Here is a 166,058-nt window from a genome sequence, read left to right on the forward strand (position 1 = left end):
ATTAAAAAACTGCACGGTTTTTGCGCGCTTGGCGCATTTTCCGTGCAGTTTCAGAGCGTTTCCACACCAATATTATCGCATTTCCCCGACGAGGAATTCAATAATATCAGAGTTTTTCAGTGGACCCCCGGTAACCCGCCGAGACTGATTCAAACCAGCAACCGCCTCCGCGAAAGCGGAGGCGGTTGCTGTTTGTATGATTATTGCTGAAGCAAGTTTATTTCAACGACGGTATGGCGGCGCGCAGGGCTTCCCCCAGCTCCGTAACCGGGACCAGTTTCAGCTTGCCGCGCACCTTTTCCGGGACGTCGGATACGTCTTTTGCGTTAGCTTTGGGGAACACGATGGTGTCCATCCCCTCGCGGAAGGCGGCCATGAATTTCTCTTTTATTCCGCCTACGGGCAGCACCCTGCCGGTTATCGTAAGTTCGCCCGTCATGGCGAGTTTGCCGCGCACCGGCCTGCCGCTTGCAAGGCTGGCCAGCGCGACAGCCATGGCCACGCCCGCCGACGGGCCGTCCTTTGGAACCGCGCCCTCCGGCACGTGGACATGGAAGTTGGATTTGCCGAAATCCGCCTTTTTTATTTTCAGCGATTTGACGCAGGTGAACGCCGCCGAGGCGGATTCCTTCATCACATCGCCCAGCTTGCCGGTAAGCACAAGGTCGCCCTTGCCGGGATAGCTGACGGCTTCTATGGAAAGCACCTCTCCGCCGTTCTGCGTCCACGCCAGCCCGGTTGAGACGCCGACGGCGTTTTCCTCCGGCCTTACATTCTGGAATTTCGGTATTCCGAGATATTTTTCTATGTTGCCGCCGGTGATGGAGACCTTTTTGCCGGTTTCCACATACTCCTTGGCGGCCTTGCGGCACAGCGAGCCGATTTCACGCTCCAGGTTGCGCACGCCGGCCTCGCGCGTATACTCGCGCTCGGCACGGGTTACGGCCTGCGCGTCTATGGCGGCCGTCTCGGCGGACAGGCCGTGCAGCTTGAGCTGCTTAGGAATCAGGTGCCCCTCGGCGATGGAGAGCTTCTCGTCATGCGTGTAGCCGGAAAATTCCAGCACTTCCAGCCGGTCGCGCAGCGTCTGCGGGATGCCCTCAAGCGAATTCGCGGTGGTAACAAACATCACTTTTGAAATGTCAAAGCCTACGTCAAGGTAATGGTCGGTGAAATCGGAGTTCTGCTCCGGGTCCAGCACTTCCAGCAGGGCGGCTGCGGGGTCGCCGCGCCAGTCCATGCCCATTTTGTCTATCTCGTCCAGCAGGAATACGGGGTTGTTGCTTTTGGCCTTGGAAATGCTCTGCATGATTCTGCCGGGGAGCGAGCCTACGTATGTGCGCCGGTGGCCGCGTATTTCGGCCTCGTCGCGCACCCCGCCCAGCGACATGCGGACAAATTTTCTGTCCACCGCCCGCGCGATGGATTTGGCAAGCGAGGTTTTCCCCACGCCGGGCGGCCCCACAAAGCACAGCACCGGCCCGCGCAGCGCGCCGGTAAGTTTCGTAACCGCCAGAAATTCCAGCACGCGCTCTTTGGGCTTGTCCAGGCCGTAGTGGTCCTCGTCCAGGATTTTGCGGGCGCGGGCGATGTCCAGCAGGTCTTTCGTGCTGACCTGCCAGGGCAAATTAACCAGCCAGTCCAGATAGGTGCGCGAGACTGTCGCCTCCGGCGAGGAGGGGGCCATTCTATCCAGCCGGTTCAGCTCCTTTTCCGCGGCGGCACGGGCCTCGTCGCTGAGGCGGTTTTTCTTTAGCAGCTTGCGGACTTCGTCCAGTTCCTTGTGAAAATCGTCTTTCTGATGAAGCTCTTTCTGAATGGCCTTCATCTGCTCTGTCAGATAGTATTCCTTTTGCGATTTCTCTATCTGGGAGCGGACCTTGGTGTGGATTTTCTCCTCAAGAGAGAGAATTTCTATCTCCTCGGTGAGCAGCTTCAGCAGCTTTTCCAGCCGGCGGGCGGGGTTGACGGTCTCCAGCAAATCCTGCCTGTCCTGCGTCTTTATGATGATATTGGAGGCGATGGTGTCTGCCAGCTTGGAGGGGTTTTCTATCTGCCGCAGGAAGGATACTCCCTCCACGGCTATCCGGCGCGAGACTTTGGCGTAGGATTCAAACGCGTCCATCACCTGGCGGGAGAGGGCCAGCGTCTCCGCCTCCGGCGATGTTTCCTCCTGCGCGTATTCCACGTCCGCAAACCAGCAGCCCTCTTCCTTGTCGATTGCCAGATTGGCCGTCCGCGCCCGCGCTATGCCCTGCAGGAACACCTTTACGGTGTTATCCGGCATTTTAAGCGACTGGGCCACCTCGCAGACCACGCCGAAGGCGTAGAGGTTCTCGGGCTTGGGGTCGTCATGGCGCGGGTTTTTCTGCGACACGGCCAGCACGTATTTGCTGGTTTTGAGCGCGTGGTCTATGGCGCGCACGGACTTTTCCCTGTCAACCGAAAGCGGCAACGCCATGCCGGGGAACATCACCACATCCCGTATGGCTATGACGGAAAGATTGGACGGCAACTGCCGTGCGGACTGCTCCGCCTTTGTCTCTGCTTGCGGCATTTTTATTTCCTTAAGGTTACAACCTCGTCTATGATGCCATAGGCTTTGGCATCCTCGGCGGAGAGGTAGAAATTGCGCTCGCTGTCGGAGCGGATTTTTTCCTTGGGCTGGCCGGTGTGCTTTGCCATGATGTCCAGCAGCCGTTCCTTGTTCTCGCGCAGCTCTTTGCTTTCAATCTCAATATCCGTTACCTGGCCGGAGAGGCCGCCCCCGCCGCCGCCCCAGATAAGCGGCTGGTGTATCATTATGCGGGAATGCGGCAGCGCGTAGCGCTTGCCTTTTGTTCCGGCGGCCAGCAGCACCGCGCCGAAAGACATCGCCATTCCCATGCAGATTGTGGTTACCGGGGCCTTGATGAACTGCATCGTGTCGTACACCGCCAGCCCCGCCGTTATCATGCCGCCGGGCGAGTTGATGTAGAGGTTGATTTCCTTGTCGGGATCTTCCGCGTCCAGATAAAGCAGCTCGGCTATGATGACGTTGGCGATGCTGGTGTCTATGGCGCCTTCCTGCCCGCCGATGAACACGATTCTGTCCTTTAGCAGGCGCGAAAACAGGTCATAGCCCACCATCGAGCCCTGGTTTTTTTCGATGATTGTCGGGATAATCATGATCAGCCCTCCGTGATGACGGCGTTTTTGTGCATGAAATCTTCCACCTTGCGCTCCAGCAGCGAAGAGAGAACCTCGTCCCTGCGCTTTTCAAAGAACAACTGCATTTTGCGCCTTTCCTCGTCGCTGCGCGCGCGGGCGAGGGTGGCGCCCACCTCGGCCTCGTATTCCTCGTCGCAGTTTTCCAGCTTCTCAGCGCTGGCTATGGCGCTGATGATATACCCCAGCTTCATGTCGCGCTCTACGGCGGGGCGCAGCTTGTCGCCAAGCTGCTTGCGCTTCTCGTCGTCCAGTTTTTTAAGCTCTTCGGGGTGCATCCGGTCGCCCAGCCGCTCCACCGCCTCGCCCAGATGATGCTCCACCAGCGACTGAGGCAGGTCAAACGAATGCTCTTTAAGCAGAAAATCGTGAATCTGGCGCACCGCGTCGCGGCGGTTGTCCTCCTGTGCCTGGCGCAGCAGCGCGGATTTGACATGCTCGCGGAACTGCTGCTCGCTTTCAAACCCCAGCTCTTTGGCGAAGGCGTCGGTAAGCTCCGGCACGGTTTTGGTCTTGATGTCGGTTACCGCCGCCTTTATATGGTATTTCCCGCCGCCGACTTCGGCGTCAAATTCGCGCGTGTCGCCTTTTTTCGCGCCCAGCAGCGCGGCCTGAAGCCCGCCCAGCGTCTGCGGCTCCGCCATGTCCACCAGCTCGTTTTTGGAGGAATGGTCCGCCGTTGCGCTGCCCGGCTTGAACGCCTCGTAATCAATCACCGCGAAGCTGGCCGCGTCCACGGCGGCGCCTTCGGGGGCGGGATGCAGCCTTGCGTGCTGTCCCAGAATTTCTTTTATCGCCCCGGCGATTTTATCCTCGCCGATTTCTATTTTGCGCGACACCACGGGGATTTTCTTGTAGTTTTTCGCCTCAAACTGGGGGGGGATTTCAAATTCAAACTCGGCGGAGAACGGCTTGCCCTCCGTGAATTCGCATTTTTCCAGCGCGGGCGAGTCCACTGGTTTGAGGTTTTCCCTGGTTATTATCTCCCCCAGCGCGGCGCGGAGGACGTTGTCAAAAGCGCGCTCTTTTACCAGCGCCGCGAAATTTTCGCGCACCATGTTCAGCGGCGCCTTGCCTTTGCGGAAGCCGGGGATTTGCGCCTGCGCCTGCACCTGCACGAGGGCGTTCTGCAGCGCGGCGGCGACATATTTATCCGAAGCCGATACGCCGACGCGCACCGCGCAGCCTTTCTGCGAAAGCCGTTTGATTTCCATGGTTTCCGTCTGAATTTGAGTGGGCATTGTTCCTCCAAAAATGAGCCGCCCGTTAAGGCGAAGGCGGCTTCGCCGTGCCGGCGCCAATAAAATGGACGGGGCGGGACTTGAACCCGCACGCCGTAAGGCATACGGTCCTAAGCCGTACGCGTCTGCCAGTTCCGCCACCCGTCCGCTGCGTGTCTGACGGTCCGCCCGGGCGATGGCGTTTCCGGGGTATCCCGCCGGCGAAAAACCGATGGGCTATACAGGATTCGAACCTGTAACCTTGCGCTTAAGAGGCGCCTGCTCTACCGTTGAGCTAATAGCCCGAAATCTTTCCAGAATCCGTTGTGCCGCGCCGGCGCCGCAAAAAGCCGCGCGGAGGGAAACAGCGCCCCGCCGCGCGCGGTCAAATCCGGCCAACAGATAAACTATACCAAAAACCCCGCCCCCCGCTCAACTTTCGCACGGAATATGAAAGAGGCAAATGCTATAATCCATAGTGTATTGGGAGTGAGCAATGTCATCGAAATGCAGAACAAAATTTCTGTCTGACAACCCTGCCGATTCGGATAATTTGGGCGGCCATAGAAAAATTGCCGAGGCAATTGCCGATATTGTAAGGGACAGTGAAGACGAAATGACTATAGGATTATGCGGCGAATGGGGAAGCGGCAAGTCAACCATTATACGTTTGCTGGGAAAAGAGCTATCTGAAGATACCTATGCAGTTTTTACGTTTGATGCCTGGGCGCATCAAGGGGATCCGCTAAGGAGATGCTTTTTAGAAGCCATTTGTGTTTTTCTATTCCGGGAAGGCTGTATTGATGAAGATAAATACCATAAAACAAAGGAGCTTTTGGCTATCCGACAAATGCCTGTAATTACCCAAGATGGTATTGCTTTTGCATTTAGCTTATTGTTGGTGCCGATTGGAATAAAATTGCTGTGTTTTTCTATGCCTCTCCCTATAATTGGTGCCATTCTTTGCGCTTTTCCATTTATATCTGGGATTCATTTATGGACGAATTCCCCGAATACATTATCACTGTTGTTGAAATCTCCGGCACTTTCTCCAGAACAGAGTACGATTGAATTTGAGAGGATTTTTTCGGAATTGTTGCGTTATGTGCAGGAAAAGAACGATAAAAGGAAAATTGTTTGCTGTATTGACAATCTGGACAGAATTCCAGAAAGGAATGCTCTTGAAATATGGGCATCGTTGCGAGTATTTCATGATGCATTGTCCAGAAAAGGGAATAACCATAAGAATTTCTGGCTCATAGTCCCCTTTGACATGAGCGCGCTGAATAAATTATGGTCTTCAGAAAAACAACAGGCAGAGCAAATTAGTCTTGGAAATAATACCATGGAAGATAACGCCCTAGCCGAAGCTTTTTCAGAGAAAACTTTTCAAATTAAGTTTTATGTGCCGTCGCCTGTAGTTTCCTCATGGGTTGGTTTCCTGAAGAAATCACTAGAGGAGGCTTTGCCGGAGCATAAACAGGATGATTTTGATGCCATTAGCAGAATTTTCCGAAAGCGGTACAGTGGTGACATTAAAAAGTTGACTCCTAGAAAAATAAAATTTTTTGTGAATAGAATCGCAGCATTGCATAAAATATGGAATGACACAATTCCCATTCATATCCAAGCGCTTTATGTGTGTTTTGAGCAAAAGTTCTGTGCCAATCCTGGCGGAATATTTGATGACAAGGAAATACCTCATTTTGATGTTGCCTGTAATATTTCGCAATGGAAGGAATATATGGCCATGATGTGTTTGAATTTGCCGTTGAGGGATGCTATGCAAATACTTATTGAACCCGAAATTGAGAATGGCATTAGGGAAGTCAACCTGGAACTTATCAGCAAATTTGAGGGAGTTACAGGTTTTTCTGAAACTTGTGAGAAAGTGTTGGAAGGCCGTACGCAGGAATGGCATACTTCAGGTGGAGTACGTCCAGAATTCATTTTTCGTGTGATAGCAACGATACGTCAGATTAAAACTTTCCATGAATCTCCCCAACACCGTATATGGGAAATACTGCAAGCCTATGTTTTAAGACTGGAGTCATTTGGGGATTTGAGAGAATCGTCTAAAGATGCTTTGCAATTTATGGCGATTCATTACAGTAATGCGGATTTGCTATCCCACATTTTGAAAGTGCTGAACAATGATTTAAGAACGCTTGTCGGGACTGATGCATATGATGACTTCATTGAAGTTATACACTCATTTCACCAAGGAGGACACGGTGAGATAATTCGTAAACATGTTCATGTTGATTTGCCGATTACTAACTATACGCGATTGGTATCTTCGTTGGACAAATTATACGGCAATACCTTGGACTGTTACTTCCGAAACTCAAGCGATAAGTCTGACGATGTACTAAAGAATTTCCAGAAGTCAGACATTGGGGATATCGTTCCCAAAATAATTGATATGAATCCGGATTGGAAGTGGGACACTTTGTGTCGGGCTCTGATATATGAGTTCCAGAGGAAACAGGATAGATATCCTCAACAATTAGTTACAAACAATCTTCGTATTTTGTTGCATTTGCGTGAGAATCCTGTCGTTTCTGAAAAACTTCCCACTCTTTCACAGGATGATTTTTTTAAGATTTTCATAGGCAGCGAATGCCCGCCAGAAGCGATATTGTTTGTTCTCGCTGTTATGCCATCTCTGGCAAAAGAATCACACAGTGCTTTATGCCAAACAATCTCTGTGTACAGCGACATAAGATTTTCAGTCAATAATCCTAAGAATCCCAAATTTGACATGAGGAACTTTTGTGAATTGGCCATAAAGCATAATTGCTTGAAGGAAGTGTTGAGTTCATATAAGAAGTACGAACCTTTGAAAAACTTGGTAATAGAAATTGCCAGAGAAGTATCGGTATCCCATCCAGATTATAAGGACTTGATTCCAGAGGAAATATCACTTTAGATGTCCTAGTCAGCGATTACTTCTGAATGCTTGAGAACAGCGCATTTAGTCAGATTTATTCGGTTTTGGCGAAGGCTTCGGGATAGGTTTCTTTGAAAAACTTTTCCGCTTCGGCGGGGGGGAGGCGGTAGAAACGTTTGAAATCAGGCACAAGGTACAGCGCGGGGGCAAGCAGCGCGAACGCTATCCCGCAGCAGAACAGCGCGGCGGAGTAACCGAATCGCTCTATAAACACGCCCGACAACGCCATGCCTAGCGGCATCATCCCCTCCGCCACCGATGCGATGACCGAGTTTACCCGCGCGCGCATCTCGTCGGGCGTGGCTATGGCGATATGCGCTTCCGTCGGAATGTTTGCCAGCGCGCTGCCAAAACCCTGAAAGGCCATCAGCGCAAGCGGCAGCGCAAGGCCGGGCGCATACGGCAGCAGGGCTATGCCCGCGCCCATAAAGACAATGCCGGCGACTATGGCCCGGTCCTGTTGGAGTTTTGCGCAAATCCGCCCCACCGCCAGCGAGCCGATTATTATCCCCGCGCTCATCGCCGAGTTAAGCCCGCCGTAAAACCATGCCGGCAGCCCCCGCGCCTGCTTGACCATCACCGGCAGCGCCACCATCACCGGCGCGAATGTGAAATTCAGGAAAGCCGCCAGCGCCAGCATCCAGAAAAGGATTTTTATCTTCCATATCGCGCGGATGCCCTCGCGGAAATCCGCCAGCCAGCCGGAGGGGGCGCCTTTGGGCGTTGTGTCGGCGCGTATCATAAAGGTGGCCGCAGCAGCGGCCAGAAAAGACAGCGCATCCACCGCAAACGCGCCTCCGGCGCCGGTTGCGGAAACAAGAATTCCGCCTATCAAGCCGCCCGCTATGCTCCCGCCCGAGGAGACCGCCATTGCGTACTGCACCGCGTCGCGCAGTTTGTGAGAGGGGACAAGCTGCGGCACTATCGCCCCGGCCCCCGCGCCGAATAATGCGCTCCCCAGCCCCAGCAGCGTGAATACCGCTATCACCGCCGCCATATTGAAATAGCCGGACCATACCATCGCGGCAAGGCCGGCGGTAAGGACGGCGCGGGAGATATCGCCGATTATAATAAGGTTTTTTCTGGGGAACTTGTCGCCCAGCGGGCCAAGCAGCGGCCTTGCCGCCACCCGCGCCAATACCGAGACGGCCAGTATCCCGCCCATCTTGGCGGGGGAGCCGGTCTTGTCCAGCGTCCACCAGGCCAGGGCGATGGCGCTGCAGCCGTCCCCGATTACGGAGACAGCCTGCCCGAACTGGTACAGCCAGTAATCCCTTCCCAAAAGGCGCATTCAGTGATTTTACCTTTTTCGCGCGGCGGAGGCAGACACAGTTCCGCAGCCGGCAGCGGGGCAAATGGGTGGGCCTTATGGGGCAGCGGCGGCTAGGTCCTTTGACCCTTACGGTTTTCCCGCTTCTGCCGCATAATATCCCATGAGAGACTTGATTATGCAACCGACACCCCACTCACTCACCGGAATGGTAGCCGGAATGCGGCCCGGACAGCCATTCGCCTCAAGGCCGGTGCGCGGATATGTTTCCAAGGTGCTTATGGCCCGGCCCGGAGGCGGCGATGTCGACGCCGTCATACGCTACTACCGCATGAAGTTTGAAAGCAAGAATGCGGAAGTGCTTTCCATCACGCCGGAGACCATAGAGACCGTCTGCGACCCGGACACCGCCGTGCGCGCGATATTCTACAACGTGCATGTCAATTACCGCGGAACGACCGCCTTCAAGCCCGGCAGCATGGACTGACCCCCCGTTTCTTGTATAATTTACAAATGCGACGCTTTGCCGCGTCCCGCCGCAGGCGGGGGTGTTGCGCGCGCCGCAAAGAGGACCGATGAATATAAAAGAAATCGCTGCCGCGCTGACCGCCAATCCCAAAGGCAATGTAAGCCCGCTGTGCCGCAAACGCGCGGGGGAGCCTATCCCGTCGCGCGCCGCCGTGGTGGCGGCGGTGGAGCTGCTGCGCTCCGCGCTTTTCCCCGGGTATTTCGGGGGGGAGGAAATCTCGCAGGACACGGTTTCCTTCCACACCGGCCTTGCGGTGGAAAAGGCCGCGCATATTCTGCAGGAGCAGATCCGCCGCGCATTCTGCTTTTTCTGCGAGCAGAAAGGCGATTGCGACGCATGCCGCGCCCGCGCCGCCGATATAGCGGCGCGGCTTGCGCGCTCGCTTCCGGGCATTCAAAGCCTGCTTTCAACCGACGTGCAGGCCGCCTACGAGGGCGACCCCGCCGCCGTCTGCCCTGCCGAAACGGTGCTTTGCTACCCCTGCCTTACCGCCATTTCCTGCCAGCGCATCGCGCACGAGCTTTACAGAAGCGATGTACCGCTTATCCCGCGTATCATAACCGAGTATGCCCATTCGCTTACCGGCATAGACATTCACCCGGGCGCGCAAATCGGGGCGCGGTTTTTCATAGACCACGGCACCGGCGTAGTCATCGGCGAGACCTGCGTCATCGGCGAGGGCGTCAAGCTCTACCAGGGCGTAACCCTGGGCGCCAAGAGCTTCCCGCTGGACGAACACGGCAACCCCGTCAAAGGCGTAAAACGCCATCCCAATGTGGAGGACGGCGTTACCATATACGCCGGCGCCACCATACTGGGCGCTATAACTGTAGGCAAAGGCGCGGTGGTGGGCGGCAACATGTGGGTTACGCAATCCGTGCCGGCGGGCGCAAAAATCACCCAGCAGGAATATGCCCGCTGAGACTTTTTCCGTCCTCATAACCGGCCCGCTGCCGGAACGGGCGAAGCTGTGCGCGCTGCTGTGCAAAATCCATAACATATTGCCGGACGAAGGCGCCAAAATGGCGCGCGAGTGCTGGGGCATTCTGGGCGATAACATGGACCAGCCAAAAGCGCAGGCCTGCGTTCAGGCGGCCCGTTCCGCCGCCATTGAGACGGTTCTGATACCCTCCTCCCGCGCAAAATCGGTTCCCGCGCCGCAGAAAATCACAAAGGCGGCCCCGTCGGCACGGGGTTTGGAATGCGTTTCGCAGGTGGTGAAAATAACCGCGCCGTGGGAATCCATATATCTGCTTGCCGCCGCGCCGGTGAAAACCGAAATCCGGCAAATGGTCAAAACAGAAGGCAAAGCCGCGCCCGACGCCGCCCAGCTTGCCGGAATGACCGCCGCCGCGCTGCTGACCGGCATCCCGATAAAATTCGGCTCGCAAAAGCAGGAGCAATTGCGCGAGGACGTAAAGCGCGACGCCGTTTTCATGCTGGATATTTTCTGCGACGCGGAGCTGCCGCACATGCGCATTTTTGCCGACGATTTTGACTATGCCCCGCTGGGCGCGAAAAAAACCTATTCCAGCCAGACCAATTTCCGCGAATTCACGCTGCTGATTGCGGCCCGCGCCCCGAAAGCCGCAAAAAACGCCGGCCTTGCCGCCATGTCGGCGGGCAAGCCGCTGGTAACGCTGAGCTACGATTCCCAGGAATGCTATGACAGGGAACTCCGCCGCCTTTTCCTGCTGCGCAATGCCGGACGGTGAAAAAAGACTGCAATATGCCCGAGATAAAATTTACGGAAGACGAGAAGGCGGCGATTGTCCGCAAAATTCAGGACTATTTCAAGCGGGAATCGCAGCAGGATATTTCGCGCTTTGACGCGGAGTTTCTGCTGGAATTTTTCGCAAAGGAAATAGGCCCGTATTTTTACAACCGCGGCCTTTATGATTCGCAGGCCATTCTATCCAAGCGGCTGGACGATTTGAACGAAGCCATCAGCCAGCTTGAACGCCCCGTCGAATCCCGCAAATCCTGAAAACCATATGCAACTTTACTTGCGCGGCCTTACTAAACGCAAACACAATGCCTTTCAGTTTCTTCTTTTCATCTGTGGAAATCTGCGGTTAAATTCCCTTGGCGAAATCGGTTTTTCCCTTCATAAATAAAAGGAAAAGTCCGGATAATCTGTGAAAATCTGTGGTCAATCTGTGGATTATACCGCCGTTAAATCATAAGGGAACAACCGCTTTACAGCGGGGGAGTTTTATCCACAGATGGATCACAGATTGACCACAGATTTCCCGGACTTTTTCCCTTATAAAAAATTATCCAAACCATTTTAAGCTGCGAAAATGGGGAACAATCGCCGGCGCGACGGCTTTGATATAATATAGCCATGCCTGTTCCAGTGTTGCTATATCATCATGTTTCCGGCGACAGGGAAATAACTCCCGCGGGGTTCGAGCGGCAGTTGCGGTACCTTTCGGAAAACGGCTACTCCACCCCGTCCATGCCGGACTTCATTACCTGGATGAGGGGGGACAAGGAACTGCCCGGCAAAAGCGTCCTGCTGACTTTTGACGACGGCTACGCGGACAACTGGATTTGCGCCTGGCCGCTGCTGAAAAAATACGGGCTGCGCGCGGCGGTTTTTGTAACCACATCAAAAATAGGCGGTTTTGCGCCGCGGCCCACCATCGCCGACGGCGCGGCTGCGCCGGACACCATCAGAGACGAGCGCGGGGAGCAAGGCTTCCTCTCCTGGCAGGAGTTGCGGCTGATGGTTGATTCCAACGTATTTGACGTCGGTTCGCACACGCACACGCATAATAATTTTGACAAGCGCGCCGCATGGGTGGATATGCGGGAGGAACTGCGGAAATCCTCGGAAATCATAAAAGAGCGGCTGGGCGTAAAGCCCGTTTCGCTGGCGTGGCCGTGGGGTTATTTTGTTCCGCATTTTCCCGGATACGCGGCGGAGGAAGGGTATACTGCCATGTTCACCGTCCGCCCCGGCGCGAATGTTGCCGGCGGGGATTTGCGGGCCATCCGCCGGTTCAAGGTTCAGAATGAAAACATTGGCTGGCTGGCGCGGCGGCTGTGGCTTTACCGGCAGCCTGCGCTGGCGGAATTGTACGGACGCGCATACGGGCTGGACAGGAAAATAAAGAGGCTGTTCTTATGAAGAAAGCATTGCTGATTGCAGTCTTCTGTGTCGTTGTCCTGGCGGGGTGGAAATATCCGTTGCTGGGCTATGTCGCATCCGCGGTGATGCTGGCGGGGCTGGCCGGCGGTTTTATCGGCGGGCGGTATGTCTGCGGCAATATCTGCCCGCGCGGGGCTTTTCTGGACAAGGCGGGGGCGCTGGTGTCGCCGCGCAAACCGCTGCCGGATATCGCGGCGGACATGCGGCTGCGCTGGGGCATTTTCGCGCTGCTGATGGGGTTTATGGCGTTCCGGCTCTGGCAGGGGCCGCTTACAGTGCGGCATACGGGGCTGATTTTCTGGCAGATGTGCGTTATCACCAGCGCAATCGCGCTTGTGCTGGCGGCGGCGTGGAGGCCGCGCACCTGGTGCGCGCTGTGCCCGATGGGAACCGTGCAGCGCGCCGCCGGCGGCGGCAGCCGCGTCCCGCAGATAGACAAGGCCGCCTGCGTCAGCTGCGGCCTGTGCGAAAAAGCCTGCCCGCTGGAATTGCCGCTGGTTTCGGTCCCCGGCAAACGCAGCATGAAGGACTGCATTCAGTGCGGCGCCTGCGCCAAATCCTGCCCGCGCGGCAGCGTGCGCGATTTTTGCTAGAATTTAGCGAAGTCATTTTCATCAAGGGGAATCAAGATAATGATAATACTTTGCCTCAACTGCGGAAGCTCTTCGGTCAAGTACCGAATTTACGACTGGGAAAAGCGCGAAACCCTCGCCACCGGGCTTGTGGAGCGCGTAACCGTCGGCGGTTCTTTCATCTGCCACGAAGTGCCGGGAAAGGAAAAATTCATCCTCAACCGCGAATGCCCGGACCACCGCATGGCCATCCAGCTGGTGCTGGACACGCTGACAAACGAGAATCACGGCGTGATAGGCTCGGTCTCCGAAATCGGGGCGGTGGGGCATCGCGTGGTGCACGGGGGGGAGAAATTCGCCAAATCCGTCATCATCACACCCGAAGTGCTGGAAACCTTCCGCAAGCTTTGCGACCTGGCCCCGCTGCATAATCCGCCCAACATAATGGGCATAGAGGCGGCGCAGGGCGTCATGCCCAATATCCCGCACATGGCGATAATGGACACGGCCTGGCATCAGACAATGCCTTCCAAATCCTATATCTACGCGCTGCCGTACCAGTGGTATTCCAAATACGGCGTGCGGCGTTACGGGTTCCACGGGACGTCGTTCCTTTATAACGCCAAGCGCGCCTCCGTGCTGCTGAAAAAGGACCCGTTCAAGTGCAATCTGGTCATCGCGCATATCGGCAACGGCGCGTCAATAAACGCGGTCAAAAACGGCGTCTCATACGATACCAGCATGGGCATGACCCCGCTTGAAGGCCTGGTGATGGGAACCCGTGCCGGCGACCATGACGCCGCCATAGACTTTTTTATGATGGCGCGCGAGAATCTCTCGCCGAAAGATGTGGACGGCATCCTTAACAAGAAGTCCGGCGTCTACGGCATCACCGAAAAATACACCGACCGGCGCGACATAGAGCTTGCCGCCGAAAAAGGCGACCCGCGCGCGCATCTGGCCATAGAGATAGAGGCCTACCGCGTGAAGAAATACGTCGGCGCATACGCCGCCGCGATAGGCGGCGCGGACGCGGTTATTTTCACTGCCGGCGTGGGCGAGATGGCCCCCATCATCCGCGAACAGGCGCTGGAAGGGCTGGAATTCATGGGCATCAAGCTGGACAGGGACAGAAACAACGCCGCCATGACGCGCAATTCCGAAAGCGAAATCTCCGCGCCGGATTCAAAGACCAAGGTCTATGTAATCCCCACCGACGAGGAGATTGTGTTCATAGAAGACGTGGTGGCGCTGAAAGAAAAGCGCTATGAGGAACACACGAAATTCACCTACAGCTTCCAGAAGGCCGGCTACCGCAACAAAATGCGCGACGAAGCGCTTGCCAAGCAGCTTGAAAAACGCCCGGAACTTCTGAAAATCGCGGCCTGCCCCCCGCCGGAGCTGGCCGCCGCGAAGCGGTAATCCGCAGCTATAAAAAAACCCGCGCCCGAAAGGGCGCGGGTTTTTTGTTCCGGGCGAAACTGTCAGGCTTTCCAGTTGTTCTTGAACACCTGGGCCAGCCGTCTGATGCCCTCGTCTATCTGCTCCTCCGTGGGGTATGAGAAATTAAGCCGCATGGTGTTTCTGCCGCTGCCGTCGCAATGGAAGGCGGAGCCTATCACATAGGCCACGTTCTCTTTGAGCGCTTCGGAGAAAAGCGCGTCCGCGTCCATTTTCTCCGGCAGGCGCAGCCACAGGAACAGGCCGCCTTCCGGCTTGGTCCAGGTGACGCCTTCGGGCATGTATTTGGCAAGCGCGGCCAGCATGGTGTCTTTCTTGCGCTTGTATATGGCGTTGACCTTCTTGATATGCTCCCGGTAATAACCGCCGCGCAGGAATTCCGCCGCCACAAGCTGCGAAAACGGCGAGGTGCACAAATCCATCGCCTGTTTGAGGATGGTCATTTTTCTGATAAGCATCTCGTTTGCAACGATGTAGCCAAGCCGGAACCCCGGCGCGAATGTCTTTGAGAATGTAAACAGCGACACCACATTGCCCGAAGTGTCCAGCTTGTAGAGCATTTCGGGGGATTTGCCCTCGAACCGTATCTGGCGGTAGGGGGAATCCTCTATAATTACAAATTCCCACTCGCGCGAGAGACGCACCAGCTCCTCCCTGCGGGGCTGGGAAAGGGTTACGCCGTTGGGGTTCTGGAAATCCGGCACTACGTAGACGAATTTGTAATGTTCCTCCTCGCGGCGCAGCTTGGCCAGCTTGCGGGTGAGGGAATCCATCTTCATGCCATCGTCGTCGCCTTTGACGCCTATCATGGTCGCGCCGTAGGACCGGAACGCCTGCATCGCGCCCAGATAGCTGGGCAGCTCCACCAGAATGGGATCGGAGGGGTCTATGAAAAGCTTTGCCGTCAGATCCAGCGCCTGCTGCGAGGCGGTGGTGATAAGAATGTTTTCCGGCTTGACAATCAAGCCCTCTTCCTCGCGCAACGTGCGTACCAACTCGTCTTTGAGGATGGGCGCGCCCTCGGTTTCGCCGTACTGAAGCGCGACGCGGGAATTTTCCTTTAGCACTTTCCGGCAGATTTCCAGCACCGCATCCACCGGGAATGCGTCCGGGTCCGGCAGGCCGCCGGCAAGGGAGATTATTTCGGGCCTGTGCGTCGTCTTTAGCAATTCGCGTATGACCGAGGCTTTAGTGCGGCGGTTCACCGCAGCCAGATTTTTGGCGAGGTCTATCATGGGGCGTGTTCTCCCTGTTGCGGCGGTTTTTTCCAGCGCGGCGTTTGTCATATACCTACCTTGCAAAATCTGCCCGGTTTTTGCAAGTCCTGCCGTCAATCCCTGTTTATGAATTCCGCGGAGGCGGAGGCGAATTTGGCGCCGTCAATTTCGGGATGGCCTTCGCTTTGAATTCGCAGCACTTCAAGCGCGCCGCCTTCGCCCGTGGCCGCCACCAGCGGCGAGCGGGAGAGTATCCTGCCCGGCTCTCCGCTGCCGGCATCAGCGCCGGGGATTGCGGTTTTCCAGACGAAAATACGTTCGGTTCCGCATTCAAAAAACGCGCCGGGGTAGGGATGCGTTACCCCGCGCACAAGGTCGTGTATCCGCCGCGCCGGCCAGTCCCAGGAGAATTTGCCGTCGCCGGGCTTTCTGCCGCCGAATTTGGTGGCGGCGCCCTCGTCCTGGGCAATGCGCGGATAATTGCCGGATTCAATGGAGGGAAGGGCATTCGCCAGCAGCGGCCCCGCCTCGCGCGCCATTTTGCGGTAAAGCTCGGCTATATCGTCGTTTTGGGCTATCGGTATTTTCACTTGCGCCACTATCGCGCCGGCGTCGGCGCGCTTTGTCATCTCGTGCAGGGTGAGTCCGGTTTCGGCTTCGCCGTTTATTATGGCCCAGTTGGCCGGGCAGCGGCCCCGGTATTTCGGCAAATGCGACGGATGCAGGTTGAAAGCGCCCCTGGGCGCGGTTTTAAGCACGGCCTCCGGTATCATCTTGCGGAACATGAAAGAGAATATGATGTCGGGCTTGGCGCGCGCGGTTATATCGGCCCAGCGCGGGTCGGAGACATCGGCGGTCTCGTAAACGCTTATTCCCCGCGCGCGCGCTATCGCCGCGGTGGAGCGGAACCAGACATTTTCCGACGGGTCGTCCTCATGCGTTACAAGGGCGCGGATTTCCACCCCGCGCCGGATAAGCGTTTCCAGGCAGACGCAGCCTATTTCCTGATAGCCGAAAACAACCACCTTCACGGTTTTTCTCCGTGTATCTGGCGCACCACATAGCGGGGGCGGCGGCGCACCTCCTGGTAAATGCGGCCTATGTACTCGCCCAGCACGCCCAGCGCGAATATCTGGAACCCCACAAAGGTGAACAGTATCGCAAACAGCGTGAACACGCCTTCGGCTTCCGCGCCCAGCACAATCCGGCGCACGAACAGGAATGCCGCAAACCCCAGCCCGAACAGCGCCACCGTAATTCCGGCTATGCCCACAAGCTGTATCGGCAGCAGCGAAAACCCTGTCATAAGATCAAAGTTAAGCCGCAGCAGCTTCAGGAAATTGTATTTGGACTGGCCGCGCGTCCGGGCGGCATGCTCCACCGGGATTTCGGTTACCCGCCGCGCAAAGCTGTTTGCCAGAGCAGGGATGTAGGTGGTCAGTTCCGGGCATTTGACCACTTCGTCCACCACCTCGCGGCGGTAGGCGCGCAGCATGCAGCCGTAATCCTTCAGCGCGACGCCGAAAAGCTGCGCGCTCATCTTGTTGAGAATCCGCGATGGGATTTTGCGCAGCCAGCTGTCGTCCCGGTTCTGCCGCCAGCCGCCGACGGAATCGTAACCCTCGTCTATCTTGGCGACTAGCTTGGGAATTTCCTCCGGCGGGTTCTGCAGATCCGCGTCCAGCGTAACCACTATCCGCCCGCGCGCGGCGGCAAAGCCAGCCATCACCGCCGCATGCTGGCCGAAATTGCGGGTAAGCTCCACCACGCGGGTCTCTTCGCCGGACAATGGCTTGAGCAGCGAAAGCGAAGCGTCGCGGCTGCCGTCGTCTATATACACGATTTCGTAGCGCCAGCCGGCGGCGCCCAGCGTTTTTTTCAGGCGGGAATGCAATTCCTCTATATTCTGCGCCTCGTTGTAAACCGGAACTACGGCGGAGACTTTTATCTCGCTCATTTTCCCGCTCCCCATGGCCGGTTGGAAAGAACCACAAGTTTCCCCGGCAGTATTTTGCCGCCGTAAAGCGGCTTTCCCAGAAAATCCAGTTCCGGCAGCCTGTCGCGTTTGGTGATTATGAAAACCCTGTCCTTTGAACGCACCCATTTCCGCAATGTGCCGTAGTCCGGGAAAAACTGGTCCCGATGCGGATCCAGGCCGGCGCCGAACTGCAATTCACCCTGGTCGCCGATTACGCGCACCCGCTGCCCGGAGTAATACCCGAAACTTTGCAGATTGCGCTCGTAATCCGCGTTAAAAGCGGCTATTTTGTCGCCGGGCCGAAACTCGCTCATTACCATTTGCGCCATCGCTTTGCGGGAGAGCGTTTTATCAAATCCGGAGGCCTGAAAATACATAATGCCCAGGAAAGCGAACTGCGCCGCCGCAACCGCCGCATAAACCCCGGCTGCCGAGTTGCGCGACGCAAACCACAGCGCAAGGCTTGCGCCCCAGGCAAGCGCCGCCGCCGGCGCAATCCAGTTTATGCCGGAGCCCGGGTCCAGATAGGATATGTAATGCGGCACGATAATCAAACCCGCGACAAGCAATACATTAAGCGCGGCATACGGCGCGGCGAAAGCCCCCAGCAATCCGCCCTCCTCCCATTTAAGCGAGAAATGGCGCGCGGCCAGTATCGCCAGCGGAATCAGGACCGGCAGCATGTAGGGCGGCCTTTTGGAGCCGGAAAGCGAGAAAAACGCGAATATCATCGCAAACCACAGCAGCAGAAACAAGCCGTGCCTGTCCGCCCCGCGCCGCGCAGCTTTGAAGGCCGACGCCAGCACCGCCGGCAGCGCGCAGCACCAGGGATACATCATCGCTATCACGACCGGGATGAAATACCACATCTGGCCCCTGCGCCCGTGCATGGTGGAGGAGTACCGCTGAAAATTTTCCCGTATAAAGAAAAATTTGAAAAACTCCGGCTCTTTTGCGGAAATGGCGATGAACCACGGCGCGCATACCGCGACAGCCAGCAGTATCCCGGTAACAGGGTACAGTTCGCGCAACCTGCGCCAGCCGTCCGTAAGCAGCAGATACGGGACGAACACTATCAGCGGCAGCGCGAAGGCTGCGGGCCCTTTCACAAGGCAGGCCAGCCCCAGCAGCGCATAACCGGCATGCGCCCACAAGGCCCTGTTCGCGCACATGTTTTCAAACGCGGCATAGATAAGGCACATGCCGGAGCATAGGAACAGCGTAAACAGCATGTCCAGTTCCGGTATCTGCGACCAGGCGAAAAACCCCGCCGAGCAGGCCAGTATCGCGCAGGCCAGCGCGGCGGTTCTGCCGCCGTAGAGCCGTTTGGCGAAAAAATAAGCCAGCAGCACCGACAGGAATCCGGCCAGCGCGGTAAAGAAGCGGGCCGCAATCTCGCTGAAACCCAGTACCCGCATGGCTGCGGCGTTAAGCCAGTAGGCCAGCGGCGGCTTCTCGAAATAAAGCGCGCCGTTGAGGCGGGGAATCAGCCAGTCTCCGGACTGGACCATTTCGCGCGAAATAAGCGCGTAGCGGCCCTCCCCCGGGTCCCACAACGCGCGCGCACCCAGAAAAGCGAAATAAAAAACCCCGCACAAAACCACCGCCGCCAAGGCAGCGCGCTTTTGGAAAGAATCGGCGGACATTTTCTCCATTCGCAGCTATTCTACAAAATTGCGCGCGCCTGCCGGGGATATCGGTTTTCCAGCCGCAATACGGGGCTCAATAGCGCCATTTGGTATAATTTGACAAGCGGGGGTAAAATAGACGGCAAAAAAGATAAACTGGTAAGCGAGTTGGAAAGCCAACTTAAGCAAAGCATAAAAGCGGAAGCCCTGTTTGTTCTGAAATGGCGAATCACTTAAATGGAGGCGTCTGATGTCCGAACTATTCAAATTGCTGAACACGGGATTGGAAGCGACGCTCCGGGATAACAATCCGTGGTGGCGCGGCGAAAAAATTTACAACCTGCCGAAAATGAGACGCTGGGCTTTTGAGCCGGTTCTGAAAAATTTGAAAACCGGGCTTGCGCCCGCCGTTGTGCTTAAAGGGCCAAGGCGCGTGGGCAAATCAGTCCTCCTTGAGCAAATCATCAGCCATTTGATTGAAACCGGCGTAAAGCCGCACCGCATATTCCGCGTTCAATTTGACGACCTGCCCGATTTGCGCAGATTGGACACGCCGATTTTGGATTTATGCCGCTGGTACGCGGAGAGCATACTCGGCAAAACTTTCAACAAAGCCGCTGCCGACGGGGAGCAGGCGTTCATATTTCTTGATGAAGTGCAGAATCTGTCCGATTGGGGGCCGCAACTCAAACAGCTTGTTGATATAAATCCGGTCAAAGTTCTGGTTACGGGCAGTTCCGCGTTGAGAATTGAAACCGGAAGCGACAGCCTGGCCGGACGCATATCGTCCGTTGAAATGGGGCCGCTGCTGCTGCGCGAAATAGCCAGTTTGCGCGGCTTCGGTGAAATACCGCCGCTTCTGCCTTTCAACGGACCGGGGGCGCTCAAAGAAAAGAAGACATGGCAGGACTTGCGGCAGTTGGGGATTGTCCATAGCGAAATCCGCAAAAAAGCGTTTGCCGCTTTTTCAGAAAGAGGCGCATATCCGATAGCGCAAGCCGACATCAGCAAAGAATGGCCGGCTGTGGCGGACTATCTCAATGAATCCATAGTAAAGCGCGTGATTAAGCATGATTTGCGAATCGGCGAGAAAGGCCGCAAGCGCGACGAGCATTTGCTGGAAGAGGTTTTCCGGTTAGCCTGCCGCTATGCGGGGCAGTCGCCGGAACAGGGCCTTTACCTCACGGAAATAAAACGCGCCATGAACGCGAATGTGGGCTGGAACAAGATATTCAGTTATCTGAAGTTTTTGGACGGCACATTGCTCGTGCGCCTGATTGAGCCTTTGGAATTGCGGTTAAAAAAACGCCGGAGCGCGTCAAAAGTCTGCATTTGCGACCACGCGTTAAGAGCGGCATGGCTTCAGGAAGTGATTTACATTGACCCCGATAATCTGGAAAAATTCCCGCATCTCGCGGATTTGGCCGGACATATAGCCGAAAGCGCGGCGGGATATTTTCTGCGGACAATCAACGGCCTTGACGTGGCGCATTTCCCCGCAAGAACAACCGAACCCGAAGTGGATTTTATTTTGACTGTGGGCGAACAACGCATACCCGTCGAGGTGAAATACCGCAAACGGATAGATTACCAGGACACCATCGGACTGCGGGCGTTTATGGAGAAAGCGCATTACAACGCGCCCTTTGGAATTTTGATAACGCTTAACGAGGAAACAGCCAGCGACGACCCGCGGATAATCTCCATCCCGCTGTCGTCGTTGCTGTTGCTCCGTTAAAGGGAGGGCGTGTGCCTGCGAGTAAAGGAAAAATATACCGGTTGAAAATTGTTCTTGACGGCTCCGAGCCGCTGATTTGGCGCACGATTCTGGTCAAAAGCGACATAAAACTTTCGCAGTTGCACTTTATAATCCAGATTGTGATGGGGTGGACCAACAGCCACCTGCACCATTTCCGCATAAAAAACTTATGGTATGTTATGCCGGACGATATGCAGAACTATGACGGCGACGCCGTAGACGAACGGAAAGCGAAACTTTGCGATGTCGCAAAACGCGGGCAAAGGTTTCTGTATGAATACGATTTCGGCGACAGTTGGATGCACATAATCAAGGTGGAAGCCGTTCTGGAACCCGAAACGGGCGTGAAATATCCCGTCTGCGCCGGCGGAGCGATGGCCTGCCCGCCGGAAGATGTCGGCGGGATTGGCGGCTATTACGAATTCTTGGAAGCCATTAAAGACCCCAAGCACGAAAACCATGAGGATATGGTTGAATGGTGGGGAGAGGACTTTGACCCCGACGAATTTGATTTGAGGGAAACCAACATGGCGCCCTGCATCCCAACACAAAAGTCTGGCAATATACCGGAGACAAACGCAAGTGAATAAATCGCAAACGCAAGCGATTGACTAAGGAGCGAATCTTCAGATAACTTCCATATCAGTAGAGGGCAGCCGCTCACTATAAGAGCTTATCTACGGATAAGCTCCAAATCAATGTCGCAAGTCAGAGGAGCTATTAAATATGCGAAAAATCATTTACGCAATCTCCCTCTTGGGGATAATGCCTGTTATTACGAACTGCTATGCAACCGACACAAGCACTGGTAGCCGTTTGCAAAAACTGGAATGCACGGTAACAGATAGTAGAAATGATATGGAAAAACGCTTGCAAAGAATGGAGCAAACTGTAGAAAATTTTAATGGCAGGTTGGATGATGTCAAGAGTAATTACGCCAACAACATTATGGGAATAGGGGCAATGGCTGGAGGAGTAATCGGTGGAATCGGAGTTTTGGCTGCTTTGGGTATTTATTTTAGCTTTACCGGCATGAAAAAGGAAATAGGACAGATAGACGGTAAAGTAAAGAAAATGGAAGAAAACGCGAAAACACAGATTGAGTCTCTGAATGACGCTGTAAGCAAAGTTGAAAAGGAAGTCCATCATGCTACGGCTCGCGTGTTCTCCGCATATGCCGAAATTTACAAAGATAATGCTCTGTCCAATGTGGTGTGGCACATGCGAGGCATGTCTGAGTATTTGCAAACAGGCGATCCCCAAACTGGTCTTATTGAAGACATGTTAAACAGGTGTGAGGAACGAATATCCAGGGATCCAAAAACGGTATACTGCAGCGAGGAGGAAAATTTTAAGTGTAAACGTGAAATGCTTGATGTGATAGAGGAAGTTAAAAAGCGTGGGTTTGGATTCAAAGATGATAAATTGCTTGGAAACTTAGAACGTCTCATTGAGACCAAAATCCAAGTGAAACCGGCAGGAGAGGCTTCAACTCCATCATGATTGTATCTATAGCCAATCCAAATGCCTCGGAGTTTTTATAAAGGAAAATTCCGGGTAATCTGTGAAAATCTGTGTAAATCGGTGGATAAAACGTCGTTTTGTCCCTACGGGGCAGCAGTTTAATGGAGAATATGTCCAAACCCAAAGTCTTTCATGTGATTACGAAACTGGAGATGGGGGGGGCGCAGGGGAATACGCTTTATACCTGCGCGCATCTTGATAAGGAGCGTTTTGACGTCTCGCTCGTATGCGGGGAGGGGGGGATTATGGACGGCGACGCGCGCGCCGCCGGCTATCCGCTCCATTTTGTGCCTTCGCTGACGCGGGAGATAAATCCTGCCAGGGATGCCGCCGCGTTTTTCGCGCTGCGTGGCTTGTTCGCGCGGCACAAGCCGGAGATTGTGCATACTCATTCCTCAAAAGCGGGAATTCTGGGCCGGCTGGCGGCGAAGGCCGCGGGCGTGCCCGTCATCGTCCACACATTCCATGGCTTTGGCTTCACTCCGGCGCAGAATCCGGCGCTGCGCCAGTCATTTATACTGGCGGAAAAAAAGTGCGCCGAAATCAGCTCCGCGCTTATATTTGTATCCAAAGCGAATATGGACGAGGCCCGCAAGCTGGGCTTTCCCGCAGGAAACTGGCGGCTTATACGCAGCGGGATAGACCTCTCCGAATTTCCGCCCGCCGGTTTTGACGCCGCGCAGACCAGGGTGTCGCTGAACCTCTCGCATGAGGCGAGGTATGTCGTCTCCGTCGGAAATTTCAAGCCGCAGAAGAATCCGCAGGATTTGATAAAGATGGCGGCGCTGGTGGCGGCTAAAATCCCGGACGTCTATTTCGTTTTCACCGGCGAGGGCGAACTGCTGGAGCAGGCCAAAAGGCTCGCCCTGCGTTTTGAAATCACAAACCGCTGCCGCTTCCCCGGCTGGCGGCGCGACGTGCCGCATATACTGGCGGGCGCGTCGGCCTTTGCGCTGACATCTTTATGGGAGGGGCTGCCACGCGCCGCGGTTGAGGCGCTGCGCGCGGGCGTTCCCGGCGCCTATTACGACACCGACGGCGTGCGCGACATTATCGCCGACGGCAAAAACGGCTTTCTGGTTCCCAGGGGCGACTACGGCCTGGCGGCTGAAAAAATAACCGCCCTGCTTTCCGACAAGAACCTGCACGACGCCGTCTCCGCCGCCGCGCGCGCCACCGATTTGCGCGACTTTGACATCGCCGAAATGGTAAAATCCCAGGAGCGGTTGTATTGTGAATTATTATGTATTTAAGCGTGGTGCTGCCGGTTTATAACGAGCGGGAGAATATAGGCCCGCTGTCTTCCGAAATAGCGCGGATGCTGGACGCCCTCGGCAAGCCGTGCGAGGTTATTTTCGTTGACGACGGCAGCGCCGACGGCTCCTACGAGGCCGCCGCGCAAATCGCCGCCGGGGATGGGCGTTTCAGGGCCGCGCGGCTGGCGCGCAATTTCGGACAGACGGCGGCGCTGGCGGCGGGCATCGGCATGGCGCGGGGGGAATTCGTGGCCCTCATGGACGCCGACGGGCAGAACGATCCCGCAGACATTCCGGCCATGCTGGAGAAAGCCGCGCAATTCGACGTGGTCAGCGGTTGGCGCAGAAACCGCCGGGACGATTTTTTCCGCCGCGTGCTGCCCAGCCGCGCCGCCAACTGGATTATCGGCCAGGTTACCGGAGTGAAAATACACGACTACGGCTGCACCCTTAAAATATACCGGCGGCAGTGTCTGGCCTCGTTCAGGATATACGGCGAGATGCACCGCTTCCTTCCCGCGCTGGCCGCCGCCGCAGGCGCAAAAATAGCGGAGATGGAGGTGAACCACCGCCCCCGCGCGCGCGGCAAATCCAAATACGGGCTGGGGCGCACCGCCAAGGTGCTGCTGGACCTGGCGACGGTGAAATTCATGGGCGGCTATCTGGCCAATCCGATATATATTTTCGGCGGCTGGGGGCTGGCGTGCTGCTTTGCCTCCTGCGCGCTGGCGGCGGTTACGGTGTACAACAAATTCTTCAACCATATATTCGTCAAGGACCAGCCGCTTTTCATTGTGGCGATATTCCTGGGGCTTGTGGGGGTCCAGATGCTGCTGCTGGGGCTGCTGTCCGAGATAATCTCGCGCATTTATTTTGAAATCAACGACCGCGCCCCCTACCGCGTCGCGGAGAAAACGCCATGAATGATTACCGCGTGCCGGCGGATCTTAAATTCCGCGCGGCGGATATAATAGAGCAGGGCGGGCTGCGCTGCTCGCTGCGGCTGGAAGGCGATGCGCTGGCTGCGCTTTCGGACTGCGGCAAAATACTCGGAGCCGTAGTGGAGGTGGAGTTTTTCCTGGGCAGCGACGAGCTGTTCGCCGCCGGCTCCGTCAAGGGCCGGGCCGCGCTGCGCTGCCACCGCTGCCTGGAGGACTACGAGGCCGGCTTTTCCGCGCAGTTTGAACAGACCTTTTCGCCAGAAGCCGAAATTATTGATATAATGGATGAAGCGCGCCAGGCTCTGGTGGTTTCAACGGAGATACGGCAGTTATGCGCGCGGGACTGCAAAGGCCTCTGCCCCGTATGCGGGGCGAATCTGAATAAGGGCAGTTGCGGTTGCGCGCCGGCGCGGATTTTGCCGTTTTCCGAGCTGAGGGACAAGCTCTCCGGCGGAAAATAGGTTTATATAAAGCAAGGAGTCCGGACCATGCCAAACCCAAAACGACGCCATACCAGAGCCCGCCGGGACACACGCCGGGCGCAAAACTGGAAGTTGGTGGTTGGTTCCCTTTCCAAATGCCCCAATTGCGGGGTGAACAGGCAGCCGCACTGCGTCTGCCCGTCCTGCGGCTACTACAAGGACAAAGTGGTGCTTCCCAAAAAGGAAAAGAAGGACAAGGCCGCTCCGCCGGCCAAATAACCCAGCAAGATGAGAATCGCCATAGACGCCCACGGCGGCGACTTCGGCCTTGAGCCGAACATCGCCGGAGCGTTGCGCGCCGCGAAGGATTTCGGCGTGGAAATCGCCTTTGTCGGGGACGAGGCGGAGATCAATGCCGCCGTAAAGCGCATCTCGCCGCAGACGACGCGCGGAGTTTGCGTAGTCCCCGCAAAAGGCGTTGCCGGCATGGGGGCGGAGCCTGTCCAGGAAATAAAGGACAAGCCGGAATGCTCCGTCATGGTCTGCGCCGGGCTTATCAAGGAAGGCAAGGCGGATGCCATGGTGTCCGCCGGAAACTCCGGGGCTACGATGGTGGCGGCCTTCATGACGCTGGGCCGCATCAAGGGCATCTCCCGCCCCGCCATAGCCGTCGCGCTGCCGACCGTGAAAGGCCTCACCCTGCTGGTAGACGCCGGCGCCAACACGGACTGCAAACCGCTGCACCTACTGCATTTCGCGCTGATGGGCTCCATATATATGGAGCAGCTTACCGGCATCTCCCGCCCGTCAATCGGCATTCTCAGCGTGGGCGAGGAGGAGACCAAGGGAAACTCCCTTGTAAAGGAAGCAATACCGCTTTTGAAATCCAGCGGCCTCAACTACGCCGGTCCGGTGGAGGGGCGCGATATCCCGTTCCACAAAACCGATGTCGTGGTGTGCGACGGGTTCACCGGCAATATCGCGCTGAAACTTTACGAAGGCGCCGCCAAGGCGGTCATGCAGATTATAAAGGACGGCGTGTCAAAAAGCATTCCCGCCTCGCTGGGAATGCTGATGGCCAAACCTGTTTTCGCCGGCATAAAAAAGACGATAAGCCCTGATAAAGCCGGGGGCGCTCCGCTTCTGGGAGTAAACGGCGCGGTGATAATAAGCCATGGCCGCTCCGGCGAAAGCGCGGTATATAACGCGGTGAACGCCGCACGCATGATAGCCGCAGCCTCGGTAAACGAGAAAATCCGCGCAGCCGCGCAGCGGCTTGCGGAAACCTGCAAGGCGGGGGAGGCGGTTTCATGACATTATCCGGCAAAACCGCGGTGATAACCGGAGGAGGGCGCGGGATAGGCCTTGCCATAGCCCGCGCGATGGCGGCGCAGGGCGCCAATATCGTTTTATGCGATGTGGACGAGCAGTCCGCAAAGCGCTCCGCGCAGGAACTGGCGGACAGATACGAGGTCAAAACCCTGGGCCTCAGGGCCGATGTAAGCCGCGCCACGGATTGCGACGCCGTCATAAAAGCCGCCGCCGGAATCGGCGGGCCGGATATTCTGGTCAACAACGCCGGCATAACGCGGGACAATCTGGCCGTCCGCATGAGCGAGGCGGACTGGGACGCCGTGCTGGACATAAATCTCAAAGGCGCGTTCCTGATGTCGCGCGCCGCGCTTAAAATAATGATGCGCAGCCGCTCCGGCAGAATCATAAACATCTCCTCAGCCGCGGGACAGATGGGAAATGCCGGGCAGGCCAACTACTCTTCCGCAAAGGCGGGCCTTATAGGCCTTACCAAAAGCATGGCCAGGGAATTCGCCTCGCGCAATGTGCTGGTAAATGCCGTCGCGCCGGGGTTTGTGGACACGCAAATGGCCCATGCCCTGCCGGAAGACGTAAAAACAAAGATGCTTTCCGTAATCCCGCTGGGACGGTTCGCCTCGCCGGAAGATGTTGCGGCGGCGGCGCTTTTTCTGGCGGGTGACGGCGCGGCCTATATAACAGGCCAGACGATTGCAGTAAACGGCGGGCTTTACTTATAAAACCAAACGGACGGGAGGGTGTCATGGCAGTGGCAAACATAGACGAAAGGGTTAAAAGCATAATCGTGGAGCAGCTCGGTGTGGACCCGGCGGAAGTAAAGCCGGAGGCGCAGTTCGTAAACGACCTCGGCGCGGATTCTCTGGACACGGTGGAGCTTATCATGGCGCTGGAGGAAGAGTTCGACATGGAAATCCCCGACGAAAAGGCCGAGAAGATAAAGACGGTGCGCGAAGCGCTGGATTACATCTCCGCCAACGCGAAAAAATAGGGCCGATGCTGGAGGAAAAGACCGGCTACGTCTTCAAGGACCCGCAGCTATTGCGCCTTGCGCTGACCCACCGCTCATACGCCGCGGAGCATCGCGGCTGCGGCTATAACGAGCGGCTGGAGTTTCTGGGCGACAGCATTCTGGGCATGATAACGGCCCATTACGTCTACCAGCGGCTGCGGGATTGCGACGAGGGGGGGCTTGCCAAGCTCAAAGCCCGGCTTGTTTCCGGCCCCGCGCTGGCGCAGTGGGCGTGGGATATCGGCATAGGCGAGCATCTGATACTGGGCCAGGGTGAATCATCCGGCGGGGGCCGAAACCGCGACAGTATTCTTGCCGACGCGGTGGAGGCGCTTATCGGCGCCATATTCGTGGACGGCGGCTATGAAAGCGCGCGCGGTTTCGTGGAAAGCCGGCTTGAAAAAGCCGACCTTTTCCCCGAGGAGACCGATTTCAAAAGCAAACTCCAGGAATCGGTGCAGAAGGCGCGCAAGACCATTCCCCGCTACGAGATAACCCAGACCGTGGGCCCCGAGCACGACAAGACCTTTGAAGTCGCCGTGTTCGTGGGCAAGGACGAGCTTGGCCGCGGGCGGGGCAAAAGCAGGAAGGAGGCGGAGCAGTCCGCCGCCAAAAACGCGCTTTCCAGAGGCTGACACCATGACCACTATTACCGAAACCCAGCAGGCCGTGATAGAGCTGGCGCGCGAAATCGCGCAGAAAAAAATCAAGCCCGTCCGCGCCAGATACGACGCGGAGGAGAAATTCCCCTGGGAAATAGTGGAGGAATACCGCCGGGCGAACTTGTTCGGACTGTGGCTGCCGGAGGCTCTGGGCGGCATGGGGGGCGGAGTGTCGGACCTGGCGCTGGCGGTGGAGGAACTCTCCCGCGTCTGCGGCGCAATCGCGCTGCCGATTGCCACCAGCGCGCTGGGCGCGATGCCGATACTGCTTTGGGGCAGCAAAACCCAGCGTGAGAAATGGCTGCCGGATGTGGCCTCCGGCAAAAGGCTGGCCGCTTTCGCGCTCACCGAGGCGGAGGCCGGCTCCGACGCCACGGCAATAAAGACAGCGGCGGTAAAGCAGCCGGACGGCTCCTATATTCTTAACGGCGCCAAACATTTTATTTCCACCGGCGAAGCAGCGGAGATTTATACGGTGGCCGCTACCACAAACCCCTCGCGCGGCGCGCGCGGAATCACGTTGTTTATTGTTGAAAAGGGGACGCCCGGTTTCTCCTTCGGCAAAAAAGAGGAGAAGATGGGCATACGCGCCAACCCGACCTACGAGATCGTTTTTCAGGACGTAAGGACTCCGGCGGAAAACATGCTGGGCGGCGAGGGGAAGGGGCTGCTGGTTGTGCAGGAAACGCTGGATTATTCCCGCCCCGGCGTCGCCGCGCAGGCGCTGGGCATAGCCCGCGGGGCGCTGGACGAGACTGTTCCGTATCTGCGGACGCGCAAACAGTTCGGCCAGCCGGTATCCTCTTTTCAGGCGATACAGCATTCCCTGGCTGACATGTCCGCCAGCCTTGAGGCGGGATGCGCCATGGTGCATTCTCTTACCGCCGCGATGGACAGGGAATTCCTGCCCGCGGTTGAAGCCGCCATGTCAAACGGCACCACCGTCCACGAGGAGCTAAAAAAAATCCAGACCTGCCGCTGGACGAAAAAATCCGCCATCGCGAAGCTTTTCTGCTCGGAAGCCGCCATGCGCATCACCTGCGACTGCGTCAGCCTCTGCGGCGGCCTGGGTTACATGCGCGACTATCCGGTTGAGAAATTCATGCGCGACGCCAAAATCACACAGATTTACGAAGGCACCAACCACATACAGCGCAACGAAATCGCCGCCGCGCTTATAAAAGAGTACGCGGCTGGAGAGTAATATGCACATTCTTGTTTGCGTAAAGCAGACTCCTGCCACAGACAAAATCGCCGTGGACGAGAAGACCGGCTGCCTCATCCGCGAAGGCGTGGAATCGGCCATAAACCCGTTTGACGAGTTCGCGCTGGAAGAAGCCGTCCGCACCAAAGAGAAGGTCCCCGGCTCAACTGTAACCGCGCTGACTATGGGCCCGCCCCAGGCGGGCGAGGTGCTGCGCGAATGCGTGGCGCGCGGCGCCGACGCCGTGTATCATTTGTGCGACCGCGCGCTTGCCGGCTCCGACACCTGGGCCACCAGCTACGCGCTTTCCTGCGCCGTAAGGAAAATCTCCCAGCTTAAAGGCCAGGTCCATATAGTTTTCTGCGGCAAGCAGACAAACGACAGCGACACCGGGCATATCGGCCCGCAAATCGCCACCTGGCTGGACTGGCCAAACGCCGCCTTCGTCCGCAAAATAGAAACTGTGGACGAAAAAACAGTCCGCGTCCAGCGGCTTATGGAGGACGGGACCGATATTCTGGAAATGCCGCTCCCGGCGGTGGTAAGCGTCATAAAGGAAATAAACACGCCGCGCATCGCCTCGCTCAAAGGCAGGCTGGCGGCTAAAAAAACGGCCATAAATACTCTTTCCGTCGCCGACATCGGCGCGGACGCGGCGCGGCTGGGACAGGCCTCCCCCACGGCGGTAATCCGCTGCTTTACGCCGCCGGCGCGCACCTCCACCGCCGTCAGAATATCCGGCGCGGACGCCAGAGAAAAGGCGCGCAACCTCGCGCTGAAACTAAAGGAAATAAAGGCGGTCTGATGGCTAAAATCACTGTCAACGAAGCCCGCTGCACCGGCTGCGGCTCCTGCCTTAAAGTCTGTCCCGAGCATTGCATAATGCTTGCCGCTTCCGATTCCGTCCGGACGGAGACAAAGGGCAAAGTCCCCTATCCCTCGCTTGCGGTTATAGACGAGGGCGCCTGCTCGCTCTGCGGCGCCTGCGCCTCCGCCTGCGCCGCGCTGGCAAAAAACGCGCCGGAAAAAAACCTTTTCAACGCCATAACGCTGGCCGCGCGCGAAACCGCCGGCAAGGATATTTCCGCCTATAAAAACGTCTGGTGCTATGCCGAGGTGCTCCACGGCGAAATAAATCCCGTCTCCTACGAACTGCTTTCCGTGGGAGCCACCCTGGCGGCGGACCTGGGCGCGGATTTGTGCGCCGTCGTGCTGGGCGGCAATTCGCTGTCTTTTGCCAGCGAGTTGGTGGCCAGGGGCGCAAAAAAAGTCTATGTCTGCGAATCGCCGGAGCTGGAAAATTTCGTGGATGATGTTTACGCCAAATGCCTGGCGGACATCGTAAAGACATACAAGCCGGATAAATTCCTGCTTCCGGCGACGACTATAGGCCGCTCGCTTGCCGCCAAAGTCGCCATTCTGTGCGATACCGGCCTTACCGCCGATGCCACAAGCGCGGTGATAGACAAAGCCAGCGGGCTTATGCATGTAACCCGCCCCACCTTCGGCGGCAACCTGATGGCCACCATCACCTGCGCGCATTCCCGCCCGGAGATGTGCAGCCTGCGCCCGCTGACCTATCCTCAGGCAAAGCCGGATTACAAGCGGCGGGGGGAAGTCATCAATTTCAAGTTCAGCCCCGCCAAATACGCCTCAAAGACGAAATTCGTCTCTTTCGTGCAGGAGGAGGCCGGCGAGATAGACATAGGCGCGGCTGAAATCATAGTCGCCGGCGGGCGCGGCGTGGGCAAGGCGGAGGGCTTCCACATGCTGCACGACCTGGCAAAAGAGCTTGGCGGCGCGGTGGGCGCCTCGCGCGCGGCGGTGGATTCCGGCTGGGTAGCCTACCGCCATCAGGTGGGCCTTACCGGCAAGACGGTAAAACCGAAAATCTACATCGCCTGCGGCATTTCCGGCCAGGTGCAGCATCTGGCGGGGATGACCTCCTCCGACGTGATAATCTCCGTCAACAAGGACGCGCAGGCCGCGCTTATGGACCATGCGCATTACGCGGTGGAGGGCGACCTGCACGAGATTGTCCCCGCGCTTATTGACGAAATCCGCAAAATCAAATCCGGCGCATGAAAATAAATCTGCCCGTTTTTCTGAGCACGGTGAAGTCCAAACTGGACGGCGGCAAGCCGTTTGTGATTGCCGTGCAGGAAACCGCGCGGGAACTCTATCCCGAAAATCCCGCCGCCGCGGCGGACGCCGCGCTGGAAGAGGTGTCCCGCCTGCTACAGGTGCCGCCGGTGATTGTGATGCTGCGCGGCGAAAAAGTGGTAACCGCCGCACTGGAAGCCTTGAACGGCGGCGGCGCGGCTGCAGCCGAAGCTCCCGCCGCGCAAAACACCGCATATCCCGACCATCCCGTTGACCCTGCCGATGACAATGACCAGGAATATGCCCCGCCCGCGCGCCGCGCGCCGGACACCCGCGAACGGGACGGCGCGATGGACCCGCAGAACACTTCCCTAAAACCCGACGGCGGAGGCGGACGGCTCTTCCTTGCCATCATAATAGCCGCAATTGCCGCCATTGCGTGGTTTCACTTCAGATAAAGCTGCGATTTCCGGGCAAAGCCTGTCAGGATTTTTTTATACGGGAGATTATCGCGCCAAGCCAGCCGCGCTGGGGGAGTTTGCGTTTTATTTCGCCTTTTTCAATCCAGACGCCTTCGCCGTCGCCGCCGGCGATGCCGAAATCGGCGTCCCGCGCCTCGCCGGGGCCGTTGACGGCGCAGCCCATCACCGCGATTTTGAGGCCTTGCGCCTTGCGGCGCAGCTTGCTGTCCGAATAAACAGCTTTTTCCAGCCGGGACACGGTATCATGCACATTGACGCGGCAGCGCCCGCAGGTCGGGCAGGAGATGATGTCGGGGCCGTATTTGCGCAGCCCCAGCGCTTTTAGAATTTCAAAGGCGCAGCGCACCTGCGTTTCCGGCGGCTCGGTGAGCGAAACCCGTATGGTGCCGCCAATGCCTTCGCTTAGCAGCGCGCTTATCGCTATGGCGGATTTGACCGCGCCGGGCAGGAAACTGCCGGCCTCGGTTACGCCCAGATGAAGCGGAATGCCGGATTTTTCCGCGAACAGGCGGTTGGCAAGCAGGGTACGCTCCGCATCGTCGGCTTTGAGCGAGACCACAATGTCCCGGAGGCCGAATTCCTCCAGCAGGGCGGCCTGCTCCAGCGCCTCTTTGACCATTGTGCGCGCCCATTTTTCCGGCGTCCATCCAGGGCGTCCGGATATTTTTTTCAGCGCGCGCAGCGAACCGGCGTTTACTCCGATTCTAACAGGCACGCCCGCCGCGCGGCAGGCTTGGGCGACTGCGCGCACATTCTCCCTTCCGCCGATATTGCCGGGGTTGATGCGGATTTTATCTACCCCCCGGCGCACTGCTTCCAGCGCAAGGCGGTAATCAAAATGGATGTCCGCCACCAGCGGGACGGTTATGGCGCGTTTTATCCTGCCGAGGTTTTGCGCCGCCTCCATATCGGGGACGGCGACGCGGATTATCTCGCAGCCGGCCTCTTCAAGCCGACGGGACTGGGCGATGACCGCCTTTATATCCCGCGCGTCCGCGCTGCACATGGACTGCACGGACACCGGCGCGCCTCCGCCGATTTTGACTTTGCCGACGGAAACGGCGCGGGTCTTTCTCATTTTTTAACGGTCTCGGTGGCTGCGGATTTTGCAAAAATACGGTTTATATCGCTGTAAGTGGCGAACAGCAGCACGCACAGCAGGAATGCCAGCCCCATGGCGTTGGCGACCTGGAACACCCGCTCGGTCGGCTTATGGCGGCTGATACCTTCCCAGAGGAAAATAAGCGACTGCCCGCCGTCAAGAATCGGTATCGGCAGCAGGTTGAAAATGCCTATGGCCACCGAAATCAGCCCTATCAGAAACACCAGGTTGGCAAACCCGCTGTGCGCCGCCTTGCTGACCATATGCACTATGCCAACCGGCCCGGCAACATCCGGCTTTTCCCGGTGGTATATCTTGGAGGCCAGCGTTACCATTGTGTATTTTGTCCAGTACCAGCACTGGTAGGCGCCCAGTTTTACGGATTCCACAACACCCTTGCGCTTGTTTACCGAGAGGGGGGAAATTCCGACATAGCCGGTTCCTTCGGAGGCTTTGGGTGTCAGCGCGGCCTCGTATTTTTTGCCGGCGCGCTCGTAGCCCAGAGTGATGGAAACGCCCGGCTTTGAGTGAATAGCCTCGGCCACGGCCATCCAGTCTTTCAGGGGTTTGCCGTCAACGGAGAGGATTTTGTCGCCCTCGCGCATTCCGGCCTGATAGGCGGGATAGTCTTCCACAATCTCGCCGACCACGGTCTCCTCCGACGGGCCCGGCACGCCCACAGCCAGGATAACCGCCGTAAACAGCACGAAAGCCAGCAGGTAATTCATGGCCGGGCCGGCAAGATGGAGGGCGATGCGCTCGTACCAGGGGTGCGAGAAATACTCGTCCGGGGCGCCTTTGTGGTCGTCCAGCGTCTCGCCGGCGGGTTTTACGTAGCCGCCCAGCGGGATGGCGCGCACGACATAGAGCGTGCCTTCATGCTGCTTCTGCCACAGCGCCTTGCCGAAACCGAGCGAAAAAGTCTCCACCCGGATTTTGAGCAGCCGGCAAAGTATGAAATGGCCGAGCTCGTGAATGAAAATCACAAGTCCGAAGGTTACTATCACAGCCAGAACGGAAGTCAGCATTTCACTTTCCCCGGGGCCGTCTTTTTGTATGCCCCTGATGATATGATTTCCTGGGCTTTCTGCCTGGCCCAGCCGTCAATCTCCACCGCTTCGGGGATGGACGGGGGCCTGCCGCCGCCGCGGTAGCGCGACAGCGTTTTTTCCACCACGCGCGCTATATCGGTGAACTTTATCGCGCCGGAGAGGAACGCGCTTACGGCAACCTCGTCCGCCGCGCTTAACACCGCCGGATGCCCGCCGCCTTTGCGCGCGCTGTCCTGCGCAAGGGCGAGGCAGGGGAACCGTCTGAAATCCGGCTTGCAGAATTCCAGCCGGCTTACGGCGCACAAATCCAGCGGCTTTGCCGGAGAGGGCCGCCTCTGCGGATATGTTATCGCGTACTGTATAGGTATACGCATATCCGGCCATGAAAGTTGCGCAAGCACGGAATTGTCCGCATACTCCACCGCCGAATGGATGATGGACTGCGGATGTATAAGTATATGTATTTTTTCCAGTTCAAGCGAGAACAGGGCCGAGATTTCTATCGCCTCAAACCCCTTATTCATCAAGGTGGCTGAATCCACGCTTATTTTGGGGCCCATATTCCAGCGCGGGTGCGAAACCGCCTCTTTGGGCGAGACATTGTCCAGAGAGCCTTTCCTGTTAAAAAACGGCCCGCCCGACGCCGTCAGGAAAATGCGGGAGACAGACGCGGCGGCTTTATCCTCCAGACACTGAAAAATGGCGGACGGCTCCGAGTCCACCGGCACAATGCGGGCATTCCAGCGGCGGCATTCGGCCATAAGCGCGGGGCCGGCCATTACTATCGGTTCTTTGTTGGCCAGAGCGATTGTTTTACCGGCTTTGATGGCCGCCACCAGCGGAGCAAAACCTATTCCGCCGGAAAGGCCGCTGACGACGATATCCGCCCCCGGGCCCGACGCAATTTCCATGAGGCTTTCAAGCCCGGCGGGCAGCAGCTTCGTGCCGGGGGGGAGTTTGCCCTCCAGCATGGACGCGGCGGTTTCGTCATAGAGCGTTACATAATCCGGCCTGAAGCGGCGGGCCTGCTCCAGCAGTTTTTTCCAGTTGGAGCGGGCCGCCAGCGCGCAGACGCGGTATTCTTTTCCCAGATTTGCGGCCACATCCAGAGTGGACAAGCCGATTGAGCCGGTGGAGCCGAGTATGGCTATGTTTTTCATCCGGGCATCCCGAAAAGCGCGGCGTAATAATAAACCGGCGCGAGAAGAATATAAGAATCAAACCTGTCCAGAATGCCGCCGTGGCCGGGAAGCAGCGACGAGGAATCCTTAACCCCCGCGCTGCGCTTAACCACGGATTCCGCCAGGTCGGAAATCTGGCCCACGGAGCCTGCCAGCGCGCCAAGCCCCAGCGCCAGGCCGGACGGCATTTGCGGCAGCAGCAGGTTTTTTGCGGCAAGGGATACGGCCAGCGCGCAGAAAAAACCGGCGATGGCGCCTTCCCAGGTTTTCTTGGGGCTTATTTCCTCTGCCAGCTTGCGCCTGCCCACGGCCTTGCCGACGAAATAGGCGGCAGTGTCCGCGCACCATACGGTGACAAACAGCATGTAGGTGAGATACTCGCCGCCGGGGCGGATATCACGCAGGTTTATAAGATGGGCCAGCGTCCACGGGATGAAAAACACTCCCAGAAACGTAAGCGCCAGCCGTTCCACCGAGCGGCGGGGGGAGAATACCTCCCACATGACTATGCCCAGTATCGTCATGTTTATAAACACCGGCAGGAACCGGTCCGCCGGCTGGGCCAGCGGAAACCGCTCCAGCACGGCCACGGCTGCCATCAGCAGGCCGAAAAGCATAAGCGGAACGCGCTGCACCGGCTTGCCGCTTATCCAGAGCATCAGGCCGTATTCGTAGAGCGACAGGACTATCACAAGCCCTATCAAGGCCATGTACGGCGCGCCTCCGAAATGGACGCAGGCCAGCATAAGCGGAATTCCGATTAAAGCGGTGATAATTCTGGGCAGCAGCATTTGTCAGTGTCCTCCGAAGCGGCGTTCCCGCCGGGCATATTCGTCAAGAGCCTTTCGCAGCTCTGCGGCGTCAAAATCCGGCCAGTGGACCGGGGTGAAGTAAAGCTCGGCGTAAGACGCCTGCCAGAGCAGGAAATTGGAAAGCCGCATTTCTCCGGAGGTGCGTATTATCATGTCCGGGTCCGGCATGGCGGCGGTATAGAGCAGCCGCGAAAACGTTTCCTCGTCCACGGTTTTGCCGGCGCGGACCGCGGCGTTGGCGGCGTCCAGTATCTCCTGCCGGGAGCCGTAGCTTAACGCAAGGCACAGCGTCATGCCGGAATTTTTCGCGAACCGGGCGATATAGCCCTCCAGCTTTTCGCGCGTGGAATCCGGCAGCATGTCCAGCCGGCCTATGGCGGCAAGGCGGACATTGTTTTCCTCAAACAAGCGGGCCTTCGCGTCCAGAAACAGGACCAGCAGCCGCATAAGCGCGGCGACCTCAAGCCTGGGGCGCGACCAGTTCTCCGCCGAGAACGCATACAGCGTAAGCTGCCTTATGCCCAGATTGGAGCATTCCAGGACTATGTTTTCCACAGCGTCCGCGCCGGCCTTGTGCCCGGCGGCGCGCGGCAGCCCCCGGGCGCTCGCCCAGCGGCCGTTGCCGTCCATGATGATGGCTATATGCCGAGGCAGTTTGTCTTTCATTATAAATCCGCGCCGCTTTTGGGGCGGCGCGGCGGCATGTCGGGGCCCGTGTTATACGGAGAGCAGCTCTTTTTCCTTTTCGGAGATGACTTCGTCCACCTTCTTTGTGAAGCTGTCGGTGGCTTTTTGTATGGCCTGCTCGAAGCGCTTGCAGTCGTCCTCGGAAATCTCGCCGGTTTTCTGCGCTTTTTTGACGCGCTCCACGGCGTCGCGCCGCTCGTTGCGGAGCTTTACCTTGAATTCCTCGGCCATGGTCTTGATGGTTTTTACAAGCTGTTTGCGACGGTCCTCGGTCATCTGCGGGATGGAAATCCTGACCAGCTTGCCGTTATTTACGGGGGAGGCGCCCAGATCGCTTTTCTGGAGAGCCTTTTCTATAGCCTCCAGCGAGCTTGGGTCCCAGGGCTGGATTTCTATGGTGCGCCCGTCCGGGACCGAAATGGCGCCAAGCTGCTTGAGCGGCATAAGCGAGCCGTAGCATTCGGCCTTGATTCCCTCAACAAGCTGCGGATTGGCGCGTCCGGTACGCAGTGTGCCCATCTCTTTGCGAAGGCGTTCCACATGCTCGGCCATGCCCTTGTCCAGTTTTGCCATCATGGCGGAAACTCCGGTATTTGCGTCCATATTTCACCTCTTACGAAATAAGCGTTCCCACTCTTTCGCCCATGACCGCCTTTAGTATGCTGCCGTCTTTATGCAGGTTGAACACGGTTATGGGGATTCTGTTTTCCATGCAAAGCGAAAGCGCGGCGGCGTCCATGAATTTCAGGTTGCGGCTGATGGCGTCCATGTAGGAAACCTCCGCCAGCGGGGTGGCGGACGGATCCTTTTTGGGGTCCGCCGTATAAACGCCGTCAACTTGGGTTGCCTTAAGCAGCGCATTGGCCTCTATTTCCGAGGCGCGCAGCGCGGCGGCGGTGTCTGTCGTAAAATAAGGGTTTCCCGTGCCGCCGGCGAAAATGACCACCCGGCCCTTTTCCAGATGGCGCACCGCGCGCCGCCGGATGAACGGCTCCGCCAGCTGCATCACCTGAAGCGCGGCCTGAACCCGCGTGGGCACGCCCAGCTTTTCAAGCGCTGCCTGAAGCGCCATGGCGTTCATCATGGTGGCCATCATGCCCATGTTGTCGGAGGTTACGCGGTCTATCATGCCGGCGCCGTCTTTTGCGCCGCGCCAGAGGTTGCCGCCGCCGATAACCACCGCAAGCTGCACCCTGCCGCACACCGGGGCGATTTCCTCGGCTATATGGACAAGAGCGCGGGCGTCAATCCCGCGCTCTGTGCCGTTCTGAAGCGATTCGCCGGAGAGCTTTAGCAGCACCCGTCTTGGCATAAGCTATGCGCCCAACTGGTAGCGGACAAACCGCCGGACCGTAACTTTCCCCAGCCCCGCGGTATACTCCGCGAGATACTGCTCCACGGTCTTTTTGGAATCGCGCACGCTGGTCTGGCTGAGCAGGCAGACTTCCTCGTAAAACTTCTTGATTCTGCCGTCCAGCATTTTGACAATGGCGGCGTCCGGCTTGCCCTGGTTTTTGGCCTGGGTGGTGTAGATTTCCTTTTCCTTTTCCACTTCCGCGGCGGGAACATCGGTTTTGGCCACGTAGCGCGGCGACATCGCCACTATCTGCATCGCCAGTTCCTTGGCGGCGTCGCGCAGTTTGGCGGCGTCGGCGGAGGTATTGTCGCAGGCCAGCTCCACGAGGGCGGCTTTTTTGTTGTCGCCGTGCAGGTAATACCACAGCGCGCCCGTGGTGGCGTAGCGGGCGGCGCGGCGGAAAACGATATTTTCGCCCAGTTTGGGAGCTACGGCAAGCACCATTTCGCTTATTTTGGCGTCGCCGGCGTAATCGGGCTTGTCGGTCGCCAGCACATATGCGGCGATATCCTCGCCCAGCTTTTTGAAATCCGGGGTTTTGGCGACAAAATCGGTCTCGCAGGTAAGCTCGCTGAGGACTGCGGTTTTGCCGTCGGCGGAGACTTTAACCGTGATAATGCCTTCCTTGGTGGTGCGGGCGGAGCGTTTGGCCACATCCGCCAGCCCTTTTTTGCGCAGGAATTCAACGGCTTTTTCAACCTCGCCGCCGTTTTCCACCAGCGCCTTTTTGCAGTCCATGATGCCGGCGCCGGTTTTTTCCCGCAGGACCATGATTTTTTCCTGAATGGAACCCTGAACGGTGGTAGTCATTGCGTTCTCCTGAGAAAACAATTTTTCTCGCGGCGCAGCCCTATGCCTGCGGCTGGACGGCTGTTTCCGGCGCGGTTTCCGGTGCGGCTTGCGGCGCCGGCGTTTCCGCGGCGACGGCAACGGTTTCGGCGGCGGCCTCCGGCTGGGTTTCCGGCTGGGGCTGCTCGCCGGCCTCGGCGGGCTGCGTGTTCTCGGCCTTGGCTTTCTTGGCCTGCGCTTCCTGGCGGCCTTCAATGATGGAATCGGCCACCATCGCGCAGAACAGCTTGATGGAACGGGCGGCGTCGTCGTTGCCGGGGATGGGATAATCTATAAGGTCTGGGTTGGAATTGGTGTCGCACACCGCGACGATTTTGATACCCAGCTTGCGCGCTTCCAGCACCGCGCCCATGTCCTCCACCGGGTCGGAGACGAACATCACATCCGGCGGGGCCTTCATCTTGCGTATGCCGGAAAGCAGCTTGCGCAGGCGGTTCATCTCCTTGGTGAGGCGGGAAACCTCTTTTTTGGAGATGGCTTTGAAAAGCCCGTCGGCATCCCACTTTTCAAGCTCTTCCAGCCGGTCTATGGAATGCTTGATGGTGGCGAAATTGGTGAGCGTGCCGCCCAGCCATTTCTCGTGGACGCAGCAGACCTGGGCGCGTTCCGCCTCGGTCTTGACGATTTCCTGCGCCTGCTTTTTTGTCCCGACAAAGAGGAATTTCGCTCCGCCGGCCGCCTGTTCCTTGAGGAAAGCGCAGGCCCGCTTAAGCTCCTTTGCCGTCTTGGCCAGGTCCAGTATGTGAATACCGTTGCGCTCGCCGAAAATATAGCGGCCCATTCTGGGATTCCAGCGGGAGGTCTGATGCCCGAAATGGGCGCCAGCTTCAAGCATTGTTTTCATGGAAACGTTCTGCATTATCTCCTCCGAGACAGTGTTTTTCAACTATCGTTGAAATTTTTGCCGGTTTCGCGGCGGACTGTTTCTATATTAAACAATATACCAAATAATTCCCCCGCCGTCTACGGCAATGGCCGGAAGGCAAAGAGAACCCCCGCCTTTCGGCGGGGGCGGGGAGGGTGCAGACGACAATAACCCTAAATCATCTTTTTTTTGCGGAAAGAGTTCCTACTCCGCCGTCTATGCCTGCTTTCCGCCCGGCGGCGCCGGACTCCGCAGCGGCGGGGCTTGCCACCTCTGCAGCGGCGGTGTCGGTATTCTTGCCCCCAAGGGCGGCAAAAAACTGCTTCAGAGTGTCTATAGTGGCTTGCGGAACCGCGCCGCTGGCGACCAGTTGCGCAACAATTTGATTACCCACAGTCTTAAGCTCCGCCGCAACTTCAGGATTTGCATCCATTCCGGCCTTTACCATCGCGGACACCGTGGTGATGTATGCCCCCACGTTAGCGCCATTTATATTGATTCCCTGCAATTGCTGTACCAAGGTGTCCATGGAAGCGCCCTGTCCGGTCAGAGCGGCAGCCGCATCTCCGGGAACATTCTCATCCTGGCATCTCGCAACGCCGCAGAAACACGCGAAGCACAAAGTCAGGGCTAACCGTTTCATAAAATCCTCCCGCCCGTATATTCGCACACGATAAGCGGCGATACCGGGTCTCGCTCCTAGTATACATCGCAAGTGCGCAATATTCAAGTGGAATCAGCTATAATCCTGATATGCGCTTTCTCTGTTTCTTATGCGCCGGAGTTGCCATGCAGTTTTGTTCCGCCGCCTCCGCGGGGGAAAGCTGCGCTCCGGGCGACGGGTTCTGCCGGCTCATGCGCGGCTGGGCTTTGCTGGAGGCGGGGGAACACAAGACCGCAAAGCCGGAATTCATGGCGGCCCTTTCTCTGTCCGAAGGCAGGAATTTCGCGGGCGAGGCGCGGCTGGGCGCGGCCATGTCGGATTTTTTGCGCGGCGATTACAGGGAAGCCCTCCCCCAGTTCCAGCGCATATACGGACGCGACCCTTATAATATAGGACTTGCCTCCTATCTGGCGGCTGAATGTTTTTTCCGGCAGGGCAAATATCCGTCCGCGCTAATCTACATCCGCCAGTCGCTTCTGCATGATTCTCAAAACCCGTCGGCGCAGCGGCTGCAGGCGGAAATAAGCGAAAAACTCGGACAGCCGGTGGAGGCGTACCAGGCATACGGAACTTTGCGCCAGTTTGATCCCGGAGACAGGGAGATTGCCGGGGAAATGTCCTCCCTGGCAAAAAAGCTCAAAGGCAGGCCCGCCGACTACATGTATTATACCCGCATCAAACTGCCGCTTCCGCACGGGCCGCGCTCGGTGAAATCGCCGGAAGTGCGCATGGCGTACTTTGCCGGACGCGGCGGCGCGGCGGCGGAGCTGTCTTCCGTGGAGTTTATATCGGCGTCCACATTCACCGTGGAGGGGGGCGGGATGAAGCTGATTCTTCCGCCGGTCAAATCATGGACGTTATCGTGGAACCCGGCGCGCAAAGCAATGGATATCCGGGACAACTGGGGGGAAACCGTCATTTCCGGCGCGGACAAGGTTGCGATGCGCCATTTCCCCGATAATCCCGAAAACTGCCTGCTGCTCAAAAACGCCGTTTCCTCCCGCGCCGATATTGATTTGAGCGACCGCGAATTGCGCGGAGAAATATTATTTTCCGCCGGAGAAAACGGTTTCCTGTCCGGCGGCTCTGTCCGGCTTGAGGATTTGCTGCCGGGACTGCTGTCATCCGCCGCGCAGGGCACCCCGCCGGAGACGCTGAAGGCGCTGGCTGTAGCGCTGCGTTCCGAAATCCGGGACAGGCATTACGAGTTCTGCGATTCCCCTGCCTGCGCGGTTTACCGCGGCGCGAACACGGAATCGCCCCGTGTTATGGCCGCAGTGGACGCCACGACGGGTGAAGTGCTGGTTTCCTCGCCGCCGGGAGCTGCCTTCGCGGCGGATTTCCACTCCGTTTGCGGCGGGGAGACGGATTACGGAGTAAAAGACTCCACCTCCGTCATCGCGGATTTGACGCTGCGCGTTTTCTCGGCCCCGCCGGCGGACCTGCTCTGCGCGCCGGAGGACCAAACCAGATGGGCGCAGGCGAAATGGTCCGTCCTGCTGGATACGTCTGAAATATCCAGGCGGCTGGGCAGGGACATCGGAAAATTTCGCGGCGTGGAGATAATAAAACGCAATCAGTACGGGCGTGCGCTGTCCGCGAAATTCACCGGCAGCAAAGGCGAAGCGGCGGTTGACGGGGCGGACAACATCTCCTATGCGCTGTCGGCGGGGACACTGCGCTCGCCGCTGTATATCATCATACCGCTTGAAAAAGGAAAAAAGCTGCTTGTGCGCGGCATCGGCACCGGAAACGGCGGGGGGCTGTGTATTGAAGGCGCGAAAGCGATGGCCAATTCCGGCGCGGACTACAAAACCATTCTGCAGAAATACTTTCCGGGCAACGTTACAATCAAGGAATAGGCTGTTTCGCGGAGGCGGACGGAGCGGCTATGTTTGACAGCTCCGCGCCGGGGTAGTAGTGGGACAGTATTTCCGAAAAACTTTCCCCGGCTTCGGCATGGCCTTTTGCGCCGGTCTGGCAGCAGCCCACGCCGTGCCCCCAGCCGCCGCCGTAGAAGATGAAGCTTTCCGGCATCTTGTCCGGGCCGTAATTGGTTTCCACCACGAAATCCGAGCTTCTGAAAGCGCCGATACCCAGTATTTTGCGTATGGGATAGTCGTTGTCTATGAAGATATCCCCGGTCTGGCCCTGTATGCGCAGCCTGCCCGTATGCCCGGATTCGGAACGTTTCACCGGCACAACCGCCTTAATCCTGCCTATGTTTTTCAGCGCGGCGGCGCGCGCGCGCAAATCCGCCTCGGCGACAAAACGGGTCCAGCGGAACTGCGGGTCGCCGGCCTGGCCGGCGCTCCCGCAGAAAGCGTCCGGCGTGTACTGGAGCAGGCGCACAAAACCATAGGGATAGCCGGGCGTGTCATGCCAGTCCAGATAATCCGAAACCGTCCGCAGATAAGGCGCGGCGGGCCAGCCGGAATAGGTGCCGTCCTGAGTGAAACCGCCGCAGTTGGATGAAAAATATGCCGCTATCGGCCCGCCGCCGCTGGTAAGCGCAAGGCCGCGAGTTTCCAGCACGGCGGCGTTGGTGCGCGGCGTCTCGGCTGAGACGCCGGCATAAACCTGGCAGTGCTGCTCGTCGCAGATGTCATAACTCCAGTCCGCAAATTCCGCCTTTGAATAATGCAGCGCGTAGGTGCGCGCCATAACCGCCTGCGCCTTGAGCGCCCCAAGCGGATAGGAGGCCGGCATCTCCGCCGCCAGCACTCCGGCGGCGTATTCCTCAATATTCAACAGGTTCACGGCGTAGAACCCGTCCCGTTTTTTGCTGAAAATTATTTTCAAATCGCCGCGCAATTCCCTGTCCGCCGCGTTTTCCCAGGCGGTGCCGCTGCCGGAGGCAAGCCCGCGCAGTATCGTGGTATGGGCGTATTTTTCGCTCTGATGAATGGTTATGGAATTTGAAAACCGCGCCGCCACGGTTCCGCTGGAATTTATAAGCTGCGCCGCGCCGCTGCTGGCCGTTACGCTCCAGAACTCCCCGCCCGCGCCCGTGGCCAGTTTTTTGCCGGTTGAGCCGTCCCTGACCGTGAACTGGTTGGCAGGCGAAAAAGAGATGGAACTGACACATACCGGCAAGCCGCTCATGTCCGTGCCAAGCCCCACCCGTATGGACGGCGAGCCGCGCGCTGGAATCAGCCCGATGCGGCTGTGCCGCGCTATTATCTTCGGCGGCAGAATTTGTTCGGGCTTTTTTGTCAGCTTGGGCGCTATTTCCGCCAGCCGCTGCTTCAGGAAGGCATTGCCCGGCTCGGCATTGGAGGCTTTGGTGTAGTTAAGCCATGCCTGGTCATAATCGCCCAGTTCGCGCAGAACCTCGCCGGCGTCGCGCCTGGCTTCAAGGAATTGGGAATCGCTTTTAAGGGTTTCGCTATAACACTTCGCCGCTTCCGTCAGGTTTTTGCGGCTTTCCGCCAGCTTTGCCAGGAAATACCATGCCAGCGCGAAGTTGCGGTCCCGCGCCAAAGCCGCGCGAAAATGTTTTTCGGCGGTTTTGTCATCCCCCAGCCCCAGATATGCGCGGGCGAGATTGACGTGGTCCGCCGGGCGCAGCGGCTCCGGCAGTTTGGCGCGGGTTTCCAGCAGGAAGCGCGCCTTTTCCCAGTTCCGGCGCGAAAGCTCTATGGAAGCGGAATAATCCAGCAGTTCGCTGTTTTCGGGATGCGCGCCAAGCGCCTTGTCCATGAACGCGGCGGCTTTGTCTATATCCCCGGTTTCGCGCGCCACATACGCGGCATTAAGATAGTCAAGGCCGGTTTTGGACGCCTCCGCCAGGCCGCAGTAAAGCTCCGCCGAAGCATAGGGGCAGCTTGAAAAATACAACTCTTCGGCGCCGGAAAGCGCGCAGGCCGGGCTTGCCGCCAGAATAAGGGCAACTATAGCGGACATATTCGCTTTAAGGGTATAATTGTGCCGGTAACTATGTCAAATCCAGAGCTTCCCCAATGGCTTAAGGCGCTTGTGGCGCAAAACAAAGCCGCCCTGCGCTGCGAGGCCGCCCGCGCCGTCTCCGATTCCATAACCGCGAAATCGCTGCGCACCGTCTGCCATGACGCGCTTTGCCCCAACAAGGGCAAATGCTTCAGCGAGGGGGGGGCCACTTTCCTTATACTCGGCGGAATATGCACGCGGGGCTGCCGGTTCTGCGCGGTGGAGCGCGGCGTCCCGCCGCCGCCGGATGAAACGGAGCCTGAAAAAATCGCGGAGGCAATCGCCGGCTGGAAATTGCGCTATGCCGTCATCACCTCCCCCACGCGGGACGATTTGCCCGACGGCGGCGCGGCGCATTTTGCAAAAACCATAACCGCAATCCGCCAGTCCGCGCCGCAATGCCTGGTGGAGCCGCTGATTCCCGATTTCGCCGGGCAAACCGCCCCGCTTGAGACCGTGCTTGCCGCCAAACCCGCCGTGCTGGCGCATAATATGGAAACCGTGCCGCGGCTTTATGCGGAAATACGCAAAGGCGCGGACTATCGCCGCTCGCTTGAGGTAATCAGCAATTCCAAACGTATCGCGCCGGAAATTCCGGCCAAATCCGGCATAATGCTGGGGCTTGGCGAAACCGCCCCGGAAATAGAAGCCGTCCTGCGCGACTTGCGCGCGGCGGGCTGCGATATTCTGACCTTGGGCCAGTACCTCGCCCCGTCCAGAAGCCATGTCCAGCCGGAGCGATACCTTGAACTATCCGAATTCGCCGACTGGGGGAAAAAGGCGGAGGCACTGGGTTTTGCCGCCGTCTCCTCCGGCCCGCTGGTCAGAAGCTCCTACCTCGCCGGCGAGATGTACCGCAAAGCCTGCGGCAATAAACGATAATCTCCCAATCCCGCCGGAGCCGCCCCCGCTTTGATATAATTAATACGGTGAAGCAAATTATGCGATTATGAATGCAAAGCAACACTGCATCTCCTCATTACAGGAAAAGCGCGCGCCAAACGCTGCGCGCATATCCGATTCCGTTCAATCAAACAGAGATGCCATCATTGCCGAACGCCGCTACCGCAAATATCTGAAAACAGGCCGCTTCATCCCGCATGATAAATTCTGGCAAAAAATTTTAGGAGAAGGAGAAATCCCCCATGCCGCGCGTTAAGATCCCGACCAGTTATAGCAAGAAAGAGGTTGAAGCACGGGTTCTTACCGCAATAGGCATTTTATTCAGGCGAGACGCAGTTTTATTGGAAAATCACTGTGAGAGGTCTATTGCCCATAAACTTGCAAGCTACTTGCAGGAACTTTTCCCGGATTATGATGTTGATGCGGAGTATAATCGTCATTCCCTTGACAAGGATAGTATCAAACACTTGAAAGGACAATGTACACACGAAGATTTACGGGAATGCGAGAACTGTAAAAGGTATAGAGGTAATATAAGCGGGAGTATTGATGCGAATGAGAAGAAAAAAGATCTTGTCTATCCTGACATTATTATCCATGTCAGAAACCAACCCAGTAACTTATTGGTTCTTGAAGTAAAAGCTGATGGCGGAGGTTTCGTTAATTCAAAAGATTGCCTTAAACTTATTTTATTCACAAGCAGGAATGAGGATCCGGGGCTTAACTATCAATATAGGCATGGTTTATTTATCGGATTTAATGGAATCAAAGAACCATCATTGACATGGTATGCTGATGGCACGAGGTTCTAATACGAAACAAGTCTGGGTGTCAACAGGAGCGGATTATGAAACTTAGCCAGTATTTTGCGCCTACTTTAAGGGAGGCGCCGCAGGATGCGGACGCGGTTTCGGCCAAGATGATGCTGCGCGCCGGGCTTATACGCAAGCTCTCAAGCGGGATTTACGAATGGCTGCCGCTGGGGCTGCGCGCTTTGCGCAAGGTTGAAAATATCGTCCGTTCCGAGATGGACCGCGCCGGCGGGCTTGAGGTCTGGCTGCCCGTCATTCAGCCAAAGGAGCTTTGGCAGGAAACCGGACGCTGGGACGTCTACGGCGACCTGATGCTGCGCCTGTCCGACCGCAAAAAGGCCGAATTCTGCTTTGCGCCCACCGCCGAGGAGGTCATCACCAACACCGTGCGGCGGGATGTGCGTTCTTACCGGCAGTTGCCGGTGATGCTCTACCAGTTCGGGCTTAAGTTCCGCGACGAGATTCGCCCCCGGTTCGGCGTTATGCGCGCGCGGGAATTTTACATGAAAGACGCCTATTCCTTTCACGCCACCGAAGAGAGCGCAACCGAGTGGTACCAGAAAGTATTCCGCGCTTACGACGAGATTTGCAAACGCTGCGGTTTCAGGTACGCGGCGGTGGAGGCGGATTCGGGGCCTATCGGCGGCAATTTCTCGCACGAGTTTATGGTGCTGGCAGACACGGGCGAGGACAATATAGCCGCCTGCTCCTGCGGCTACGCCGCCAACACGGAAAAGGCCGAAATCGCCAAAGAGGAATTCCCTCCCGCCGCCGGCATGGAGCCGCTCAAAGAGATTCCCACCCCCGGTATGTTCACAGTGGACAATGTGGTCAGCTATTTGCAAGGACAGGAAGAGCGACATATAGTTTGCACAGGTAATGGTACCGTAAGCCGACAAAAGCCGAAAGTCAGCAGCAGAGCCTTAATAAAAGTGGTGCTTTTCATGGCAGATGGGACACCTGTGATGGCGCTTGTTCGTGGAGACAGAGCTGCGAACGAGAATAAAGTTCGCCGCTTTCTAGGTTGTGAAAATCTAGAAAAAGCGACAGATGACATCTATACCAAAATTGCTGGATGTGCTGTGGGCTATATCGGGCCAATGAATCTGCGCGAAAAGGTGAGAATCATCGCCGACTACGAAGTTGCCGGTATCGTCAACGGCATTGCGGGCGCGAACAAGACGGACGCGCATATCGTAAACGTCAACATCGGGCGGGATTATCAGCCGGACAGCTTTGCGGACCTGCGCGTCGCGCAGGAAGGCGACAAATGCCCCCGCTGCGGCAAGCCGATGATTGTAAAACGCGGCATAGAAGTTGGCCACACATTCAAGCTGGGGACAAAATACTCCAGGGCGATGAATGCCGAATTTCTGGACGAGAACCAGCAGACAAAACCCATGATAATGGGCTGCTACGGCATAGGCGTCTCCCGCATAGTGGCCGCCGCGATTGAACAGAATAACGACGAGAACGGCATCATCTGGCCCGCGCCGATTGCGCCTTTTGAATTCAGCCTGATTACCATAGGCGAGGACGCCGCCGTTTCCGCCGCGGCGGAGAGAATCTCCGCGCAAATCCGCGAGGCCGGCATGGAAGCCCTCTGGGACGACAGAGCCGAACGGCCCGGCGTCAAATTCAAGGACGCCGACCTCATGGGAATGCCGTACCGCATTGTCGTCGGGGGAAAAGCCCTCGCCGACGGGGAATGCGAGTTCAAGCGCCGCCGCGACGCCGGCAAAGGCGAACGGTGGAAGCTGGCCGACATTCCGGCAAAACTGGCGGAACTGGCGCGGGAAAAAGCCCCTGCGTGAGGCCGTCTGCGGCCATCTGTGGTTAAAAGCCGGCGTTCCCGCTTTACGGCGGGGAGTTTCAGCCGCAGACGGCCACAGGCAACCTCGTAAAAATAATAAGGGGAAAGTCCGGACAATCTGTGAAAATCTGTGGTCAATCTGTGGATAAAAGGCCGTTATCCCGCGCGGGGTTCTGGCTGCCGGTTTTTATTTTCGCGGCGGCATTCGCGGTTTTCTCGCCGGCATTGACGGGCGGCTTCCTCAATTGGGACGACGAGTATAATTTCATAGCAAACCAGTCCTGGCGCGGGTTTTCAGCCGAAAACATGCGCTGGGTTTTCACCACCTTCCACGCGGCGCATTATATTCCGCTGACATGGCTTACCTTCGCGGCGGATTACACGTTGTGGGGGCTTAATCCGTTCGGCTATCACCTGACCGGGCTGATTCTGCATTCGCTGAATGCGGTTCTGGCATTTTTGCTGCTGACGGAGCTGTTCCGCAAAGCCGGTGCGGAAAAGCCGGAAATTTCCGCCTTATGGGGCGCGCTGTTTTTCGCGCTTCATCCGCTGCGGACCGAGGCCGTCTGCTGGCTTACCGCGCGGCGGGAACTTACCGGCGGTTTGTTCACCCTGCTTGCCGCGCTGCTTTATGTGAAAGAAAAGCGCGCCTGGTCGCTGCTTTCTTTTTTCGCGGCGGTATTGTGCCGGGAAAGCGAAGCCGCGCTTTTTCCCGTCCTTTTTATTCTGGACATATATCCGCTCCGGCGGCTGACCTGGCGTTTTTGGAGCTGGCACGGGCCGCAGTGCCGCGCCGCGCTGGCGGAAAAAATCCCGTTTTTAGCCGTCGCGGCGTTCGGCGCGGCCATGGCGGTTGCGGCGACGCAAAGCGCGGGCAGGCTGTCCTCCGGCGCGGACGCGGCGTTTGGCGCAAAAGCCGCGCAGGCCATTGCCGGACTGGCATTATATCTCAGGAAAACTTTTGTTCCGACGGGGCTGTCTCCTGTTTATGAAATGCCGCCGGATTTCGGGCTTCATAATGCGGGGGGGGATATAGCGGTTATCAGCGCGGTCATTGCGGCGGCGGCCTGGTCCGGTCGGAAATTCCCGGCGGTATGGCCCGCGCTGGCGGTTTACGCGGCGTTTATTTTCCCGACGCTGGGATTTGCGCGCACCATATCATACGGCTATGACAGATTCAGCTATCTGTCCTGCCTGGGCTTTGCCGCTTTGTTCGGGCTGGCGTTTCGCGGACGCGTTGCCGCGCTGCTCGTCTGCGCGCTGGCGGCGTTGTCGTTCATGCAATCGCGGCATTGGGCTGACTCGCTTTCGCTGTGGGAACATGCGATGGCGGTAAAAGCAGGCCCGGTCGCGCTGCAAAACCGGGGACAGGCTTATCTGTCGCTGAAAAAATACGATTTGGCCCTTGCCGATATTGAGGCCGCGCTTGCCGTGCATCCGTCGGATTCCGAGCTTTGGCGCAATGCGGGCGCGACACGGCTGGAAATGCGCGACTATGACGCCGCGCTGGACGCATTCTCCCGCGCGCAGCGGCTTGAGCCTGGCAGCTATGAAGCCGCCTACGGCGCGGCGCTGGCATTGCAGTTTTCCGGCAGGACCGGCCAGGCGCTTAAGCAGTTTGAAAACAGCTTGGCCAATGCGCGCTCCGCGGAACAGCGATATATGGTCTATTCCGGGCGCGGCGCGCTTTATTTCCAGGTTAAGAATTACGCCGGGGCCGAGGCAGAGTTCTCCCGCGCCGCCGCCATAATGCCCGCAAACCCTCAGGCCCGTGGAAATCTTGAGGCGGCACGCATAGAGTCTGCCTTAAAAAATAAGGCAGGCGCGGAGGGGTCTGGTTCCACGCCTGCCGAACGTCCCTCGGGAAGGATTACGCCGGGGCCGAGGCGGAGTTTTCCCGCGCCGCCGCCATAATGCCCGCAAACCCTAAGGCCCGTAGAAATCTTGAGGCGGCACGCATAGAGTCTGCCTTAAAAAATAAGGCAGGCGCGGAGGGGTCTGATTCCGCGCCCGCCGGACGTCCCTCGGGGGGACGCAGAACCTACCCCTCTTTGTCTCCAGAGCCAGCCTTGACGCGGGACCATTTCCGCACAATCGCAAGCAGAGTCTGGCTGCGCACCGGCTTGGTGATGTAATCATCCATGCCGTTTTTGCGGCAGTATTCCATGGCATGGGTGGTGGCGTCCGCCGTAAGCGCGATTATGGGTGTGCGGGGCCGCCCGCCTTCCCTTTCCCTGCGCCGTATTTCCACCGCCGCGCGGGAGCCGTCCATCACCGGCATGTGTATATCCATCAGAATTACGTCGTAATCGTTCTGCCGGGCCAGCTCAACGCCGATTAGGCCGTTGACGGCGTCATCCACGATATAGCCCGCTTTTGTCAGCATGGTCTTGGTAAGAGAGAGGTTTATCTTGTTGTCCTCCACCACCAGCACCCGTCCCTTGCCGCAGGAGCCGGGGCATGGCGGCGCGGGGGGCGCGTCTGTTACGCCCGGAACCTCAACAGGGGAGTAGGGCAGCAGTATATGGAAAGTGGAGCCAACGTCTTTTTTAGACTCCACCCACAGCTTGCCGCCGGCCATGTCCACCAGCGATTTGGTTATTGACAGCCCAAGCCCCATCCCGCCGTAAACGCGGGTATAGGAACCGTCCGCCTGGCTGAAGCGCCCGAAGGATTTTGAGACGTCCTCTTCCGACATTCCTATGCCGGTGTCGGAAACCTCAAGGTAAAGCCCCGCCTCGCTCACCACCGGCGAGGTGGAGGCGGCAAAAACCCGCACCGCGCCGGCATCGGTGAATTTTATGGCGTTGGCGACCAGGTTTACCAGTATCTGGCGGACTATGCCGGCGTCGCCGCACATCTCCTCGGCCAGCGCGCCGGAGGCGGAGCATTCAAAACGCAGGCCCTTGGCCGCCGCGCGCGGGCTAAACATCCTGCACGCCGCCGTTACCACCTCGCGCGGGCAGAAGCAGGTTTTGCGCAGCTTGCGCCCCCCGGATTCTATTTCCGAAAAGTCCAGTATGTCGTTTGTGATTTCAAGCAGATGCTGCGCCGCCTCCGCTATGGCGGAGGTGAACTCCTTCTGCTCCGCCGTCTGGCCCGATTCCAGCAGCAGGTCGGCCATGCCGGTTATGGCGTTTAGCGGGGTTCGGATTTCGTGGCTCATGTTGGCGATAAACTCGGTCTTGGCCTTTCCGGCAGCCTCGGCGCAGTCGCGGGCCTTTACAAGCTCGTCCTCCAGCCGTTTGCGGTCGGTTATATCGCGCGCGACGCACATCGTCGCGCTGCCGCCCATGTACGGGATGCGGGAGGCGCTTACCTCCACCAGCACGCGGCTGCCGTCCTTGTGCAGCAGGCTCAGCTCGGCCAGGGCGGGCTTGTCCGCCAGGGATTCCAGAAACGCAGCCGCCACGGGCTGCGACTCCGGCGCGATGCAGCCCAGATACTGCCTGCCTATCATATTCTCGCCGCCGCAGCCCACCATCTCCGCGCCGGCCTGGTTTACAAAAGCTATTTTCCCGTCCACGGAAATGCACACGCCCTCACGCGCGTTTTCCACCAGGGCGGAGTATTTCCGCTCGTTTTCCCGCATGCTTTCGTCAAAGGTGCGGCGCGCGGTTATATCCTCGCTTATGCCGGAGAGCATGGTTACCATGTTGCCGCTGTTCAGTATGGGCGAGATTATTGTGCGTATCCATTTCACGTTGCCCGTGCCGGTGATTATGCGGTATTCCTGCTCCAGCGGCTCCGGCCAGGCCTGCGAGAGCGCGCCCAGCACCCGCTGCCTGTCCTGAGGATGAATGAAATCCGCAAGGTTTTTTCCGGCGCGCAAAAATTCCTGCGCGGGCGTTTCGTATATTTTTTCAAACGCCGGATTGATGAATATGATGCTTTTCATGCCGGGCGAGGCGAACCAGAACACCACCGGCAGGCTTTGCGCCAGCCAGTTGAGCTTGCGCTCGCTGTCAAACAGGCATTCCTCCGTCTTTGCGGAGGCGCCGGCATCGCGCGCTATCACAAAAAATGCCCTGTTCCCGCCCCATCGGCTGTAAACCACTGAAGCATCCGCGGTCACGTTTCCGTTCTCCCGCGTCCGCAATGTTATGCGGCAGCGCACGAAGCGGCTCAGCCGGGCCTGCTCCAGAATCATCTCCGCCGTTGACGCCGCCGGAAACCGGGCAATGCGGGCGATTTCAATGCACTCCAAATCGTGGCGGGCAAAACCCAGCTTTGTCTCCGTCGCAGGATTCATGGTGATTATTTTGCCTTCGTTAGAAAGGACTAGCACGCAATCATCCAGAGAGTCAAAAAAGGCCTGAAGATTTTCATTGGAGCGCGACAATTCCTCTTTTGCGCGGCGCAGACGCGCCGTCTCGTCCTCTAGACGACGGGCTGTCTCGGCAAGTTCGGTTATTTTTTTGGTGGAATCATCACAACCACGCGCCTTAGGCGCGCACTGCACGCTAAACCTGCGGAAAAGCATCCCCAGAAATGACATAGTTTTTTTACCACAATCTATCTAACCTATATTATATGGTTTTTGTAGTCTTTTTCAATGCCTTTTTTGGCGGAGAGCTATTTTGTAGGATGAGACATGCATATCTTTCAGGTGTTGTTGCTCTGCCACGCGGTTTTCGCCTTCGGAGATTTCAAGCCGTTTGTTACGTCCGCTTCCGTCAAGCAGCAGGCGGCGGAGATGGATTTCTGCAAAATCGGCAGGACGGTGGCCATCGTCGGCTACTGCGGCGGGGGAAGGGACAAATCGGCCTCGGTAATTTCGCCCAAGGCATGCCTGGATGTGATAAACCCGCTGAAAGAAGCGTTCCGCTCGCTTTATCCCGCAGCAAAACTGGATGTTTACGAAAAGTTGTCCCCAAAAGAAGCCGCGGCCGCCATAGCGGGGCGGGACGTTTTCGGTTTCATTCTGATAGGGGCCGGAGGCCCTGACGGCAAATTTGTGCTTGACCAGTCCGGCTCCGCCATATATCCCGAACCAGGCGACTGCCCGGGGCAGCATGTCGATTTTTTTGCGGGTTTTTTCTCGCACAGCAAGTACTCGCGCGTCCAGCCCGCTCCATCATACGACAAGGCGCAGGTCATCAGCCGGTTCGAGACGCCGCCCCCGGCGAAATATGTTAAGGACTCCTGGCCCCGCACATGCCGGACGGATATGGCATTCGTCTATCCCACCGCCACATTCGCCGGCAGGATGGGAACGGATACGGAAACTTTCATAAAAACGCTTTCGGACGCCAGGCAAGCGCAGATGCTCAAAGCCCTCAAAGCCGCCTGCGCGCGCTGCGGCAGGCAACAGCAAACGGAAGAGGGGGAATTGTCAAAAATCTGCCCGCCGGCCTCCGACATTTGCCGGACCATGCTCATAGCTGGCGAGGACAGCCCCGTGGTGGAGCGCAATTTCTGCCGGTGGATATACGACGCGCAGTATGAGGAGGCTAAATGAAAGTTGTCGCATTCAACGGAAGCGCAAGAAGAGACGGCAACACCGCCGCGCTGATACGCCATGTATTTGCGGAGCTGGAGAAAGAGGGCATAGAAACCGAGATGATACAGCTGGCGGGCCGCAATATCACGGGCTGCGCGGCCTGTTACAAATGTTTTGAGACGAAAAACCGCCGCTGCGCGCTGGGCGGAGAGATGAACGAATTCATCGCAAAAATGGAGGAGGCGGATGCAATCATACTCGCCTCGCCGACGTATTTCGCGGACATCACCCCGTCTATAAAAGCGCTGATGGAGAGGGCCGGGTTTGTGGCGCGGGCCAACGGCAACATGTTCCGGCGCAAAGCCGGCGCGGCGGTGGTGTCCGTGCGCCGCGGCGGGGCGATACACGCCTTTGATTCGCTGAATCACTTCTTCACCATAGAGGAGATGGTAGTGGTAGGTTCCAACTACTGGAACGCCGGCATGGGGCTGGAACCGGGCGAAGTGGAAAAAGACGCCGAAGGCGTGGAAACGATGCGTGTTCTTGGCCGCAATATGGCCTGGCTGCTAAAAAAAATCTCCGGGTAAACCGCAGTGAATGATGACGGCGGCTGGCGCGTCGCGCCAGCCGCCGTCATCATTGTGTTTGCGTATGTTCTAATCGCTAAGCCACCAGGAAGTGGGGCTGGAATCCCCGTAATCCACCACGAAACCGCGCGAGGAGCCTATCGCATAGCCGCCGGTTACCGCATGCCCGTTCACCTTTTCCGCTGAACGGTTGGACGAGGCCCAGCGGTACATCAGGTCCGGGTCAAAGAAATGAAGCACGCGGTACGGGCCGTCCGGCCTCACGCTCCAGTCATACAATCCCAATGTATCTAGGACGGACTGCTCACTGGGCGCGCGGGTGTGAAGAAGGCGTTTTGGGATGTAGAAAGTCCGGCTCCAGTCATCATCGTATTCCGTAACGCCGGCCACGCGCAGCACGGCCGCCGCCAGATTGGCACAGCACGCGCCCTCCTTATGAAGCGGGCGCTGGTTTATGCCGAAGCGGGTATAGACCTTCTCGCTTTCATAGGCTTTCACGAAACGCACGGCCTCCGCGCAGGATTGCGGTGAAACCAGGAATGTGGCAAAGGCAACCCTGTCCTTCATCTTTGAAACCTCGCCGAAGTCCGCCTCCACCTGCTCGCGGGTTTGCATTATGCCCGGGACATGCCCGAAAAACACATTGTAGCCCATGTTGCTCCACCACATGGAGAGATACGACTTTGAGTTGCTGGCGTCGGTCTGTCCGGTAACAACCGTTGTCCTGCCGGAATCGGAAACGCAGCCTATCTCAAACGCCACGTGGCCGACGGAATGGTCATCGCCCATCGCATTGGAAAAGTAACTCCTGAACATGGAGGTGGCGCTGCTCCAGTCCATATCCTTGGGCGAGCGGAGTATATTGAGCGTTATGTAATTCTTTTTCTGGCGGTAAGTTCTCTCCGCCGCCCTGGAGAATTTTTTCGCATACCGCTTTTCACGGTCCGCTTTTTCTTCCGGGGTCTGCCCGCCTGACAGGCGCGTTTCTTCCGGCCTTTCCGCAGGCACAGGGATGGGAACCGATATCTCCAGCGCGGCGTCCGGCAGCGCCGGAATTCCCCCAGCTCCGGCTGAATCGCGTGCCGGCAGGCATAAAGCCGACGCAAGCAGCAGCGCGCCAAACACAGGTTTTACGCCGGAAAAACCGGAAAGACTGCGCCAGTCTGGGAACACAATCGAGTTCGCTGAATTGTTCATTCGCTCTCCCATGCGTTTGCCTAGAATAACCGCCGCATAAATTATTCAAAATCAGCGCCTGCCGCGAATGAGCCAAAGGACCCATCCCGTTCCGTCCGGGTTGAGGGCGCGATACATAGTTCTGATTCGCCGGGCACATTTCAGCAGCTATAACTTATCAGCCAGTTTGAGAAAAAGTTGCAGCTAGTTTGAGAATTTTCGCCGTTGGTCCCGCGCCCATGCGCGCGAAGCAATTTGTTGTTGTGATTTCTTTTTTTGCTCCTTTTTTTCTTTGTTGACACTGTGGATACTGTGGATAACTTTAGCGGTCCCTGCCGGCAAGATGGCAGGGACCGCTTATTTTCATGGTTGAGTGGGCCAAACAGGCTTCGTCGGGTCGCACGTGGCAGGGAAATCACGCAATGCCTGGCGGTAGGCATTCCAAGCCGTTTTTTGCTTGGGATTAAGCGGCACATCGCTAACCTGCGTCCAGTCGCATGCGCTCAATAAACCATTGCGGCGGGTACGGATGGCCGCCAGAGCGAGAACTGCTGAAAATTTCCAGGAAGCGCCATCCCAACTGTGGGACTCGCTCGGACGCGGCGCTGTTGTAAATTCGTAAGGAACAACGCCGATTGACGCCATCACCACAGGGATACCGTCGCTTTTGCGGTAGAACTTCTGTCCGCGTAAGTCCGGTTGCAGCGTCCAGGCGCCATCCTTGAATACGGCAACCTGCTGCGTACCCGGCGGTGGCGGAACCTGCTCAGTGGCATCTGCCGGTATGAGATATTTCCCCGGTTCCAACGGCGACGCGTCGGCGGTGGATGCAAACAAAAACTCTCCGGTCCTGGGACTGTAGTTGTAGATTCGCATAGTGTCTCCTTAATACTTTATCCAGAACATGCAGGCCGCGTTCATCATGCGCGTCTCGGCAGCGATGCGGGGTGTTCCATGTGTGCCGTCAGTCATGGCAGCCTCTGCCTTGCTGGTATCCGCAGCGTGATTCCACGTATAGGAGGCGGGGTCGCCAGCGTATTGTACGCTATAGGTACTGCCAGACTGGTCAAGAGGCGACGTCAGATGATGGAAGTGTCCCTGAAAAGCGTCATCCTGTTTTGAGCCGAAAACGCGGGCAGCGTCTATGCCCGCTCCGTCGTCCCAGTTGCGCAAAACAAGCGCGCGCCAGTCAAATATCTGGAAGGTGGTGCTTCCGTCGCCGAATCCGAGTCCCGGCGCCCACACCCAGCAGGTATGCGAGCCGGACTGCGAGCCGCTGGTAACCACCGCCGCCCCGCCTGGCGATGCTGACACCTCAAAGGCGTCCGCTGAAAAGCCGTCGGCAATCACATAATACACAGTTCCCGCCGCAAGTCCGGTCGGGAGGCTGCCGTTGGTCGTAAAGCGCACGTTGTCGCCTATGGAAAGGCCATGCGCCGGCGCGGAAATAACCGCAGGCGACGCTATGGATATTGTGGCCGCAAACGTCGGCACCAGTTTCTGAAAAAGCGCCGCGTATGCGCTGCGTGAAAGCGTCGCGCCGTTGAGCTTGATGAACCCCGGACGTGCGGCCCTGCTCGCGCTGAACACAATATCTCCCACCTGCGCGGCCTCCCCCGCAAGATTTACCGGCTGGAAAGCGACCCCGTCGTAAACCACGCAAATAACCGCGCCGGCGGCTATATCGCCCGGCGACATTTCCGTAACGCCATTTTTTTTGATAGCAACCGCGCCCAGACCGTTGACATTAAGCGTCGCGGGTCCGGTATTGGCGCTGGCCGCCTTAAACCATATCGGGAATCCGGCCACATATTCCGGCAGCGCGGGCGACAGCGCGACCGCGTATGCGTTATTAGCCCCTGAATCCTCCGCATAGTCCAGCGCGCCGTCCCCGTCAACATCCCGGCCCAGATGCCGCTGGTTATTGAGGGCGGTCAGTAACGCCGCCCTTATTACCGTCCCCGCGATTCCGCCCTGCGGGTTTGCGTCCACAAATACCGTTTTTGCCATTATGCTTCCTCCCCGTCGTAGACATAGTTTACCAGCGTATGCGCCGGCTTCAGCTTCTCAAAAAGAACCTCCACCTCAGCCGCCGGATACGACAATGCTTCCCCGCAGCGCGCGACGCCGCACCGCGCGAATTCGCCTACTTGCGTAAGCCCGCGCACCGTCCACATCCAGCGTATTTCCGGCGCGCCTAGTATGTCGCCGCACCGCGCACCGCCGCATATCATGGGGACATATTCGTCTATGGTTATCGCCTGCCCCAGCATTGCGGCGAGGTCTACGAAATATTGACGGCTCAATCCGCCTATTGCCGTCATTTTTCTTACAACCTCGGCCCGACGTCTGGCCAGCGTCGCGTCTGCGGCTGGCGTGATGCCATAACGCTGTTCCCAGTCGCCGATGGTTTTAATCGCGCGGTCGGGCAGTATCTCATTAAGAAAGTCATCAGCGGCGGCGGATGCGTGGTCCAGCTCCGCGCCCTGCGCCGCGACGAGCTTGTCGTAATCCCCGCCTAACGGCAGCGGCGTCAGCAGTTTCAGGACATCGGCATTATTCACGGCGCCCCCCTTGAATAAACCCCTATCCACGCGCCCGCCGCCGTTCCGGTGGCGACATAAATATCAAACGCGCTGTCAGAAGACTGCACCCTGCACGTCGCCGCCGGCGAGGCCGAATACGACGCGCAGGCCATGTTTCTTATGTCGGCGTGGGTAGCCGCGCCGTAATCAACGGTTCCCTTTATTGTCATGCTGGCCGTGAAAGTCTGCGTCGCGCCCCAGGTGTGCGCGGTTGAGTAATGCTCCGCCGCTATCGTAGGATTAGGATAGGTTCCCGCCAGTTCGCCCGCCGCCTCGCCGCCGGAAAGTATCACGCCCGTCAACCCCGCCCCGCTGCCCGAAAATGCCGTCGCCGTTACGGTCCCCGCAACCTGCAGCGCGGTGGACGGGGAAAGTGTCCCGATGCCGACTTTCCCGTTCCCAAGCAGCGTCATCAGTGGCGCCATTGTCCCTGCGTTGGTGTAATCGTAAAATCTCATTCCGCCGATAGAACCGGCGCCGCGGTTGGCTATTATATCCACTTCACCGCCGCCGCCGGAAAAATTCCAGCCTATCGCCGCCTTCCCGGTATTGGCTAACGGCGACAAAAGCGCGTCCGTGTACAAATTCAAACCGCCCAGGGCCGGAAGTCCCGACACATTCAGGGTAAGTCCGGCCACGGGTGTGGTGCCAATGCCGACATTGCCGGTGAAAGCCTGCGCCGCGCTCCACGTATGCGCGGCGGTTTGCGCCGTCGCCAGCGCCGGATTGGGATAGGTGCCGCTCAAGTCCCCCGCCGCCGCTCCGCCGGAGGCGTTGATTGAGCCGACCGTGAGCGCGCCGGAAATATTGCCGGTTCCCTGCACATCCAGATTGAATTGCGGAGTCCCGGTGCTGATTCCAACCCTGCCGCCGTCCGTTGCCGTGAACAGGTAGGCGCCTGTTTTTTTAACGCTCAAAAGCCTGTTGTTGCCGCTGGAGTGCGGAAAGTCCACCAAAAGCCCGGAATCCGCATTCCCGCCGCCGTCTGCCGAGCCGTACGGCTGGATGCGAACTATGGGATTGTTTCTGTTGGTGTCCCCTCCAATCAGAACGGATTGACCGGAGTTTATTGAAGTCGTGGAAAGACTGACCAGGCTTTGCATGTTGATGTTGCCTGAAAACGTCTGCGTCGCGGACCATGTGTGCGCGCTGCCCTGTGTCGTTGCCAGTGCAGGATTTGGGTAAGTCCCGGACAACTCGCCCGCCGCCGCGCCGGAGGGCGCCACGCCCGTAAGTCCGGCCCCGTTGCCGGAGAACGCCGTCGCCGTTACCGTCCCCACAACCTGCAAAGCCGTTGAGGGATTGTTTGTGCCTATCCCCACATTTCCCCCCGCCAGAATCCTCATGCGTTCTGTGTTTGTCGTCAAGAAAAGCAACGGCGCGGCGCTAACCTCCGAGATAAACCCTGCATCCTCGGAGCCGCTGCCCTTCTGCCCTATTCCCAGCTTATGCCCCAAATCGTTGACCATCGTCCAGCCGGCGTTGTACCCGCTTTGCGGCTGAGTCAGCGTGGCTGGCTCATAACCGGCGAATGCGCCGGCATTTATCACAACCGGCACGGTCGGGTCCGCCACCGTTCCGATGCCGATTCGCGTAAACGACGGCGTCGGAGAAGTCGCGCCGGTGGCGGCGTTTATCATTGTGCCGGTCAGAACGTCCCACTGGTCGGACCATGCCGTCAGGGGCATGGATGTTCCATGCCGCATCGGCTTGTCAGTCGGATAAATCGTCGTATAAGCCGGCGTTGTCCAAGTCTGGAAATCTCCGGCGAGATTGTCGGCATACATAACGCCATAGCTGCCGGTGCAGCCCACTGGCGCATCGTAATATATCCGGTACCCGTTCCCGACTGGCACGACAGATTCGCCTTCTTTTCCCGTCCCGAACCCAGCCCAGTCGCCGTCTTTAACGGGATAGTATGGTCCCGTGATTGCTGTTGCTGTGGAATAGATTATCCCGTCGTTGGGCGTCATACGCCGGGTCCACAAATAATAATATGGAGATTTATAAAGAACATACGGGTCTATGAACACATTTCCGCCTGCTGCCAAAACAAGAACAGGGGAACTCCACGTTGAAAAGTCAGCGGCGGTCGGATGGGTTTCATAGATGCTGTAAGTATTGTCGGCGGTCGTCGTTGAGACTGCCACGAGTATGTGTACAGCGCTCAATCCTGTATCATTTGTGTCATTATAAAACTCTGGCGCAATCGCCTTGTGAATGCCCGTTATCGGTAGCGGGATGTCCGCTTTGGCCGTCCAGTTCAGCAGGTCGGTGGAGTAGATAAGACCGAGCGTTGTCGGCGTAGCCGCACATCCGCGCGCCTTTGTATACGTCGCATAAAATTTATTATCGGTATGTTTCATAATTGACGGGTCCCGCAGGCCAGTGCTTGCGCGGAACACCGGCGTTGACAAGACAACAGCCCAGGTGCTTCCGTCCACGCTGTAGTTTATATACATGCTTTCGTCGTCGGAGCGGAATGCCGCCATTATGTAAGTGCTTGTGCCGATAAACACGCCGCCGCTAAAAATCTGCGGCGCGGTCCACGTGTGCGCGCCCGTCTGCGTGGCGGCCAGCGCTGGGTTTGGATACGTTCCGGTAAGGTCGCCTCCGGCTCCGCCGGAAACCCCAATCGCGCGCCACTGCGAGCCGCCTGGTCCTGTGGCAATATAGACATTGTAATCGGTAGCCGGCGCGGGTCCCATTGTCGCCACCAGGCAGGTGTTCGTGCCGCCGGCGTACAAGTGATTCCCGTAATTCCACGACGTGCATTGCAGATTTTGCACTTCCGCTTGCCGGACTGTTCCCAAAAATGTCAATTTGCCGTAATAATCCCCGCCCGGATAATTTTGCGTCGGGCCGACCGACAAATCCAAAGCGGTGCCGGTTGATGTGCCGATGTTATTGCCCCAGATGTAACCAATCCCGGCTTGCATGCTTATGGGCGAACTGGTGTCATATCCTCCAAGCGTAAACATCGCGTCGCTGTTCGGCATGGCCATTCGTCCCCATACCGCCGCCGAGCTAGTCAACGTCTGATACGCACCCCACGTATGCGCCCCTGCTTGCGTGGTCGCTAACGTCGGATTCGGGTATGTGCCGGCCAGTTCACCCGCCGCGCTGCCGGACGGAGCCACACCGCTTATCGTAACATTGGTCGCCGTCGTAACCCGCCCCTTCGTGTCCACTGTAATCCGTGCGACCTGCGTCGCGCTGCCGTATGTCCCGCTTGTTACGCCGCTGGCGGCCAGCGCCGGGTTCGGATACGTCCCGCTCAAATCCCCAGCCGCGCTGGTCGTCGTGTAAATGCCGTTTGTTACAGTGGCCGCGTTGCCGGTGATACTGCCGGCTATGGAATTGCTGAACGTCTGCGTCGCGCCCCAGGTGTGCGCGCTGGAGTAATGCGCCGCCGCTATCGTCGGGTTCGGATACGTGCCGGCCAGTTCGCCAGCCGCAGTCCCGGCAGGAGCTACGCCGCTGATGGTTACATTTGTCGCCGCCGTAACGCGGCCTTTGGCGTCAACCGTAATTTGCGCAACCTGCGTCGCGCCGCCATAGCTCCCACTGGTGACACCGCTGGCGGCCAGCGCGGGGTTTGGATACGTCCCGCTCAAATCGCCAGCCGCGCTGGTCGTCGTGTAAATGCCGTTGGTTACTGTGGCCGCGTTGCCGGTGATACTGCCTGCGATGGAATTGCTGAAGGTCTGCGTCGCGCCCCATGTGTGCGAGGCGGAATAATGCGCCGCCGCTATCGTCGGATTCGGATATGTGCCGGCCAGTTCGCCAGCCGCAGTTCCGGCAGGAGCTACGCCACTGATGGTCACATTCGTGGCCGTCATAACCCGCCCCTTCGCGTCCACGGTAAATTGCGCAACCTGCGTCGCGCCGCCGTAGCTGCCGCTTGTAACCCCGCTGGCGGCCAGCGCGGGGTTCGGGTAGGTACCGCTCAAATCCCCCGCCGCCGTCGTGGTCGTGTAAATACCGTTTGTTACAGTGGCCGCGTTGCCGGTGATACTGCCGGCTATGGAATTGCTGAAGGTCTGCGTCGCGCCCCAGGTGTGCGCGGCGGAGTAATGCGCCGCCGCTATCGTCGGGTTCGGATATGTGCCAGCCAGTTCGCCCGCTGCAGTTCCGGCAGGAGCTACGCCGCTGATGGTTACATTTGTCGCCGCCGTAACGCGGCCTTTCGCGTCAACAACAATCTGCGCAACCTGCGTTGCGCCGCCGTAGCTGCCGCTTGTAACCCCGCTGGCGGCCAGCGCGGGGTTCGGGTAGGTACCGCTCAAATCCCCCGCTGCCGCAGTGGTGGTATAAAGCCCGTTGGTGACGGTGGCCGCGTTGCCTGTGATGCTGCCGACTATGGAATTGCTGAATGTCTGCGTTGCGCCCCAGGTGTGCGCGGCTGAGTAATGAGAGGCTGTTATCGTCGGGTTCGGATATGTGCCGGTCAGCTCGCCAGCCGCAGCCCCGGCAGGAGCCACTCCGCTGATGGCAATATTCGTGGCCGCAGTAACCCGCCCCTTCGCGTCAACAACAATCTGCGCAACCTGCGTCGCGCCGCCGTATGTGCCGCTCATTACCCCACTGGCCGCCAGCGCCGGATTCGGATAGGTACCGGCCAAATCGCCCGCTGCGCTGGTCGTCGTGTAAACGCCGTTGGTTACGGTCGCCGCGTTCCCCGTAATGCTGCCGGCTATGGAATTGCTGAATGTCTGCGTCGCGCCCCATGTGTGCGCGGCTGAGTAATGCGCCGCCGCTATCGTCGGGTTCGGATATGTGCCGGCCAGTTCGCCCGCCGCAGTTCCGGCAGGAGCTACGCCGCTGATGGTAACATTCGTAGCTGTAGTAACCCGCCCTTTCGCGTCAACAACAATCTGCGCAACCTGTGTCGCGCCGCCGTAGCTGCCGCTTGTAACCCCGCTAGCGGCCAGCGCGGGGTTCGGATACGTCCCGTTCAAATCCCCCGCCGCCGTCGTGGTAGTGTATACGCCATTGGTCACGGTCGCCGCGTTCCCGGTTATGCTGCCGGCGATGGAATTGCTGAAGGTCTGCGTTGCGCCCCAGGTGTGTGCGGTTGAGTAATGCGAGGCCGCTATCGCCGGGTTCGGATATGTGCCGGCCAGTTCGCCCGCCGCAGTCCCGGCAGGAGCTACGCCGCTGATGGTCACATTCGTCGCCGCCGTAACCCGGCCTTTCGCGTCCACCGTGAATTGCGCAACCTGCGTCGCTCCGCCGTATGTTCCGCTCGTTACCCCGCTCGTCTTAAGCGTCGGATTCGGGTATGTTCCCGTCAAATCCCCAGCCGCGCTGGTAGTCGTGTAAATGCCGTTTGTTACCGTCGCCGCGTTGCCGGTTATGTTGCCGACTATGGTTTGCAGGAACGTGTTTATCCCAGTCCAAGTCTGCGTTGACCGCAGCACGCCCACCCGTGATAAATATGCCCCGTCCCCGACAAACGCCGCCGCGGTAACCGAGCTTGCCGCCACAATCGGCCCCTGCACGGTGGCCGAGGATTTTAACGTGATACCCTCCGCCGTTATTCTGCCCCCGTTGCCCTGCAAAATTATGGTCGGCGTCGTCGCCGTCGCGGTGGACGCCGACAGCACTATTTGCCCCGCCAGCGTCATGGACGCCTTCCCCGTCGTTGTAGACGCGGTTACCCCGTAATACGCCGACTGCGCCCTCGCCGCCGTGGCCGCCAGCGCGGCCACCGCCGCTGAAATCATTATTTTCTTAAGCATTATCCAATCTCCTCCGTGATGGCGGCGCCGCCGCCGATGACTACAAACCCGCCGTCCCCGACCGTTATATCGCCCATGTAGACCATCACCTGCTTGGTGTTGGTGCAGATAGCGATAAACGGCACAGCCGGCGCAGCCGCCGCTATGCTCCGCAGCGCGGCCAGCGTTCCGGTTATTATCTGCGCCATTGCCTGCGGCGGGATGACGGGCGGGTTTCCCTCGTCCGGCGTCGGCGTTATCAAATTGGTGTTGACCGTAACCGCCCTGGCGCGGATTACCTGATAGGGCGTGGCGGCCACATTGGCATACGGCATGGAGCAAACCGCGTCGTCGGCTCCGTTGGTCAGCGCCAGCGACGCCAGCGACGCAATCGTCAGCGTCCCGCCGATAGTCATGCCGTTTAGCAGCGCTGTTACATCCAGTCCCAGCGCGTTCCAGTCAACCGGTCCCGGCGCGGTCATTGTTACGTCCTGCATGATGATTTGCGCTTTTACGACGCGGAACGTTCCCGCCGTAACGGGCCGCCGCGCGTCTATATAGGCGTAAACCGCCGCGACCAGCGCGTCGCCCGGCGTCTCGCTTCCGGTGGCGGCGGCGTCGGCCAGAATCACCACGTCCACCGTTCCCGCTCCCTGCGGCGCCGGCACGCACCTGGCAGCCGCCACTCCGTCCACTTCTTTCGCCCAAGTCTCGTAATCGTTCGCGTTTCCTCCGGCGGGTGGCTGCTGCTCGCGCGCTTCCAGCCGCGCCAGCAGTTCCGCGTCGGTCTCGTCCGGCTCGCGGAAAATTCTGTAAATCGCGCAATGCCGCTCTAGCAGCGCGCTGGACGCGCTGGCCGGAAAAATCTGCTTCGCGTTGTTATCAAGCTTGTTCTGCAATCCCCATTCCGCGCTGGCCAGCGCGGCGGCGTTGGCGTACAGCACGCTCCCCTGCGTCACGTCGGCGTCGGGGCAATTGTTTTTTATGTCCTTCAATATCCGCGTAAAAATAGCGTCAAAAGTCTCTGCCATTATGCGACCTCCGCGAAATTGGAGTATTTAAGCGTCGCGCCGCCCCGCGCGGTCGCGGTTACGGTATAGTTGATTCTGCCCGCCCCTATTTCGGTTGTAACGATTACCTTCGTCAGCTTCCCGCTGTCCGTCAGCCATTTCAAAGCGGCCTGAATGTAGCTCCCGACCAACTGCGCCGTCGCCGCCGTCGCCTTCTCGCGGCGCAGTGTCCCCAACTCGCTGCCGAAGGCCGGGTTCAGCCACCAGCTCCCGCGCCGCACGGCCAGGCTTATATGGATGTTGTTTGCCAGCGTCGTCTCGGCGGCGCTCAAATCCATATCGCCCTGCCCGTTCTGTATTCCCAGTTTGAAATCCGCCATAATCTCACATCCCCGGCGCGGCGGGGCCGGTGGCGCCGCCCTGCGGGTCCGTATGCGTATGCTGATTGTATTTGTCGCGCATCGCCGCCATGCTGCCGGCGCCGTCGGACACATCGCCCGCCACCCGCAAATCGCCGTTGAACACTATCTGCGGCGCCGTAACCGTTACGGAAACGCCGGCGGTCAGCTCCACCTTGCGTCCGCGTTTGAAATGGAACCTGTCGCCCTCGTCGGTGTAAAGCGCTACTTCGCCGCGCTCCAGCGCCACGCGGTAACGGGCATCGTCGCTCGCCACCAGAAAAACCTGATTATCCTTTACCAGCACAATCCCCGCCGCGCCGTCTTTGGGGCTGCTGGCGAAGCCGTAGTGCTGCAACAGCTCGCGGTCGGCGAAAGTTTCGCCGGACCGGCCCGTCGCGGCAAACAGCCGCGCCGCGCCCTCGGTAATGCCGGTGATAATCGCCCTGATGATAGTCATGCGACCTTCACCCCCGGCAGGCCGATTCGCACCTTCGTGGTCCTGCCATGTTCGCGCGACAAACAGAATGTCCGCCCCGTGATGAGATAATTTCCGTGCAGGTTGTTCACCTCGTCATCAACACTGCATATTTCGTTAATGGTCCACAGGCGCGTGTTATGCGAGTGTCCCGACATGCGATATTCGGCGCAGAACGACTGATGGCGCATCTCCGCAAATATCATGCTGGCGCGGGCGGCCATCATGTTTTCGTCCATGTCCTCGGCTATAACAAATGGTTTCGGCACCGCCGATTTAGGATAACTGCTATCGGTAAACACTTTGGCAATGGGGGTAGGCGCGATAGTTTTTCCCTGCATTCCTGCCGACACGATGACCACACTTGAGTATCGTTTGGAGATGTCTCTTACCACCTCGGCGGACTCCACATTGTTTCCTCGGCCATCCCTTCTGAACACGATGTTGTATTTCGCTTCGCCAGATACTTTTGGGGTATCAAATCTAAAGCTGCCGTCGGGCATGCAATAAAACAACAATCCATGTCTGGCGGCGTGGGCGCGGAGTGTGTTAAATACCGTTTGTCCTACGTCAAATTTGGGACGCAAATGTAACGTCTGCTGGTTGGGAAAAACACCAGGAGCGTAACTCACCGTCTTAAGGTCAATTACCGGCACCAGCGACAGCAAATTTTCGGCAATAGTTTTCATGCTGGCGTCATCAATATCGCCGTACCGTGTGATATACCGGTCCACCAGTAACCCCATCATATCGCGCCCTTCCAGCTTGTATGAGTGAGAGGTTTTTGTCGTAGCGCGCACGGGTTTATCCACGTATCCGTTTAATACCAGTTGGCCGTTCACATATAACTTGCAGGTCTCGCCCTCATCAATGGCTATTTCAGGATTTCGCAATGCGACATTAAACGCTGCCGCTGCTGCATACATATCCGCGTCCACCTCGTAGGCTAGGAAGTTTTTGATTTCCTGCCCGGCCACGTTAAGCGCGATTGAATCAGCCATTGTTCGCTCCGTAAATGTTCAGCGCGCCGGCGGCCTCGTTCGGATTTTGCAGCGCGGGGTTAATCGCCAGCAGCCGCTCCGCCGCGCGGAACGGCAGTCCGTTCCGCAGGCAGACCAGATGCAGCGGCAGCGGCTGGTCCAGCGCGACCTGTATTATGCTTTCGCGCTCCAGTTTGACGGTGTTGACGTGATTTTCCAGCGCCAGCGCAATGTCTTTGTAGCTTTGCGGGTCCAGTCCGTTTCGCCGGGCGCAGTCAACAGCCTCCTGCAAATACCGCCGCGCGATGGCCAGTATGCTCTCCAGTTCGTCTGCGGTCATAAGGCTGGCCGCGCCAGTGTCCGCAGCCTGCGGCAAAAAGTTCCCGTCCGCGTCCGCCGCCGGAGCGGCTTCCGCCGCCCTCAGCGAGTCGCGCAAATCCTGCTCGCTGCCAAACACATCCGCCGTCGCCGCGCCCAGTGCCTCGGCGCAACTGAGCTTGAGCGTAACCCGCGCCGCCGCGCCGGCGGACGCCGCCGCCGGGTCCGCCCCGCCGAAATGCGCAAACGAGGTTTCCAGCGCGCGGAACGATTCGTCCAGCTTCCTGATAAAATTCGCCGGCGCGCTTTTAAGCGTCTGATACGCTACCGCGTAACGCTCCACAGCCTTCGCGCAGGACAATACCATCGTGGCCGGCAGGTCGGTCGTCCAGTTGAGCAGACTGGTAAAACTGGCCGCCGGGTTGCTGACTGAAGACATCGCGGCGTCAAACGCCGCCGACGCCGAGGAAATCTTGTTCTGGTAAGCCGACACACGCGCTTTGGCGGCGGCATACTTTTTCTGCGCCGCATTCAGCGCGTTCCGCGCCCACGTCAGCCGGTTGTTTGCGCCCTTGACCGCCGCATTATTTACGGCGGTGCCTACCGCCAGCTTTTGCGCAGCCGGCGCGGCGTCCGCGCCGTTCTCCACGAAGGTTATCTCTATGACGGCGTTCTGCTTGGTGTCGTCATGCCGGGTATGCGTTTTTTCAATATCGCCCGCAAGCAGCCCGTAGACCGGGTGGATGAACTTCCGCGACGGATTGCTTTGCTTCAGCCACGCCAGAAAAGTCTTGTGCGCGCCGTAGTTTCCCCCGCTGAAATGCGCGCGCATTGTAACCACGCGCGCCTTCAGCCCCATCGGCTCCAGCTCTGCGCCGTTTTTGAAGGGATATTCGTGCTTTACCAGCGCGTTCTCAACGCCGTCCTCAATAAACTCAAGCTCCGGCGCGAACCGGTTGCCGTTATCGTCGTAAAACGCGGGCGTCAAAAGCGCGTCTACCATTTCGGCCCCCTCGTCTCCACCAGCCCGCGCATGACCGTTATTTTCACATCCGGCGCGTCTGTGTCGGTATGTATCCGTCCCTGCGCGTCAATTCTCAGTTCAATAATCCGGTTTTTCGTATAGTCGGTTTGCCCCTTGGACTCGTTGGCGTATTGCATCGCGCTGGCCAGTTGGTCAATCAGCTTGTCCGTTACGCCGGAGGCATTTACCAGCGCGCCGATGCCCGCGCCCGCTCCGGCGGCGGCTAAAATCGCCGCCGTGGTCAGTGCGGGGGCGGCTGCCAACGCCGCGCCTGCGCCAAGCCCCTGTATCGCGCCGAATTTGCCGGCCAGATTCCCCAGCATTCCGCCTGCGGCTCCCGCCGCGAAGCCGCCGCTGTTTGGAAACGGGCGGCCAAACTGGTCCACCAGCCCGCCTGCGGCTCCGCCGGGGCCGAATCCTGACGGCCAGTTGGTTACAAAGACCGGTTTCACGCCGGTAATCGCTTCCTGCGCCTTGCCCGCCATCGTCCCCGCAATAGTATTGCCGCCGAACAGCGAAAGTCCGAACCGGCTCAATCCGCCCCTTAGCGCAAGCGCGCTTTTTCCCATCCCCCAGGCTCCGCTCAACATGCGCGCCACGCCCCAGGCAACGCCTCCCGCCAGCGCAAGCCCGCCTGCGGCGGCTATCTGCGGATTATCGCGCAGCCATGCGCCGGTTTTTGCCAGCCTGTCCGCAGCGGCGGCCACCGGCGCCGTCATCGCCGGCAGGAGCGGCTCGTAAAGCGCGCCGCTGGAGTTATGCCAGGCGTTTCCCAGCTTCGTCAGCGAGTTAGCCAGCGAATTATTCTGGTCGTTAAACGCGGCGACTGCGCCCGCGCGCTTTTTAGCGGCGGCCTCAAACTCCTCTATGCGCTGCGCCTTGAAAAGGAACTCCGCCGCATCCGCTCCGCCGCCGAATATTTCGCCGAACACGCCCGCGCGCTTCGCGCCGGAAACGTTCCTGAACCGCGTTTTAAGCTGTTCCTGAAGCGCGGCGAACCCGATAAACTTGTCGCCCTTGAAAAACGACAGCCCGAATTGCCGCGCCCAGCGCGCCGGGTTGCTTTGCGTATCCGCCCAGGTGGCAAGCACATTGTCCATCATGCTTTCCATCTTTGAGCCGGGGCGCGCAAGGTGCGCCTCCCTGAACAATCCGGCCAGCGCCACTGCGGAATCCAGCCCCACGCCGTGGCTCGCCATCGCCAGCCCGGATTTTTGCAGCGCGGCCACAACCTCGGCTGGGTCCGCCTCGGCCTGCGCTGTCCAGTCCAGCGCCGCGTTCATCTTTTCGGCACTATCCACGCCAAACTGGCCGCGAAACAGCTCCATCATCGCCCGCGTGCCTTCGTCGCTGTTTCCGCGCAGCCGTCCAAGCGCCAGCGCGGTTTGCGCAGAGCCGCTTGCCATGTCCAGCGAAAACCCTTCCTTCAGCAAGGAGTTCTGGAACGCCGCCGCTTCCACGGCGGCTATCGGCATTTTTTCCGAGAGCTTGTAGGCGGTCTCGCTGACGCGCTTCATCTCGGTATTAAGCTGCGACGCGCTTTTAACCCCGTCGGCAAGAAACGATTTGGTGCGCAACGTGGCGTCCTCCATCGCCATCGCGGCGGAAACGCCCGGCTGCATCAGCTTCCAGCCGCTGTAGGCGATACCCGCGCCCTCCAGCGCGCGCCGGAAGCCGCCGCGCATCGCCTCAAAATCCGCGCTGACTTTGGCTCCCGCCCGTCCCAGGCTGTTGATACGGGACTCCAGCCGGCTTATGATTCCGCCGGCGGCGTCTATAGCCGTAAAGCTCAGCGCAAGTTCCATTATTTGAGACATAGCCGTTTCCCGCCTACTTCCGTTTCACCCGATAAGTCTTTTTCTCTTTCCCGCCGGACATTTCTCCGGCGCATTCCAGCCACGCCATCGCCTCGTCCACCGGCATGTGCGCGGCTTCCCTGAAGCTAAACCCCTGCGCCATCAGCGCCAGTGTTATCCGGCGCGGTCTGCTGTTTCTCGCCGGAGCGAAAGCGGTTTGACGCTGCGACAAGCGCGTCAAAATCCTCCTCCGCCAATCCCATGACGAGTTCCGGCGTTATCTTGCCGGCGGGGATGGTCCCCAGCCGGGCCAGCCGCCGCGCGTAGACGCAGACGGTCAGGTAAGCCTTGTTGTGCTGCGCGCGGGGATTGTCCATCGCCTCCACGGTGTCGCTCACCAGCTCGCGCCGCAGCTCAAAGTCCCGGTGCGTCGCGCCGTCAAACTTCGCGCCGACGGGCAGTTTGCCTTTTATTGTTTCGTTCATGTTTTAGCCCTCGCTTTCCGAAACCGCGCCCAGACTGATGGTTCTGGTGGTCTCGTTCTCGCCGTCGGTTTTCATTTCGCCCAGTGTGAGAACGGTAACGCCGGTATAGCGCGTCGTTTCGCCCCCGTCGTAGGTAACGGTTAGCGTGCCGTCTTTGACGCCGCTCCAGTCAAACGCGCCGGACTGGGGAACGATATATTCCACTTCCAGTTCATAGCGCGGCTGTACGCCGACAAAGCCGGTTTTGCCCATCAGCTTGACGGTTTTGTTAAGCTCAACGGGTTTCCTGCTGAAGCTCTTGAAATCCGTTACGCTTTTGCCGTTTACGGCCAGTTCCACCCGCGAGACGTATATGTCTGCCATAATCCTCTCCCTAGACCACCAGCCGTATCTGGCCGGCTATGATGTGCGCGCCCGGCACCACCCTGGCCGGGATGTCCATGATGATGCGGCTGATGTTGTTCGGGTCGTCTGTGGCGTCGGGCTGGTTGGCGGCTACGTTCTGCACAATCTCCGCCGCCTCAAGTCGCCGCAAGACATCCAGTAACTCGGTTTTGACGGCCGTCGCCGTTTTCCCCGCCGTGCGTTTTGCGCGCGGGAATACGGAGCGTATGCGCCGCAAAACCGCTTCCGCCGTGTAGAACAGGCTGCGCGGCGTGGTTATGTCCAGCAGCGTCGCGTCGGCGTTGCCGTCGCCGTCTTTGACATAACTGGTTATCGCGCGCACAATTTGCACCGAGCCGTCGGTTGCCACTTCCCCCGGCGTAACGCCGTTGTAGAGGCAGCTTTCCTGCTCCGGGTCCGACAGCCGGTCCGCTATCGCGGGCGCGGCGACGCCGGTCATCTCCACGGTATTCAGCGGCCTCGCCGGGTCCTCCTCTGCGGCCAGCACGGCGGCGTATACCGCCGCCTGCTCAAACGGCGCGGTTTTGCTGCCGCGCAGATAAAACCCGCTCAGCAGCCAGGAGTTCAGCTCGCCGCCAAGCGTGCAGGCCGCCGCAAGCCCGCCGGATGGGTACCCGAACACGCCCATGCCCCATTTCTCCGCCGAAGCCGCCGACACCGCCTCGCAGTGCGCGGCCAGCGCGGCGAGCGAATCCTCGTCGTTTAGCGGGCTGGCGATGATGTGGTAGCGTTCGCCTGCCACAATTGCCAGCGCGTCTTCCATGTCCGGGTCCAGCGCGCCGCCCGTCATGGCGGTTATGGTAAAGGCCGCGCCGGCGGCGTCCGTCTCCGCCGACAAGATGATGGTATTGCCCAGCGTCCCCTTGTTTTTCGCGGTCAACGTTATCGTCCCGCTGTTTACCGCCGCTGTAACCGGCAGGTCGGGCAGATTGTCCAGCGCGGCTTTGAGCGCGGTTGCGATTTCCGCCGCAGTGTCTTCGGAGGCTACGTTGATTTTGACGGGGACCGCCCCCACGTAAAGCGTCAGCCTGCCGGGCGCTGTGGCGGGGCCGGTGATGGCGATGGAGCCAACCGCCGCAGCCGAACTGGCCGCGTCCGCCAGCGGCAACACATAGAGCAGCAGGTACTCGTTCGCTTTTATGGCGAGCTTGCACATGATGTGCGCGATGGACCCCGCGCCGAACAGTCCGCGCGCGTGGCCTTCGGAATACACCCGCACCGGCGTGTTCGCCGCCGCCGTGCCGGAGCCGGTTTTTTGCGCGGCTATCAGCACCTTCTGCGTATTGCCCTGCAGGGAATTCGCCCCCGCCTTGAGGCTGAACTCAAGCGGCGCGCCGGGTTTGCGCCGGTTGTCGGGGATGGTTGTGAATTCTGTCGTCATTTCGTCTCCTCCGCCGGGACGCGCACAAGGCTTCCGTCAGCTATCAGACGGAGGTAATATGCGCTGCGCGGCGCCTCTACCGCCGCGCTGTCGGTGATGTATTTGCGCGGCTGGTTTTCCATAGGGCATTTAAGCCCCTTCGCTGCCCTGACCTGCATCGTTTCCTTCGCCATGTTTCCTCCCTACGGTTGAATGTCGCCCGTTATGACGGTCTTGCCGCCGTACAACACGTTCAGCCCCGCCACAAGCAATTGCTCCGACTCCGCATCGCCGGTTTTCCTGACGGTGTACGATGTGGAAAAATCCAGCCTGAAAACGCCGACGCAACCCTGCAACTCCTCCGGCGCGCTGTCGTCCGTGAACCCGCCGTAGGCGATAGCCGTTATATCCAGCCCCAGTTTTTCAAGGAACAGGCATTGCGCCAGCGCCTCTATAACCGGATACGCGCCCTTGCGCCGCGCGGCGTCGTTTTGCAAATTGCTCACCCGCACCCACAGCGCAATATCCACATGCTGCTTGCAGGCGTTCATCGCCGGCGCGGTCGCGGCCCCTTTCATTATCGCCAGCATATAGCTGGGGCCGGCGATGCTATTCACCCCGGCGCGCGGTATGTCCGCGCGCTTGATTAGCGGGGCGAACAGCCCCAGCCGGGCGATTATCGCCTCTTCAATTTGCGCCAGCATCGCCGCCCTCCGGCTTCGCCGCCGCTCGCGGCGTATCTACGGGGGGATAGGTATGCAGCGCGAGTTGAGCCTCCTCGTTCATTACCACGACCGCGGCGTCAATCAACGTAGCCGCCATATCTCCGAGGCTGTCGGGGATGCCGAGCTGCCTCAGCTTTGCCAGCACGCGCGCTTTCTTTTCCGCGCCGAGGCCCGCATCCGGCAGCAGAATCTCCTCTATGCGGACGAGGTAATAAACGATATGCTTCACCGCGTCCAGCAAAAGCGCCTGCTGCGCCGGCGGCAGCGATTTGTAATCCAGCCGGGCCAGCAGCAGCGCCGGCATCCGCAGAAACAGCCAGCCGTAGAAGTTGCGCGCCGCCGCGCTAATCCGCTCTGTAAGCCATTTGCGCAGCGCGGGCGAGAATGCCGCCACCCCCGCCGTCAATGCCGCGCCCAGCAGCCACATTTTGATGTTTGCCATGTCAGCCTCCGAATTTCCAGAACATGCCGATATACGCGCCGTAATCAAAAGCGGGCGCGGTGAAGTCGCGGCTGCACCAGCCGCCGACGGTTACTTTTTTCAGCACGGTCTGCGCGGGCAGGACCGAGAGCAACCGCTTTACAGGGTCCAACGTGGCCAGATATTCCCCGGCGTGGGCATTGACGCCCACAATCACCGAGGCATTGCCGCTTATGCCCGTCGGCGTTACGACTCCGGTATCCAGCGAGATGTATTGCGCTGGCCGGTAGATTTCCAGCGTCCCTCCGCCCAGCCAGCCGCCGTTTTTAACGCTGTAGAACATGCCCAGCGTCAGACTGTCCAGATTCACGCTTGCTGGGGCGGAACTGCTTATAATATCCCCAGCGGTTTCGGCGGCTTTTACAGCCGGTCCGCCGAGGAACAGCAGCGCGGTCAGCGGTATCGCCAGCCTCAGGGGGATTTTGAAATGTCTTATCACGGTTTTATCTCCTTCAGACCGCAGGTCTGTAGATTTTGCCGTCAAACACAAGCGCCTGGCGGCATTTGACCGCATCGCGCCACGGCTCGCCGAGGCTGATATGTATCCAGCCCGGCTCCCGTATCGCCTGCCCGTAGCGCAAGCCGGGTCCCGGCGCGCGCAGCGAGGCGGCGTTAAGCTGTATCCAGCCGAACACCGTATCCAGCGAAACGCCCGGCACGTAGAAATCCGCCGCTTCGCCGAACTGATGCTGCGACGCATGCGCCCCGCCGATGGCGGCATTTAGCGCCTCGCAGCGGAATCCGCTGAGGACAACCACCGGCCCGAACTGCTCCCGCACCGGCTCCAGCAATTGCTTGCACAACGCCTGAAGGCTGGTTATGAATACCCCCGCCTCCAGCCGGTTTTTGTCGGCCAGTTCCGGATGTGTGCAACAGACCGTCAGCTCGTCAAACCCGAAATGCGGCGACAACATTGCGCGAGTCATGTTAAAACTCCTCCAGCCGCTGCTTGCCGAACATCCGGTCGCGGCGGGTTTTATTGACCTTGTAGCTGCCGGGTCCGCGCGCCGCGTCGGCGTCGTTTATCGTGATTTTGCCGGACTGTATCTTCTCCAGCGTCCTTATCGCTCCGTCGTAGTCGTTTTTCATCTGTTCCGGCGCCGGCATGACATTCAGTCGCCGCTGGAACAGGCTGTAAGCGGCCAACGTTACCGCGATGTTTTTGATGAGGCCCGGCACGGGGTTGAGGGGCAGGGTCATCCTGCCCCTCAGATACCCGTCTATAAGCTCCTGCGCGTCGGCTATTGCCGCAGCCGCCCTGTCCTGATTGGCCGAACCGGTATTCCCGTCGTCCGTAAGCTGTATGAGCTTTTCATCTGACAACCGGCCCGACAAATCGCCGACGGAGCAGTAAGCCATATATCAGTCCTCAGTCAAGGTACGGCACGCACATCACTTCCACCGTGCCTTTCCACGGGTTGCTTTCCATTCCCGTCTCGGTTGCGGAGTTTTCTCCGTAGGCGATTTTGCGCGCCGCGCCCTCGTTGGAGCCGCCGACCACCAGCAGGTTCGGCTTCACCTGCATTTTCCTGCCGGCCACATCCGCGAAGGCCATCATGGCCGCGCGCGCTTTGGCATAGTTCGCCGGCGTAAGCGGCTGCTTGCTGCCGAAGGCGAACTGCCACAGCCCGTACCCCGCGTTATCGCGCGCGTTCACGCCGTAGAGGAATGTGTTCTGCTTGAACACATGCTCGCTGGAGGGCTGCGTCATGGCGGTAAACTCCGGCGCCTCGCGGTTCTGGAACACCAGCGGCTTTATAGCGCGCGTGGTGTCCAGCAGAAACCACGGGTTGCCGGGGTTGCTTTGCGGCACGTCCATGTTGGAGACGTCGGCCTTGTTGACCTTGTGCGTCGCCGAGAAAAACGGCTTCCCGTCGTAGCACAGCTCGTCAAACCCGGCGGCCAGCAGCGCGAAAACCAGTTCGTCCGGGTGCGAGGCCGCCGCGCGGCCCATCTCGGACACAACCGGCGAGAACAGGCCGATTCTGTCGTCCGCGATGTCGTTGCGCTTCAGCTCCACAGTAGACTCAAAGTCCTCGTTGAGTACCGCGTATTTGCAGGCCAGCAGGTTCTTATACTGCCGGTCGCCCAGCCATTTCCTCATTCTGGGAACCGCGCCGAGGAATGAGTAGTTCTCCTCGCGGGCGGTGGAAGGCACTTCCGTGGCGATGGAGCGGAACAGCGGCTTGTACTCCTGAAAGGCCTTCTGGTACAGCGTGTTGAAGGTTTTGAATATCGCCTCAACCGATTGTGCGTTTATCAGCATTTACTTTGTCCCTCCTCAGGACCACATAAGCCCTGCGGCTTTAAGCGCGGCTATCACGGCATTAAGCTGCGCCTTGAGTTCGTTTGCCAGTGTGGCTATCGCCTGCACGTCGGCTTGGGCATACGTCTCGCCCTGCGTGGGCGCGTTGGCCGATGCCGCCGCAGCGACCGCCGCCGCGATGTTCCCGAACAAGTGGAAATCGGGCGACACCTGGATGAACACCTCATCCGCCGCCACGACTTCCTTGATGACGCCCGCGAACACCTTGTGAGTGCCGCCGGTTTTGTTGACCGTCTGGTCGTCGGCGACAAATACGGCCTTGCCCGCGTCGGCGGCGGTGAAGCCGCTGCCGCCGTAGCAGAAGCAGCCTTCTTTCACTTCCACTGCGGCGTCGCCGTTCTGGCCGAGCGCGTTGTCCACCGTCGCTTCAGCGCGGCCATAAACCACCAGCCCCGCCGCGTCGCTCGCCGGCACTGCATAGCCGGAGCCGTTCAGCGCCGTCAGTCCGCCGGCGTATATTTTCGCGCCCGCCGCCACAGGCAGCGCATGGCGCTTGCCGTCGCGGAAGGCGGTGTCTCTTTCTGTGTCCAGGGCCGCCATCTAGTTGCCCTCCTTGTTGGTTTTGAGGAAATCCTCTTTGGAAACGCCGGCCAGCTTGCACACGTGCATTTCCGTTTCGCTCAGTTCCGTCTGTCCGCCTTTGGCGGGCGCGGAAGGTTTGGCCTCGCCGGGCGGCACCACTACGGGCGCTTTGGCCGCGAATACCTTGAAGCCTTCGGGGTCCGTTTTGGCGCAGTTAAGCGCCCAGTCCCGCATCGCGGGCGATACTTTGCCTTCTTTCATCGCCATCGCCACAAGGTCGGCGGCGTCGCGCTCGGAGTTTCTGGCTTTCAGTTCCGCCACCGTCTGCGCCAGTTTCGCCGTCTCGGCGGAGCCGGACTTCATGACCATTATTGCGCCGGTCACGTCGCTTTCCTTGGCCGTCTCCGGCAGGCCCAGCGCGGTCAGCGCGCTTTTGCAGGCCGCCAGACGGGGCGCTTTCAGCGTCTCTATCGCGGCCAGCGCAGCGTCGGGCGCGGCATCGGGGGCCAGTCCCAGCGCTTGCATTATTTTGTCCATGTTGCTTTTATCCTCCTTCGTTTTTGCGGCGGTCCCGCCGCCTTGCGATTTGTTCACCACCGGCGTCATCCCGTCTATGGCGGGGGCGTTGGTCAGCGCGGCGTTCAGGAAACGCGCCACGCGCCCGGCCTTGTCCGCCAGAAACACCGGCGACAGATAGCGGTACTCCCGTTTTTTCAGATATTCCTGCGCGCGGGCCGTCCACTCCACCTCGCCCCAGATTCCCTGCTCGCCCTTGTTGACGAGCCGCCGTATCCAGCCCGCAGCCGGGGCCTCCACGTCCTTGAGCGTCTGATGCTCGTAGTCAATGACGAAGTCGTTTTTGTGGGCGGAGGCCGCCTCCAGCACCGCTTTGGCGGCGGTCGCGTCCAGCAGGAACGACCCCTTATCCGTGTTATGCGCGCCGGCGGGGATAAGCTGCACCTCGGACGGCAGAGCCGAAACGTCGGCTCCGGTCATTACGAACAGCTTCCCGTCGGCGCTTGTGCTGTCTGTCAGTGGCTTCATGCGGATATTCTGGCAGGTTGGCTGGCTGACGCTCTTGTAAACCGTTTACAAGATTGTGGCGGCCTTCGTCCGCTAACATATCAACAGAAAAAGGCGGATTTGAACCGTCGCCGCCGTAGGCGGCGACGCGTAAACCGGAGGACTGGCGCATGACAATGTGGAGTTTCTTCACCGACGCGGTGGCTAAATGGGGACTGGCGGCAATGGTGCTTGTGTTCTGGTATCTGGACTCCAAGGAGCAGAAAAAACTTTTCCGAACCATGCTGGCGCAACAGCAGCAGCAGGCCGACCAGCATTTCGCTCAGACCGAGCGCATGCTTGAGCAGTTGCAGTACCTTTCCGGCCAGATGTCGCGGGTGGAAAACAAGGCGGACACCAACCAGTTCTGCCCGATTACAAGAGGAGGGAGCAAACCACAATGAACAACGAGCGCATGATGATGGAAGGAAAACTCTCCGTCCTGCGGCACGATTTGCGCGAAGCCGGGTTGTCGGCGGCTGCCTCGCGCGATTTGACGCGCGAAAAGCTCAATCCCTATGAGCCGGACATCGTGGATGGCTGCGATACGGCCATCGCGCTGCTGGAGCTTAAACGGCTGCACGAGCTGCGCGAAAAAATAATCTCCCTGCGTGCGCAAATCGCAAAACTTGAGGAGGCGCTCGGCCATGAAAAAACCGGCGCTTGAACCGGAGGCCCGGCGGCTGTTCGTGCAGGAAGGCATGACCTTCGCCGGTATAGCCGGCACGCTGGGCGTCTCCGAAAAAACTGTGCGTCTGTGGAAGGACGCCGGCGGCTGGGAGGAGAAGCGTAGCAATTTCCTGAAAGGCAAAGAGCAGTTCCATCAGGAGCTTTTTGACCTCGCCCGCAAACTGATGGTCGCCATCTCTGAAGATATGGACGCCAAGCGTCCGGTGGACGGCGGCAGGGCGCGGCTGTTCATCAACATCCTCAGCAAACTAAATATCGTCAAAGGCTACGAGGATATGCTGGCCAAGCTCAACGCCAACCCCGACCTGCTTAAGGCCGGCGGCGACCTGGCGAAACTGGTCCGCGACGAAATGTTCAAGGGCGAGGACGCCGGCTGATGGCTTCCAAAGCGCCGCGCTTTCTCCCGTATCAGAGCCGCTGGCTCAAAGACGCCAGCAAGGTAAAGATTTGGGAAAAATCCCGTCGTATCGGCGCCACTTACTGCCAGTCGTTTGAAGATGTCAACGATTGCATCGCCGTCCCCGGCCTGCCGGTTTGGTTTTCTTCGGCGGACGAAACGGCTGCGCGGGAATATATCGTGTACTGCGAGATGTGGGCAAAACTGCACCAGCGCGCCGCCAAAGTCCTCGGCGAACAGGTGATAGACGAGAAAAATGGCATAAAAGCCTATGTCATAGAATTCCGCAACAAGTCGCGCATCCACGCTCTCAGTTCCAATCCGAAAGCCTTCCGCTCCAAGGGCGGCAAGGTCGTGCTTGACGAATTTGCCTGGCATGAGGACGCCGCCGCGCTTTGGAAGGCGGCGCGCCCCTGTATCATGTGGGGGCATTCATTGAGGATACTCTCAACCCACAACGGGCAGAACTCTAAATTTTTCCGGTTCGTGAAGGATACTAAAGCCGGCAGGCTTAAATGGAGCCTGCACACCACCCCCATACAACTGGCCGTGGAAGAAGGCATTGCCGACACAATCGCAGGGCGCGCGCTGACCGCCGCCGAGAGGCAGGCATGGCTGAGCGAAGAACATACAGACTGCGCCGACGAGGACGCGTGGCAGCAGGAATACTGCTGTGTGGCAACCGACTCCGCCTCCGCGTTTCTGACCTACGACGAGATAATCGCCTGCGAGGACCCCGCCGCATACATGCCCGACCTTTCCGGCATTCTGGGCGATTTGCTTGCGGGCTTTGACGTGGGCCGCAAAAAAGACCTCAGCGATATCGCCGCGCTTGAACACTACGGCGGGATGGCCTGGCTGCGCCAGATGGTGGAGATGCAAAAAACCAAGTTTGCCGTCCAAAAGGAGACGCTGTGGGGCATTCTCCGCCATCCCAGGCTGCGCCGCTGCTGCATTGACTCGACCGGCATTGGTATGCAGATGGCCGAGGAAACTCAGGACGAATTCGGCAAATACCGCATTGAGCCGGTTACCTTCACCAACGCTGTCAAGGAAGATTTGGCCTACGGCCTGCGCCGGAAATTTGAAGACCGCGCCATCCGCATTTTTCCGAGTTTCAAGCTGCGCGAAAGCCTGCATTCCGTCAAGAAAATCACCACCGCGTCGGGCAATATCCGTTTTGACGCGGCCCGCTCCGACAGCGGCCACGCCGACGAATTCTGGGCGCTGGCCCTTGCCGTACACGCCATCTCGCCCGATAACGGCCCCGTCCGCGCCGCCTCCTCCGCCGGAGGCGAAAGCCGCAGCGCGCGCGGCTACGACGCGGAGGAAGCGGGCCGGTTCGCGCTCAATGCCAGCGACCGGAAAAGGCGGCGCGACCGCTATGCGGGGTACTGAAATCATGGCCAAAAAAACACCCGTTCCGGCAAAAATGCGCTTTATGGGCCTTAAAATGCCTCACGTCAAAACCGGCAGGGGATTATACGGTAATCGGGCTTATCATGCGAATTTAACGGGGGTTTGGGGCCTGCAAACATAGGTCAGGCCCAAGTTTTTGCGGCGGTTTCGCGCAAAACCGCGCCGCATATATAGCTTTAGCATTGCGCGCGCGAAGCCCCGCCAGACGGGGCAAGCCGGAGGAACGAAAAATTATGAAGCCGAAAAACAAAACGCCGCAGCCGCTGCGCCGCCTGGCGGCCAGCGCGCCCGCATCAAGGCCCTCTTTCACCGCAGGCGAAATCGCCACGCGCGAACGGGGCATGTGGTTCAGCCTCAACGGCATGCCGCTGCCCAACCCCGACGTGGTGCTAAAGCGCATGGGCAAAGACATCACCGCCTACGCCGATTTGCTGGCCGACGCGCACGTAGGCGGCTGCGTGGAATCGCGCAAGTCCGGCGTGCTGTCGCTGGACTGGGCCGTAAATCGCGGCAAAGCCGCAAACCCTGCGGCGGAACTGGTGCAGGACGCCTTCAGCCGGCTGGACATGCGCCGCGTCATCAGCGAACTGCTGGACGCGCCGCTGTTCGGCTACAACATTTCGGAAATCATCTGGGACTCGTCTTCCGGTCGCGCGCTCCCTGCGGATGTGCGCCAGAAGCCGCCGGAATGGTTCTGTTTCGGCGAGCAGGCCGACCTGCGCTTCAAAAGCATAGACGACCCCGTCCGCGGCGAGCCGCTCCCGCCCCGCAAATTCCTCAAAACCGTCCACAACGGCGGCTGGCGCAATCCCTACGGGTTCCCTGTGCTGTCAAAAGTTTTCTGGCCGGCCACCTTCAAAAAAGGCGGCCTCAAATTCTGGGCGCTCTTTTGCGAGAAATACGGGATGCCGCATATCGTCGCCAAAGTCCCGCGCGGCAAAGTATCCGAGGAAAGCGGCGAACTGCTGGCCACTCTGGAGCAGATGGTGCAGGATGCAATCGCGGTAATCCCTGACGATGCAAGCGTGGAAATCCAGCATTACGACGGAACCGGCAGTTCTGAGATTTACGAGCGGTTCCTTAATTACTGCAAGGCGGAAATCTCCATCGGCCTGCTGGGCCAGACGCTTACCACCGAGGTCGGCGACAAAGGCTCCTACGCCGCCGCGCAAACGCACATGGCGGTGCGCAAAGACATCGTGGACACCGACAAAAACCTCGTAGAAAGCGCGCTAAACCAGCTCGCGCAGTGGATTGTGGACCTCAATATGCCGGGCGCGGAAGCCCCCAAGCTGGGCCTCTACGCGCAGGAGGATGTGGATGTACAGCTCGCCCAGCGCGACGAAACCCTCACCCGCCAGGGCGTGCGTTTCAAAAAATCCTATTACCAGCGCGAGTACGGCTTGCAGGACGCCGACTTTGATATCGCCGAACCGCAATCCGGCGGCCTGACGCCGTTCGCCGGCAAAGCCGCCGCCCCGCCCGCCCCGGATGCCGCTGACGAACTCGCCGCTGCCCTTGACCCCGCCGAACTGCAAAAACAGGCCGGCGGGTTGCTCAAGCCGGTATTTGACCTTGTGGCGCAATCCGCCTCGCATGACGAGCTGCTTGAAAAACTGGCCGGGATTTACCCGGACATGTCCACCGCCGCTCTTGAAGACAAACTGACGCATGTTATTTTCATCGCCGACCTGCTGGCAATGGCCGAACGGGAGCAGCCGCAATGATCATTTGTGGATTTGTATATGGGCGGTTACGCGGCTCTGTAGCGTACGAGGGCGACCGTTTCGGGATTAGTCTCATGCTGCATAACTATGACGCGGAATGGGTGCTGTGGTTAAGTCTTGGGCCGTTCAGCCTGATACTCGTGTTGCCAAAAAAAATTCTATGCCCGAAAAAATAGACGCCGCCTACGCCATCGGCCTGCCGCCGGAAAAGGCAATCGCCTATTTCCGCAGCAAGGGCTACGCCATAACATTCCGCTGGTCGGATATGTGGAAAGAGGCGCACGCCAAAGCATTCACCGTCGCCAAATGCGCGCGGCTGGACGTGTTGCAGGACATCCGCGCCGCTGTGGACAAATCCCTCTCCGAAGGCCAGACCTTCCGCGAGTTCCAGAAGAACCTGGAGCCGACGCTGCAAGCCAAAGGCTGGTGGGGCAAAAAGTGGATGGCCGACCCGCTGACCGGCAAACAAAAGCTGGTCCAGCTCGGCAGCCCCCGCCGGCTTGAAACCATCTACCGCACAAATATCGCCGTCGCCGAATCCGCCGGCCACTGGCGCGAACTGATGGAATCGGTAGACACCCGCCCCTACTGGCAGTTCATCGCGGTCATGGACGCAAAAACCCGCCCCAGCCACGCCGCGCTGAACGGCAAAGTATTCCGCTGGGACGACCCGTTCTGGAAAAAGTTCTTCCCGCCGCTGGACTGGGGCTGCCGCTGCCGCGTGCGCGCCCTGACAGCCAGACAGGTGCGAGAACGCGGCCTCAAGCCGGAATCCTCAAACGACACCATCACCACGTCCGAAAAGCTGCTCTCCAAAGCCACCGGCGAGGTGCGCGATATTTCCACCTACACCGACCCCGCCACCGGCGCGAAGGTTTCCACCGGCGCGGGCTGGGACTACAATCCCGGCCAGGCCTGGCAGACCGACGCGCTCGCATGGGAAAAAGCGCGCGATATGGACGACGCCGCGCGCGCGGATTTCCTCGCCGATATGGCAACAAGCAAAGTCCACGCCGAAATGTTCCCGGACTGGGTTGACGGAATCCTCCAGCGCGGCAACCCTGTCGGCTTTGCGATGACGCTCGGCTGGCTCCAGCCGGACCTTTTCAAAATTCTGGCGGCTGACAAAATAATCCCCGCCAGCCCGATAGTAATCGCCAACGACAAAGGCATTCTGCACATGACGCGCCCCGTAAAACAGGAAACCGGCTCCGCGCTGACGCTTGAGGAAATAAAAAAGCTCCCGGAATTCATAACCAATCCGGAAGCTGTTTTACTTGATGAAACCGACGGCACACTACTATTCGTGCGGCAGGAGGGCAAAGACAAAAAACTCAAACTGGTGGTGCGCGTGGATTACAAATTGAAGGGGAAGGAAACGCCGGTAAATTACGCCGTTACCTCCGGCAGGCTGGCGCCCGCCGACTTGAAGGTTGCCCGCTATAAATTGTTGTGGGGGAAAATATGAACCGCGTTCCGGAGGTGCGCCACATCCTCATAGGGTCGCTCCTTGCGGGAGCCATCCAACTGGCCACGGCGGCTTTCCAGTTGTCGGAACGCGGTTTGCTTATAAAGTCCCTTCCGGTGGCTCCGTCCGGCGTTGCTCCGCTGGCGGGTTCGGAAAAGGCTTCCACCTATATTCTACCCCGTCGCCCTAAAAAATGCAAGGCGGCGGACGGGAGGGCGGCGAAATGATTCGCATTGCGGTTGACGGCCATAAACTCGGCGCAGCCCTGTCCGCGCTAAAAAAACGGACCGGCAACCTGCGCCCGTTTATGAAAGACGTGCGCGACATCATGCGCGAAGCGGTGGAGGACAATTTCGCGGCGCAGGGCCGCCCCGCCTGGCGGCCACTGGCCGCCGCCACAATCAAGGAACGCGCGCGGCGCGGCTACTGGCCGGGCAAAATCCTGCAACGGCACAGCGGCAACGCCGGGCTGCTGGGCAGCATACACGGCGCATATACCGATAAATCCGCGCTGGTAGGCACCAATATCAGGTACGCGGCCATCCACCAGTTCGGCGGCGCGGCTGGCCGCAAATCCGCCCGCGTCCATATCCCCGCCCGCCCATTCCTCGCGCTCACCGAGTCCGACAAGCAGGACATAGTGGACACCGCCAAGACTTATCTACAGGAAGGCTTATGAGCAAACATGCCCCGCGTTGCGCCGCCTGCCATGAAACACTGACGCCTTTTACCCGTTCCTCCGGCAACGGCCACCGCCGGCGCGGCAATGCCTGCCTGACGCCCGGCTGCAAATCCGGCCTCTGGTACGAATGGGCAAATCTCAAGGATACTTCCGACCGCATAGCGAAAGCCACCGCTGCCTGCTCGGCAACTCAGAAGAAGGAGTATAAGGCATGACACGTTTTGGACAAATAGAAAATATCCCGCACGGCGCGATTTTCCTTGCCAACGGAAACAGCCGCTTCTCGCGCGTTATTCGCGCAATTTCGCCGCGCAATTACCCGCGCGACGCTTACACGCACGCCGGAATTTACCTTGGCGGCCCCAGACATCTCATAGCGCATGAACTTTGCGGGAATGGTACTACCATCCAGTCGCTTGAGGAGGAATTGTCCTCCGATAGTCTGCTGTCTGCATGGGCGTTGCCCGTTCCGGTAGCGGGTATATGCCGTTTCTGCTACACGACCGTCGCGCCATATAGCTTATCCGCATCAATTAAACGCGCGCTCGGTTGGCCGCTGCCTGCCAGTGCGGGCATCATTTGCACAGAGTTCGTCTTAAGCGCTTATCGGGCTTGCGGCATGCCGTTGATGGGCGAGCGCGTCTCTGGCGTGTTACCCAACGAGTTACGCAACGTGCTGGAAGGTGCCCGAAACTGGAAACTGATTTTCAGGCTGGAAAAATAAAAGGAGGCAGACATAATCCAATCATTCCATAATCCGATTTACCCCGCCGGCTCAATCCGGCCCGCCGAAAGGCGCAACAGAGGAGAATCACCGAGTGGAACGCAACACGCTTATCAACGCAAACTGCATCAGCATTATGAAAGAAACGCCCGATAATTTTTACGACGCCATCGTTACCGACCCGCCTTATGAGCTGGGATTTCTGGGCAACGCATGGGACAAAACGGGCATAGCATTCAACGCCGCCACCTGGGCGCATTGCCTGCGCGTCGCCAAACCCGGCGCGCATCTGCTCGCCTTCGGCGGCAGCCGCACATTTCACCACATCGCAAGCGCCATAGAGCTTGCCGGCTGGGAAATCCGGGACTGCATCCTTTGGCTTTACGGCAGCGGATTCCCTAAAAGCCACAACCTGCGCGGCAACTGGCAGGGCTTTGGCACCGCGCTCAAGCCGGCTTTTGAGCCGATTATCGTCGCCCGCAAGCCGCTTGCCGGCACGGTTGCAGCCAACATGGACAACTGGGGCTGCGGCGCGCTTAATATTGACGCCTGCCGCATTCCCTCCGAAGCCAAAACCGGCTGGAACGGCAACCCTTCCAACGGCTATGGCGGCGGTCTGTGCGGAAAGGAAAAAGGCGGCAGGCCGGTTTCCGGTCGCTGGCCGGCCAACGTTATACACGACGGCGGCGAAGATGTCTTCGCCGCTTTCCCCGGCGATAAAACCGGCAAAAGCCCCGCGCGCTTTTTCTACTGCGCAAAAGCCGGTCCGCGCGACAGGGACGAAGGTCTGGCGCATTTCGGTAAAAAGCCTTTTGAAATACTCGGCGGCAGCCTCGGCAACGGCCCGGCTGCGCGGCGCAACATTCACCCGACCGTAAAACCCACCGCGCTGATGCGGTATCTCTGCCGGCTGGTAACGCCGCCCGGCGGAGTTATCCTTGACCCGTTCGCCGGCAGCGGCAGCACCGGCAAGGCGGCCATCCTTGAAGGTTTCAGGTTCGTCGGTATAGAAAAGGAAAAACGGTATGCAAAAATCGCGCAAGCCCGGCTTGACTGGGCCGCTCTCCAGAACGCAAGGGCATAAAGCCGACGCCGGCAAACCCCGGCTGGAGCTGCTGCCCGGCGACGCGCTGGCCGAGGTCGCCAAGGTTCTTACCCTCGGCGCAAAAAAATACGGCGACCGGAACTGGGAGCGCGGCATAGCCTACAGCCGCGTTTTCGGCGCGCATCAGCGGCACGCCCTTTCATGGTTCGCCCGCGAGACCCGCGACCCTGAGACCGGCCTGTCCCATATAGCCCACTGCGCCGCCAACGCGCTGTTCCTGCTGAGCTACGAGTTGCGCAACCGCCGCGAGCTGGACGACAGGCCTCAAGGAGATAAATCATGCCGGAACCAACGCAAGAGAGCATAGATACGCAATTGGTTACCTGCCCCGACTGCGGCAGCGAGCAGGCCGATATGGGCAGGCACGTCTGCTGCGAAAGCTGCGGCTACGGCCCTATGCCCTATCACGACGACAATGGAACACTGCGGCAATGACACTTGCATGTTTTCGCCCCGGAGTGGAAGTGATGACCAAACCACACTGTCCGCACTGCGGTTCCATCGGCGTTCGTCGCATAATAATTGCGCAGCAGCTTCCCGGCTGGACATGCAAACGTTGTCGCCACTGGTGGACAGACGACTGCGCCTTTATACCGCCGGAACGTTGGCGCGTTAAAGCGCGCCGGCTGGCGCTGTGTTTATTAGTAAAGCTGTTCGGAATTCGCCGGCCTTAACGCCGATAGGCGGCAAGCGGTTCTTTGACAATCTGACGTTCCCAGCCGATGAGGCGACAGGAACGCAAAACCCGGAGCCGGGCAACTCTCTCCGCCCGGCTCCGGGCAATACCTCATATTTTTTTCAATAGTCGCGCCGGGCGGCAGCCTATTTCACCCTCGGCGGCTATTTGACTTTTATCGTCTCACCATTTTCATGAAAGGAACTGGGGCAATAGTAGCGGGAAATTATACCCAAAATATCATCTATTTCCGTCGCTTGAAGCCCAAGCATAGAAGCAACTACAGCTTTTTTCTTAACGTCGGTCGTTCCCATTGGCGATTTTGCCGAGTATTGCCAATACGTATCATCAACCGCCCGCCACTTCCTAAAAGTTTCACTGTTGGGGCGTTGTATTTCAGGGAAATCAACAACAGTTTTTAACCCCATCCATTCCTTGCTTTTTGGGTCAGCACCATGAGACAATAGGCTTATCCCTTTGCGCGTTTTATTATAGTTTACAATCCAGTCATCTGTCGGTATGGTCTCAATTCTCAAGATTCCATCCCTATAGTCCGCAATGCCAAGTTGAAAACCGTTAAAGTCTTCCGCAACAAGGACAACCGCAAATTTATCGGCGTCAGGATTAGGCAACCGCTTCATCAGGCTAAACAAAGTCGCCCTAGCTTGCGCGGGACTGACATCAAACGGGACCACTGCATAAATTTCGTTTACATCCCGTTCTTTCATATCCAGTGGAGTTACAGCTGGAGATATATCCTGTTTATCCAGAACCGCTTGTAGTGGCGATTTTCCACAAGCCGTTATCGCCAAAAGGCAACATAATAGTGCAAGTGTTTTTTGCATACAACTATTTTTTCCTGTCAGGATACTTATCTCGGCAGCGGGGGTAGTTGCTCAATCCTCTGCAAGGCTTTTTTGAAACTTGTTTGCAGGAGAGGCAGCGAGCCGATAGATAGTCCCGCCACGCCACCGCCGATATTGATTGTTACAGCATGACCAGTATCTATGGCAAGACTAGATAATTCAACGGTGACACCGACGACTGAAAACTCTGCGGCAAGATGCTTTTTCTTGTCCGCCTTCCAGCTAGAATATTCTTTTGAAAGCTCATCTAATCCAGCGATGATTTGCCGAACCTCTTCCTTATTAAGCCGTGCATGATGGTCACCGTAAACATATCCAGACGCATCGCTCATGTCCAAAATATTAACATCAACAGCGCCATACTTAATATATTCTTTCCCTTGTTCCCAGTAGTTACTGGCATAAACATACAACCCGCTTACATGCTGGCCATCAGCGCTAAGGATGGTCTCCACATAAACACCTTCAAGAATTCTTGGACTTTTAGTTGGATTTGCCGCAGTCGCCGAAATTTTCCCATAAGCCGTCAGAAGCAACAAGCAGATCACCAGTATAAATATTTTTCTCACAAATCCTCCTATGTGTTTTTCGGTTTTAGCCGGCGAGCAGGCCGTGCAGTGTTATCCATGTGCGCGACAGCTTTTTTTTGCATCCGTACAACGTCAAGGACGAGTTTCTTTTGTTCCGGGTGTTCGCGCAAAAACTCAACAATTTCTTGCAAATCCGTTTCACACTTATCGTCGTTGACCGTAGACATGGGGCCAAGCCCCGATAACAACCACGAGACTTTAACACCACATTTAACAGCAATTAAATTTATTTTCCTGGGACGTGGAATCAGTTTCCCTCGCTCATAGCAGGAGATAGTCTGCACATCAAGACCCAAAAAATCAGCAAACTCTTTTTGCGTTTGGCCGTTCTTCTCTCTCAAAAATTTAATTCGTTCGCCCGTACTCATACTTAAACACATAAACACCCTTGACAACTAGGCGTTAAACACCTAGAATATCCCCCAAGAGGTTAAACAAGAAACCCATGAGACCGAATACACAATACCAAAATTCAAGGCGCAAAATTAAGAGTCTTATGATTCTGGCAGGCGTTAATCAGCGCCATATCGCGCGAAAACTTAATGTTTCTGATGCCGCTGTCAGCGCAAATGTGCGCGGCATCAAAACATCAACACGCATTCGCGCCGAAATTGCCACACGACTGGGCAAAAGCCCGCAACAACTTTGGCCCCCGCTCAAACCGCATCGGGGCGTTTCGGAATAGCACAGGAGGCATTATGGAACGCGGGCAGACGCTTCACATAATGGTGTCCCTAACCGGAAGTAGCTTAATGCCCGCGTCTGATTTGATGTTAAGGGTCTTAAAGGAGATTGCTCATGCATTATCCTAAACTCGCAAAAGTGATGAACGAAGCCGCCGTTGAGGCGGGCTTGCGCGAACTTATGCGTTACGGTGTTTCGCGCGCAATAGGACTGTACTTCCTCATAAAGCTGGCGCAGGACAACGGAAACAACGGCGTCGCCGCTGCGGCGATGGTGAAGTACGAAACGGAAATGACGCCGCGCGCGGCGTCCGCCGCCATGTCTTGCGCGGCGCAAATCGCACAACTATGACAGAGAACGCCTTGACGCTCCGGCAAATCTCCGACCTGGCAAAGCTGCCAATGAACACATTAAAAAGCCGCGCGCGCCGCGAAGGCTGGCCAGCGGCGGCGGAGACTGTCATCAACCACAAACCCGCGCGGCTGTTTGCCCCGGCGGCTCTGCCGGACGACCTGCGGCTCAAGCTCGCTCCGCCGCCGGAGCAGAAACCGCTTGCGCTGGCATCCGTCCGCCCCTCCGATGTGCCTGAAGCCGGGCGCAAAACCGCGCTCGCCCGCTTTGACCTGCTGCGGCAATGGCGCAACTGGCGCGACTCCTATAAAGGAAGCAGTGCGGCGGCGGACGGCGAATTCATTACCGGCTACAACTCTAATTTATTTCCGCAGCTTCGCGCGGAACTGGGCGAGGTTTCGGTCAAAACGCTTTACCGCTGGCTGGCCATGCTGGACGGCTCGCAGGACTGGCAGCGGCTGGTCCCGAACTACTACGGGCGCGGCAAGGGCGGCCCTGAACTGTCCCCGAAGGAGCGCGATATTTTCATGGGCCTGCTGCTCCAGCCCAACAAGCCCAGCATCGGCACTGCGTGCCGGCTGGTGAATTTCTCCCTGCAAAAGCAGGGGCTGGCCCTCTCGCATTCCCCCGCAACATTCCGCCGCTATGCCGAGCATTGGAAGGCCCGTCATTTTGACAACTGGACATTTTTGCGCGAGGGAACAAAAGCATTGCGCGACAAGGTGGAGCCGTTCATCCGCCGCGACCCGTCGCAACTTGAGGTTGGCGACGTGCTTGTCGCCGACGGACACCGGCTTAATTTTCAGGTTATAAACCCGTTCACCGGCAAGCCCTGCCGCGCGACATTTGTGGGCTATGTGGACTGGAAATCGTACTGCCTCGCTGGCTACTACATCATGTTGGAGGAAAACACGCAGTGCATCGCCGCCGCGCTGCGCGGCGCAATCCTCAGTCTCGGCAAAATGCCCAAGGTCTGCTATCAGGACAACGGACGCGCGTTTCGCTCCCGCTTCTTTACCGAAGACAGCAGCAAGTTTGACGAATGCGGGCTTGACGGGCTGTTTGCCCGGCTGGGCATTTGCGCGGTGTTCGCCCAACCTTATAATGCGCGCGCAAAAGTCATTGAGGGCTGGTTCAACGAGTTCGGCAACACTTTTGAGCGGCTCATGCCCAGCTACACCGGCGCGTCCATAGAAGACAAGCCCGCCTGGCTCATGCGCAACGAAAAGTGGCATCAGGCCCGGCACAACGGCTATATCCCGACCATATCCGAAGCCATAGCCATGATAGCGCAATGGCTGGAGTTTGAAGGCGCGCAGCCCTGCCCGCATGTTGAGGGCAAAACGCGCAAACAGGTTTTTGACGAGGGACGCGGCCCCGGCGTAGACCCCGCCGCGCTGGACGATTTGATGATGCAGGAAAAAATCGGATACATAGGCCGGCACGGCCTGCGATTCCTTGGCGCGGATTATTGGAGCGACGAGTTATACGGCCTCAAGCAGCGCGCGGTTATCCGCTACTCCCTGCTGGACCCGGAGTCTTTGAAAGTCTACACCGAAAAAGAGCAGTTCCTTTGCGTGGCGCGGCGTGTTGAATCGCTGCACCCGATGGCGCGGCTTGGCAGCGCTCAAAATCAGCAGGAGCTGGAGCGCGCGATTGCCGGCCAGAAGCGGCTGGAGCGGCGCACTATGGCGATGGCCGGGTTGGAGCTTGGCCGAACCGGCGGCCCGTTTGAGCCGCCGCGCGCTACGGCTGCCGCAGCGGTTTTGCCCGCCCCGGAAAGCGATACGCTGCGCGAACTGCATATCCCGGACTCTGCGGTCAAACCCTCCGCCCGCAAAGCTGCGCCGCAGCCTGAAGCCGCGCCGGACCCGGACGCGCGCCCGTTCTTTCAGGACTCCTATCAACGTTGCAAGTGGCACATCGCAAACGGCTGTCGCAGCGACGCTGATAGACAATGGCTGGCCGAGTATCAGCGGACCAGAGAGTATCAAATGCTTTTCACGGCAAACGAAGCGTAACGACAACAAGGAGAGAGAGAATGAAAAATGTCTATGTCAAAACCGCCAATGTGGCCGCGTTCGCGGGCGCGATGAACCGGCTCAAAGACCGCGCCTCCGGCGTGCCGGGTATGGCACTCGCTTATGGCGAGCCGGGCCTCGGCAAAAGCCGCGCCGCCGTCTGGTGGACCGCCGCCAACGAGGACGCCGTCTACATCCGCGCCAAAGCGGTTATGACGCCGCGCTGGCTGCTTGAGGAACTGGCGGCGGAACTGGGCGAGGAGCCTGCCCGCCGCGCGTCGGAGTTGTTCCGCCAGTGCCAGGCGAACCTCAAGGAACGCCCCCGCATGGTGCTGGTAGACGAGGTGGATTTCCTCGTGCGCGACCCGCGCCTTATTGAAACATTGCGCGACCTGCACGATTCCAGCGGCGCGCCTATCGTCATGCTTGGCATGAACGGCGCGGAAAAAAAGCTGGCGCGCTACAAGCATATCTGCGACCGGTTCTCGGAAATCGTGCATTTCCGCGAATTGTCGCTGGCCGATGTGCGGCTGATAGCGGAACAGCTTTGCGAGGTGAAGCTCTCCGTCGACGCGGTGGATTATCTGCACGTTCAGGCCCGCCGGTTCCGGCAGGTGGTGATGGCGCTCTACCGCGCCGAGCATATCGCCCGCGCGAACTCGCTCAAGGAAGTTACGGCGGCGCATCTCGGAGGCGCGAAATGAGCGGCGGCCTTTCGCTTTCCCCGCGCGAGCGCATGTGGCGCGTCGCGCGCGGGTTGCAACTGTTCAGCCTGGAAGACCTGTCATCGGTCGGAACCGCGCGGCGAGGCGGAAGCCTTCGTTAAATGCCTTGTGCGGCGCGGCTACGCGCGCAAAGAGGGTGTGGAGGCGCGCGCCCGGCGCGGACGCCCTGTGTCAAAGTTCCGGCTTGTCCAGGACACCGGCCCGCAACTGCCGCCGGAACTGCGCGGCCATTCCGACAGGGGGCAGGCATGACCGGCAGGCTGCTCAACGCCTACGGCGCGCCCTGCTCGCGGGAAGAGGCCGTCGCCCGCATCCGCGACTATGCGGCGCTGCGCGGCGTGCGCGCCGCCGCGCGGGAGTTCGGCGTCTCGGTCTGCACCGCAAGCAATATCGCCTCCGGGAAAAGCAAAATCAGCGGCAAGCGGCTTATCTCGTGGTTCGCGCGCGGCCTGGCGGCCTGCCCGGTGCTGGGCGTGGTCTCGCCTCATGCCTGCCGGGAACATGCCGCGTTCGCGCGCACCCGCGCCGCCGGTATGGTCAGCAATCCCGACAAGCTGCGGCTCTATATCGCCTGCCGCAACTGCAAAAACGCAAAGGGAGGTCTCAATGCAAACTGACAGCAGCCGCGTTTCGCCCCAGCAGATAAAACTGATTCACACGCTCAAGTCCAGATTGGGCCTGCCCGATAGCGCGTACCGCTCAATGCTGGGCGATTATCATGTTCGCTCCTCAACGCAGCTAACTTCCGACGGAGCGGACCAGCTTATCTGGACCCTGCAGAAAAACGCGGAAAACCGGCAAGTCTGGACGCGCCCTGCGCGCAAATACGAAAACCTCGCCGGACGCCGCAACATGGCCACGCCGCGCCAGCTCCGCATGGTTGAGGCGATGTGGGCCGGAGTCTCCCGCGCGTCAAATATGGCGGAGCGCGCGGCTGCGCTGAACTCGTTTCTGACCCGCTTCGGAGCCGCAAAGATTGAGGACGTGCAATACTGGCAGGTCGGCAAAATCGTGGAGGCGCTGAAAGCGATGAAACCCGGAGGAAAAGCTTGACCCAAAAACTCAAGGATATTCTGTCAGCCATCGTAATGTCGCTGGTTGAAAATGCCGCAGGCGAACTGCTGGCGGATTTGCGGGGCGAAACGCAGCCCGCCGCCCCCGAAACCCCGGCGCCGGCGGCTGAACCGGCGAAGCCGGCTGCTCCTGTGGCTGCCCGTGCGCGCAGAAAAGCCAGGCAAAAACTTTCGCCGGAGGACGCCAGGACCAGAAAAGCCGAATATATGCGGAACTGGTATGCCAAAAAAAAGGCGGCGGCTGGATTGAGCGGCGCGCCGGACAGCCTCAAAGGTCCGAAAGGTGAAAAGCTGACTGAAGCGCAAAAAAAAGCGTTGGCAGCCATCCGCGCGACCCGTTCCGCCGACGAGGTGTGATATGAACGACCACACGCTCATGGAAATGCAACGCCAGCCCAAACCCGCGCGGCAGTCCGACGAGTGGCTTGGTCTGGCCAGGGCGGCGCTGGCGCTGTTTATCCTGCTGTTCCTGTTCCTTATATACGTGGAAGTGGAAATTCACCGCGCAGAATCATCGCAATCAAAGGAGGATGTATGTCCCTGTCTGAGATAGAATCGCTGGTCAAGCAATACGCCGACCGGCGCGCCCGCGTAACCGAACGGCTGCGCCAGTACGAGGCCGGCGTGGCCGCGCTCAAAAAAGAGCATCTGCCCGGCATCAAGCAGGCCGCCGTATCCGCGTCGGAAAAGGAGACCGAACTGCGCGCCGCCATAGAGGCCAGCCCTGCGCTTTTTGAGCAGCCCCGCTCCCTCACCATGCACGGGATAAAGTTCGGCTTCCAGAAGCAGAAAGGCTCCATCAGATACGAGGACGAGGACAAGGTAATCTCGCTCGTCCGCAAATACCTGCCGGAGCAGGCGGACTCGCTCATCAAGTCCGAAGAGCGGCTGCTCAAAACCGCGCTGTCAAACCTTACCGCCGCCGAGCTAAAAAAGCTGGGCGTGGAAGTCAAAGAAAGCGGCGACGCTGTCCTCGTAAAATCCGTTGATAGCGATATAGACAAACTGGTCAACGCCCTGCTGGCCGAAATTGACGGCAGGAAGGAAAACTGACAAGCCGAAACGGGGAGCGATTCCCCGTCTGGCAATAAGAGCATGTTCATAATCTCTCTTTCGTAGCGAAAGTGGCGATTTTGCCACTGAGACGCAGCGGGCTGAGGCGAGCAGGCCCGCAAGGCCTGTAAGCCGAAGACCGCGAAGTATCAGTGGCAAAAGCGACGCTTGCAGCAGAATATGGAGATTATGAACAGGCTCTAAAATTGCCGCTGACGAGGCTATATGGGAAACTACGAGTGGCTGCGCGAGCTTCTAAAAGGCATGACGCGCGATGAGGTTTCGGAACTGCTGCCGGATACGCTCTGGGATATTTATGACACTTGCGGCCCGGCTGTTCTGTTTTCCTTGTTGGAGAACCTGCCGAAAGTGCCGATATACATCGGTCCGCAAACGGTGGATGTCGCTGTTTTGCGCCCGAATTTTCCGCGCAAAAAAGCCCTGGCCGCCCTGCCGGAAAAAGCGCGCTATATTTATAAACGCTGCGGGCGCGCCGTGCTGCTCGCCCTGCTCAACCGGTTGCCCGGCGTTGAGCTTTATATCGCGCCGGATGGGCTTAAAGCCGCGCGGACGCGGTATGTCCGCAGTCATTTCAATGGCCGCAACGTGCCGGAACTGGCGCTGCGGCTGGGCGTCTCTACCTGCCATATTTATCAGATAATTTCCGCTCAAAACAAGCCGCCCTGCGCCCCTCCGGCCTACACGCCGAGGCTCCCTTTTTGACGCAAAAAATATATGGCCTCAAGCCTGTGGATAACCCTAAAAATAAACCCGTTTTCAGCCATCCGGTACCCCCTTGTGTGCATGCACCCAAGCCTATGGTGCAATCTGACCCCCATAGGTGCATTTCCCAAATTACCGTTTCCTTCCGTTTCCCGCTTTCCCCCAATACAAACCGCCCCGCCGGAAGCCCGTTTTAGCCCCCTAACGGGTCGTTTTTCTCAAACCAGTTGGTAAAAATCCGGTAATTCCGGCAATTTTTCTCAAACCACATTTTCCCGTTAAATCCCCCCGTTTCCCCAATACAACACCCCATCCCCTCCAAAAAATCCCATTCTCAAATTACCTGAAAATCTCTAGCAGCTATTGATGTCTGCATAAATAAAAGCCTATGCGACTGAGCCGATTTCGCGGCGAAACAAGAAGCCAAAGGCTGGACATACTGTTCGTATGTCCGGCCTTTGGCGACGCGGTTGCAGCCCGAAAGCGGCTCGGCCCCTTCGGGGAGGCCCGCCTTCAGGCCGCGCGCGTCGTTGCGGCTGTTTGCAGTGCGGACAGCACAGCGGCGCAGCCGCGCCTAGCGCGCGGCCTGAATTCGGGCCTTCGCATAGGCTTTTATTTATGCAGACATCAATAACTTGAAAGTTTCAGTTGGCCGCGGGGACCGAGGCGAAAAAGCGCAAAATAATGCCGGAAAAAATTATTCGCGCGCGCTTCACAGCACGAAAGGATAATTTTGCGAAGGCAGTATGAAGCGATTTTTCGCCGAATCCCGCGGCCAACTGAAATTTTCAGGTTACCGCGGGAAGCGAAACGGCGGATGGCTGAAAGCCATCCGCCGCATATCCGTCCCGCAACAGGGAAGAACTAATCGCTCAGCCACCAGGAGGTGGGGACGGAGCCCCTGTAATCCAGCACGAGCCCTGGCGCGCGGCCTATCTTATATCCGCCAGTCGCATGTCCGTTCACTTGCTTTGCGGACCGGTTGGACGTGGTCCAGCGATGGAACAGGTCCGGGTCAAAAAAATGAAGCACGCGATACGCTTCTGACGGCTTAACGGTCCAGTCATACAGTCCCAGTTCGTCGATAATGGACGGTTCCCTCGGCAGCGTCATGTCTACAAGGCTCAGGGGAACATAGAAGGTTCTGCTCCAGTCCTTGTCATGGTCCGTAACGCCGGCCACGCGCAGCACGGCCGCCGCCAGATTGGCGCAGCACGCGCCTTCCTTATGAAGCGGCCGCTGGTTGATGCCGAAGCGCGCGTAAACTTTCTCGCTTTTATAGGTTTCCACAAAACGCGCCGCCTCCGCGCACGATTGCGGCGAAACCAGAAATGTCGCAAAGGCCGTTCTGCCCTTTTCACCAGAGACGTCGCCGAACTCCGCTTCAACCTGCTCGCGGGTCTGCATCGCGCCCGGCACATATCCGAAAAACACGTTGTAGCCCTTATTGTGCCACCACATGTACAGATACTCCTTATTGTTTTCGCCGTCGGTCTGTCCGGTAACAATGGTCTTCCGTCCGGAGTCGGAGACGCAGCTTATCTCGAACGCCACATGCCCGACCGCATGCGATCCGGCCATTACATTGGCGGTATAACTTTTAAAGACGGCTGTCGCGTTGCTCCAATCCAGTCCTTGCGGCGAATTGAGAATATGCAGAGTGATCTGGTTCGGATACTGCCGGTAAGTCTTTTCGGCTGCGCGGGAAAACTTCTCGGCGAATTTCCTTTCCTTTTCCGCCCTGTCGCTTTCCCCGTCGGGACTTGACAGGCGCGTTTCGTCCTGCGCTTCGCGCTGCAAGGGCATGGGAACCGCTATCTCGCGGGCGGCGGGCGGCAATGCCGGCGCCGTCCCGGCTTTGGCGGCGCCATGCGCGCAAAGACAGATCGCCGCAACAATCGGCAATACGCCGAACGCATGTCTTACGCGATGCCATGCCCGGAGATACACCGGAAATGTACGCCGGGCAAAGCCCCCAGCGCCGCAACAGTCCATGACAGACACACTCGTTACATTGTCCATTTTCCTCTCCTGTTATAGGCTGCCAAAAGCAGTTTCCAGGTAAATTATTCAAAATTACAGGCCGAGGCGAATGAGCCAGAGGACCCAGACGCCGCCCCGGCTTTTCCGGCCTGAAAGCACGCCTTCACGGACGCCCTCAGCAGAAATTTTTTGAGGAGATATTCGCCGGGCCGGCGCCGCCGCCTATCCTGCGCTCCGCTCCGAATTGCAGTGCCGCTGTCAGATAGCGTTTTGCCAGAATGACGGCCCGCTTTACGCACATGCCGCGCGCCAGATACGCCGTTATCGCCGCCGACAGCAGGCAGCCCGTGCCATGCGTGTTTCTGGTGCGTATTCGGGGTCCGCAAAGCCAGAGCGTTTTGCCCGGCAGAAGCAGAACGTCGTCGCAAGCCCGGCCCGGCGCATGTCCGCCTTTTACCAGCACGGCCCCGGGGCCGCGCCCAAGCAGAATACCGCCCGCCTTCTCCATGTCCGTGCGGCAGCTTATTTTGACGCCGGACAGAAATTCCGCCTCCGGGATATTCGGCGTGATTAAGGCGGCAAGGGGGAACAGATTTTTCATCAGCGCAGGGATTGCGGATTTCTCAAGCAGCGTGGCGCCGTCCTTGGCGGATAAAACCGGGTCAACCACAATCCGCTTCTGCCTGAATTTCAAAAGCGCGGCGGAAACGGCTTTCACGGTCGCGGCATCGCAGAGCATTCCGGTTTTCACGGCGTCCGCGCCGATATCCTCCAGCACGGCCTCAATCTGGAGAGCGACCAGCCGTGGCGGAACTTCCCCGGCGGCGCGTATGCCGCATGTGTTCTGCGCGGTAACGGCGGTAATTGCGGACGCGCCATGGCAGCCCAGCGCGGAGAACACCTTTATATCCGCCTGTATGCCCGCGCCGCCGCCGCTGTCGGAGCCGGCGATTGTCAGCGCCCGGAAGCATTTCTTAGGCATAAACCTGTCCTTACTTCCTTCAAAATTCCGGCGGCTGCGCGCCGCGGGTTTTCCGCCGAGCATATCGCGGAAACCACGGCAACCCCGTCCGCGCCGGCGCAGACAGCCGCCGCCGCGTTCCGCACGTTGATGCCGCCTATGGCCACAAGCCTGTGGCGCGACATGGCGCGCAGCCGCTGCACTCCCTCCGCCCCCCATGGCGGTGAAACCGTTTTCTTTGTCGCGGTGCAGAATACCGGGCTTATGCCCAGATAATCGGCGTCAAGTTTTTCCGCCGCGCGGACCTGGGCCGGAGTGTCAACCGTAAGGCCTATAATGGCGCGCGGCCCCAGCAGACGGCGCGCGTCGGCATAAGGAATATCCCCCTGCCCGATATGCAGCCCGTCCGCGCCGCAGGCAAGGGCGACATCAGCCCTGTCGTTTATTATAAGAGAAACTTTGACAGCCGCCTTCACTGCGCGCGCAAGGGCGATGAAATCGCGCGTCGCGCAGTTTTTTTCGCGCAACTGCACGATGCCGACGCCCCCTTTCACCGCCGCGCAAATCAGCGGCAAAAGCGGCCTGCCCAGGCAGAGCGGACGGTCAGTTACAAGGCAAAGCCGCAAATCCGGTTTTCTCTTCAACACGGAGACGCTCCATATCCTTTTCGCCAATACTGTGCAGCGCGTCAAGAAAAGCCGCCTGGAAAGAGCCGGGACCGCGCGAATTCTCAGCCGCGATTTCACCGGCCATGCCCATAACCGCCATCGCATGCGCGCAGGCCTGCGCGGGGTCGCCGTTGACCGCCATAAACGCGCCCGCTATTGCCGAGGCCGCGCACCCCATGGCGGTAACCCGCGCCATCACGGGATGGCCGTTTTTTATGGCGACAATCCCGCCGGAGCCGGCGATATAATCCGTCTCCCCGCTTACAACCGCAACAGCCGCGCCCCTTCCCAGCAGCGAAACCGCCGCCTCAAGCGCGCCGCGCGACGGGGCGGTTGAATCCACCCCTTTTGTGCGGACATACGCCCCGGCAAGCGCCATTGTCTCGGAACCGTTGGCTCGCACCGCCGTTACGCCGCGCGCAAGCAGCCCGGCGGCGGTTTCGGTGCGATAGGCGGTGGCCCCTGCGCCCACCGGGTCAAGCAGCACGGGAATTTTTTTGCGGGCGGCGGCATCGCGCGCTTTTTCCATGGCGCAAACCCAGTCCGGGCTTAACGTTCCGATATTTATGACCAGCGCCGACGCCAGCGACGCCATCTCCGCCGCTTCCCCGCAGGCATGCGCCATCACCGGCGAGGCGCCCACGGCCAGCAGCGCGTTGGCGGTGAAATTCATAGCGACGTAGTTAGTGATGTTGTGTATCAGCGGTCCGGCGCGGCGTATTTCGCGCGCATCGCGCATTATCGTTTGCGGCGTTATCATTTTTCCTCCTGTAGAGCCTCATCGCGCAGAAATCCGGACCGCACATGGTGCAGCATTCGCCGTCTCCCGGCGGAGCGGCGCGCATGGCGCGTGCTGTTTCCGGGTCCAGCGCGAGGGAGAACTGCCTCTCCCAGTCAAAGGCAAAGCGGGCTTTGGACATTTCATCGTCCCGCTCGCGCGCATGCGGAACGCCGCGCGCGATGTCGGCTGCGTGGGCCGCGATTTTGTAGGCGATTACGCCCTGCCTTATGTCCGCCTCGTCGGGAAGGCCCAGATGCTCGCGCGGAGTAACGCAGCACAGCAGCGACGCGCCCTCCCGGGCCGCCAGAGCCGCCCCGATGGCGGAAGTGATATGGTCGTAGCCGGGGGCAATGTCCGTCACCAGCGGCCCCAGCACGTAAAACGGCGCGCCGCGGCAGATTTTGTCCGCCTTGCGCACATTCATAGCCACCTTGTGCATGGGAATATGCCCCGGCCCCTCCACCATAACCTGCGCGCCCGCCCGCCGCGCGCGCAGGACAAGCCCGCCCAACGTTTCAAGCTCGGCAAACTGGGCTTTGTCGCAGGCGTCGGCAAGGCAGCCGGGGCGCAGCCCGTCGCCCAAGCTGAGGCAGACGCGGCGCCGCCGCGCTATTTCGCAAATCCGGTCAAAGGCCGAGTAAAACGGGTTCTGCCTGTTTTTGCCGCGCATGTGCCGCGCCAGTATCGCCCCGCCGCGCGAGACTATGCCGGTAATCCTTTTCTCCGCGTGGGGCAGATGCTCCAGCAGCAGCCCGCTGTGCACGGTCATGAAATCCACGCCCTGTTCGGCCTGTTCCTCTATTACGTCCAGAATCAGCTGCTCCGTCAGATTTTCAGGCGAGCCGGCGCGCGCCAGCGCCTCATACACCGGCACGGTGCCGACCGGAACCGGAGAATTCTCCAGCATCATCCGCCGCATCAGCTTCAGGTCGCAGCCGGTGGACAGGTCCATCACGGTGTCCGCCCCGCATTCAAGGGCAATGCGCAGCTTGGCCTTTTCCGCCTTCCAGCCGGAGCGCCCCGCAGACGCGCCCAGATTCACATTCACCTTGCAGCCGAACGCGGCGCCTATCACGCAGGGATTAACCCCCTTGTGATTCGGATTGGCCGTCATCACCGCCCGCCCGGAGAAAATTTCCCTTCGCGCAAACTCGTCTGTATATTTCATTTGCAATCTCCTTGATAAAGGGGCAGCGCAAAACGCAAAAAAGCCGTTTTCCCGCAAAAGGGAAAACGGCCTTCAAACCTACTCCGTTTTCCTACGCCGGCATTACCCGGTTCAGGTGCGAGGGTGCATTCTCAGCCGCGCCCAAAGGCGCAGCGCCCCTAACGGAACATCAGCAGTCTAGATTTTTTGGAGTTCTACTGCAACGGCGGCGGAGCGGCTATCACGCCGGATTTCATTTTCACTTCGGTCTCTTTACGGGCGCGGGCGATAAGCTGCGCGGCGCGGTCGTAATACCAGCCTTCCGGCTGCGGATTTTGGGCGAGCCCCTCCTCCGCTGCCTTCGCCGCTACGGCGGCGGCGCAGCGCGCAAAACAGTCGGCATCGTCAACGGAGGGGACAATGCGGTCCCTGCGCAGGCCCTTGTTCCGTGCGAAAGCGGCTATTGCTTTTGCGGCGGAGACGCACATGGAATCGGAAATTCCGGACGCGCGCGCGTCCAGCACGCCCCGCCACACCGCCGGAAACGCCAGGCAGTTGTTGACCTGGTTCGGGAAATCCCCGCGTCCGGTGGCCACCACCGCCGCGCCCGCCGCGGCGGCCTCATCCGGCATTATTTCGGGAACCGGGTTGGCAAGCGCAAACACCACCGGATTTCTTGCCATGTACGAAATCCATTGCGGCTTTATGACGCCGGGGCCGCAGGCCGCCGCCGCAATTACCGCATCCGCCCCGCGCAGAGCTTCCTCCGCGCCGCCGGTAATCTGCCCGCCGTTTGTGACGGCGCAAAGCCGCTTTAGCACCGGCACGGGAGTAAGGTCGTGCCGCCTGCGGTGCAGCGCACCCAGCTTGTCCACCAGCACCAGGTTTTTAGGCTCCGCGCCGGCGGTTATAAGCAGCCGCGCCGTGCTGGAATTGGCCGCCCCCGCGCCTATAAGCGCGATTTTGGCGGTCCCGATAGTCCGCCCGGTAAGCTCCAGCGCGTTGAGCATTCCGGCCAGACACACCGTGGCTGTTCCCTGCGCGTCGTCGTGCCACACCGGTATCGGCAGCGAGGCGCGCAGCCGCGACAGCACGGTATAGCACGCGGGGGAGGCGATATCCTCAAGATTTATGCCGCCGAAGGAGGGGGCCGCCATTCTGGCGAAATCTATCACCGCACGGCTGGCGGGAACGTTTATGCACAGCGGCACCGCGTCCACCCCGCCCAGATATTTGAACATCATCGCCTTGCCTTCCATCACGGTCAGCGCGGCGTGCGGGCCGGCCTTGCCGTAGCCCAGAACGCGGGTCCCGTCGGAAATTATCGCTATGGTGTTGGCGCGGCTGGTATACTGCCAGGAAAGCGAGGCATCCTTCATCACCTCTTCCACCACCTGGCCCACTCCGGGGGTGTACCAGTCCGAAAAATCCCCTGCGGAGCGGACGGGCGCCTTCGGGGACATTTCCGTTTTCCCGCCGTAAAACCTGTGCAGTTCCGCCGATTTGCGCTCCATATAAAATATTCTAGAAAAAATGCGCCGCTTTTTGTTAGAATTATTCAAATACTGCGCTTTCCGCCCCAGTATCACGCGGCGGAGAAACCGGTCCGCGCAAATGCCACCGTAGCTCAGCGGTAGAGCGGACGTTTCATAAGCGTTAGGTCGGAGGTTCAACTCCTCCCGGTGGCATACAGTTTTCAGCAGGCTCGGAGGTCAGAATGGCTTTCTGGAATTCCAGCAAACCGGAAACACAGGCCGCGCCGGCGCCCATGCCGCAGCAGCCGGCGCTTCCGGCGTGCCCCGCCGTACCGCAGCCGCCGCCCAGCTTGCAGCCGTACTCCCAGCAGCCCAAGCCGATGCCGGCGCAGAAGCAACAGCTTGAGGAGCGGTTCAACGTCCTCATGCGCAACTCGGCGCGCACGCCGGCCATAGACCTCGCCATACAAATAAGCGACCTTATCCTTGAAGAGGCCGTGGCCAACCGCTCAAGCGACGTTCATTTCGAGTACCACGGAAACAACCTGCGCATCCGCTTCCGCGTGGACGGAATTCTGCAGGACGCGCTTATACTGCCGCGCAACCAGAACATACCCATAACCCAGCGGCTGCGCGTGCTGGCCGGGTTTGATCCGGAACCGCCCGCCACCTACCGCGCGGAGGAGGGGAGATTTCAGAAAATCCTCTCCGGCAGGCCCATACAGGTGCGCCTTTCCGCGATTCCGACCATAAACGGTGAAAAGCTGGTTCTGCGCGTGCTGGACAGGACGCAGATGGGACTCAACCTGGACCAGCTCGGCATAGCCGAGGATTCGCTGGAGACCATAAAGAGCGTCATCCACAACCCCTACGGGATATTTTTCGTCACCGGCTCCACCGGCAGCGGCAAGACAACCACGTTGTATGCCATGCTCAAAACCATCAACTCGCCGATGATAAACATCCTCACGCTGGAAGACCCGGTGGAGTACCGGCTGGAAGGAATCAACCAGGCGCAAATCAATTACAAAAGCGGTTTTGTGTGGAGCGAGGGTCTGCGCACCATACTGCGCCAGGACCCCAATATCATAATGGTGGGAGAAACGCGCGACCACGAAACGGCGGAAATCAGCATGCGCGCCGCCCTCACCGGGCATCTGATATTCACCACCCTGCACACAATCAGCGCCCCCGGCGTGGTGGAGCGGCTTTTTGAAATGGGAACGCCGCCTTTTCTGATAGCGTCTTCCATGATAGGCTCCATGGCGCAGCGGCTGGTGCGCAAAATCTGCCCGCAATGCGCCATGGAATGCCTGCCCCCGCCGCAAACAGCCGTTGACGAATTTGTAAAGACGCTGGAGCCGTCCGAAGGCAAGGTGGTGCGCGACATACTGCTCACCCCCGGCGGCAAATTCCGGCAGGAGCGCGGCTGCCCCGCCTGCCGCAACACAGGATTTTCCGGACGGGTGGGCATATTTGAAATCATGCTCATGAACGAGCAGTTGCGCAAGCATGTGCTGGAGCACAGCTCCACGGACATTATCCGCCGCACCGCCATACAGAACGGAATGCGCACGCTTCTGATGGACGGCATGTTCAAGGCCTGGAACGGGCAGACCACCATATCCGAGGTGCTGCGTGTTACCGCCACAATGGTATAGCGTTATGCGCAAAGCAATCAGAAAAATGGTGCGGGTGGCATGGGGTCTGGCCGCTCTGGTGCTGGCCTGGCAGTTTGTGATGGACGCGCTGCACGGCTATGCGGATTACATGCTCTCGCTCATCACCGTCTACGCCGCGGTGCTAGGCGGCGTAACCCTGGTTGCCTACCTGATAGACCGCGCCGCCGCCGGAACCCCGCCCAAGTGAAGCGGCTTGCCGTAACCGGCGGGCTGGTCGTTGCGGAAAACTCGGCAATCCGCGCGGATGTCTTCATAGAAAACGGCAAAATCTCGGCGGTGCGCCCTCCTTCAAAACACGCGCCAAAAGCGGACATCGTTATAGACGCGCGGGGAAAAACCGTAATTCCCGGCGTCATAGACGCGCATGTCCATTTCAGCCTTCCCGCCGGAGATATCACAACAAGCGATGATTTTTCGTCGGGCTCGCACGCGGCCATCGCCGGCGGGGTTACAACAGTCATAGATTACACCACCCAGCCGCCGGGCATCGGGCTGGAGCGCGCCGCGCGGGCGCGGCTTGCGAAAATGCGCGGCAAAATGCGCTGCGACTATTCGCTGCACTGCATAATCCCGTCCTGGACAAAACTTAAAAACCCCGCCCGGCAGATGAAGACGTTGTGCCGCATGGGGATTCCCTCCTTCAAGATGTTCATGATTTACGGCGAGCGCGGAATGCAGTCCGGCGACGCGGATTTGCACGAGGCCATGCTGGCCGCCAAAGCCTGCGGCGCGACACTATGCCTTCACGCGGAATCCGACGGGATAATACGACATCTCTCCGCAAAACACGCCGGAGAGGGGATGCGCGGCTTTGTGCGCTCAAGACCGGATTTCAGCGAATGGGAGGCGGTGCAGCGCGCGCTTGTCTGGGCGGAGGCTGCGGGGGCGAAAGTGTATTTCGTGCATCTTTCGGCAGGCAGGTCGGCGCGGATTATAACGGCGGCCCGCGCCGCCGGAATACACGCGATGGGCGAAACCTGCCCGCAGTATCTCGCGCTTGACCAGTCCGCCCTGCTTGGAAAAAACGGCCATTTTTACGCCACCTGCCCGCAGGTCAAAACAAAAAAAGACTCCGCGCTTTTGTGGCAGGCGCTCAAGGAAGGCGCGGTTTCAACTATAGCCACCGATTCCTGCACTTTCAACTCGTCGCAGAAAAACCGCTGGCGCGGCGATTTCTCAAGAATCCCGTTCGGCATTCCGGGAGTGGAAACCTCTATTCCGCTGATATACACGCTGGGCGTCCTCAAAAACCGCATTTCGCTTCTGGAAATGACGCGGATGCTGAGCCTCAATCCCGCAAAAATCATGGGGCTCTATCCCCGCAAAGGCGCAATACGCCCCGGCGCGGACGCCGACCTTGCCATACTGGACACGAAAAACGTCAAGGCCGTTGACCATGCCGCCATGCAAACCAATTGCGACTGGAACCCGTATCAGGGCATGAAACTCAAAGGCTGGGCGGAAACGGTGATTTTGCGGGGGGAAATCGCCGCCAGAAACGGCGCCCCCGTCTCCGCCGCCCCCGAAGGCGTTTTCCTCCCGCGCCGCCCCGGCGCATTCATCTGATTATGCCTGCTTTTGTTCTCCTGACATCGTAACGAACTCTCCCCTGTCAGGATATGCCGTGCCAAGCCAGAGAAAAGATTCGGCATGCCATAGCGGTTTGCCATTAGACTTGCCTGAATAGAATTTCGGTTGCATTTTGCTGTATGGCGATATACAATATATTGTACGGAATCGTACATATAGTTGTATGAATAAATACAGAATAGATAAAGACGGACTGATTGAGACAATGGGCGCATGGAATGCCTTTTTCAGAAGGCGCGTCCATCTGATAGCCTGCGGCGGCACGGCGATGACGCTGCTCGAAATCAAAGAATCCACCAAAGATATTGACTTCATCGTGCCGAATGAAAGCGAATACCGATACCTGGCGGCAACGCTGGCCGATATGGGATATGCCAACATTTCCGAGTTCGGCTGGAAGAGGGACGGCGGTTTTATTTTTGACCTCTACCCCGGAAGCAGGGTATATCAAACGGATTTGCTGGAATCCCCGCTTAAAAGCGGAAATAATACGCTGTTCAGGGAATTTGCGCGTATCTATATCGGCATTCTCAACCCATACGACATCATAATCACAAAGCTGTTCCGGGCTTCCGGCGTTGATATTGAGGATTGCGCCGGCCTGCTTAAGACGGCCGGAAAGAAAATAGACTGGGCCAGGCTTGAGGGGCGTTTCCGTGAAACCGCGTCATACAGCGTATTTGAGGACAAGGCCAATGCAAATTTCAACGCCTTCAGGGAAAACATTAGACGCAGGAAACTTATATGAAGAATAACGAGCTGCTGAAAAAAGCCGAAGCACTGGGGTTTCCGCTGTATCAGGCGCAAACCGAAACAAACGTTTGCCGCGCTTTGGCGGAAATCATAAGAAGCCGCAATCCGCGTCTTTGGGAGGGCTTCCCGGTAATGCTTGCCAATGCCGCCGAAAAAGGCGGGTTCAGCCTTGCGCGGCTGAAGGCGCAGATGAGCAGTCCGGCGGAACGAAAGCTGGCGGAAAAGCTTTTTCTCATGTCCGCAGCGCTTTACAATGCCGCCGGAATCAAATTCGCCTGGGCGGCCCATCCCGAACAGCGGAAATATCTGGCCAACTTCAAAAATGGCGCCGCCATAGAAATAGGCAACTACAATTTCCCGCCGGAAAAGCTAAAGACGGTTTTCGGCGCATATTACGCAAACAAAGCCGGACAAATAGCCGATGTCTTGTCCGCCAGAAGCGATTTCAGCGTTGAATATGCCCTGTCGCAGATATTCACCGCCAGGCAGAAAGAGCTGTTCTTCAAAAAATTGCGCGGCGAGAAGCTGACAAAAACCGAAAAAGAGTATTTTTCCCGCGCAGTGAAAAAAAAGGTTTTGGCATTGGCAAATGAGGATTTGCACCGTCTGGCCGTGAAACTTCTGGAATAGCCGGTTTCCTGCCGGGAAACGCGGAGGCTATCCCGCACGGCAATGCAGCAGTTGGCGGACGGCGGAGATGTCGGCTTTTATGCCGGAGACAAGCTCGCTGAGATTATAGAACTTGGCCTCGTTGCGGATTTTGGCGGAAAAATCTATTTCCACTTCCTCGTCGTAAATATCGCGCATGAAATCCAGTATGTGCACCTCGCACAGCGGGATATGCGAGTGTATGGGATTGACCGTCGGGCGAAAACCTATGTTGGCCACTGCGTTGAACCGCTCGCCGCGCACGTTGGCATGCACCGCGAACACGCCGCGCGGCAGTATCTTGCAGGCGCCCGCGTCCAGATTGGCGGTCGGGTATCCCAGCTTGCGGCCAAGCCCCTTGCCGCGCACCACCGTCCCTTTCAGCGAATACGGACGGCCCAGCAGTTCCGCCGCCTCCTCCACAAGCCCCTCGTGCAGGTATTGCCGTATCTGGGTGGAGGAGATTTTATGGCCCTGGGCCTTTACAAAATGCAGCACCACAAGCTCTATGCCGCGCGTCTCGCATTCCCGCCGCAGCCAGTTCACATGCCCCTGCCGGCCGGCGCCGAAGGCGAAATCCTGACCGGCAAGAATGCCGCCGGCGCGCAGTTTTTTAACAAGCACCTCGTCCAGGAACCGTTCGCACGACATGGCGGCAAGCCCGCGCGTAAACTCCAGCGAGACGGCGGCATCCGCGCCGCATTGCTTCAGCAGCGCGCCGCGCTCGCCGGGCAGGGTTATCATGCTCTGCTCCGGCTTGCCGGACAGAAACGCCTTGGGCGGAATGGGGAAATAGACGGCAAGGCTTTTCATCCCGGAGGCGCGCGCGCGGGCTGAAAGCTCGGCTATAACCTCCCGGTGGCCCAGGTGCACGCCGTCAAAAGTGCCTACCGCTATGAAATTCCTCATAAATTTTCAACCGGCAGCAGGCGCGCATAAAGCTCGTCCCTGCCAATGGTTTTAAGCGCATCGGCGGGGATGGCGCCGTCAACGCGGAACCCGCCCGCCTCCAGCCGGCGCAATGATTTCAGATGCGCGCCGCAGCCGAATTTTTCGCCCAGCATTTGCGCAAGAGAGCGCACATACGTCCCGCCGGAGCATCTTACCGTGAAAGCCAGCTCCGGCGCGCGCCATTCAAGGCTGTCCCATCCGTAAATAGTAATCCGGCGCAGCATCTGCTCCGGCAGCTGCCCGCCGCGGCGGGCTATGCGGTGCAGCGGCTCCCCATGAAACTTGACGGCGGAATAGGGGGGGACAGGCTGCGTTATCTCCCCGGCAAGCGAGCGCGCCGCCTCAACAAAACTTTCCGGCGCAACCGGCGGGAGGGGGGAAACCTTTGTTATGCTGCCGTCGGCGTCCCAGGTGTCGGTGGTGGCGCCAAAGAGCATGGTCCCGCTGTAAGTCTTTCCCGCCTGCTGGAAACGGCTTTGCAACCGCGTTGCACCGCCGGCCAGCAGCACAAGCAGCCCGGTGGCTGCCGGGTCCAGAGTGCCGGTATGGCCTATGCGCCGCATTCCCAGCGCGCGCCTTGCCACCATCACGGCGTCATGAGAGGTCCAGCCGGAAGGCTTGTCCACCAGCAGCACGCCGGAGATTTCAGCGGCCCCGTTTTGTGGCGGCGGCGGTTTTGCCGGCGTGTTCATAAGCGGCTTTTACGGCGGCGAGCATTCTGTTCTTCATTTCCGAAAGCGAAAGCTGGGATTTGCAGCCCGCCGCGTTGCGGTGGCCGCCCCCGCCGAAAAGCTTGGCAAGCTTGCTTACGTCCACATGGCCCTTGGAGCGCAGATTCACGGCAAGGCGGGACTCTTCCTCGCGCAGCAATACGGACACCTGCGCGCCCGGCACCATCAGGCCGTAGTTGACTATATCCTCGGTATGCTGGGGCAGCGCCCTGGCGGCGGCGATGTCCTGCCGCGTAAGAAAAGAAAATGCGGTGCGCCCGCCGTCCAGCATCTCCAGCCTGGAGAGGGCCGCGCCCAGCAATTTGAGCGCGGGATAGGCGCGGGTGCCGTAAACCCTGTCGTTTACCTTCCAGGGTTTGAAACCGGTTTCCAGCAGCGCGGCGGCAACCGTATGCGCGCGCGCGGTGGTGGAGGGATAATGGAAACGCCCCGTGTCCGTGGCCAGGCCGACGTAGAGATATTCCGCCTCGCGCGCGCTGATTTTTATCCCCATGGCGGATATTATGCCGTAAAGCAGCTCCGCCGTGGAGGAGGCCGCAGGGTCTACGTAGTTTACCGTGCCGTAATTTTCAAAGGTGCGGTGATGGTCTATGTTCACAACCGCTTTCACGCGGGAGAGGACTTCCCGTATATTGCCCGCGCGCGAGGGGGTGGAGCATTCTATCAGGATGGCGGCGTCGTAATTGCGCTTTGAAGGCAGCTTGCCCGCATGAATGCGCGACGCGCCGTGAAGAAAGCTGAGGTTGTCCGGCACCGGGTCCGCGCTGTAGAGCCAGGACTTTTTGCCGAAACGCCGCAGCACCGAGGCCATGCACAGCATGCAGCCGATGGTGTCCCCGTCCGGGTTCTGATGCCCGGCGAGAAAAAAAGAATCGTATTTTTTCAGCGTCTCCGCCAGCGCGGAAAGCGGCAGTTCAGCCGGGGTTTTTTTCGTCTCGCCCATCTTTTTCCATGGCAATCAGGTTCAGAATGTTTTCCACGCGCGCCGCGCTGGCGGGCGTGGGGTCAAAACGGAAATCCAGCATGGGCAGCCGCCGCATATGCAGCCGGGACCGCAGCACCAGGAGAATTTCCCGCTTGAGTCTGCGAAACACCAGGTCCGCCGCTTCGCGCTCCGCCTGGCCGCCCAGCGCGGAATAATAGACGGTCGCATCCTCAAGGCTGGCGGAGACCTTCACGCAGGTAACCGTTATTATCCCCGTGCAGCGCGATTTGACCAGCACGGAGGCTATCTCGGTTTTGAGCAGTTCCGCAATCCGCTCGCGGCGGTTGTTCACTTGGGGCCGTCCATGGTGCGCAGAACCGTTTTCTTCTCGTAGGGTTCCACAATGTCGCCGGGCTTGATGTCGCGGTAGCCATCCACCAGTATGCCGCATTCAAAGCCCTTCTCGACTTCCTTGACGTCTTCCTTGAACCGCTTGAGGCCGGATATCTTGCCGCGATGCACCGGCTTGCCGGCGCGCAGAACGCGCGCATCGGCGCCGCGCACCATTTTCCCTTCCAGCACAAACGAGCCCGCGATTGCGCCGGAACTGAGGCTGAATGCCTGGCGCACCTCGGCTTTGCCGGTCGGGACTTCCACGATGTCGGGCTCCAGCAGGCCTTCCATGGCGGCCCTTACCTGGTCCAGCAGGCTGTAGATGATGTCGTAGCTGCGGATTTCTATGCCCGCGCGGTCGGCCTCGAAGCTGGCGTTGGATTCTGTATCCACGCGGAAGGCCAGCACCACGGCGTCGCTGGCCTTGGCCAGCAGTATGTCGGATTCGTTCACATTGCCCGCGCCGGAGTGGATTATCTTGATTTCCACCTCTTCGTTGCCCAGCCGCTCCAGCGAATCGCGTATAGCCTGTATGGAACCCTGCACGTCCGCCTTCAGAATGATTTGCAGCGTTTTCAGCTTGCGGGATGCCACCTGGGAATGCAGTCCCAGCAGCGTAACATGCTTCTGATGGGCTATGGTGGCCTCGCGAGCGGCGCGCTGGCGCTGCTCGGCTATCTGGCGCGCTTCGCGCTCGGATTCAACCACATGCAGCATGTCGCCTGCGAGGGGCGGCTCCCCTGTAAAACCCAGCACCTCCGCGGGCATGGAGGGTTTGATGCCGTCCAGCCTGACGCCGTGCTCGTCCACCATGGCGCGCACTTTGCCGTAGGTGGAGCCGACTATGAACGGGTCGCCGACGCGAAGCGTGCCTGCCTTGACCAGCACTGTGGCGACGACGCCGCGCTTGGAGTCGCGTTTTGCCTCCACCACGGTGGCAATGCCCGGCTTGTCCGGGTTGGCTTTAAGCTCCATCAACTCGGCCTGGAGCAGAATCATATCCAGCAGTTTGTCTATGTTGAGCTTCTTCTTGGCCGAGATGTCAACGAATATGCTCTTGCCCTGCCACTCCTCGGACAGAAGGCCGTGCTGCGCCAGTTCCTGCCGGATTTTGGCGGGATTTGCGCCCGGCAGGTCTATCTTGTTGACCGCCACTATTATGGGCGCGCCGGCTGCCTTGGCGTGGTCTATAGCCTCCACCGTCTGGGGCATGACGCCGTCGGTGGCGGAAACCACCAGTATGACGATATCCGTGGCCTGCGCCCCGCGGGAGCGCATGGCGGTGAACGCCTCGTGGCCCGGGGTGTCCAGAAACACTATATCGCCTTTCGGATGGCAAACCTTGTAGGCGCCTATGTGCTGGGTTATCGCGCCGGATTCCAGAGAACAGAGGTCGGATTTCCGTATGGCGTCCAGCAGGCTGGTTTTGCCGTGGTCCACATGGCCCATTATGGTTACCACCGGCGGGCGCGGCTTAAGCGATTCGGGCTTGTCGGCGTCCTTGCCGACGGTTTCCAGCTTGTTTTCCGCAAACATCTGCGCGATTTCAAGCTGAAAGCCCATTTCGCCGGCTACAAGCTCTGCCAGTTCGCTTTCCAGCCGCTGATTGATTGTGGCGTAGACGCCCATTGTCATCAGCTTCTTTATAAAGTCGGTAACCTTTATGCCCATTTTCTCGGCAAGCTCGCGCACCGTGGGCTGGCCGATGATTTTTATGACCGGCTTGGCCGGTTTTGGCGGGGCTGCGGGCTGGGCCGGTTTCACGGGCTGCGCCGCCTGCGGCGCTGCCGCAGGCTGGGCGACCGGCGTGGCCGGCGCGGGCTGCGCCGGAGCCGGGGCAGCCGCCGGTTTTACCGGAGCGGGCTGCGCCTGCTGCGGCTTTGCCGCCGGAACCGCAGGCTGCGCGGCCGGACTGGCCGGAGCCGCGGCATGAGGCTGCTGCGCCGCCGGAGCGGCGGGGGCATGAGCCTCCGCCTTGTGCGTGACCGGGGGAACAGCCGCCGGTTTAGGCGCGGCCTGGTGAATCTGGTGAGGAGCCGCCGGATGCGCGGCATGAACCGGACTGGCCGGCTGCTGCGCCGCCGGAGCGGCAGGAGCATGAACCTCCGCCTTGTGCGCGACCGGCGCGGCGGCAGAAATTTCAACTTTATGGGCCGGGATTTCCGGCTTCTGTCCCGTTTCCTCCGCAACGGCCTTTTTAGGGGCGGCCTTGCGTTTGGACGCGGATTTGGCGCCATCTACAGCCGGTTTTTTTGCGGCGGTTTTTTTTACTGCGGAAACCGTCTTTTTCTTTTTAACCTCGGCGGCTTCGGCATCCTGCGCAGCGGCGGTTTTTTCCGCCGGTTTAACTGCCGCTTTCTTCGGTTTTGACGCCGGTTTGGACGGTTTCGGTGTTGTCATTGCTGCTGGTCTCCTCTGCGGGGGAATTGGTTTCGCCGGAAGCGTCCGCCGCAGTCTGGCTGGCTTCCGTCTGGGGGGCAAGGCCCTTTTCCTGCACGTACTTGCGGGCGCCCTGTATTATCTTGGCCGCCGTCTTGGCGCCCACGCCCTGCAGCGTGGACAAATGCTCCGGCGTAAGCGAGGCTATTTTGACTATATCGGTGATGCCGGCCTTTATCAGCAGCTCCGCCGTCTTGGGGCCTATGCCGTCTATTCCGGTAAGGTCGTTGGCTGCGGCCTGCTGGACTTTGCGGCCTTCTTCCTGCACCTGGGACTCGCTTTTGACATCAAGCTCCCAGCCGGTTATTTTGGAGGCGAGCTTGATATTCTGCCAGTCCTTGCCTATGGCGACGGCAAGCTGGTCGTCCGGCACTACAATCAGCGCGCGCTTGGTTTCCTTGTCCAGCGCGCGCACGGAGGAAACCTTCGCGGGCGACATGGCGTTGGTTATCATCTGGGCGGTGTCCGGGCTCCAGGAGATAAGATCTATGCGCTCGCCGCTAAGCTCGTTGGTAACCGCGCGTATTCTCATGCCGCGCATGCCGACGCAGGCGCCGATGGGGTCCACCTTGGAATCCGCGCCGCGCACCACCACCTTGGAGCGGAACCCGGCGTCGCGCTCTATGGAGACAAGCTCCACCAGCCTGTCGTTGATTTCCGGCACTTCCACTTCAAACAGCCGGGTCAGGAAAAGCGGCGCCGAACGGGAAAGTATTATGTAAGGCCCGCGCTGCGTCCTGTCCATGCGGGACACGGCGGAGCGGTAGCGGCCCATTGCCGGGTCGTCCGATGTCATCAAGTCCTTCTGGGCCAGCACGCGCAGAATCACGGCTTTCACCCTGCTGTTGGGGGCGTAGCGTTCCTTGCGAATCTGCTCGCAATAGGGAAGCAGCGCCTCGGCCTTGCCGATGTCAACCACTATGTCGCGGTCGCTGAAGCGGCGCACCATGCCGGTGATAACCTCGCCCTCGCGCGGCTTGTATTCGCGGTAAAGATTGTCGCGCTCTATGTCGCGCACTTTCTGGATAAGCACCTGCTTGGCGATTTGCGCCGCTATGCGCGAGAAATCGTTGATGTCCAGCGCGATGTCTATTTCCTGGCCAAGCTCCGCGGTGGGGGAGGCTTTTTTGGCGTTTTCAAAGCCAATTTCCAGTTCCGGGCTGGACACGGCCTCCACCACTTTAAGGCGGTGCCAGGCTTTCATGCCGCCGGTTTCGGGGTCCATCTTGGCGGAAATCTGGGCGTTTTTGCCGATATGCTTGCGCAACGCGGAAACAAGCGCGTCCTCTATGGTCTTGAACACCTCTTCTTTTTTGATGTTGCGCTCCCTCTCCAGCCGTTCAAGGGCCGTAACAAGGTCTTTGGGTTGTGTGTCTTCCATCGCCGTCTCCTTAGTATTTCCGCAATGCGGAGGTTAAAATTCAAGAACGGGGTCCAGCCGCGCCGACTTTATGTCGCCGTAACTGAATACGTATGTATTGGCCGCGTCGGAGAGCGTCATTTTCTCCCCGTCGGCGGAGGCTATCACTCCGGTAAAAAACGCCCTTTTTTCAACCGGCTGCCGGAGTATCAGCTTCACCCTCTGCCCCGCGAAACGGATGAAATGCTCCGGTTTTTTCAGCGCCCGGTCAACTCCGGGGGAGGACACCTCTATCACATAAGCCCGCTCCACCAGATTTTCCATTTCCAGGGCAGCGCTGATTTTGTCGCTCATCAGCCCACAATCGCCGATAGAGACGGGTTTCCCGTCCTTCCTGTCTATGAAAAACTGGAGCAGCGCCTTCGCCCCGTGGCCAGCTATGTGCAAATCCACAAGCTCCATATTCTGCTGGTCAAACAGAGGGGCCAGGGCCTGTTCTATCTTATCGGTGTTATATGTCATGGCTCAAGCTAAAAAAAAAGCGGCCTCCAACTGCCAGCCACTCTCCTTATACAGATGGTAGCATTTGCCCGCCCGCCGCGTCAAGACCGTAAGGGTGCGGGGGATTTGTTTTGACACTCCGCGTTTTATATATTTGTTGAGGCGTTCGGGAGGTGGTTATGGGAATAGATTTTCATATCAATATCAAGCGGAAGATTACGGTGAACGGGAAGGAATACGGCTCGCCGGAAGAGGTGCCGGAACACTACCGGCAGACCGTGCGAAATGTCTTGGACTCCGCAGGGACGCTCGCCGGCGGAAGCAAGATAACAGTCAACGGCATGGGCTACGACAGCCCCGAGGCCATGCCGCCGGACACGCGCAGAATTTACGAGGAATCCCTCAGAAAGGCCAAAGTGGTGTCGCAAAACACCGGAATGCCCATGCCGGCCCTGGAGCAGGAGGGTGCGCTGTCCAGGCGGGCCATAATAATCCTGCTGCTGCTGGCCGGTCTTATCCTGCTGCTTAAATTCTTCAGGCCCGGGTAAAGCATACCCGCAGGGATGGGAACCAGTTTTCACAAACTGGAAAATGGGCTATGGTTGAGCAGGCTTGCCCTGATGTTCCGCGAACCACCGCAAGATTTCCCGGAATACGGCGATGCCGGGCGGTTCTGAAACCGGCGCGCGCGAATCGCGCAAATCATGCCCCCGTCCCGGAAAGCGGCGGATAGTAGTATTCTTCCTTCCTGAACGCGAAAGTTCCGAGACCATAAAATCAAACGATTCCACGGGAACGTTCGCATCCTCGCTGCCATGTGCCAGAAACAGCCGCGCCCTGGTTTTCGCTGCCCAACTGCGGGAAATCCGCGCTATGGGAAAGCGGGGGGGGGGGGGGAGGGCCCGCGGGGCCCTTGACAACTATTTTTCGCACGCTAGACTAATCCCAGCAAACACGCACGGAGGCATTATGGGAAGGATATTGACCGCTTTCTTTTTTATGCTTGCGCTGGCGGCTTCGGCCCGCTGCGAAGGCGCCATAGCCACACTTGTGTTTTACAGCGACTCCAGAACCGGGGAACCGCCCGCGGTTGTCGGCGCGGCCGTGTCCGGCGATAATGGCGGCGGGGAAGAGGGTTTTGCTGCCGCAGCCGCAGGCGGCGCGGCGCAGTCGGTTTTTCAGGAAGCTTTTGAGGGGGCGCGGGCGGACATGAAATCCTGCCGCGTAAATGCCGGCGGGCGCGGCTATTACAAAGCCTCCTGCCTCAACCCCATAATCTCCGGCATGGTGCGACTGGCCGCGCGTGAATTTCCGCTGTATGCCGGGCTTATACCCGGGCAGATACGGTCAAAACTCAACTCCTGCGCGGCGCGGACAACGTCTGCGGGCGGGGAGCGCTACTACGACGCGGGCTGCGTAAACAGCGGAGTAGACGAACTCGCGGGCATGATTGAGTAGAGATTTCAGACGGATGCAAAAACTCCGGTTCGGGGGACAAACCGCCGCTTACTCATCCTCCAGGTCATATTCATCCGACATCATCCACTTTCCGGCTTTCTTTATTTTGCTGGGGCTGGATCTGCTTGTATTGCGTAAATCGCCAAAGCGGTACATGAAGGAAATCCTCTGGGCATTGCCCAAATCGCCGCACGGAGCGAAACCGTAGTCAACCCTCCAGTTCGGACGCTCGTAACCGGCGCCCAGCGCGAATTGCCCGGTGGAACCGGATGAGCCTGCGCCCTCCGCCTGCCAGCCGGCGCGCAGCAGCAGCCTGTCCCACTGGCTGAAAGAATTGCGCACGGCATATTCCAGGCCGGCGCGCGCGCCGGACGCGCTGCTTGATTCCACATAGTCACCCACAGCCATCAGATACTCGCCCAGCTTAAGCGAGGCGCCGACCCGTTTTGTAAGCGGCAGAGAAAACGTCATGTCGCCGACGGCCATGCCGGGGCCGACGTTCTGCAGCGCCGCGCCAAGGCGCAAATGTCCGAAAAAACCCATCACTCCCAAATCTATGGCAGAGCCGCTGGCCACCGCGTCGTCAACCGACTGGCGCATGTATTTCACCGCCGCGCCCACCGCGAAATTAAGCCCGATATTCTTTGCGGCGGCAGCCATAAAACTGGATTCCCCCGCTCCGAAACTGCCTGTGGTGTTTCCGGAGGCGTCCGTCCTGTCCATCGGGCTGATGGTAAACAGGTTCAGCGCGCAGCCGAGGGTTACGTCGTTGCCCACGGGGAACGCGGCGGAGCCGTACTCGCTTTTTATGCCGGATATCCATTCGGTATGCGTAAGCGAGACATCGCTGCGCGGCAGCCGGGCTATGCCCGCCGGATTGTAAAAGAGCGAAACGGAATCATCGCCCACAGCGGTATACGCGCCACCCAGCGCCATGGCGCGGGCGGAAGCATCAACCTCAAGCGAAGGCATGGAGGATGCGCCAGCCCCCGCAAAAGCGGCCCTGGACGCAAGCAAGATAATAATGGCAGCCTTCATATAATCACCAGATTATCGCCGCGTTGACCATGCGCGTTCCCATGTCCGATGTTTTCACGACAAACACATAGACCCCGGTGGCCGCGCGTTCCCCGCCGGAATTGACGCCGCGCCATGTTGCAACGTTGGAACTGTCAATATCTCCCGATGCGCGGGAGAGCGTTTTTACAAGCCGTCCGGAAACTGAGTAAATTCTGATCTCCAGCCCCTGCGCGGAGGCGGGAATGCCGTCTATGGTCATGTGCTGGCTCATCATGCGGCAGGGGTTGGGATAAATCCTAAGCGCGACAGCCGGCGCCAGAACCGGAGAGGAATTGTTGTTGGACGATGGTGTTGAAGTGTCCACCGTGAAATTGTACGAGGCCAGCGGGCCGGCGTTGCCCACATTGTCGGTCGCCTTCACCATGAACCAGTAGACCCCGTCGGCCAGGCTGGACAGAGACACGCTGGTTCCGGTAGTGGCAGTGCTGGCAACAGCCGCATAAACGCTGCCCGTGGAAAGCTGGTAGTTGTAATGCGCGATGCCGGAACCGTTGTCGGAGGCGCCCCACGAGAACGCCGGATTTATATCGTTGGTGACAGAGACCGGTTTCGTGACAAAGCTGGGCGTATAGGGGGCGGTCAAATCCGTCAGTACGCCGGGGGACGAGGTAACCGAGGACCAGACGTTGGATATATTCTTGCTCTTCACGGCGAAGTAGTAGCGAGTGTTGTCGGCCAGGTGCAGGCCGGACGCCACCGCATATGTCGTTACACCCACGAATGTCCAGTCAACCACATTATTGCCGCCGGGGGTGGTGCCCACGGCATAGCTGTAGCCATAAGAGCCCGCCGCAGCAGCCCAGTTGGAATACAATGTGGTGCCGGAGCCGGTATACGGCAGTTCCACCAGATTAAGCCCGTCATACACATATGCCGGCGCGGCGGCGGCAGCCGGCGTGCTGGCGTCTATCGCGAACTGGTAAACGCGCAGGGAACTTTCGTTCCCGGCATTGTCTATTGTCTTGACCATGAACCAGTAAGCGCCATCCGCCTTGTTGGAAAACACGGCGCTTGTGTCTGTCGTGTTTACGGCTATGGAGGGGTTGTATGTGGCGCTGGCCGACAGCTCGTAAACATAGCCCGCCACGCCGGAACCGCTGTCCGAGGCCGTCCACGAAAACACCGGATTGGTGTTGTTAGAGGAGGTGGCGGGCTTGACCAGAAGGGCGGGCATGGCCGGAGCGGTGAAATCCGTCAGGACACCGGGCGATGTGGTGGCAGCCGACCAGACATTGGACACGTTCTTGCTTTTCACCGCGAAGTAATATCGCGTGTTGCTGGAAAGCGAAAGCGCCCTCACCACATATGTGGACATGCCCACATCCGTCCAGCCGACGATATTGGTTCCGTACATGGCCGTACCTATGGCATATCTGTAACCTTCGGAATTGGCCGCCGGCGCCCAGTTGGCCGACAGCGTGAACGTAGACGCGGTATAGGAGGTTTCGGACGCGGCCAGGCCGTCATAGACATACGCCGGCGCGGAGGGCGCTCCCGTGGACGAATCAACCCTGAAGGCATATGTGGTTACCGGGCTTGCATTGCCCGCATAATCCAGCGTTTTCACCATGAACCAGTAGTTGTTGTCCGCGACATAAGAGAAGGTGACAGACGGCGTGGAAGTCGCCACCGCCGAGGAGTCGCTCCATGAAGAGCTGATGGCCAGTTCGTAAAGATAGCTTGCCACGCCGGACACCGCGTCCGTGGACGTCCACACAAAAGCCGGGTACTTGTAGTTGGAAAGCGCCGCCGGCGTGGACACGAAAACGGGGGCCGAGGGCGCCGCGGAATCTATCACGAAAGAGGCCGTAGCCAGGCCGCTGGCATTCCCCGCGCCGTCCACCGCCCTGACCATGAACCAGTAAGCGCCGTCCGCCTTGTTGGAGAAGGAAACGTTTGCCTGCGCGGTGGAACTGGAGGCGGGGGCGCTCCACACGCTGGAGGTGGAAAGCTCGTATGAATAGCTTGCCACGCCGGAACCGCTGTCCGAGGAGCTCCACGCGAAAGACGGGTTCTTGCCGGAGGAAAACGCCGCCGGCTGGGAAGAGAAGGACGGCGTGTCCGGCACGGCAGTGTCCACCGCGAAGGGATACACGGTCGCCTCGCTCATGTTGCCGGCGGTATCCCTGGATTTGACCATGAACCAGTAGCTGCCGTCGGCCAGATTGGAGAATGACACGGAGTTTGCTGAAATTGAGACCGAGGCGGCGTCGCTCCATTCTGAAGTTGCCGCAAGCTCGTAGACATACCCCGCCAGACCGGAACCGGAATCCGACGCCGTCCAGGCAAACGACGGGTTTTTGCCGACAGTGGCGGAGGCCGGTTTTGTGGTCAGCGCGGGCGCGGCGGGCGCGGTGGAGTCAATTTTGAAGGAATAAGTGGCAAGCGCCCCGGTGTTGCCGGAATTGTCGCGCGCTTTCACCATAAACCAGTAGTTGCCGTCGGCCAGGCCGGAATACTCAACCGCCGCGTCCGCGGATGTTACTGCGGAGCCGTCGCTCCAGGAGCCGGTGGTGGAAAGCTCGTATATGTAATTTGCAAGGCCGGAGCCGCCCGTGTCTGCAACGGTCCAGGCAAAAGAGGGGCTGGAATTGGCGGTAACGGCGGCGGGTTTGGTTGTCAGGGCCGGCACGCCGGGGGCCGTCGCATCAATGCTGAACGGATATATCGCCGCCTCGCTTGTGTTGCCGGTATTGTCTCTGGCTTTCACCATGAACCAGTAAGTCCCTTCCGTTATGTTGGAAAACGAAACGGATGTTCCCGTGGTGGCGGTGGAAACGGCGTCGCTCCAGATGCTGCTGGCGCGCAGTTCGTAGACGTATCCCGCCAGGCCGGAGCCGGAATCCGAAGACGTCCACGCAAATGCCGGGTTGGTGCTGGCGGAATATGTTGCCGGCATGGAGGTAAACGACGGCGTTTCCGGGGCCGTGGTGTCCAGCGTGAAAGCGTAGGAGGCAATGGCGCTGACGTTGCCGGCGCTGTCCCGCGCCTTGACCATGAACCAGTAATTGCCGTCGGCCATATCGGAAAAAGAAACAGACGCGCCGGTGATGTCAATCGCAATGGCATTATCCCAGCCGGCGCCCGACGCCAGCTCATAAGTGTATCCCGCGATGCCGGAGCCGCTGTCGGAAGCGGTCCAGGCAAAGGAGGGGTTTTTGTTGGAAGTCAGCGCGGCCGGATGCGTGGTTATGGAGGGCGCCGCCGGCGCGGTGGAATCCACCGTGAAATGGTATGACGTCGCCGCGCTGGCATTGCCGGCATTGTCCACGGCCTTCACCATGAACCAGTAGCCGCCGTCGGCCAAACCGGAGAGAGAAACCGACTCCGCCGCGGTTGGGGTGGAAACAGCGTCGCTCCAGGTTGAAGATGTCCTGATCTCGTAGACGTATCCCGCCAGGCCGGAGCCGGAATCTGACGATGTCCAGGCAAAAGAGGGGTTCGTGTTGTTTGTGACAGAGGCTGGCGAAACGGTAAGCGACGGCGCCGCGGGTGCCGCAGTGTCCACCGTGAAGTGATACACCGTGGCCGAACTGGCGGTGCCGGCGGTGTTTTTGGTTTTGACCATGAACCAGTATTCGCCGTCGGCAATATTGGAAAACGAAACCGAGGTCCCCGTGGTGTTGACGGCCATGGCATCGTTCCAGGTGCTGCTTGTGCCCAGTTCGTAGATGTATCCTGCTATGGACGAGCCGCTGGCAGTCCATGCAAAGGAAATGTTCTTGCTGGAGCCTGCGGCGGGGGGGGCGGAGGTAATAGTGGGCGGGTCCGGGGACCCCAGGTTCACGGAGAAGGAATACGATGTCAGCGCGCTTTCGTTGCCGGCATTGTCGCGGGTTTTGACCATGAACCAGTAGGTTCCTTCAGCCAAATCGGAAAAGGATGCCGCCGCCGTCGCGCTGAAAGTGGATGCAACCTCATCCCAGGAGGAGGAGCCGGACAACTCATAACTATACCCCGCGATGCCGGAGCCGCCGTCCGACGCAGTCCAGGCGAAAGACGCAGTCTGCTGCGGAGTGGCCGCCGCCGGTTTGGTGGTCAGAACGGGCGCCGAAGGCGCGGTGGTATCCACCCGGAACGTTGCCGTCGCCGCCGCGCTTGTGTTGCCGGCGCTGTCCCTGGCCTTGACCATGAACCAGTAACTGCCGTCGGACAGATTGGACAGCGAAACCGCAGACGCCGTGGTGGAAACAGCCACCGAATCGCTCCATGTCCCGGAAGTGGAAAGTTCGTATAGATAGCTCGCCACGCTGGAACCGCCGTCAGACGCAGTCCATTCAAAAGAGGCGTTTTTAACGGCTATTACAGCCGCCGGCTGGCTTGTAAACACGGGCGTGGCGGGGGCGCCTGAATCTATGGCGAAGGCATAAGAGGTTACAGAGCTTAAGTTGCCGGCGGCGTCCCTGGCTTTGACCAGGAACCAGTAGTTGCCGTCCGCAAGATTTGAAAACGAGGCTGATCCCGTCGCCGTCGCCGTGGAAGCGGCGCCGTCCCACGAGCCGGTGGAGGAAAGCTCATAGAGGTATCCCGACATGCCGGAGCCGCCGTCGGAAGCGGTCCAGGCGAAGGAGGGGTTCTTGCCGGAGGAAACCGAAGCCGGCTTTGTGGTCAGCGTCGGCGCGGAGGGGGCTGTCGCGTCAATCCTGAACGAATAGGAGGCAACCGTGCTCATATTGCCGGCCTTGTCCTGGGTCTTGATCATGAACCAGTACACGCCGTCCGAAAGGCCGGTATAGGATATCGTGTTGCCCGTTATGAAAACCGCCGAGGAATCGCTCCATGTGGCGGAGGTAACAAGCTCATAGAGATATCCGGCCACTCCCGATGCCCCGTCCGATGAAGACCAGGCAAACGACGGGCTGTTGCTGGACGTAACCGCCGTGGGAGATGAGGTAAGCACCGGCATTGCGGGCGCGGTGTAATCCACCAATATGCCAGGAGATACCGTTGACACGGACCAGGACCCGCCGCTGCCCACGCTCTGCACCGAGAAATAATAGCGGGTGTTATCGGAGAGCGAAAGTCCGGTTCTTGTTACGCTGGTGGAGGTGGAGATGCCGGCCCAGGTTGCCACATTTATTCCGCCGGGAGTGGTGCCTATGGCATACCGGTAACCGGTAACACCGGACACCGGCCCCCAGTTCGCCGACAACGTGGTTTTAGACGTCGTGTACTGCGTTTCCTGGGCGGGCAGCAGGCCGTCGTAGACATGATCCGTCGGCTGGGCGGGGGTGGTCTGGCCGTTGGAATTTGCGACAAGGGACTCTATGCCTTCGCCGTTTACGGCTTTCACCGCGATCTGGTATTTCGTGTTGTATGCCAGCGAAAGGTTTACCACATTCACCCAGGTATCGGTGCTGTTGTTTATCCAGCCCGTAACATCGGTGGAGCCGGTGAATACCTTAATCATGTAACGGGCTATGCCGGACTTGGAGTCCGTGCTTGCGTCCCAGTTGGCGGAAAGCGTGGTGGTGGAAGTGGTCGTGTCAATGTCCGCACCTGTGCCGTCGCGCACGGCGGAGGGGGTGGTGGGCCTTGTGTATGTGTAGGCCTTGAGGCAGACATCCTGCAACTGTCCGCCGAAATACCCTGTAGTGCTTGTAACCGCCTCCCAGGTGGAACCGTCCGGTCCCATGTAACCGTTATTGGAAGCGGTGGCTTTGGAGGAGTATCCATTGATTTCTTCCTCCACGGGAATGGGAAACTGGTAGGAAGGATTTGTGACGCGCACCACCACCGAGAAATTGCTTCCGGCAGACAGAGACACCGACGACACAGCCACCGTGTGATAACCGGGCGTAACAAAGGAACCGGAAGCGGAATAGGACAAGGTCCCGCCCCTCGGGGTGCTGGCCGTAACGCCGGAGCCGGTGTAGACGTACACCGTGTAGCTCGCGTTGGTGTCGTTGGTGTAAAAGCCCGCGCCAGTAAGTATTTCATTGGAACCCGCTGTGAATTTGTTTGAAAACCATCCGGTGGTGCTGTCGTACCCGTGATCGTCATCGTAACCAAGCGTATCGTAGCTGTAAACCTTGTCATACGACGTGAGAGGCTGCGCCCCGTTGACCACTATGTTTTCCGCGCCAATGCTATTGTCGTAGGCCAGCAGCCCCTCCGAGTTAAAGACTCTGTGGAATGTGTCGTACGAAACATAGAAGTATCCGTCTTCGCCCCAGCCGGTTCCCCAGCTGTTTTTGACGATAAAAGCGCCGTTATGCGCCGGCTGCGGAGTGTTGAAGTTGGTCTTTGAGTAATTATCGTTCCAGCCGACTATGGTGATGGCATGGAAGCTGGAGCCGTTGTCAGCGGCGTTGGGATCGCCATCTCCGGCGTAATAGTACGCATGCGTGGCGTTGTTGTAGTAGTCGGTTTTGCAATTATCCTCGGAGGGGCAGCTATAGTCCTTTGTGTTAGCCTCGTTGTAGTACATCCGCGACCATACCGGGCCGTAGTTAATCAGCGCCAACTTAATGTTGTTATTGTCGTTGTATGCCGAGCGCGGCGGAAGCCGCAGAATTTCCTGCACATGGTGGGTTATCGGGCCTTTGGCACGGCTTATCGGATAGGGACTGCTGTAAACCGGCGTAGGGTCATTGCTGTCAAGGACCGGGCCTTCCCAACGCGTAAGATACGCCGAAACCATATATGAGTCGCCACCGAAACAACCCAGCATTCCCGTGGGACTTTTGTAATCTCCTCCATCGTAATCGTCAAAACCGTAATTGCGGAGCATGTCGTTTTCGGAGAATTTGTATTCAGTGGGCCTGAATATGCCTTCAAGCGAGCCGTAGGCAGCGTAAGCCCAGCAGCCGGCGCATTTGTCCTGATTTTTAACAGCGGACACCTTATCGCCGCCTTCCGCCGTGCGCAAATCAAAGACGGCGTCGCTGACCGAAGCCGCCCCGGACAGAACCCGCCCCCTAGTGGCGGTATTTTTGGAAAGCACTTGTTGCCCGGAAAGATATTGCATATTCAGAGGCCCCGGGAAAGCGCCTTTGGCGTGGATTTTCCGTCCGGGCACGCCAGCAGCCGAAGGCAATGCCGGGGGCGCGGGTAGCTTCATCGCCCGTTTTGCCTTCCGCGCATTATAGAATTCCAAATTCGGAGGCGCGGAATGACCGCGCCCGCCTGCCGCATAAAGCGGGCCGGCAGCCGCCGTCATGACTGTCGCAAGAAAAACTGTGAAGTATCTGAGCATGTTAACTTCATGCCTCCCGCATATTGCAATAGAACCGACTATTCAACATCCGGGATTTCGGTATAACGGAAATCCCGCCGGACAGCCCCCTGCCCTTTCCAAACCGGAATGCCGTTATCCACTATATACCCTACCCCGCTTTCTCGCCGTTGTCAATATGAATATCGTCACATGGGACAACGTTAAATTTGCATAATTATTGCATGGAATCCCGCTGTATAGTCCATGCGGACATGGACGCCTTTTTCGCCGCAATAGAACAGCGGGATAATCCGCAGTTGCGCGGCAGGCCCGTGGTCGTTGGCGCGGACCCGAAAGGCGGCTGCGGCAGGGGGGTAGTCTCCACCTGTTCATACGAGGCGCGCGCTTTCGGGGTACACTCCGCCATGCCGGTGTCTCAGGCATGGCGGCTGTGCCCGCAGGCGGTCTTTGTAAGGCCGGACGGGAAAAAATATGGCCGGGTGTCGGCGCAGATATACGAGATATTCTCGCGCTTTACGCCGGATATAGAGCCGCTCAGCGTTGACGAGGCTTTTCTGGACATCACCGGCTCATGGAAACTGTTCGGCAAAACCCCGGCGGAAACCTGCGTCAAACTCAAGGCCGCGGTAAAGCGGGAGACCGGCCTTACGGTCTCCGCCGGGCTTGCGCCGAACAAAATGGCCGCCAAAATAGCCTCCGACCTGGAAAAACCGGACGGTTTCGTGGAAGTAACGCAGTCCGGGCTGCTGGCATTCCTGCGCCCGCTGGACATATCCAGAATTCCCGGCCTGGGCCCCAAAGCCAAAGCCGCGCTGAACGCCGCCGGCATTCTCACCATTGGCGAGCTTGCAGTGCGCTCCCCGGAGGAATTGTCCCGCCTGCTGGGCAGCGCGGGCGAGCATTACTGGCGCCTTGCCAACGGCATGGACCAGCGCCCCGTTTCGCGCGAAAGCGCGGCCCGCTCGGTCAGCGCGGAAACCACTTTTGAAAGCGACACTTCGGACCAGTCCGTTCTGGAATCCGCCCTGCTGCTGCTGTGCGAGAAAATCGCCTCCCGCCTGCGGCAGGAGAGGCTAAAATCCGGCCAGACCGGGCTGAAAATCCGGCTTGAGGGGTTTGAAACATTCACCCGCGCCGCCCCCGCCCGCCAGCCCACCCAGTTTGCCGATGATATATACGCGGACGCGCTTGCGCTGTTGCGCGGCTTCAGGCGCGACGGGAAAAAGGTGCGGCTTGTGGGAGTAAAGGCCTTCGGAATCGTAGGCGAGACCGAGGACCGCCGGCTTTTCTTTCCGCCAGGGGACGCGGCGCGGCTGGCGCTGGCAAAAGCACTGGACGAAATACGCGCCAAATACGGTTTTTCCGCGATAACCCGCGCGCGGCTCAAAAACGGGGAGTAGTTGAGACAAGAGCGTCAGGATTTTCCGCGCGGGTAATAGTTGTAGCGGAACTGGAACATGCCCAGCAAATCCCAGCCGCCGTCATAGGACAGATAGGAAACTTCAAAATTCAGATGCAGCAACGTGCCCAGATGCAAATTCACCAGCTTGGGGTTCATCGGCGCGCCCTGGGGGATGATAAATTCAAAGCCTACCGGCCTGTCCGGCCTGGGAAACCACATCAATCCGCCAAAACACGAGCCGCGCGAGGTCGCGCTCTGCCCCGGATGCCCGCTCAGCGCCAGCGCCTGCGGGGTCAGGAATTCGGACAGATAGGAAAGCAGATTGTTTTGCGTGCCCTCCATATAACCCAGCGAAGCCAGAAATTTTTTGTTCAGGAACCGCTTGCTGGCCACCAGATACGCTCCGGAGAGCATGCTGGTATTGCTCACATTCACGGTTACCGTGGTATTGAGGCTGGGTTGCGGAGAATCGCGCAGGGTGTATGTCCCCATAACGCCGGCGGCAAGCGCGGGGCGTATGCCGTCTTCCGTCTGGGCGACCATTTTGGCGTCCGCAGTAAGAACCCATAATCCCAGCCGGTCTATGTAGTTGACTTTGTTAAGGCTCCAGTCATAGGAGTTTTTGCCGTAGAGCCGGCCTATGTAATAGGCCGCGTTTATGTCCAGATTCACGCCAAGAGTATTGAGCGCGGGGGCGCGGTAGGCGTTGGGCATAAGCACCATGCCGCTTATGGAGAAAGGCTCTTTTTCAAGTTTCGGATCGGGGGCGGCGCGGGACGGCGCATCGGGATTTGAGGCGAAACCGCCCCCGCCGTAAGCCGCGGTGCCGGCCGCCGTTTCCCACGGCGCGACGGAACTGAACTGCCCCGCTGCGGGCGCGGTGGAAATTTCCTGCTGCGCCGCCGTCGCGGTTGAAAGCTGCATCTGGCCGGATGGGGGGAAAACTGCCGGCGGCTGCCCGTCCTGGGCCGATACCGGCCAGGCGAAAGCGGTTGCGAACATTAAAAAAAGAATTTTTCTCATCTTGCAAATAAAACCAGTCCCGCGCGCACCGCCGCGTTGGCGGCAAGGCCGCAGACAACATCGTCCGCCACTATGCCCAGGCCGCCCTCCAGCCGTTCCAGTTTTTTGATGCCAAACGGCTTGGCCGAATCCAGAAACCGGAACAGCACAAAGGCCGCGCCCAGCGCGGCGAACGTCCGCGGCAGCAGGGCGGCCGCTATCCACATGCCGGCGATTTCGTCTATCACGATGCGCGGGTTGTCATGCACCGCTTCGGGAAACCGCGCCGCGCCCGCCACCCATACCGCAAAAACACAGAATGCCGCCGTGAAAACCAGATATGCCGCCGGGTTGCGCGGCAGCAACGGCAGCAGCGCCACGGCTTCCACAGTGCCCAGCAGCCCCGCGCCCGAAAACTTTCTGCCGCCGCTGAGCGCAACCGGGATATAGCTTACAAAAAAACCGCTGGACAACATCCGCAACAGAAAGCTCATTTGCGCTGCTGGCTCCACGAATCCTGAAGCAGTTTCCAGTGATTGCTTATATACGACACGCCGCTGGCCAGCGTAACCAGCGAGACCACCACGGTAATCCCGTACGGAAGCGGCAGAACCAGCGAATGCAGCCTCTCAAGCGCGGGGGTCAGAGAGCCGCCCTGGCCCGACCTGACTATGGAGTGTATATTGAGAATGACCAGTATCATTATCGCGCCGGTCATCTGGAAAACCGTCTTGAATTTGCCCGACGGCTCCGCCGCCAGCACCTTGCCGGAAAGCGCGGCCAGCACCCTAAGGCTGGACACCATAAGCTCCCGCGCTATGATTATAAATACCGCCCACAGCGGCACCGAGAACTGTTTCACGGAGGCAAAGGCTATGAAAGCCCCGCCTATCAGCAGCTTGTCCACAAACGGGTCCGCTATCGCGCCGAAGGGGGTTACGGTGTTTGTCTCCCTTGCTATTTTGCCGTCCAGCCAGTCCGAAACCGCCGCCAGCACAAAGAAGAACAGCGCCAGCAGCTTGAACGCCGTCCCGTTGATGAGAATGCACGCGAACACCACCATGGAGAGGAACGCGCGCATGATGGTTATCCTGTTGGCCAGCGTCATCAATGTTTCCCGTCCAGTTCCAGCACGTCGGTTCCCTTCGGGGGCTTGAATTCAAACGCCTCCGGCGGGATTTTGCCGTTTTTGCGGACATCCGATATTTTCGTGTCCACCGAGGTGGAGCCGAGCGTCAGAAAAACCCGCTCCGGGAAAAAATCCTCGCGCGAAAGAACCAGCTTCAGCTCGTAAGACTTGGGATTTTTGACCGGCGTCAGCGCAGCCTCCACCGTCTTGCCGTCCTTTGAGGCCGAAACCGTCATTTTATGAGAGGCAAGCAGCGGCCCGTATGCGCCGAAATCGGTTATTCCGGAAAGCGAGCCGCTCTGCTGTTTGACCCAGTCGTCCCAGCGGGCCCTGACCGCCTGCGCCTGCCGGGGCTTGTATATCCATATGGTCTTTTTGTCGGTATAGACTTCCTGCGGCTGGGGGGAGAAATGGTCTATGCGCAGCTTCCCCTCCTTGTTGAATTTGACCGCGCCGCTGATTTTGCTTGTGATGCCGCTGTCGCCGAATGTTATAAGCTGGGAGAAGGAAAATTCCAGCGTGTCCAGCTTCTTGTCCCAGGAGGCCAGCCCGGCAGCAACGGCGGAAGTGGATATGTCCGTCTGCGCGGCGGCGGTTTTGTTCTGTTCCGTTGCATCCGCGGCAAGGCAGGGCAGCGCGGCGGACAGCAAAAACATTGTTAGCAGTATTCTCATGCGACCTCCCCTTTGTCGTTGGAAGCGGCAGTTTCAAGCAGCGACTCCGATTCCATCACCGAAAGCTGATGCTCTATTTTATCAAACTGAATGTCCCAGCGGTTGGAGCCTTCCGGCTTTACGATAAACCCTTTCAACTCCAGTATGCTGAGCATGTTTGTCGCCCGCGCGGAGGAGCCGAAATGCGCCTTTAGCAAATCCTGCGAAACGCGCCTCCTCTCCGTCACAAGCTGCAGCGCGGCGCGGAAATCCTCGGCGCTGGCGCCCAGGCCCGACATCATCTCGCCCCCGCCTTCCTGCGGCAGCGGCGGCGCGTAATCCGGCCCGCCCTGCGCGCGCCAGAAATCGGCCACCTTTGTAATCTCGTCCTCGGAGACATACGCGCCCTGTATGCGCGCCGGAAGCTGCGCGTCTATGGCAAGGTAAAGCATGTCGCCCCGGCCCAGCAGCGCCTCCGCCCCCGGGCTGTCCAGAATAACGCGCGAATCCGTCTTGGAGGCCACCTGCAAGGCGATGCGCGAGGGCAGATTGGCCTTTATGACGCCGGTTATGATGTCTACCGACGGGCGCTGCGTGCAAAGCACCAGATGTATCCCCACCGCCCGCGCCATCTGCGCCAGCCGCTGTATTGAATCCTCCACGGCGGCGCGGGTCTGCATCATCAGGTCGGCCAGCTCGTCTATGATTACGATGATGTAGAAGGCCGGTTCCTTGTCGTTGTCGCGCGCCCAGCGGTTGTAACCCTCTATGTTTTTGACCTTGGCGGCCTCAAAAATCTTGTAGCGTATTTCCATCACCTTGACCAGGGATTTCAGCGATTCAACCGCGCCCTTGGGGTCGGTAACCACGGAAGCGTCATGGCAATCGGCTTTCGGGTCGTAGAGGTGGGGGATATTCTCGTAAAAAGTAAGTTCCAGCCGCTTGGGGTCTATCATCAGGAATTTCACATGGTCCGGCGAGTTGCGGTAGAGAAGCGACATTATAAGCGTCTGCAAACAAATGCTTTTGCCGGAATTGGTGGCCCCGGCCACCAGCAAGTGCGGCATTTTCTCCATGTTGGCGAAAGCGGGCGCGCCGTCGGAATACCGGCCCAGCGCGGCCAGCAGCGGCATGCTCTTGCGCGAGAAACCGGCATCATCCAGAATTTCGCGCAGGTACACCATGGCGGGCTTTTCGTTGGGGATTTCAAAGCCTATGGCGTCCTTGCCGGGGATGGGGGCCTCCACCCGGATTCCGCGCGCCTTCATGGTCAGCGCGATATCGTTTGAAAGCGAGACTATGGAGCTTACCTTCACCCCCGGCCTGGGCTTTATTTCGTAGCGCGTTACAACCGGCCCCGGGGAAACGCCGGTAACGTCGGCCTCCACGTTAAAGCTGGCCAGAGTGTCGGCCAGTTTTTTTGTGGCGGACTGTATTTCATCGTCGGTAGGGCCGATGGTGCGGCCGTCCGGCGGCGGTGTCAGGAAAGATTTGGGGGGAAGCTCCCACTCCCCGGCCTTGCGGCGGGAGGGTTTTTCCTCCTCCTTTTTGGGCTCCTCGCGCAATTTGACAGAGACAACCGGCTTTTGCGGCTCCGGCGCGGGTTTGGGAGGCTCCTCGGCGGGGGGAGCCGCATTTTCCGCGCGGCGGATTTCCACGGAAGCGGCCTTGCGTTTGGCCTCGGCGACGCGGGTCTTAAGCTCCAGCCGGCTGGAGCGCCAGGCGGCGTAATCCTCTTGCAGCGCGGCGGCGGAGGCGCGCAAAATCTCAACCCAGGCCATGCCGAAAAGCACATGAACGCCCACAAGAAAAAGCCCCGCGCCGATAACCGCCGCCACCGCCGAATCAAAAGTTTTTGACAGCACCGCCGCAAGCCACCCGCCCGCCATCCCGCCGGAAAAAGCCGATTCGGCGAAAACGCCCTTCAGCAGCGCCAGCTCGCACGCGCAGGACAGCAGCACCAGCGCGGTCCCGGACAGGAAGGCCGCGCCGCCCTTGTTTTTTTCGCCGCGCATCAGGAAAGCCGCGCCGTAGAGCAGCAGGACCGGCAACAGGTACGCCGCCTGGCCCAGAGAATTGTAAAAAAACCCCGCCGAAGCCTGCCCCGGCCTTCCGCCCGCGCCCTGCGGCCCCCATTGCGCCCACATCACCAGCAGCGCGAAAACCGCCGCCAATATTTTCAGGCCAAACGGCGCCCAGGCCGGCATGGAGCCGCCGGCCCTGCGCTTTTTGACGTTATACCTGGCCCATTTGGGTTCAGAAGGCATGGCGAATGGCTGCTATTTCCCCGTTTTCTCAGGCGGCAGGATGCGGTAGTTCAGCTGGTCTGGCATTATCCTGATTTTATTCTCAGCCGACAGCCGCCCCAGCGCCAGATACAGCATGGAACTGGAAATGTGCAGCTTGTTCTTTATTTCCCAGGAGGTAATCTCTCCGTCCGCCGGAACCGCGCGCAAAATACGCTCCGCCAGTTCGGACAGAGTCTCCTCAAGTATCACGGTTTCTGTCATATCCAGAGTTTATCATATATGCGCCGGAGAGGAATACGAGCAAAGCCGCCGCCAGAACTATTTCCGTGTGTATCATATAGCGCGGCCCGGCAGTGGCTGCGGCGCAAACCGTGGCAAGGTTCAGAACATCCGCCAAAACAGCGAATATGAAATACACGGCGCCCGGCCTTCCTCTGAACGAAAGAAAACACAGGGCGATAACAACCGCCACCGCCCATGCATGATAATACGGCCAGTAGGAGAGGCATTGCGCCGCAATCAGTTTCACATATTCCAGCCGGTGGGCAAGCAGAAGTTTACGGGCCACAGGCCCGGCGGCGGACGCGCAATCCGCGCCGTTTCCGCCAACTCCGGCGCAAAAAGAAGCGCGCAGATTGTCATAAACGCTTGTGTAATGCGCCGCCATCATCAGATTCGCCGCGCGGCGGCGCGGCGCAGTCCAGCCATTGGCTTCCGCTTTGGCAAACGCTTCCGAGAAAAGCCCCGCCTCCGGGCCGGAGAACAGCGCCGCATCCTCCGCCTTTGCGAGATACAGCGCCGGAGGGATAAGCTGCGTTCCCAAAGCCTGGGATTTAACGAAACGCCCGTTTACGGCGTAATGCCAGGTCCGCTCCGCAAAGCCCGTGGCGGCCAGAAAAACCGCCAGCGCGGGAAGCGCCAGCCAGACCGCCCGCCATGAAATACGGCGATATGCCGCAAGCAGCGCGCAGGCCAGCATTATCACCGGAACCATAAAAAGGAATTGCGGTCTTGCAAGCATCAGCGCGGCATAAACCGCGCCGAAACCCGCCAGCCCCCGCGCCGACGGCGCGCGCAGCAGCCTTGCTCCCATTCCCGCCAGAAAAAGCCACAGCCCGTAGGAAATCCCGTCCGAGGCTATCATGTTGGCGAAAAACGGCTCTCCCCCCGTTGGCAGCTTGAAAAGCGGCGCAAGCGCGAGAATCTGGATGACCGCCTCTATCGCGGCTGGCTGTTCCAGCGCGGCGGCGAAAAACCGCGCGCCGCAAACGCAGACCGCCAGTTGGAACGCGCAGACCGCCGGCAGCTGCCAGCCGCCGAACACCGCATGGAACAGCATCAGCAGCGCGGGATAGCCGGGCGCGCGGGTTATGGCGGCATCAAGATACGACTGCGAATCGGGAACCGGAAGCGGCCCTTTCGCCGCCAGAAAAACAAAAACCGCCGCCGAAACCGCCGGTTTCCAGAGTCTTCTTGGCGTCATGCTTTTGCCGGAGAGACCGCGCGTTCCTTTGCCGTTCCCGAGAATCTGCCGGATATTGCCGCCAGCAGCCATTCAAAACTGTATCTCGCATCCCTGCGGTCCCAGAGCGGAAGCGCAAACCCCAGCAGCAAAAGCAAAACTACTGACAGGAGAAATGCGGACAACGTGGTCATCGCGCCGGCATGGTAATCCGTGCCGTAATACCACCCGGCCGCGTTCAACGGGAAAAACATGAGCGCATGGTGGATTATGTAAACCGACAGCGAATATCTGCTGATGCGGCGGCAGTAGTTTGCCCACACCGAGGACACGCGCCCGGCGCCGTCATAGAGCCGGCGCAGCAGGCCGAAACAGAACAATGCGGCGCCCAACTGCAGCGCCGCCATCGCGGGCGTGTCCGGGTAAAACGAAAAAACCGTCATATAGCCGGCGGATATGTCCGCCCCTGCGATTTTAGGTGCGGCGGCGGCAACCGCGCAGGCCGCCGCCGACAGCGAAACTCCCAGCGCCATCAGCCGCCGGGACTGCCCTTTTATGTCATGCCCGGAAATGCGGCGGCCCGCCGCCGCACCGGCGAACACGAAGCCTATCCAGGGAAACACCGGAAAGTATCCGTTGACAAAAAATCCCTTGATAATCGCGCCGGACGCAAAGACGGGAGCATACTCGTTTGCCGGATCCGCAATCCAGCCGGATATGGCCGATGGCAGGCCTGACGCGCCGGACATCTCCCCGCCCCACTGCCCGAGATAGCCGGACATCCCCCGCAGCGGCGGAGCCGCCGCGAACGCCAGCGCCGCCAGCAAAACGAATCCCCTGTCCGGTAATGCCGTCAGCAGCCGCATGACAATGAGTGAAAAGCCTATAAGCGTCAGAATATCCCATTCAAATACCGCGCCTGGCCCCTGCATAACGAAAGAGAAGCCAAATCCCAGTATGAATACGGAAAAGCCCCGCACAATAGCCTTGTCGCGCCATAAGGTCCGCGGGCCGGAGGACTGCCCGGCAGATGAAACAACCTGGCTCATGCCGACGAGAAAGAGGAAAAACGGCGCGGCGAAATCGCCCACCGCATGATTGGCGAAGAAATAAAGCCCCGGCCAGCCGCTTGCGGGGGACGACAGGAATATGGGGAAATGGCAGAGGACCATAAATATTATGGCCAAAGCCCGCATCATGTCAACAGAATCCAAACGTTTCATCCGGCCTCCTGATAAAAAGCTTGAGGGAAACACCCTCTCACATTTTATCATATGCGTTACCGGCGCTATCACCGGGCGGTGAGATTTATCCCGGAAATTGCAGTTGGATAGCGGAATTCGGCGGTGGCTGGCGGGGCATTCCTGTGCAGAATTTTCCTTACATACCCTGCGGGTATGCTCGTCAAATTCTGCGCCGGACTGTCCGCTCCATCCGCCGCCTCGGTTCTCGCAACCAACTGCAATTTCCGGGTTATTCGGCTGCGGCTTTTGCCGGCAGGCTGGGACACATGCCACGCAAAAGCCTGACCGGACTATCTCCCCGGCGAGATGGAGAGCGCGATTATGGAAAAGTTGACAACGCGCGGCCCGGAAGTCAACCCGCGCCCGCATAGGTCCTTTGGTCCTTGCAAAAAGGAGGCCCCCCTGTAAACTACAGCGTGAGGGCAAAAAATCGAATGACGGGATAAGGAGGCAGTGAGGTATGAATAACCTGATGGCATGTTTTGCGGCAATCATAATGGTCTGCGGCAGCGCGTTCGCCGGGCTGGAAAGCGACAAGGCGGGCAGCGGCCTTAAATTCAGGGAATCGGCTGGCAGTTCCAGATTCTCGTCGCGCTCAGGCGGCGGAAGCGGCGGCGTTTACATAGGGGGAGGCTCCTCCTCGCGCTCAAAGTCGGCCAAGCGGTTCAGCGCGGCCGAGATATCCCGCTCCCGCACCGGCAGCAAAAAGCTGGCGATGGAAGTGCCGGCTCCTGCTAAAACGCAGCAGGCGTCTGCCAGCCCCGCATCCAATGAGTCGGGCGGGAAATCGTCCATTTTCTCAAAGGCCGGCGCCGCCGTGCGCAACCTCGCTTCAAAAGCGGCCAAAGCCGCGACCAGCCCCACGGGAAAGAAAGTCCTGCTGGGAGCCGCTTTGCTCGCAGCCGCCGCGGTAGGGGGACACGGAGTTGTTAAGCTGCAAGGGAAACTGGCGGCAGGCGCCGCAGCGCAAAAGCAGCTTGCCGCAGCGACTAAGCAGCTTTCCGACATGAAATTGGACAGTGCCATTGCAAAAACGAACTCGGAAATGAATTTGCGAGAGGTGAGCATGCTGGCTCACAAATCCATCGGGTTGGCAAAAGATATGTCCAGGCGATTTGGACCGGAAGTGCAAGCCTCGACTAAAAAGTCCGCTGAACTCATCAATCGTACCATCAGTAGATGGTACACCCCGACACCATAGCCATCGGAACAGTCCGGTTTGGGGCAACTGTGTTGAATAACGGAGCGAGATTATGAAAAAGCTGATAGTATGCTCTCTGTCCGGCATGATGCTTTGCGGCAGCGCGTTCGCCGGGCTGGAAAGCGACAAGGCGGGCAGCGGCCTTAAATTCAGGGAATCGGCTGGCAGTTCCAGGTTCTCGTCGCGCTCAGACGGCGGAAGCGGCGGCGTTTACATAGGGGGAGGCTCCTCCTCGCGCTCAAAATCGGCCAGACGGCCCAGCGCGGCCGAGATATCCCGGTCCCGCACCGGCAGCAAAAAGCTGGCGATGGGTGTTCCTGCCATGAAAACGCAGCAGGCGTCCGCCAATTCTGCATCCAATGAGTCGGGCAGCAAGCCGTCCATTTTCTCAAGGGCGGGGGCGGCTGTGCGCAACCTCGCTTCAAAAGCGGCCAAAGCCGCAACAAGCCCCACGGGCAAAAAAGTCGCATTAGGCGTTTTGGCGGCAGCCGCTGCCGCAGCAGGGATATATGGAGCAACCAAACTGTATGGAAAGGTGGCGGCAGGCGAGGCGGCGCAAAAGGGACTCGCCGAAATGACCAAGAAATTTGCTCAAAGCCAAGAAATGCTTGCCGGACGCGAACGGGAAAGCATCGTTCTCAATAAAGCGGTGGACACACTGTATAAAGAGCGCAATGCCGCAAGAGAGGCTGCCGCCGCCGCGAAAGAAAGCCTTGCCTACGCCGGGCGGGAAAGTCGCGTTTACAGGAATGAGGTGGATAGACTCTATAAACTGCGGAATGCCGCAAAAGTGAAGTGAAAGTCTCTGGTGGAAGACGTTGAACGTAAATGCGTCTGCCAAAGTTTCTGAAAAGTAGAACGACCATAAGAACAAAACACAAGCGAGAAAATTATGAAAAGAACGTCGGCATGTTTTCTGATGAGCATGATGCTTTGCGGCAGCGCGTTCGCCGGGTTGGAAAGCGACAAGGCGGGCAGCGGCCTTAAATTCAGGGAATCGGCTGGCAGTTCCAGGTTCTCGTCGCACTCAGGCGGCGGAAGCGGCGGCGTTTACATAGGGGGAGGCTCCTCCTCGCGCTCAAAATCGGCCAGACGGCCCAGCGCGGCAGCAATAGCCCGGTCCCGCACCGGCAGCAAAAAGCTGGGAACGAATGTGCCGCCGCCCAAGACGCAGCAGCCATCCGCGCCTGCGGGAAAACAGTCCATTCTCGCAAAAGCGGGCAAGATGGCATCAAAAGCCGCCAACGCCGTTGGCAGCTTCGCTTCAAAAGCGGTCAAAGCCGCAACCAGCCCCACGGGCAAAAAAGTGCTGCTGGCCGGCGCGGCCACGCTGGCCATCGGCGGCGCGATGGCGCTGACGGGCGGTGCGGCTGCCGGAGTGCCGCTGGGAACCGCGGTCATGAACGGGTCCGTTATAATGGGAAATGGCATCATGCACGCCGGAAACGCCATCCTGTCCTCATTGGCATTTCAAACCGTTCAGGCCTACCTTGGCGACACAAAAGAAGCGCATTGAGGGCAATTGCAAACATTCCCGCAGCCGGGCAATACTGGAATTTTTACAAGGAAAATTTCCGTAAATCTTGAAAATCCGCGCGCGGACAGTTCGCGTCCGCCGTCAAACTGCAGGATAGGTCTTCCGGCCCTGTCGCGCTTACCGCCATATTGCGATAATTTATCTGTTCCAATATCTGTGAGCAAGCCGGCATGAAGGCGTCTTGCGCGGCTGTATGCTTGCAACAAAACAGGGGAATAATATGACAAAAAAACTGGCAAACGGTGTTTTATTTGCTGTGGCCGGAGTTGTTTTTTGCGCGCAGGCCGGTCTGGCCGGAGATATTGCAATGCCTCCCGCAACGACATTGCCGCTGCCTTCGCAGAATGGCAGTCCCGCGGACCCTAACGCCGTATACCCGCCTGCGCCCATGCCTCCCGCCACCACAATGCCGCTGCCTTCGGAAAACCTTGTGGTCTGGCCCTCCCGCGGACAGAAAATCGCCGGAGAGAATATGGCGCGCCAGGTTGTTGACAAGAGGCTTCTGAAATCCAGGTCCGCGCAGCGCGATTATTACATCCTGAATACGCTGCTTGGCAAGGGGGACGGCACTCTCCGCGTGCATGCGCGGCTTGTTTGCGAAGAGTCGGCGGGCAACGATGCTTGCAGCATAAGCATTGCCACGAAAAATATTCCGGGTCCGGACGGCGGCATAGACGGCTCCGCGCTATACGAGCTTACAATGCATTTTTCGGAAGGAAAAGTTGTCGCCGCTGAAATGAAACAGGAAGCGGTTTCATTCTGATGCGCGCGCGGTAAACCCGGAAATTGCAGTTGGTTGCGAGAATGGGTAAACCGCGCAGGTCACATTCCGGCGATATTTCTGTTTTTGAGGTCCTGCCGCCAGGCGGATTCCAGCGAGGAAAGCCGGTCAAAAGGCATTCCGTAGGCGCGGACAAGGCATTGGTTCAGCGGCTCCCCGTCGCGCAGCATGCGGCAGAAGGTATAGAACCCGCCGGCGGGCTTGAGCCTCAGCATAAAACGCACCACGCTGTAGCACTGCGTATACCAGAGCTTAACCTCGTCCTCTTCCATGCCGTCAAGCGAGTTGACGGATATCAGTCTGGCAAGCTCCAGGCCCTTTCCCTGCGCCAGCTCATCCAGATCGTCCGACAGCCAGGAGGGGGGCGCATTGGCGCGGTCTGCCTGCATGAACACCGCCATCCCCTCCGACAGCCATAACGGACTCTGCCACGCCTTGTTGAAAAAGCTGTCAAAATAAATATGCGTCAGCTCATGGGCGATTATGCCCATGTAGTCCGCCTCCTCCAGCACATACATAAGCCTGCGGCTGGAGGAGCTGGCCCCGCCGGACCATGCCGGCCTGCCGCTTACTATGCGGTATATCCGCGGCGAGGTGAACAGATATATCAGCACGCGGGCTTCCCGCGTCCAGGGCGAGAAGGCGATAAGGTCCATCATTATGTTCCGGTGCAAGTCCTCAAGGCCCCGCATCAGGTCGTCGGAAATAGGTGACTTGTCGCGGTAAATCACAAAATGGCGGGTATGCGAGAAAACGAAAGTGGCCGGCGGCGGCGGGAAAGACGGCGGCTCCGGCTGCGCGGACGGCGGCTGGCTGAAATCCACCGGCGGCGGTTTTTCCTGATTGCCGCGCTCCTGGGGAATGCCGGTTATCTTGTCTTCCGGTTTTTCTTCCGGCTCAGCCACGCCGACAACAACGCTGTCGTTGAGAATTTTCAGCAGGGCCGAGCCGGATTTCCTGCCGTCCTGCGGGGCGGCCCCCGGAGGTTCGGCGTCATAAGGTTTGGGGGGGCCTTCGGGCTGGTCGGAAATATCCCTGGGCGGGACATACAAATGCGCGCGTACCAAAACCTTTTTAACGGCCTGTCTGGCGGACTTGGCGTCTATGCGGAAAAAATCCGCCATAAAAGTTCCCCATAGCAGCAGCACCAGGAACCAAAATGCAATGCGCAGCTTGGTCAGGATATCCATTGGCTAAATAATAGCAAAGAGCGCGGCTGTTGTTCCCCTGCAAGGCGGTACTCTATGGTTTCGTGCGGCGGCAGGGCCGCGGACGGCGCATGCGTCTGATAGGCGGCAAACCAGCCGCCGGGCGCGGCAAGCGAGAGGCAGGGTTTTATTATCTCCTCAAGCGGCCCCATCGCCCGTTCAAAAACGAAATCCGCCTGAAAGGGCGCGTTGCGGCAGTCCAGCCTCATGCAGTGGACCGAGACATCCCGCAGCCCCAGCCGGGCCGCCGCCCAGTGCAGGAAGGCGCATTTGCGCTCCACGCTTTCCACAAAATGCACATGCGCCCCCGGAAACATTATTTTCAGCGCAAAACCTGTAAACCCCGCGCCCGCGCCGACGTCGGCTATGGAGGGCGTTTCGGTTTTAGCGCGCCCGCGCAGCGCCAGCGCGCCGAAAAGCCCGTCGGCGACATGGCGGCGCCAGAGTTCCGCCTCCCCGCGCGCGGCGGTAAGGTTGAGGCGCGAATTTTTCTCCTCCACAATCCGGGCGTAAAGCCGCAATTGCTCAAGCTGCTGAGGGGAGGGGACTATGCCCAGCGCGTTCAGCGCGTCCAGCGTTTGATTATCCGCGTCCATTGCGCCTCTCTATATGCACCAGAAGCAATTGTATATCGGCGGGCGTAACGCCGGGGATGCGCGCCGCCCGGCCCAGATTCTCCGGCCTGATTGCGGAAAGCTTTTGCAGGGATTCTGTCAGCAGCCCCTTTACGGAGCCGTAGTCAAATTCCGGCGGTATGCGGACGCGGCCCGTCTTTTCCAGCTTCTGCGCCTCGCGCAGAGAACGCTCTATGTACCCGCTGTAGGATTTTTCTATTTCCACATGGCGGCGGGCGCGGGCGGCAGTCCAGGGAGGCAGCACCGCCTCCGGCTCCCGTCCGCGCATAAGCGCGTCCACCGCGTTTATATAACTGTCAAACGCGGGCCGCATTTCCGCCGGCAAAAGTCCAAGCCGGAAACCGGCGGCGGCGAGGCGCACATCCGCATTGTCTCCGCGCAGAAGCAGGCGGTGCTCCGCGCGCGAGGTGAACATGCGGTACGGCTCGTTGACGCCACGCGTTACAAGGTCGTCTATCAGCACGCCTATGTACGCCTGGTCGCGGCGCAACACAAACGGCGGCTCCCCGCGCAATTTCAGCGCGGCGTTTATCCCGGCCATCAGCCCCTGCGCGGCGGCTTCCTCGTAGCCGGTGGTGCCGTTTATCTGCCCGGCGAAAAAAAGGTTCTCCACCGGTTTGGTCTCAAGCGAAGGCTTCAGCTGGGTGGGGGGGAAATAATCGTATTCAATGGCATAGCCGGGACGCATGATGGCGGCGTTCTCCAGCCCCGGCACCGTGCGCACGGCGGCAAGCTGGACGTCTTCGGGCAGGCTGGTGGAAAGGCCGTTTACGTAATACTCCTGCGTCCGGTAGCCTTCCGGTTCCAGAAAAATCAGATGGGACTGCTTATCCGGGAACTTGACCACCTTGTCTTCTATGGACGGGCAGTAGCGCGGGCCGACGGAGCTTATCTTCCCGGAGTAAAGCGGCGACCTGTCCAGATTGACGCGTATGACATCGTGCGTGGCGGGGGTGGTGTGCGTCAGCCAGCAGGACATGAACCCGCATTCCCGCTTTCGCGGGAAATGAGAGAACGGAATCCAGTTTTCATCCGACGGCTGCTCCCGGCATTTGGAAAAATCTATCGTCAGCCCGTTAAGCCGCATGGGAGTGCCGGTTTTGAGCCGCCCCGTTTCAAAGCCCAGGGAGCGCAGGCTGTCCGACAATCCGTCGCTGGGGAAATGGTTGCACCTGCCTCCGCGCGACGAGCGCAGCCCCATGTGAATGACGCCTTTGAGAAAAGTTCCCGCCGTTATTATGACCGCTTTGGCACGGTAGCGCGCGCCGCGCAGCGTTTCCGCGCCGCAGACCGCGCCGCCTTCAACAGCAAGAGAGATAACCTCGTCCTGCACAAAGCGCAGCCCCGGCGCAGTCTCAAGCGCATGCTTCATCGTGAACTGGTATAGCTTTTTGTCACACTGGCAGCGGGGGGAATGCACGGCCGCGCCCTTGCCGGTGTTGAGCATGTGGTAATGGAGGGCGGCGGCGTCGGCATTCCTGCCCATTTCGCCGCCGAGGGCGTCTATTTCCCGGACTATCTGGCCCTTGGCTATGCCGCCGATGGCGGGATTGCACGACATTTGCGCGGCGGTATCCAGGTCCTGGGTTATAAGAAGCGTGGAAACGCCCATGCGCGCGCAGGCCAGCGCAGCCTCGCAGCCCGCATGCCCCGCGCCGGCCACGATTACGTCAAAGGCATCCGCGCCTTCAAGCCTGTAAAAATCCTGTGCCATGATATCCGGCGGACCGGCCCGCCGTCAGCCGGCGAAAAACATCGCCAGCGTTGACTTGGAAATAAGCCCGCCGTTTGCCAGCGCGAGTATGGCGGTAAAACTCGCCACCAGCGCGGAAAACACCGCAGCCGCGGCGCGCGCGATGGGTATGCCGCAGAAGCGGGAGACGGCCTTCACCGTCAGCGCCAGAATCCACAGCGCCCATATTATCTGCGCCGACAGATACAGCGTCTCCTGCCTCAATATCACGGCGGGCGTCTGCGCCGCCAGGGAGATAATCTCAAGCGAGCTTGTAAGCAGCAGCAGCGAAAGCATTTTCCGGTACGGGAAATCCGCCCGCCGCGCGGCAAACCATGCCGCCGCATAAAAAGCCGCCGCCGCAAGCGGAAACAGCGCGGCGGGCGCGTCCGCCGCGCGCAGCGCGGCCATTAAAACGGCCGGGGCCAGCGCCAGCACGGCGCAGGCCGGCAGAAAGAACGCGGCGCGCAGCCGCAGCGCCAGAGGCGCAAGCACCGACAGCAGGAAAACCCAGCCGCACACAAACAGCGTCCCGCCGGCCACCTCGCCCGCCAGCCAGCCGTGCAGCGAAAACTGCGCCGATGGCATTCCCGAAACCGGCGCCGGAAAATCCGCCGGTTTCAGCCAGTAGAAAACCAGCGAAACCAGCAGATATGCCGCATACAGCGCGGCGGAGCCGCGCAACTGGGCGCCGCCGTCGGCCTCCATGCGTGTAAAAGCCGCCGCCGGCGACAGAACCGCGTCCCGGAAAAGCGCGAGGCTTTCCCGCGCGAGAGGTTTGTCTTGCTTTTGCATAATCACTTCCCCACGCAGAATTTGCCAAACACCGCGTCCAGCACGTCGTCTGCGGCGGTGCCGCCGGTTACTGCGGCAAGGGCGGACAGCGCGCTGCGGACATGCTCCGCCGCCAGCTCCAGCGGCGGGGACGGGCGGCTCAGTATTTCCAGCGCCGCCGAAACCTCGTCCAGCGCGGAGCGGACGCAGCCATAATGCCTGGCCGAGGTGATTACGGTTTCCGGATTTTCCGCGCCGCAGGATTGGACAAGCAGGCTTTTAAGCCCGTCCAGGCCCTCGCCGGTTTTGCAGGAGATGCGCGCCGCCGGGCCGAATGGCGCCGGATGCGGGCCGCCCGCGTCGCTTTTGTTGGCGGCTATTATGGCCTTCGCGCCGCAGGCGCATATCTCCCGCCAGACGGCATGGTCGCGCGCGTCCGCAGGGCGGGAGCCGTCCAGCACGAACACAACAGCGTCGCAACGCGCCAGCGCGCCGCGCGCGCGGGCCATGCCTTCGGCCTCGGCGGGGTCAAGCGCGTGCTCGCGTATGCCGGCGGTATCGGTAAGAATGAATTTCCTGCCGCAGATTTCAACGGCTTCGTCCACGGTGTCGCGCGTGGTGCCTTCCAGCGGGGAGACAATGGCCCTGCCGTAACCCGCCAGGGCGTTTAGCAGGCTGGACTTGCCGGCATTGGGCGCGCCGGCTATGGCCACGCGCGCGCCCTGTTTTATCATTCTGCCGGAGGCGAAACTGCCGGCCATCGCGCGCAGTTCCGCGGCAACGAGGCCCAGACCGGCATCGCCGGAAAACGGCTCCTGCTCGGCGTCGCCGTCGTCCAGCCGGGCTTCCATGCCGGCCAGAGAATCTATCAGCGCGCCGCGCAGCCGCGCAAACCGGGCCGACAGGCCGCCCCCCGCCATATTCAGCGCGGCTTTGTGGGCGGCCCCGGTTTCGGCGCGGACAAGGTCGCAGACGCCCTCGGCCTGCGCAAGGTCCATTTTGCCGTTGCGCCAGGCGCGCAGAGTGAACTCCCCCGGCAGCGCCGCGCGCGCGCCCAGCGCGATTGCGGCCTCCACCGTCCTGGAGAGTATGTACGGCGAGCCGTGGCAGGATATTTCCGCCACATCCTCGCCGGTAAAGCTGAATGGGGATTTAAAGGAGGTTACAAGAACATCGTCTATCTTGCCGGAGGAATCCGCTATTTCGCACAGCACGGCTTTGCGGGGGGGAAATTCCGCCGCGCGCCGCGCCAGAGCGCGCGCTATGCGCGGCGCATCGGGCCCCGAAATGCGCGCCACGCCCACCGCGCCGGGCGCGCAGGCCGTGGCGGCTGCAGCTATGGTATCGCCTTCGGGGTAGATATTCATGCCGTGCTTGCCACCGAACCAAACCGCCCCGCGCCAAAAATGCCGAAACTATCCGGGGGTAAATCCGCGCGCGCGCCCCGCGAGGGGCGCGCGCGGAGATATCAGGCCGGCTGGGCGTTTTTCTGGCGCGGTTTGAGTATCACTTTGCGCCAGCGGCCCTCGCCCTCGGAGCAGGTTTCCACATTGGGATGGCCGGAGAGCATTTTATGAACGAACCTGCGCGTGGCGGCGGACATTGGCTGCATCCTGTAGGGCCTGCCGGAACGCTCCACCTCTTTAACGCCGCGGTTGACGCCGGCCACAAGCCCGGCCTCCAGGCGGCGCCAGTATCCTGCGGTGTCTATCTGGACCGCTATGGGGGAGTTGCTCCTGCGGCTTATCATCAGGACGATTATGTACTGGAGGGACTCTATGGTCTTGCCGTCGCCGCCGATGACGGTTTCCGGCGAGTCGCAGTCAAAATCCAGCATGATGCGGGACTGCACGCCGTCCCACCCCAGCTTGATATTGTCGGCCTTGACGCCGATTTTGGAAAGTATTTCCAACAGCGCGGTTTTGGCCTGTTCCGCCGACTGCTCCAGCTGCTGGGGAACGGGCTGGTATTCCACGGGGGGCAGTTCGGCCTGCTGCGGCTGCGGCTCCGTCCCTTCCGCCTGTTCCGGCTCGTCTTGTTTTTTTGCGGAGATTGCGGAAAGCGGTATACGCTCGAATCCCGCGGAGTTCACCGCGTAAAAACCGTCCTGCCGGCGGGGCCTGGAATCGCGGCGCTCGCCGCGCCCGCCACGCCCGCCTCTGCCTTCCTGCCTGCCGCCGCGCTCGCGCGGGCCGGCTCCGCCGCGACGCTGCCGGGGGCGCTGACGGTCGTCCGCGTCGCCCTCCGCCTCGCCGTGGCTCCATTTCTTTTCGCGCACCGTGACAATTGCGGGCTTGGCCCCTATCCCCAGAAACCCCGAGGAGCCTTCCTGCTTTATCACCACTTCAACCTGATCCCTGCGCAGACCTATTTCGGCCAGCGCCTTGTCAACCGCGTTCTGCACGGTTTTGGCTTCCGCCTGAACTTCACGCATTGTTGTTGCCTCCTGGAGCATGCCCGGCATTCCCGCATCCGCCAAAGCCGTAGCGCGGCGCGCGGGAATTGTGGACATGCCGTTAAACCGTTCCCTCCATCTTGCGCTGCAGATACAACTGCTGGCCGAAGCCGATTACGTTGCTTACAAGCCAGTACAGCACAAGGCCGGATGGGAAACTTAAAAACATGAAAGTAAATATCACCGGCATCCATTTCATGACGGCGGCCTGCGACGGGTCCGTTCCCTGGGTCGCAAGCGTCATTTTGTTCTGGAAAAACATTATGCCGCCCATCACTATAGGCAGCACGTAATACGGGTCTTTCGCCGACAGGTCCCCTATCCAGAGCATGAAATGCGCGCCGTGCAAATCCCAGGAATTGCGCAGCGCGGTAAACAGCGCCACAAAAACCGGCAATTGCAGCAGCATCGGCAGGCAGCCGCCGAACGGGTTGGCCCCCTGCTTCTTGTAAAGCTCCATCATCTCGGCGTTCATGCGCTGGGGATTGTCCTTGTTGCGCTTTTGAATTTCCTGAAGCTTTGGCTGGATTTTGCGCATTATAAGGTTCGCCTTGAAACTTTTAAGCGTGAGAGGGAACATCACCGCCTGCACAAGCAGCGTCAGCAGGATTATCGCCCAACCGTAATTGCCCGTGATCTTATGGTTAAAATACAGGATTTTCATTATAAACTTTCCCAGCGGGCCGAAAAACCCGAAGTCCACCGCGCGGTCAAGCCCGTGCCCCAGCGAGGTCAGTTGGCGGTAATCCTTGGGGCCGAAATAGAACTGCACGGACCAGGTTTTGGGCTGGCCCGGCTGCAAGACGGCATTATCGGCCACTGCATACAGCGAGGGGGCGTCCTCTTTTTTGGCATAGGCGATATCCCCGGCGCGCCAGTTCTGCGGTATTATGGCGGCCAGAAAATAGCGGTTGTCCACTCCGGCCCACAGCCAGCCGTCCTGCGGCTTCTTGGACGACAAATCGTTCACCACGGGGTTTTTGCGCCCTTCCTGCTTGGCCACATAAACCGCCTTCCAGAGCTTGGGATTTTCCTCTTTTTCGGTGGCTACGGTGCCTATCCCCGGCCCCAGATGCATGCCCCAGGCGGGCAGCTCCACCGACTTTGCGGTCCTGTTAACAGCGGTGATTGTGATAGAGCCCAGCCCGTTTCCGCTCCAGCGGAACACTTTCTCCACCACAACGCCCCTGGCAGGCTCCGCCGTGAAAGTTATGGCGTCGTTTGTGCGCTCCTTGAGGCGGAACTCCACATCCGTCATGGTGGCGAAAAAGCCCGGTTCGGAATGGGGCACAAGTTCGGCTATGCTTACCGGGCCGAAATACTGGAAGCTGGCTATGCCCGCGCCGCGCGGAGAAAACATCAGCTCCGTTTCCGGGGTTCTGAACGGAATTCCGGCCAGCGGCGCGGATTTGCGCGGCGACTGGCCTTCCAGCGGCACGGTCTTTGGCGAAATTGAGGGGGCAAGCTTGTTTTCGGCAAGGCGCGGCTCGCCCTGCGCGGCGGCGGCAGCCGGCGCTTTGCGCGGCGGGTACTGCTTCTGCATCCAATAGGCCCAGCCCGCATACACGGCAAGCGACAGCGTGAAAGCCAGAACGAGGTTTTTGCTCATTGCGCGAAATCTCCTTGCGACGGGAGATTCTCAGACTACCGCGGCACCGGGTCAAAGCCGCCGGGGTTGAACGGATGGCATCTGGCAACGCGCTTTGCGGAGAGGAACAGCCCTTTCACCGGCCCATGCAGCGATACGGCTTCAATCGCATAATCCGTGCAGGAAGGCGCGAAACGGCACACCTTCGGTCCCAGCACGGGCCGCGCAAATTTGACAATCCGCAGCGCAAAGCACACCGCCGCGGAAAACGGACTAGCCCGCATAAATTCCGGCCTTCTTCCAGATGCGGAGAACCGCCTTCTCCATGTCCCCGCATGCGCCGAGGTTTCGGTCCGACCTCGGGCACATTATCATTTCGCAGCCGTCCGCTATGAGACGGCGATGCAGTCTGAAAACTTCCCTTATAAGCCTGCGCGCGCGGTTTCGCTTAACCGCGCAGCCCAGCGCTTTCTTCGACACTATAACGCCCAGCCGCTGCCCCGCGCCTTCGGCGCGCAGGTGCCACATCGCGAAATCCCTGTCGGAAGTTTTCACTCCGTGGGAAAACAGCCGCTGGAAATCCCTTTTCAACAGCAGCCGGCAGCCGCGCGGAAAATCGTTGGCGGGCTGCACGGGCGGTTACGGCTTCGGAATAAGATGAACGCGGCCCTTGCGTCTGCGCGCGCTGAGCACTTTCCTTCCGCCCTTGGTTTTCATCCGCGCGCGGAAGCCGATGGCTTTCGCCCGTTTTCTTCTGTTCGGTCTGTATGTAGGTAGCATAATATCGTATTATAATAAATCCCGGGCACGGGCACAAATGATTTTAACGGACACCGCCATAACGCTCCTGCGCGTCAACACGCGCGAAAACGACCGCGCCGCCTGCGTCTACACCAGAACGCGCGGCAAGCTGGTGCTGCATTTCCGCGGCGTGAACCGGCATCAGGGCAAGCTGAAGGCCTTCGCGGAGCCGCTCTCCTGCGCCGAGCATCGCTACAGCTTCAGGCCCGGCGCGCTGACCGGCACCGCCGCCGGCGGCAAGCTGATAACCGTTTTTCCCGGAATCCGGCGGGATTACTCAAAGCTGGTGCTGGCGCTGCATTTCTGCGAGCTGCTGCACCAGATGACGCCGGCTTCCCAGCCCAATCCCCTGAAATACGACCTGCTGGAAAGCGCGCTGCGCCACCTTGATTCCGCCGCCGCGCCCGGCGCCATGCGCCATGCATTCACGCTCCGGCTTATGGCGCTTGCCGGCTTCGGGCTGGACCGCCCCGTTCTGGGGATAGACAGGGAATTCTGGCGCAAGCTTCATCACGCGGATTTTTGCGATTTGGAATGCGGCGATGACGAACTGGAATATCTTCCCAGAACGGAAACCGTGCTGCGGCGTTTTTTCGCCTCGCAGCTCAACCGCCCGCCGAACTCGCTGGCATTGATTGAGGCTCCGCCGGAACCCGCCGCCGCGCTTCCCTGCTGTGCAATTCCTCAAGGAATTACGTGAAATCCGGTAAAATATCAGGCTGACTCCGCCGGGATGGCGAAGGAGAAAGCGCTGCCCTTGCCCGCCTCGCTTTCAAACCGGACGGCGCCTTTGTGCAGTTCCGCCAGTTTTTTTACCAGCGCAAGCCCCAGTCCGGTGCCGGGTCTTTCCGCGTCAACCTGCGAAAAGGGCTTGAACAGCTTGTCCGTGTCCTGCGGCCTGACGCCGATACCAGTGTCCCTGACCGTTACCACCAGGAATTTGCCGGCCCCCGGACTGGCAGAGGCGATATCGGACATCCAGCCGCCGCCAAACGCGGACGGCTCCGCCAGTTCCGCCTTTATGGAAACAGAGCCGCCCTGCGGCGTAAACTTGATAGCGTTGGACAGGAGATTGAGAACTATCTGCCGGAGCCTGCGCTCGTCCGCAAAAACGGCGGCGTCCTCCGGGACGGCGATATCCTCAAAGAAATTGATTCCGGCCTGCGCCGCCTGCCCGCGCATCATGGCGCCGGACGATTCCACGATATCCCTGACCCGGACGCGGGAGAATGAAAGCTCCAGCTTGTCCGCCTCTATTTTGGACATGTCCAGTATGTCGTTGACAAGAGTGAGCAGATGCCTGCCCCCGAACAGCACGTTGCCGACATACTCGCGCTGCTTGTCGTTTAGTCCGCCGAACATCTCCTGTTCCAGCACGTCGGCGGAGACTATCACGGCGTTGAGCGGCGTGCGAAGCTCGTGACTCATGTTGGCGAGGAAGGCGGTCTTTGCCCTGCTGGCCGCGTCGCTGGCCTGCTTTTCCACCTCCAGCAGGCGGAGGGCTTCGTCTTTCCTTCTGCGCTCGGTTATGTCCCGGTCTACGCCGCGGTAGCCGCGCAGCCTGCCCTCCCCGTCAAAAACGGGAACGCCGTTGGTTTCCAGCGTCACCAGGACGCCGTCCTTGCGGCGGTGAACCGCCTCCAGCAGCGTAAACGGCTGGCGCCGGGCCGCATATCCCCCGAAAACCGGCATCACCCGCGCAGCCTCCTCCTGAGGCATGAAATCAAACGGGGATTTGCCCAACAGTTCCTCCGGCTCATATCCCAGAATATCGCGGCAGCGCTGGCTTGCGTAGGAGTACAAAGCCCTGTCATCGGTTTCCCAGAGCATGTCTGATGTCATTTCGCTGATATCGCGGAATTTCTCGTTTATGTCCTGGCGGCGGCGCTCCTCGGTAACATCGCGGAAGACAAGCACCGCGCCCAACATTTTGCCGGAGGCGTCCAGAATCGGCGCGGCGCTGTCGGCGATATCGGCTCTGCCGCCGGCAAGGCTTATCAGCAGGGCATTGCCGGCCAGCTCCGCCGCGCCGCCGGTATCAAGCACGCGGACCACAGGATTGGGGCATTTCGCCAGAGTTTTCCCGCTGACCGGGCTGAAAACCTCCGGCAGCGGCCTGCCCAGCGCGGCCCGCTCGCTCCAGCCGGTCAGCCGTTCCGCCACCTTGTTCATCATGGTTATGCGGCCTTCAGTATCCGTGGATATCACCGCGTCGCCGATGGAGCGCAGCGTAACCGCCAGACGCTCCCTTTCGGCGGCGACGGCGGCCTCCGCAATTTTACGCTCCGTTATGTCGGTATGCACCCCGACCGTGCCAATGACCTTGCCGCTCTCATCCTTCATGGAATAGGCGCGCAACAGTACGTCTATGACGCTGTTATCGCTGCGGAACATTTTCACTTCGCCGCTCCAGACTCCTCCGCCGTTGACCGCGATGAAAACCTCTCGCCCGATTTTTTCATCCACGAAAACCGTGGAGGGCGGGCCGGATTCGCCCTCAGTCTGCTCCACCGTCCTGCCGAACAGCCGGGTGAAAGCCTCGTTCTGATAATAATGCCGCCCCTGCGGCGTGGCCATGCCGATGGCGTCGGTGGAATGCTCCACGGCCTTTTGGAAATAGCGCAGCCGATTCTCCGCCGCGCAGCGAGCGGTAATGTCGCGGCACAGCATAAGCACCCGGCGCGAGTCTCCGGCACGGGTTGCCGTGGCGTTTATTTCCACCGGGGTTATATTGCCGTTCCGGTCCGCGTAATCTATTTCCAGATTCCTTATGTGCCCGTCCTTGGCGCATTTCGCGGCGGACTGCTCGCTCTTCTTGCTCTCGTACCCGGCTGTCCACTCCAGCACGCTTCTGCCCAATATCTCCTTAAGCGAGTTGTGCCCGGTAAGGCGCACATATTCGCCGTTGGCGTCAAGAACGCGGCACTGGTCGTCCAGCACCGCATAGCCGGTGTTGGTGGTTTCCACAAGGGCGCGGTAAAGCTCCTCGCTTCTGCGCGCGGACGCGGCGGCCCTGGCGAGTTTCACATATACTTTTTTAGCAAACGATAAATATCCCACGCCGAGAGTATATCAAAATCGCGCCCTCCAAAAATCCGGTTGCGGGATTCTTTGACTTTGCTCCTCCGCGCGGTTTTTTGATTGAATCTCGGATAGCGGCGTTTTTGCCGCCGGAGGATTATGGATTTTCAGGATATCGTGTCCACGCTTTCCGATTATTGGAAGAAACAGGGCTGCTGCGTCATACAGCCCTACGACATTGAAAAAGGCGCGGGGACTTTCAACCCGGCCACCTTTTTCGGCTCGCTGACCGGCAAACCCGTCCGCCGCGCATATGTGGAACCGTCCCGCCGCCCCGCCGACGGCAGATACGGCGACAATCCCAACCGGCTGGCCAAGTATTACCAGTTCCAGGCGATAATAAAACCCGCGCCGGAAAACAGCCAGAAGCTCTATCTGGATTCGCTGAAAGCCATCGGACTGGACCCCAAAGCCCACGACATCCGCTGGATTGAGGACGACTGGGAATCTCCCACCCTGGGCGCCTCCGGCGTGGGCTGGGAGGTGTGGCTGGACGGAATGGAGATAACGCAGTTCACCTATTTCCAGCAGATGGCGGGGTTTACGCTGAATCCGATTACGGTTGAAATCACCTACGGGCTGGAACGTATCGCCATGTACAGCCAGAAAAAGCGCAATGTCTACGACGTAAGCTGGAACGGCGCAGTCTCCTACGGGGACCTGCATCTGGAGCAGGAGCGCCAGTTCTCCCGCTACAACTTTGAGGAGACAAATCCCGACAACCTGCGCCGCTATTTCGGCGATTACGAGCGCGAATGCCTTGACCTTGCCGCCAAGGGGCTGTATCTGCCGGCTTACGACGCGGCGATGCAATGCTCCCATTATTTCAACCTGCTGGACGCGCGCGGCGCGGTTTCGGTAACCGAGCGCGCCCTGCTGATAGGCCGCGTGCGCGCCATGGCGCGCAAATGCGCCGCCGGGTACGTGGAGGCGCATTCGCCGAAAACAGCCTCCTGCGAAGGCACCGCCCGCCGCGAGGCCGTCGCCGATATCGCCGAGCATATAAAAGAGTAGACTATGACAACCGCACTCCTTGAAATCGGAACCGAACATCTGCCCGCGCGTTTTGTAAAGCCCGCGCTGCGCCAGCTTGAGGACAACGCGCAGAAACTGCTGTCCGAAAAAAGAATCGCTTTTGAAAGCGTCCGGACCTGCGGCACTCACCGGCGGCTGGCGCTTTTCATAGACGGGCTGGCGGACTCCTCGCCGGACGCGGAAAAAGTGGCGCTGGGGCCGTCGGTTTCCAAATGGAAGGACGCAAACGGCAAATTCACCCCGCAAAGCGAGGGTTTCGCCCGCGCGCAGGGCGTTGCGCCGGACAAGCTGTACCCGGTCCAGTCGCCAAAAGGCGAGGTGCTGGCCGCAAAAAAAATCATAAAAGGCGAAAGCGCGCGCCAGATTCTCTCCGAGATTTTCCCGAAGCTGATTGCCGGGCTGCAATTTCCCAAAAACATGGTGTGGGAGGAAAGCCAGTTCCGCTTCGCGCGCCCCATACGCTCGCTCGCAGGGCTGCTGGGGAAGGATGTGGTTAAATTTGAAATCGCCGGGGTGAAGTCTTCAAATAAAATCTCCGGGCAGACGGGGGGGAAACCGGTCAAACTATCCGCCCCGGAAGAGTATCTCCCTTCGCTTGAGAAAGAGACGGTCGTCTGCGAGCCGGAAAAAAGGCGCGCGCAGATAACAGCCGCCGTCAGGGAGCAGGCCGCGCTCTGCGGCGCGGAGCCCGCGCTGGACGAGGATTTGCTGGAGGAAACCGTCTATCTCGCCGAAAACCCGATGCCCCAGCACGGCGGGTTTGACAAGCGCTTTATGAAGCTGCCGCCGGAGCTTATCACCACCGTGCTTAAAAAGCAGCTCAAATTTTTCCCGACGGTAAATCCGCAGGGCGAGCTTACTCACAACTTCATCGCCGTTTGCGACGGCGCGCACGGCAACGTAGCCGAGGTCCGGGCCGGCTTTGAAGCGGTGGTGGAGGCGCGCCTGTCGGACGCGATGTTTTTCTTTGAAAAGGACCTCACCCGCCCGCCGGACGACATGCGCGGCAAACTGGGCGAAATCCTGTTCCACGAAAAACTCGGCAGCATGTATCAGAAATCCGCGCGGGTGGAGCATCTGGCCCGCTGGATATGCGAGCGCATACGGCAGGACATTCATCTGGACGAATTCGCCGTGCTGCAGGCCGCCAAATTCGCATATGCGGACCTGGCCAGCGAAGTGGTGCGCGAATTCCCCGAATTACAGGGTTCCATGGGCGGCGAATACGCGGCCCGCGCGGGCGAGCAGTCGCGCGCCGCGCTGGCCATAAAGGAATTCTATTTTCCGCTGACCGCCAAATCCCAGCTTCCGACCACTCTGGAAGGCGCGATAGTTTCCCTGGCCGGAAAAATGGACACGCTGGTCGGCGACTTCGCCGTGGGGATGGAGCCTACCGGCAGCGAGGACCCGCACGGGCTGCGCCGCCAGGCGGCGGGGCTGGTCAGAATCATGATGGAAAAGGGGCTGCCGCTGTCCGCCTGCGAGATAGCAGGGCATGCGTTTTCGCTGCTGCCGGACGATTTCAAAAGCGGCGAGCTTACCCGCCGCGTGAACCTGCTGCGCCGCCAGCTCTCCGATAAAGAGCCGGAGCCGCTGCTGCCGGACCGCGATAAAATACTGCGCGCGGCGGAAGAGTTTATCTGGCAGCGGGCCGAAACCATTCTGGCCGAAAAAGGCTTCGGGCCGGATGAAATCCGCGCCGTGCGCCAGGCGCAGTTCCGGGGCGGGGAGCTGGCAAAGCCCATGTCTTTCGGCGAGGTTTTCGCCCGCGTCTGCGCCCTGCACAACATGCGCAAAGACGCCGATTTTGAGGCGGTGGCGGTTTCGTTCAAACGTGTCGCCAACATCACCCGCAAGGCCGATGCCGAGCGCACCCCCTCCCCCGCTGCCGCCGGGGCGCAGTCCGCGCAAACCGGCCCCGCGCAGGCGGACCGGGCGCTGTTTTCAACCGCCGCCGAAAACGACCTTTACGCCGCCATGAAGGCCGTGCGCGCAAAGACGGACCTGCACCTCTCCGGCCCGCGCGCCACTCAGCTTGATTACGAATACTGCCTGAAGGAAATGGTGTCGCTCAAGCCGCAGATTGACGGGTTTTTCACCTCGGTCATGGTGATGGACAACGACCCCAAAATCCGCGCCAACCGGCTGGCGCTGCTGGGCGAACTCTACGAGATGCTGGCTTCCGTAGCCGACATCAGCCAGCTTCAGCAGTGATGTGATTTTTCAGGAAGAAGAGCCGTCAGCCGTTGAAAATTCGTATTCCGCCGCGACAAACAGGTCCGGCGCAAGCTCGTCGATGCGTTTTTGCGCTGTTCTTATAGCCGCCTCAGACTGGTCAATCCCGATCCACTGGCGGTTGAGAGACTGCGCCGCCACAAGCGTAGTGCCGGAACCCGCAAAGCAATCAAGCACCAACCCGCCTTCATTAGAGGAGGCGGAAATAATAAATTTCAGCAAATCCGGGTTTTTTTCGGTCGGGTATTGAGGATATTGAGGGTCCTTGAACTCCCATATATCCTGCATTTTCTTGCCGTCCCTTTCATCAAGGAAAATCTTCTTGCGCGGAACGCCGGCTGATGACCATTCTATCAGCCCGTCCCTGTCCCACGTCTCCAGAACCGCGGGATTGGTGCGCCAGTGGCGGCCTTCCGGCGGTCTCATCCCTTTCCACGGCTTGCAAGTGTCGCCGTTCGCGGTTTCGCCGGGGGCATGAAGCGGTATTGTGGCATAACGCCGCCCGCCTTCGTCGGTTTTACGGAACAAGCGCAGCGCATCCTCCGGGGAGAATGAAACGCGCGGGTCGTTCCACACCGGAGAATCCGTTTTGGAATAGAACAACAGCAAATCCTTGATGTTGCCGTAAGCTTTCCTGTGGAAATTTTTGGGGTTGCATTTGATGCGCGTTATATCATTCCTGAAATTCTCCCGCCCGAACACCTCGTCCATTATAATTTTCACATAGTGGCCTACTTTATAATCAATGTGCAGATAAATGGAGCCGCTCGGCGACAGAAGCTCCCTTAAGAAAATCAGCCGCTCACGCAGAAATTCCAGGAACTCGTCCCCCACGAGGTTATCGCAGTAGGCTATGGCGTCCTTTCTGCCGCAGCTTATGGTATTGGCGCGGCTTTCGCCCATTCTGAATTGCCCGTTTGTGGCAAAGGGCGGGTCAATATAAACAAGGTCCACCTTCCCGGCGTGAGTGTCAAGCAGCGTTTTCAGCACAGAAAGATTATCCCCGCGGATAAGTTTATTTTCCGCTCCGGCACCGGAAACAACCTGAAGTCTGGCTCTTTTGGTTGCCGAGAGTATTTCCTTTTCGCTTTTTTTGTTCTCGTACGAAATGCGCATAAAATCAAATCTGATACAGGAATTCGCGCAGGACAAGCGCGCTCATTATATTGCCGCTTCGCAGCCGGGCAATTGTCTTATGCATTTTATTATTGCCCTTTATGTATAGCACCCCGTCAAGCACAGCAACCGTTATGGCTTTCACGCCCGGCGTCTGCATTGTGGCGAGAGCGTCTTCAAACTGCGCATCCTGATGCCCGCCGAAATCAGTTAGAAACTTGGCTTCTCCGATGACATATTTTCCGTTGAAGCGGCCCACAAAATCCAATCCCTTGTTGCGCTTATAGTTCAGGGTACGCCGGGCAAAGGCCATCATTTCAGCATCGCCTGCGTCCAGCACGGCATTTCCACGCTCTTTCAGGAACATATCAAGCTTAAGCGGTTCCACTCCCAAGGATTTTTTATTAAGCCAGCGACGGAACAGCGGGCCTATCTGCCTGTTCGTTTCCTTCGGTTCGCAGGAACGGGAATGTATTTTATCAAGCCCCATCTCATACAGACGTCCGCAAAGACGGCTAACCGTTCCGGGGTTCCGCTTCAATGCAGTTTTGTCCCGTTTGAGGTATGCCACATAGGAATCTTTTATCGGGAATAATTCAAGCCGCAGCAAATTTTCAAGAAGCGCCGCATTATCCCGCTTCTCAAACGCCCGCTCCACAGCCTGCCAGAGTTTTGGGTCAACTTCGCGGATACCATCGGGGATAGTGGGGTATACTTGAAACAAATCATCCAGATAATTCCGCTGATTCGCATACTCAATACTAAATTGCGTCCACGGATTTATCATGCATCCATTTTACCAAATTCCGGATATGTGGTATTTCGGAGCGAAAGGTTACACCAAGCCCCCCGCAAACGCGGGGGGCTTGGTGTAGGCAAATCAGGCTTTTTGCGGGGACAGGGTTTTCGCCGCCAGATACGCCGCGCAGAAAACAACCGCCGCCCCCAGCGCGCCCGCCGCCGCAACAGAAAAATGCGGATTGGCAACCGCAGGCAGCGCATACCCCGCAAGCGGCGCGCTGAAAACCGCGGCGGAGGCTGTCTGCTCCAGCAGGCCGGGCAGTTTGCTGGAAAAAGGCGCGGCTACCACGGCGCACGCCGCAGCCGCCAGCGCAGGCGCATAATCCGCGGAGGATTGCCGGCGCGTCGCAAACAGCTTTACCGCCGCCACTGTGACTGCCGCCTCCGCAACGCCCGTCAGCGCATGGACGGGAAGCATCGCCCGCAAGGTGTTGCCAAGCTGACCCCGAGACGCAATCTCAAAAGAACAGGCCGCGGCTGCAGCCACGACTGACGCCCACGCCGCAAAACCAGTGGCCGCCGAATCCCGCATTCCGGCCTTTGTGAAATAATGCCGCAGCAGGCCGCCCAGCCCGGCGCCTATCAGCGCCATGTTGATTACATTGGCCCCAAGCGCGGTTACACCGCCGTCGCCGAAAATAAGAGTCTGCCCCGCCAGCGCTATCGCCATCGCTATTATGCCGTGCGGAACGCCCAGCAGCGCGGCGGCAAGCGTCCCGCCCAGGAAATGGCCGGATGTGCCGTGCTGCACCGGAAAATTCAGCATTTGCACCGCGAAAACAAAAACGGAAACCGCCGCGAATTTGGCGGGGGCCGGCTTGTCCTTTGACTTTGCGGCGGCATAGCCGCTTGCGGCCAGCGCCGTTACCGCCACGGCCGCCGTAACCGGGCAGACCCGCCCGTGCATCATTGAATCCGGTATATGCATAACAAGCCTCCTTAAACCATTCTGTTCAAGCCGCCTGAAGCGGGATTACCCACAGTTTAGCAAAATCAGAAAGGGTAGCCGACGTGTATGATGACATTGGTGCCTTCTTTGCTGAAGGCGAAATCCGCCGTGGCCACCACCTGCGGGCGTATCACAATCCGAAAAGCCCCGCCGTAGCCGACGCTGAACTGTTTCGGCTGCACCCGGCCCAGCGTGCTGTAAACCGTGCCCACATCTATAAACGGGGTGAATTCAAACTCGCTGAAAAAATTCATCACCGACACTTTCCACGGGGTAACGCGCTGCTCTATGTTGAAAACTATTTTGCCCGCGTCCACAAATCTCCCGTCGCCGACGGCGCGCAGCCCCGTGCTTTCGCCCAGGGTGGGCATCGCGTAAAACGGCAGCGTGTCCTGGCCCTTGACGTTTTCAATCAGCGCGTGGACGGCGGTAACCTGCTTGCCCTGCCCCCTGTAGTTGAAATAATGCTTCATCTCGGCGCTGTAATAATTATAGGAGTAATCGCTGGCCACGCCGTGCCGGGAAAAAGCGGCGGAGGCCGCCGCGTAAGTGCCGCGCTTGGGAATGACGGGATGGTCGGTATCGTCGTAAAAAAGCGAAAGCCGCTGTATCAGGAAATCGCGCATATCCGACGTCTGGCTGTAGATGGCGGGGTATTTATCCTTCAGCTGCGGCAAAGTCGGCACCGGCCCCTGCGAGGTTTTGTACTGATAATAGGATTCCGTGAAATCCGCATAGAGATTGGCGGGCATGGGCGCGCTTATGGTGAACTCCCCGCCGGTTTTTTCCAGCGCGAAGGTGGCCTTGCCGTCCTCCGTGCTTTCAGGCCCCGTGCCGTAGAAAGAGGCTTTGCCGTTTATCCAGTGGCGCATCTCGGCGTTGACGCGCCAGCGCGTTCCCATGAAGGCGGGATTGCTGTAGCGCAGAAAAAGCTCGCGCTGCACGATTTCGGAGTATGAAAGCCGCGCCACCCACAGTTGCACGTCGTCCGGGAAAAAATAATGCCTGTAGGTGAAAGTGGTCCGCAGGTACTGGTTGTAATTCACCGACGGCGCAAGCACGGAGGAAATGGCTTTGCGTTTTTCGTCGCGCAAAGCCCATATGGGCATGAGGCCGTAATTGGGGCCGAGGTCGCGGCTGGAATCCACCACGGGAAGCAGCAGCAGCGGGCCGGGCCGCAGCGGAATCACTATTTTGCTGAAAATCTTCTCGGCGAAATTTTTGGGGCGCAGGTCTTCGGGTTCCGGCTGGGCATAGGGGGCCATCAGTTTTTTCTGATATTCCGCGCTGATCTGCTCCAGCATAAGCGGCGTGTTTTTTTCCGCCAGTATCTGCGGCAGCGACGGCTCGAAATACTCCGCGCGCGCCGGCCCCGCCATAAACGCAACCGCAAGCGCCGCGGATAAAAATTTCATCTATAGCTCCCGCGCGCAACCGGCATGCGCCTGCCGACGCCGAATGCCTTCTGCGTCAGCTTCAGTCCGATGGCGGCCTGCTTGCGCTTGAACTCGCTGAAATCCATCTTGTCCAGCATTTTGCGGACCAGCCTGCCGCCACGCGGCGTTTTGCCTTCCTCTATGTAGGATTTTATTATACCGTCCAGCACCTCGTAAGGGGGAAGCTCGTCCTGGTCGGTCTGGTCCGGGCGCAGCTCCGCGCTGGGGGGGCGGGTTATTGTATGCTCCGGTATCGGCGCGCCCATGCGCGCGTTTATATGCCGCGCCAGCGCGTAAACCTTTGTCTTTGCCAGGTCGGCAAGCGGGGCAAGCCCGCCGCACATGTCGCCGTATAAAGTACAGTAGCCGACGGCAATCTCGCTTTTGTTGCCGGTGGACAGCAGCATCGCCCCGGTCTTGTTGGACAGCGCCATCAAAAGCGCGCCGCGTATGCGGGCCTGCAAATTCTCCTCGGTGATATCGGACGGCAGGCCGCAAAAAAGCGGCGCAAGCGCGGCGTCAAAGGCGGCGCGCAGCGGCTCTATGCCTATCTCCTGATACTTCACGCCCAGATTTTGCGCCAGCATTCTGGCGTCGCGCGCGCTTTCCGGCGCGCTGTAGCGCGAGGGCATGGCCACGCCGGTCACATTCTCCGGCCCCAGCGCATAAGCCGCCAGCGCGCACACCACCGCCGAATCTATGCCGCCGCTAAGCCCCAGCACCGCTTTTTTGAAACCGCATTTGGCCAGATAATCGCGTATCCCGGCAGCCAGCGCCAGGAAAATCTCCTCCCCGTCGGAGAGGGGGGGGATTTCCGCCAGCGGCTTGCCGCTGGTTTCAAAAACGACCAAATCCTCTTCAAACGGCTTTGCCCTGGCGATTACGCGGCCCGCCGCGTTCACGGCGAAGCTGTTGCCGTCGAAAACCAGGTCGTCGTTGCCGCCGGCCTGGTTGCAGTAGACAAAAGGCGCGCCGGTCCTGCGCGCATGCGAGGCGATAAGCCGCCGCCTCAGCGCGGGCTTTCCTTCGCAGAAAGGCGAGGCGGAAAGGTTTATCACCGCGTCGGCGCCCTTCATGGCGGCAACCGGGTCCTGCTGTTTGTACCGGCGAGGCAGGGCGGAGTTCCACACGTCTTCGCAAATGGTTATCCCCAGCTTCTTTCCGCGAAACCGCAGAGGCAGGTTGCGAGATGCGGATTCAAAGTATCGCGCCTCGTCGAAGACGTCGTAGGTGGGAAGAAGAGTTTTGGCGCGCACGGCCACACGCCTGCCCGCGCGCAGAAGCGAGGCGCAGTTCAGCAGCCGCTTGCCGGTGCCGGCGCGGTTGAACTCCACATGCCCGCACAAAATGGCGGTCTTATCCGAGGCTGCCGCAAGCCGGGCCAGCGCGCGGGAGCAGGCATGGACAAAAGCATCGTCCTCCCACAAATCCCAGGCGGGATAGCCGGTAAGCGCGCATTCCGGGAAAACCGCGATATCCGCGCCCAAAACCTGCGCCCTGCGGGAAAATTCCAGTATCCTGGCGGAGTTGCCGCCTATATCGCCCACTTTGGGGTTTATTTGCGCCAGCGCTATACGCATAAATCCATTCTACCAAATGCGCCGCGCGGCAGGCCGCCGGCCCGAGCCCCGCCCGGCAGCGCAGAACGCCGCTTCTTCCGAACGCGAGCGGCCGTCGGAAATTCGGCCTTGACAACGGCGCGCATTTGACCTATGCTAATCTTGTGTGGGAATTGGCGGCATAAAGTGGCAAAAAGTGGCAAAAGAAGATTATGGCTTTCTTCGGCATTCACCGGTACCGCGCTGACGACAAGGGGAGGCTTTCGCTTCCGCCGGATTTCCGCGCCGCGCTAAAGCGCGAAAACGGCGCGGGCTTTGTGGTAACCACCGGGCCGGAGAACTGCCTTTACCTTTTCCTGCCGTCGCAGTGGGAGGCGCTGGCCTCCGGCGGGCTGCCCGCCTCCGGCGGGGACAAGCGCGCGCTGCGCGCGTTCCGCCGCTATTTTTTCGGCAATGCGGCGCAATGCGCGCCGGACGCGATGGGCAGAATCCTGCTGGCCCCGGCGCACAGGGAGCATGCCTCAATCGGCAGGGAGGCCGTGATAGTGGGCGTGGGCGGCAAGGCCGAGATATGGGACGCCGCCCGCTGGAAAAAGTACAATAAGACCGATATCGCGCCGCGGGCGAAGGAATTCGCCAAGGTCTACGACATATGACTTCCGCCTCCCACACGCCGGTGATGCCGCAGGAAGCGCTGCATTGGCTGGCGGTAAACCCCGACGGGGTTTATTTTGACGGGACATGCGGCCTCGGCGGGCACAGCGGGCTGATTTGCGCGCGGCTCTCGCCACGGGGCAGGCTGGTGGCCGCCGACATGGACGCGCAGTCGCTGGAAATCGCGCGCGAAAATCTGGCGGAATACGCGGACAGAGTTGTTTTTGCGCACGGCAATTACGCCGGCATCGCTGATATCGCGCGCGAGCATGCCAAAGACGGTTTTGACGGCGCGCTTTTTGATTTGGGTCTCAGTTCGTGGCAGTTAAGCCAGAATCGCGGGTTCAGCTTCAGGGACGGCGGCGGGCTGGACATGCGTTACGACAGGAGGAGGGGAGTATCCGCCGCCGAGATAGTCAACACATGGCCGCAGGAACAGCTCAAAGACATGATAAAACGCCTCGGGGAGGAGCGTTTCGCGGGACAGATAGCCTCGGCCATAGTAAAAGCGCGCGCAGCCGGGCTGATAGACACGGCGGCGCGCCTGGCGCAGACGGCGGAGAAAGCCGTTCCGCGCAGAACATGGGGCGCGATACACCCCGCCACCAGAACTTTCCAGGCTCTTCGTATCACCGTAAACGGCGAGCTGGAGAATGTGGAAAAATCGCTTAAATCCCTTCCGTCCGCGCTTAAATCCGGCGGGAGGGCGGTGTACATAACTTTTCAGTCGCTTGAGGACAGATTGGTAAAACACGCTTTCAGGGATATGGCGGCGGACGGCAGTTGGAGTGTTCTTACACGAAAACCGGTCGTAGCGCAGGAGCGGGAGACGCAGGAAAACCCCCGCTCGCGCAGCGCAAAGCTGCGCGCGGCGCAAAAGATTTGATGCCGTCCGGTTCCCGCTTTCGCCGGAAACGGCGCGGGCGGAAACCGGGCGGAGAAAGGTCCGTCTTGTATATCGTTGGGCGCGTTTGAAACTGTCGCCGGGGGCTTCGGCGGCGCGGGCGGGATGTATTCCGCGCGGGCCGGCGCTAAGTCCAGCGGCGGAAGATCTGCTTCGCGGCGGAGGCGCAATGATCATGCAAGAAAGAACTGCGTTCCTATGGATGCTTTACGCGGGCCTGGTGGCGCTGGCGCTGGTCTGCGAGCGCGTGGAGGCCACCCGTTCCGGCCTTGAGATGGCGCGCCTGCAGCGCGAGATCAGGCTGAAACAGGCCGGAAACGAGCATATCCGTTTTCAGATAGACGAGCTGAAATCGCCCGCCCAACTGGAGCAGGCCGCCCGCGCGCGCGGGCTTACCGCGCCGGAGCCGGGCGCAATGACAATTCTGGGAGACATACCGCGCCCCGCCAAAACTTCCGGCTGGCTGGCGCGGCTGCCTTAGCGGTTGATGACGACTGTAAAATCCCGCATAAACCTCTGCGGATACATCTGCCTTGCCGGGGCCGCGGCCGTGCTGCTGCGGCTGTTCTACCTGCAAACCTTCCGCCACGACGAGCTTGCGCGCAAGGCCGCCCGCACCGGAGCCGCATCCGAGCGGCAGGCCGCCGCGCGCGGACGCATTCTGGACAGGGAAGGCGTCGTGCTGGCGGAATCGCTGCGCACATACTCCTGCGCCATCCTCAAAAAGCAGGCCGCAAAACGGACGGAGCTGGTGGCCGCGCTTTCCGCCGCGCTGGGCATGCCGCGCGCCGAAATTTACGACAAATGGCGCAGGGCGGAAAACTTTTTCTATGTAAAACGCAAACTGTCTCCGGCGGAGTATGAGCGCCTGAATCAGGCCTTACGCGCGAAAAAGCTGGAGGGCGTTTCCGTTGAGGTGGACTACACCCGTTTCTATCCCGGACAGGACCTGGCGCGGGACATAGTGGGCGCCGTGGACTACGAAAATGCCGGCAATTCGGGGCTTGAACGCCTCTACGAGGACATTCTGGGTGGTAAAACACCGCCCTCAAAAGCCCTGAAAAACCGCTACGGCGGCGAGGCCGCAGCGGACGCAGGCGGCACTCCCGGCGCGTCGGACATATACCTTACCCTGGACAGCAGGGCACAGTTCATCGCCGAATCCGCGCTGGACCGCGCGGTAAAAGACGCCAAAGCCGCCGGCGGCTTCGCGGTGGTGCAGGACCCGGCGTCCGGCGCGGTGCTGGCGGCGGCGTCCTCGCCGCGCGGCAGCGGGCGCAGCCTGCCTTTCCAGTGGACTTACGAGCCCGGCTCCACATTCAAGATGGTTACCATGTCCGCCGCCATAGAGAAGGGCAAGGTGAACCTCTCCGACACCATGGACTGCGGCAAGGACGGCAAGTGGCAGTTCAATTCCACGGTAACCATAAACGACGACGAGCCGGAAGGCGAGCTGTCCGTGCCGGACGTGCTTGCGCGCTCGTCCAACATCTGCTCGGCCAAGATAGCGCTGAAAACCGGGCTGGAAAATTTCTATCCCATGGTGCGGGCATACGGCTTCGGCACCAGAACCTCGCTGGACTTCCCCGGAGAATCCAAGGGAATACTGCGCCCGCCGGAAAAATGGAAGCCGCTGGACCTTGCGGTGGCGGGCTTCGGGCACGGGGTGGCGGTTACGGGGATGCAGCTTGTGTCCGCCTATTCCGCCATAGCCGCCGGCGGCGTGCTGATGGAGCCGCAGCTGGTAGACCGGATAACCGACAATGCAGGGCGCGTCGTCTATTCCGCCAGGCCGCGCGAGATACGGCGCGTAGTCTCCTCCAAAACGGCGCAGACCATGAACACGCTGCTGCGCCGCGTGGTGGAAAAGGGAACCGGCGCCAAAGCGCGGATTGCCGGCTACACCGTTGCCGGGAAAACGGGCACCGCCCGGAAACTGGACGAAAACGGCAGGTATTCAGCGTCGCGGCATGTGGCTTCTTTCTGCGGATTCGTGCCGGCTTCCGCGCCTAAATTCACGATACTGGTGGTCATAGACAATCCCGCCACGATATACGGAGCCGAGGCCGCCGCGCCGGTTTTTGCCGCGATAGCCAAGCGGCTGCTGTCCATGGCCGCAATAATGCCGGAGGAACCGCTGCCTCCGCCGCCGGCGGAAGAGCCGCGCGCGTCCGCGCCCAAACCCGCCGCACAAGACGGCGCAACCCCCGCACCGCCCGCCGCCGACAAGGCCAAGACGGCGCAGCCGAAGCCGGAAACGCCGCCCGCACCGCCGGATAAGCCGAAAACGCAGCAGGCCGCGCCGGGCCAGCCAAAACCGCCCGCCCTGCCGCCCGCCGTGAAACCGCCGCCCCATCTGCCGGCCAGGGCGCTATAGGAGACGCCATGAAACTCGCCATAACATGGAAAACCGCCGCCGAAGCGATGGGCGGCAGCCTGACCTCCCTGAACCCGGAGGAGATGCTGGATGAATTCACCACCGACAGCAGGCTGGTTAAGGAAGGCTCCGTTTTCTGGGCGCTGAGGGGCAAAAACCGCGACGCGCATGAATTTCTGGACGATATCGCCCGGAAAGGCGCGGCGGGCGCGATAATAGAGCATGGCAGGGCGAAATTATTCAGGAAGCCGCCGCGGCATCTGATTGAAACCGCCGACACTCTGAAGGCGCTTCAGCGCCTGTCCGCCTGGCACCGGCTGCGCTGGAAAATCCCGGTGGCCGCCGTAACCGGCACCAACGGCAAAAGCACCACCAAGGAGATGATAAAGGCCATTCTCTCCGTGCGCGGGCCCGCCTGCGCAAATGCCGGCAATTTCAACAACCAGTACGGCGCGCCGTTTTCGCTGCTGGAGATGGGGCCGGAGCACCGCTCCGCGGTGTTCGAGCTTGGCGCCTCCAAGCAGGGGGATATTCAGGAAATTGCGCAGCTTGTGCGGCCCGACGCCGCCGTGATAACCTGCGTGGGGCCGGCGCATCTGGAATTTTTCGGCGACCTGGAGACTGTTTACCGCACCAAGGCGGAAATAGCCGCCAGCCTGCCGCCGGGCGGCACGCTGGTCTACAATGCCGACGATCCGCTGCTGCGCCGGCTGGACAGCCAGTGGCGCGGCAGAAGAATCACCTTCGGCTTTGGCGAGGCGGACGTGCGCATAGCCGGGGAAGGCGGCTTCGCCCTCGTGCACGGCGGGCGCAGATATGAGATTCCGCTGGAACTGCTGCGCCACGACAGGCATAATGCCGCCGCGGCGGCCTCCGCCGCGCTGGCGCTGGGCTGGAACTGGGAGGAAATCGCGCAGGGGCTGGTTTCCTGGAAGCCGCTGCCCATGCGCATGCAGACGCAGACGCGCGGCAGCCTCCGGCTGATACTGGACGCCTACAACGCCAATCCCGTCTCCATGCGCGCCGCGCTGGACGCGCTGTCCGGCGGCGGCAATCCCCGCCCGCGCATAGCCGCGCTGGGCGACATGAAAGAACTGGGCGCGCATTCCGCGCGCTATCACGCGGAACTGGGGCAATGGCTGGCCGGCGCCGATATTGATAAGATATTCCTTGCCGGGCCGGAGATGAAGCATTGCGCCGACGCGCTGTCCGCCGCCGGAGCGGGCGGGAAAATGCGGCACGCGCAAACTCCGCAGGAATGGCTTGAGGAACTCCGGCAGGCGGCGGGCAACGGCGGGACGGTGCTGCTGAAAGCCTCCCGCGCCATGAAATTCGAAGAGATTATGGACAAACTCTGATGCTTTACTATCTCCACGAACTGCGCCATGTTTTCAGCCCGCTAAACGTCTTCCAGTACATCACCTTCAGGACTGGCGGCGCGATAGTAACGGCCTTCCTGCTGAGCCTGCTGCTGGGCCCCGCGCTTATACAAAGGCTGCGCCGGTACAAAATACAGCAGGTGCAGCGCGCCAACGGGCCGGCGACGCATCTGGCCAAGCACGGCACGCCCACCATGGGCGGGCTGCTGATACTGATAACGCTGGTCGCCGCCGTCGCGCTGTGGGCCAGGCCGGACTGCCGCTTCATCTGGCTGCTGATGTGGACCACGGGGCTGCTGGCCTTCGTGGGCATCTGCGACGATTACGCCAAGCTGGTCAAAAAGAATCCGGCGGGCGCGCCGTCGTGGCTGAAGCTGCTGGTCCAGCTTATAACCGCCCTGACGGTTGTGGCCTATCTGGCCTACGACCCGCCCAATGCAGGCTTTACCACCTCGGTAACCATTCCCTATACCAAACAGTTGACGGTTGACCTGGGGGCGCTGTATTTCGCGCTGGCGATGTTTCTGGTGGTGGGCTCGTCAAACGCGGTGAACCTTACCGACGGGCTGGACGGCCTCGCCGCCGGCAACATGATTTTATGCGCGCTTACCTGCGGCGTCTTCGCCTATATGGCGGGCAACGCGAAATTCGCCGCCTATCTTAAAATGATGCCGGTGGAAGGCGCGGGCGAAATAGCGGTGTTCATGGGCGCGCTGGCCGGCTCCTGCCTGGGGTTTCTGTGGTTCAACGCCCATCCGGCGGAGATGTTCATGGGGGACACCAGCTCGCTTTTTCTGGGCGGGGTGATAGGCGTGGCGGCAATCTGCGTCAAGCAGGAGTTGCTGCTGCCGGTGGTGGGCGGCGTGTTCGTGCTGGAGACGCTGTCGGTAATCCTCCAGATGGCCTCTTTCCGGCTGCGGGGCGGCAAGCGGCTGTTCAGGATGGCGCCGCTGCATCATCATTACGAGCTTGGCGGCCTGGCCGAGACGAAGGTTACGGTCCGCTTCTGGATTGCGGGGATAATGCTGATGCTGGCCGCGCTGGCCTCGCTGAAACTGCGATGATTTTAAGCCAAAGGCTAAGACGGCAGATTGCCGCCCTCAATCCGGCGGATTCTCCCTACAAGGTGGACAAGGGGCTGTTTTTCACCGCCCTGCTGCTTACGATGCTGGGAGTGATATTCATGTATTCCTCCAGCGCCTTCCTGGCGGATTACTACAAGCGGGACCAGTTTTATTTCTTCAAGCGGCAGATTGTTTTCGTGTCCGCGGGGCTGGCCCTGATGCTTTTCCTGGCCCGCTATTACGAATCGCTGCGCGCCAGGGTGAACGCCGAGCATCTGCTTTATGCCGCCTGGGCCGCGCTTGCCGCCGTCTTCCTGTTCAAACCGATAGCCAACGTGCACCGCTGGATACCGCTGGGGCCGGTTCAGATACAGCCGTCGGAGTTCGCCAAGATAACGCTGATAATCTACATCGCCGATTATCTGGACAAGGCCAGAAGCCGGGTGCAAAAGACCGGGCTGGCGCTGGGCAGGCCTTTCGTCATGACCGCCGTTACACTATTGCTCATCGGCGCGGGGCGGGACCTGGGAACTCCGATACTGCTGCTGGCCGTGGTTTTCCTGATGTTCTATGCGGCGGGGGCCAGGTTCGGCTCCATCGCCAAATGGGGGCTGCTGTCCGTGCCTGTCATAATCTACGCGGTGGTGAGCAACCCATACCGGCTCACCCGGCTGATGACTTTCATGTCGCCGCAAAAACAGGCGTCGGAGGCGGGGTATCAGCTGAGCCAGTCCTTTCTGGCGGTCGGCTCCGGCGGCTGGTTCGGCGCGGGGCTGGGCGCGTCCAAGATGAAGCTGATGTACCTGCCCGCGCCGCACACGGATTTCATATTCGCCATAATGTCCGAGGAACTGGGCTTTCTGCGCATGATTCCGCTGATAGGGCTGTTCGGGTATCTGCTTGCGCGCGGCATACGCACCGCAAAGCACGCCGACACTTTTTCCGGCTCCATGACCGCGCTGGGGCTTATTCTGATGATTGTCATACAGGCGTTTTTCAATATGGCGATGTCGCTGGGGCTGACTCCCACAAAAGGCGTGCCGCTGCCGTTTTTCTCTTACGGCGGCTCGGCGGCGCTGTCCACGCTGGCGATGACGGGGATACTGCTGTGCATCTCCATGAGGCGTCCGGCGGGGGCGCGGTGAAGGCGCTTATCGCCGGGGGGGGGACCGGCGGGCATTTCTACCCCGGCTATGCCGCCGCGCTGGAGCTTAAAAAGCGCGGCTGGGAAACACTTTTTTTCGTCAAAGAAAATGACATCTCAATAGCCGCGCTTGACGCCGCGCATTTACCCTGGACGCAGACCGCGCTGTGCGGCTTCCCGCGCAGCCTCAACCCGCTGGCCCATGCGGCGTTCGCCTGGAAGCTGGCAAATGCGCTGCGCATTGCGCGCAATGTTATCGCGGACTGGAAACCGGATATTGTAATCGGCACGGGCGGATATATTTCTTTCCCGGCGGTGCTGGCGGCGCGTTTATACGGAGTGCCGTCGCTTATACATGATTCCAACGCGGTTTTCGGGCTGGCCAACCGCGTCTGCGCCAAATTCGCCACCGCCATAGCCGCCGGTTTGCCGGTTCCGGGACAGAACGCGGTTATAACCGGCACGCCGGTGCGCGGGGAATTCGCCAATCTGCCCCCGCGCGGCGAAGCCGCTAAAATTTTCGGGCTGGACCCGCAAAAAAAGACTGTTCTTGTCTTCGGCGGCAGCATGGGCGCGCGCGCGTTCAATACCGCCGGCATCGCGGCGGAAACCGCGCTCTGCGCCAGAATGCCGGATTTGCAGTTCCTCCATATCGCCGGCAAAGCCGGCTATCCCGCGCTGGCGGCGCAAAAACTGTCCGCGAACATAAAGCTGCTGGAATACTGCGGAGAAATGCACGCCGCCTTCGCCGCGGCGGATTTGATAGTCTGCCGCTCCGGCGCAAGCACACTGGCCGAGCTTATCGCCGCGAAAAAACCGTCCATACAGATTCCGCTTCCCGTTGTCGCGGCCCATCAGGAGGACAACGGCAGAGTATTGGAGCGCGCCGGCTGCGCGGCAGTGATTTTGGAATCGCCGAATCTGTCCAAAGATTTGGAGCAAGCCATCGCCCGCCTTATTTCCGAACCGCAGTCCTTGCAGAAAATGTCAGACGCTTTCGCGGCATCCGGTCTGCCGGACCCGTTAAAAGCCGCCTCCGCCATAGCCGCCCTAGCCGAAAAAACCGCAGGAGAAATTCGCGCATGAAGACATTGACAATTAATCGGAGCGATTTACAATGAAGCTGTCAAAACACATTTTCCGTATGCCCACCAAACCAAGCATAATTGGGCGTTCCAGCAGCATGACAAATGCTTTTATTGCTGCGGTTATGCCATATATAGTCCCAACAGATGTGGAAGTGCGCGATGTGTTACAGAGGCTCGGAATGGACGAACGTAATATTCATTGTGCCTATTGCGGCGGGAAACATACAGAATGGGACCATCTTAAGCCATTTGTCGAGAACCGCAAACCTACGGGTTATTATACTTGTATTAGGAATCTCGTCCCTGCTTGTGGCAAATGCAATCAATCCAAAGGCAACAAAAACTGGCACGAATGGATGCGGAAAAAACATTCCGCAACGGAAGGCTTTGAAGGAAGATTTCACCGTCTGGAAGAATACGAGAGGTGGGGGCAAATATCGCCTTTACCGATAGAAAAAATCCTAGATGCAAAGATTTGGGACGCATATTTTAGCCAATGCAATAAAATTGTCGAAGCAATGAAAGCAGCACAAGACGAAGCCGATAAATTGGCGCCACTTATCTCAAAGTATGCTGAAAAAATAAAGTTGTCGGGTGTCTAGACCAGTTTAGTCATTTTTAATAGCCGCTGGACACCTATATGGACACCAAAAATCCGGCGGGAAAATACCGATTTATTCCAGGAGTTTCATGGCCAAACGGTGCAAATCCTCGTTGGCCAATGCGGCAACCTTTTTTTTCACGGTGCGGGAGAAATACTCTTTTTCCTGACTTCGCCAACGGGACACCCAGTGGTTATTGACGGATAATGTTGTAAAGCTGCTGTTGTTCCGCGTCCATTCTCAATAACTGCTTCTTTCTTTCTCCGTGTTCCGGCGCATACTCCAA

General features: G+C 59.3%; 166 protein-coding genes, 3 tRNA genes and 1 riboswitch. Of the genes, 81 read left to right on the plus strand and 88 right to left on the minus strand.

Features of this window, described 5'->3' with window-relative positions:
* Positions 1–217: 217 nt before the first annotated feature.
* From lon to WC421_02480, 5 genes are all read right to left on the minus strand, one after another.
* A complete protein-coding gene (gene lon / locus WC421_02460; protein MFA5161084.1) occupies positions 218–2,557 on the minus strand; it encodes an endopeptidase La in 2,340 nt (779 codons plus the stop codon).
* A 2-nt stretch (positions 2,558–2,559) separates the two neighbouring features.
* Positions 2,560–3,168 (minus strand): ATP-dependent Clp protease proteolytic subunit, encoded by a 609-nt coding sequence (locus WC421_02465; protein ID MFA5161085.1) that lies wholly within the window; start codon positions 3,166–3,168, stop codon positions 2,560–2,562.
* 2 nt (positions 3,169–3,170) lie between these two features.
* A complete protein-coding gene (gene tig / locus WC421_02470; protein MFA5161086.1) occupies positions 3,171–4,448 on the minus strand; it encodes a trigger factor in 1,278 nt (425 codons plus the stop codon).
* Positions 4,449–4,513: 65 nt separating this feature from the next.
* Positions 4,514–4,595 (minus strand) — tRNA-Leu (locus WC421_02475).
* Between the two features lie 65 nt (positions 4,596–4,660).
* Positions 4,661–4,732: transfer RNA gene (locus tag WC421_02480), tRNA-Lys, on the minus strand.
* A 191-nt stretch (positions 4,733–4,923) separates the two neighbouring features.
* Here WC421_02480 and WC421_02485 point away from each other — a divergent pair.
* The gene (locus WC421_02485; GenBank protein ID MFA5161087.1) at positions 4,924–7,359 is read left to right on the plus strand and encodes a P-loop NTPase fold protein; all 2,436 of its coding nucleotides are present in this window, start codon (positions 4,924–4,926) and stop codon (positions 7,357–7,359) included.
* 55 nt (positions 7,360–7,414) lie between these two features.
* Here WC421_02485 and WC421_02490 read toward each other — a convergent pair whose 3' ends face one another.
* Positions 7,415–8,671, minus strand: coding sequence for an MFS transporter (locus WC421_02490; GenBank protein ID MFA5161088.1), 1,257 nt, complete (start codon positions 8,669–8,671; stop codon positions 7,415–7,417).
* Positions 8,672–8,828: 157 nt separating this feature from the next.
* Between WC421_02490 and WC421_02495 the strand changes: the two genes are divergently transcribed.
* From WC421_02495 to WC421_02525, 7 genes are all read left to right on the plus strand, one after another.
* Positions 8,829–9,137, plus strand: coding sequence for a hypothetical protein (locus WC421_02495; GenBank protein MFA5161089.1), 309 nt, complete (start codon positions 8,829–8,831; stop codon positions 9,135–9,137).
* Between the two features lie 88 nt (positions 9,138–9,225).
* Complete coding sequence (gene epsC / locus WC421_02500) at positions 9,226–10,101, plus strand: serine O-acetyltransferase EpsC (protein MFA5161090.1); 876 nt, start codon at positions 9,226–9,228, stop codon at positions 10,099–10,101.
* Complete coding sequence (locus WC421_02505) at positions 10,091–10,894, plus strand: hypothetical protein (protein MFA5161091.1); 804 nt, start codon at positions 10,091–10,093, stop codon at positions 10,892–10,894. The genes epsC and WC421_02505 overlap by 11 nt, the downstream gene beginning before the upstream one ends.
* A 14-nt stretch (positions 10,895–10,908) precedes the next feature.
* Positions 10,909–11,166: a DUF2164 domain-containing protein gene (locus WC421_02510; protein MFA5161092.1), complete on the plus strand. Its 258-nt coding sequence runs from the start codon at positions 10,909–10,911 to the stop codon at positions 11,164–11,166.
* Between the two features lie 360 nt (positions 11,167–11,526).
* Positions 11,527–12,315, plus strand: coding sequence for a polysaccharide deacetylase family protein (locus WC421_02515; GenBank protein MFA5161093.1), 789 nt, complete (start codon positions 11,527–11,529; stop codon positions 12,313–12,315).
* Positions 12,312–12,929: a 4Fe-4S binding protein gene (locus tag WC421_02520; GenBank protein ID MFA5161094.1), complete on the plus strand. Its 618-nt coding sequence runs from the start codon at positions 12,312–12,314 to the stop codon at positions 12,927–12,929. The genes WC421_02515 and WC421_02520 overlap by 4 nt, the downstream gene beginning before the upstream one ends.
* Before the next feature lie 39 nt (positions 12,930–12,968).
* Positions 12,969–14,330 (plus strand): acetate kinase, encoded by a 1,362-nt coding sequence (locus WC421_02525; protein ID MFA5161095.1) that lies wholly within the window; start codon positions 12,969–12,971, stop codon positions 14,328–14,330.
* Positions 14,331–14,392: 62 nt separating this feature from the next.
* On the opposite strand, the gene WC421_02530 is transcribed toward WC421_02525, so the two are convergent.
* The 4 genes from WC421_02530 to WC421_02545 are packed head-to-tail and all read right to left on the minus strand — an operon-like array spanning position 14,393 to position 19,219.
* A complete protein-coding gene (locus tag WC421_02530) occupies positions 14,393–15,655 on the minus strand; it encodes a PLP-dependent aminotransferase family protein (protein ID MFA5161096.1) in 1,263 nt (420 codons plus the stop codon).
* Positions 15,656–15,699: 44 nt separating this feature from the next.
* Complete coding sequence (locus tag WC421_02535) at positions 15,700–16,617, minus strand: formyltransferase (GenBank protein ID MFA5161097.1); 918 nt, start codon at positions 16,615–16,617, stop codon at positions 15,700–15,702.
* Positions 16,614–17,543, minus strand: a complete 930-nt coding sequence (locus WC421_02540; protein ID MFA5161098.1) for a glycosyltransferase — start codon at positions 17,541–17,543, stop codon at positions 16,614–16,616. The genes WC421_02535 and WC421_02540 overlap by 4 nt, the downstream gene beginning before the upstream one ends.
* Positions 17,540–19,219, minus strand: coding sequence for a glycosyltransferase family 39 protein (locus WC421_02545; GenBank protein ID MFA5161099.1), 1,680 nt, complete (start codon positions 19,217–19,219; stop codon positions 17,540–17,542). Before WC421_02545 ends, WC421_02540 begins: the two co-directional genes overlap by 4 nt.
* A gap of 223 nt (positions 19,220–19,442) precedes the next feature.
* On the opposite strand from WC421_02545, the gene WC421_02550 reads away from it, so the two are divergent.
* The 15 genes from WC421_02550 to WC421_02620 all read left to right on the plus strand — a co-directional run bounded on the left by WC421_02550 (position 19,443) and on the right by WC421_02620 (position 31,862).
* Positions 19,443–20,930, plus strand: coding sequence for an ATP-binding protein (locus tag WC421_02550; GenBank protein ID MFA5161100.1), 1,488 nt, complete (start codon positions 19,443–19,445; stop codon positions 20,928–20,930).
* Between the two features lie 41 nt (positions 20,931–20,971).
* The gene (locus WC421_02555) at positions 20,972–21,541 is read left to right on the plus strand and encodes a plasmid pRiA4b ORF-3 family protein (GenBank protein MFA5161101.1); all 570 of its coding nucleotides are present in this window, start codon (positions 20,972–20,974) and stop codon (positions 21,539–21,541) included.
* Positions 21,542–21,677: 136 nt separating this feature from the next.
* Positions 21,678–22,454, plus strand: a complete 777-nt coding sequence (locus WC421_02560) for a hypothetical protein (GenBank protein ID MFA5161102.1) — start codon at positions 21,678–21,680, stop codon at positions 22,452–22,454.
* A gap of 131 nt (positions 22,455–22,585) precedes the next feature.
* Entirely contained in the window at positions 22,586–23,728 is a 1,143-nt protein-coding gene (locus tag WC421_02565) for a glycosyltransferase family 4 protein (protein ID MFA5161103.1), read from the plus strand.
* Complete coding sequence (locus tag WC421_02570; protein ID MFA5161104.1) at positions 23,719–24,654, plus strand: glycosyltransferase family 2 protein; 936 nt, start codon at positions 23,719–23,721, stop codon at positions 24,652–24,654. The genes WC421_02565 and WC421_02570 overlap by 10 nt, the downstream gene beginning before the upstream one ends.
* The gene (locus WC421_02575) at positions 24,651–25,133 is read left to right on the plus strand and encodes a DUF177 domain-containing protein (protein MFA5161105.1); all 483 of its coding nucleotides are present in this window, start codon (positions 24,651–24,653) and stop codon (positions 25,131–25,133) included. Before WC421_02570 ends, WC421_02575 begins: the two co-directional genes overlap by 4 nt.
* Positions 25,134–25,160: 27 nt before the next feature.
* Positions 25,161–25,373, plus strand: coding sequence for a 50S ribosomal protein L32 (gene rpmF / locus WC421_02580; GenBank protein MFA5161106.1), 213 nt, complete (start codon positions 25,161–25,163; stop codon positions 25,371–25,373).
* Between the two features lie 9 nt (positions 25,374–25,382).
* The gene (gene plsX / locus WC421_02585; GenBank protein MFA5161107.1) at positions 25,383–26,408 is read left to right on the plus strand and encodes a phosphate acyltransferase PlsX; all 1,026 of its coding nucleotides are present in this window, start codon (positions 25,383–25,385) and stop codon (positions 26,406–26,408) included.
* Positions 26,405–27,145: a 3-oxoacyl-[acyl-carrier-protein] reductase gene (gene fabG / locus WC421_02590; GenBank protein MFA5161108.1), complete on the plus strand. Its 741-nt coding sequence runs from the start codon at positions 26,405–26,407 to the stop codon at positions 27,143–27,145. Before plsX ends, fabG begins: the two co-directional genes overlap by 4 nt.
* Positions 27,146–27,174: 29 nt before the next feature.
* Positions 27,175–27,414 (plus strand): acyl carrier protein, encoded by a 240-nt coding sequence (gene acpP / locus WC421_02595; protein ID MFA5161109.1) that lies wholly within the window; start codon positions 27,175–27,177, stop codon positions 27,412–27,414.
* 5 nt (positions 27,415–27,419) lie between these two features.
* Positions 27,420–28,070 (plus strand): ribonuclease III, encoded by a 651-nt coding sequence (rnc, locus tag WC421_02600; protein ID MFA5161110.1) that lies wholly within the window; start codon positions 27,420–27,422, stop codon positions 28,068–28,070.
* 4 nt (positions 28,071–28,074) lie between these two features.
* Positions 28,075–29,301: an acyl-CoA dehydrogenase family protein gene (locus WC421_02605; protein ID MFA5161111.1), complete on the plus strand. Its 1,227-nt coding sequence runs from the start codon at positions 28,075–28,077 to the stop codon at positions 29,299–29,301.
* Between the two features lies 1 nt (position 29,302).
* The gene (locus tag WC421_02610) at positions 29,303–30,106 is read left to right on the plus strand and encodes an electron transfer flavoprotein subunit beta/FixA family protein (GenBank protein ID MFA5161112.1); all 804 of its coding nucleotides are present in this window, start codon (positions 29,303–29,305) and stop codon (positions 30,104–30,106) included.
* Positions 30,106–31,386 carry an FAD-binding protein gene (locus WC421_02615; protein MFA5161113.1) on the plus strand — a complete coding sequence of 427 codons (1,281 nt, stop codon included), beginning with the start codon at positions 30,106–30,108 and terminating at the stop codon, positions 31,384–31,386. The genes WC421_02610 and WC421_02615 overlap by 1 nt, the downstream gene beginning before the upstream one ends.
* A complete protein-coding gene (locus WC421_02620; GenBank protein ID MFA5161114.1) occupies positions 31,383–31,862 on the plus strand; it encodes a hypothetical protein in 480 nt (159 codons plus the stop codon). The genes WC421_02615 and WC421_02620 overlap by 4 nt, the downstream gene beginning before the upstream one ends.
* Before the next feature lie 25 nt (positions 31,863–31,887).
* Here WC421_02620 and ispG read toward each other — a convergent pair whose 3' ends face one another.
* The 10 genes from ispG to WC421_02670 all read right to left on the minus strand — a co-directional run bounded on the left by ispG (position 31,888) and on the right by WC421_02670 (position 40,434).
* A complete protein-coding gene (ispG, locus tag WC421_02625; protein ID MFA5161115.1) occupies positions 31,888–32,964 on the minus strand; it encodes a flavodoxin-dependent (E)-4-hydroxy-3-methylbut-2-enyl-diphosphate synthase in 1,077 nt (358 codons plus the stop codon).
* Positions 32,961–34,016: an RIP metalloprotease RseP gene (rseP, locus tag WC421_02630; GenBank protein ID MFA5161116.1), complete on the minus strand. Its 1,056-nt coding sequence runs from the start codon at positions 34,014–34,016 to the stop codon at positions 32,961–32,963. The genes ispG and rseP overlap by 4 nt, the downstream gene beginning before the upstream one ends.
* Positions 34,010–35,200, minus strand: a complete 1,191-nt coding sequence (dxr, locus tag WC421_02635) for a 1-deoxy-D-xylulose-5-phosphate reductoisomerase (protein ID MFA5161117.1) — start codon at positions 35,198–35,200, stop codon at positions 34,010–34,012. Before dxr ends, rseP begins: the two co-directional genes overlap by 7 nt.
* Positions 35,197–36,012: a phosphatidate cytidylyltransferase gene (locus tag WC421_02640; protein ID MFA5161118.1), complete on the minus strand. Its 816-nt coding sequence runs from the start codon at positions 36,010–36,012 to the stop codon at positions 35,197–35,199. Before WC421_02640 ends, dxr begins: the two co-directional genes overlap by 4 nt.
* A 3-nt stretch (positions 36,013–36,015) precedes the next feature.
* Entirely contained in the window at positions 36,016–36,699 is a 684-nt protein-coding gene (locus tag WC421_02645; GenBank protein MFA5161119.1) for an isoprenyl transferase, read from the minus strand.
* 51 nt (positions 36,700–36,750) lie between these two features.
* Positions 36,751–37,323 carry a ribosome recycling factor gene (frr, locus tag WC421_02650; GenBank protein MFA5161120.1) on the minus strand — a complete coding sequence of 191 codons (573 nt, stop codon included), beginning with the start codon at positions 37,321–37,323 and terminating at the stop codon, positions 36,751–36,753.
* A 10-nt stretch (positions 37,324–37,333) separates the two neighbouring features.
* Positions 37,334–38,032: a UMP kinase gene (gene pyrH / locus WC421_02655; protein MFA5161121.1), complete on the minus strand. Its 699-nt coding sequence runs from the start codon at positions 38,030–38,032 to the stop codon at positions 37,334–37,336.
* Positions 38,033–38,035: 3 nt separating this feature from the next.
* A complete protein-coding gene (gene tsf, locus WC421_02660; GenBank protein ID MFA5161122.1) occupies positions 38,036–38,887 on the minus strand; it encodes a translation elongation factor Ts in 852 nt (283 codons plus the stop codon).
* A 40-nt stretch (positions 38,888–38,927) separates the two neighbouring features.
* Positions 38,928–39,770 (minus strand): 30S ribosomal protein S2, encoded by an 843-nt coding sequence (rpsB, locus tag WC421_02665; GenBank protein ID MFA5161123.1) that lies wholly within the window; start codon positions 39,768–39,770, stop codon positions 38,928–38,930.
* A gap of 199 nt (positions 39,771–39,969) precedes the next feature.
* Positions 39,970–40,434: a hypothetical protein gene (locus WC421_02670; protein ID MFA5161124.1), complete on the minus strand. Its 465-nt coding sequence runs from the start codon at positions 40,432–40,434 to the stop codon at positions 39,970–39,972.
* Between the two features lie 110 nt (positions 40,435–40,544).
* Between WC421_02670 and WC421_02675 the strand changes: the two genes are divergently transcribed.
* Positions 40,545–42,317, plus strand: coding sequence for a SpoIID/LytB domain-containing protein (locus WC421_02675; GenBank protein ID MFA5161125.1), 1,773 nt, complete (start codon positions 40,545–40,547; stop codon positions 42,315–42,317).
* Here the strand turns inward: WC421_02675 and WC421_02680 are convergent.
* Entirely contained in the window at positions 42,307–44,361 is a 2,055-nt protein-coding gene (locus tag WC421_02680) for a SpoIID/LytB domain-containing protein (protein ID MFA5161126.1), read from the minus strand. The genes WC421_02675 and WC421_02680 overlap by 11 nt on opposite strands.
* A gap of 33 nt (positions 44,362–44,394) precedes the next feature.
* Here WC421_02680 and lipA point away from each other — a divergent pair, with 33 nt between their 5' ends.
* The 5 genes from lipA (at position 44,395) to WC421_02705 (ending at position 49,845) form a co-directional block, all read left to right on the plus strand.
* A complete protein-coding gene (gene lipA, locus WC421_02685) occupies positions 44,395–45,285 on the plus strand; it encodes a lipoyl synthase (GenBank protein ID MFA5161127.1) in 891 nt (296 codons plus the stop codon).
* Positions 45,286–45,352: 67 nt separating this feature from the next.
* Positions 45,353–45,562 (plus strand): hypothetical protein, encoded by a 210-nt coding sequence (locus tag WC421_02690; protein MFA5161128.1) that lies wholly within the window; start codon positions 45,353–45,355, stop codon positions 45,560–45,562.
* Positions 45,549–46,118 (plus strand): hypothetical protein, encoded by a 570-nt coding sequence (locus tag WC421_02695; GenBank protein MFA5161129.1) that lies wholly within the window; start codon positions 45,549–45,551, stop codon positions 46,116–46,118. Before WC421_02690 ends, WC421_02695 begins: the two co-directional genes overlap by 14 nt.
* Positions 46,119–46,153: 35 nt before the next feature.
* Entirely contained in the window at positions 46,154–47,932 is a 1,779-nt protein-coding gene (locus WC421_02700) for a proline--tRNA ligase (protein ID MFA5161130.1), read from the plus strand.
* A 140-nt stretch (positions 47,933–48,072) separates the two neighbouring features.
* A complete protein-coding gene (locus WC421_02705; protein MFA5161131.1) occupies positions 48,073–49,845 on the plus strand; it encodes a tetratricopeptide repeat protein in 1,773 nt (590 codons plus the stop codon).
* A 127-nt stretch (positions 49,846–49,972) separates the two neighbouring features.
* Here the strand turns inward: WC421_02705 and WC421_02710 are convergent, their stop codons facing one another.
* On the minus strand, positions 49,973–52,429 hold the full coding sequence (locus WC421_02710; protein MFA5161132.1) for a PAS domain S-box protein: 2,457 nt from the start codon (positions 52,427–52,429) through the stop codon (positions 49,973–49,975).
* Positions 52,430–52,525: 96 nt separating this feature from the next.
* Between WC421_02710 and WC421_02715 the strand changes: the two genes are divergently transcribed.
* Together WC421_02715 and WC421_02720 are read left to right on the plus strand one after the other, a co-directional pair.
* Entirely contained in the window at positions 52,526–53,392 is an 867-nt protein-coding gene (locus tag WC421_02715) for a hypothetical protein (GenBank protein ID MFA5161133.1), read from the plus strand.
* Positions 53,389–53,961, plus strand: a complete 573-nt coding sequence (locus tag WC421_02720) for a flavodoxin family protein (GenBank protein ID MFA5161134.1) — start codon at positions 53,389–53,391, stop codon at positions 53,959–53,961. The genes WC421_02715 and WC421_02720 overlap by 4 nt, the downstream gene beginning before the upstream one ends.
* Positions 53,962–54,030: 69 nt before the next feature.
* On the opposite strand, the gene WC421_02725 is transcribed toward WC421_02720, so the two are convergent.
* The 24 genes from WC421_02725 to WC421_02840 form a co-directional block, all read right to left on the minus strand.
* Positions 54,031–55,158, minus strand: coding sequence for a hypothetical protein (locus WC421_02725; protein MFA5161135.1), 1,128 nt, complete (start codon positions 55,156–55,158; stop codon positions 54,031–54,033).
* Positions 55,159–55,500: 342 nt separating this feature from the next.
* A complete protein-coding gene (locus WC421_02730) occupies positions 55,501–56,013 on the minus strand; it encodes a tail fiber assembly protein (protein ID MFA5161136.1) in 513 nt (170 codons plus the stop codon).
* 9 nt (positions 56,014–56,022) lie between these two features.
* Positions 56,023–57,147, minus strand: coding sequence for a hypothetical protein (locus WC421_02735; protein ID MFA5161137.1), 1,125 nt, complete (start codon positions 57,145–57,147; stop codon positions 56,023–56,025).
* Positions 57,147–57,701: a putative phage tail protein gene (locus WC421_02740; GenBank protein MFA5161138.1), complete on the minus strand. Its 555-nt coding sequence runs from the start codon at positions 57,699–57,701 to the stop codon at positions 57,147–57,149. The genes WC421_02735 and WC421_02740 overlap by 1 nt, the downstream gene beginning before the upstream one ends.
* Positions 57,698–63,466, minus strand: a complete 5,769-nt coding sequence (locus WC421_02745) for a hypothetical protein (protein ID MFA5161139.1) — start codon at positions 63,464–63,466, stop codon at positions 57,698–57,700. Before WC421_02745 ends, WC421_02740 begins: the two co-directional genes overlap by 4 nt.
* Positions 63,466–64,476, minus strand: a complete 1,011-nt coding sequence (locus WC421_02750; protein ID MFA5161140.1) for a baseplate J/gp47 family protein — start codon at positions 64,474–64,476, stop codon at positions 63,466–63,468. Before WC421_02750 ends, WC421_02745 begins: the two co-directional genes overlap by 1 nt.
* Positions 64,476–64,835, minus strand: a complete 360-nt coding sequence (locus WC421_02755) for a phage GP46 family protein (GenBank protein MFA5161141.1) — start codon at positions 64,833–64,835, stop codon at positions 64,476–64,478. The genes WC421_02750 and WC421_02755 overlap by 1 nt, the downstream gene beginning before the upstream one ends.
* A gap of 4 nt (positions 64,836–64,839) precedes the next feature.
* Positions 64,840–65,313: a phage baseplate assembly protein gene (locus WC421_02760; GenBank protein MFA5161142.1), complete on the minus strand. Its 474-nt coding sequence runs from the start codon at positions 65,311–65,313 to the stop codon at positions 64,840–64,842.
* On the minus strand, positions 65,310–66,332 hold the full coding sequence (locus WC421_02765) for a hypothetical protein (GenBank protein ID MFA5161143.1): 1,023 nt from the start codon (positions 66,330–66,332) through the stop codon (positions 65,310–65,312). Before WC421_02765 ends, WC421_02760 begins: the two co-directional genes overlap by 4 nt.
* Complete coding sequence (locus tag WC421_02770; GenBank protein MFA5161144.1) at positions 66,325–67,632, minus strand: DNA circularization N-terminal domain-containing protein; 1,308 nt, start codon at positions 67,630–67,632, stop codon at positions 66,325–66,327. Before WC421_02770 ends, WC421_02765 begins: the two co-directional genes overlap by 8 nt.
* The gene (locus WC421_02775) at positions 67,626–69,470 is read right to left on the minus strand and encodes a phage tail tape measure protein (GenBank protein MFA5161145.1); all 1,845 of its coding nucleotides are present in this window, start codon (positions 69,468–69,470) and stop codon (positions 67,626–67,628) included. The genes WC421_02770 and WC421_02775 overlap by 7 nt, the downstream gene beginning before the upstream one ends.
* Before the next feature lie 13 nt (positions 69,471–69,483).
* Positions 69,484–69,612: a hypothetical protein gene (locus WC421_02780; GenBank protein ID MFA5161146.1), complete on the minus strand. Its 129-nt coding sequence runs from the start codon at positions 69,610–69,612 to the stop codon at positions 69,484–69,486.
* A complete protein-coding gene (locus WC421_02785) occupies positions 69,596–69,934 on the minus strand; it encodes a hypothetical protein (protein ID MFA5161147.1) in 339 nt (112 codons plus the stop codon). Before WC421_02785 ends, WC421_02780 begins: the two co-directional genes overlap by 17 nt.
* A 3-nt stretch (positions 69,935–69,937) precedes the next feature.
* Positions 69,938–70,297 carry a hypothetical protein gene (locus WC421_02790; protein MFA5161148.1) on the minus strand — a complete coding sequence of 120 codons (360 nt, stop codon included), beginning with the start codon at positions 70,295–70,297 and terminating at the stop codon, positions 69,938–69,940.
* 10 nt (positions 70,298–70,307) lie between these two features.
* On the minus strand, positions 70,308–71,720 hold the full coding sequence (locus WC421_02795) for a phage tail sheath subtilisin-like domain-containing protein (protein ID MFA5161149.1): 1,413 nt from the start codon (positions 71,718–71,720) through the stop codon (positions 70,308–70,310).
* Positions 71,717–71,893, minus strand: coding sequence for a hypothetical protein (locus tag WC421_02800; protein MFA5161150.1), 177 nt, complete (start codon positions 71,891–71,893; stop codon positions 71,717–71,719). The genes WC421_02795 and WC421_02800 overlap by 4 nt, the downstream gene beginning before the upstream one ends.
* Positions 71,894–71,902: 9 nt before the next feature.
* The gene (locus tag WC421_02805) at positions 71,903–72,403 is read right to left on the minus strand and encodes a hypothetical protein (protein ID MFA5161151.1); all 501 of its coding nucleotides are present in this window, start codon (positions 72,401–72,403) and stop codon (positions 71,903–71,905) included.
* Positions 72,387–72,866 carry a hypothetical protein gene (locus tag WC421_02810; protein MFA5161152.1) on the minus strand — a complete coding sequence of 160 codons (480 nt, stop codon included), beginning with the start codon at positions 72,864–72,866 and terminating at the stop codon, positions 72,387–72,389. The genes WC421_02805 and WC421_02810 overlap by 17 nt, the downstream gene beginning before the upstream one ends.
* A gap of 1 nt (position 72,867) precedes the next feature.
* Positions 72,868–73,344, minus strand: a complete 477-nt coding sequence (locus tag WC421_02815) for a hypothetical protein (GenBank protein MFA5161153.1) — start codon at positions 73,342–73,344, stop codon at positions 72,868–72,870.
* 13 nt (positions 73,345–73,357) lie between these two features.
* A complete protein-coding gene (locus WC421_02820; GenBank protein MFA5161154.1) occupies positions 73,358–73,831 on the minus strand; it encodes a D-Ala-D-Ala carboxypeptidase family metallohydrolase in 474 nt (157 codons plus the stop codon).
* 1 nt (position 73,832) lies between these two features.
* Positions 73,833–74,264, minus strand: coding sequence for a DUF1320 domain-containing protein (locus tag WC421_02825; GenBank protein ID MFA5161155.1), 432 nt, complete (start codon positions 74,262–74,264; stop codon positions 73,833–73,835).
* A 10-nt stretch (positions 74,265–74,274) separates the two neighbouring features.
* Positions 74,275–75,171, minus strand: coding sequence for a Mu-like prophage major head subunit gpT family protein (locus tag WC421_02830; GenBank protein ID MFA5161156.1), 897 nt, complete (start codon positions 75,169–75,171; stop codon positions 74,275–74,277).
* 15 nt (positions 75,172–75,186) lie between these two features.
* Positions 75,187–75,771: a hypothetical protein gene (locus tag WC421_02835; protein ID MFA5161157.1), complete on the minus strand. Its 585-nt coding sequence runs from the start codon at positions 75,769–75,771 to the stop codon at positions 75,187–75,189.
* Positions 75,772–76,797 (minus strand): phage protease, encoded by a 1,026-nt coding sequence (locus tag WC421_02840; protein MFA5161158.1) that lies wholly within the window; start codon positions 76,795–76,797, stop codon positions 75,772–75,774.
* A gap of 149 nt (positions 76,798–76,946) precedes the next feature.
* Between WC421_02840 and WC421_02845 the strand changes: the two genes are divergently transcribed.
* The 13 genes from WC421_02845 (at position 76,947) to WC421_02905 (ending at position 85,462) form a co-directional block, all read left to right on the plus strand.
* Positions 76,947–77,219, plus strand: a complete 273-nt coding sequence (locus tag WC421_02845; GenBank protein MFA5161159.1) for a hypothetical protein — start codon at positions 76,947–76,949, stop codon at positions 77,217–77,219.
* Complete coding sequence (locus tag WC421_02850) at positions 77,216–77,482, plus strand: hypothetical protein (protein ID MFA5161160.1); 267 nt, start codon at positions 77,216–77,218, stop codon at positions 77,480–77,482. Before WC421_02845 ends, WC421_02850 begins: the two co-directional genes overlap by 4 nt.
* Positions 77,463–77,882: a phage terminase small subunit-related protein gene (locus WC421_02855; GenBank protein MFA5161161.1), complete on the plus strand. Its 420-nt coding sequence runs from the start codon at positions 77,463–77,465 to the stop codon at positions 77,880–77,882. The genes WC421_02850 and WC421_02855 overlap by 20 nt, the downstream gene beginning before the upstream one ends.
* Positions 77,882–79,300, plus strand: a complete 1,419-nt coding sequence (locus WC421_02860) for a terminase family protein (GenBank protein MFA5161162.1) — start codon at positions 77,882–77,884, stop codon at positions 79,298–79,300. The genes WC421_02855 and WC421_02860 overlap by 1 nt, the downstream gene beginning before the upstream one ends.
* Positions 79,301–79,554: 254 nt before the next feature.
* On the plus strand, positions 79,555–81,048 hold the full coding sequence (locus WC421_02865) for a DUF935 family protein (GenBank protein ID MFA5161163.1): 1,494 nt from the start codon (positions 79,555–79,557) through the stop codon (positions 81,046–81,048).
* Between the two features lie 160 nt (positions 81,049–81,208).
* On the plus strand, positions 81,209–82,516 hold the full coding sequence (locus WC421_02870; GenBank protein MFA5161164.1) for a phage minor head protein: 1,308 nt from the start codon (positions 81,209–81,211) through the stop codon (positions 82,514–82,516).
* Entirely contained in the window at positions 82,513–82,743 is a 231-nt protein-coding gene (locus tag WC421_02875; protein MFA5161165.1) for a hypothetical protein, read from the plus strand. Before WC421_02870 ends, WC421_02875 begins: the two co-directional genes overlap by 4 nt.
* Positions 82,740–83,195, plus strand: a complete 456-nt coding sequence (locus WC421_02880) for a phage virion morphogenesis protein (protein MFA5161166.1) — start codon at positions 82,740–82,742, stop codon at positions 83,193–83,195. Before WC421_02875 ends, WC421_02880 begins: the two co-directional genes overlap by 4 nt.
* Complete coding sequence (locus tag WC421_02885) at positions 83,192–83,413, plus strand: hypothetical protein (protein ID MFA5161167.1); 222 nt, start codon at positions 83,192–83,194, stop codon at positions 83,411–83,413. The genes WC421_02880 and WC421_02885 overlap by 4 nt, the downstream gene beginning before the upstream one ends.
* Positions 83,410–83,922 carry a hypothetical protein gene (locus tag WC421_02890; protein MFA5161168.1) on the plus strand — a complete coding sequence of 171 codons (513 nt, stop codon included), beginning with the start codon at positions 83,410–83,412 and terminating at the stop codon, positions 83,920–83,922. The genes WC421_02885 and WC421_02890 overlap by 4 nt, the downstream gene beginning before the upstream one ends.
* A 94-nt stretch (positions 83,923–84,016) precedes the next feature.
* On the plus strand, positions 84,017–85,006 hold the full coding sequence (locus WC421_02895; GenBank protein MFA5161169.1) for a site-specific DNA-methyltransferase: 990 nt from the start codon (positions 84,017–84,019) through the stop codon (positions 85,004–85,006).
* Positions 84,972–85,334 carry a dATP/dGTP diphosphohydrolase domain-containing protein gene (locus WC421_02900; GenBank protein ID MFA5161170.1) on the plus strand — a complete coding sequence of 121 codons (363 nt, stop codon included), beginning with the start codon at positions 84,972–84,974 and terminating at the stop codon, positions 85,332–85,334. The genes WC421_02895 and WC421_02900 overlap by 35 nt, the downstream gene beginning before the upstream one ends.
* Entirely contained in the window at positions 85,307–85,462 is a 156-nt protein-coding gene (locus WC421_02905; GenBank protein ID MFA5161171.1) for a hypothetical protein, read from the plus strand. The genes WC421_02900 and WC421_02905 overlap by 28 nt, the downstream gene beginning before the upstream one ends.
* Before the next feature lie 405 nt (positions 85,463–85,867).
* Here WC421_02905 and WC421_02910 read toward each other — a convergent pair whose 3' ends face one another.
* The 3 genes from WC421_02910 to WC421_02920 are packed head-to-tail and all read right to left on the minus strand — an operon-like array spanning position 85,868 to position 87,539.
* On the minus strand, positions 85,868–86,548 hold the full coding sequence (locus WC421_02910; protein MFA5161172.1) for a hypothetical protein: 681 nt from the start codon (positions 86,546–86,548) through the stop codon (positions 85,868–85,870).
* 26 nt (positions 86,549–86,574) lie between these two features.
* Positions 86,575–87,138 (minus strand): hypothetical protein, encoded by a 564-nt coding sequence (locus WC421_02915; protein MFA5161173.1) that lies wholly within the window; start codon positions 87,136–87,138, stop codon positions 86,575–86,577.
* A gap of 8 nt (positions 87,139–87,146) precedes the next feature.
* The gene (locus WC421_02920; protein MFA5161174.1) at positions 87,147–87,539 is read right to left on the minus strand and encodes a helix-turn-helix transcriptional regulator; all 393 of its coding nucleotides are present in this window, start codon (positions 87,537–87,539) and stop codon (positions 87,147–87,149) included.
* A gap of 116 nt (positions 87,540–87,655) precedes the next feature.
* On the opposite strand from WC421_02920, the gene WC421_02925 reads away from it, so the two are divergent.
* From WC421_02925 to WC421_02980, 12 genes are all read left to right on the plus strand, one after another.
* Entirely contained in the window at positions 87,656–87,844 is a 189-nt protein-coding gene (locus WC421_02925) for a hypothetical protein (protein ID MFA5161175.1), read from the plus strand.
* A 140-nt stretch (positions 87,845–87,984) separates the two neighbouring features.
* Positions 87,985–88,194 carry a hypothetical protein gene (locus tag WC421_02930; protein MFA5161176.1) on the plus strand — a complete coding sequence of 70 codons (210 nt, stop codon included), beginning with the start codon at positions 87,985–87,987 and terminating at the stop codon, positions 88,192–88,194.
* Entirely contained in the window at positions 88,191–90,215 is a 2,025-nt protein-coding gene (locus WC421_02935; GenBank protein ID MFA5161177.1) for a Mu transposase C-terminal domain-containing protein, read from the plus strand. Before WC421_02930 ends, WC421_02935 begins: the two co-directional genes overlap by 4 nt.
* A gap of 20 nt (positions 90,216–90,235) precedes the next feature.
* Positions 90,236–90,919 carry an ATP-binding protein gene (locus WC421_02940; protein MFA5161178.1) on the plus strand — a complete coding sequence of 228 codons (684 nt, stop codon included), beginning with the start codon at positions 90,236–90,238 and terminating at the stop codon, positions 90,917–90,919.
* Positions 90,916–91,041 carry a hypothetical protein gene (locus WC421_02945; GenBank protein MFA5161179.1) on the plus strand — a complete coding sequence of 42 codons (126 nt, stop codon included), beginning with the start codon at positions 90,916–90,918 and terminating at the stop codon, positions 91,039–91,041. Before WC421_02940 ends, WC421_02945 begins: the two co-directional genes overlap by 4 nt.
* A gap of 7 nt (positions 91,042–91,048) precedes the next feature.
* Positions 91,049–91,192, plus strand: a complete 144-nt coding sequence (locus WC421_02950; protein ID MFA5161180.1) for a hypothetical protein — start codon at positions 91,049–91,051, stop codon at positions 91,190–91,192.
* Positions 91,189–91,557, plus strand: a complete 369-nt coding sequence (locus WC421_02955; GenBank protein ID MFA5161181.1) for a hypothetical protein — start codon at positions 91,189–91,191, stop codon at positions 91,555–91,557. The genes WC421_02950 and WC421_02955 overlap by 4 nt, the downstream gene beginning before the upstream one ends.
* Positions 91,547–91,993, plus strand: a complete 447-nt coding sequence (locus tag WC421_02960) for a phage protein GemA/Gp16 family protein (GenBank protein ID MFA5161182.1) — start codon at positions 91,547–91,549, stop codon at positions 91,991–91,993. Before WC421_02955 ends, WC421_02960 begins: the two co-directional genes overlap by 11 nt.
* On the plus strand, positions 91,990–92,370 hold the full coding sequence (locus WC421_02965; GenBank protein MFA5161183.1) for a hypothetical protein: 381 nt from the start codon (positions 91,990–91,992) through the stop codon (positions 92,368–92,370). The genes WC421_02960 and WC421_02965 overlap by 4 nt, the downstream gene beginning before the upstream one ends.
* 1 nt (position 92,371) lies before the next feature.
* Complete coding sequence (locus WC421_02970) at positions 92,372–92,566, plus strand: hypothetical protein (GenBank protein ID MFA5161184.1); 195 nt, start codon at positions 92,372–92,374, stop codon at positions 92,564–92,566.
* Positions 92,548–93,066: a host-nuclease inhibitor Gam family protein gene (locus WC421_02975; GenBank protein ID MFA5161185.1), complete on the plus strand. Its 519-nt coding sequence runs from the start codon at positions 92,548–92,550 to the stop codon at positions 93,064–93,066. The genes WC421_02970 and WC421_02975 overlap by 19 nt, the downstream gene beginning before the upstream one ends.
* 225 nt (positions 93,067–93,291) lie before the next feature.
* The gene (locus WC421_02980; GenBank protein ID MFA5161186.1) at positions 93,292–93,789 is read left to right on the plus strand and encodes a Mor transcription activator family protein; all 498 of its coding nucleotides are present in this window, start codon (positions 93,292–93,294) and stop codon (positions 93,787–93,789) included.
* Positions 93,790–94,653: 864 nt separating this feature from the next.
* Here the strand turns inward: WC421_02980 and WC421_02985 are convergent.
* From WC421_02985 to WC421_03010, 6 genes are all read right to left on the minus strand, one after another.
* Positions 94,654–95,811, minus strand: a complete 1,158-nt coding sequence (locus WC421_02985; protein ID MFA5161187.1) for a hypothetical protein — start codon at positions 95,809–95,811, stop codon at positions 94,654–94,656.
* 136 nt (positions 95,812–95,947) lie between these two features.
* The gene (gene thiD, locus WC421_02990; GenBank protein MFA5161188.1) at positions 95,948–96,754 is read right to left on the minus strand and encodes a bifunctional hydroxymethylpyrimidine kinase/phosphomethylpyrimidine kinase; all 807 of its coding nucleotides are present in this window, start codon (positions 96,752–96,754) and stop codon (positions 95,948–95,950) included.
* The gene (thiE, locus tag WC421_02995; GenBank protein ID MFA5161189.1) at positions 96,727–97,377 is read right to left on the minus strand and encodes a thiamine phosphate synthase; all 651 of its coding nucleotides are present in this window, start codon (positions 97,375–97,377) and stop codon (positions 96,727–96,729) included. The genes thiD and thiE overlap by 28 nt, the downstream gene beginning before the upstream one ends.
* Positions 97,337–98,161 (minus strand): hydroxyethylthiazole kinase, encoded by an 825-nt coding sequence (gene thiM / locus WC421_03000; protein ID MFA5161190.1) that lies wholly within the window; start codon positions 98,159–98,161, stop codon positions 97,337–97,339. Before thiM ends, thiE begins: the two co-directional genes overlap by 41 nt.
* Positions 98,085–99,350 (minus strand): phosphomethylpyrimidine synthase ThiC, encoded by a 1,266-nt coding sequence (gene thiC, locus WC421_03005; GenBank protein MFA5161191.1) that lies wholly within the window; start codon positions 99,348–99,350, stop codon positions 98,085–98,087. The genes thiM and thiC overlap by 77 nt, the downstream gene beginning before the upstream one ends.
* A gap of 71 nt (positions 99,351–99,421) precedes the next feature.
* Positions 99,422–99,520, minus strand: a riboswitch (TPP riboswitch).
* Between the two features lie 24 nt (positions 99,521–99,544).
* Entirely contained in the window at positions 99,545–100,843 is a 1,299-nt protein-coding gene (locus WC421_03010) for a malic enzyme-like NAD(P)-binding protein (GenBank protein ID MFA5161192.1), read from the minus strand.
* A gap of 102 nt (positions 100,844–100,945) precedes the next feature.
* On the opposite strand from WC421_03010, the gene WC421_03015 reads away from it, so the two are divergent.
* The 6 genes from WC421_03015 to WC421_03040 all read left to right on the plus strand — a co-directional run bounded on the left by WC421_03015 (position 100,946) and on the right by WC421_03040 (position 105,459).
* Positions 100,946–101,017 (plus strand) — tRNA-Met (locus WC421_03015).
* A 29-nt stretch (positions 101,018–101,046) separates the two neighbouring features.
* On the plus strand, positions 101,047–102,465 hold the full coding sequence (locus tag WC421_03020; GenBank protein ID MFA5161193.1) for an ATPase, T2SS/T4P/T4SS family: 1,419 nt from the start codon (positions 101,047–101,049) through the stop codon (positions 102,463–102,465).
* Positions 102,466–102,469: 4 nt separating this feature from the next.
* Positions 102,470–102,673, plus strand: a complete 204-nt coding sequence (locus WC421_03025) for a hypothetical protein (GenBank protein MFA5161194.1) — start codon at positions 102,470–102,472, stop codon at positions 102,671–102,673.
* Entirely contained in the window at positions 102,670–104,052 is a 1,383-nt protein-coding gene (gene hydA / locus WC421_03030) for a dihydropyrimidinase (GenBank protein MFA5161195.1), read from the plus strand. Before WC421_03025 ends, hydA begins: the two co-directional genes overlap by 4 nt.
* A gap of 187 nt (positions 104,053–104,239) precedes the next feature.
* Complete coding sequence (locus WC421_03035) at positions 104,240–104,824, plus strand: DUF6036 family nucleotidyltransferase (GenBank protein MFA5161196.1); 585 nt, start codon at positions 104,240–104,242, stop codon at positions 104,822–104,824.
* On the plus strand, positions 104,821–105,459 hold the full coding sequence (locus WC421_03040; GenBank protein MFA5161197.1) for a hypothetical protein: 639 nt from the start codon (positions 104,821–104,823) through the stop codon (positions 105,457–105,459). Before WC421_03035 ends, WC421_03040 begins: the two co-directional genes overlap by 4 nt.
* Positions 105,460–105,486: 27 nt before the next feature.
* Here WC421_03040 and ribF read toward each other — a convergent pair whose 3' ends face one another.
* From ribF to rimP, 7 genes are read right to left on the minus strand one after another with little or no spacing between them, the layout of a single operon-like run.
* Positions 105,487–106,386 (minus strand): riboflavin biosynthesis protein RibF, encoded by a 900-nt coding sequence (gene ribF / locus WC421_03045; GenBank protein MFA5161198.1) that lies wholly within the window; start codon positions 106,384–106,386, stop codon positions 105,487–105,489.
* The gene (gene truB, locus WC421_03050) at positions 106,383–107,120 is read right to left on the minus strand and encodes a tRNA pseudouridine(55) synthase TruB (protein ID MFA5161199.1); all 738 of its coding nucleotides are present in this window, start codon (positions 107,118–107,120) and stop codon (positions 106,383–106,385) included. Before truB ends, ribF begins: the two co-directional genes overlap by 4 nt.
* On the minus strand, positions 107,074–108,102 hold the full coding sequence (locus tag WC421_03055) for a bifunctional oligoribonuclease/PAP phosphatase NrnA (protein ID MFA5161200.1): 1,029 nt from the start codon (positions 108,100–108,102) through the stop codon (positions 107,074–107,076). Before WC421_03055 ends, truB begins: the two co-directional genes overlap by 47 nt.
* Positions 108,074–108,436, minus strand: a complete 363-nt coding sequence (locus tag WC421_03060) for a ribosome-binding factor A (GenBank protein MFA5161201.1) — start codon at positions 108,434–108,436, stop codon at positions 108,074–108,076. Before WC421_03060 ends, WC421_03055 begins: the two co-directional genes overlap by 29 nt.
* Positions 108,433–110,877, minus strand: coding sequence for a translation initiation factor IF-2 (gene infB / locus WC421_03065; GenBank protein ID MFA5161202.1), 2,445 nt, complete (start codon positions 110,875–110,877; stop codon positions 108,433–108,435). Before infB ends, WC421_03060 begins: the two co-directional genes overlap by 4 nt.
* Entirely contained in the window at positions 110,822–112,297 is a 1,476-nt protein-coding gene (locus tag WC421_03070) for a transcription termination/antitermination protein NusA (GenBank protein MFA5161203.1), read from the minus strand. Before WC421_03070 ends, infB begins: the two co-directional genes overlap by 56 nt.
* A gap of 33 nt (positions 112,298–112,330) precedes the next feature.
* Positions 112,331–112,798, minus strand: a complete 468-nt coding sequence (gene rimP, locus WC421_03075) for a ribosome maturation factor RimP (GenBank protein MFA5161204.1) — start codon at positions 112,796–112,798, stop codon at positions 112,331–112,333.
* Between the two features lie 158 nt (positions 112,799–112,956).
* Between rimP and WC421_03080 the strand changes: the two genes are divergently transcribed.
* Entirely contained in the window at positions 112,957–113,325 is a 369-nt protein-coding gene (locus WC421_03080) for a hypothetical protein (GenBank protein MFA5161205.1), read from the plus strand.
* A gap of 421 nt (positions 113,326–113,746) precedes the next feature.
* Complete coding sequence (locus WC421_03085; protein ID MFA5161206.1) at positions 113,747–114,235, plus strand: hypothetical protein; 489 nt, start codon at positions 113,747–113,749, stop codon at positions 114,233–114,235.
* A 48-nt stretch (positions 114,236–114,283) separates the two neighbouring features.
* On the opposite strand, the gene WC421_03090 is transcribed toward WC421_03085, so the two are convergent.
* Positions 114,284–115,273: a PorV/PorQ family protein gene (locus WC421_03090; GenBank protein ID MFA5161207.1), complete on the minus strand. Its 990-nt coding sequence runs from the start codon at positions 115,271–115,273 to the stop codon at positions 114,284–114,286.
* A gap of 4 nt (positions 115,274–115,277) precedes the next feature.
* On the minus strand, positions 115,278–122,261 hold the full coding sequence (locus tag WC421_03095) for a lectin like domain-containing protein (protein MFA5161208.1): 6,984 nt from the start codon (positions 122,259–122,261) through the stop codon (positions 115,278–115,280).
* A 455-nt stretch (positions 122,262–122,716) separates the two neighbouring features.
* On the opposite strand from WC421_03095, the gene WC421_03100 reads away from it, so the two are divergent.
* Positions 122,717–123,895 (plus strand): DNA polymerase IV, encoded by a 1,179-nt coding sequence (locus WC421_03100; protein MFA5161209.1) that lies wholly within the window; start codon positions 122,717–122,719, stop codon positions 123,893–123,895.
* A 14-nt stretch (positions 123,896–123,909) separates the two neighbouring features.
* On the opposite strand, the gene WC421_03105 is transcribed toward WC421_03100, so the two are convergent.
* Genes WC421_03105 through WC421_03140 form a run of 8 tightly spaced genes read right to left on the minus strand, consistent with a single transcriptional unit; the run spans position 123,910 to position 131,615 of the window.
* Positions 123,910–124,920 carry a hypothetical protein gene (locus WC421_03105; protein ID MFA5161210.1) on the minus strand — a complete coding sequence of 337 codons (1,011 nt, stop codon included), beginning with the start codon at positions 124,918–124,920 and terminating at the stop codon, positions 123,910–123,912.
* Positions 124,917–125,393, minus strand: coding sequence for a phosphatidylglycerophosphatase A (locus WC421_03110; GenBank protein ID MFA5161211.1), 477 nt, complete (start codon positions 125,391–125,393; stop codon positions 124,917–124,919). Before WC421_03110 ends, WC421_03105 begins: the two co-directional genes overlap by 4 nt.
* Positions 125,390–126,007, minus strand: a complete 618-nt coding sequence (gene pgsA, locus WC421_03115) for a CDP-diacylglycerol--glycerol-3-phosphate 3-phosphatidyltransferase (protein MFA5161212.1) — start codon at positions 126,005–126,007, stop codon at positions 125,390–125,392. Before pgsA ends, WC421_03110 begins: the two co-directional genes overlap by 4 nt.
* Complete coding sequence (locus WC421_03120; protein MFA5161213.1) at positions 126,007–126,702, minus strand: outer-membrane lipoprotein carrier protein LolA; 696 nt, start codon at positions 126,700–126,702, stop codon at positions 126,007–126,009. Before WC421_03120 ends, pgsA begins: the two co-directional genes overlap by 1 nt.
* A complete protein-coding gene (locus WC421_03125; GenBank protein MFA5161214.1) occupies positions 126,699–128,948 on the minus strand; it encodes a DNA translocase FtsK 4TM domain-containing protein in 2,250 nt (749 codons plus the stop codon). Before WC421_03125 ends, WC421_03120 begins: the two co-directional genes overlap by 4 nt.
* 12 nt (positions 128,949–128,960) lie before the next feature.
* Positions 128,961–129,191 carry a hypothetical protein gene (locus WC421_03130; protein MFA5161215.1) on the minus strand — a complete coding sequence of 77 codons (231 nt, stop codon included), beginning with the start codon at positions 129,189–129,191 and terminating at the stop codon, positions 128,961–128,963.
* A complete protein-coding gene (locus WC421_03135) occupies positions 129,169–130,413 on the minus strand; it encodes a hypothetical protein (protein ID MFA5161216.1) in 1,245 nt (414 codons plus the stop codon). Before WC421_03135 ends, WC421_03130 begins: the two co-directional genes overlap by 23 nt.
* Positions 130,410–131,615 carry a heparan-alpha-glucosaminide N-acetyltransferase domain-containing protein gene (locus WC421_03140; protein MFA5161217.1) on the minus strand — a complete coding sequence of 402 codons (1,206 nt, stop codon included), beginning with the start codon at positions 131,613–131,615 and terminating at the stop codon, positions 130,410–130,412. Before WC421_03140 ends, WC421_03135 begins: the two co-directional genes overlap by 4 nt.
* 481 nt (positions 131,616–132,096) lie before the next feature.
* On the opposite strand from WC421_03140, the gene WC421_03145 reads away from it, so the two are divergent.
* The 4 genes from WC421_03145 (at position 132,097) to WC421_03160 (ending at position 135,137) form a co-directional block, all read left to right on the plus strand.
* The gene (locus tag WC421_03145; protein ID MFA5161218.1) at positions 132,097–132,837 is read left to right on the plus strand and encodes a hypothetical protein; all 741 of its coding nucleotides are present in this window, start codon (positions 132,097–132,099) and stop codon (positions 132,835–132,837) included.
* A 52-nt stretch (positions 132,838–132,889) separates the two neighbouring features.
* On the plus strand, positions 132,890–133,636 hold the full coding sequence (locus tag WC421_03150; GenBank protein MFA5161219.1) for a hypothetical protein: 747 nt from the start codon (positions 132,890–132,892) through the stop codon (positions 133,634–133,636).
* A 93-nt stretch (positions 133,637–133,729) separates the two neighbouring features.
* Positions 133,730–134,353 (plus strand): hypothetical protein, encoded by a 624-nt coding sequence (locus tag WC421_03155; protein MFA5161220.1) that lies wholly within the window; start codon positions 133,730–133,732, stop codon positions 134,351–134,353.
* Positions 134,354–134,681: 328 nt separating this feature from the next.
* Positions 134,682–135,137, plus strand: coding sequence for a hypothetical protein (locus WC421_03160; protein MFA5161221.1), 456 nt, complete (start codon positions 134,682–134,684; stop codon positions 135,135–135,137).
* A 59-nt stretch (positions 135,138–135,196) separates the two neighbouring features.
* On the opposite strand, the gene WC421_03165 is transcribed toward WC421_03160, so the two are convergent.
* The 10 genes from WC421_03165 to rpmH all read right to left on the minus strand — a co-directional run bounded on the left by WC421_03165 (position 135,197) and on the right by rpmH (position 144,327).
* Positions 135,197–136,345: a hypothetical protein gene (locus tag WC421_03165; protein ID MFA5161222.1), complete on the minus strand. Its 1,149-nt coding sequence runs from the start codon at positions 136,343–136,345 to the stop codon at positions 135,197–135,199.
* A complete protein-coding gene (locus WC421_03170; protein MFA5161223.1) occupies positions 136,333–136,959 on the minus strand; it encodes a 16S rRNA (guanine(527)-N(7))-methyltransferase RsmG in 627 nt (208 codons plus the stop codon). Before WC421_03170 ends, WC421_03165 begins: the two co-directional genes overlap by 13 nt.
* Positions 136,946–138,712 (minus strand): tRNA uridine-5-carboxymethylaminomethyl(34) synthesis enzyme MnmG, encoded by a 1,767-nt coding sequence (mnmG, locus tag WC421_03175; protein ID MFA5161224.1) that lies wholly within the window; start codon positions 138,710–138,712, stop codon positions 136,946–136,948. The genes WC421_03170 and mnmG overlap by 14 nt, the downstream gene beginning before the upstream one ends.
* Positions 138,713–138,736: 24 nt before the next feature.
* Entirely contained in the window at positions 138,737–139,525 is a 789-nt protein-coding gene (locus WC421_03180; protein ID MFA5161225.1) for a hypothetical protein, read from the minus strand.
* A 2-nt stretch (positions 139,526–139,527) separates the two neighbouring features.
* Positions 139,528–140,871: a tRNA uridine-5-carboxymethylaminomethyl(34) synthesis GTPase MnmE gene (mnmE, locus tag WC421_03185; protein ID MFA5161226.1), complete on the minus strand. Its 1,344-nt coding sequence runs from the start codon at positions 140,869–140,871 to the stop codon at positions 139,528–139,530.
* Positions 140,872–140,972: 101 nt separating this feature from the next.
* Complete coding sequence (locus WC421_03190) at positions 140,973–141,938, minus strand: Jag N-terminal domain-containing protein (protein ID MFA5161227.1); 966 nt, start codon at positions 141,936–141,938, stop codon at positions 140,973–140,975.
* A gap of 82 nt (positions 141,939–142,020) precedes the next feature.
* Positions 142,021–143,568: a membrane protein insertase YidC gene (yidC, locus tag WC421_03195; protein ID MFA5161228.1), complete on the minus strand. Its 1,548-nt coding sequence runs from the start codon at positions 143,566–143,568 to the stop codon at positions 142,021–142,023.
* 35 nt (positions 143,569–143,603) lie between these two features.
* The gene (gene yidD, locus WC421_03200; GenBank protein MFA5161229.1) at positions 143,604–143,831 is read right to left on the minus strand and encodes a membrane protein insertion efficiency factor YidD; all 228 of its coding nucleotides are present in this window, start codon (positions 143,829–143,831) and stop codon (positions 143,604–143,606) included.
* The gene (rnpA, locus tag WC421_03205; GenBank protein MFA5161230.1) at positions 143,821–144,180 is read right to left on the minus strand and encodes a ribonuclease P protein component; all 360 of its coding nucleotides are present in this window, start codon (positions 144,178–144,180) and stop codon (positions 143,821–143,823) included. The genes yidD and rnpA overlap by 11 nt, the downstream gene beginning before the upstream one ends.
* Positions 144,181–144,186: 6 nt before the next feature.
* Positions 144,187–144,327 (minus strand): 50S ribosomal protein L34, encoded by a 141-nt coding sequence (gene rpmH / locus WC421_03210; protein MFA5161231.1) that lies wholly within the window; start codon positions 144,325–144,327, stop codon positions 144,187–144,189.
* A 37-nt stretch (positions 144,328–144,364) separates the two neighbouring features.
* On the opposite strand from rpmH, the gene recO reads away from it, so the two are divergent.
* Positions 144,365–145,048, plus strand: a complete 684-nt coding sequence (gene recO / locus WC421_03215) for a DNA repair protein RecO (GenBank protein ID MFA5161232.1) — start codon at positions 144,365–144,367, stop codon at positions 145,046–145,048.
* A 14-nt stretch (positions 145,049–145,062) separates the two neighbouring features.
* Here recO and WC421_03220 read toward each other — a convergent pair whose 3' ends face one another.
* The gene (locus WC421_03220) at positions 145,063–147,375 is read right to left on the minus strand and encodes a PAS domain S-box protein (protein ID MFA5161233.1); all 2,313 of its coding nucleotides are present in this window, start codon (positions 147,373–147,375) and stop codon (positions 145,063–145,065) included.
* A gap of 153 nt (positions 147,376–147,528) precedes the next feature.
* Between WC421_03220 and WC421_03225 the strand changes: the two genes are divergently transcribed.
* On the plus strand, positions 147,529–148,443 hold the full coding sequence (locus WC421_03225) for a glycine--tRNA ligase subunit alpha (protein MFA5161234.1): 915 nt from the start codon (positions 147,529–147,531) through the stop codon (positions 148,441–148,443).
* Between the two features lie 3 nt (positions 148,444–148,446).
* A complete protein-coding gene (gene glyS / locus WC421_03230; protein ID MFA5161235.1) occupies positions 148,447–150,678 on the plus strand; it encodes a glycine--tRNA ligase subunit beta in 2,232 nt (743 codons plus the stop codon).
* Positions 150,679–150,687: 9 nt separating this feature from the next.
* Here glyS and WC421_03235 read toward each other — a convergent pair whose 3' ends face one another.
* The 5 genes from WC421_03235 to WC421_03255 all read right to left on the minus strand — a co-directional run bounded on the left by WC421_03235 (position 150,688) and on the right by WC421_03255 (position 156,581).
* Positions 150,688–151,689, minus strand: a complete 1,002-nt coding sequence (locus WC421_03235; GenBank protein ID MFA5161236.1) for a site-specific DNA-methyltransferase — start codon at positions 151,687–151,689, stop codon at positions 150,688–150,690.
* 130 nt (positions 151,690–151,819) lie between these two features.
* Positions 151,820–152,602, minus strand: coding sequence for a hypothetical protein (locus WC421_03240; GenBank protein ID MFA5161237.1), 783 nt, complete (start codon positions 152,600–152,602; stop codon positions 151,820–151,822).
* 93 nt (positions 152,603–152,695) lie between these two features.
* Entirely contained in the window at positions 152,696–153,544 is an 849-nt protein-coding gene (locus WC421_03245; protein ID MFA5161238.1) for an energy-coupling factor ABC transporter permease, read from the minus strand.
* 65 nt (positions 153,545–153,609) lie between these two features.
* The gene (locus tag WC421_03250) at positions 153,610–154,980 is read right to left on the minus strand and encodes a BamA/TamA family outer membrane protein (protein MFA5161239.1); all 1,371 of its coding nucleotides are present in this window, start codon (positions 154,978–154,980) and stop codon (positions 153,610–153,612) included.
* The gene (locus WC421_03255; GenBank protein MFA5161240.1) at positions 154,977–156,581 is read right to left on the minus strand and encodes an NAD+ synthase; all 1,605 of its coding nucleotides are present in this window, start codon (positions 156,579–156,581) and stop codon (positions 154,977–154,979) included. Before WC421_03255 ends, WC421_03250 begins: the two co-directional genes overlap by 4 nt.
* Before the next feature lie 191 nt (positions 156,582–156,772).
* Here WC421_03255 and WC421_03260 point away from each other — a divergent pair, with 191 nt between their 5' ends.
* The 9 genes from WC421_03260 to WC421_03300 all read left to right on the plus strand — a co-directional run bounded on the left by WC421_03260 (position 156,773) and on the right by WC421_03300 (position 165,772).
* Positions 156,773–157,216 (plus strand): division/cell wall cluster transcriptional repressor MraZ, encoded by a 444-nt coding sequence (locus WC421_03260; protein MFA5161241.1) that lies wholly within the window; start codon positions 156,773–156,775, stop codon positions 157,214–157,216.
* Positions 157,213–158,100: a 16S rRNA (cytosine(1402)-N(4))-methyltransferase RsmH gene (gene rsmH / locus WC421_03265; GenBank protein ID MFA5161242.1), complete on the plus strand. Its 888-nt coding sequence runs from the start codon at positions 157,213–157,215 to the stop codon at positions 158,098–158,100. Before WC421_03260 ends, rsmH begins: the two co-directional genes overlap by 4 nt.
* A 193-nt stretch (positions 158,101–158,293) precedes the next feature.
* Positions 158,294–158,599: a hypothetical protein gene (locus tag WC421_03270; GenBank protein ID MFA5161243.1), complete on the plus strand. Its 306-nt coding sequence runs from the start codon at positions 158,294–158,296 to the stop codon at positions 158,597–158,599.
* A 6-nt stretch (positions 158,600–158,605) separates the two neighbouring features.
* Positions 158,606–160,495, plus strand: a complete 1,890-nt coding sequence (locus tag WC421_03275) for a penicillin-binding protein 2 (protein MFA5161244.1) — start codon at positions 158,606–158,608, stop codon at positions 160,493–160,495.
* 8 nt (positions 160,496–160,503) lie between these two features.
* Positions 160,504–161,853, plus strand: a complete 1,350-nt coding sequence (gene murF / locus WC421_03280) for a UDP-N-acetylmuramoyl-tripeptide--D-alanyl-D-alanine ligase (GenBank protein MFA5161245.1) — start codon at positions 160,504–160,506, stop codon at positions 161,851–161,853.
* On the plus strand, positions 161,853–162,938 hold the full coding sequence (mraY, locus tag WC421_03285) for a phospho-N-acetylmuramoyl-pentapeptide-transferase (protein MFA5161246.1): 1,086 nt from the start codon (positions 161,853–161,855) through the stop codon (positions 162,936–162,938). Before murF ends, mraY begins: the two co-directional genes overlap by 1 nt.
* Positions 162,935–164,083 carry a putative peptidoglycan glycosyltransferase FtsW gene (locus tag WC421_03290; protein MFA5161247.1) on the plus strand — a complete coding sequence of 383 codons (1,149 nt, stop codon included), beginning with the start codon at positions 162,935–162,937 and terminating at the stop codon, positions 164,081–164,083. Before mraY ends, WC421_03290 begins: the two co-directional genes overlap by 4 nt.
* Positions 164,047–165,168 (plus strand): UDP-N-acetylglucosamine--N-acetylmuramyl-(pentapeptide) pyrophosphoryl-undecaprenol N-acetylglucosamine transferase, encoded by a 1,122-nt coding sequence (locus WC421_03295; GenBank protein MFA5161248.1) that lies wholly within the window; start codon positions 164,047–164,049, stop codon positions 165,166–165,168. Before WC421_03290 ends, WC421_03295 begins: the two co-directional genes overlap by 37 nt.
* A 31-nt stretch (positions 165,169–165,199) precedes the next feature.
* Positions 165,200–165,772, plus strand: a complete 573-nt coding sequence (locus WC421_03300) for an HNH endonuclease (GenBank protein ID MFA5161249.1) — start codon at positions 165,200–165,202, stop codon at positions 165,770–165,772.
* Positions 165,773–166,058: the final 286 nt, after the last annotated feature.

This window comes from Elusimicrobiales bacterium (assembly GCA_041651175.1).
Classification (GTDB): domain Bacteria; phylum Elusimicrobiota; class Elusimicrobia; order Elusimicrobiales; family Elusimicrobiaceae; genus JAQTYB01.

Coding starts and splice junctions, on each gene's coding strand:
- epsC (MFA5161090.1), top strand. CDS start 9,226: ATGAATATAAAAGAAATCGCTGCCGCGCTGACCGCCAATCCCAAAGGC.
- pgsA (MFA5161212.1), bottom strand. CDS start 126,007: ATGACGCTGGCCAACAGGATAACCATCATGCGCGCGTTCCTCTCCATG.
- WC421_03180 (MFA5161225.1), bottom strand. CDS start 139,525: ATGCAAAAGCAAGACAAACCTCTCGCGCGGGAAAGCCTCGCGCTTTTC.
- WC421_03150 (MFA5161219.1), top strand. CDS start 132,890: ATGAAAAAGCTGATAGTATGCTCTCTGTCCGGCATGATGCTTTGCGGC.
- fabG (MFA5161108.1), top strand. CDS start 26,405: ATGACATTATCCGGCAAAACCGCGGTGATAACCGGAGGAGGGCGCGGG.
- WC421_02560 (MFA5161102.1), top strand. CDS start 21,678: ATGCGAAAAATCATTTACGCAATCTCCCTCTTGGGGATAATGCCTGTT.
- WC421_02875 (MFA5161165.1), top strand. CDS start 82,513: ATGAACCGCGTTCCGGAGGTGCGCCACATCCTCATAGGGTCGCTCCTT.
- lon (MFA5161084.1), bottom strand. CDS start 2,557: ATGCCGCAAGCAGAGACAAAGGCGGAGCAGTCCGCACGGCAGTTGCCG.
- WC421_02515 (MFA5161093.1), top strand. CDS start 11,527: ATGCCTGTTCCAGTGTTGCTATATCATCATGTTTCCGGCGACAGGGAA.
- WC421_02920 (MFA5161174.1), bottom strand. CDS start 87,539: ATGTGTTTAAGTATGAGTACGGGCGAACGAATTAAATTTTTGAGAGAG.
- WC421_02485 (MFA5161087.1), top strand. CDS start 4,924: ATGTCATCGAAATGCAGAACAAAATTTCTGTCTGACAACCCTGCCGAT.
- WC421_02680 (MFA5161126.1), bottom strand. CDS start 44,361: ATGTCCGCTATAGTTGCCCTTATTCTGGCGGCAAGCCCGGCCTGCGCG.
- WC421_02765 (MFA5161143.1), bottom strand. CDS start 66,332: ATGGCTGATTCAATCGCGCTTAACGTGGCCGGGCAGGAAATCAAAAAC.
- rseP (MFA5161116.1), bottom strand. CDS start 34,016: ATGCTGACTTCCGTTCTGGCTGTGATAGTAACCTTCGGACTTGTGATT.
- yidC (MFA5161228.1), bottom strand. CDS start 143,568: ATGAGCAAAAACCTCGTTCTGGCTTTCACGCTGTCGCTTGCCGTGTAT.
- frr (MFA5161120.1), bottom strand. CDS start 37,323: ATGGACGCAAATACCGGAGTTTCCGCCATGATGGCAAAACTGGACAAG.
- WC421_03225 (MFA5161234.1), top strand. CDS start 147,529: ATGGATTTTCAGGATATCGTGTCCACGCTTTCCGATTATTGGAAGAAA.
- WC421_03145 (MFA5161218.1), top strand. CDS start 132,097: ATGAATAACCTGATGGCATGTTTTGCGGCAATCATAATGGTCTGCGGC.
- WC421_02825 (MFA5161155.1), bottom strand. CDS start 74,264: ATGGCTTACTGCTCCGTCGGCGATTTGTCGGGCCGGTTGTCAGATGAA.
- WC421_02930 (MFA5161176.1), top strand. CDS start 87,985: ATGAACGAAGCCGCCGTTGAGGCGGGCTTGCGCGAACTTATGCGTTAC.
- WC421_02530 (MFA5161096.1), bottom strand. CDS start 15,655: ATGACAAACGCCGCGCTGGAAAAAACCGCCGCAACAGGGAGAACACGC.
- WC421_02610 (MFA5161112.1), top strand. CDS start 29,303: ATGCACATTCTTGTTTGCGTAAAGCAGACTCCTGCCACAGACAAAATC.
- WC421_02845 (MFA5161159.1), top strand. CDS start 76,947: ATGACAATGTGGAGTTTCTTCACCGACGCGGTGGCTAAATGGGGACTG.
- WC421_02795 (MFA5161149.1), bottom strand. CDS start 71,720: ATGACGACAGAATTCACAACCATCCCCGACAACCGGCGCAAACCCGGC.
- rsmH (MFA5161242.1), top strand. CDS start 157,213: ATGACTTCCGCCTCCCACACGCCGGTGATGCCGCAGGAAGCGCTGCAT.
- WC421_02760 (MFA5161142.1), bottom strand. CDS start 65,313: ATGACTATCATCAGGGCGATTATCACCGGCATTACCGAGGGCGCGGCG.
- WC421_03255 (MFA5161240.1), bottom strand. CDS start 156,581: ATGCGTATAGCGCTGGCGCAAATAAACCCCAAAGTGGGCGATATAGGC.
- WC421_02905 (MFA5161171.1), top strand. CDS start 85,307: ATGCCGGAACCAACGCAAGAGAGCATAGATACGCAATTGGTTACCTGC.
- WC421_03290 (MFA5161247.1), top strand. CDS start 162,935: ATGATTTTAAGCCAAAGGCTAAGACGGCAGATTGCCGCCCTCAATCCG.
- WC421_02960 (MFA5161182.1), top strand. CDS start 91,547: ATGCAAACTGACAGCAGCCGCGTTTCGCCCCAGCAGATAAAACTGATT.
- thiD (MFA5161188.1), bottom strand. CDS start 96,754: ATGCCTAAGAAATGCTTCCGGGCGCTGACAATCGCCGGCTCCGACAGC.
- WC421_02785 (MFA5161147.1), bottom strand. CDS start 69,934: ATGAACGAAACAATAAAAGGCAAACTGCCCGTCGGCGCGAAGTTTGAC.
- WC421_02975 (MFA5161185.1), top strand. CDS start 92,548: ATGTCCCTGTCTGAGATAGAATCGCTGGTCAAGCAATACGCCGACCGG.
- WC421_03190 (MFA5161227.1), bottom strand. CDS start 141,938: ATGCGTGAAGTTCAGGCGGAAGCCAAAACCGTGCAGAACGCGGTTGAC.
- WC421_02720 (MFA5161134.1), top strand. CDS start 53,389: ATGAAAGTTGTCGCATTCAACGGAAGCGCAAGAAGAGACGGCAACACC.
- WC421_02840 (MFA5161158.1), bottom strand. CDS start 76,797: ATGAAGCCACTGACAGACAGCACAAGCGCCGACGGGAAGCTGTTCGTA.
- WC421_02495 (MFA5161089.1), top strand. CDS start 8,829: ATGCAACCGACACCCCACTCACTCACCGGAATGGTAGCCGGAATGCGG.
- ribF (MFA5161198.1), bottom strand. CDS start 106,386: ATGAGGAATTTCATAGCGGTAGGCACTTTTGACGGCGTGCACCTGGGC.
- thiM (MFA5161190.1), bottom strand. CDS start 98,161: ATGATAACGCCGCAAACGATAATGCGCGATGCGCGCGAAATACGCCGC.
- rpmF (MFA5161106.1), top strand. CDS start 25,161: ATGCCAAACCCAAAACGACGCCATACCAGAGCCCGCCGGGACACACGC.
- WC421_03275 (MFA5161244.1), top strand. CDS start 158,606: ATGACGACTGTAAAATCCCGCATAAACCTCTGCGGATACATCTGCCTT.
- WC421_02980 (MFA5161186.1), top strand. CDS start 93,292: ATGGGAAACTACGAGTGGCTGCGCGAGCTTCTAAAAGGCATGACGCGC.
- WC421_02925 (MFA5161175.1), top strand. CDS start 87,656: ATGATTCTGGCAGGCGTTAATCAGCGCCATATCGCGCGAAAACTTAAT.
- WC421_02725 (MFA5161135.1), bottom strand. CDS start 55,158: ATGAACAATTCAGCGAACTCGATTGTGTTCCCAGACTGGCGCAGTCTT.
- WC421_02985 (MFA5161187.1), bottom strand. CDS start 95,811: ATGGACAATGTAACGAGTGTGTCTGTCATGGACTGTTGCGGCGCTGGG.
- WC421_03165 (MFA5161222.1), bottom strand. CDS start 136,345: ATGGATATCCTGACCAAGCTGCGCATTGCATTTTGGTTCCTGGTGCTG.
- glyS (MFA5161235.1), top strand. CDS start 148,447: ATGACAACCGCACTCCTTGAAATCGGAACCGAACATCTGCCCGCGCGT.
- rpsB (MFA5161123.1), bottom strand. CDS start 39,770: ATGAAAACAATGCTTGAAGCTGGCGCCCATTTCGGGCATCAGACCTCC.
- WC421_03135 (MFA5161216.1), bottom strand. CDS start 130,413: ATGACGCCAAGAAGACTCTGGAAACCGGCGGTTTCGGCGGCGGTTTTT.
- dxr (MFA5161117.1), bottom strand. CDS start 35,200: ATGAAAAACATAGCCATACTCGGCTCCACCGGCTCAATCGGCTTGTCC.
- WC421_02850 (MFA5161160.1), top strand. CDS start 77,216: ATGAACAACGAGCGCATGATGATGGAAGGAAAACTCTCCGTCCTGCGG.
- WC421_02890 (MFA5161168.1), top strand. CDS start 83,410: ATGACACGTTTTGGACAAATAGAAAATATCCCGCACGGCGCGATTTTC.
- WC421_03270 (MFA5161243.1), top strand. CDS start 158,294: ATGCAAGAAAGAACTGCGTTCCTATGGATGCTTTACGCGGGCCTGGTG.
- WC421_02745 (MFA5161139.1), bottom strand. CDS start 63,466: ATGCTTAAGAAAATAATGATTTCAGCGGCGGTGGCCGCGCTGGCGGCC.
- WC421_02715 (MFA5161133.1), top strand. CDS start 52,526: ATGCATATCTTTCAGGTGTTGTTGCTCTGCCACGCGGTTTTCGCCTTC.
- WC421_03020 (MFA5161193.1), top strand. CDS start 101,047: ATGGCTTTCTGGAATTCCAGCAAACCGGAAACACAGGCCGCGCCGGCG.
- WC421_02695 (MFA5161129.1), top strand. CDS start 45,549: ATGCCGCGCGTTAAGATCCCGACCAGTTATAGCAAGAAAGAGGTTGAA.
- pyrH (MFA5161121.1), bottom strand. CDS start 38,032: ATGCCAAGACGGGTGCTGCTAAAGCTCTCCGGCGAATCGCTTCAGAAC.
- WC421_03245 (MFA5161238.1), bottom strand. CDS start 153,544: ATGCATATACCGGATTCAATGATGCACGGGCGGGTCTGCCCGGTTACG.
- WC421_02885 (MFA5161167.1), top strand. CDS start 83,192: ATGAGCAAACATGCCCCGCGTTGCGCCGCCTGCCATGAAACACTGACG.
- WC421_03100 (MFA5161209.1), top strand. CDS start 122,717: ATGGAATCCCGCTGTATAGTCCATGCGGACATGGACGCCTTTTTCGCC.
- WC421_02755 (MFA5161141.1), bottom strand. CDS start 64,835: ATGGCGGATTTCAAACTGGGAATACAGAACGGGCAGGGCGATATGGAT.
- WC421_02700 (MFA5161130.1), top strand. CDS start 46,154: ATGAAACTTAGCCAGTATTTTGCGCCTACTTTAAGGGAGGCGCCGCAG.
- WC421_02735 (MFA5161137.1), bottom strand. CDS start 57,147: ATGGCAAAAACGGTATTTGTGGACGCAAACCCGCAGGGCGGAATCGCG.
- lipA (MFA5161127.1), top strand. CDS start 44,395: ATGTCAAATCCAGAGCTTCCCCAATGGCTTAAGGCGCTTGTGGCGCAA.
- murF (MFA5161245.1), top strand. CDS start 160,504: ATGAAACTCGCCATAACATGGAAAACCGCCGCCGAAGCGATGGGCGGC.
- infB (MFA5161202.1), bottom strand. CDS start 110,877: ATGACAACACCGAAACCGTCCAAACCGGCGTCAAAACCGAAGAAAGCG.
- WC421_02575 (MFA5161105.1), top strand. CDS start 24,651: ATGAATGATTACCGCGTGCCGGCGGATCTTAAATTCCGCGCGGCGGAT.
- WC421_02780 (MFA5161146.1), bottom strand. CDS start 69,612: ATGGCGCAGGGGTTTAGCTTCAGGGAAGCCGCGCACATGCCGGTGGAC.
- mnmG (MFA5161224.1), bottom strand. CDS start 138,712: ATGGCACAGGATTTTTACAGGCTTGAAGGCGCGGATGCCTTTGACGTA.
- WC421_02790 (MFA5161148.1), bottom strand. CDS start 70,297: ATGGCAGACATATACGTCTCGCGGGTGGAACTGGCCGTAAACGGCAAA.
- WC421_02465 (MFA5161085.1), bottom strand. CDS start 3,168: ATGATTATCCCGACAATCATCGAAAAAAACCAGGGCTCGATGGTGGGC.
- WC421_02615 (MFA5161113.1), top strand. CDS start 30,106: ATGGCTAAAATCACTGTCAACGAAGCCCGCTGCACCGGCTGCGGCTCC.
- mraY (MFA5161246.1), top strand. CDS start 161,853: ATGCTTTACTATCTCCACGAACTGCGCCATGTTTTCAGCCCGCTAAAC.
- WC421_03035 (MFA5161196.1), top strand. CDS start 104,240: ATGAATAAATACAGAATAGATAAAGACGGACTGATTGAGACAATGGGC.
- WC421_02645 (MFA5161119.1), bottom strand. CDS start 36,699: ATGAAAGACAAACTGCCTCGGCATATAGCCATCATCATGGACGGCAAC.
- WC421_03070 (MFA5161203.1), bottom strand. CDS start 112,297: ATGGAAGACACACAACCCAAAGACCTTGTTACGGCCCTTGAACGGCTG.
- WC421_02945 (MFA5161179.1), top strand. CDS start 90,916: ATGAGCGGCGGCCTTTCGCTTTCCCCGCGCGAGCGCATGTGGCGCGTC.
- WC421_02550 (MFA5161100.1), top strand. CDS start 19,443: ATGTCCGAACTATTCAAATTGCTGAACACGGGATTGGAAGCGACGCTC.
- tig (MFA5161086.1), bottom strand. CDS start 4,448: ATGCCCACTCAAATTCAGACGGAAACCATGGAAATCAAACGGCTTTCG.
- WC421_02810 (MFA5161152.1), bottom strand. CDS start 72,866: ATGGCAAACATCAAAATGTGGCTGCTGGGCGCGGCATTGACGGCGGGG.
- thiC (MFA5161191.1), bottom strand. CDS start 99,350: ATGAAATATACAGACGAGTTTGCGCGAAGGGAAATTTTCTCCGGGCGG.
- WC421_03040 (MFA5161197.1), top strand. CDS start 104,821: ATGAAGAATAACGAGCTGCTGAAAAAAGCCGAAGCACTGGGGTTTCCG.
- WC421_03170 (MFA5161223.1), bottom strand. CDS start 136,959: ATGGACGCGGATAATCAAACGCTGGACGCGCTGAACGCGCTGGGCATA.
- WC421_02955 (MFA5161181.1), top strand. CDS start 91,189: ATGACCGGCAGGCTGCTCAACGCCTACGGCGCGCCCTGCTCGCGGGAA.
- mnmE (MFA5161226.1), bottom strand. CDS start 140,871: ATGAATATCTACCCCGAAGGCGATACCATAGCTGCAGCCGCCACGGCC.
- WC421_02690 (MFA5161128.1), top strand. CDS start 45,353: ATGAATGCAAAGCAACACTGCATCTCCTCATTACAGGAAAAGCGCGCG.
- WC421_03300 (MFA5161249.1), top strand. CDS start 165,200: ATGAAGCTGTCAAAACACATTTTCCGTATGCCCACCAAACCAAGCATA.
- WC421_03025 (MFA5161194.1), top strand. CDS start 102,470: ATGCGCAAAGCAATCAGAAAAATGGTGCGGGTGGCATGGGGTCTGGCC.
- WC421_02565 (MFA5161103.1), top strand. CDS start 22,586: ATGTCCAAACCCAAAGTCTTTCATGTGATTACGAAACTGGAGATGGGG.
- WC421_03240 (MFA5161237.1), bottom strand. CDS start 152,602: ATGATAAATCCGTGGACGCAATTTAGTATTGAGTATGCGAATCAGCGG.
- rpmH (MFA5161231.1), bottom strand. CDS start 144,327: ATGCTACCTACATACAGACCGAACAGAAGAAAACGGGCGAAAGCCATC.
- WC421_02820 (MFA5161154.1), bottom strand. CDS start 73,831: ATGACTCGCGCAATGTTGTCGCCGCATTTCGGGTTTGACGAGCTGACG.
- WC421_03140 (MFA5161217.1), bottom strand. CDS start 131,615: ATGAAACGTTTGGATTCTGTTGACATGATGCGGGCTTTGGCCATAATA.
- WC421_02860 (MFA5161162.1), top strand. CDS start 77,882: ATGGCTTCCAAAGCGCCGCGCTTTCTCCCGTATCAGAGCCGCTGGCTC.
- WC421_02935 (MFA5161177.1), top strand. CDS start 88,191: ATGACAGAGAACGCCTTGACGCTCCGGCAAATCTCCGACCTGGCAAAG.
- WC421_02750 (MFA5161140.1), bottom strand. CDS start 64,476: ATGGCAGAGACTTTTGACGCTATTTTTACGCGGATATTGAAGGACATA.
- WC421_02805 (MFA5161151.1), bottom strand. CDS start 72,403: ATGCTGGCGCAAATTGAAGAGGCGATAATCGCCCGGCTGGGGCTGTTC.
- WC421_02525 (MFA5161095.1), top strand. CDS start 12,969: ATGATAATACTTTGCCTCAACTGCGGAAGCTCTTCGGTCAAGTACCGA.
- WC421_02640 (MFA5161118.1), bottom strand. CDS start 36,012: ATGCTGCTGCCCAGAATTATCACCGCTTTAATCGGAATTCCGCTTATG.
- WC421_02710 (MFA5161132.1), bottom strand. CDS start 52,429: ATGTCATTTCTGGGGATGCTTTTCCGCAGGTTTAGCGTGCAGTGCGCG.
- WC421_02545 (MFA5161099.1), bottom strand. CDS start 19,219: ATGGAGAAAATGTCCGCCGATTCTTTCCAAAAGCGCGCTGCCTTGGCG.
- WC421_02835 (MFA5161157.1), bottom strand. CDS start 75,771: ATGGCGGCCCTGGACACAGAAAGAGACACCGCCTTCCGCGACGGCAAG.
- WC421_02940 (MFA5161178.1), top strand. CDS start 90,236: ATGAAAAATGTCTATGTCAAAACCGCCAATGTGGCCGCGTTCGCGGGC.
- WC421_02870 (MFA5161164.1), top strand. CDS start 81,209: ATGCCCGAAAAAATAGACGCCGCCTACGCCATCGGCCTGCCGCCGGAA.
- WC421_03110 (MFA5161211.1), bottom strand. CDS start 125,393: ATGAGCTTTCTGTTGCGGATGTTGTCCAGCGGTTTTTTTGTAAGCTAT.
- rnc (MFA5161110.1), top strand. CDS start 27,420: ATGCTGGAGGAAAAGACCGGCTACGTCTTCAAGGACCCGCAGCTATTG.
- WC421_03155 (MFA5161220.1), top strand. CDS start 133,730: ATGAAAAGAACGTCGGCATGTTTTCTGATGAGCATGATGCTTTGCGGC.
- WC421_02520 (MFA5161094.1), top strand. CDS start 12,312: ATGAAGAAAGCATTGCTGATTGCAGTCTTCTGTGTCGTTGTCCTGGCG.
- WC421_02670 (MFA5161124.1), bottom strand. CDS start 40,434: ATGAAACGGTTAGCCCTGACTTTGTGCTTCGCGTGTTTCTGCGGCGTT.
- WC421_02505 (MFA5161091.1), top strand. CDS start 10,091: ATGCCCGCTGAGACTTTTTCCGTCCTCATAACCGGCCCGCTGCCGGAA.
- WC421_03160 (MFA5161221.1), top strand. CDS start 134,682: ATGCCTCCCGCAACGACATTGCCGCTGCCTTCGCAGAATGGCAGTCCC.
- tsf (MFA5161122.1), bottom strand. CDS start 38,887: ATGACTACCACCGTTCAGGGTTCCATTCAGGAAAAAATCATGGTCCTG.
- plsX (MFA5161107.1), top strand. CDS start 25,383: ATGAGAATCGCCATAGACGCCCACGGCGGCGACTTCGGCCTTGAGCCG.
- WC421_03260 (MFA5161241.1), top strand. CDS start 156,773: ATGGCTTTCTTCGGCATTCACCGGTACCGCGCTGACGACAAGGGGAGG.
- WC421_03105 (MFA5161210.1), bottom strand. CDS start 124,920: ATGAGAAAAATTCTTTTTTTAATGTTCGCAACCGCTTTCGCCTGGCCG.
- WC421_03085 (MFA5161206.1), top strand. CDS start 113,747: ATGGGAAGGATATTGACCGCTTTCTTTTTTATGCTTGCGCTGGCGGCT.
- WC421_02970 (MFA5161184.1), top strand. CDS start 92,372: ATGAACGACCACACGCTCATGGAAATGCAACGCCAGCCCAAACCCGCG.
- WC421_02865 (MFA5161163.1), top strand. CDS start 79,555: ATGAAGCCGAAAAACAAAACGCCGCAGCCGCTGCGCCGCCTGGCGGCC.
- WC421_03125 (MFA5161214.1), bottom strand. CDS start 128,948: ATGCCTTCTGAACCCAAATGGGCCAGGTATAACGTCAAAAAGCGCAGG.
- recO (MFA5161232.1), top strand. CDS start 144,365: ATGATTTTAACGGACACCGCCATAACGCTCCTGCGCGTCAACACGCGC.
- WC421_03010 (MFA5161192.1), bottom strand. CDS start 100,843: ATGGAGCGCAAATCGGCGGAACTGCACAGGTTTTACGGCGGGAAAACG.
- WC421_02605 (MFA5161111.1), top strand. CDS start 28,075: ATGACCACTATTACCGAAACCCAGCAGGCCGTGATAGAGCTGGCGCGC.
- ispG (MFA5161115.1), bottom strand. CDS start 32,964: ATGAGAAAGACCCGCGCCGTTTCCGTCGGCAAAGTCAAAATCGGCGGA.
- truB (MFA5161199.1), bottom strand. CDS start 107,120: ATGAACACGCCGGCAAAACCGCCGCCGCCACAAAACGGGGCCGCTGAA.
- WC421_02570 (MFA5161104.1), top strand. CDS start 23,719: ATGTATTTAAGCGTGGTGCTGCCGGTTTATAACGAGCGGGAGAATATA.
- WC421_02830 (MFA5161156.1), bottom strand. CDS start 75,171: ATGCTGATAAACGCACAATCGGTTGAGGCGATATTCAAAACCTTCAAC.
- WC421_02490 (MFA5161088.1), bottom strand. CDS start 8,671: ATGCGCCTTTTGGGAAGGGATTACTGGCTGTACCAGTTCGGGCAGGCT.
- WC421_02800 (MFA5161150.1), bottom strand. CDS start 71,893: ATGGCGAAGGAAACGATGCAGGTCAGGGCAGCGAAGGGGCTTAAATGC.
- WC421_03120 (MFA5161213.1), bottom strand. CDS start 126,702: ATGAGAATACTGCTAACAATGTTTTTGCTGTCCGCCGCGCTGCCCTGC.
- WC421_02620 (MFA5161114.1), top strand. CDS start 31,383: ATGAAAATAAATCTGCCCGTTTTTCTGAGCACGGTGAAGTCCAAACTG.
- WC421_03250 (MFA5161239.1), bottom strand. CDS start 154,980: ATGAAATTTTTATCCGCGGCGCTTGCGGTTGCGTTTATGGCGGGGCCG.
- WC421_03080 (MFA5161205.1), top strand. CDS start 112,957: ATGGGAATAGATTTTCATATCAATATCAAGCGGAAGATTACGGTGAAC.
- WC421_02880 (MFA5161166.1), top strand. CDS start 82,740: ATGATTCGCATTGCGGTTGACGGCCATAAACTCGGCGCAGCCCTGTCC.
- rimP (MFA5161204.1), bottom strand. CDS start 112,798: ATGACATATAACACCGATAAGATAGAACAGGCCCTGGCCCCTCTGTTT.
- WC421_03055 (MFA5161200.1), bottom strand. CDS start 108,102: ATGGGCGAGACGAAAAAAACCCCGGCTGAACTGCCGCTTTCCGCGCTG.
- WC421_02775 (MFA5161145.1), bottom strand. CDS start 69,470: ATGTCTCAAATAATGGAACTTGCGCTGAGCTTTACGGCTATAGACGCC.
- WC421_02510 (MFA5161092.1), top strand. CDS start 10,909: ATGCCCGAGATAAAATTTACGGAAGACGAGAAGGCGGCGATTGTCCGC.
- WC421_03090 (MFA5161207.1), bottom strand. CDS start 115,273: ATGAAGGCTGCCATTATTATCTTGCTTGCGTCCAGGGCCGCTTTTGCG.
- WC421_02730 (MFA5161136.1), bottom strand. CDS start 56,013: ATGCGAATCTACAACTACAGTCCCAGGACCGGAGAGTTTTTGTTTGCA.
- yidD (MFA5161229.1), bottom strand. CDS start 143,831: ATGCGGGCTAGTCCGTTTTCCGCGGCGGTGTGCTTTGCGCTGCGGATT.
- WC421_02855 (MFA5161161.1), top strand. CDS start 77,463: ATGAAAAAACCGGCGCTTGAACCGGAGGCCCGGCGGCTGTTCGTGCAG.
- WC421_02540 (MFA5161098.1), bottom strand. CDS start 17,543: ATGAGCGAGATAAAAGTCTCCGCCGTAGTTCCGGTTTACAACGAGGCG.
- WC421_02770 (MFA5161144.1), bottom strand. CDS start 67,632: ATGGTAGACGCGCTTTTGACGCCCGCGTTTTACGACGATAACGGCAAC.
- WC421_02910 (MFA5161172.1), bottom strand. CDS start 86,548: ATGCAAAAAACACTTGCACTATTATGTTGCCTTTTGGCGATAACGGCT.
- WC421_02675 (MFA5161125.1), top strand. CDS start 40,545: ATGCGCTTTCTCTGTTTCTTATGCGCCGGAGTTGCCATGCAGTTTTGT.
- WC421_03130 (MFA5161215.1), bottom strand. CDS start 129,191: ATGACAGAAACCGTGATACTTGAGGAGACTCTGTCCGAACTGGCGGAG.